A 227,465-nucleotide genomic window follows, 5' to 3' on the forward strand; every position below is an offset into this window, starting at 1 on the left:
AGTACAGAGTTTTATTCCTTTGCTTGACAATAGAACACTTCCGATGCTGGCTAAGACTATGATCGCAGCAATTAAACTTTATACATATAAAGGATACTGAAAATGAATACACTAAAGGCTAAAACCTGTTTTTTAATGATGGATAACAAGTCATTAAAGAAACCACTTGAGACTTCATTAAACAGATCCAAGAACGATAAAGAAAATATTTCGTCTCCCCAGGCCCAAATAAAAACAAGTTATGGACATACAACAGCTGATGTTGAGAACCAAATTCTAGATTGGCTGAAAGAGATTAAAAATGAGATATAAAAGTGACCGTCAATGCCTTGAATCTATTAAAACGTTATGGGACTGGTAACTTATTGATTCAGAATAAGTTGATACTTTAATTCCGAGAAAGTACAAAGCAATGTTATTTTCCATAAGAAAAGGGCCTCTAAAAGCTAATTTAGAGGCCCTTTAAATTACGTATTAATTAAATCGCTATTTGATAAAACTTAGGTTTAATTAACGCGAAATAAACGACGCTAGTGTTTGACAATGAAACCGTAACCTCCACCTATGGTTTTAATGGGTTCAATTCTGTAATTAAGATTAGTAGCAGCTTTTAGAACCGTAACTTCGATGGTGCATTGATCATTTTTGGCGATGAGTATGACAATAGAACCGTAACTTTGACTCTAGATGCGCTTAAATAATGAATTGAGCATACGGCATACTATCTTTTTTTTACTCTCTTACTCCACTCTAAAACTCCGCTCAACTCAGTTAATCCCTCGTCATCTTTCACTTGTGCTCCGAATCTATCATATTCTTTTTCGGGTAAATCTTCGTGGTCGAACCACAGTAAAGAAATAGTTGTATCAGAGGGAGCATAGTGTCTGGAAAGCTCCCACATATCGAGCCCATCCTCCCAATTTTCAAACCAAATATCTTGAGCAACTTCTCCTACTTCTGTGGAGTTCAAGTTATTTGCTCGGATGCTGTGTGCAATTGACCCTTTAGGAATAACAGAGCCTGATGATATCCATGCTCGGGCTTGTCGTAAGCTGGCTGATCTAGCAGCATAACGAACAGCACCTCTTTCCATGGTTACAAAAGCACAAGGCAACGGACTTAATGTGGCGAATCTTGATGCAGTTGCTGGAAAAGAGGTATTAAACAATTTAGCCATATGTTGAATGAGCTCTAAAGATGGTTCTTTACCAGGGAGATTGGCCAGCCATTGCTTGTAGGGCATTAAGAGCTCTGCTGCAAAGGTATCACAGCATATTTCGTTAGGATGTCTCTTGGCTATGGAATACGATGGAATTTCTTCATGGCTTGATTTTAAATTTAAAACTACATGTGCGATTTCATGACAAACAGTAAATCTTTGGCGTTCTTCGCTTTCTAAAGAGTTAACTACAATGATGTGTTTTCCATTGGGCTTAGTCAAGGTGTAACCTGATGCGCCCTCTTCCATAGCTTCAAATTTAACTTTGGCATTTATTGCGGATATGTAAGGGTCTAAATCTTCTCGAATATTTGAAACATCTACCTTGGAAACAAACTCACGAGCAATCGAAATTACATCCGCTTCATCCATTAATCGTCCTCTTCCCCAAAAAGAATAGTTACTTTATTTATTAATGTCTCAGGATCTGGCCTTGTGGTTCCTCTGTGCCTAATTCCGGCTGCACCTACAAAAATATCGAATGAAACTGCGGGATTGTTTAAAACATATTCAACTAACTCTGGATCTGTATCTGGGTTATTAGCAAGCCATTTTATGATGAAAGCATCTCGAGTGGATGGTTTGAGGTATTTCAGTAATTTCTCTATTACGTCTTCAGAGGGGTTCGTCTTTTCTCCAGTTTCTAACCTATAAATATAAGCATGATCAATTCCGGACAAAGTACCAAATTCTCTTACAGAGAAGGTCCTGGTTTCCCTAAACCTCTTTAATGCTAAACCCAAGCCAGTTGTAGGCATGTCTTCCTTTCAAATTAGAGCCTTTTGATACAAAAACTCAACAATAAAAAATGCTCAAAAAATACTTGAAAAGTAGAAACTCTTCTGATAGTGTGTTGTCTAGCTGGACAACACACTAAGTTAATACATGATTTTTACCTATATATTCATGTTTTTTTTGTTGTTCAACTGAACAACGTTATTGTGCAGCATTCATTAGCGCATGACAACATAAAGCGTGAATTTGTTCAATTGAAAGGAGTACGAAATGGCAGGAAAAAATCAGCATGTAGTGCCTCACTCAAACGGTTGGGCGGTAAAAGGCGCCGGCAATCAACGTGCTACCTCGACGCATGGCACTCAGCAAGAAGCAATTAATGCTGCACGAGAGATTGCGAAAAACCAACACTCGGAATTAGTAATACATAGACCTGATGGCCGCATCCGCGACAAAGATAGTTTTGGCAACGACGACTTTCCACCTAGAGGGTAAATAATGGACAGCATTCCCACCTACCACGTGTTAGCGCTCTCTGGCGGTGGTTACAGAGGGCTCTATACGGCGACGATTCTAACCGAGCTTGAAAAAGCGTTTGGACAGCCTATTGCCAAACATTTTGATTTGATATGCGGCACTTCGGTAGGGGGAATTTTGGCACTGGGATTGGCAAACGAAATTCCAGCGTCAAACCTCAAACTTATGTTTGAAGATGAAGGAAAAACCATTTTTCAAAGCAGAAATTTGATCCGTAAAGTTTTCGGCTACTGGGGTTGTGCTAAACACGATAATAGTGGATTAAAAACTGTATTAAAAAAATATTTTAATGACACAACTCTTGGTGAGTTAAAGCATAGAGTGTTTGTACCATCCGTTAACTACACCACTGGTCGAGGACAGTTTTTTAAGACTCCCCATCATAAATCATTCGAGATGGATCATCGGATGTCTTTAGTAGACGTTGCTTTGGCGACAGCAGCTGCACCAGTTTACTTTCCACTATTTAAACATTCTCGTGGTGTATTCGCAGATGGTGGGCTAGTTGGAAATTCACCTGGTTTTTTTGGATTACATGAAATTAGGCAATTTCTGGCTCCAGATCAAAAAGTACGAGTGCGAGTTCTCTCGATTGGCACTATGACAATTGGGGCAACTGTTGGTGGTGACGTTTCGCTTGACCGTGGATTTGGGAAATGGCGAGGTGACCTTTTTGATTTGGTGATATCGGCTCAAGAATCGTCAGTCGACTATATGTTGAGACATGAATTGAAAGACGACTATTTCAGGATAGATGACCAAGCCACACCAGATCAAAGTGAGGATGTTAAGGATTTAGATCGTGTATCAAATGCTGCAACGAATACATTAAAGACAAGAGGGATGCATGCTGCGCAAAAGGCTCTGGGAGATGCGAAGTTTGCACCCTTCAGAGCGCACTTAGCTTCACCTGCGATTTTCTTTCATGGCCCACGAAAAAATTTTAAGGAGTGATTATGCTGAATTTGAGCCCATTATTTTTCACAACACTGGAACATGAGTCCTGTTTAGTCACTAACCTTGATTTAAAGGCTACTCAAGTTGATCTAATTTCGAGAGTCAGGACAGACGTTAGAAATTGTTTAAGAAATGGTATTCCTAGAGTGCTCAGAAAAATGGGATATACGGATGATATCCCGACCCCGCGTTTTTTTACTCAAGGCTCTTGGGCTTATAAAACATTAAACTCGCCAGCTAAACATCCACAGCAGGCAGATGTTGATGATGGATGCTATCTTCCCCTTAGCTTCGTGTCTCAAACCAAAAAGCCTAGTAAAGCGGCTTCAGTGTTTTTTCGTGCCGCAGAGGAGGCGTTAACTGACTTAGTCAATGAAAGAAACTGGAAGCTCATCACGGACAAACCAACCTGTATTCGAATTGAGTTTTCAAATTTTGCGCACATAGACATTCCCCTATATGCAATCCCTGACAGCGAATTTCAAACGCTGGCCAAATTGGCAATGGAGAGATTTGGTTATGCCTCATTTGCTGAAGCACTAGCTACTGTCGATCAGGACATTTGGACCGCGCTACCTAAAGACCAGGTTTTACTGGCCCATCGCGAATGCGATTGGAAAGCTTCTGACCCAAGGCCTGTTAAAGATTGGTTTCTAAATGAAGTAGATGTCAGAGGGGAACAATTACGCAGAATCGTAAGATATTTGAAAGCACTACGTGACTGGAAATGGGGCAGTGGTGGACCATCATCGATTTTATTGATGGCAGCAGCAGCCCCACTTTTTGTTAAACATGACCGCCGGGATGATATTGCACTTCTTGAGGTTCTAGCAAAATTACCTCAGAGATTGAGAGCTGGAGTTAATAATCCTGTCGATGTTTCAGAGTCGTTAACAGACCGCCTAGGCCCTGAAGGCGTTGAAGAAGCGGCACTAGCATTTGGGGAGTTTGAAAAAGCTCTCCGAGGCAGTGTACATTCCAGCAGTCCTTCACAAGCATGTAGCTGGATGTGCAAAGTTTTTGGTACTCGATTTCCTAATGAGCCAGATCGGATCGTCGTTGTAACTGTTGTTAGTACTATATTAGCCACCCCTGCAACTCCTGGTCCAAGTGAACTTGTTGGTAGAATGAAGTCGGGATGAGCAAGGTAGTTAATATTTCTGATTTGATTGATGCTTTCATTCTTAAGGGGTTCCAATATGAAGGCAAATCAGATGATGGGTGGCACAGGCTGAATGGCTGCCTGTGCCCTCCTAGTGATACTGACACATATAGTTGCAATATTGAGATAGATCCAAATTTCATAGATTTACCTCGAATTCAATTAACAACAATCCCGCAACAACTTCCTCAAATCAATCCTCACATTGGTGACGATGGTAATCTTTGTTATTTGGCAAAGGGAGCTGTTGTTCTAGATATATTTGATCCAATTGGACAAGCTTTAGCTTGTTTAGCGCGTGCTGAAAATGTTTTAGGGCAGATTCTCAATCAGGAAGTTGTTGATGATTTAATTGAAGAATTCAACGCGTATTGGAGTGGCACTTTTTGTTTCCTAGATTTGGAGAATGACTGGTTAGGTTTTCAGAATTGTATTTATGCGGAAAACAAAACATCCGAATTCTTAATCGTCACAGACAACCCTGAGAGATCCTACAAAAAGTTATCCAGCTTGGATATCAAGAAAAATGAAAGTTACGTCTTAACGTATAAGTTAAAAACTAACGCATTGCCAAGACCATTAAGTAAAAATTGGCCACCCAAAAATGTTAGTGAAGTTCTTGCCTGGCAAAGTTTGCTTGATTCTCGTTCTAGAAAAAAAATACTTCAGCGAATTAATGAAGCAATCAAGTTATCAGCAAATTGTGTCTTGATTATTATTGAGTCGCCTACTATAACTTACGGCTTTGGTGTCTTTTTCAAGAAAGATAAAGGTAAAACGAAAGGACATTACTCCTCACTAAAAGGTCGGATTTTTGATATGAATATTCAGCCAATTACAATTATGCGAATCGATGATAAATATCTTTCTCAACGCAATATTCCAAAATTGAGAACTCTTTCAGGTAAGAGGATTGCGATGATTGGTTGTGGAACAATTGGAGGGTATTTAGCCGAAATGCTTGTAAAAGCTGGTGCAGGCACTTCTGATGGAAAGCTAATTTTAATTGATGGTGACATTATTCTTCCAGAAAATATTGGTCGACATCGATTGGGCTTCCCTCATTTACTTACTAATAAAGCGACTGCGTTAACTGAAGAGCTCAAAAGACTCAGTCCAGGTTCAGACATTCAAGCTCTTCCTATAGATGCTAAACAAGCCTCTTTGGAAAATATTGATCTATTAATAGATGCTACTGGTGAGGAGGCTTTGGGTCACTGGCTGTCTAATAAATATTCGAATTTGACTACCATGTTATCAGTATGGGTAGAAGGTCCTGGCACGGCAGTTAGAGCATTATTGAAATCAAATAATGCTGGAGCCTGTTACAGGTGTCTTTGGCATAGCAATAAGAAGGGGAAGCTGCGTTCAGTGACAACTCAATTGCCTATGGACATGGCCGGTAACGGTTGCGAAGGATTGTATGTTCCATTTCCTGCGCATGTATCAGTTAATGCGGCCTCTTTAGCTACTGAAATGACATTAGATTGGGTAAATGGAATTTCCACACCATCACTTAGAACAAGATTAACAGATACATCATTTGAATTGGCAACACCAGATTGCAACCCCCTAGTTGATTCAGACTGCCCAATATGCAACTAATGAAGTCTTGGGCATCCGAAGACAAGAAAATACTTTTGTACTTTGAAGATAGCGTAATTATTGCATTTACAGATCATATTCAATTTTCTGATACTCAATCCGAAGCGGGAGGGATTCTGTTAGGATCACTCCATGCATCTAATTTATTAATTAGTACCGCTACAAAGCCGAGCAATAGAGATAAACGGTCTAGATTTCTTTTTGACCGTTTTCCTGATGTACATCGATTAGTGGCTCTAAGTTTATGGATCAAAAGCAAGGGGACTCTGCGTTACTTAGGTGAATGGCATACCCACCCTGAAGATTATCCAACGCCATCAAATCTTGATAAAGTTGAATGGAAAAGAATTAGCGCTTCTCGTAAAGATAAAAGGCCATTACTCGCTGTTATCGTAGGTAGAAAGGCATTGCATGTAGAATTAATTCATGCAGATGGAGCTAATATTATTATGTATCCAATCGAATAATGCGTCAGCCACTGCAATACAGTAGTAGTTCATTATCAGAACATAAGTTGGATCAACTTACCTAGAATAGCAAGTTGGCTTAAAAAGCTGCGTTTAATTGTTTGTTGGGTACAACGATGCCTAGCCGGAAATATCAAAATGTGTTCCCATCGCTACTCAAGATACAAGAAATGGTTCAATAACTAAAAAACGGACTTCCAAGTCCGATGTGTTATTTCTGCTTAAGGGAAGGGATTGAGATGCAATTCTTTGTTCATTTCATAAAAAAAGACAAACCAAAGCCGAAGCAATATCCGCATGCGGTGTTAACCCAAGATAATTGGGATGATTTCGGTTATAAAACTACATTTCATGTTGTCTTGCATCTTTCAGATACCCATGTAGAAGATCTTGGTAGCATAAAAATTATTGAATCGGATAGAACCTCTGGCTAAGCCTGTTTCAAAAGATAAATCCAAGGTTATCTGGCATGGCCATTTCGAGGCTACAGGAGCCTCAGACGAAGATGCGAAAAGAGTGGTAACGGGTATGTACAAAGCTGGATTAGAAAATCTTAAAAAGATTTCAGAAACTAAATAGGAAACTCAGGGGCTTAAAGCCCCTTTATCGTTCTTCATACTCATTCGTATATGACTTAACAACCTGACCATCTATTGAAAGGCCAAGATCAAACTTGCTGATATCGGGGAGATTTTGGAATGGGCCAGATGGATCAACAGACCTGTAGCTCAAACATAGATATATCGTTGGGGTAATCATCAGATCGTAGCGTTGAGCATAGGTGAAGGTCGTCGAAACATCACTCTCAGCAAAACCGAATGTCTGCACTGCATTCCTAGCAATCGACCAATCGTGGTTTTGGCATGATTGAACAATCGAATTTTTAATTATTTCAAATATTTGGTCTGCATTTTCTTCCGGTTTCAGCATTTTTATTCCAGCCTTTCTTAATGTCAGTTAACTGACCTAATCTGCTTTATCAAAGTTGCTTCAACTCGCATGAATTTTTTGTTTGGGGCATCCACCTAAAGTGCTATTTGGATTTCATTCTGCAAAAAATGCATAAATCATTTGTATAAATTTAATTGATCCTGCAAAAAATGCAGAGCTACTAATCAAAACTACAGAATTTCTTAGTAATTAGGCCGATCTCGGCTTGGCATTTAATTTGCTAATACACAGGAAATATTAGCGCAGCAATTAATTGCCACACACCAAAAACAAAACTAAGAAATGACGCATGTCTTATTAAAATTTAAAGTAGTAACAGTAATGTTGGTTTTAGCAACATTGATAGCAATTCCTGTCATCGGCTCCTTTATGTGTATATCCGATGATGTTGTCACGCATACACATGGCTCTGAGACTCACGAAATTGTAAATACTGCCATGGGTGAATTAGGTGAGCACTGTTGTGATGATCACACTCACCATGATATTAACCTGATTGGTTCTAGCTCCTCCTTGAGTACGCTTTCTACAGCAGTGCCAGGATATAAACGCCCAGACAATGAAAATCTAATCCCTCATCCTTTAATCGAGTTCGATAAACCGCCGAGTTTTTAATGTATTTCGCCCCTTTGGGGCTGATCTATATTTAATTAACTGAGGTGGACAATGATTATTTTTATAAATCGGCTGGCTAATGATGTGTCTGAAAAGGCTGCTGCAGCTAATTCTTTAAGCCAATTCTGCAGTGAACCAGCAGTAACGATGGCACCAAATTTGAGTATCTATTCCCGGATAAACCAACGAACGGTTCAAAGGGAGGACTTCAAATGAATGCCAGTCTAGATAATTCCCGTTTCCGTGCGCAGATAGAGTCAGGAATCCCTGACATCCATCCCAGCAGACTTTTATTATCAATAGTCGTTCCGGTATTCAATGAGCGTTCAGTCATTCAACTCTTTATCGCTCGCTTATACACCGTACTGCTCCAAATTGATTACAAGTTTGAGATTGTATTTGTAGACGATGGAAGCACGGATGGCACAACAGAGTTTCTTCAAAAACTTGCCTTTCGACATGGCTATATCCGCTTGGTAAAGTTAAGTCGGAATTTTGGTAAAGAGGCTGCCATGACGGCTGGTCTGGATCGAGCTCATGGTGATGCAGTAATTCTTATTGATGCTGACCTGCAAGATCCTCCAGAATTGATTCCAGACATGATTGCTGCCTGGCAACGTGGAGCTGATACCGTAGTTATGCGCCGCAGCTCCAGGGCCGGGGAGAGCTTTCTAAAACGTGCGTCTGCCCACTGTTTTTACAGATTACTCAACTTCTTAAGCGAATTATCAATCCCGGAAGATACTGGTGACTTTAGGTTGCTAAGCCGCAGAGCAGTAGACACCCTTTCAACGTTACCTGAGCGCAGTAGATACATGAAAGGCTTATTTGCATGGATTGGACTACCTGTCGAAATCATTAACTATAACCGTGCTCCCCGTGCCGCTGGAGAGACGAAATGGAGCTTCCTAGGGCTATGTCGATTGGCGATGGAGGGGATCGTTTCATTTTCAACCATTCCTCTTCGTGCAGTGACCTGGCTAGGAGGCATCGCCGCATTAGGGAGTGTTGCCTTTGGTATATGGGTTGTCTGTAAAACATTCTTGTTTGGCGAGCCGGTGTCTGGTTATCCATCCATTATTGTCACAGTGACCTTTATAGGCGGTGTTCAGTTAATTTCTATAGGGCTTCTTGGTGAATATATGGCCAGGATCTACGTTGAGTCCAAGCAACGACCAATCTATGTGATCCAGGATGAGTACAGCGTCAATCCGGTAACCCAAAGAGATGCCTCTGCATTCAACGCAGGAGGCCATCATGCTTAAAGACTCTACAACGCTTATTAAAATTGTTGTGGTATTGGTTTTGTTGAGAATTTTCAGTATGGTTTATTTTCCATACGCGGATACAACGGAACCGAGATATGCAGAAATAGCCAGGATTATGGCTATTACAGGAGACTGGATCACTCCATGGTTCGAGTCTGATAAACCGTTCTGGGGAAAACCTCCCTTGTCATTCTGGTTCCAGGCAATATCTATTAATGCCTTCGGTGTGGAAGAATGGACCGCACGCTTTCCTTCTTTAATAGTTACGCTAATCACGGTTTGGGTAATTTTTAAATGTGCCATAGAGTACGCCGGAAATCGTGCTGCCTATTGGGCGGTGGCCATCTATGCAACTTGCGCATTGCCATATGCCTCTGCAGGAGCAGTGCTCACTGATCCTTATCTGGCTTTAGGCACTGTTCTTTGCATGGCTGGTTTGCTATTCCCCTCTGTCAGTTGGAGGATTGCAGGCTTCATTGGATTGGCTATAGGTTTGCTATCTAAGGGACCATTGGCTCTAGTGTTGGTGCTTGGACCAATCTTAATGAGTTTGCTTGTTTTTCGTACCAAGTTTTGGCCTCCAATCCAGAAGCCTCTCCTGCTTATGGGCTCATTATTGGTCATGGCACTAGTTCTACCATGGTACATATTGGCTGAGATTAAGACTCCTGGTTTCTTGGATTACTTCATCGTTGGTGAGCACTTTAGAAGATATGTAGACCCCGGCTGGGCTGGAGACATTTATGGATCTGCGCATGTCAAACCTTACGGTAGCATCTGGCCATTGTGGATAGAAGCCACTTTCCCTTGGGGGGTCGTCGCTATCATTGCAGCCGTAAATGTATTCATAAAGGGACGTGCCAAACTTTATCTGGAAAATATCACTAAAGACCCAGTGACTTTCTATTACGTTAGCTGGGCAATATTCTCGATGGTGTTTTTCACATTTGCTGGGAATATTCTTTGGACTTATATCCTGCCAGCGATTCCGCCATTTGCGATTCTCTTTGGGAAGAAATTGTCTGAATGGAGTGATACCTCGAACAACACAATCACCTCGATCATGGGGATCTGGTTTTCAATATTCGCCGTACCACTTGGTATCTTCATTGCAACGGTTAATATCTCTGAAAACCCTTATTTGGTTAAAACTGAAAAAATGCTGATTGAGTATCCCAAAGCGATAGGTTTAGGATATCAGGACCTCTGGTATATCAACGAAAGACCATTTTCTGCACGGTATTACTCAAATGGGAGCGTTAAACTAATCAATGTGGATGATTTTGATCAGATGCTAAAACTTCATCCATATGATGAGTTATTCCTGGCAGTACCATTTGGGATTATGTTTGACTTCCAAGAAAAACATCTCGATGAAAAAGGGATCAAGTGGGAGTATGTAACTAAAGGGCATAGTAAAAGATTTGAGTTGCTTCACATTCATAAGACTCAAGTGCCGGGCAAGCTACATCATCCGTTATAAAAAAAGCCCCTGCAATGCAGGGGCTTTAACTAGTGGTTTCATGGCCTATTCGCGGCTTCATAACTCATTAGTCTTAAGCCATTCATCACTACGATCAAACTAGCGCCCATGTCTGCAAATACAGCCATCCACATGGATGCATCCGCGAATAGTGCCAGTATTAAAAAAATAAACTTGATACCAAGTGCAATAGCAATGTTTTGCCACAGAATCGTATGGGTTTGTTGAGACAGGCGAATGGTTTCTGGCAGCCGACGTAGGTCATCATTCATCACAAGAACATCAGCTGCTTCCATGGCTGTGTGTGTTCCAGCTGCACCCATTGCAAAACCAATGTCTGCTCTTGCTAATGCTGGAGCATCATTAATACCATCACCGGTCATAGCTGTGGTGCCATATTTTTGCTGAAGCGCTTCGATTTCCTTAAGTTTATCTTCGGGCAACAAATTTCCTTTAATCTCAGTAACACCAGCCTGCATGCCTACTGTTTTTGCTGTTGCCTCATTGTCTCCGGTCAACATTACCGGGGCCACGCCTAATTTCTTTAGTTCCTCTATCGCTATGGTAGAGAATGGTTTGATAGTGTCTGCGACAGCGAAAATTGCCAGTACCTTTTCATCATTAGCAAGTAAAGAAACTGTCCGACCAGCATTCAAATATGAACCAAGTCGAATTTCTAGGTCATCCGTGCTTAAATTGAGTTCTTTAATCCACCTATGATTGGCTAGATAGTAAGTTTTACCTTTAATAGCTCCTTGAACACCTCTGCCGGCGACTGCTTTGAAATCAGAGACATCTTTCAATTTACCAGATGATTTTTCAGAGATTGCTTTGGAAACAGGGTGGTCAGACCTATATGCCAAACTAACAGCAATACCCTCGATTTCGGTCTTATTTTCTTCGCCATCTAACATCACGGATGCAACCAACTTAGGCTTGCCTTCAGTGATTGTTCCAGTTTTATCTAATGCCACAGCTTTGATCTTGCGAGCTTCTTCAAGGTATACGCCACCCTTGATCAGAATGCCACGCTTCGCTGCTGCAGCTAAACCACTGACTACCGTAACGGGTGTGGATATGACTAAAGCACATGGGCAGGCTATCACTAACAGTACCAGAGCCTTGTAAATGGATTGCAACCAAGTCCAACCCATCAGCCAGGGCATTAGAAGCGCTACTGCTAGTGCCAACACGAAAACGGCTGGCGTATAAACTGCCGCAAACCTATCTACAAATCGTTGAGTAGGTGCTCTTGAGCCTTGAGCTTGTTCTACAGCCTCGATAATCCTGGAAATGGTGCTGTTAGTTGATAGTGCTGTGACTCTCATTTCCAGTTCTGCTGCCTGGTTAATGGTCCCAGCATAAACTTCATCTGCCGGGGATTTATCGATTGGCAAGCTTTCGCCCGTTACAGGTGACTGATCAACTGCGCTTTGACCAGCTATAACAATCCCGTCAAGAGGAATTCGCTCGCCGGGCTTGACCCGTACTTTCGCATCTATCTGGATATCTTCTACAAGTTCACGCTTCCAGGAACCATCAGGCTGCTGAACCTCAGCATTCTCTGGGGTAAGTGCCATCAGGCTTTTAATTGCATTGCGGGCGCGATCAACGGCCTTAGCCTCAATAGCTTCTGCGATTGCATAGAGTGCCATAACCATGGCAGCTTCTGGCCACTGACCGATGAGGAACGCACCAGTTACTGCTACAGTCATTAGCGCATTGATATTCAATCGTCCTTGCGTCAGCGCTTTGAAACCTTTCACGTAAACTTCCAAACCAGCCAGTACAATTGCAATGCCTGCTAAGGCCATACTTAAGTTATTAATTTCCTGAAAGTCTGGAAACGCGAAATCGAGTGCCTCTGCCAAGACCGCAAGAACTAATGCACCTAGCAATTTCCCCCATGTCGCCCAAAATCCTTTTTCAGGCTCAATTAGGTTTGGAGAGTCTGCCTCGGGATCAATTAATTCAGGAGTGAAACCTGCTTTTCGAATGGCCTCTACAGCTTGGATCACGCTGTTCGAATCCGCATCTATTCCTAGCTCTCGTTTTCCAAGGTTAAATCTCAGACTGCGTATTGTTTCAATCTTACCCAATGCACGCCTGATTTCTGCCTCTTCCGCAGCGCAATCCATTTCTTCAATTCGTAATGTAGCTAAATCTCTAATATTCGAGATGGTAGCCTGAGCTTCATGCACCACATCTTCACTGGATACAGAAGTCACTTCTTCAGGTGTTTTACTACAACAGTTTAAGCAGTCCTTACCATCATTTTGGGTATCTTTTGAATCATTCACGACATTGCTCCTAATGAATACTTAACTAAATGGTCAGGCAGTAGCCCCACCTGACCCAGTTTGGTAATTAACTAGCTTTGCGAGACATCCCTTTTTCGTTTGCTTCCCTTCTGGTTTCCATCCAGTCATAGGCAACGGGTAAGAAAACTAGTGTCAACACGGTAGCAGTGAGTAAGCCACCAATCACCACCACTGCAAGTGGTCGGAGGATTTCAGAGCCGACACCTGTTGCAAGCAGGAATGGGATGAGGCCGAAAATTTCAACCATTGCCGTCATCATAACCGGCCTCAAACGAAGGGTTGTGCCTTCTAATACCGCTTCATCAATTGTTTTGCCTTCTTCTCGCAGGCTATTGATGAATTCGACAAGGACAATACCGTTCAACATTGCTACGCCGAACACGGCAATAAATCCAATTGCAGCAGGAACTGAGAGATACTGCCCTGCTATAGCCAGTGAAAAGATGCCCCCAATCGCAGCAAACGGTACGTTGGCGATGATCAGCCCTGCGTATCTGAATGAATGGAAGGCTGTATACAGAAGGACGAAAATTAACCCGATGGTAAGAGGCACGATGATCGCCAGTTTGGTCATAGCACGTTGCTGGTTTTCAAATGCACCACCCCATTCAATCCAATAACCACTAGGCAACTTCACTTTCTGATCAATGGCTGCTTGGGCCTCTTTAACGAAGCCATCAATATCGCGACCTTGGACATCCATTTGAATAACCGCATAACGCTGCAATTGCTCACGTCTAACAAATGAATAACCTTCTTCGATATTGACACTTGCAACCTGAGAGAGCGGAATCAAAGCACCTTGAGCGGTTGAGATTGGAATATCGTTGATGGTTCTAATGTCACTTCGATATTCAGGCTGGAGCCAGACTTGGATGGCAAAGCGTTTAACGCCATCAATCAGAGTCGATACTGGTTTACCGCCAATGCCAGACTGAACCACTTGAAGCACATCATCTGCATTGATGCCATAACGAGCAATCGCCTCTCTATCGACATTAATAATCAGTTGAGGCTTACCTACGTTTGCTTCCAGCGCAAGATCCGCTACGCCATTAACTTTAGCAACAACTCCTTTTACCTGATTGGCAATACGGTCAATGGTTGCAAGGTCTTCGCCGTAGACTTTTGCGGATAAAGTAGCCCTGACCCCAGAAATCAACTCCTCTACCCGGGACTGAATTGGCTGAGAAGCAGAGATGACCGCTTCAGGCACATCCTCTTCAGCCTGTTCTTGAAGTTTCGCTGCCAGGTCACCATAAGTGATTTTCTTGGGCCAGGTATCTGCTGGATTTAGATGAACTAATACCTCCATGGAATTAACATCTGCGGTTTCGCCTTTTTCAGGTCGACCAATCATGGCAATGCTGCTCTTAACTTCAGGTGTTTTCTTCAGGCTTTTAGCTACGCGATCAGAAACTGAAATGGATTGCTCCAAAGAAGTAGATGGAATCCCGGTAACTCTAAAAAGAATGTCTTGTTCCTGAAGGTTAGGCATAAATTCTTTACCCAAGAATGGGAACATCGCCAATGCTGCAACAAAGGCAATACCTGTCGCGCCAACGACAATTTTCTTATTCGCAAGACACCATTTTAGAAGGGAAACATAGCGAGGTTTCAAAAGGCGAATCAGCCAAGGATCTCTTTCTTCTTTTGGTTTCAGAGCCAAAGAACAAAGTACAGGGATGAGTGTCAACGTCAGGATCATCGAACCAATCATGGCGAATGTCATGTTGATTGCTAGTGGCTTAAATAACTTTCCTTCCAAGCCTGTCAAAGAAAAGATAGGTAGAAATACCACTGTAATGATGAGAACGCCAAACGTAATTGGGTTGATAACTTCACGGGAAGCATCCAGCACAATCTTCGTTCTATCCACATTTTGACCAGCATAGTGGGCTAATCGACGGAAACAGTTTTCTACAAGCACCAATGGACCATCGATTGTCATACCAAGCCCAATGATTAAACCACCTAAGGACATCAGGTTTGCCGATATCCCGTATTTCTCCATGAATATGAATGCAATCAAACGCCCCATTGGAATCGCAACAACTACCACCAGAGCAGAGCGCACCTCACCCAACAGCATGAAGAGCACAACGATTACTAGCAATGCACCTTCAACCATTGCACGATCGGCCATTTTAATCGCTTTGTCGATAATGGCTGTGCGGTCATAAACCGTTTCAAGAGTGACGCCCTTTGGTAACGTAGCCTTCACCAGCTCTAGTTTCTTTTTAGCGGCATCTACCACTTGCTGAGCATTTTCACCAATTCTGGCAAGCACCATGCCCATCACTACTTCTTTACCATCCTGAGTGACTGCACCGAATCTCGGACCTGCACCTTCAATGACTTTGGCGATGTTTTCTACATAGACCGGAGTGCCTTGTTTTTCAGAAACAACTATACGTTCAATGTCTCGACTGTTCTTAACCAGACCCAAGCCGCGAACCAGGAATTGTTCTTGGCCAATATTGATGTACTGGCCTCCAACTTGATGGTTATTCGAGGTTAGTCTTTCAATCACTCCAGAGAATGTCAGGCCGTACTTAAACAACTTCTGAGGGTCAATTTGAACCTGAAATTGTTTCTCGTTACCACCCCAGGATGTAATGTCATCAACCCCTGAGACTGTACGCATTACCATTCTTACGCTCCAGTCATGCAAGGTTCGTAGGTCAGTGGTAGATTGTTTATCGGAATTGAGCGTGTACCAGAGAACCTGGCCTAAACCAGAGGTGTTCGGACCAAGGGTTGGCTCTCCATAACCCGCTGGCATTCTTGACCGAGCATCCGCCAGTTTTTCACCCACCAAAAAGCGTGCTTGTTGAATGTCCGTAGTGTCATTGAAATACACGCTGACATATGACAATCCAAACAGTGAAACTGACCTGATTTCCTCAATACCTTTGAGACCGGCTAAAGAGCTTTCAACGGGAAACGTAATCAGTTTTTCAACATCCTCTGAAGCTAGCCCAGGGGATTCCGTATACACGTTTACCTGAACAGGGGTTACATCTGGGAAAGCATCCAAAGGCACTTCCTGCCATGCTTTGACTCCAAAAAATGCAGCAACTATAAACGCCAGAATGACCAGAAGTTTATATTTTAGCGCAGCATCTAATATCCAATTTAGCATGCTGTTCTCCTAGTGCTCATCGCTGATTTGAGATTTGAGCTGTCTGGCTTTTAGCGCATATACACCAGTCTGAACAACGAGTTCACCTTCTTTGAGGCCAGATTTAATCTCAACTACCTCGTTATATCTGGAGCCTAATTCAACTGCCCTTGGAGTGAAGCCGCCTTTCTCATTGATATACACATTTGGAATGCCTTGTACCATTACCACTGCGGAGTTTGGAACAACAAATACATCCTTGGTCCCGGCATGGCTGAACAGTACTTTTGCAAACATATCAATGCGTAGCTTGAGGTTAGGATTGGGAAGCTCGATCCGGGCTTTTACTGTGCGAGTAGTCTTATCAACCACGCTTGATAAATAACTGACCTTACCCTGGAAAACCTCATCTGGATAAGCTGTGACTGTGACACTGGCTGATTTACCAACAGCTAGGGATTGCAAGTCTCGTTCTGGAACATCTGCATCAATCCAAACTGAAGACATGTCTGCAATAGTGAAAATCGTGTTTGCAGGACTAGCTAACTCACCGATCACTACATTTTTCTCAATCACAATGCCGTCGAATGGCGCTTTGAGTAAATAGGTTGAACCATTTTGTTCTGTCAAACCGCCATACATTCGCAATCTCTCTGAGTCTGCATACAGGGCTGATTTAGCTCTCTCTAGTGCAGATTGTGACTCGATCAATTGTTTCTGAGGAACAACCTTGTCTTCATACAGTTTTGAAATTCGATCAAAGTTGGCCTGAGCCAGCGCCAAGTCTGTTTTAGAGCTTCTGTATTGGGCTCTCGCTTCACCCATTTGAATACTATCGATCTCAGCTAATATCTGACCTGTTTTAACTCGGTCTCCAAGATTGGCAATCACCTTGGAAAGCTTGCCTTCAATTCTAGGAGTTACATGGGCAAGTTTATTTTGGTTAGCCTGAATGTTAGCTGTAAACGTTAACTGGTCTTGAACGGCACTCTTGGATGCAGGAGTAACTGTTAATTGGCTTTGCTGGACTTCAGTATTACTTAATTTAATCACATCTTCATTAGCTTCACTCTCCTCAGGAACTGAAGAGATGGCCTTGGTTTCTGAATCTGGAACATCTTTTGAGCTGCATCCACTTAGGAGCATGAAAAAGATAATTGCGGAGAAAACCAGTGCAAATAGATATAATTTTCTGAGGAAAGTTAACATTTTTGTTTCCTATTCTTGTGTAGCTGAAGCTAATGGGGACAGCCAGCCTGAAACATATTCCAACTCAATCTGTACAAGGCGAAGATCTTTTTGTGTTTCAATGATGTCGCGTTGAGCATCCACCACTTGTCGTTGCACAATCAGTAATTGCGGCAATCCAATTTCACCGTTTTCGAATGCCTTTTTGGAAAGCGTCAGGTTTTCCTCTAGCTTGGGATAAACTTCACTGTTCAAGCGTCTGACTCGATCCTTGATGTTCTCTCTACGCAACCAGGCGGCTTCAATGACTGCTTTGGCATTACGTGTCTCAGAAGTCAGGTTGATTTCTGATTGAGTGAGCTCTGCTGTTGCTCGACCTATGCCAGTCGCATTGCGACGGAAAATCGGCAGCGGCATAGATACGCCGATGGATGAAATATTGTCACTGCCAGCGAGACTGGCCTCCGTCGTATTGATTAGAGACACAGTTAGGTCTGGGTAACGCATACTTTTTTGCAGCTCTAAACGCGATCTGGCAGAGGCTTCTTTACTTGTGAGAGATTGAATTCCTGGGCGGGTATCAAGCTTGTTGAATAATTCTTGTAGAGTGTATTGCGTTTGGGCTGGAGTTAACTCCCCAGCCACTTCTGGAAATTCATTTGCCTTAAGCTGCATGGTGGCTGCCAGTTGAGTTCTTGCACGCAACAATTGTTCATTGAGGGAGATCAATTGGTTACGCGCACGCTCCGCATCTACGATGGCCAAATTCCCATCAAGCAAACTATCCTCACCGGCGCTTACTCTCTTGCGAGACAACTGCGTATTTTGCTCGATGAGTTTTAGAATGCGCTGTTCAACTTCAATACGCTTTTGGACAGCAAGTACATTGATGAACTGCTCTTCTAATTGCGCATGCAGAGCGCGATATTCTTCAGCAATATCTTGGGAAATTGCAGTTTTACTTTCTTCTGCAGCTTGTCTACGAAACCGTTGCTGCCCGGCAATTTCGAAGGTCTGGGAGATACCGATACCATATTCACCTCTGTAAGGGTCAGATGCGCCGGTTTGAGCAATACGGCGGGTTCTACCTTCCAAGTTCAGTGTCGGGTTGTAATAGAGCGGGCCAGAAGCATCTTGGAACTCGCCAGCAGGAATACTCTGATTGGCGATTAAGCGCTTTAAGTCCGGGTTGTTCTGGGCAGCAATAGTCCAGGCTGCCTCCAGCGTTAATGGCTCAGCATTGGTAACTGAACTGATTAAGAAAGCTATTAATACAAACAGCCATCTTATAGACGATGAATCATACACGGTAAGACCTCTCTCGTTGGATCAATAACCAAGATGCTGAAATCACTCAGCATCTTAAAAATTTAATCAAACAAGCGCAGGAGGTCTGTAGAGACTTTTAAGGACTGGATTGGTGAACTGATCTTTAGATTCAATGTTGTAGGTAGATGAATCTAAATCAGGAAGAATGTGACTAATTCCACTCGTCTCAATGGCTGTGATGTGAGCAGAGATATGGCAAGCATGATCACAAAATTGTTCTGAGATTGGTACATTTATGATATCAGAATTGCTATTCACTTGGGATTTGTTAATCAGGTGAACATCCTGCATGACTGCTTGAGACGAAACAACATCATCAAACAAAACTTCAGGCGAGAAAGCCCACGCCGATGAGCTCAGAACTGAGACCAGCGCAAGAAATGCCATGAATTTTCGGATTAGTTGAAACATGCTTTTTTAATTTAGCAATAACTCATTGATTAGTCAATAATTTCCATGTATCGAAACGTACAGAATCCATCTTCGGAATCATTCTTAAAAAAACCAAGTTTTGACTCTCAGCTTCTGCAAACTTTGCATAATAAAAAATTACGATCCTGCAAAACTTGCAGGAATTTACGTGCCTGACTGAATATTTCCATTAATAATCAATGTGATAAGAATTGGCATACGGTTTGCTGATTTCTGATGATTGCCATCAGAAAAATGAGCCCATGTTTTTAGAAAACTTAAAATCAAAGATTTCGAAATACTTGCCTGTTCCAAAGACTCAAAATGCCTGGATCATGATGGCATCCTTGTTCATTATGGTGACTGGCAACATTTCGCTTTGCCAAAACCTGTTGAAGACGTATCCACTCAGCCTTAATAATCTTCCGTTCCTGGCATCATTATTCGTTTTCTTTTTCGTCACGCTAACAATCGTCATTCAAATACTTTGCATTGGTAAATCTGCAAAGTGGGTTTTAGCTGTTCTGCTGATTGTTTCTTCTCTGAACGCATATTTCATGGATAGCTTTGGTGTAGTGATCGACCACACCATGATGGATAACGTTGCTCAAACCGATCAGAGAGAGTTGCAAGGTTTAATCACATTTGAATTGGTGGCCAGATTGATCTTTTTGGGTCTGATCCCGGCATTTCTTGTGATTAAAAACTTTCCAAAGCAGATGGAGTTTTCTCAGGAATTCAAGAGTCGCATTAAAGCTATTTCCAGCCTGGCTCTAACTGCGATCATAGTGGTTGCACCATTCACTGCTGGGTATGCGTCATTTATCAGAGAGCACAAAATCGTAAGGTTTTATGCGAATCCAACATTCTCGATTTATTCTGCTTATAAATATGTAAATCAAGAAGCCAAAGTTTTTGAAGCACGGAATGTCCCTTTAAAAACGATTGCCACTGACGCCTACAGAAACACTCCAAACAACAACAAACGTAAGCTTGTCATCGTTGTTGTAGGTGAAACAGCACGGTATGACAGGTTTGCGTTAAACGGGTACCGACGCGCCACCACTCCTAATCTGGAAGCTGCAAACGTTGTCAGCTTTAGTAATGTCAGTGCTTGCGGTACCTCCACCATGGTATCCGTACCATGCATGTTCTCTTCCCTAGGGCAACGTGGTTATAACAAAGAGACGGCTTTGAAGCAGGAGAATGTGATTGATGTGCTGGCCAGAAACGGCATTGATGTTTTATGGCGCGACAATAACTCAGACTCGAAAGGTGTTGCACTTCGAGTTAAATATCAAAATTTTCAATCAACAAACCTCAATCCAATATGTGATCCAGAGTGCCGTGACGTAGGTATGTTAGATGGCTTGGATAAGCACATCCAATCAAAAAATGGCAAAGACATTCTGATCGTATTGCATCAGATGGGTAATCACGGTCCTGAATATTTCCGACGTTACCCAAAGGCATTTGAGAAGTTTAGCCCCGTGTGTAAGTCGAAAGAACTTAAAGATTGTACTAAGCAAGAGATCGACAATGCTTATGACAATGCGATTCTCTATACAGATTACTTCCTATCCGAAGTGATTAAGTTTCTTAAGCCATACGAAGAAAACTACGATGTGGGAATGATGTATATCGCCGATCACGGTGAGTCACTAGGCGAGTATGGAATGTATCTTCATGCAGCCCCGGTGGTGATTGCGCCTAAAGAGCAAACCAAAATACCTCTCATTGTATGGACTGGCAATTCGTCTGCTTTTCCAGAAAGCCACTTAAGGCAGCATAAAAATCTTGCATTAAGCCACGATGATGTTTTCTGTTCGCTGATGGTCGCTTATGACTTCAACAGCAACATGTGTAAGCCATATATGGAGGCTGCAAGACATTTACATAATTCACTGGATCATGATGCTGTTACAGCTGTAGTTGATAAGGGTATTTCAAGCTAATTTTTAGGATGTAATTTCGGGAGAAAAACTATGTTGAAAAAATTGGATGCCGAACTGAATGTTCTTCAAAATGCGCTGCGTATTCGCAGTCAGCGACAAGAGTTACTAGCTTCTAACATTGCGAATGCAGATACACCGCAATACAAGGCGAAAGATATTGATTTCAAGTCAGCCATGCAATCAGCTATGCAACAGGCAGAAACTAACGGAACTGCATCAGCAGATCCAAGAGCAGGTATTCTTAAACAAACTAGCAGCGAGCACCTGAGTGGAGATCCAGATCAAGTGAAAGGTCATTCTGGAGATGTTCTATTTCGCTCTTTAGTACAAGGCTCTGTAGATGGTAATACTGTAGACATGGATTTGGAGAGAAACGAGTTTGTAGATAACAGTGTTCGCTACGAAGCTGGCGTCACGTTAATGACAGATAAGCTTAAAGAAATGATGACCGCAATAAAAGGAGAAGGTTAACCGACCGTCGATTTAGTTGCCTCGCCGGCACGTGCCAGCTCCCTGACTGGCTGAACAGGCGGTGGAGGAAGGGAGTTATCAGTTTTATACCTCGGGAAAGGAATCCTGATAACTCCCAAATGCCACAGCGATATGGAAGTTATTCCAAACTAAAAATATTCTGGATATTTTATATATCTGTCGGTTTAGTATTGGCTTTTATTTCAGCTAATTTTTTTCGAACGCTCTGTGAAATTTCCTGTTTGCTTTTCCGTAATAGTTCAATTTGCTGACTATTAAGCATGCCATTTGCAGGAGGATTATTTTTCAGCATCTGATTCAATAGTAACGTGGACGGAGTAATGCTGTTCTCGTCAGGCCTGATTTTATCTTTGCTCAATGTAACCTCACTTTACTCGATATCAGACTTTTTAAATTAGTGGTTAGCATCTTATTTTAAAACTCTACCATGAAGTCTATGATCATGGCTGTATTACCCATTTAGACAGGAGATAACCTTTCATGCAGGCTGCGTTGAGCATTCTCACATTTGCTTTTTATCCTGCTTTGGCCGTAATCTTTGGAGGGTTCATTGCGCTATGGCGGCCGTTGAAACCTGGGACTGTCAGTGCTATACAGCACTTTGCTGCTGGTTTGCTTTTTTGCGCTCTGGCAACAGAACTCCTCCCGGACCTAGTGCACCGAAAACTTCCCTGGATCACCCTAATTGGATTCACCTTAGGGGTGATGGTCATGCTGACGGTTAAGCACTTTGCCGAGAAGACGGGGCAAAACACAATCAGTACCGCGACTGTACCTACAAGCCTGGTCGCCGTTCTTGGCATTGATGTGGCTTTAGATGGTTTGTTAGTGGGACTAGGGTTTGCTGCCGGGCAAAAGGAAGGCTTGCTGCTAACCATTGCACTTACTCTTGAAGTCCTATTTCTTGGATTGTCAGGAGCTGTAGCATTAGCCCAAGCTGGAAGTAGTCGCAAACATATACTCATGGTAACAATTGGCTTCGCTTTGATTTTACTCATCGGAGCACTAGCCGGCAGCACCTTGCTGGTTTTTGCGAGTGACACTGTTGTGGATGCCATCTTGGCGTTTGGCCTTGCTGCGCTACTGTATCTGGTCACGGAAGAATTGCTTGTTGAAGCTCATGAAGTGCCGGAAACCAGTTTCCAGACAGCGATGTTTTTCTTTGGATTCATTTTGCTGCTAACCATTGAAATGTTGATGTAGCCCTGCTTAACCATTTACACGAATCGAGACGCTTGATGTATTCAGAATACGCTCACGACAACGTCAACAATCAAGGCAAGCGAAATTGCTGTCCACTCCAGTGGGTGGGCAGATAATGGATTGGAATACCGAACTATTGCTGACCTTCCGTATTTTGTTAGCTGCCGTACTTGGTGGTCTCATCGGATGGGAACGAGAAAGCCATAATCGAGATGCCGGCGTTCGAACTTACATGGCAGTTGCAGTAGGCTCCTGCGCCTTCAGCATCGTCTCCAACCACATACCTGGTGTAGATACCCGAATCGCTGCGCAAGTCGTTTCAGGCATGGGTTTCATCGGGGCGGGAGTAATCCTACAAGTGCGAGGGCGCGTTCAAGGGTTGACCACAGCTGCGACATTGTGGGCAACTGCTGCTGTTGGTATGGCAAGTGCCTTCGGTATGTATCTGCTCGCCTGCCTAACCGCCTGCCTGATTTTTGGTACGCTTATTCTGAATCATCTTCCAGGTTGGGCAAACTTCATCAAAAGACATCACCCGGGCTCTGAACGAACTGATGAGTAAAGCCAGAGGCAAATATACTCTGTAAATAATAGGTTTGAATGAGATAAATTTGAAACGGATGGATAAGAGTTTTAAACGACGCTACCATCTTTAATTGCCTGCAGAATCTTTTTTACTTCAAGGACTCCGGCGTCTGTTTTTGCATAACCTAGAGGAGTGTCATTTAACAATTGATGAAACGTATTGAACCAAATGTCAGCTTGAGCATGGGAATCGAAAGTTTCAATCGCTAAGTTGTAAATCTCATTAGCAATTGATGATGTAGACTCAAGCTGCATGTGCACTTTCTCAGATCAATTGATACCAGTCGGCCCATTAAGATAACTAAATTTAGTAATAGCTTGGTTTTAGCCAGGGATGGCGAGCTGTTATAAATTGAAAGATTTTTCTTCGACCCCAAAATCTATAATAGGCATCTCGGAACATAAAACCGAACACTGTCCCTGTTAAATATCCAAATGCTAGGACTCTCATATCCGCAAATACATTCCATACTAGCGCAACAGCGAATGGGAGAAGCATAGTCAGTAAAATCATTTGGAGCGTGGCATAGCGACGGTCCTTGTTTGTGGGCTCTACCATTCTCATGGCGCCATCAGAAACAAGCAACATTTTATACGTATTGATAACTCTCACTTGAGAATGCCTGACCACTTTTTCATTAAGCAAACTTTTTATAAAGTTACTAATCGATGGATCTGTATTGATTGGACCTGTTTTGAGGATAGTCCAAATTCTGACTGGGAATAAGGCTACGCATTTGACCAGATTAAATAGACTTGATGGTTTGGTTTTTTTATTTATGTCTTTACGCGCAAGATAGTCATCATATTCTGAGGATATAGAGGAAATCAGGTGCAATCCAAGCTCACCTTTACTTTGAGCATTTTTTGCAGCCTCCCGAATAAGCCTCTTAAACTCCGTCAGATTTTCATCCTGCACGCTCATTTTCACTGATCGCACCTTTCATTTCTACCTTGTCATCGGTCAAATCGGGCCGTGTGATTCCTAACGCTGCCTCAGCAACTGTTTTAAATGCTTCGAATAATTGTTCAGGAGTGTATTCGACATCCACTCTTTCAACGAAAGAGTGTTGAACCATCATGTAAGCATTTTTCAGAATTAACCAATCAACTTTGTTACTGATAGATCTCTGTCCAGATGCAAGAAAACAAACATCGACCCCGTTCTTTCTAAGATTTTCCAAGTACTCCATTGTTGGCCAATTTTTCCCTGTCTCATAAAAAGATTGAGACGTAATCGAAACGCCTCCCAGTTTTGCAAATTCACCTTGCAACAACCCCATACGCCTCCGCTCAAACTTCAAACGGTCCGGCAAGCTTAGGAGCGTTTCATTATCTGACATTGAATTACCTTCTAGAATATTAATAATAATTATTGCACATCACTTAAAACTATGGCAAATTTAGGAACATTATTAAACATGTTTAATTTATCCACATAATGATTTCTTTCGACCAAGCAAAATCACATTTTCAGGCTGAAGGCATTTCAATCGCTGAATGGTCTAGGAGTTGGGGATTCAAGACAGCTTTGGTTTACCGCGTGCTCCGCGGTGAAGCCAAATGTTTGCGCGGCGAGTCACACAATATTGCAATGGCGCTTGGGATCAAGGAGAAAAGTCTGAATAGTGCCCTTCAAATCAGAATGAAGGAAACCTCAATGGAAGCGAATACTTCTGAAGGAGATGCTAGCAGCTGACAGCCAGATAAAAAAAGAAAAAGCCGAAATAAATTTCGGCTCTTCAGTTTTGTAAGGTTCCTGCGCCAACAGGAATTTGCTCACATCGACGAGAGCATATTGCGCCTATCAAAACTAAGAGTCAAGGGGTTTTTTTTCCTTAATTATTGGTAATGAAAGGATAGATATGCAATATCCAGTCATACCTCCTGTTCATGGAGGTAGGTAATGGCCAGGCAACCTAGAGTTACATGGGATTTTCTAAACAGGAAAATTGATGCTGGTGAAGGTAGCGGCTTCGGAGAACACTATCAAGCGTGGATCAAGATTAAACGCTCGAATCCTTCTAAAGTATCTTCGCAAGTATTCAAAAAAATCCCCCCATTTCATCGTGCTTTTCATTTCCTAAGCAAAGCCGAATACAAACTCGCTTTAATCTTCTCTTGGGCTGGCTGTCACTTTCGAGAGCAATTACCCATCTGGCCTTGGCATCATCCTCATCCAGAAGCCGGTCGTGAACCTGAAATCGAACGATATCTCCGACCATCTGCAGGAACCATTGAGCTTTGCAAAGAGGCTGGAATAGATCACGGCTGTTTTGTCGGGACAAATATCCCCTATGTTTGGACTATGGACTTTTGTATGCACCTTCCCTGGGTGGAAGATAAAACGAAAGCAAACGTCATGGTCTCCGCAAAACCTTCCGTACAACTAGATCCCGAAAATGCATATGACCACTCCCGGGTTCTGGAAAAGCTTGAAATTGAGCGACGGTATTGCCAAGAAATTGGTAGTGCATACCTTGTAGGAGATTACGGAGCTTTCCCTACCATGCTAATGATTAATCTCGATGCCATTGTTTCCTGTGCAGTCATTCCTCAAAGTCATTATGCCCACCAAATTAAAAATTCCTTTCTTGATAAACATGGTCATCATCTACAAAAAGAACACTTAGGTTTTACCAATGACGTTCTTAAGAGTGACTTTAAATGTTCAGAAAATGTAGCTGCACTAATTCAAAATAACCTGATTTGGAATCAAGTCATTGATGTGGATTTATCAAAATCCATCCTGCACTCCAAAGCTCCCATACCCGGGGGAATATCTATGAGAGCCTCCTTGCGTAGTAACCTGGAGAAAGCTTTATGAATTTACTACCAAATATGGTGTTGTCTCCTGTCGACAATAGAAGTCTGCTAATCCAACATCCTGTCAGAGTTCTGACTTCACATCTGATATCAGATTCAGTAACGGTGATTGAAGTGGCTCCCAGAGAGTCGACTAAAAAACGAAAATTCTTCACTGCACCCTTCAAGCTTAAAATTGCTCATATAGAGGCAGAGCTTGAAACCAAAGTAATGCGATGCCAGGACAGTATTAAAGCAAGGCCAGACGTTATAGCCTCGGATGAAGCATTAAACAAAAAGTATAAAAAGTTTCCTTGTTATTCAGTGAAAATCAGGGACTTTCGGTTTTCAGTCATACAAGAACTGGCTCCCACATCTCATGACTATTTCTTGTTTTTAGACTCACAATCCCGCAATGAAATCATCGAGAAATATCTTATCAATAAAGACAAGGCAAACAGCCAGCTCCTCAAGAGAGCAACCCAGCAAATTATTTTTCAATTTTTAGCTGAGGGATCCAAGAGAGAGTCTGTCACTCCATATACATCGGGAAAGGGAGCAAGAGGCGTAGAGCGTGAGCAAAAAAAAAGTTAGGTAGAAAAAATGCGGTGACCCAAGCCGGAGAGTTAAACCTCGAAGGCTTTGTCATGACTGAAGATGACAAAGAATGCTGTGCTTTCGCTTTCAGAAATTATTTAATGCGTGGTGTTACGATTCAACGCGCACTCGATAAGATGTGGCGGGAGTTCTATTCAGATCTAGCGATGGGGGACGATGGAAAAACCAAACTCATTCTAAAGCCTCGCAATCAGAGACCAAGTAAGCGACAGTTCAAACGCTGGGGCGAAAAATATTCTAATCAGGAAGCCTGGCAAAAAAGATTTAACCCGCTACAGCTTGCCAGAATTGATCGTAGCATCCTTGGAAACCAAACCGATGAAATAATAAATGTCGGTCAATTAGCTGGTATTGATTCCACTACAACCGATACAGAGTTTGTATCCGTTACCCATCGTTTAAAACGTATCGGCCAAGCTTACCGTATGTTGTTGGTGGATGGTTTGTATGGATACATACCAGGCTTCTATATGGGTATCGAAGCACCTAGTTATGAAACAGTAAAGCTGGCTTTCTTACATGCTGCATCGGATAAAACCGAATGGATAGAATCTTTAGGCCTGTCCGACATCATGACCGCTGCCGATTGGCTTCCTATCCAATTCGGGCATCTGAATGCAGATAATACAGATGCAAGAAACTCTAAAACAATGGCAGAGTTGGAGGCATTAGGCACTGGTGTCACCTACCTCCCTGTTGCCCGTTCAGATTTAAACTCTTTAGTCGAAACCAAACATCTGAGTTTACACAGAGCTTCCGATCATAAATTGATTGGTACTACGCAAGGGAAACTGCACACCAGAGGAGATGAAAAAGCCGACCATCTCGCAAGGCTGACCATCATCGAAGGAATACGAGAAACAGCGCGAGCAATTCACTATCTCAACACAGTCCCTCTTGAAAATGAAGAGATTACTCTCGAGATTCGCAGAGAGTTGATTAATAAAGGGCTAACAGTCAATCGACTCAACCTGACCCGCTTGGCAATGAGTCAGGGCAAGCTAGATTCATCCCTTAATAATTTCGAAGAATTGATGTGTATTTTTGGTACTCGGATAGAAGGCACATTTACCGCCAAAGGAGTAAAACTGCATAGAGGGAATTCGATCAAAAGAGAATTTATCGAGCCAATATGTTTTGTTTCTAAATCACCAGAAATGCTTAAAATTTTTCACGAAGCTAAAGTACATAGGGATGCTTCCCCGCTTCACTTTGTAGCCACTTTTTACATTAACCCATATTTTCCGAGCAAGATTTACTATCTGGACCCTTATTCAGGCGCCATACACGAGCTTGATCGTGAAACCAAGGATGAAGAGCGCGATGAACTCACACTCTATGACTATTTGGCTGCAATGGAAAATGATTCCTTGTACAACTACCAGACAGAGGAGGAACGAGATCAACGGAGAGCTGAATTAGATATTGGTATTGAAAATACAAACCAAATTGCCGAAAAAGAATATCAAGCTGCGAAAGCTAAATCACCCCCGATACCAAAATCTAAAATAGCTAAGGATAAAAAATTAAATCGACAAATTGAGAGATCAATTGCTAAACATGGGGTTCCAGAGCTCCCCGCCGAAATTCATTCTCAAGCTCATGCCCAAATTGCACCAGTACTTCCTAAGCTACCCAAATCTGAAGGCCGAAATCTCATTAATGAACTACTTTTGGGGCTTACCCAATGATTCCCTTCAATTTCCCGAACCCCTTGCTTGAAGGGCTGCCAGATTACAAAGAGATCAGAGAACTACACGAAGCGCTGCGCTATGACCCTCTTGAAGGAGTTGATGTCGAATCACTTAGTATCATGGAACGATATTCGCTACTCAATGGGGAAAAAGTACTTTTATACCCCACAGGTAAATCACTAATGGCGGCGTTGACCTGGCATGGGATGTTCCGAATTGGGCTTCAGAATAGAAACCCAATGATCGCTGCAAATCGCAAGAGATACTTTGAATTAATCGACCCCAATACCCTTTTAAAAACCATTAAAGCTCCCAGCGCTGGGATATCCGTAAACCTATTGATGGGACCAACCGGAACAGGTAAGTCTACGATCGTTAACAGGTTTTGCGCGACATTACCCCAAGTAATTATTCATGACAGAAATGATGGAGCCCTTTGGCAACAACACTCCCAGCTTGTCTATCTACGAGCAGACCTGCCCCATGATGGTAGTCGGCGCGGACTTTTAGAAAATATCCTCTTATCAATGGATGAGGCATTAGGCACCTCATATGCAATCCGTCTTCCAAAACAGCATAAGGGAGTAACTAATTTATGCTTGGCAACAATTAGAACATTGATCTCTCACCACACAGGCATCATTTTTTTAGATGAAGCACAACTAAGAAACCTTGTCCAAAACAGTCAGGCAAGTGTCATGCAGACTTTCTTAATGGAGTTTGCAAACAGTGGCATCCCCTTAGTTTTTTCTGGAAATGAGCGAGCATTTGATTGGCTAACCAGCAGTCAAGACATCACCAGAATTACGATTACTGAAACTGCGCATTTTCATCCTATTGGTGTGCTTGATGAGGAGGATTGGGAGGTTGAATGGCAATTACTCTGTGATCGCGGGATTATGAAGTTTTATGTGCTCCCTCAGCCAATAGTCGATTTCTCTGGTTGCTCCCAAATGTTATACAAGTGTAGTGGCGGCATCGCTAGATTAGCTCTCACTCTTTGGTGCTTAGCACAAAAGAAATGCTTATCAAACAAACTAAGTGAAAACTGTAGCATTTGCCCCGAAGACATTTATAAAATTTACCTGGGCAAATCTTTTACACTCTCAAGACCTTTAGCTGATGGCTTCAGGTACAAAAGTGCGAGTACATTAGCCGAATTTCCTGATGTTGATGTCGACTTTTACCAATTACATTGGCAAGGCACTCCACCTGCCGACTATCAAATCAACGCTGCAGCCCACCTAAGCGCACCTAATGAGCAAGTAACACAATCAGCTCATACGGATCGAGGGATGAGTGAACAGGCAAAGCTTAAGGCGCACCAAACACGCCAAAAAAACAAACAAAAAAGACTAGAACAATCACGAGTCGGGTTGTCTGATGAGGATATGCGTAAAAGCGGTCATATCCAACATAACATCGATCAGCTCGCTAAACTCAGGTCTGAAGTGGAGGACAAATGATCGACTCACTCAACTTACCGGCCATAACAGACGAAATGACATTTTTTTCTTTCATGTCATTAACCAGTGTATTAAATGGCCAGACTGGATTCCAGATCAGTAAAACGCTGCTCGGGAACGGTTCCGCTGGAACGAGACTCGACTTTCCTTCCCATTTAACGAACTTCTGCAGCAATACAGCTTACGCATACGGGTACCCTATAGATATAGCATTAAGTCACACTGTATTACCGTTCTATATTGCATTCCGCCCGTCCAACTTTGCTCGGGAATGTGTACAAATCATGTCAGGGAATAGTGTCGAAACATTGAAATTCAAGCTAGGCCTACCGCCAGCCCATCTAAAAGACATCGCGTTTCTTAAGTACTGCCCAGTATGCTTTGAAGAGGATATTAGTTCGTTAGGCATTGGATATTGGCATAGAGCGCATCAACTTCCTTCATCACAGGTCTGCGCCAAACATTCTCTGGCACTTGAAGAAATATCACTACGTGAAAACGGCGCGGATAAGAATACCCTGATGCTTCCATCTCGACACACGCCAAGTGTTTCAATTTGTCATGGGAGCACAATCAACCAGCTTTTTGCAATTTCCGTAATTTCCAAAAATATCCTTCATCACAATCTTCCAAATGGCTTTAATCCGAAACAATTACAAAACGCCTATTTACATGGTTTGAATCAGCAAGGTTTCTTGACAAAGCGTGGGCAGATTAGAGCGAGTCATTTCATGCTGCGCCTGGAACAATATTTTGCACATTTAAAAGATATTCCAGTCTACGAAAGGTTATTACGATCAGAGAACATTCCATACTTTTTGAAATTAATCAGAAAACCACGCGGCTATTACAATCCGGTTGCGCATGTGCTTCTAATTCAATTCCTGTTCGGGACTTGGGAGCTATTCAACTCTGTATACCTATGGGAAAGCCAATTTCAATTGGATTTGGATACTGAGCCAGTGTTACAAGCCATAGAGATAGATGATCACCTGATAGAGATATCTCAGCGCCATGCTGCGGGCGAATCCCTCAGTAGTCTTGCCGATATTTTTGAATATGACTTGGGTACTTTGATGCGAAAGTTGGGAAAGTCTGGCCTAGTCACCATAAACCGCCGACCTAAAAAGCTCACCCAAGAAATATTGGAACAGATAGAGGGTTTGCTTGATGAGGGCCATCAACTCAAGCATATTCAGAACATCACAAGCCTATCAAAAGCGACCATAGACAGAGTGTTATGTAGTCATCCCGACATTAAAAGACAGTGGGAAACCAAGCGAGCCGAGCGGATGAGGGATGCCAAAAGAAATGAGTTGAACGCTTTGATTGAAGTTAACCCTGAATACAGCAAGAGCGATATAAAAATGGCCATCAGTACAGCGATTAAATGGCTTTCAAGCAACGATGCCCAATGGCTTAATCAGATTTATAAATCAATACCTGATAAAAAAGTGGAGCGCATAGATCATCAAAAACGACAGCGAATTGATTGGCAGAAAAGAGATGTTGAGTGCCTGTCAGCGTTACGCATGCTAGGCCATTTTGAGCTTGAGTGCTGGGAACGTTTAAAACCACCGATTTTCCTCAGACGTTTGCCGGCCCTATCATTCACTCCAAGACTTGAGAAATTACCTCAATCGAAGCAGTGGATCTTCGAGGAGCTAAAACGGATGCAAAATTTGAAAGTCTAGAATAGCTCGGAATTAATGAGGCCTATCCTTACTGTTTATCCTATTCAGCCTCTCTGTGCTTTTCTGCATCAACGCCTCTTTGATCTGATTGAGTATTTCGCCGAACTGGTTGCCAGCACTTCTAACCACTTGCTCGAAATGCTCACGATTAACTCCAGGCCGTGAAAGAATTTCAGCTAACGTAGCTCCTTTATAAAAGTCAGCCAAAGCCTTGATAGTTTCAAGGGATAGATTAGTTAATGGAGGTAAGCCGTATTTGATCAAATTTTGACGAACTTGGTCGTAGTCCCCTCCGATGTCATCAGCAATTGCTTTACCGGTTCCGAGATTCTTTATGTAAATCTGTCTTAAATCGTTTCCACGCCAAAATTCGGCATTTCTTTTGATCAGGGCACGACGTGGTTTCAACTCCATGTTCGAGGAATTATTTAGCGTCATTAATGCCTCATCCGCTGAGTCGAATAAAACAGCCGCAGCCAGTACATAATTAGTGACATTGTGATTTTGCAGACGGAACACCGCCGCTCCATCAATCGTTTTCAATGCCTTATTAGTCACTTTGGCTTTTAGTGTGGGAAAGTTACGCAATAGCCAATCTGAAGATATTTCTTCGACCAATACGTCACTAATACATCTGGCAGATTTAGCCGGCGAAGTATTGAATCCTGCTTTCTTTGCCTGCTGCTCCAGCACCAATGACACATGATCAGCTGACAGCGTTAATGAATTGCTGATTAAACCATCAAATATCTCAACGTACTTTTGTATGATTTCGTGCTGACTCTCAAGTGGCTCTTGAATAATCGATTGTTCGTGAAGCAAACCAAATTGACCTGGGCCAGGAATATCATCAAGAGATGAGAAGCCTAAACGACACTTGTGCTTCAAACACCAATCAATGCCAGTCACTTGATGGATTCTTCTGAGATAGGGGAACCCTTGCCCAATATACTCCCAGTCTTCCTCAATGCATTGATGGCAAAATTTGACAGGCTTCTGCATTTTACGCATTGAAATGCTTATTTGATGCGCTTCACTGTAGGTCTTGAAATAGATTGCATGTTTCGCAGGAAACAACGTATTTTGCTGTATCAACTCCTTGACTGGCCGATCAAGCAATTTAGCTATTTTGGGAATTGAATCCGGTGAATCGTGGGGAGGTAATGGAGCGATAAGTTTATTGAGCTGTGGAATATCTAAACAGCTATTTTGGACTGCGAGACGGCTAAAGTATCCATGCAGCCATTCTTCAGGCATCAATGCTGAGACTTCGAGCATTGATCTCTTTTCTTTTGACGGTGTAACCAAACCGCAATTATGGTTAGTGCTATTAGACCCAGCGTTCCAATAATCGCTAAGAAATAAGCAACATTGAGCATATAGAATCTCGGCAATATCTATCAATAAGACGCTTTAATACTACTTGATTTTGAGACAATAGGCGACCCTTGAATGTTCTGTATTTTACGATTCCGCAGTAAGCTAATCATTAATTTAAATAGTCTGCCATCGCAGTAAAGTGAGGTTACCTTGAGCAAAGATAAAATCAGGCCTAACTTTGAGAATTAGTGAAGGTGCACTTACCCCAGTCATTTATTCGACTTGCTAGTGAATAATCCAAACCCAGCTAATGCAATTAAACCTACCAAGGTTTGTGAGGTGATCGTTTCCAGCGTTGGATACACCCCTAACCACTCGATGCGCGGTATGGCTGAGATTACATTGACGCCTATCCATCCGGCTTCTTGTAGGGCAGACATGCCTTTGCCGATCAACACTACAGCCAGAATAACTACCAGGACGGAAGTGAATGAAAAGAAACGCCCCAGGTTCATTCGCGCACTCGTATACAGCATTCCCCAAGCAATCAAGGCCAGTAGCAATACCGCTGTTATAAAGCCACCTGCAAGAGCAGTATTATTGCCGTCAGCCATCAATGCAGAGTAAAACAATACAGTTTCAAATACTTCTCGATAGACAGCAATAAATGAGAGTGCAAATAATGCCCAGACAGACTTGCTTGAAATGGCCTTAGATAATTGACCTTTAAGATATTCCTGCCACTTACCAGCACTACTTTTCTGATGCATCCAAAGGCCGACACTCAGTAGGACTACTGATGCAAGTACCGAACCAATCCCTTCAGTCACTTCTCTGCTAGTGCCGCTAATCCCTATCAAATAGGTTGCAACAACCCAGGTTAAAAGCCCTGCCAACAAAGCACTGATCCAACCACGATGCACGTGCTGAAGCAGGTCTGGCCTTTCCGTCTTTTTCAAAAAGGTGATCATGCCAATCACAATTAAAAGTGCTTCTACACCTTCACGTAAAAGTATTGTGGCTGCGCCAATGAACGTTGCCGTTGGATCAGCCTTCGAGTCCTGCATAATAAGATCAACCCTGGTGAGCAACCTTTCCAAATTATCTGCCGCATTTTGTGCTTGATCGACAGTTCCTTTTGTCACCGCTGACCGGTAATCAAGCATGGCTGTTTCAACTGATACAAGAAGCTCTTTGTTTCTAGCACGGAGCATGGGCTCGATTGGCTCAAAACCATCCAAGTAGGCTGATAGCGCTAATTGAGTTGCCAGCGGTACATTGCCTGACTTCTTAGCTTCCAAGCTTTGTATAAGCTTAAGTCTGGACAAGGCCAGACCTTTCGCCTGATTTTTTTCAACTAGGTCAGGATGGGTTCTCAGATAGGCGACTACATTGCGTACAGTATCTGCGGGTAATGTCTCGGTTAATGAAGTTTCAGTAAGCGTGCTGAGTTTATCCAAGCCAGTGAAGCGTTGCTTGATGTTTCCATCATTGTTATCCCAAAGTATCTTCCCTTGGTTCTGCATGTCCTCATTATGTGAAAGCGTGCCAATAAAGAATGCCAAGGCCCAACGATCCTCTTCAGGCAGCCTAGCAAAGCTTGGCATCGAAGTACCATTCACACCTTGAGAGATGACCTGGTAAAGCGCCATCAAACTTCTTGATTTTGCACGGTCAGCATCAGTGAATGCGATAGGTTCAGGATCTAGTGTGGCAGCAAGTGGGCCATCTCCATTCCCTGTAGCACCATGACATGAAACACATTGCACCGCGTAAAGTGATTTCCCTCTGTTCAAGTCTGGAACAGATTTAGGGGCAATGGGAATTGGATACGCGGATAATAAGACTGCGTTTGCGTGATGAGCTAAACGCGTAATGTCTGAATCAGCGGCTTTATTGGTAACAGCAACCCGTAATTGGTTAATCGCTTCAGCAATTTGAGTCTTAGCTTTGTGAGCTGGCAATGAGGTTAATAACTTGTCTGCATTCTCAACAAAGTCCTGCATTTCAGCATATTCGGCTTCGCTGACGACAACGCCATCTTGAACGGCGCCACTGTAATCGACGGCAACATAGTCTAATAATTGCCATAGTTGTTTTGGGGCATCAGCCTCTTGGCCCTGAGCATGTACTGAGCCTGTAAAAATTACCCATGCAGCAAGGAAACGTAAAAACCAATGATAGATTGTCATTCAAGCACTCTTAATTATTTTTTTATCCCACTCTTGGAAAGATACGGATATAAACTAGTTCACTAATTAATTCGACCACAGTTTGAGTGACGATGACTGCAGGTATGACAGGAATTGCTCCAGGCACGGCTAAAGCGAGTGGTAACACTACAAGTGAGTTACGAGTTGCAGAGCTAAATGACACGGCTCTTTTGGCCGTGGTTTCCAGTTTGAATAGGCTCGATACCACCCACCCAATGACAGGAGCAATGATCGCAAACGCTACATAGATTGGTACGGCTTTAATTGTTGCATCTAGCGCTGATTCAAGCTGAGGAACCAATGCCGCAATCACTATAAATAGTACAACCGCAGTTGCAGGCACTGGGCATAAACCAAGCACCGTTGAAGCTTTCTCGCCAATGGCAGACTTTGCAGACCACAGCTGTACCACCCCGGCTAAAACCAATGGCACAGCAATTAACCAGATAAAGGCATGAATGAAAGGACCTATTTGCACAAGGCTGGCAGCGGATTCACCCATCATGAAATTTAGATAACCCGGCAACAAAAGCATCTGAAGTATGAGCAATGCAGGCGTCGAGGCCAGCAACAGTCGAGCGTCCGCTTTACCTAAATGTGAGAACGTCACCACATAATCAATGCATGGAGTCAGCAGCACAAATAAGACACCTAGTTTGATCATAGGCGAGTCTGGTAGAAATTGAGTTAGAAACATAACCAGCAGTGGAATCGCCACAAAGTTAGATACCAACAACGCACTTAGAAACTTTATGCGTGTAAATGCTCTACCCAAATCAGACAGTGGCACTTGAAGGAATGTGACAAAAAGCATGAATGCCAACGCAGGATTGATCAAGTCACTTAAGCCACCATCCACTTTAAACATCAGCGAAATGGCCGCTGCCAAAATCACCGCAATAAAGTAAATGGATATTTGATGGTTCTCTAGTTTTTCACGAATGGCCTGCATGATATTGATCCTCATAATTCAGGCGAATGGTAAATGAGATCATTTATTATTTCAATACTTGTTGAAGTATTGAAATAATAGTATTTTGCTGCTTATATTCGTAGGGCACCACATGAATCCATCACGTTTAATGAAAGAACAGCAAGCACTCGACAGTTTCGCAGCAATCGCACAAGAAACTCGGCTACGCATCATCCGCCTTTTAGTTGTTGCCGGGGCTGAAGGTCTGTCAGCAGGTGCAATCGCGGAGCAGCTAGGAGGTGTATCACCTTCTCGTATTTCGTTTCATCTTAACCATCTTGAGCAAGTCGGGCTGATTGTCAGCCGTCGTGAGGGACGTTCAATAATTTACAGCGTAATTTTTACTATACTTTCGGATCTGGTAGCCTTTCTGATGCATGATTGCTGCCAGGGCCACTGTAAGTACTGTGATCAAGCGATTGCATTATTTGAGATGTGTGAGGGCAGGCCAAGCGACTCCAAATAAACAAATGCGCTCTCTATTTTTTGACTAAAGTTCCCTTAACGATCTGATTTAAAATGCTTTGATACTTTATTACGAAAAAGTATCAATAAAAAAGCCTCTAAAACTCAATTTAGAGGCTTGTAAGTAACGGTTTTATTGTTCGCTTCTTTTTCAAAAGTTACGGTTTTATTGTCGGAGTTACGGTTTTATTGTCACCAAATAGACGCTGCGAATTAAGCAAAGTTCTTCGCTGCAAATTCCCAGTTCACCAGGTGGTTGAGGAAAGTTTCAACGAATTTAGGACGTGCATTGCGGTGATCGATGTAGTAAGCATGCTCCCATACGTCGATGGTCAGCAACGCTTTGTCGCCAGTGGTCAGAGGTGTGCCCGCTGCGCCCATGTTGACGATGTCAACAGAACCATCCGCTTTTTTCACCAGCCAGGTCCAGCCAGAGCCGAAGTTGCCAACTGCAGACGCTTGGAAGGCTTTCTTGAACTCTTCGTAAGAACCCCACTTGGCGTTGATGGCAGCAGCTAAATCGCCTGTTGGCTCACCGCCACCGTTGGGTGACAGGCAGTTCCAAAAGAAGGTGTGGTTCCACACTTGGGCGGAGTTGTTATAGATGCCGCCAGAAGATTTTTTGATGATCTCTTCCAATGGAGCGTTTTCAAACTCGGTGCCTTTGATCAGGTTGTTCAGGTTAGTCACATAAGCTTGGTGATGCTTGCTGTAGTGGTAGTCAAAAGTTTCTTCTGACATGTGTGGGGCCAATGCGTTTTTTGCAAATGGCAAAGCTGGTAAGGCGTGTTCCATGGAGGTTTCCTTTTTTGGTTTGTTGAAATAATTGCCTGCATTTTTAATCCGCAGGCGATGTGACGTTAGAGTCACGAGACTGGCAAAGGTTTACTAATTTAGTCGGGTTATTTTGCCATATTTTTCGGACTTGCAAAACCTCCCTCTAGCAAAATCATAGGGCAGAGAGATAACACAAAGAGGTTATTTTTTGCGTGCACGAGGATGCGCGGCGTCGTAAATCTTGCTCAGGTGCTGGAAGTCGAGATGGGTGTAGACTTGCGTCGTGCTGATATTGGCATGGCCAAGCATTTCCTGTACGGCGCGCAAGTCGCCACTGCTTTGTAGCACGTGACTGGCAAAGCTATGGCGCAACATATGTGGGTGCACGTGGGTAGGCAGGCCTTGTTTGATCACCCAATGGTTGATGCGGGTTTGTACCGTGCGCGCATGGATGCGGCGGCCTAGCTGGCTGACAAAGACGGCTGTTTCAGAGGGCCGTTTGACCAGCCATAGACTACGCACTGCAAGCCAGTCTTTCAAAGCAATCAGCGCTTTGCTGCCCAAAGGCACCATGCGTGTTTTATTTCCTTTCCCGATGACTGTCACCAGGCCCTCTTGCAAATCCAGGCGATCTAGGTTCAACCCTACCAGTTCGCTGAGGCGCAGCCCAGAGGAATAGAAAAGCTCGAGAATAGCGCGGTCACGCACAGCAATCGGCTCGTCACTGTCGATTTCAATCAGTTTGTTGGTTTGTTCGATGGACATCGCATGCGGCAAGGGTTTGGCCGCTTTGGGTGCGCGCAAGCCTATGACCGGGTTGGATGGAAAACCTTTGTGCAAAACCAGGTAACGGAAAAACCCACGCCAGCTTGACAACATGCGTGCGATGCTGCGCCCATGCATGCCTTGGCCGTGCAAACTGGCGATTTGGCGGCGGATGTCTTGTGGTGTGAGGGAGGCTAAGTCTTGTACAGAAGAATGCAACAAACGTTCGATATCGCGCTGGTAGTTGTTGCGGGTGTGCTCGCTGAGGCCGCGTTCGAAGTGCAGGAAGTCGAGGTAGTCTGCTAGTAGTTCATGCATCCAAACTACCTCTATCAGGGGAGGTTACGCTGACAATTGCCGCAAGAAGATACCCCTCGGCGGAAACCTCAGCGGGGGCTTTCATATAATGTATCTGGCCAGTGAAGCGCTGACCAGTTCACCGATCTGGTTGAGGAACAAGGTACCCATGCCGGCATAAAAACGGCTGCGCTGCTCGCTGGGGATGGCCATTAGCCCAAATGTGACCTCCTGGTAACGCATGGGGATCACTGCCAGCGAGGCCGGTGTGTCGGTAAACCAGCCAGCGATATCCATGGTAGGCAAGGTGCCGCAATACGGCTGGCTCAAGTCCTTGGCCCAGTTTTTGAGAGAGTCTTCGGCCGCTATAAACAGGTGATCCGCAGCATGACTCTCGTTCACCCACAATTTAAGTTGCGCATTCGGCAACTGAAAGTGTGCAGCGAGGAAGTCCACCAGATGCACGTGCAATGCTTCTACATCTTTGGCGTAAAGTAAGCCCAAAGTCAGCTCATGCACTTTGCGCGCCGTGGTTTCATTCTCTTCTGCGGTGAGGATCAGCTCGGTAAAGCGTGATTCGAGCACGCGGATTTTATCGCGTTGGGCGATTTGCTGGCGTTCGGCCAGTGAAATGGTGCCTTTGCCATGTGGACTGGGCAGGAACAGCTCTGCCAGTAAGTGGGCATGACGCTCAAAGAAGTCAGGGTGGGCTTTGAGGTAATGCTTGATGTCGTTTTCGTTGATGCTTTCTTCCATGATACTGCTGTGCTTTATCTTAAGTTCTTTGTTTTAAATTTCAATTTCGCCGTCAAATACAATCTCTGCCGGCCCTGTCATTAAGACTGGCGACTCTCCACCTGCCCATTGTATGGTCAGGATGCCGCCACGGGTATGTACTTTGACCGGGCTTTGCAAAGTCCCCAACTGGATGCCACTGACGGCGGCTGCGCAGGCGCCTGTGCCACAAGCCAGGGTTTCTCCGCTGCCACGCTCGTACACACGCAGGTTGATTTCATGCTCATTAAGTACCTGCATGAAGCCCGCATTCACGCGTTGCGGAAAGCGTGCATGGGATTCGATTTGCGGCCCCAGGCTGGCTACTTCCGCCGTGTGTACGTTATCCACCAGCATCACGGCATGCGGGTTGCCCATGGAAACTGCGCTCACTGTGACAGTTTCGCTAGCTAGCGGTAATTCATAAGTGGTCGCTTGTTGCTCCGCCTCAAAAGGGATCTGCGCGGGCGCAAAACGTGGCGCGCCCATGTTGACGGTGACCTGGCCATCGTCTTGCAACATCAGTGTAATAATGCCGCTGGCGGTTTCAACGCGGATATCGCGTTTACTGGTGAGACCTTTGTCGACCACAAAGCGTACGAAGCAACGCGCGCCATTACCGCATTGTTCAACTTCGCCGCCATCGGCGTTAAAAATGCGGTAACGGAAATCGACGCCTGGCGTGTCGGTGGATTCAACCATGAGTAACTGGTCGCAACCCACACCGAAATAGCGGTTGGCAATGTGCTGGATTTGCGAGTGGGAAAGATGCACAGGGTTCTTGGTTGCGTCAATCACTACAAAGTCATTGCCAGCGCCCTGCATTTTGGTAAATCGTAATTTCATAGCTCAAGATGATACTCCATCGCGCCGTTGAAGGCACTCATATGCGAAGATTTATTCCGTGGTGTGGGTAAACTCAGGTAGAATCTTCGTTCCCATTTTAGGTGCTGGCTTCAGCCTTTAGTCAGTGCCATTTATTAACTTTTTTACTTTTCAAGGCGTCAAACATGAGTGAATATCTTTTTACTTCGGAATCGGTTTCCGAAGGCCATCCCGATAAACTGGCTGATCAGGTGTCCGACAGCATTCTGGATGCGATCCTGGCACAGGACCCAACTGCACGTGTGGCTGCGGAAACCCTGGCAAATACTGGCTTGGTTGTATTGGCTGGTGAGATTACGACCACTGCCAATGTGGATTACATCAAGGTCGCTCGTGATGCGATCAAACGTATTGGCTATGACAATACAGAGTACGGGATTGATTACAAAGGCTGCGCGGTCTTGGTGGCTTACGACAAGCAGTCTCCTGACATTGCCCAAGGCGTGGATAACGCGAATGATGATCCTCTGGATCAGGGTGCAGGTGACCAGGGCCTGATGTTTGGCTATGCCGTCAATGAAACCCCGCAACTGATGCCATTACCGATCTGGCTGAGCCACCGTGTGATGGAGCGTCAGTCGCAATTACGTAAGGATGGCCGTTTGCCATGGTTGCGCCCGGATGCAAAATCCCAAGTGACGATTCAGTATGTGGATGGCAAACCACATAAAATTGATACGGTGCTGGTGTCTACACAACATGCGCCAGAAATGTCACTGGAAGCGATTCGTGAAGCCGTGATCGAAGAAATCATCAAGCCTACACTGCCTGCTGAGTTGATCAAAGGCGAGATCAAATACCTGGTAAACCCGACTGGCCGTTTTGTGATCGGTGGTCCGCAAGGCGATTGTGGCCTGACTGGCCGTAAAATTATCGTGGATACCTATGGCGGCGCAGCCCCACACGGTGGTGGTGCTTTCTCGGGCAAGGATCCTTCTAAAGTTGACCGCTCTGCCGCCTATGCTGGCCGTTATGTGGCAAAAAATATCGTCGCTGCCGGCCTGGCAGACAAATGCCTCGTGCAAGTCAGCTATGCAATTGGTGTGGCCCAGCCAACCTCCATCATGGTGGAAACCTATGGGACAGGTAAGGTCTCCGATGAGCGTCTGACACAGCTGGTCCGTGAGCATTTCGACCTGCGTCCAAAAGGCATCGTCAAGATGCTGGACCTGTTGCGCCCGATTTATACCAAAACTGCTGCCTACGGCCATTTTGGGCGTGATGAACCGGAGTTCAGCTGGGAAGCCACAGATAAAGCGGCTGCCTTGCGTGCGGCTGCCGGACTGTCATCAGGCATATGATCAGCCGTTAAAACATTCACGTAAAAGTAATTTTCAAGAGGGCTTTCTGCCCTCTTTTTTTTTAATTTTTTTCCGATAAGGAATTATAAGATGTAAGCATTCGAAGGGGCGGTCGGGGTCGTATGCTAAAAACAATCGCAGTCAAAGATGTACGGATGGGGATGTATATTCATGCGCTTAAGGGTCCATGGATGGATCATCCCTTTTGGACTAGTCAGTTTGTGCTGACCGATCCCGAAGATTTGAAGAAACTGCTCGCCAGCCCGATCAAAGAAGTGGTGATAGATACGGTCTGGGGCAAGGATGTGGCAGATAACGAAGCTAAAGATAACGAAATCAGCCCCATGACGGATAAAGAAATGGCCATGCTGGAGCTAGATGGCCCAGTTGAAGACCTTCCGCCATTAAAGAGTTCTACGGTGGAGACTCCTGTCTTCAATAGCGTGAAACTGAAAACAGCGACACTTGAGGCTGAGCGTGAACAGGCTGCAAAAATCATCGCCTCATCACGCCAAGCGGTTGCCTCCATGTTTAACGATTTGCGCATGGGAAAAGCGATTGAGACCGAAGTGGTCATGCCGATTGTGGAGGAAATTTCTGCCTCTGTGGCACGCAATGTACATGCCCTGATTAGTCTGGTGCGTCTCAAAACGGCAGATGACTATACCTATATGCACTCTGTCGCGGTCTGTGCGTTAATGGCAGCCCTCGCCAGGGAGCTCAAGCTCTCAGAAACCGAAGTCAAACAGGCGGGATTGGCTGGCTTGATGCATGACATGGGTAAAGCAGGCATTCCTTTGCCGATACTGAACAAGCCAGGCTCCTTAACGGATAATGAGTTTCATGTGATTCAAGAGCATCCCAAGCTAGGCTATGACATGCTGTTAAAAGCCAATATTTCTGATCCCGTGACGTTGGATGTGTGCTTGCATCATCATGAAAAAATAGACGGCTCGGGATATCCTGAAAAACTGACTTCTAACCAGATTAGCCTGTTTGCCAAAATGGGAGGCATATGTGATGTGTATGATGCGGTCACCTCGGCTCGGGCTTATAAACCTGCCTGGGAACCGGGAATGGCGCTGAAGCGCATGGCAAGCTGGAACGGGCATTTTGATCCGGTGGTGTTCAAGGCATTTGTTAAAAGCCTGGGGATTTACCCGATAGGCACCGTAGTGATCTTGAAGTCTGGCCGCTTGGCAGTCGTGGTCAAGCAAAATACACATAGCCTGCTCAAGCCGGTCGTGAAAGCATTTTTTTCGACCAAATCCAGAATTCATATTCCTGTGATTGAGCTGGACTTGTCAAAAAATATGGATGAAATTGTGGGAAATGAATCCGTAGACAACTGGGGGATAGGGAATATTGATCATTTATGGACCAACCAATAAATGGATCCATAGCAATAGACCCATTAGGATAAGTGACCATCTTTAAGGAGAGATACTCCTTAAAGATGGTTATTCTGTTGCTGTCTTTTTAGCGCGTTTGCTTGCAGCGGTTTTGGTCGCTGTGGTTTTGCCTGCAGCCGGTTTCTTGGCCGCTGACTTTTTGGCTGTGGTTTTTTTGCCAGCAGTTTTACCACCCTCTTTAGCGGCTTTCTCGGCCAGGAGCTCCAGCGCCTGCTCTACCGTCAGCTCCTCTGGTGTCACGCTCTTAGGCAGCGTTGCACGAATGCCATTATGTTGTACGTAGGGGCCAAAACGTCCTGAAAATACCTCAATCCGTCCTTCGCCTGATGGGTGTTCACCCAGGTCTGCCAGTGGGGCAGGGCCACCGGCAGCTGCCAGCAGTTTGACTGCACCTTCAAGGTCTATGCTGAAGACGCTCTCGGTTTTTGGGATCGATTTAAACTTGCCATCATGGTTCACATAAGGCCCGAAGCGGCCGATATTTGCGACAATTTTTTTACCTGTTTCAGGGTGTTGGCCCAGGTCACGCGGCAAACTCAGTAGCATGTTTGCCGTATCAATATTGATCTGGCTCAGCGGTATCTCTTTGGGAATGCTGACGCGCTTAGGCTTTTTCTTTTCGCCTTCAACCGGTTGGCCGACCTGTAGATATGGACCATAAGGGCCGTTCATCAGGTAGATTTCCTTCTGCGTCTCTGCATCCAGGCCAATGACGGTAGGCTCGCTCGCGTTATTGACTTCACCATCCAGATTGCGTTTGTAATCGCATTTAGGTGTCGCGTTATAGCCGGTACAGCCGATAAAGCTGCCATAACGGCTAAGCTGTTTCTGCAACTGGCGGCCGCATTTTGGGCAGAACTCGTCGATCAGTTCATTGCCAGGACGTTCAACATCGGCTTTGACTTGAATCTGCTGGTTAAAGCCTTGCCAGAATTTGTCCATGACTGGCACCCATTCCAGGTTGCCTTCCGCAATCTCATCCAGCTCGTTCTCGAGCTTAGCCGTAAAGTCATAGTCGACATATTGGGTAAAGTGCTCGGTCAGGAACTTATTGACGACACGGCCGACATCAGTTGGTGTAAAGCGCTTTTTATCGAGCAATACATATTCGCGGTCTTGCAGGGTAGAAATAATACTGGCATAGGTTGAAGGGCGACCGATGCCATATTCTTCCAGCGCCTTGACCAGGCTGGCTTCAGAATACCGCGGCGGTGGTTCGGTAAAGTGCTGTTCACCGAAAATCTTCTCTACCGTCAGTATCTCACCAGTTTCCAGATGCGGCAATTTCGCTTCTGCGTCTTCGTCATCCTTGTCGTCGTCCTTGCCTTCCATATAGACGGCAATAAAGCCCGGGAAAATCAGGGTCTGACCACTGGCGCGAAACAGATTAGCCTCGCTGCCTACCGACAGGTCGACACTGACGGCGTCATATTTGGCCTGTGTCATCTGGCAAGCCAAGGTACGCTTCCAGATCATTTCATACAATTTGAATTGTTCGTCGTTCAGGTACTGACGCACGCTGGCAGGTGTACGTGTAATGTCAGTGGGCCGGATCGCCTCGTGCGCCTCTTGCGCATTTTTGGCTTTAGTTTTGTACATGATGGGCGCTTTGGGCAGGTAGTCTGCATCAAAGTGCTTTTTCACGTAGTCACGGATTTGCATCACGGCTTCAGTGGCCAGGCTGAACGAGTCGGTACGCATATAGGTAATCAACCCCACCGTGCCGCTGCCAACGTCCATGCCTTCATACAGTTGCTGTGCCACCCGCATGGCGCGGCTGGTGGTAAAGCCGAGTTTGCGTACGGCCTCCTGTTGCAGGGTGGAGGTGGTGAATGGTGCGGCCGGGCTGCGGCTGCGTTGCTTTTTCTCAACACGCGTCACCGTCGTTTTACCGGCAGAGGCTAGTAACAGCTTACCGACGATATCTGCCTGCTGGTCATGGTTGGTGACCGTGAATTGCTCTACTTTCTGGCCATTGAGCTGTATCAGCTTGGCATCGAACCCATGCGCATGCTTGAGCGCGCTCATGTGGATGCTCCAGTATTCCTGGCTGGTAAAGGCTTCGATTTCGAGCTCTCGCTCGACAATCAGGCGTAAGGCCGGGCTTTGTACGCGGCCCGCAGACAGCCCGCGGCGGATTTTTTTCCACAGCAACGGCGAAAGATTAAAGCCCACCAGGTAATCCAGCGCGCGGCGCGCTTGCTGCGCATTGACCAGGTCCATCGAGATGTCGCGCGGATGGTCAATGGCATGTTTTACCGCCGTCTGCGTGATCTCGTTAAATTCGACGCGTTTGAGCAGCTTGTTTTTAATCAGTTTTTTCTCGGCCAGAATCTCGGCAATATGCCAGGAAATCGCTTCCCCTTCGCGGTCCGGGTCGGTTGCCAGGTAAATGCTGTCGGCATTCTTAACCGCTTTGGCAATGGCATCGACGTGTTTGCTATTGCGGTCGATGATGTCGTACTTCATCGCGAATTGCTGTGCCGGGTCAACCGCGCCGTTTTTGGGGATCAGGTCGCGCACGTGCCCGTAAGAAGCCAGGACCTCAAAATCACCGCCCAAATATTTTTTGAGGGTTTTGGCCTTGGAAGGAGATTCAACGATCAGCAGTTTTGACATTGCGCGGTCTGTATAAGAGTTGGCTAGATAATAGCAAGCGTTTTAACGACTAGACAATATATCGGTGCGGAAAGTCTGACATTAAAGTCTTTCTGCACCAAAACATTGTGTTATTCCTCAGTGGTGACCGCAACCGGGAAAGGCTTGCGCGCAAATTCAATGCGTTTGTCATCCTGGGTGGCAATGGTAAGCGCCATGTCGTTAGACGAAAATTTTTCATGGTCAAACATCGGGTCTTCGTCCTCCTCTTTGGCCTGGCTCAAATGCTTGAAGTCATACAAATCGAAGTCAGCCAGGTGCGAAGGCTCCACATTGCCAATCGCACGGAAAATATTATTGATTCTTCCCGGCTGTTCTCGTTCCCAATTGTTCAACATATCTTTGACTTTCTGGCGCTGCAGGTTTTCCTGGCTGCCGCACAAGTCGCATGGAATAATCGGGAACTGCATGCCGCGCGCATAAGACGCAATGTCTTTTTCGGCGCAGTAAGCCAACGGGCGGATCACCATGAATTCACCGCGGTTGGTCGCCAGTTTGGGCGGCATGGCTTTCATCTTGGCGCCATAAAACATATTCAGAAACAAGGTTTGCACAATATCATCACGGTGGTGGCCCAGTGCAATTTTGTTGGCGCCCAATTGTTGGGCCGTGGTATAGATAATGCCGCGGCGCAAGCGTGAACAAAGGCTGCAAGTGGTTTTACCTTCAGGAATTTTTTCTTTGACGATAGAATAAGTATCCGCTTCCACAATACGGTATTCCACCCCCAGTTTATCCAGGTAGGCGGGCAACACATCGGCCGGAAAGCCAGGCTGTTTCTGGTCCAGATTCATGGCGATCAGCTTGAAATTGATGGGCGCGCGTTCCTGCAAGGCCAGCAAAATCATCAGCATGGCGTGGCTATCCTTGCCGCCGCTCATGCACACAAGCACGGTGTCGCCCTCTTCAATCATGTTGTAATCGCCAATGGCCTTGCCCGTGGCGCTAATCAGTTGATTACGCAACTTGAGGAAGTTTTGGCTGACGTCGTCTGGATAATGTTTGATCTTCATAGGCGCGCATTATAGCGGAAAGCAAGCTAAAGTCACGCTAAGTCTTTGATTATTCGAGTTGATTTTATTCAGATAATTCTACGTCTGCGTCACAGACAGTGTCGGCAGCGATCCAGCGTTTAAATAAACGACTTGCGGCAAGGTTAAGCCAGCCAGGTAACCAGCGCAGAAAACGGGCCGGGTCACTGACCATGCCGCAAAAATAGCGTTGCTTGTGTTCGTGCCAGATCAGCGCCCGACACGGCGCTTGATGCGGCCAGAGCAAGGTGAGGCTTACCGGGCAAGGTTCAGCCGCGCAGCAGACCCCGCAACCATTGCACGCCTGGCCTAGAGCAGGCTTGGCTGGCGCATTGGCATGAATGGTGATGATTTGCTGACTTGGCATTGTCACGCGCCAGCCCTTAAATGCTCAAATGGCGGCCGCCATCTACGGCGAGGACATGGCCGGTAACAAATGGCGCATCGTAAATTAAAAACTTTACCGCTTTGGCGATATCACTGGGCTCGCCAGTACGTTTAAGCAAGGTCTGGTTAATCACTTGCTGGCGATATTGCTCATCAAACTCCTGATTGTTGTCGGGCCATAACACGGGCCCTGGCGCCACTGCATTGACGCGCACTTTGGGTGCCAGCTCCTGGGCCAGCGATTTGGTCAGGCTGACCAGGCCCGCTTTTGCGGCGCTATACACAATGTAGTGTTTCTTGGGGCGCTCAATATGCATGTCGGTAATATTGACGATACAACCACCACTGGCCTGCAACGCATCCGCTGCCGCCTGGCTTAAAAACAGGGGGGCTTTGAGATTGCTGCCCATCAGGTCTTCCCATTGTTCAAGCTGTATGCTGCCAAGCTCAGTAGGGTAGTAGCTGGAAGCGTTATTCACCAGGGCATCCAGTCTGCCGAAGGTTTGCAGCGTGGCAGCCACCAGCGCCGGAATGCAATCGGTTTCCAGCAAGTTGCATTGCGTGATGGCAGCGCTGTTGGGGCGGATCTGATTCAGTTCGGCTTGTAGCGCAATGGCTTCAGTTTCGCTGGTGTGGTAGTGCAGCATGATGCTGGCACCTTGGCGATGCAGTTCGCGTGTAATGGAGGCGCCCACCCGTTTGGCACCCCCTGTAATCAGCACAACTTTAGTCTGGGAATCAGCGTTCACATTAGTCTCTTTATTCTAGACAGCTCACATTATAATGGTTGAATGACTGCTCAACCGATTTCTACACGATTGCCCGCGCTGGATGCCGGGGCGCAACAGCATAGCGACAAGTTACTCGCCCACATTCAACAATCTATCAGGCAACAGGGCGGCTGGATTCCATTTGCTGAGTATATGCAAATGGCCCTTTATACGCCGCACCTTGGCTATTACAGTGGAGAAGCGAATAAGTTCGGTCGCGGCGGAGATTTTGTCACCGCGCCTGAGATTTCGCCGCTGTTTGCGCAAGCGCTTGCCAATCAGGTTGGTCAAGGGTTGCAAGAAACTGCCGGAAATGTGCTGGAGCTTGGGGCAGGGACAGGTAAGTTGGCAGCAGGGCTGTTGCTCCAACTTGAAGCGCTAGGGCAATTGCCACCACATTATTTTATTCTTGAGGTAAGCGCTAACTTGCGCCAAAGGCAACAGGATAGCCTGAAAAAACTGTTGCCTGAATCTTTATTCTCACGCCTGCAATGGCTGGATGAGTTGCCAGCTAACTTTGATGGCGTGGTGATTGGTAATGAGGTGCTGGATGCGATTCCGGTACATGTGCTGACCTGGCAGAAGGGCGTTTGGCAAGAACGGGGCGTTGCTTTTGAGTCCGGCCTAGTTTCGCAGCTACGGCCATTGCAACATGCCTCATTAGTTCAAGCTATCGATTCCGACCCTTTACCTGATGGCTACACCACGGAAGTTTGTCCGGCAGCACAAGGTCTCATCGCCAGTCTTGCAGCGATGTTAGGGCGTGGGTTGATTTTGATGCTGGACTATGGTTTTGCTGCGAGTGAGTACTACCATCCGCAACGTACACAAGGCACTTTGATGTGCCATTACCAGCATTATGCGCATGATGATCCACTTGTTTATCCCGGCTTGCAGGATATTACTGCGCATGTCGATTTCACTGCCATGGCCGAAACGGCGTTGGCACATGGGTTGACCTGTGCAGGTTATACCAACCAGGCGCAATTTTTAATCAACTGTGGCATTCTGCAATTGCTGCAACAGGTTTCGCCGGAAGAGAGTGCGCGTTATTTGCCGATGGTGGCGGCAGTACAAAAGTTGCTATCACCTGCGGAGATGGGGGAGTTGTTTAAGGTACTGGCGTTGAGTAAGGGGTTGAGTGAACCGCTGGTTGGGTTTATGAGTGGGGATAAAAGGCATCAGTTGTGATGGTTTTTTGAGTGTTGCGTAATAAAGTCATTCTTTGGGATGGGGTCGAAGGAAAACAGGCTCTTAAAGTATAATGCGCCCCATGACCGATATTGATCCTATCCCAGAATCTTCAGAAGCGCCTTATCAACGCCGTATTCGCAGTTTTGTGCTGCGCCAGGGGCGTTTGACCAAGGGGCAGGAGCGAGCTTTGCAAACGGCGTGGCCGACCTTTGGTATTGAATATGCCGATCAGCCGTTGGATTTAAATCAGGCGTTTGGCCGAGCCGACAGCAAGAAAATTCTTGAAATCGGGTTTGGCATGGGCGACGCCACTGCCAAAATTGCGCAGACGTTACCTGACTGTGATTTCCTCGCGGTTGAAGTGCATACGCCAGGGGTGGGTAGCCTGCTCAAGTTGATGCAAGAAGGGGATATTAACAATATCCGCATCATTCAGCACGACGCCGTCGAGGTGCTGCAACATATGCTGGGAGAGGCTGTGCTGGATGGCGTACATATTTTCTTCCCCGATCCTTGGCATAAAAAACGCCATCACAAGCGCCGCTTAATTCAGGCTGAGTTTGTTAAGCTGTTATGCTCCAAGTTGAAAGCGGGCGCTTACATTCATGTGGCGACTGACTGGCAGGAGTATGCTGAATGGGTGTTAGAGGTGTTGCAAGGTGAGCCGCAATTGCAAAATACGGCTGTAGATTACGCTGAAAAACCTGTCTATCGTCCACTGACAAAGTTTGAAAACCGTGGCCTGAAGTTAGGTCATGGTGTTTGGGATTTGGTGTTTAAACGGGTTTGATGGCGAACTTTGAAAAATAAAAAAGCAGACTTCGGTCTGCTTTTTTATTCGGTGGGAGCGGTTTCTTCTGGCATCCCGGCTTCGTTGCCGAAAAACCATTCACCCAGGACTTTTTCTGCTTCGTCCACACCTTGTTTCTTCAGGCTGGAGAAAAGTTGCACCGTGATCTTATCCCCCCAGCCGCTATGGAGTTCTTTGCGCACTTTGCCGAGTGTGATGGTTGATTCGCTACGAGAAAGCTTGTCACTTTTAGTCAGCAATACGTGTACGGGTTTGCCTGAGGGGCAAAACCAGTCCAGCATCTGCCTATCCAGAGGTGTCAGCGGGTGGCGGCTGTCCATGACTAGTACCAATCCTGCCAGGCTTTGCCGCTCACTCAGGTAGCGTGAAAGCACGGTTTGCCAATGCGCGCGCATTGCTTCCGGGACTTTTGCGTATCCATATCCGGGTAAGTCCACCAGATGTCTGTCATCCCCCAGCGTGAAAAAGTTAATCAATTGTGTACGGCCGGGCTGTTTGCTGACGAATGCCAGGCGGTTGTGATTGGCTAAAGTGTTCAATGCACTGGATTTGCCCGCATTTGAGCGTCCCGCAAATGCGACTTCAATCCCGCTGGCTGGCGGTAAGTCTCTGAGGTGGTGTGCCGATAAGTGAAAGCGGGCATTTTGGAAAACTGGCATGATGGAGTTGAGTTGCCTCAAGGTTTTATAGACTATTCAGCTGTGCATGCTATCACGAACAAGGTTTGTTTGATAAAATGACGCCGAATAAAAACGTTGGGGCATTGAGAATGATGTTGAATAGTTTTAAAGCAGGATTGTTTGTACTGTTTGCCATGGGTGTGCAACCAGTATTTGCTGAGGAGGCTGCCTCAGCGGAAGCCGCGCCAGCCGTCAATGGCCCGGAAAAAATTGTGCAAAATGTTTGTGCAGCCTGCCACGGTGCAGATGGTAACAGCGTCATTACCACCAATCCGAAACTTGCCGGGCAACATCCCGAGTACCTGGTCAAGCAGTTGGCCAATTTCAAGGAAGGTACGCGAGCCAACGCAGTGATGTCCGGGATTGCCGGTGCATTAAGCCAGGAGGATATGGAAGGCTTGGCCAAATATTTCTCCAGCCAGAGTATCAAACTGGCCAAGGCGAAAAGTAATGGCAAAGGGTCTCTGGGCGAGAAGATTTACCGCGGTGGCATAGCAGCTACCCAAGTGCCTGCTTGTGCAGCCTGTCATGGCGCCACTGGCGCCGGCTTGCCAAAACAGTTTCCACGCCTGGCTGGTCAGCATAGCGACTACACCGTGCAGCAGTTGAGAACTTTCCGCACTGGTGAGCGTGCTAATGCGCCAATGATGATGACCATTGCCGCAAAAATGAGTGATGCTGAAATGCAGGCAGTGGCAGATTATATCCAAGGCCTTCGTTAATTCAGTTGAAAGCAAAAAAGGTGGCTGAGGCCACCTTTTTTTACTGGTTGGTCATGCAACCTTTCGCCACGGATGTCGTCCACATGTGCGCACCTGGCGTTAGTGTCATGCCGGGCTAACAAAAACTGGTTTAACCTTATCCATCCATTTTGAAGAGAATGTTTTGAAAACACCCGTTTCTTTGTCGCAGCGTGTTTATGAGCTACTGAGTTCCATGCGCTTTGCAGTCAGCCTGTTAACGCTGTTGGGCATTGCATCAATTATTGGTACGGTGCTCAAGCAAAACGAGCCCTATACCAATTACATCGTCAAGTTTGGTCAGTTCTGGTTTGAGATGTTTGAAATGCTGGGGTTGCTGGATGTTTATCATGCGGCCTGGTTCCTGGTGATTCTGTTGTTCCTGGTGATTTCGACCACCTTGTGTGTGATCCGTAATGCACCGCTCATGATCAAGGAGTGGCAAGTCTATAAAGAAAATGCCACCGAAAAGTCATTGCGTTTGTTCAGCCATCAGGCCAGCCTGCCTGCGCAGCAATCTCCCGCCATTTTGCAAGAGAAGTTAGGCGCGTTTTTAACCTCAGAGCGCTACCGCTTCAAGACCCAGCAGCAGGGCAACGGCGATGTGCTGATTGCTGCCAAACTGGGCACTCATCAGCGCCTGGGGTATATCTTTACGCATGTTGCCATTGTTGTGATCTGTTTCGGTGGTTTGCTGGACGGCAATTTGCCATTCAAGGTACAAGAACTCCTGGGTTTGAAGAAAATCGAAACCCGCGACATTTCCTCGCGCAAGGTGCCTGAAGAAAGCCGCCTGAGCGTCAATAACCTGTCGTTTCGTGCCAATATGACTTTGCCGGAAGGTGAGCGGGATAACGTGGCCTTTGTGCGCGTGCGTGATGGCTATTTGGTGCAAGACCTGCCTTTCACCGTGGCGCTCAAGGATTTTCGTATTGAGCATTATGCAACCGGGATGCCAAAGTCGTTTGAGAGCGATATCGAAATTACCGACCCGGAATTGACTAAGCCGATTGCGGCGACGATACGCGTAAACCATCCATACATTTACAAAGGCATTGCCATCTACCAGTCTGACTTTCAGGATGGTGGTTCGCAACTCAAATTCAAACTATGGGATTTATCTGCTGCTAAGTCGGATGGATTTGATATTGACGGCGTGATCCTGCAAAAAGGCTCCCTGGGTGACGGTGCGCAGAAAATGACGGTGGAGTTTAACGAATTCCGTCAGTTCAATATTTTGAACCTGTCTCCCGATGGTAAAGGCAAGCCACATAACGTGGGCCCTAACACGACATTGAAATTGCGTAATGCCAGCGGCCAGGCACGTGAGTATGTGAATTATATGCAGCCACTGCAACTGGATGGCCGTGCTTATTTTGTCTCAGGCATGCGTGAGACTGTACAAGATGAATTCAAGTATCTACGCATTCCGGCAGATGATGAGATGGAAATCACGGGTTTTATGCACCTGCGCCAGATGTTGCGGAATGACCAGGAGATTGCCAACATTGCCAGCCAGGTAGCCAAGCAAATGCCAGGTGATAATGCATCATTGAAGGCGCAGTTTGAACAAAGCCTGCAACATTTGCTGCTGACGTTTAAGCAAGGTGGTTACAGTGAGTTGTCGCGCATTATTGAAAGCGCTGTGCCCAAAGATCAGCGTGAGCAAGCAGCACAAACCTACCTGAAATTACTCAACCGGGCAGCCTTGCAGGGCTACCAGATGAGCCGTGCCCAGCGTCAACTGCCCGCTGCTCCTGAGAATGAGGCAACAGTGGCCTTTGTGCAGGACAGTCTCAATGCCATGAATGATTTGTTTTTTTATGGCACACCGTATTATTTCCAGTTAAAGGATTACACTTTGAAGCAGGCTAGTGGCTTCCAGCTAACCCGGTCACCTGGGCAAAATTGGGTATATTTGGGTTCGGTCATGTTGGTGCTGGGGATTTTTGCCATGTTCTACATCAAGGAACGTCGCGTCTGGTTATTGATCAAACCTGCACAGCAGGAAGTTTTGCTGGCAATGTCGTCTAACCGTAAGAATATGGATTTGGATCAGGACTTTGCGCGTATGCAGCAGCAACTGGCTAGCGTGTTGCAAGCAACACCATCCGCCTGACGGAATGAAGAGGGGAATGCAATGAATACATCATTATCAGTAAAGCCAACATCGTTTTGGCAATCATTGAGCAAGTTTGACTGGATATATGCAGTGTTACTGCTGGCGGGAGGGATATTCTCTTACCAGCGTTATGCGAGCTTTATGGATGTCTACGAAGTCAGCTTTTTGTTTGGTGCGGTTGCTTTGTTTAGCTACATGGGTTGGCGCTGGACGGCGGTTGCGCGATTGGTGCTGGGTGTGGCAATACTCAGTTTACTGGCGGTATACAGCTATCAGGGTGATCTCGCCAATGGTGGCCAGCGCTTCCTGCTGAAGTTCCTGCTCGCCAGCCAGTCAGCCGTCATGTGGATGAATGTGCTGTTTGTATTGGCTATGCTGACCTATTGGCTGGCCCTTTTCCAGAAATCTGCGTTCACTGCCAAAGTGGCTTCAGCATTGACATGGACCGCGACCTTGTTCGGTTTTGTTGGTCTGATGGTGCGCTGGTATGAGTCTTACTTGATTGCCCCGGATGTAGGTCATATTCCTATCAGCAATCTGTATGAGGTCTTTATCCTGTTTTGCCTGATCACATCCCTGCTGTACCTGCATTATGAAAAATTGTTCAATACACGCCAGTTGGGCGGGTTTGTCCTGGTGGTGATCAATGCCGCAGTGGGTTTTATCCTGTGGTATACCTTCGACCGGCATGCCAACGAAATCCAGCCATTGGTGCCAGCCTTGCAAAGTTACTGGATGAAGATACATGTACCGGCCAATTTCATAGGCTATGGCTCATTTTCGCTGGCAGCCATGGTTGCCGGGGCTTATCTGCTGGCTAAGCGTGGGGTGCTGGCCAGCCGTCTGCCAGCGCTGCATGTGCTGGATGACCTAATGTACAAGGCAATTGCCATCGGCTTTGCCTTCTTTACCATCGCGACCATTCTGGGTGCGATGTGGGCGGCTGAGGCTTGGGGCGGTTACTGGTCTTGGGACCCCAAGGAAACCTGGGCCCTGATTGTGTGGCTTAACTACGCTGCCTGGTTGCATTTGCGTTTAATGAAGGGTTTGCGCGGCTCGGTGTTGGCCTGGTGGGCGCTGGTCGGCTTGCTGGTCACTACTTTTGCTTTCTTGGGGGTGAATATGTTCCTGAGTGGGTTACATTCTTACGGCACCTTGTAATTGACACAGAAAATATTTTCCTTGAACGGGCGGATGCATAGGTATCCGCCCGTTTTTTTCGTTTCGTCCTCTCTTATTTCCTTTGTAAATATTAATATTTATTAATTAGTGTTAATATTGTTTGCGCTGCTTCAGCGGCTTTCGCCTGACTTGGAAGCTGGGGGCGGAAGTTATATTTTTATTACTTGAATATAAGGGGAATTCGATATGAAAAAGGAGCTGGGATTTAGTTTAATTGAATTGGCCATTGTGCTGGTGATCGCAGGCTTGTTGTTGGCTGGCGTGATGCGTGGTCAAGAGTTGATTGCGAATGCAAAAGTGAAAAGTCTGGCAAGTGATTTTCGGAATATTCCTGCTTATTTTTATGGGTATCAGGACAGGTTCCGTGCGTTACCCGGCGATGATCATGCCGCGGACACTCATGTGGCAGGTGTAGTTGCCACTACCGTTGGGCAGCAGCAGAACGGTTTGATTGAAGGCACGTGGAATTCAAACACCAATACGGATGAGTCATTTTTGATATGGCAGCATTTGCGATTGGCTGGTTTGGCGACAGGGGCAGCTAATGTTGCCAGTGCACAATATTTGCCACGTAATAGCGAAGGTGGCCAGCTCGGACTCACCAGTGCCACTGCATTGACTGCTGTGACGGCCAATACATTTAATAGTGCCCACGCCATGTGTTCGGACGGGATACTAGGGCGCTATGCGCTACAACTGGATACCTTGCTGGATGATGGTGCAGGCAATAGTGGCGCGATGCGCATATTGGTCAATGGCACGCCGGGAGTGGGAGAGGCAGCGCCCGTTGCGGGGACGCCTTACTTAGTTTGCATGAGTTTTTAGTGTAGAATACAACATAAATTTGTAACAAAAGGCCTGGTTTCTCAGGCTTTTTGTTTTATAAAAGATACATACACTCATTTAACTCCATTCTGCTTTAGAATAAGAGCCGTTTTAAATCAACCATTCCCTATGGCAAACGCAATTGTAGAAATTCAGGACCTGTCTTTCGGGTATAAAGGTCGCTTGTTGCATAAAGGCATCAACATGACTTTCCCTAAAGGTAAGGTCGTGGCCATTATGGGAGGCAGCGGCAGTGGCAAAACCACGTTACTGCGCCTGATTGGCGGGCAACTTAAACCGACCAAGGGTCGTGTGAATGTATGCGGCGAAGTCGTCCATGAGCAAGACCGTGAAGGTATTTACCGCCTGCGCCGTAAAATGGGCATGCTATTCCAGCATGGGGCCTTGTTTACCGATTTGTCTGTGTACGAAAACGTGGCTTTCCCCATGCGAGAGCATACCAGTTTGCCTGAAAGCATGATCCGTGATCTGGTGCTGATGAAATTGAACGCAGTCGGTTTGCGCGGCGCACATGCCTTGATGCCAACTGAGTTGTCCGGTGGGATGGCCAGGCGCGTAGCCCTGGCGCGCGCGATTGCACTTGACCCCAGTATTATCATGTATGACGAGCCCTTTGCCGGGCTGGACCCCATTTCCATGGCCGTGATTTGCGATTTGATCCGTAGCTTGAATGATGTCTTGGGCGCTACCTCCATTATTGTGACGCATGACGTTGAAGAGACCTTCCAGTTTGCAGACTACGTCTACTTTGTAGCTGATGGTGTGGTTGCGGCAGAAGGGACGCCTGATGACTTGCGCCAATCAGAATTACCTTTCATACACCAGTTTGTACACGGTGAGAAAGACGGGCCTGTCCCGTTTCATTATGCTGCGCCTGAATACCACGCCAGTTTGTTGCGGGGTGCACGCTAATGGTTTTGCATAAGCTCAAGCGCCTGTTTTCCAGGCTGGGTGCCGGTTGTATCAATAAAATCTGGCGTCTTGGCGCGGGTGCCCGTTTATTTGGGCTCACGCTGATCTCGTCAGGTGAAAGCTTCCGCCGCTTCCGGTTAACTATACGTGAAGTGTATTTCACGGGCGTATTGTCACTGATCATCATCCTTGTATCAGCATTCTTTGTAGGCATGGTGCTGGCTTTGCAGGGCTACCATACGCTGCAAAAATATGGTTCCTCTGAAGCGATTGGCGTGCTGGTGGCGTTGGCACTGGTGCGTGAGCTGGGTCCTGTTGTCACTGCGCTGTTGTTTGCTGGCCGCGCGGGTACTGCAATTACCGCAGAAATTGGCCTAATGAAAGCCACTGAGCAATTGTCGGCCATGGAAATGATGGCTGTGAGCCCGATTGCGCGTGTGATTGCGCCGCGCTTCTGGGCCGGGGTGATCGCCATGCCAGTGCTGGCCACCTTGTTCTCCATGGTGGGGATACTCGGCGGCTACCTGGTGGCCGTGCCCTTGATCGGCGTAGATGCCGGAGCCTTCTGGTCGCAAATGCAGGCCAATGTCGATTGGGAATACGATATTTTGAATGGGGTGTTCAAAAGCCTGGTATTTGGCGTGGCCTGTACCATGATTGCCTTGTTTGAAGGGTATGATGCGCCACCGACGGCAGAAGGAGTGAGTCGTGCCACAACGCGCACAGTCGTCACTTCCTCGCTGGCTGTGCTGGGGCTGGATTTTATATTAACGTCGTTCATGATCGCGGTTTAGCATCAGGAATTTACGGGGAATTAATCATGGAAAGAACAACAATAGATTTATGGGTGGGCATTTTTGTCGCTTTGGGATTGGCCGCTTTACTAGGGCTGGCGATGAAAGTAGGTAACCTGACTACCAGCAATCTTGGTGACACCTATATGGTCACCGCGAACTTTGAGAATATTGGTGGTCTTAAACCTCGCGCACCGGTTAAAAGTGCAGGTGTCGTGGTTGGTCGTGTGGGAGATATTGGCTTTGATGCCAAAACTTATGAGGCCGTTGTGAGTCTGAACATCGACAAACGTTACAACTTTCCAAAAGATACCTTTGCCAATATTTATACTGCAGGCCTGTTGGGTGAGCAATATATTGGTCTGGAGGCTGGTGGAGATGAGAGTAACCTGAAAAATGGTGACAAGATTTCTCAAACGCAGGATGCCGTAGTGCTGGAAAAACTGATTAGCCAGTTCCTTTACAGCAAGGCGACTGAAGGTGACGATAAGTCGAGTAAAACAGCATCAACCGAATCCGGTGCTGATGCGTTAGATGCCAGTCCATTGGACAAGATTGGTAAATAACTAAACAAATTGATAAAGGGAAAGCGATGAAAAAATGGTGGATGGCAGTTGCCATGTGGCTGGTAAGCAGTGTGGCAATGGCAGGTATGACGCCAGATCAGTTGGTGAAAAAAACAGCTGATGATGTGATAGAAGTCATTAAAAATGACAAAGATATCCAGGCTGGCAACCAGCAAAAGATTTTCGCCCTCGCAGAAGAAAAAATCCTGCCCAACTTTGACTTTGAAAAAGTTTCCCGTTTAGTGTTGGGTAAAAACTGGACTAATGCAACGCCAGAGCAAAAAACCGCATTCCAGGCAGAGTTTAAGACATTGTTGTTGCGCACTTATGCAACAGCCTTGTCCAAATATAAAAACCAGGTAATTGAGTACAAACCCTTCCGTATGGAAGCAGGTGCTGAATCTGCCACAGTGAAAACCGCGATCCAGCAACCAGGCGGTGACCCGATTGGTGTTGATTACACTCTGGGGAAAAAAGGTGAAGACTGGAAAGTGTATGATATCGTCATTGAAGGCGTCAGCCTCGTGACCAACTACCGTAGCCAGTTTGCCCAGGAAATTCGCCAGAATGGTCTGGATAGCCTGACCAAGAAACTGGCCGACAAGAACAAAGCGGCCACTGGCAAGTAATCGTTCGTGGTATTCATGACACCGGAGAAGTTTGTGGCTCAGATTACGCAACAACAGAACACATTGCATTTCAGTGGCAATCTGCTGATTGGTAACATCACTGAAACCCTGAACCAGTTGCAGACGTTGCGTCTTGAGCCGCCATTATCCCTGGATTTTTCCAAGGTGGATGAAGTTGATACCGTAGCAGTCAGCCTGATCCTGGAAATTCAGCGGCAATTAAACCATCAGCATACCCAAGCCAGTCCAGTATCAGTGATTGGGGTGCCTGACAATCTTCGAAGTCTGATGCAGCTTTATGGTGTTGACGAATTTCTGTTGAATTAGTTGAAAATCAAGTCTAACAGCCCCAGCTCTGACGAGGTGGGGTTTCGTTTTTTTGGGATAGCGAAAGGGTATACGTGGCTGCAGCCATAGAGATCACAGGGATTACCAAACGTTTCGGAGCCTTCGAGGCGCTCAGGGGCATTGATTTGCACATTGAGCAAGGCGAATTCTTTGCCTTGCTCGGTCCCAACGGAGCGGGTAAGTCTACCTTGATTAATTTGTTGGCAGGATTGTTGCAGCCGACGAGCGGCAGTATTCGCATCATGGGGCATGATGTACAAACCGACTATCAGCAAGCGCGTCGTGCCCTGGGTGTTGTCCCGCAAGAGCTGGTATTTGACCCGTTTTTTAATGTGCGTGAAATGTTGCGCTTTCAGGCAGGCTATTTTGGCCATGGTCCGGAAAATGATGAATGGGTCGATGAGGTCATTGAAGGCCTGGGTCTGACTGATAAAGCCTATACCAATATGCGCAAACTCTCCGGCGGTATGAAACGCCGCGCCTTGATAGCACAAGCATTGGCGCACAAGCCGCCGGTGATTGTGCTGGATGAACCGACTGCTGGCGTGGATGTTGAATTGCGTCAAATGCTGTGGGCATTTATCCAGAAACTCAACCAGCAAGGGCATACGATTATACTGACCACGCATTATCTGGAAGAAGCGGAAACTCTGTGCGAACGGGTGGCCATGATGAAGCAGGGTAAGATTGTGGCGCTGGATACTACGCGTGCCTTACTCAAAAGTCATGCTGCCAAGCAATTGTCACTCAGGCTTGCGGGCGCACTGCCAAATCAATTGCAGTCCTTACTCAAGCAGCAGAATGGTGACGAGTTCGTGTTGGCATTGTCTGAATTGTCCCAAGTGGAAACCGTATTAAGCACGCTGCGTGAAGCAAATGTGGTGGTACAGGATATGCAATTGCAAGAGGTGGATTTGGAAGATGTGTTTTTGAACCTGGTTGGCAATCAGAAAGGGGCGCAAGCATGAAGTGGCTGAATCCTTTCTTCTGGCTGGACGATAAAATCAGCCCACAGCGGCGTGGCATGTATACCCTTTTTAAAAAGGAGCTATTGCGTTTCTGGCGTGTCGCCTTCCAGACGATTGCCTCCCCAATTTTAACGGCTTTGTTATACCTGCTCATTTTTTCGCATGTATTGGAGTCGCATGTCAAAGTCTATGACCAGGTTAGTTATACTGCTTTCCTGGTACCGGGCCTGATGATGATGTCTTTGCTGCAAAATGCATTTGCCAATAGTTCATCTAGCCTGATCCAGTCCAAAGTCATGGGTAATATTGTGTTCCTCTTGCTAACACCGCTGACGACCCTGGAATTCTTTGTCGCGTTTTTAGCAGCGTCCATGATACGTGGTCTGCTGGTTGGGCTAAGTATTTATCTGGTTGCCTTATTTTTCGTCGATGTACCTACTCAGCATCCGTGGTGGATTATCACATTTGCACTCTGTGGAAGTGCCTTGCTAGGCACTTTTGGCGTCATTGCCGGGATCTGGGCCGATAAATTTGACCAGATGGCCGTATTCCAGAACTTTGTCATCATGCCGCTGACATTTTTGTCTGGCGTGTTTTACTCGATCCATTCTTTGCCGCCGTTCTGGCAGGCCGTGTCGCAGTTGAATCCGTTTTTCTACATGATAGATGGATTTCGGTATGGCTTCTTTGGTCAGGGTGATGTTTCGCCATGGTTGAGCCTGGCCGTCGTGGCTGGCTTCTTGCTGGCATTGGCGTGGCTATGCCTAAAGATGTTAAAATCCGGTTATAAATTACGCAGTTAGCTGAACTGGCAGGAATGACTTTCCTGCCAGTTCAGTCTGCATTTTCTTGAATAGGTGGTTTTGTGTTAACAGCAGCGCAACTTGAGGCTTATATCCGCAATGGCCTGGAATGTGAATACCTGAAAGTGAACGGCGATGACGGCACCCATTTTGATGCGGTGATTGTCAGTCCGGCGTTTGAAGGTAAGCGCATGGTGCAACAGCATCAATTGGTGTATGCCGTATTAGGTGACCGTATGCGCGCCGAAATTCACGCACTGTCTATGCAAACCTATACCCCGACGCAATGGCAGCAGATGCAAGCCTGAGGCGTTTTTGACTGAATAGTGGAGTAAATGAAAATGGACGCACAAGCACAAATTAAAGACACCGTGACCAACAACAAGGTGGTGTTATACATGAAAGGTAGCCCGAAATTCCCACAATGTGGATTTTCCAGCGTGGCTGCGCAAATTCTTACGGCGTGTGGCGCTGAGTTCGTTGCCGTCGACGTATTGCAGGATATGGATATCCGTGAAGGTATCAAACAGTATGCAAACTGGCCGACGATTCCACAGCTGTATGTAGGCGGTGAGTTTATTGGTGGTGCCGACATTATGCGTAGCATGTATCAAAGTGGCGAATTGCAAGAACTGTTGGCGAAAGCATAATTTTGGACAAACTGATTATTGAGGGCGGCGTGCCTTTGCACGGCGAAGTCGTTGTATCTGGTGCCAAGAATGCTGCCTTGCCGATTTTATGTGCGGGTTTGCTGGCAGAAACACCATTCACCTTGACTGGCGTGCCTGAGTTGCGAGATGTGGCTTCCACACTCAAATTGCTGGACACCATGGGCGTCAAGGTCAGCAAAAATGGCGATCAGGTCACCCTGGATGCCAGTGATGTGGCTTCGTTTGAGGCGACCTATGATATGGTGAAAACCATGCGTGCCTCCATTCTGGTGCTTGGACCATTGCTTGCACGGTTTGGTACTGCGCGAGTCTCTTTGCCAGGCGGCTGTGCCATTGGTTCGCGTCCTGTAGATCTACATATTAAAGGCCTGCAAGCGATGGGTGCCGCCATGCATATCACGCACGGTTATATTCAGGCCAGTACCTTGCATCTGCCTAACCGCCGTCTGCAAGGTGCCAAATATTATATGGATCTTGTCACTGTGACTGGTACTGAAAACCTCATGATGGCCGCAGCCCTGGCGCAAGGCACGACTGTGCTTGAAAATGCTGCCAAGGAACCTGAAGTCGTTGATTTGGCCGAATGCCTCAACAAAATGGGGGCCAGAATCAAGGGTGCCGGTACCGATACCATCACTATTGAAGGCGTAGAGCGGTTGAATGGTGCGCAGCATCATATCGTCTGTGACCGGATTGAAGCCGGAACGTATATGGTGGCTGCCGCCATGACTGGTGGCGAAGTGACCTTGAAAAACGCACGAGCCGATTTGCTGGAAGCAGTGATTGAAAAGCTACGTGAGGCGGGTGCCAGTGTTAGTCATAACAACGATAGCATCACCGTTAAAAGTGATGGCAAGTTGAAAGCAGTCAATGTGCGCACTGCGCCACACCCAGCATTTCCTACCGATATGCAGGCGCAGTTCATGGCTATGAATACGGTTGCAGAAGGGGTGTCTACGGTCATTGAAACCATTTTCGAAAACCGCTTTATGCATGTGCAGGAACTGCAGCGCATGGGAGCGAATATTGACGTCCAGGGCAACACGGCACTGGTCAAAGGCGTTGCTGCGCTAGAAGGCGCCAGTGTGATGGCGACTGATTTGCGTGCTTCTGCCGGCCTGGTGCTAGCTGGTCTGGTTGCTGATGGTGAAACGGTGATAGACCGCATCTACCATCTGGACCGTGGCTATGAAAAACTCGAAGAAAAATTGAATCAACTGGGCGCCAAAGTGCGTAGATCGAATTAATCATGATTACTATTGCTCTCAGTAAAGGGCGCATTTTTGAGGAAACGACGCCGCTACTGGCTGCGGCAGGCATTCAGTCTTTGGAGGATCCTGAGTCGTCACGCAAACTAATTTTGCCGACGAATCGTGAAGATGTGCGCCTCGTGATCGTGCGAGCCACTGATGTACCGACCTATGTGCAATACGGGGCAGCGGATATTGGGATTGCTGGCAAGGATGTCTTGGATGAGCATGGTGGTGAGGGTTTGTACCAGCCGCTGGACCTGAATATTGCCCGTTGCAAAATGATGGTGGCTGTACGGGAAGACTTCGATTATGAAGCAAGCATACGCCAGGGTGCACGCCTTAAAGTCGTCACCAAGTATGTGAAAACGGCGCGCGAACATTTTGCCGCTAAAGGCATGCATGTGGACCTGATCAAGCTATATGGTTCGATGGAGCTGGGGCCGTTGGTTGGTTTGGCCGATGCGATTGTCGATCTGGTCAGTACCGGGGGAACTTTGCGCGCAAACAAACTCAAAGCAGTGGAAGAGATTGGTGCCATCAGTTCGCGCTTGGTGGTTAATCAGGCGTCTTATAAAGTGAACCGTCCGTTGCTACAACCAATTATTGACAGCTTTGCCGGTGCCATCCGTAAAGACTAGCCGCCATTCATAAAGATTAATTGACTGAGATCTATGAAGATTAAACGTTTAAATACGCAGGACGCAGGTTTTGAGGCTGAACTGAAAGCCTTGCTGGCTTTTGAAACAGCGCAGGACGACAACATTGACCAAGTGGTCGCCAATATCCTCAGGGATGTAAAGGCACGCGGCGATGCGGCTGTGCTCGAATATACCAACCGGTTTGATAAAACCAATGCGGCCAGTCTGGCCGCGCTGGAAATCCCTCACGCTGAATTGCATGCAGCATTGAATAGTCTGCCAGTGGCGCAACGCGAAGCTTTGCAAGCCGCAGCTGAGCGCGTTCGTAGCTACCACGAGAAACAAATTATGCAATCGTGGCAATATACTGAGCCGGATGGCACCTTGCTGGGGCAGCAAGTGACTGCACTGGACCGCGTTGGGTTGTATGTGCCGGGCGGCAAAGCAGCATATCCGTCCTCCGTGCTCATGAATGCGATCCCGGCTAAAGTGGCTGGCGTGCAGGAGTTGGTGATGGTGGTCCCTACGCCTAACGGTGAGAAAAATCCGTTGGTGTTGGCAGCGGCTGCAGTATGCGGCGTGGACCGCGTATTCTGTATCGGCGGCGCCCAAGCCGTGGGCGCCCTGGCTTATGGCACTGAAACCGTCCCACAGGTTGATAAAATCGTTGGCCCGGGCAATGCCTATGTGGCTGCAGCCAAGCGCCGAGTCTTCGGCGTAGTCGGTATCGATATGGTGGCTGGCCCGTCTGAGATTCTGGTCATCAGTGATGGTAAGAGTAACCCGGACTGGACGGCGATGGATTTGTTCAGTCAGGCCGAGCACGACGAATTGGCGCAAGCGATTTTGCTGTCACCGAGTGCAGCATTCCTCGATCAAGTACAGGCAAGTATTGAGCGCCAGGTGGACGAAATGCCGCGTCAGGAGATTATCCGTACCTCATTGCAAAATCGTGGCGCCTTGATTCAGGTAAAAGACCTGGCTGAAGCAGCCGAGATTTGTAACTACATTGCGCCTGAACACCTGGAGTTATCCATGGACGATGCGCTGACATTCAGCAAGCAGATCAAGCACGCCGGTGCCATCTTTATGGGTCGCGATACCTGTGAGGCGCTGGGTGATTACTGTGCCGGCCCTAACCACGTATTGCCGACTTCAAGGACTGCGCGGTTTAGTTCGCCGCTGGGTGTGTATGACTTCCAGAAGCGTTCCAGCCTGATTATGGTGTCATCCACAGGGGCGCAGACATTAGGCAAAATTGCAGCGACACTGGCGTATGGTGAAGGCTTGCAGGCCCATGCCCGCAGTGCTGAATATCGCCTGAAGTAAGAGGTAAATAATGAGCCAATACTGGAGTGACATAGTTCATCACTTGACGCCTTATGTGCCAGGCGAGCAGCCCAAGCTACAAAACCTGGTCAAGCTCAATACCAATGAAAACCCATACGGCCCTAGCCCCAAGGTCATTGCGGCATTACAGGCCGAAGCGGCTGATAGTCTGCGTCTGTACCCAGACCCTGATTCTGGTCGGCTAAAGGTGGCGATTGCAGACTATCATGGCTTGCAGCCCAGTCAGGTGTTTGTGGGGAATGGGTCGGATGAAGTGCTGGCGCATGTGTTCCAGTCCTTGCTCAAACATGATCAGCCACTGTTGTTCCCGGATATCACCTACAGTTTTTACCCAGTATATTGTGGGTTGTATGGCATTCAGTTCGAGACCGTTCCGCTGAATGCGCAGTTTCAAATTACGGTGCAAGACTACATGCGTCCTAACGGCGGTATTATTTTCCCGAATCCAAATGCACCGACGGGTATTCCGCTGCCATTGGCGGACATTGAGCGACTCTTGCAGGCAAATACACAATCTGTCGTCGTCATTGATGAAGCCTATGTCGACTTTGGAACCGAGTCAGCGGTCTCACTGGTCAATCAATATCACAATTTGCTGGTGACGCACACCTACTCAAAATCACGCTCCCTGGCTGGTTTACGCGTGGGTTACGCCGTGGGTGACGCAGGATTAATTGAAGCATTGATGCGGGTTAAAGACAGTTTTAACTCTTATCCTATTGACCGCTTTGCCGAAGCCGGGGCCATTGCTGCGATCAAGGACGAAGACTTTTTTCAGCAAACGCGCCAGCAAGTAATGGCGTCACGTGAACAGTTGGTTGTCGAAATGACAGCAATGGGGTTTGAGGTGCTGCCATCGGGCGCTAATTTTATCTTTGCGCGGCATCCCCAATACTCTGGTGAGCAACTGGCGGCGGGTTTACGCGAACAGGCCGTCATTGTCCGCCATTTTAAAAAACCGGCCCGCATTGCAGAGTTTTTGCGTATTACGATAGGCGATGATTCACAAAATCAGGCCTTAATGAAGGCATTACGCACGCTTCTACAGCCTTGATGTCGCTAAAATCGAAGTATTTGCCGTAAATTCACCACTAACATCGTGTAAATGATTGCATAATGACTTAAAAAAAGTCGTCGCAATATTGTCATTTTTTTCAAAATACGGTTATGATGCACGCTATTGTACATAATGTGCAGTGAGGGCTGCGTTTGCATAATTGCTGCGCATTAATTCATTGGATTTAAAATAGAGCAAACTCGGAGGAAGAAAAATGGCACAAACCCAGATGGCATTGGACTCATTGGATTTTGACGCAACGATTGCATTGGCAGCTAAAGTAGCGCCACACGTTGATATTCTGGAAATTGGTACACCTTGTATCAAACATAACGGTATCGAACTGTTGAAAGCATTGCGTTCTAAATTTCCTAACAACAAGATTTTGGTTGACCTGAAAACCATGGATGCGGGCTTCTACGAAGCTGAGCCATTCTACAAAGCAGGTGCTGATATTTGTACCGTGTTGGGTACTGCAGACATCGGTACGATCAAAGGTGTGATTGACGCTGCCAACAAATATGGCAAAGAAGCGCAAATCGACCTGATCAACGTTAAAGACAAAAAAGCCCGTACGCTGGAAGTCGTTAAACTGGGTGCACACATTATCGGTGTTCATACTGGTTTGGACCAACAGGCGGCTGGTCAAACCCCATTTGCTGACCTAGGCCTGGTATCTGGCCTGAAAACAGGCGCTAAAGTGTCTGTTGCTGGTGGCGTGAAAGCGGCAACAACCAAGCAAGTGGTAGACGCAGGTGCTGATATCGTGGTGGCTGGTGCTGCTATCTACGGCGCTGCTGATCCAGCGGCTGCTGCTAACGAAATCACCAAAATTGCTCACGGTTCTGGCGCTGCTGCAAAAGGTGGCAATAAGTTGCTGCCATGGATCATCGCTGCGGTTGCGGCAGTATTGGTATTCTCATTGCTGGGTAAAAAATCTGAAGAAGCTGCTCCTGCTGCCGAAGCACCAGCAGCTGAAGAAACCGCTCCTGCTGAAGCTGCTCCTGCCGCAGAAGCACCAGCAGCTGAAGAGACTGCTCCTGCTGAAGCTGCACCTAGTGAAGAAGCTGCGCCAGTAACTGAAGGTGCTAACTAATCAATCGCTATTCACGCGGATAGCTTTCTGATTTAAAAAGCAGCCCAACCGGGCTGCTTTTTTGTTTTTCATAACGGCTTTTTGCCTGTCGGGCAAGACTTGCTGTAAAATGACTCCAATCATTGCAAATTCTCTTTGAATACCTTCCTTTCTCATATGTCACGTCAAGCTGAAGTCACGCGTAATACGTTAGAAACACAAATCACTGTCTCGATTAACCTCGATGGCACTGGCCAATCCGAGTTGCACAGCGGTTTGGGTTTTCTGGATCATATGCTGGACCAAATTGCCCGTCACGGCATGATCGATTTGAAAGTGCATGCCAAGGGCGACTTGCATATTGATGGACACCACACGGTGGAAGATATCGGTATTACGCTAGGGCAGGCGTTTTTCAAGGCGTTAGGCGATAAAAAAGGCTTGACGCGCTATGGTCATAGCTATGTCCCGCTTGATGAAGCATTGAGCCGGGTGGCGCTGGATTTGTCCGGTCGTCCCGGCTTGGAGTTTGATTGCACCTTCACGCGTGCCATGATTGGTGAGTTTGATGTGGACCTGATTCATGAATTCTTTCAGGGTTTCGTCAATCATGCATTAGTCACGTTGCATATTGATAACCTCAAGGGGCATAATGCTCACCATCAGGCAGAAACCATCTTCAAAGCCTTCGGGCGTGCGCTGCGTATGGCGGCGACCCCAGATCCACGTATGGCAGGATTGATGCCATCTACCAAGGGTGCGTTATAACGCCTGATTGCTTATCATGAGTCGTTTGCAAGTTGCCATTGTTGATTATGGCATGGGTAATTTAAGATCGGTGGCCAATGCTTTCAAAGCTGTCGCCCCATCCATTTCTATTGCGGTTACCAGCGATGCCGAGCAGATTGCGCAAGCCGAGCGTGTCGTCTTCCCTGGCCAAGGAGCTATGCCGGATTGCATCCGCGAGCTCGATGCGCGACATCTACGTCAGTCAGTTCTAGATGCCACACAGCAAAAACCTTTCTTGGGGATTTGTATCGGCCTGCAGATGCTATTTGAGCACTCTGAAGAAGGTGATGTACCTGGCCTGGGCGTTTATCCTGGCGAAGTGAAACGTTTTCCGCACGAGCGGATGGTCGATGTGCATGGTGCCAAGCTGAAAGTGCCACACATGGGCTGGAGCCAAGTGCATCAAACCCGGGTCCATGCCATGTGGGCTGAGATTCCTGACCGGGCACGTTTTTACTATGTACACAGTTACTATGTAGCCCCTGATGATGCCAGCCTGACCGCAGCCACTACGGCTTACCCATTTGATTTTACGGGTGCGATTGCGCGGGATAACGTATTTGCCGTACAGTTTCACCCGGAAAAGAGTGCCAGTGCAGGCTTGCAACTTTTACGAAACTTTGTAAACTGGAAGCCCTAGGCGGGTTTTCGGTCGTTTTAGTCATTACTCGTATTTATCATTGAAAACAACATGTTAATTATTCCAGCAATTGATTTGAAAGATGGTCACTGTGTGCGTTTGAAGCAGGGCCTGATGGAAGAATCCACAGTATTTTCCGAAGATCCGGCCGCCATGGCCAGACATTGGGTAGATAAAGGCGGTAAACGTTTGCACTTGGTGGATTTGAACGGTGCTTTTGCCGGAAAGCCAGTCAATGAAGATGCGATCAAATCTATTGTCGCGGCCGTGGGTGGTGATATCCCTATTCAATTGGGTGGCGGTATCCGTGACTTGGATACGATAGAGCGTTATCTGGATGACGGCATCAGCTATGTCATTATCGGGACAGCTGCCGTGAAAAACCCAGGTTTCCTGCACGAGGCTTGCTATGCGTTTCCAGGCCAGATCATGGTCGGCCTGGATGCTAAAGATGGCAAGGTAGCGGTGGATGGTTGGTCAAAACTGACCGGGCACGATGTGATAGACCTGGCCAAGAAGTTTGAAGACTACGGTGTGGAGAGTATTGTCTATACCGACATTGGCCGTGATGGTATGTTGACCGGCGTGAATATTGAAGCCACGGTCGCCTTGGCGCAGGCCTTAACCATCCCGGTGATTGCCAGTGGCGGAGTCACCAATCTCGACGACGTGCGCAACCTGTGTGCTGTGCAGGATGAAGGCATTATGGGCACCATTACCGGCCGCGCCATCTACGAAGGGACTCTGGACTTTGCTGCGGCGCAACAGCTGGCTGACCAGCTGAGCGGTCAATAATGGGGTGTGCTAAACGCATTATTCCTTGCCTTGATGTGACCGATGGCCGCGTTGTTAAGGGCATTAATTTCCTTGAGTTGCGCGACGCTGGTGATCCTGTGGAAATTGCCCAGCGTTACAACGATCAGGGCGCAGATGAGCTCACCTTTCTCGATATCACTGCCAGTTCCGATAACCGCGACCTGATACTGCACATCATAGAACGCGTGGCCGAACAGATTTTTATCCCGCTGACAGTCGGTGGAGGTGTGCGTAAAGTTGAAGATGTGCGACGCTTGCTCAATGCTGGTGCCGACAAAGTCAGTATCAACACCACTGCAGTGTTAAATCCGCAAGTCGTCGAGGATGCCGCTGGCCGTTTCGGGTCACAATGTATTGTTGTAGCGATTGATGCTAAAAAGGTCGATAACCAACCATTTGAATGGGAAGTTTTCACGCATGGCGGTCGTCATCCCACTGGTTTGGATGCCGTCAAATGGGCGCAGAAAATGGTGAGCCTGGGGGCTGGTGAATTGCTGGTCACTAGCATGGACCGCGATGGGACCAAGATTGGCTTCAATAATCCGCTTAACAAAGCGATCAGCGATGCGGTAGACGTACCGCTAATCGCTTCCGGCGGGGTGGGCAACTTGCAGCACCTGGTAGATGGCGTGACGATCGGTGGCGCAGATGCGGTACTGGCTGCCAGTATCTTTCATTATGGCGAATTCACAGTCCAGCAGGCCAAAGATTATATGCGTGAACACGGATTGGAAATGCGATGAGCTGGCTGGACCAAGTGGCCTGGACTGAGGACGGACTTGTACCCGTCATCGCTCAGGAAAAAGAGACTGGCAAAATCCTGATGTTTGCCTGGATGAATCGCGAGGCTTTGCAGCTCACACGCGAGACTGGGCATGCCGTCTATTTTTCCCGCTCACGAAACAAGTTGTGGCACAAAGGCGAAGAGTCCGGGCACACACAGATTGTGCATGATATCCGCCTTGACTGTGATAACGATGTCGTCATGATCACGGTCGAACAGTTGGGTGGTATTGCGTGTCATACTGGTCGGCATAATTGCTTTTTCCAGCAATTACAAGGCGATGAGTGGGTGACGGTAGAACCTGTGCTCAAAGACCCGAAAGCGATTTATCATGAGTGATGTATTAAACAGGCTATCCGAGTTGCTCGAACAGCGTAAGGCCGCTGATCCATCTTCTTCCTATGTTGCGAAGTTGTATGCCAAAGGTATGGACAGTATCCTCAAAAAGATCGGTGAAGAAGCCACTGAAACTGTGATTGCTGCCAAGGGTGGTAAGGCCGACGAAATCATTTATGAAACAGCAGATTTATGGTTTCATACGCTGGTGATGTTGAGTCATGCCGGACTCAGTGCTCAAGATGTGCTTGACGAATTGGCGCGCCGCGAAGGCTTGTCTGGCATTGCAGAGAAAGCGAACAGAACAGAATGAGTGCAGACTGTATTTTTTGCAAAATCGTTGCGGGTTACATTCCGTCAAAAACGATATTTCAAGATGACGAGGTCATTGCGTTTCACGACATTCGTCCATTAGCCAAGGTGCATTTTTTGATTGTGCCCAAGGCGCATATTGAAACGCTGAAAGATTGCACGGCTGAACATCAGGCCTTGTTGGGGAAAATGATGTTGCTTGCTGCCCAGTTAGCCGCTGAGCAAGGCTTGACGGGTTACAAGACTGTCATGAATGTTGGTCGCGAAGGCGGCCAGGAAGTGTTTCATATTCATCTGCATGTGTTTGGTGGCGGACCTGCCGCCTGATGCCAGAAAGATAAAGGAGATTGCAATGGGTTCATTTAGTTTGTGGCATTGGCTGATTGTCTTACTGATTGTGGTGTTGGTATTTGGTACCAAAAAGCTACGTAATATCGGTGGAGATGTAGGCGGGGCGGTCAATGAGTTCAAGAAGGCAATGAATGAAGGTAAGGATGCATCCAAGCCTGAAGAGATTTCAGATAAAAGTAAGTGAACACTGACGCGCCGTGTTTGATATTTCATTTTCAGAACTGATGGTCATTGCCATCATCGCGCTCGTGGTGATTGGGCCGGAAAAGTTGCCAAAAGTCGCCCGCACTGCGGGCGCTTTTTTTGGTCGGCTGCAACGTTTTGTCTCGCAAGTGAAAGACGAAGTAAACCGGGAATCACGTTTTGCTGAATTGCAAACACTGCAGCAGGAAGTACAATCCAGTTTGCATCAAAGCTATACGGAAATTGAACAAAGTATTTTGCCCGCAAAACCGGCTGCAGATGAGGTTGTGGCAGACCCTGTGAAGGTTAAAAAGCCGCGTAAACCGCGCCAACGTAAAACGCCTTCAGTGGTTGAGCAGTCTTCTGAAGCAGAGTCCATTTCCACCAAACAATCAATCGCCAAGCCTGGTGATCCACAAGCTGAGCTGTTTGCAGCGGCACCTATGCCTGAGCAAAAGAAACCGCGCCGACCACGTAAAACAGTTAAAAGAGAAGATCTAGTCGATTCTGTCTCTGAACAAAAACCGCTTTCTTAAGCGTTTACGAAATCCCGCTCATCATGACGCCTACCGAAAGTTTTATTTCACACCTGATTGAATTGCGCAACCGCCTGCTACGTGCAATCGTCGGCTGGCTGGTCGTGTTTGTGGCCTTGTTCCCGTTTGCCGACAAACTTTATAGCCTGATAGCGGCGCCGTTATTGAGCAAGTTGCCCCAAGGTGCGCAAATGATTGCCACGGCAGTGACGACGCCTTTTTTTGTGCCCATGAAAGTGACTATGCTGACGGCCTTTCTCGTCGCCCTGCCGTGGATGATTTACCAATGCTGGGCCTTTATTGCACCAGGGTTGTATGAGCATGAAAAACGACTAATCCGTCCTTTGCTGGCGGCGGCGATGGTCTTGTTTTTTGTTGGTATGGCTTTTGCCTATTTTGTCGTGTTTCCTGTCGTATTCGGCTTCTTGGTTGGCAGTGCGCCGCAAGGCGTTGCTGTCATGACCGATATTGCCGAATACCTGAATTTTGTCATCGGCTTGTTTGTTGCCTTTGGCTTTGCGTTTGAAGTGCCTGTTGCCGTGGTGCTGATAGCATTGATGGGGTGGGTGACCTTGGACCAATTAAAGGAATCACGTTCTTACGTCATTGTTGGCGCTTTTGTCTTGGGGGCGATTTTCACGCCGCCCGATATTGTGTCGCAATGTATGCTGGCGGTACCGCTGTGGTTGCTTTACGAGCTTGGCCTCCTGGTGGTGCGCTGGTTGCCGCAACCGCCAGCGACTGATTCTCCGACAAGCTAATTATTGCGGTAGTTTGCTTGGGAGTGGGCGCTTGCCAACTACCAGTGCAATATTGACTTTTTTGCCCGCACGTATGATGGACAAGGTTGCTTTGTCGCCTGGTTTAAGCATGGCAATAATATTGAGCATAGATTGACTATCTGCTACTGGTTTGTCATCAATGCCCACCAAGATATCGCCTGGACGTAAACCTGCCTTGTCAGCCGGGCTATCCAACAGGACGCCGGCAATCAGGGACCCGTTCGCTGTTTTCAAGTTGAAGGACTCTGCCAGCTCTGGCGTAATATCTTGGGCCTCGATCCCTATCCAGCCACGTGTCACCGAACCATTAAATGTAATTTGCTCCATGACCTGTTTGGCAATGCTGACCGGGATGGCAAAGCCAATCCCCATACTGCCGCCATTGCGTGAATAAATGGCGCTGTTGATGCCGATCAGGTTGCCGTTGACGTCTATGAGGGCGCCACCGGAGTTGCCTGGGTTGATTGAGGCATCTGTTTGAATGAAGTTCTCAAAGGTATTGATGCCCAGATGATTGCGACCCAATGCACTGATGATACCCTGAGTCACGGTTTGGCCGACACCAAACGGGTTACCAATCGCCAGAACGACATCGCCTACTTTCATCTGGTCACTGTTGCTGAAGGTGATGGCTGGCAGTTTTTTGCGATTTATTTTAAGCACTGCTAAATCGGTATCCGGATCGGTACCTACCACCGTGGCAGAGGACTTGCTGCCATCGCTAAGCGCCACTTCGATCTGGTCAGCTGAGCTGATGACGTGATTGTTGGTCAGAATCAGGCCGTCGGCGCTGACAATCACGCCGCTTCCCAGGCTGTTTTCAGGTTGCTCGTCTTCCTCTTCCATCTCTTCACCGAAAAAATGGCGGAACAATGGGTCATTTTTTAAAGCATGATGCGGATCCTGGCTGATGCCTTCGGTGGTGAAAATGTTCACCACCGAAGGCATGGCTTTGCTCACCGCGGTGCGATAGCCGGTTTTGGCGATCACCGTGCTACTGTTGGCCGCCGTTTCCTTGATCACCAGTGTTTTGTTAGCGGGTTGCGTGAGAATGTTTGGATAAAATAATTTTAAGACAAACAAAACGCCCAAACAAACGGTGACGGCTTGTGAGAAGATAGTCCAAAGATATCGCATAATTGCAAAAGTAAAATGAGTCTTAACAAGTCACTAGTATATATGAGAGTCTGAGATGGAATTGAATCTTCTTGTTGCGGAATTGGCCAATTTTTTACAAGTTGGAAAATTTCAGGATTATTGCCCGAATGGATTGCAAGTCGAAGGTCGGCCGCAAGTGCGGCGCATTGTCAGTGGTGTGACGGCCAGCCAGGCTCTGATTGAAGCTGCAATTGAGGCGGATGCGGATGCCGTTCTTGTGCATCATGGCTATTTCTGGCGTGGTGAAGCGTCTGAGGTCACTGGGCTCAAGCGCAATCGTCTCAAGCGCTTGCTGACTTATGATCTGAGCTTGCTTGCCTACCATTTGCCGCTGGATGCACACGCTGAAGTTGGAAATAACGTACAACTCGGCAAAGTGCTTGAGTGGCCCATCGTGCGTTATCTGGATGATAAAAATATGCTGCCAGTAGCGGAGTTCTCACAAACGATGACGCTGAGTCAATTGGGTGATCACGTTAGTCGGAAACTTGGGCGTTCAGCACAAATACTCGGCAATCCTCAAAAGCCGGTACAAACAGTGGCTTGGTGTACAGGAGCGGCGCAGTCGTATATCCAACAGGCAGTCAATGCTGGCGTGGATCTCTTTGTCAGCGGTGAAGTCTCTGAGCAGACCTGGCACACCGTGTGTGAAACGGATACGGCTTATATCAGCGCAGGGCATCACGCGACTGAGCGTTATGGGGTGCAGGCGCTAGGACATTGGCTGGCGGAAAAATATGGGATTGAGCATATTTATGTGGAGTTGGATAACCCGGTTTAGTTGATAAATATCAATGACTTATTGAATTATATTTGGCTTGTTTATGCGAAAAATGTATAATCGCGCCTGAAGTTTTGATCACACTGTTACCTCAAAAGGGTAGATTAAGGAAGCCAATGTCAGAAAACAAAATTGACAACAACTGTTTGTCGTTTTGCCAGCCATCTGAGGTGGATTTGCAAAAACGCGACTTTTTGGTGAAGGCCACGGCTGCCACCGGTGCTGTGGGTGTTGCTGCTGTAGCGGTCCCGTTTGTAGGTAGCATGCTGCCTAGTGAGCGTGCCAAAGCGGCAGGTGCGCCAGTAGAAATTGATATCAGCAAGTTGAAGCCGGGCGAGAAAATGACTGCCGAATGGCGCGGTCAGCCGGTATGGATTGTGCGCCGCACGCCGGAAATGTTGGCCAAGCTTTCCAAGCATGATGATCAGCTTTCCGATCCTAAGCTAGAAGTGCCTCAGCAGCCTGAATATTGTAAGAATCCCGCACGGGCAATCAAACCAGAATTTGCGATCATGTTGGGGACCTGTACCCATCTTGGTTGCTCGCCGAATGACAATTTTGCCATAACGGCAGATTGGGACGGTGGTTTTGTCTGTCCATGTCATGGATCTAAGTTTGACTTGGCAGGTCGCGTCATGAAGGGGTCTCCTGCACCCACCAATCTCGTGGTGCCACCGCATCAATATCTTACTGAAACGACTATTTTGGTTGGCGACGACAAGAAAGCGGGAGCTTAAGCATGGCGGACACAAAAAAAATAGAAACGACTGGTCTGTTGGGCTGGATTGATTCCCGTTTCCCACTGACCAGTACGATAAAAGGACATCTTACCGAGTATTACGCACCTAAGAACTTCAATTTCTGGTACTTCTTTGGTTCGTTGGCGTTATTGGTGCTGGTGCTGCAGATTGTCACTGGCATCTTCCTGACCATGAACTACAAGCCGGATGCCGAATTGGCGTTTGCTTCGGTCGAATACATTATGCGTGATGTATTTGGTGGCAACATTATCCGTTATATGCACTCTACCGGTGCTTCCATGTTCTTCGTGGTGGTCTACCTGCATATGTTCCGTGGCCTGATTTACGGGTCATACCGTACACCGCGTGAATTGATCTGGCTGTTTGGCGTAGGCATTTTCCTGGTATTGATGGGTGAGGCCTTCTTCGGCTACCTGCTGCCATGGGGCCAAATGTCATACTGGGGTGCGCAGGTGATTGTGAACCTGTTCTCTACCGTACCATTTATCGGTCCTGATCTGTCTGAATGGTTGCGCGGTGACTACTTGGTGTCGGATGCAACATTGAACCGCTTCTTTGCTTTCCACGTGATTGCTTTGCCGTTGGTTTTGTTGGGTCTGGTGGCAGTGCACATTGTGGCCTTGCATGAGGTGGGTTCTAACAACCCTGATGGCGTTGAAATCAAGAAGCATAAGGACAAGGAAACAGGTATTCCATTAGATGGTATTCCGTTCCACCCTTACTACTCTGTCAAAGATATGGTGGGTGTGGTGGCCTTCCTCATGGTGTTCTTTGCGATTGTGTTCTTTATGCCGGAAATGGGCGGTTATTTCCTTGAGGCGAACAACTTTATCCCGGCAGATCCGCTGAAAACACCACCGCATATTGCGCCAGTCTGGTATTTCACGCCTTATTACTCCATCTTGCGTGCAGTACCGCCTATCGGTATTTCACAGTTCCCTGGTGTAGTAGCCATGGGCTTGTCAGTGGTGGCGTTTGCTTTCTTGCCATGGCTGGACAAGAGCCCAGTGAAATCTATCCGTTACCGTGGCAAGTTGTACAAGCGCTGGTTAACGGCGTTCGTGATCAGCTTTGTCATCCTGGGTTACCTGGGTACAGTGCCAGGCGATGTCTGGGGGCAATTCGGTCCATGGATGGGGCGCGCAGATCGTGCGACAGTGCTTGCCCGTATTTGTGCCGTTGTGTACTTCGCATTCTTTGCGTTGATGCCTTGGTACACCAAAAAAGACCAAACCAAGCCAGCGCCAGAAAGGGTGACATACAAATGATGAAAAAATGGTTTATTCAGGCATTTGCTAGCCTGGCATTGCTGGCCTCCGGCGTTGCTCTGGCGAACGAAGTGCATATTGACGTCAAGGCGCCAATCAAAATGACGGATAAGGCGTCATTGCAGCGCGGTGCCAAGATTTTTGTAAACTACTGCTTAAACTGCCATAGCGCAAACTACATGCGTTACAACCGTTTGCAGGATATCGGCCTGAGCGACAAGCAAATCAAGGAAAACTTGTTGTTTGCCGGTGAAAAAGTAGGCGAAACCATGCGTATCAGCATGAACCCTAAAGATGCCAAAAAGTGGTTTGGTGCTGCGCCACCTGACCTGAGCGTTGAAGTGCGTGCGCGTGGTGCCGATTGGGTATATGCCTACCTGCGTAGTTTTTACAAGGACGACACTCGTCCTACCGGCTGGAACAACCAGGTATTTGACAAAGTAGCGATGCCGCACGTGTTGTATGAGTTGCAGGGTATCCAGGTGTTGGACCATGAAACACATGCGCTGAAACTGGAGAAAGCTGGTAAGTTGAGTCCTGAAGAGTATGACCAGTTTGTTGGTGATCTCACCAACTTCCTGGCCTTTATGGCTGAGCCAGCCAAACAATCCCGTTTGTGGATTGGCGTGGTGGTGTTGCTATTCCTGTCTGTGCTGTTCGTCTTGGTTAAAAAAATTAAAGCGGAATACTGGAAAGATATTCGCTAATTGAAACCCAAGTCCGACACCAAGGCGTGAGGCCTTGGTGTCTTTTTTTATAGGGAAAATAAATTATGATGAGATTGTATTCGGGTACCGTAGATCCTTACAGTCACCGTTGCCGTATCGTACTGTTCGAAAAAGGGATGGACTTTGAAGTCATTGATGTTGACTTAACCAATAAGACCGAAGATTTGGCCATCTTGAACCCATATGGTGAAGTGCCGGTGCTGGTTGAGCGTGACCTCGTATTGTCGGAAGCCAATATCATCAATGAGTATATTGATGAGCGTTTCCCACATCCACAATTGATGCCTGCGGATCCTGTGATGCGTGCACGTGCGCGTCTGTTCCTTTACAACTTTGAAAAAGACCTGTTCAGCCACATCAAGGACATTGAGTCCAGCGATGAGGAAACGGCTGACAAAGCACGTAAAGTGGTGCGTGACAACCTGACGCAGCTGGTGCCGATTTTTGGTAAACAAAGTTACCTGATGGGTGATGAGTACTCCATGCTTGATGTGGCGATTACGCCATTGTTATGGCGCCTGGGACATTATGGGATTGAGTTGCCAAACCAGGCAGCGCCATTGCTCAAATACGCAGAGAGACTATTCTCCCGCCCGATGTATGCAGAAGCGATGACGCCTTCTGAAAAGGCGATGCGTAAATAACGCCTTGGCATACAAGCAGCGCGGATGATATTCGCGCTGTTTTTTTAAGGACATGTCCATGAGTTCATTGATTCCAACCACTGCTTACCTGATACGCGCCATTCATGAGTGGTGTATCGATAATGGATTAACCCCGCATTTGCTGGTCAAGGTCGATGCACATACGCGTGTCCCCATGGCTTATGTCAAGAATGGTGAAATTGTGCTCAACGTCAATTACACCGCGGTGAAAGACTTGCATATCGATAACGATGCAGTCGTATTTTCTGCACGCTTCAATGGGGTGGCACAGCATATTTATGTGCCCATCCATCGTATAGGCGGTGTTTTTGCCAGGGAGAATGGTCAGGGCATGTTCTTTGAGGTGGCCGATGGACAAGCGCCAGAACCTAATGATCGCGATGTTGTGCCGACAATTGAAACCCCAGAGCCGCCGCCTGCTAAAAAGTCGCACCTTAAAGTAGTGAAATAGGTGTGTGTTGTAAGAATGTCCTGCTGATGGTATGGCGGAGCGTCAAATTGGACAATATTTTCAACAAAAAAATAAAAAAATTCTTAAAAGCACTGGATCACTTCCCGAAAAAAGTGATATAGTTGCGCCTTCCTGAAATGCCGGGTTAGCTCAGTTGGTAGAGCAGCGCACTTGTAATGCGAAGGTCATCAGTTCGATTCCGATACCCGGCACCAAAATAATGCATGTTGACATTGACGTCGGCAGTATTAACCGCGATAATCGCGGTCGATTTTTTGGAGGGGTGGCCGAGTGGTTAAAGGCGACGGACTGTAAATCCGTTCTCTCTGAGTACGCTGGTTCGAATCCAGCCCCCTCCACCAAAAATGATTGCCTGTAGGTGTTGCTGTAAAGCGGGTCGGTGAGAACCTTCCTTGGGTGTTCTGCATAGTGCGGGTGTAGCTCAGTTGGTAGAGCACTTGCCTTCCAAGCAAGATGTCGCGAGTTCGAACCTCGTCGCCCGCTCCAACAATAACAAAAGGCATAACGCCCATGTGGCTCAGTGGTAGAGCACTCCCTTGGTAAGGGAGAGGTCGCGGGTCCGATTCCCGCCATGGGCACCAGATTCGCTCTATAAGCATATGGGGCTTGGTAAGTAGTCGCGTGCAAGGGTGCTGTCATCCGCGTCGCATAATTTGTGAAAACAATATTATTGGCTTTATTTAGTACTAATAAAGGAAAAACATCATGGCAAAAGGCAAATTTGAACGTACCAAGCCACACGTGAACGTTGGTACGATTGGTCACGTTGACCACGGTAAGACAACATTGACAGCGGCGATTACAACCGTGTTGACAAAGAAATTTGGCGGCGAAGCAAAAGCTTACGACCAAATTGACGCGGCACCAGAAGAAAAAGCTCGTGGTATTACCATTAATACAGCCCACGTTGAGTACGAGACTGCTACTCGTCACTACGCACACGTTGACTGCCCAGGCCACGCTGACTATGTTAAAAACATGATTACCGGTGCTGCCCAGATGGACGGCGCGATCCTGGTATGTTCAGCTGCTGACGGCCCTATGCCACAAACACGTGAGCACATCCTGTTGGCCCGCCAAGTTGGCGTACCATACATCGTTGTGTTCCTGAACAAAGCGGACATGGTTGATGACGCTGAGTTGTTGGAGTTGGTTGAGATGGAAGTGCGTGACTTGCTGAGCAAGTACGACTTCCCAGGTGACGACACCCCAATCATCAAAGGTTCTGCTAAATTGGCCCTGGAAGGTGACCAGTCAGAAATCGGCGAGCCAGCGATCTTCGCATTGGCTGATGCATTGGATAGCTACATCCCAACGCCAGAGCGTGCCATCGACGGTACCTTCCTGATGCCAGTAGAAGATGTATTCTCTATCTCTGGTCGTGGTACTGTTGTTACAGGCCGTGTTGAGCGTGGTATCGTTAAAGTCGGCGACGAAATCGAAATCGTTGGTCTGAAACCAACCTTGAAAACCACCTGTACTGGTGTTGAAATGTTCCGTAAACTGCTGGACCAAGGTCAAGCAGGTGACAACGTAGGCGTACTGTTGCGTGGTACTAAGCGTGAAGAAGTTGAGCGTGGTCAAGTGTTGGCTAAATCTGGTTCTATCAAACCACACACCAAGTTCACAGCTGAGATCTACGTGTTGGGTAAAGATGAAGGTGGTCGTCATACGCCATTCTTCAACGGCTACCGTCCACAGTTCTACTTCCGTACCACTGACGTGACTGGTGCAGTTGAGTTGCCAGCAGGTACCGAGATGGTGATGCCAGGTGATAACGTATCTATCACAGTAACTTTGATCGCGCCTATCGCGATGGAAGATGGTCTGCGTTTCGCGATTCGTGAAGGTGGTCGTACCGTTGGTGCTGGCGTTGTTGCCAAAATCATCGAGTAATTGTTGATGTAAATGAAAGCTGCGCTACAACCCGTGCAGCTTTCACTTTAAAGAGTACAGGCCAATAGCTCAATTGGTAGAGTATCGGTCTCCAAAACCGAGGGTTGGGGGTTCGAGACCCTCTTGGCCTGCCAAACACCCAGAATGGTCTGTGGTGTAAATCATAAAGTTAAGTATATGATCGATAAAATCAAACTGGCTTTATCCCTGTTGTTACTAGCTTTAGGGATCGCCGGTTTTTATCTTTTTGAAGATAAAGCAATGGTTGTCAGGATACTTGCCGTATTGGCAGGTATTGTCGCGTCTGTTGCAGTCGCGTGGACTGCGCCGCAAGGTAAGCAGGCGCTGGTTTTCTTTAATGAGTCTGTTGCTGAAGCCAAGCGTGTAGTATGGCCTACGCGTCAGGAAACCATGCAAACGACACTGGCTGTTGTCGTGCTGGTCGTGATCATGGCTGCTTTTTTGGCGTTGGTGGACATCAGTTTTGCCTACATGGTGCAATGGATTATGGGTAGAGGTGCTTAATGGCTATGCGTTGGTATGCAGTTCAGGCCTTCTCCGGCATGGAGAAATCCGTCAAGGCCGGTTTGGAGGAGCGCGTCGCAAGATCGAATATCCCAGATCAGTTCGGTGACATTCTGGTGCCGGTAGAAGAGGTGATTGAGTTGAAAAATGGTCAGAAGACCATTTCTGAGCGTCGCTTGTATCCAGGTTATGTCTTGGTGCAAATGGAAATGACTGACGAAAGCTGGCACTTGGTAAGAAGTACACCCCGTGTCACTTCATTTATCGGTGGGACAGCACAGCGTCCGACTCCGATCAAGGATAAAGAAGTGGAGATCATTCTGCGTCGTATGGATGACAGCAAGTCTAATCCAACGCAGAAAATGACCTTTGAAAAAGGTGAGAGCGTACGTGTGGTTGACGGCCCATTCAAAGACTTCTCTGGCAGTGTCGAAGAAGTGAATTACGATAAAAACAAACTGCGTGTTTCCGTGGTCATTTTTGGCCGGGCAACACCGGTGGAACTGGATTTTGCGCAGGTAGAAAAAGAAGTCTAGTTGCGCACTGGTCGGCTGCTTTTACTGGCAGTCGATATTTTTAACGGGGAGCCTGTTAAAGGCGCTATTACCCATTTTAGGAGTCAAATATGGCAAAGAAAGTCATTGGCTACATCAAGCTGCAGATCCCTGCAGGTAAAGCCAACCCAAGCCCACCAGTTGGTCCAGCACTCGGTCAGCGTGGTCTGAATATCATGGAATTCTGTAAAGCGTTTAACGCGGCAACACAAGGCGTTGAACCAGGTCTGCCTATCCCAGTGGTGATCACTGCGTTTGCAGACAAGAGCTTCACTTTCGTGATGAAAACCCCACCAGCAACCGTGCTGATCAAAAAAGCGGCCAAGCTGGAAAAAGGTTCTGCACGTCCACATACAGACAAGGTTGGCAAGATTACTCGTGCGCAAGCTGAAGAAATTGCTAAAACAAAACAGCCTGACCTGACGGCTGCTGACCTGGATGCCGCTGTACGCACCATTGCTGGTAGCGCACGCAGCATGGGTATCGAAGTGGAGGGTGTATAACATGGCGAAAAGAATTGATACGTTGCGCGCGAAAATCGATCGCAACAAGCTGTACCCGGTGGTTGACGCACTGAATCTTGTGAAAGAAGGCGCGACTGCCAAATTTAACGAGTCAGTAGATGCAGTGATTAACCTGGGTATCGATCCACGTAAATCTGACCAGCTCGTTCGCGGTGCTATCGTATTGCCTAACGGTACTGGTAAATCCGTACGCGTAGCCGTATTTGCACAAGGTGCGCAAGCTGAAGCGGCTAAAGCAGCTGGCGCTGACATCGTTGGTTTTGAAGACCTGGCTGAGCAAGTGAAAGGCGGTATGCTGGACTTCGACGTGGCGATCGCGACACCGGATGCAATGCGGATCGTGGGTGCTCTGGGTCAAGTGTTGGGTCCACGTGGTTTGATGCCAAACCCAAAAGTGGGTACCGTGACACCAGACGCAGCCACTGCGGTAAAAAATGCTAAAGCCGGTCAAGTACAATACCGTACTGACAAAGGTGGTATCGTACACTGCACGATTGGTCGTGCTTCATTCACTGTTGAGCAATTGCAAGGCAACCTGTCTGCATTGATCGAAGCTTTGAACAAAGCCAAACCAGCGAGCTCAAAAGGTGTATACCTGAAGAAATTGTCCGTCTCCAGCACCATGGGTCCTGGTGTACGTGTCGACCAAGCTTCAGTAGCAGCTTAAGCATTGAATCAAGTCCCGGTCCATTGCTGGATCGGGCAAGTACTTTGGGCTTGAGTGTTTATGCAATTTTGTAAGCACTCAAGAGCATCAAAGACCGTTGGTGGTTAACTTAATTGAGAATTGAATGCAGATGGGTGAGTGATCCTCTGTTTGCAGCAGTTTGAAACCAACGCAGATGGCGATCCCCAACACAGGATATATCCATGCCCTGCACAAGGACGCCGTGAGTGGCCCGGGATTTTTCTGGGCTTTCATTAACGGAAGGAGAACAGACCTTGAGTCTTAATCTTACAGAGAAAAAAGAAGTCGTTGCCGAGGTGGCTGCTCAAGTAGCTAACGCACAAGCAATCGTACTTGCAGAGTATCGTGGTATTGGCGTAGCCAATATGACGAAACTGCGTGCTGATGCACGTAATGCAGGTGTGTATCTGCGTGTGTTGAAAAACACCCTGGTTCGTCGTGCAGTAGAAGGTACGCCTTTTGCAGCATTGGCTGACGACATGGTTGGGCCACTGGTATACGGTATTTCTGCCGATCCAGTAGCAGCTGCCAAAGTATTGAATAATTTCGCCAAAGAAAACGAATTGTTCGTACTGAAAGCGGGTGCAATGCCTAATGAGCGTCTTGATGTTGCTGGCGTACAAGCGTTGGCATCTACATTGAGCCGTGATGAGTTGCTGTCCAAACTGGCTGGCATGCTCAACGAAATCCCAACCAAGTTTGCTCGTGCCGTTGCAGCAGTACGCGACGAAAAAGAAAAGCAAGCGGCTTAATTTTTAATCAAAATATTTTAGGAAATTTATATCATGGCAATTTCTAATGCTGACATCTTAGATGCAATCGGTGGCATGACCGTATTGGAACTGACTGCATTCATCAAAGAAATCGAAGAGAAGTTTGGTGTTTCTGCTGCTGCGGTTGCAGTTGCTGCTGGCGGCGCTGCTGCGGGCGGTGCTGCTCCAGCTGCTGCTGAGCAAACTGAGTTCAACGTGATCTTGAACGGCGCTGGCGACAACAAAGTTAGCGTGATTAAAGCAGTTCGTGAACTGACTGGCCTGGGCTTGAAAGAAGCTAAAGACCTGGTTGACGGTGCACCAAAAGCAGTTAAAGAAGGCGTAAGCAAGGCTGACGCTGAAGCAGCTGTGAAGAAATTGATCGAAGCGGGCGCAACTGCTGAGATGAAATAATTCACAATTGTGAATCTGGCTGGGCTGACGGGAGACCGTCGGCCTTCGCCATTTCTAGCGATACAGATTGTGAGTAGACAATTATTGCTAGCGTAGGTGTTGTAAAAGGTGTGTTGTGGCCGCATATAGTTAGACCAGTTGGCTAATTAAGTGGCTGTTTTTAAATGCGAAGTTAGATGTCAAAACATTGCAGTGGATGAAAAGTGTTTTGTCTTCTACCCTCAAAAAATTTCAGGAGACGCTATGAGCTATTCCTTTACCGAAAAGAAACGCATCCGCAAAAGCTTTGCCAAGCGTGACAGCGTTCAAGAGGTGCCTTACCTGCTGGCCATGCAGTTGGAATCCTACAAATCATTCCTGCAGGAAAATGTTCCAGTTGATCAGCGTAAAAATGAAGGTCTGGAATCTACTTTCCGTTCCATTTTCCCGATTGTCAGCCATTCCGAGAATGCACGTCTGGATTATGTGAGCTACCAATTAGGCGCAGAGCCGTTTGACGTCAAAGAATGTCAGCAACGCGGCCTGACTTACGCCGTACCATTGCGCGTCAAAGTACGTTTGACCATCATGGACCGTGAGGCGTCCAAACCAACCGTTAAAGAAGTGAAAGAGCAAGAAGTGTACATGGGTGAATTGCCACTCATGACCGAGAACGGGTCTTTCATCATCAACGGTACCGAGCGAGTGATTGTCTCCCAGTTGCACCGCAGCCCGGGCGTATTCTTTGAGCATGATCGCGGTAAAACCCATAGCTCCGGTAAATTGCTGTTCTCCGCACGCATCATTCCTTACCGTGGTTCGTGGTTGGACTTTGAGTTTGACCCGAAAGATTACCTGTACTTCCGTGTAGACCGTCGCCGCAAAATGCCAGTGACCATCTTGCTGAAGGCATTGGGCTATACACCAGAACAAATCCTGGAAACATTCCACGACACCGACACTTTCCACATTGGCCCTAAAGGCGTGGAATTTGAGTTGGTGGCTGACCGCTTGCGTGGCGAAGTGGCCAAATTTGATATTACTGACAAAGACGGTAACGTTCTGGTTGCCAAAGACAAGCGTATTACTGTCAAACATATTCGTGATATCGAAAAAGCGGGCGTGAAAACCATGTCCGTGCCGACCGATTTCATGATGGGTCGCGCCATTGCCAAAAATATTATTGACACAGAAACCGGTGAGTTGATTGCCAATGCTAATGATGAATTAACACCATCATTGCTGGAAAAACTGGTCGCGTCCAAGATCAATCAAATCGACACCATTTACACCAATGATCTGGATCACGGTAACTTCATTTCGCAAACGCTGCGTAGTGATGAAATTCCTGACCAGTACAGTGCGCGTGTGGCGATTTACCGCATGATGCGCCCAGGCGAACCACCCACCGAAGAAGCGGTTGAGGCGTTGTTTAAAGGCTTGTTCTTCACAGAAGACCGTTACGATTTGTCTGTGGTCGGCCGTATGAAGTTCAACCGTCGCGCTTACCCAAGCAAACTGGAAGAGCGCACTGCAACCTGGATGCGCCGTTTCTATGAAAAGGTCGGCCCACAAGGCGACACGGGCAGCAATGTACTGTCTAACGAAGATATCCTGGCCGTGATTGGCGTGTTGATCGAGTTGCGCAATGGCCGTGGCGAGATCGATGACATTGATCACTTGGGTAACCGCCGTATCCGTTCCGTGGGTGAATTGGCTGAAAACCAGTTCCGTGCCGGATTGGTGCGTGTTGAGCGTGCAGTGAAAGAACGTCTGTCTCAAGCTGAGTCAGAAAACCTGATGCCGCATGACTTAATTAATGCCAAACCAGTATCGAGCGCGATCCGTGAATTCTTCGGTTCCAGCCAGTTGTCACAGTTTATGGACCAGACCAACCCATTGTCCGAGATTACGCACAAACGCCGTATCTCAGCCCTGGGCCCAGGCGGCTTGACCCGTGAGCGTGCCGGTTTTGAAGTGCGTGACGTACATACGACCCACTATGGCCGTGTATGTCCAATCGAAACGCCAGAAGGTCCAAACATTGGTTTGATCAACTCACTGGCGCTTTATGCCCGTACTAACGAATACGGTTTCCTGGAAACCCCCTATCGTTTGGTTGAAGATAACAAGGTGTCAGGCAAGATTGATTACTTGTCGGCGATTGAAGAGAGCCAGTATGTAATCGCCCAGGCGAACACCGAAGTGGCTAAAGACGGCGGCTTCAAGGAAGACCTGATTTCTGCGCGTTTCCACAATGAATTCACCATGACACAACCTGAGCGCGTGCAGTATATGGACGTGGCGCCGGGCCAGATCGTGTCTGTAGCGGCTTCATTGATTCCGTTCCTGGAACACGATGACGCGAACCGTGCCTTGATGGGCGCCAACATGCAACGTCAAGCGGTGCCATGTCTGCGTGCTGAAAAAGCCGTGGTCGGTACTGGTATTGAGCGTACCGTGGCGGTTGACTCTGGTACTGTCGTAACAGCACGCCGTGGCGGTGTCGTGGATTACGTCGACTCTGGTCGTATTGTGATCCGTGTACACGATGCTGAAGCGCAAGCGGGCGAAGTGGGTGTGGATATCTACAACCTGACCAAGTACACACGTTCTAACCAGAACACCAACATCAATCAGCGTCCGCTGGTCAAAGTAGGCGATATCATTGCCCGCGGTGACGTGGTAGCAGATGGTGCGTCTACCGATATGGGCGAATTGGCCCTCGGCCAGAACATGCTGGTAGGCTTTATGCCGTGGAACGGTTACAACTACGAAGACTCGATCCTAATCTCCGAGCGCGTCGTGGCGGATGACCGTTACACGTCTATCCACATTGAAGAACTGTCAGTGGTGGCACGTGATACCAAGCTGGGACCTGAGGAGATTACCCGTGATATTTCAAACCTGTCCGAGCGCATGCTGGGCCGTTTGGATGACTCAGGTATTATCTACATTGGTGCTGAAGTCGAAGCCGGTGACGTATTGGTGGGTAAGGTGACGCCAAAAGGTGAAACCACTTTAACGCCAGAAGAAAAATTGCTACGTGCAATTTTTGGTGAAAAAGCGTCTGACGTAAAAGACACCTCACTGCGCGTACCTTCTGGCATGACCGGTACTGTCATCGACGTGCAAGTCTTCACGCGTGAAGGCATAGACCGCGATGCACGTGCGCAGCAGATTATTGATGACCAGTTGTCTCACTATAAGAAAGATCTGGGCGACCAGATGCGTATTGTGGAAGACGATACCTTTGGCCGTATCAGCCGCCTGCTGGTGGGTAAAGCCGCCACCGGTGGTCCTAACAAACTGAAAAAAGGCGATACGCTGACCCAGGAATACTTGGAAAGCGTCGGTCGTTATGACTGGTTTGATATCCGTCTGAGCGATGAAGAAGCTGCGCGTCAACTGGAGCAGTTGAAAGACAGCTTGAGTCAGGCGCGCGTTGAATTCGACAACAAGTTCGAAGAGAAAAAGCGTAAACTGACTCAAGGTGACGAATTGCCACCTGGCGTGCAGAAAATGGTTAAGGTTTACCTGGCAGTGAAGCGTCGTATCCAGCCTGGTGACAAAATGGCGGGTCGTCACGGTAACAAGGGTGTGATCTCCAAGATTTGTCCAGTGGAAGACATGCCCCACATGGCAGACGGTACCCCATTGGACATCGTGTTGAACCCGTTGGGTGTGCCTTCACGTATGAACATTGGCCAGATTCTGGAAACCCATTTGGGCTGGGCTGCTAAAGGTCTGGGTAAACGCTTGGGCGACATGTTGCAGGCTGAAACCAAAGTGGCAGAAATTCGTGCGTTCCTGGACAAGATCTACAACAGCAGCACCGGCAAGAAAGAAGATATTGATGGCCTGACTGACGCTGAAGTGATTGATTTAGCGACTAACCTGAAACACGGTGTGCCGTTCGCGACACCAGTGTTTGACGGTGCTGCCGAGTCTGACATTCGTGCAATGCTGGATCTGGCTTTCCCGGATGATGACGAGCACACCAAGAAATTGCAGTTCCATGCAGGTAAAACACAGGTCAAACTGTTTGACGGCCGTACCGGTGATGCCTTCGAGCGTCCAGTGACTGTCGGTTACATGCATGTATTGAAACTGCACCACTTGGTTGATGACAAGATGCACGCACGTTCTACTGGTCCTTACAGCCTGGTGACACAGCAGCCGTTGGGTGGTAAAGCCCAGTTCGGTGGTCAGCGCTTCGGTGAGATGGAAGTGTGGGCACTGGAAGCGTATGGCGCGTCATACACCTTGCAAGAGATGTTGACCGTGAAATCAGATGACGTGAATGGCCGTACCAAAGTGTACGAAAACATCGTCAAAGGTGAGCACAAAATTGATGCGGGTATGCCTGAATCATTCAACGTGTTAGTGAAAGAAATCCGTTCACTGGCCATTGATATTGATTTGGACCGTAACTAAGCCCTGCCATTAGGAGAGTCTCTATGAAAGCGTTATTAGATTTATTTAAACAGGTTACGCAAGAAGAAGAGTTCGACGCGATCAAGATCGCGCTGGCTTCACCTGAAAAAATCCGTTCATGGTCCTATGGCGAAGTGAAAAAGCCAGAAACCATCAACTACCGTACCTTCAAACCAGAGCGGGATGGTTTGTTCTGCTCCAAGATCTTTGGCCCGATCAAAGATTACGAGTGCTTGTGCGGTAAATACAAGCGTTTGAAGCACCGCGGTGTGATTTGTGAGAAGTGTGGCGTTGAAGTCACCTTGAGTAAAGTGCGTCGTGAGCGTATGGGCCACATTGAGCTGGCCTCACCAGTGGCGCACATCTGGTTCCTGAAATCCTTGCCTAGCCGCTTGGGTATGGTGCTGGATATTGCCCTTCGTGACATTGAGCGTGTGTTGTACTTTGAGGCATTCATCGTGATTGATCCAGGCATGACGCCGCTGACCCGTGGTCAGTTGCTGACTGAAGATGACTACCTGGCCAAGGTTGAAGAATACGGTGACGAATTCAATGCCGTGATGGGTGCTGAAGCTGTGCGCGAATTGTTGCGCACCATGGACATTGAGCGCGAAATTGAAACATTGCGTAGCGAACTGTCTGCGACCAGCTCAGAAGCCAAGATCAAGAAGATCGCCAAGCGTCTGAAAGTATTGGAAGCGTTCCAGAAATCCGGCATCAAGCCTGAGTGGATGATCCTGGAAATCTTGCCAGTGTTGCCACCTGAGTTGCGTCCATTGGTTCCATTGGACGGCGGCCGTTTTGCAACGTCTGACCTGAACGACCTGTATCGCCGCGTAATCAACCGTAACAACCGTCTGAAGCGTTTGCTGGAGTTAAAAGCGCCTGAGATCATCGTCCGTAACGAAAAACGTATGCTGCAGGAAGCTGTAGATTCACTGCTGGACAACGGCCGTCGCGGTAAAGTGATGACGGGTGCTAACAAGCGTCCGCTGAAATCACTGGCTGACATGATTAAAGGTAAAGGCGGTCGTTTCCGTCAAAACCTGTTGGGTAAACGTGTGGACTACTCCGGCCGTTCCGTGATTGTGGTTGGTCCGCAATTGAAACTGCACCAGTGTGGTCTGCCTAAGAAAATGGCGCTGGAACTGTTCAAGCCTTTCATTTTCCACAAGCTGGAAGTATTAGGTTTGGCAACGACCATCAAGGCAGCGAAGAAGAAAGTGGAAGAGGAAGGACCAGAAGTCTGGGATATCCTGGAAGACGTGATCCGTGAGCATCCGGTGTTGTTGAACCGTGCGCCTACGCTGCACCGTCTGGGTATCCAGGCCTTTGAACCAGTATTGATCGAAGGTAAAGCGATCCAGTTGCACCCATTGGTGTGTTCAGCCTTTAACGCCGACTTTGACGGTGACCAGATGGCGGTTCACGTGCCATTGAGCCTGGAAGCACAGATGGAAGCCCGCACCTTGATGCTGGCATCCAACAACGTCTTGTCTCCAGCCAATGGCGAACCAATCATTGTGCCGTCACAGGATATCGTGTTGGGTCTGTACTACATGACTCGCGAGAAAGTAGCCGCGCGTGGTGAAGGCATGATCTTCAGTGATATTAAGGAAGTGCAACGTGTGTACGACCAGGGCCTGATTGATCTGCACGCTAAAGTCACTGTGCGTATCCGTGAATTCGAGCTGGATGTCGCTGGCCAGAAGATCGAGAAAATCAACCGTTACACCACCACAGTTGGTCGTGCATTGCTGTCTGAAATCTTGCCACCAGGCTTGCCATTCAGCTACATCGATAAGGCACTGAAGAAAAAAGAAATCTCACGCCTGATCAATGCCAGCTTCCGTAAAGTAGGCATCCGTGAAACCGTGATTTTTGCTGACAAACTGATGTATACCGGTTACTCCTACGCGACTAAAGCAGGTATCTCTATTAGCATCAACGATATGTTGGTGCCGCCAGAGAAAGAGCAGTTGATTGCTGCTGCTGACGCGGAAGTGAAAGAGATTGAAGATCAATACGTTTCTGGTCTGGTAACTCAGGGTGAGCGTTACAACAAGGTGGTCGACATCTGGGGTCGTGCCGGTGACAAAGTGGCAGATGCCATGATGAAACAGCTGCGCGAAGAAGATGTGAAAGACGCTGAAGGTAACGTAGTCAAGAAAGACGGTAAAGTTGTACGTCAGGAATCATTCAACGCGATTTACATGATGGCCGATTCTGGTGCGCGGGGTTCCGCAGCGCAGGTGCGTCAGCTGGCCGGTATGCGTGGTCTGATGGCGAAACCTGATGGTTCTATTATTGAAACGCCTATTAAGGCCAACTTCCGTGATGGCCTGAACGTGTTGCAGTACTTTATTTCTACCCACGGTGCGCGTAAGGGTCTGGCCGATACGGCGCTGAAAACAGCGAACTCCGGTTACCTGACACGACGTCTGGTAGACGTCACGCAAGACTTGGTTGTGACCGAGACAGATTGCGGTACGACCGAAGGTTTGGTCACCAAGGCCTTGGTAAAAGGCGGTGAAGTGGTTGAGCCATTGCATGACCGTATCCTGGGCCGTACCTCTGCGCTGGATATCCTGCATCCTGAAACTCAGGAAGTGGTGTACGAAGCCGGGACATTGCTGGGCGAAGACGAAGTTGAAAAAATCGATGCCCTGGGCATTGATGAAGTCAAAGTACGTACTGCCCTGACTTGCGATACACGTTATGGTATTTGTGCCAAGTGTTACGGTCGTGACTTAGGTCGCGGCAAGCTGATCAGCATTGGTGAATCTGTCGGTGTGATTGCTGCGCAGTCCATCGGTGAACCGGGTACACAGTTGACCATGCGTACGTTCCATATCGGTGGTGCGGTATCGCGTGCAGCGTCTGTATCACAAGTAGAAAGCAAATCCAACGGTACCGCTGGCTTTACTTCTACCATGCGTTACGTGACCAATTCACGTGGTGAGCAGATCGTCATCTCCCGTAATGGTGAGGTGGTGATTTCTGACGACAATGGCCGTGAGCGTGAGCGTCATAAAGTACCTTACGGTGCGACACTGACCATCAATGATGGTAAAACCGTCAAAGCGGGTCAGGCGCTGGCAACATGGGATCCGCATACTCGTCCGATTATTACCGAGTACGCAGGTCGCGTGAAGTTCGAGAACGTTGAAGAAGGTGTCACGGTTGCTAAACAGGTGGACGAAGTCACTGGCTTGTCCTCCCTGGTGGTGATTGATCCTAAGCAGCGTGCTGGGTCATCCAAAGGCTTGCGTCCGCAGGTGAAGTTGCTGGATGCCAATGGCGTGGAAGTGAAAATTGCAGGGACTGAAACCCCAGTCAATGTGACCTTCCAGCTGGGTTGTATCATTACCGTGAAAGATGGTCAGGAAGTGGGTGTGGGTGAAGTGCTGGCACGTATCCCGCAAGAATCTTCCAAAACCCGTGATATTACCGGGGGTCTGCCACGTGTGGCCGAGCTGTTCGAAGCGCGTTCACCAAAAGATGCCGGTATGCTGGCAGAAGTGACAGGTACTGTGTCGTTTGGTAAGGATACTAAAGGTAAGCAACGTCTGGTCATTACTGATTTAGATGGTATTACCAGCGAGTTCCTGATTGCCAAGGACAAGCACGTGACTGCGCATGACGGTCAAGTGGTCACCAAGGGCGAGACGATTGTGGACGGCCCGGCTGATCCACAAGACATCCTGCGCTTGCAAGGTCGCGAAGCATTGGCACGCTACATCATCGACGAAGTGCAAGACGTTTACCGCTTGCAGGGCGTGAAGATTAACGACAAGCACATTGAAGTGATTGTGCGCCAGATGCTGCGTCGTGTGAAAGTACAAGATGCCGGTGATACCAGTTTCATCCCTGGTGAGCAGGTAGAGCGTGCAGATCTGTTGACAGAAAATGAACGCGTAATTGCTGAAAACAAACGTCCGGCAACTTTCGAGTACGTGTTGCTGGGTATTACCAAAGCATCGCTGTCTACCGATTCGTTCATCTCTGCGGCGTCTTTCCAGGAAACCACCCGCGTGTTGACCGAAGCGGCGATTTTGGGCAAACGCGACGATCTGCGTGGCCTGAAAGAAAACGTTATTGTGGGTCGCTTGATTCCAGCCGGTACCGGCCTGGCGTATCACGAGTCCCGCAAGCGTGCAGCAATTGCTTCATTGACACCGAATGCAGCAGAACCTTCAGAAGCCGTATTGGCCGCTGAAGCGATGTTTGCACCGGAAGAAGTGGTCGAAGAAGCCGCTGCTGACGATAGCGCTGCCGAGTAATATCAGGCTTTACCGGCCGTGAGGCCGGGCAAAATAACAAGGGGTGTTGAGCATGAATAGTGCTTGACACCCCTTGACTCGTTTATTAAAATGCTGGGTTTCTCAGAATAGCCTTATTGTCTCAATAAGGTGTTATTGTTGATGTGCCGCCAAACTTGAGTCTTCCTGCTCAAATGGTGGTTTTTTAAAGGTGAAGAGGTTAAGGCAATGCCAACCATTAATCAGTTAGTACGCAAACCACGCGTTAAAGTGGTAACCAAGAGCAAGGTTCCAGCCTTGGAAGCTTGCCCGCAAAAGCGTGGCGTGTGCACCCGTGTGTATACCACCACTCCTAAAAAACCAAACTCTGCGTTGCGTAAAGTGGCGAAAGTCCGCTTGACCAACGGTTACGAAGTGATTAGCTACATCGGTGGTGAAGGCCACAACCTGCAGGAGCACTCTGTTGTGCTGTTGCGTGGCGGTCGTGTAAAAGACTTGCCAGGTGTGCGTTACCACATGGTTCGCGGTAGCTTGGATACGGCTGGTGTGAAAGACCGTAAACAGTCCCGTTCCAAATACGGTGCGAAGCGCCCTAAAGAAGCTAAAGCTTAATTTATTAAGTCTATTTGGACGCGTTGTCCATTTTTTAAGAGCGGCTGAAATGCCTTGCGAGTGTAGTTGCTAGCAAAAATTTAATTGAAAAGAGAATAGTATGCCTAGACGTAGAGAAGTCCCCAAACGTAATATCTTGCCGGATCCAAAATTTGGTAGCCAGGAAGTATCCAAATTCGTAAACGTATTGATGACAGGTGGTAAAAAATCTGTTGCTGAACGTATCGTTTACGGTGCATTTGATCAAGTAGCCAGCAAGAGTGGCAAAGATCCGCTGGAATTATTCACCACAGCGTTGAACAATCTGCGCCCTATCGTTGAAGTGAAAAGCCGTCGCGTCGGTGGTGCAAACTATCAGGTGCCTGTAGAAGTGCGTCCTAGCCGTCGTAGTGCCTTGGCAATGCGCTGGTTGCGTGATGCAGCCCGTAAGCGTGGCGAGAAGTCCATGGGCTTGCGTCTGGCGGCTGAGTTGATCGAAGCGTCTGAAGGCCGTGGCTCAGCAATGAAAAAACGTGAAGAAGTTCACCGTATGGCAGAGGCTAACAAGGCCTTCTCACACTTCCGTTTTTAATTAAACGACCTCGTTCTTTAATAATTAGTTGAATTGATAGCAAAGGTAAAGCATCGTGGCACGTAAAACCCCTATTGAACGCTACCGTAATATTGGTATTTCTGCGCACATTGACGCAGGTAAAACAACCACGACAGAACGTATTCTGTTCTACACTGGTGTGAACCATAAGATTGGTGAAGTGCACGACGGTGCAGCCACCATGGACTGGATGGAGCAAGAGCAGGAACGTGGTATTACCATTACTTCTGCAGCGACCACCTGTTTCTGGAAAGGCATGGACCTGTCTTTGCCTGAGCATCGATTCAACATTATTGATACCCCAGGGCACGTTGACTTCACGATTGAAGTTGAGCGTTCCATGCGCGTACTCGACGGCGCCTGTATGGTGTACTGTGCCGTGGGTGGTGTGCAACCACAATCTGAAACTGTATGGCGTCAAGCCAACAAATACAAAGTGCCTCGCTTGGCCTTTGTGAACAAGATGGACCGTTCCGGTGCCGACTTCTTCAAGGTTGTAGATCAGATGAAAACACGTCTGCGCGCTAGCCCAGTGCCGGTGGTGATTCCTATCGGCCGTGAAGATACCTTTACAGGTGTGGTTGACCTGATCAAGATGAAAGCCATCATCTGGGATGAAGCTTCTCAAGGCATGAAATTCACTTACGGCGATATCCCTGCTGACCTAGTTGAAACAGCGAACAAATGGCGCGAGCAGATGGTTGAATCTGCTGCTGAAGCCAGCGAAGAGCTGATGAACAAATACCTGGAAAATGGTGATCTGGAAGAAAAAGACATCAAATTAGGTTTGCGTACACGTACCATTGCTGGTGAGATCCAGCCGATGCTGTGTGGCTCTGCATTTAAGAACAAAGGTGTGCAGCGTATGCTGGATGCTGTGGTTGACTTCCTGCCATCCCCAATCGATATTCCAGATGTGACTGGTGAAGATGACGATGGTAAACCTGCCAGCCGTAAAGCCGATGACAAAGAAGGTTTCTCTGCGTTGGCGTTTAAACTGATGACAGACCCGTTTGTTGGTCAGCTGACATTTATCCGCGTCTACTCAGGTGTATTGAATAAAGGTGATACCGTTCTGAACTCTGTGAAGGGTAAGAAGGAGCGTATCGGCCGTATCGTGCAGATGCACGCCAACAACCGAGAAGAGGTTGAAGAGGTGTTGGCTGGTGACATCGCCGCTTGTATCGGTTTGAAAGAAGTGACCACTGGTGAATCCCTGTGCTCTCCTGACAAGCCTATCATCCTGGAGCGCATGGTATTCCCTGAGCCAGTGATCCACGTGGCTGTTGAGCCAAAAACCAAGAGCGACCAGGAAAAAATGGGCTTGGCATTGGGCCGTTTGGCACAAGAAGACCCTTCTTTCCGTGTACGTTCCGACGAAGAGTCTGGTCAGACCATTATTTCCGGTATGGGTGAATTGCACCTGGAAATTCTGGTTGACCGTATGAAGCGTGAGTTTAACGTTGAAGCTAACGTGGGTGCACCGCAGGTGGCTTACCGTGAAGCGATCCGTAAATCGGTTGAGGTTGAAGGTAAATTCGTTAAACAGTCTGGCGGTAAAGGTCAGTACGGTCACGTATGGCTCAAAATGGAGCCTAACGAAGCGGGTAAAGGTTACGAATTCGTTGACGCGATTAAAGGCGGTACCGTGCCACGTGAATTTATTCCTGCTGTGGATAAAGGTCTGCGTGAAACGATTCCTGCCGGTATCCTGGCTGGTTTCCCGGTGGTTGACGTGAAGGTCACGCTGTTTGATGGTTCATACCATGACGTTGACTCCAACGAAAACGCGTTCAAGATGGCAGCTTCTATCGGCTTCAAGGAAGGTATGCGTAAAGCAGACCCAGTGTTGCTGGAGCCTATGATGGCAGTTGAAGTTGAGACGCCTGAAGAGTACATGGGTGATGTGATGGGTGACTTGTCTTCCCGTCGTGGCATCATCCAGGGCATGGATGACATGCCTGGCGGTGGTAAGGCGATTAAAGCCGAAGTGCCGCTGTCAGAAATGTTTGGTTACTCCACTGTGGTTCGTTCCTTGTCACAAGGCCGCGCAACTTACAGCATGGAATTCAAGCATTACGCTGATGCTCCGAAAAACGTTGCTGATGCAATCATCAACAAAAAATAATTGATTTATTAAAGTATTGAATTAAAGGAAAACAATCATGGCAAAAGGCAAATTTGAACGTACCAAGCCACACGTGAACGTTGGTACGATTGGTCACGTTGACCACGGTAAGACAACATTGACAGCGGCGATTACAACCGTGTTGACAAAGAAATTTGGCGGCGAAGCAAAAGCTTACGACCAAATTGACGCGGCACCAGAAGAAAAAGCTCGTGGTATTACCATTAATACAGCCCACGTTGAGTACGAGACTGCTACTCGTCACTACGCACACGTTGACTGCCCAGGCCACGCTGACTATGTTAAAAACATGATTACCGGTGCTGCCCAGATGGACGGCGCGATCCTGGTATGTTCAGCTGCTGACGGCCCTATGCCACAAACACGTGAGCACATCCTGTTGGCCCGCCAAGTTGGCGTACCATACATCGTTGTGTTCCTGAACAAAGCGGACATGGTTGATGACGCTGAGTTGTTGGAGTTGGTTGAGATGGAAGTGCGTGACTTGCTGAGCAAGTACGACTTCCCAGGTGACGACACCCCAATCATCAAAGGTTCTGCTAAATTGGCCCTGGAAGGTGACCAGTCAGAAATCGGCGAGCCAGCGATCTTCGCATTGGCTGATGCATTGGATAGCTACATCCCAACGCCAGAGCGTGCCATCGACGGTACCTTCCTGATGCCAGTAGAAGATGTATTCTCTATCTCTGGTCGTGGTACTGTTGTTACAGGCCGTGTTGAGCGTGGTATCGTTAAAGTCGGCGACGAAATCGAAATCGTTGGTCTGAAACCAACCTTGAAAACCACCTGTACTGGTGTTGAAATGTTCCGTAAACTGCTGGACCAAGGTCAAGCAGGTGACAACGTAGGCGTACTGTTGCGTGGTACTAAGCGTGAAGAAGTTGAGCGTGGTCAAGTGTTGGCTAAATCTGGTTCTATCAAACCACACACCAAGTTCACAGCTGAGATCTACGTGTTGGGTAAAGATGAAGGTGGTCGTCATACGCCATTCTTCAACGGCTACCGTCCACAGTTCTACTTCCGTACCACTGACGTGACTGGTGCAGTTGAGTTGCCAGCAGGTACCGAGATGGTGATGCCAGGTGATAACGTATCTATCACAGTAACTTTGATCGCGCCTATCGCGATGGAAGATGGTCTGCGTTTCGCGATTCGTGAAGGTGGTCGTACCGTTGGTGCTGGCGTTGTTGCCAAAATCATCGAGTAATTTATTTTCGGGCGGCATGGTGATCCTGCCGCTTTTGCTCTTTTTAAGGAAAAAACATGGCAGCTCAAAAAATTCGTATCCGTCTGAAAGCATTTGACTATCGTTTGATCGACCAATCTGCTTTGGAGATTGTGGATACTGCAAAACGTACAGGTGCAGTTGTTAAAGGTCCAGTACCATTGCCAACACGTATTGAACGTTTTGATATTTTGCGTTCCCCACACGTGAACAAAACATCACGTGACCAGTTTGAAATCCGTACCCATCAGCGTTTGATGGACATCGTGGATCCTACAGACAAGACTGTAGATGCTTTGATGAAGCTTGATCTGCCAGCCGGTGTGGATGTAGAAATCAAGTTGTAATTCAAGTTTTAATGGCAAATAACCTTTTCAAATGAAAAGGTTATTGTCAATTTAAGAATAGTCCGGTATAATCCGCGCTCTTCGGTGGACGGTCAATTGCAATCGTCCACTTTAACTATTATAAGGAACTGATCATGAGCTTAGGGCTTATTGGTCGCAAGGTGGGCATGACCCGCATTTTTACAGAAGAAGGCGCAAGCGTTCCTGTAACAGTGCTGGAAGTGATTCCTAACCGCGTGACACAAGTGAAGACAGTCGCAACGGATGGCTATACAGGCCTGCAGGTTGCTTACGGTGAGCGTCGTGCCAGCCGTATCAACAAAGCGTTGACTGGTCATTATGCCAAGGCTGGCGTTGCTGCCGGTGCTGGTATCAAAGAATTCAATGTGGCTGAAGATGTATTGGCTAACTTCCAGGTCGGTGGCAATGTCACGGTTGACATTTTCTCAGTCGGTCAGTTGGTTGATGTGACGGGGACTTCCATCGGTAAAGGTTTTGCCGGTGCGATCAAGCGTCATAACTTCTCCTCTAACCGTGCATCTCACGGTAACTCCCGTTCACATAACGTACCAGGTTCTATCGGTATGGCGCAGGATCCAGGTCGAGTATTCCCTGGTAAGCGCATGCCTGGTCATTTGGGTGATGCTAAAGTCACTACCCAAAACCTGGAAATCGTTCGTGTAGACGTAGAGCGTAACCTGTTGTTGATTAAAGGTTCCGTACCTGGCTCCAAAGGTGGCAATGTTGTTGTGCGTCCAGCCATCAAAGCGAAAGGGGCTAAATAATGGAATTGAAACTCATCGATCAAAACGGCAAAGTCGCTAAAAAAGGCGTGGATGCGTCTGATGTGACTTTCGGTCGTGAATTTAATGAGTCATTGGTGCATGAAGTGGTTGTTGCCTACATGGCAAACGCCCGTACTGCAACCCGTGCTCAGAAAACCCGTGCTACCGTTGCTCACACTACTCATAAGCCATTTGCGCAAAAGGGTACTGGTAACGCTCGTGCTGGTATGTCTTCAAGCCCGATCTGGCGTGGAGGCGGTCGCGCATTCCCAAATAGCCCTAACGAAAACTACAGCCACAAGGTAAACCGTAAGGCTTACCGCGCAGGCATGCAGACTATTTTGTCTGAGTTGGTGCGTCAGGATCGTTTGAAGGTGGTTGACAGCTTTACTGTTGATACACCAAAAACAAAACAATTTGTACAAAAGATCAATGCCCTGGGCATCGACGGTGGCGTGCTGCTGTTGACTGACGGTTTTGATGAGAATTTGTACTTGTCTTCCCGTAACCTGCCAAACGTATTGGTAGTTGAAGCGCAATATGCTGACCCAGTAAGTCTGGTGCGTTTCCCTAACGTTTTGGTCACAGCCAATGCTGTGAAAAAACTTGAGGAGATCTTGGCATGATTACCGCAGCTACAAAAACACAAGATCGTTTGTTGCAAGTGATTTTGGCTCCACAAATTACTGAAAAGGCAACATTCATTGCTGACAAGTATCAGCAAATTGCTTTTAAAGTGCGTACCGATGCAACCAAGCCAGAAATTAAAGCGGCTGTTGAATTGGTGTTTAAGGTTGAAGTGGCTTCTGTGTCTGTGATTAACGTCGCAGGTAAAGTAAAGCGCGCTGGCCGTCGCATGGGTAAGCGTAGCGACTGGAAAAAAGCTTATGTTAGCTTGAAACCAGGTCAAGAAATTAACTTTGCAGCTGGCGAATAAGGAGAGAAGACATGGCATTAGTTAAAGTCAAACCAACTTCCCCCGGTCGTCGCGGTGTATTGAAAGTTGTTACACCAGATTTGCACAAAGGCAAGCCTTACGCGCCGCTGTTGGAAAGTCAAAGCAAAAACGCAGGTCGTAATAACAACGGCCGTATCACAACCCGTCACCAGGGTGGTGGTCATAAGCAGCATTACCGTATTGTCGACTTCCGTCGTAACAAGGATGGTATCCCTGCAACAGTTGAACGTATTGAATACGATCCAAACCGTACAGCAAACATTGCGTTGCTGTGCTATGCGGATGGTGAGCGTCGTTACATCATTGCACCACGTGGTATTGCTGCTGGTGCACAGTTGATTAGCGGCTCTGAAGCACCTATCCGTGCTGGTAATGCATTGCCATTGCGCAACATTCCAGTGGGTAGCACGATTCACTGCATCGAGATTCAACCAGGTAAAGGTGCGCAGATCGCCCGTTCAGCCGGTACTTCAGTACAGCTGTTGGCGCGTGAAGGTTCTTATGCCCAGTTGCGTTTGCGTTCCGGTGAAGTGCGTCGAGTGCACGTAGACTGCAAGGCTACTTTGGGTGAAGTCGGTAACGAAGAGCATTCCTTGCGTTCTATCGGTAAAGCCGGTGCAATGCGTTGGCGCGGTGTTCGCCCAACCGTTCGCGGTGTGGTGATGAACCCGATCGACCACCCGCACGGTGGTGGTGAAGGCCGTACTGCTGCCGGTATGAGCCCTGTGTCTCCATGGGGTCAGAAAACTAAGGGTTATCGTACTCGTAAGAACAAGCGTACCGATAACATGCGCGTAAGTCGTCGTCCGAGAAATGTAAGGTAATCGCTATGGCACGTTCTATTAAAAAAGGTCCATTTGTGGATGCACATTTGGCGAAGAAAGTCGAAACCGCTGTAGCGGGTCGCGACCGTAAACCAATCAAAACTTGGTCACGTCGCTCGACTGTTTTGCCAAATTTCATTGGTTTAACCATCGCAGTGCACAACGGCAGACAGCATGTGCCTGTGTTGATTTCTGAAAACATGGTTGGTCACAAGCTCGGTGAATTTGCGTTGACTCGCACGTTCAAGGGTCACGCGGCTGATAAAAAAGCGAAGAAGTAAGGGGCTGATAATGCAAGTTACTGCAGTTTTAAAAGGCGTACACCTTTCTCCGCAAAAAGCGCGTTTGGTGGCTGACCTTGTGCGTGGCAAAAAAGTAGACCAAGCTTTGAATATCCTGGCATTTACACCTAAGCGTGGTGCCGAGATCATTAAAAAAGTGGTTCTGTCTGCGATTGCTAACGCCGAACATAACAATGGTGCTGATATCGACACATTGAAGGTGACTTCAATTTATGTTGATAAAGGCTTGGTGATGAAGCGTATCCGTGCACGTGCAAAAGGTCGCGCTGGTCGTATTACGAAACCAACCTGTCATATTCATGTGACAGTCGGTGACTCAAAGGAATAATATGGGACAGAAAATTCATCCAATTGGGTTCCGTTTGAGCGTTCAGAAAAACTGGGCCTCTCGTTGGTACTCTAATAGCCATAACTTCCCTGCGATGTTGCAAGGCGACATCAAAGTGCGTGAGTTCTTGAACAAAAAGCTGGCAAGTGCCGCTGTGAGCAAAATTGTGATTGAGCGTCCTGCCAAGAACGCAAAAATCACGATCCACAGTGCTCGTCCTGGTGTGGTGATTGGCAAAAAAGGTGAGGATATCGAATCCTTGCGCTCAAGCCTGCAAGGCTTGATGGGCGTGCCAGTGCACCTGAACATCGAAGAAGTACGCAAGCCAGAATTGGACGCGACTTTGATCGCACAATCTATTGCTCAGCAATTGGAAAAACGCGTGATGTTCCGTCGTGCCATGAAGCGTGCGATGCAAAACGCGATGCGTTTGGGCGCACAAGGCATCAAAATCATGAGTTCCGGTCGTTTGAACGGTATCGAAATTGCACGTACCGAGTGGTACCGTGAAGGCCGCGTGCCTCTCCATACACTGCGTGCAGATATCGACTACGGTGTGGCTGAAGCTTCAACCACCTACGGTATCATCGGAATTAAAGTTTGGGTATTCAAAGGCGAGATCTTCGGTGACAACGCTGCTGCAAATGCTGCGGTTGCTGATGCTGAGCCAGAGAAAAAAGTAAGAAAGCCGAGGGCTAAAGATGCTGCAACCAGCTAGACAGAAATACCGCAAGATGCAAAAGGGTCGCAATAAAGGCATTGCGACTACTGGTAACAAGGTGAGTTTTGGTGAATTTGGTTTGAAGGCGATCGGTCGCGGTCGCTTGACAGCACGCCAGATCGAAGCTGCGCGTCGTGTGATGACTCGTCACATTAAGCGTGGTGGCCGCGTTTGGATTCGTGTGTTCCCGGATCAACCTATTTCTAAAAAACCTGCTGAAGTACGTATGGGTAATGGTAAAGGTAGCGTGGACTACTACATCGCCCAGATTCAGCCAGGTAAAATGTTGTACGAGATGGATGGTGTGAGCGAAGAGTTGGCTCGCGAGGCTTTCAGATTGGCTGCCGCCAAGCTGCCAGTCGAAACTACATTCATGACCCGTCAAATTGGCAGTTAAGGAGTAGTAACGATGAAAGCTTCTGAATTGAGAGCAAAGTCAGCAGACGAGCTCAATAACGAGTTGGTTGAGTTGCGCCGTGCGCAGTTTTCTCTGCGTATGCAGTTGGCCACCCAACAATTGAACAAAGTAGATCAGCTGGGTAAAGTGCGCAAGGATATCGCTCGCGTGAACTCCGTGTTGGCTGAGAAAGCGAAACAGGCATGATGACTGAAAAAGCGAAAGTAGTACGCAGTTTGACTGGTCGCGTCGTAAGCAACAAGATGGATAAAACCGTGACTGTGCTTGTCGAGCGTAAAGTGAAACATCCTCTGATTGGTAAAGTGGTTGTGAAATCGAACAAGTTCCATGCGCATGATGAAAGCAATGCATGTAACGAAGGCGATTTGGTCACCATTACTGAATCTCGCCCATACTCCAAGACCAAAACTTGGGTAGTAAGCAAAATCGAAGCTAAGTAATTTAGGCTTCAAAATATAAAACCGGAAAAACGCTTGTCATAAGCGTTTTTTTGGTTGTATAATGTTGGACTTTTCGGTGCCCGCCTTAGTTGGCATGTAGCTGGCACCCCAATACTGACCGTGGTCTATTGGCCGAAATTGTGAAAGCAAGCGGCCGGTAGTGGTTATAACGGATTAAGTTGGAGATTATTTCTCATGATTCAAATGCAATCTCGGCTGGAAGTGGCCGACAACACTGGTGCGCGTTCCGTTCAGTGTATCAAGGTCTTGGGTGGTTCCAAGCGTCGTTACGCCAGCATTGGCGACATCATCAAGGTCAGTGTGAAAGATGCTGCGCCGCGTGGTCGCGTCAAAAAAGGTGAAATTTACAACGCTGTGGTTGTGCGCACTGCTAAAGGTGTTCGCCGTCCAGATGGTTCGTTAGTTAAATTTGATGCCAATGCTGCAGTGTTGTTGAACAACAAGCTGGAGCCGATTGGTACACGTATTTTTGGCCCTGTGACTCGTGAACTGCGTAGTGAGCGCTTCATGAAGATTGTTTCACTGGCGCCTGAAGTGTTGTAAGGCTTGGAGACAATCAAATGAGCAAAATTCGCAAAGGTGACCAGGTCATTCTGAATACAGGTAAAGATGCAGGTAAAACAGGCACTGTTTTAAGCGTCTTGCCAAGCGGCCATGTAGTGGTTGAAGGTTTGAATGTAGTGAAAAAGCACACTCGTCCTAACCCCATGCGTGGTATCACTGGTGGCATCATCAGCAAGGAAATGCCGGTAGACGGCTCCAATGTAGCAATCTTCAATGCTGCAACACAAAAAGCTGATCGTGTTGGTTTTAAGGTACTGGAAGATGGTCGCAAGATTCGTGTATTCAAATCTAGCGGCGAGTCTATCGACGCATAGGAATAAATATGGCACGTTTAAAACAGTATTATAACGATAGCGTGGTTGCCAAATTGACAGAACAATTTGGTTACACCTCACCAATGCAGGTGCCACGTATCGAGAAAATTACCCTGAACATGGGTGTGGGCGAGGCTGTGGCTGACAAAAAAGTCATGGAAAACGCTGTTTCAGATATGGAAAAAATTGCTGGTCAGAAACCAATCGTGACCAAGGCTAAAAAATCCGTGGCGGCGTTTAAAATCCGTGATGACTATCCTGTCGGCTGCAAGGTGACTCTGCGTCGTGAGCGTATGTATGAGTTCCTGGATCGTCTGATCACCGTGGCTATTCCACGTATCCGTGACTTCCGTGGTATCTCCGGTAAATCTTTTGATGGCCGTGGTAACTACAACATGGGTGTGAAAGAGCAGATCATTTTCCCAGAGATCGAGTACGATAAAATCGATGCACTGCGCGGGATGAATATCACGATTACGACAACTGCAAAAACAGACGAAGAAGCGAAAGCTCTTTTGGCTGCGTTTAGTTTCCCTTTCAGAGGTTAAGTCATGGCAAAAGTATGTATGACAGAGCGCGAGCAAAAGCGTCGCGAAACCGTTAAAAAATTCGCAGCTAAACGTGCTGAATTGGTGGCGATCACCAATGACCAGTCCGCGAGTCCAGAAGATCGTATGGCTGCGCGCTTGAAGTTGCAAAGTTTGCCACGTAACTCCAGTCCTGTACGCACACGTAACCGTTGCGCTTTGACTGGCCGTCCACGTGGTGTGTTTAGTAAATTTGGTATCGCACGTAACGAGTTGCGTAAGCTGATGATGGCTGGTCACGTACCAGGTGTCACCAAGGCCAGCTGGTAACGGAGGAATAGAACATGAGTATGAGTGATCCGATTGCCGATATGTTGACCCGTATTCGTAACGCGCAGCGTACGAATAAGACAACCGTTTCAATGCCAGCATCCAAGTTGAAGGGCGCGATTGCAAACGTGTTGAAAGATGAAGGTTATATCGACGATTTCAACGTTCAAAACAACGAAGGTAAACCAGTTTTGAACATTAGCCTGAAATACTATGCCGGTCGTCCAGTGATTGAGAAGATCGAGCGTGTATCCAAACCAGGTTTGCGTATTTATAAAGGTAGTCAAAACCTGCCTAAAGTGATGAACGGTTTAGGCGTGACCATCGTTTCCACTTCTAAAGGTGTGATGACTGATCGTAAAGCACAAGCTGCCGGTATCGGTGGCGAAGTTCTGTGCATCGTGGCCTAAGGAGAATCAATATGTCACGTGTTGCTAAAAATCCGATTGCGATTCCAGCGAAAGTGGAAGTTGTGATCTCTGCTTCTGAAGTCGCGGTCAGCGGTCCTTTGGGTAAATTGAGCCAAGCTTTGGCGGCTGATATTTCAGTGGTCCGTGAAGGCGAGCAATTGTTGGTGAAAGCCAATAGTGAAACACAACATGCACGCGCTATGTCCGGTACCACCCGTGCATTGCTTGCCAATATGGTGCAAGGTGTTTCTGCTGGCTTTACCCGTAAATTGTCACTGATTGGTGTGGGCTACAAAGCCAATGCTCAAGGTTCTACCCTGAATCTGGAGTTGGGCTACTCTCATCCAATCAACCACAAGATGCCAGAAGGCGTGACTGTACAGACACCTACTCCAACTGAAGTAGTGTTGACAGGCGCTAACAAGCAAGTGGTTGGTCAAGTGGCTGCTCAGATTCGTGCTTACCGTGCACCAGAGCCTTATAAAGGTAAAGGTGTTCGTTATGCTGACGAAGTGGTGGTCATCAAAGAGACCAAGAAAAAATAAGTAAGGCACTTGTAGCTTAAAACTAAGCTGAACAGTGATTCAACATTAAAGGTAAATTCAATGAAGAACGTAAATAACCGCTTGCGCCGTGCACGTAAAACCCGTGCCAAAATCGCCGAGTTGAAAGTGACACGTTTGAGTGTACATCGCACCAATACTAATATCTACGCACAGATCATCGCTGAAACTGGCGATCGCGTATTGGCGAGTGCATCCACCGTTGAGGCTGAAGTGCGTCAACAACTGAAAAATGGCGGCAACGTCGAAGCTGCAACTCTGATTGGTAAGCGTATTGCTGAAAAAGCGGCAAAAGCCGGTATTACCACTGTTGCCTTTGATCGTTCAGGCTACAAGTATCACGGTCGTATCAAGGCTTTGGCTGACGCTGCCCGTGAATCTGGTCTCAAATTCTAAGGGTGAGATAAAGAATGGCTAAAGATATTGAACAACAGCAGCAAACTGATGGTTTGCGCGAGAAGATGATTACCGTTAACCGTGTAAGTAAAACGGTTAAGGGTGGTCGTATCATGAGCTTCGCTGCACTGACCGTGGTTGGTGATGGTGATGGTGCCGTTGGCATGGGTAAAGGTAAAGCACGTGAAGTACCAGTGGCTGTACAAAAAGCCATGGATGAAGCCCGTCGTAGCATGGTTAAAGTAAACCTGAATAATGGTACTTTGCATCACGCTGTGACTGGTGTTCACGGTGCTGCTAAAGTCTTGATCCAGCCAGCTTCAGAAGGTACTGGTATCATCGCTGGTGGTGCAATGCGTGCGATTTTTGAAGTGATGGGCGTGACTAACGTGGTTGCAAAAAGTATTGGTTCTACCAATCCTTACAACCTGGTTCGCGCAACTTTGAACGGTCTGGCATCCATGAATACACCGGCTGAAATTGCCGCCAAGCGTGGTAAGACCGTAGAAGAAATCAGAGGTTAATCATGGCTAAAGCTAAAAAAGAAAGCGCGACTATCAAGGTAACGCTGGTAAGAAGTTTGATTGGTCGTATTGAAGCTCACAAAGCCTCTGTACGTGGCTTGGGCTTGCGTCGTATGCATCATACTGTTGAAGTTCAGGATACCCCTGAAAATCGTGGCATGATCAACGCTGTGAGTTATCTTTTGAAGGTTGAATAATCATGCAATTAAACACGATTAAGCCTGCTGCAGGCGCAAAAAAAGCATCTCGTCGTTTAGGTCGTGGTATTGGCTCAGGCTTGGGTAAAACTGGTGGCCGTGGTCACAAAGGTCAAAAATCCCGTGCTGGCGGTTTCCACAAAGTGGGTTTCGAAGGTGGTCAAATGCCTTTGCAACGTCGCTTGCCAAAACGTGGTTTTAACTCTTTGACTCAAGCTGACACAGCGCGTATCCGTACGAGCGAATTGGCGTTGGTAGAGGCTGAAGTGGTTGATATCCTGGTGTTGAAAGCAGCCAAACTGGTGCCTGCCACTGCTAAAGCAGTCAAAGTTTATTTGTCTGGTGAAGTATCCGCCAAAGTACAAGTACAAGGGTTGTTGTTGACCAAAGGTGCTAAAGCAGCCATCGAATCCGCTGGCGGTAAAGTGCTGGAAGTATAAACGTAGTCAAAAGAGAGTATCAGCTTGGCACAGGATAATATCTTAAGTTCCGTCGGCAAACTGGGCGAATTAAAAAGCCGTTTGTGGTTCTTGTTGGGTGCATTGGTGGTTTACCGCTTAGGTGCACATATTCCAGTGCCAGGCATTGATCCAACTGTGTTAAAACAGTTGTTCGATACGCAGAAAGATGGCATTTTGGGCATGTTTAACATGTTCTCCGGGGGGGCGTTATCTCGCTTTACCGTCTTTGCCTTGGGTATTATGCCCTATATTTCTGCCTCGATTATTATGCAGTTGCTGACTGTGGTTTCGCCGCAGTTGGAGCAGCTAAAAAAAGAAGGTGAAGCTGGTCGACGCCAGATTACTAAATATACTCGCTACGGCACAGTGCTGTTGGCAACATTCCAAGCACTAGGCATTGCCATTGCTTTGGAAGGCCAAGCAGGCTTGGTATTGGATTCTGGCTTTGCGTTCCGCATAACAGCAGTCACTACCTTAGTAGCGGGTACGATGTTCTTGATGTGGTTGGGTGAACAGATTACTGAACGTGGCATTGGTAACGGCATCTCGATCATTATTTTTGCGGGTATTGTGGCAGGACTGCCGCACGCAATTGGAAGTACGCTGGATTTGGCGAAAACAGGTGCATTCTCCATTCCGTTGGTGATGTTTCTGTTTGTGGCGGTGATTCTGGTGACCGCGTTGGTCGTGTTTGTTGAGCGTGGCCAGCGCAAAATTACTGTGAACTATGCTAAGCGTCAGGTGGGTAACCGTATTTACGGTGGCCAGTCTACACACTTGCCTTTGAAGTTGAATATGTCTGGTGTGATCCCACCAATTTTTGCTTCAAGCATTATTTTGTTCCCGGCCACATTGGCGGGCTGGTTTGGTAGCAGTGAGCACATGTACTGGTTGAAGGATGTCAGCGCGAAGCTTTCTCCCGGTCAGCCTCTGTACATTTTGTTATTTGCTGCAGCGATATTGTTTTTTGCTTTTTTCTACACGGCATTGGTATTCAATCCCAAGGAAACGGCAGATAACCTGAAGAAAAGTGGTGCGTTTGTCCCTGGCATCCGTCCTGGTGAGCAAACCGCTAAATATATTGACCGCATCATGGGTCGTTTGACTTTAATTGGTGCTTTGTACATAACACTGGTTTGTTTGTTACCAGAGTTTTTAGTGTTGAAATTTAACACCCCGTTCTATTTTGGTGGTACTTCATTGCTGATTATCGTTGTCGTCACGATGGATTTTATGACCCAGGTGCAATCACACCTGATGTCCCAGCAGTATGAAGGCCTGCTCAAAAAGGCAAACTTTAAGGGGACGGGTAAGTAAAAAATGGCTAAAGAGGATCGGATAGAGATGCAGGGGGAGATTCTTGAGAATTTACCCAATGCAACTTTTAAAGTGAAACTGGAAAATGGTCATACTGTACTAGGTTACATTTCAGGCAAGATGCGGATGCATTACATCCGTATTCTGCCAGGTGACAAGGTCACTGTTGAAATGACCCCTTATGATTTAACCCGTGCGCGAATTACATTCCGCGCAAAGTAAGTGAATTAAATAAAGGAAAGTAAGATGAGAGTTCGCGCATCAGTTAAAACATTATGCCGTAACTGTAAAGTCGTAAGACGTCGCGGTGTTGTTCGCATTATTTGTACTGACCCACGTCATAAACAACGTCAAGGTTAATGGTAAAACAATTGCTTGTGAGAGCTCTGATTGGCTGATATAATATGCGGCTTTTCTTTTCTACGCACAAGTTTGATCGTTAAAAAACGATTGATTATTGGAGTTTAAGTATGGCTCGTATTGCCGGGGTAAATATCCCAAACCACAAACATGCAGAAATTGCTCTGACCTCTATCTATGGTATTGGTCGCAATACTGCGCAGAAAATCTGTGCTGCCGCTGGTGTGCTGACAACAGTGAAAGTCAAAGATCTGAGCGATGCAGAAGTAGAAAAGCTGCGTGACGAAGTGGCCAAATACACTGTAGAAGGTGACTTGCGTCGTGAAGTGACCATGAACATCAAACGTTTGATGGACTTGGGTTGCTATCGCGGTATTCGCCATCGTCGTGGCTTGCCAGTGCGCGGTCAGCGTACCAAAACCAATGCGCGTACCCGCAAAGGTCCGGTAAAAGCCATCAAACAATCTAAATAATCTTTATTGAACAAAAGTAAATATTAAGGACAGTACAACATGGCAAAAGCTAATGTACGCGTTAGAAAAAAAGTTAAAAAGAATATTGCCGAGGGTATTGCTCACGTGCACGCTTCTTTTAACAACACGATTATCACGATTACCGATCGTCAGGGCAATGCGTTGTCATGGGCTACTTCCGGTGGTCAGGGTTTTAAAGGTTCACGTAAGAGTACCCCATTTGCTGCGCAGGTCGCTTCTGAAGTAGCTGGTAAAGCTGCTCAGGAATCTGGTGTGAAGAATCTGGAAGTGCGTATTAAAGGGCCAGGTCCAGGTCGTGAATCTGCCGTGCGTGCGTTGAATGCTGCTGGTTTCAAAATCACTAGCATTACTGATGTGACACCGGTGCCTCATAACGGTTGCCGCCCACCGAAAAAACGCAGAATTTAATTCATTTCGCAGTCACAGATTAGCGAATCGATTACTGGAGAACTATTTTGGCTAGAAATTTAGACCCTAAATGCCGTCAATGCCGTCGTGAAGGTGAAAAGCTGTTTCTAAAAGCAGAGAAATGCTTTACAGACAAATGCGCGATTGAGAAGCGCAACTTCGCACCAGGTCAGCATGGTCAACGCCGTAACTCACGCCTGTCAGACTACGGTGTGCAATTGCGTGAGAAGCAAAAAGTACGTCGTATTTACGGCGTATTGGAAGGTCAATTCCGTACATACTACGCTGAAGCTGACCGTCAAAAAGGTATTACAGGTGAGAGCCTGTTGCAGTTGCTGGAGTCCCGTCTGGACAATGTAGCATACCGCATGGGTCTGGCTGGCTCACGTTCTGAGGCACGTCAGGTTGTGCGTCACAACGCGATTTTGGTTAACGGCAAGCGCGTAAACATTCCTTCATACCAAGTGAAGGCTGGCGACGTGATTACTGTGGCTGATAAAGCAAAAACACAATTGCGTATTAAAGCTGCTGTTGAGGCGGCTGAACAACGTGGTTTCCCTGAGTGGTTGGAAGTCGACGTCAAAGCATTGTCTGGTAAGTTTAAGGCTAAACCTCAGCGTGATGAGTTGCCTGCTACCATCAATGAATCATTGATCGTTGAATTGTATTCTAAGTAATCGCTTAGTCTAGGCTAAGGTTTATTTTTTAATACCCAATTACTTCAAGGAATTGTATGCAAAATAACCCTACAGATTATTTGAAGCCACGTGTTGTGGACGTTGAAGTGATTACTCCACTGCGTGCACGTGTGACTTTAGAGCCAATGGAACGTGGCTTTGGCTATACCTTGGGTAATGCGTTGAGAAGAGTTTTGCTCTCTTCCATTCCGGGTTTTGCCATCACTGAAGTAAAGATTGATGGTGTTGTACATGAGTACTCCACTATCGAAGGTGTGCAAGAAGACGTTGTTGACATCTTGCTCAACTTGAAAGGTGTTGCTTTAAAGCTTCACAATAAAACTGAAACCATTTTGGTGTTGAACAAATCTGGTGAAGGTATTGTGACTGCTGGTGATTTTGAAGTTGGCCACGATGCTGAGATTGTTAACCCAAACCACATCATCGCTAACATCACTAAAGGCGGTAAGCTAAATCTGGAAGTGAAAGTTGAAATGGGCCGTGGCTACCAGCCAGTCCCAGCCCGTCAGAAAGCCAACGATGAAGATCGCGTGCTGGGTTTCATGATGGTCGATGCCTCTTTCAGCCCAATCAACAAAGTGAGCTATCATGTTGAGAGCGCACGTGTTGAGCAGCGTACTGACCTCGACAAACTGATTATGGATGTTGAGACTAACGGCATCATCGAGCCAGAGCAGGCTATTCGTGATGCAGCGCGTATCCTCATTGGTCAGCTGTCTGTGTTCGCAAATCTGGAAGGTGCTTCCGCTGATGTTGAGGTGAAAGCAGCTCCACAGGTAGATCCTATCCTGTTGCGTCCAGTTGATGATCTGGAACTGACAGTACGTTCTGCCAACTGCCTCAAAGCAGAAAACATTTTCTACATTGGTGATCTGATTCAGCGTACAGAAAACGAATTGCTGAAAGCGCCTAACCTGGGTAGAAAATCATTGAATGAAATTAAAGACGTGTTGGCCTCCAAAGGCTTGACACTGGGAATGAAGCTGGAAAACTGGCCACCTGTTGGCTTGGAAAAAGCTTAATTTCTAATAAGATAAATACTTAAGGAAATTACTATGCGTCACGGTAATAGCAATCGTAAATTGAACAGAACCAGCAGCCACCGTGCTGCCATGTTCCGCAACATGGTGACCTCTTTGCTGCGTCACGAAGTGATCAAAACAACTTTGCCAAAAGCAAAAGAGCTGCGCAAATATGCAGAGCCTCTGATCACTTTGGGTAAAACACCTACACTGGCAAACCGTCGTCTGGCATTCAGCCGTCTGCGTGACCGCGATATCGTTGGCAAACTGTTCGGTGAACTGGGCCCACGTTACAACGCACGCAATGGTGGTTACCTGCGTATTCTGAAATGTGGCTTCCGCCAAGGTGACAATGCGCCTATGGCATTTGTTGAGTTGGTTGACCGCCCAGAAATTGCTGAAGCACCAGCAGCAGAATAATCTCTGACGCATACATAAAAAAGCCAGCATTTGCTGGCTTTTTTATTACCTGTTATTTACTGTGTTAACCAGGCGCTGACCATGTCAGCATCAAATGGCCAATACAACTCTTTCTTGCTTGCCATGCTCTCTAATAAGACCGGAATGTGGATTTCATACAACGCCAGCAATTTTTCGTTATCCATGATGTCTAGATATTGGTAAGAAACGTCAAGCGTTTGCAGAATGTGCTCTGCTTGTTCGCATAAATGGCAGCCCTGGGTGCCTAATAATATCAACTGGTTTTGCATAAAACTCTAGGTAGTGTCATCAACGCTTTGTACAATAATACCTGCAAAAATAACGCTTGCTCAACATTGGATAATGCATGACAGAAGATCAAGAACATGATGAGAAAGTGTCCGAAGGCAAGGAAAGCCTGAGTGATACTTTGCAGCAGGTGATCCACTTGCTGGATAAGCACAAATTGGTTGAGCATGTGGTGCATAGGCAAGATATGCCTAATCATGACTTGGTTGAGAATCTGGTTCATAAACAGAATCTGAATATCCTGCAACACAAGCTGGATCAGCTGCATCCTGCTGACGTGGCTTACATCCTTGAGTCGCTGCCATTAGATGATCGTTTGATGGTGTGGGATCTGGTCAAAGCCGAGCGTGACGGTGAAATCCTGCTTGAAGTGTCAGATGCGGTCCGCCAGACACTGATCGCAGACATGGATAGTGAAGAGTTGCTGGCTGCTGCTGAGCAGCTGGATACTGATGAGCTGGCAGACCTGGCGCCAGACTTGCCAAAAGACGTGTTGCAGGACCTGCTATATAGTCTGGATACGCAACATCGTGAGCGTTTGCAATCGGCCTTGTCGTATCCGGAAGACACTGTGGGTGCCATCATGGATTTCGATATCGTCACCATCCGCGATGATATCACGCTGGAAGTGGTGTTGCGTTATCTGCGCAGGTTGCCAAAATTCCCAGACCATACGGATAAACTATTTGTCATTAATCGCGATGATATCCTGCAAGGCGTACTGCCACTTAAGCGCATCATCCTCAATGATCCTGAGACTAAAGTGGGCGATATCATGTCGACTGATGCGGTGGTATTCCATCCGGAAGACATGGCTGACCAGGCTGCGATGGCGTTTGAACGTTATGACCTGGTGACGGCACCTGTAGTAGACAATAACCGTAAATTAGTGGGACGTATTACGGTAGATACAGTGATGGATATTATTCGTGAGGAAGCCGAAGCCGATATGCTGTCCTGGGCTGGGTTGCGTGAGGAAGAAGACTTTTTCGCATCTATCTGGAAATCAGTACAAAACCGTTGGGCCTGGCTGGCGATTAACCTCGTCACCGCGCTGGTCGCTTCACGAGTGATTGGTCTGTTTGAAGGCAGCATTGAAAAAATCGTTGCGCTGGCGGCGCTGATGCCTATTGTTGCCGGCATTGGCGGCAATTCTGGCAACCAAACCACCACCATGATTGTACGTGGTCTGGCGCTTGGGCAGATTTCTGGTTACCACATGAAGTCACTGCTGCAAAAGGAAATGGGGGTGGCGTTGCTCAACGGGTTGCTATGGGGCAGTGTGTTAGGCCTGATTGCTTTCTGGTTATACCATAATGCAGCGTTGGGTCTGGTCATGATGGCGGCAATGACGCTGAATCTATTGCTGGCTGCTGTGATTGGCGTCACGATCCCATTGGTAATGAATAAGCTAGACCGTGATCCGGCCGTCGGCTCTAGCGTACTCATTACGGCCATCACCGACAGTGGCGGCTTTATGATTTTCCTCGGCCTAGCCACCATCTTCCTGTTGTAACGTTCAGTACATGGATAACGATATTAATATTCTCTGGAAAGAAATTGCGCACGACCTAAGTTCTGTGTCTGCGTTATGGCAATTATTTATTATAGGCGCTGTGCTTGCTGTCAGCGGTCTGTTGAATCTGCATCTGCGCAAGCAAATTGCCGCTGGAAGGGTAAACATCGTTTACAAAATGCTACTCGGGGGGATTGAGCGGTTGTTCTTTCCGCTGACGGCATTTTTGATGCTATTGATTACGCGGCTAGTGCTTGAACATTGGATGCACGTGGGGCTGATCAAGCTGTCAGTGCGAATGTTGCTGGCCATGGTCGTGATTCGCAGTTTGGTCTATGTGCTGCGTTATGTGTTTTCACCGGGTGCCTGGTTGCACTCGTTTGAGCGCATTATCGCCTGGAGCGTGTGGGTGATTGTTGCTTTGCATATCAGCGGCTTTCTTGACCCTGCATTGCAAATTCTCGAAGACGTGAAATTCAGTGTAGGCAAGCAGAAGCTTAATCTGCTGTTGCTGTTGCAAGGCAGCCTGACGATTGTCATCACCATGCTGGCGGCATTGTGGCTGAGCCGCATGATAGAACTCAGGCTCATGGCAGTCACTAACATTAATGGCAACTGGCGTGTCATTATGGTCAAGTTGGTGCGCATGGTGGCGATTGTGATTGCCTTGCTGATGTCGATGGCGGCGGTGGGGATTGATGTCACCATGTTGTCAGTGTTTGGCGGGGCACTTGGCGTAGGCTTGGGTTTTGGTTTGCAAAAGATCGCGAGTAACTACGTGAGCGGCTTTATCATCTTGATGGATAAGTCTCTGCACATGGGTGACCTGATTACCATTGGGGATCATCATGGTGTTGTGCAAGAGTTGCGCTCTCGCTACATGATCCTGCAGAAGCCCGATGCGACAGAAATCATCATTCCTAACGAGAAGATGATTACTGATGTGGTCATTAATCATACCTCTGCAGTGCATACAGCCAAGGTGCCTATTCCCATTCAGATATCCTATGAAAGCGACCTTGATCTGGCGATACAATTACTAAAAGAAATCGGTAGAACACACGAGCGCACCATTCAGGATGATGCAGCGGTAGATGTCACCATCAAATCATTTGGCCAAAATGGCATTGATTTAGTATTAGCGATATGGGTTCCCAACCCTGAGGAGGGGACAGCCAAATTGCAAAGCGACATTTATTATGAGATTTGGCGGCGCTTCAAAGCCAATAATATTCGGATTCCATACCCACAGCAGGACGTGCGTATTATCTCTTCTCCAAACGCAGTGAATGGCGAAGCATAAACAAATAAATTAAGGACAATAAAAAAGCCTGCATTTGCAGGCTTTTTTATTAAAACTTGAAACTGAAATTATTTCAACTTAGTTTCTTTGTACATGACATGCTTGCGAGCAACTGGATCAAACTTTTTGATTTCCATTTTCTCAGGCATAGTACGTTTGTTTTTAGTAGTGGTATAGAAGTGACCTGTACCAGCACTGGATTCCAATTTGATTTTTTCGCGCATGATATTGTCCTTTGCTCACTAGTGCTGCGAGTTAGATTTTTTCGCCAGCAGCGCGCAAATCAGCCAATACTGCATCGATACCATTTTTGTCGATGGTACGCAAAGCGGCGTTAGTAATGCGCAGGCTTACCCAGCGGTTTTCGCTCTCAACCCAAAACTTACGGTTTTGCAAGTTAGGCAAGAAACGACGTCTTGTTTTGTTTTGTGCGTGGGAAACGTTATTACCCACCATTGGTTTTTTACCGGTTACCTGACATACACGTGCCATGGTTATCTCCAAATACTTTTATCTTTTCAGAAAGAGCGAGATTATAGATTGAAATCGATGATCAAATCAAGCAATTATTGCAATTTTTCAAACAATTAGTGCTTGCCTGTGCTACCAAAGCCGCCTTCACCACGTTCGCTGCTGGCAAATTCGTCAACAATATGAAAATCAGCCTGCACAACAGGCACAATCACCATCTGTGCAATACGTTCCATCGGATTCAGGATGAACGGTTCTTTACTGCGGTTCCAACAAGAAACCAGTAATTGCCCTTGGTAATCCGAATCGATCAACCCTACCAGGTTGCCAAGCACGATGCCGTGTTTATGACCCAAACCAGAGCGCGGCAAAATCATGGCAGCATAATATGTATTGTCGATGTGGATAGCCATCCCGGTAGGTATCATGATGGTTTCGCCCGGCTGTATGGTCTGCGTATGCTCAATACAGGCACGTAAATCTAGCCCAGCCGAACCAGGCGTTGCATAGCTTGGCATCATGTGATGCAAACGAGGGTCAAGAATCTTGAGGTCTACTGTAATCGACATGCTGCATGCTCCGTAAAAAGATTGCGCTATTAAACACGAAATGTGGTCGAAAATCACTAATTGCGATAAGCACTCTGCAACAAAAAAGCCAGCAAATGCTGGCTTTGAAAAAGATGATGTATTTAGAATTTGTATTGCGCGCTCAAGCCGACGAGATAGTTGCGGTCTGCTGCTGTTTCATAAAACAATCTGTTGCCATCATTAATTCTTACTGAGCCGATGTACTCTTTATCGAACATATTTTCTACACGAACAAACTCTTTAAATCTCCAATTGGTCAGATTTTGCTCAAATCCTGCACGCAGATTGAAGATGGTATAAGAAGGTGCTGAGTCACTATTCACGTCATCCACAAACACTTTGCTGTTGTGGCGACCCTCAAAAGCAGTGAAAAATCCCAGTGGCTGATAGCTCCAGGCAATTTCTCCATAAATCTGGCTACGATAAGTGCCTGGGATTTTGTTGCCAGCCAATACTGTTCTTGATGTTGTGGTTGTAGGTCTGAATGTAAACGAATCTTTAAACTCAGCGTCCAGTAAAGTGTAAGCAAAATAAGTGCTGATATTATTTTCAAATCTGGAGTCAATTGAAAGCTCCAAACCTTTACGTTCCGTCTTCCCAGCATTTGTGAAGGATGAGCGACCGGCATTTGTGAGCGAAGTAACGATTTCATCATCGGTCATTACCTTAAAAAAGGTGATGTTCATTCTGGTGTTATCGTTCAAGAAAGCTTTGGCACCAATTTCATAATTATTACTTTCTGAGGCTTTTAAACCCAAATTCGGCTTACTCGCGACACCGGTGGCTACGTTATCAAACGCTGCCTCAACGAAAGTCGGAGTTTCAAAACCTTTGCCGAAGTTAACATAAAAATTCAGAGCTTCAGTGGCTTTCCAGACGGCGCCGATGACTGGGGTGGTTTTCTGATACTCGACGCTGCCGCTATTATCGCCATTGACAGTCAGCAAATCGTCTTTTACTTTTAATCTGACTTTCGTATGTCGTGCGCCTGCATGAACATCAACAGATTGGCTGATGCTAAGTTTTCCTTGAATATATTGATCAAAGTTGGTTGAAATGTTTTGTTCATTACGGTTTGCTACGTTTATAGCCAAACCGTTATTTAGTATGTTTGTATCTTTTCGATCATCAGTTGATTTGCCGTAGGTTAAACCAACCGCAAGAGTGTATGGCAAACTGAAGACTGCGCCTGAGTTGTCCCAGCGCAGATCTGTGCCATAAAATTCTCGATCTATTTCACTCAAGCGTCCGTTAGTGGTATTCAGAGTAGTCGCAGTCGCCGTTGTAGTAAGCACTTGCGCATTTCTACGTGACCCTACATATGGAATTAAACTGATTTTATTATTTTCGTTAAATGCATGCTCTAGATTAAAGCCTATCTGAGTATGATCACGTTTCACGCCAGTGTTTGCAAATGTTGCTGCGGCAATCGCTGAATCTCTGGTTGACCCTGAGAATGCTCTCGCCCGATCGAGTCCTAGCGGATCTTGGGCATCTTGTTCAAACCAATTTACCAATGAAGTGAGCTTGGTGTCTTCGCTAATATTAAATTTGAACTTGGCAGTAGCCATTTGTTTGTTGCCTTTGCCATGATCACGGAAACTATTGGTTTCAAAGTTTGAAATATTCAATAGATATTCAACATTTTCAGATTGCCCCGCAGCCTCTAATACTTGCCGTTTTGTATCATAGCTGCCAAACATGGCGGTAGCGCCAACTTCAGGTGATTGCGGTGCATTTTTTGTGATCATTTGGATGACGCCCCCGGAAGAGTTTCCGTAAAGTGATGAGAAGGGTCCGCGCATCACTTCAATGCTTTTAATAGCCGACAAATCAACCACCCCTGGCTGACCTTGTCCGTCTGGCATGGTGAGCGGAATGCCATCCACATACACTCTCACTCCTCGCACGCCAAAAGCAGAGCGTGAGCCGAAGCCACGAGTGGAAATTTGAGGATCCTGGGCTTGATTGTTTCTGTTTTGTGCGGTGATGCCTGGAACCCTAATCAGGCTCTCAGAAAGTTGCATTTGCAATTGCCCATTTTTGATGTCTTTTTCCTCAACGACGTCAATTGCCACTGGCAGGTCAAAGCTGTTTTGTGCCTGGCGGGTTGCCGTAACCACTATTGGGGATAAGGTGACCGTGTTGACCTCCTCAGCACACACCGAAATAGGGGTGTTGAAAGCTGTTGCGATGGCAATTGATAACGGAGTTAAATGAAGCACGCGCATTGTAATTCTCTAATTAAATTAAATGGCGCGATTGTAAGCTGACTGTAAGTGTGGCCGACTCAGTATTTTCATGAAAATACTGAGTAAATCTCAATTCAATTGATTTAGAGCAATTGTCAGATCAGTTGGTTTTTTAAGTGCGCGAGTATGTTGAATGCAATAGTGAATTTATCGTCGTTGCCAAGCGGATGTTCGCCTTGCGCGTCGATAATGGTAACTTCATTATCATCGCTGCCCATGGCGGTATTAGCATGGTTTGCGATCATCATGGGGATACGTTTTGCCAGACGTTTTTGATTTGCATAATCAAGTATATGCTCGGTTTCGGCCGCAAAGCCAATGCAGTAGGGAGGGTTTGGCAAAGAGGCTACATCTGCCAGGATGTCTTTGTTTTTTATAAGTTTAAGGGTAAGTGACTCTTCACTTTTTTTGATTTTTTGAACTGATGAAGATTCTGGGCGGTAGTCTGCAACTGCTGCAACACCAATGAAGATATCCTGGTCGGAGATATGTTGCATCACCGTATGATACATCTCACTAGCGCTGCCAGCATGATATGCGTGACTGACGGCAGGACGAGCAACCTGCGTGTGGCCGTAGACCAAGGTTACTTCTGCTCCCATACGCATAGCCGCTTGCGCTAACGCGTAGCCCATTTTGCCGCTGCTGATATTGGTGATGCCTCGCACAGGGTCGAGCATTTCCATGGTGGCGCCTGCGGTAATCAGTAACTTTTTACCTGCTAGCAGCTTAGGCGTGAAAAAATCCTGCAATCCTTCGATCAAGGCTTCAGGCTCCAGCATTCTGCCTTGACCAACTTCCCCGCAAGCCTGTTCACCACTGTCCGGTCCCAGTATGATGATACTGTCTTGTTGTAGTTGTGTAACGTTGCGTTGTGTCGCTGCGTTTTCCCACATTTGCCTGTTCATTGCGGGGGCGACCATAAGTGGGCACTCACGTGCCAAGCACAGAGTAGAGAGCAGATCGTTGGCAAAACCATGTGCCAATTTAGCAATAAAGTCGGCGCTGGCAGGAGCTACCAGGATTGCATCCGCTTTACGGCTTAGCTCGATATGTGGCATGCCGTTGGCGATGCGCTGATCCCAGCTATCAACAAAGACCGGGTTGCCTGAAAGCGCTTGCAAAGTGGTTGGCGTAATAAAGTGTGTCGCAGCCTCTGTCATCACCACTTGTACGCTATGCCCCAGTTTAACCAGCAGGCGTATGAGCTCTGCAGTTTTGTAGGCGGCAATGCCGCCAGTCACGCCGAGCAGTAGATGTAGAGGCCGATGAGTCATGCTGGCATTTTAACTGCAAAGCATGCGCATTGCCATTGATGGGGTGTGCAGCGTCTTCTTTAAACATGTTAACATGTGGTAAGCAATGGGATGAGGCGCATGTTAAAGTTAGTCAGAATTTTTTTCTGGGTAGTGGTCGTATTGACGGCGTTGATGCAGCTTTGGCAAGAGTATCAACTCCTGCAATGGCACAAGCCTTTAAATGTGGCGTTATATCCGGTCAATGCCGATGGAGCGGCCGTGGTGGATACTTATATCACTAGTCTGCGGGAACATGATTTTGAGGTGATTGCACAGTTTTTCTCGAGAGAAGCACACAAGTACCAGTTATCTTTAAGCCGCCCCATTAATTTGTATCTTGGGCCTGAAATTCATGAAGTGCCACCCGCCCCGCCTGCCATTAATGGTCATTGGCTGGATATCATCTTGTGGAGCCTCAAGTTCAGGTGGTTCAGCTGGGGGCATCAGCCGTCAGTCGGTGTGCCGATTGATATCAAGCTTTATCTGTTATATCACGATCCATCCAAACATACCCATCTGATGCATTCGACTGCACTGCACAAAGGCAGGATAGGCCGGGTGAACCTGTTTGCTGCCCATCGTCAGCATGCGGTTAATACCGTCATCATCGCACATGAGTTGCTACACACCTTGAGTGCCGGGGACAAGTATGACCTCAATACAAATCTCCCTTTGTTTCCCCAGGGTTATGCCGAGCCTTACCTGCAACCACTTTATCCGCAACAGCTGGCTGAAGTCATGGCCGGTAAAGTGCCGATCACCCCACGCAGGGCGCGTATGGCAAAAGGGCTGGAAGAAACCGTGATTGGCAGGCCGACGGCGCGTGAAATTGGATGGACCAAATAAACAGGTAACTTGGGAGAAATAATGGCAATTACAGACTGGCCGGAGCAGGAACGGCCGAGGGAGAAACTATTGCGTACTGGGGTGACAGCCCTCTCTGATGCAGAACTGTTGGCCATTTTTTTACGTGTTGGTGTCCCCGGTAAGACGGCGGTCGATCTGGCCAGGGATTTGTTACAAAAATTTAAAAGCCTGAATGGTATTTTTTCGGCCGGCTTGGGAGAAATGCAAAGTGTGTATGGCATGGGTGCCAGCAAATATTGCCAACTGCAAGCCGTCCTTGAAATGAGCAAGCGTGCATTGGGTGAGACCTTGCAGCAAGCAGACAGTTTTTGTTCGCCGGCACAGGTAAAGCACTATTTGCAACTGCAATTATCCGCACTGCAGCGAGAAGTATTTGGCATTATGTTTTTGGATGCACAGAATCGTTTGATTACCTATGAAACTCTATTCGAAGGTAGCTTGATGCAAACCAGTGTGTATCCGCGCGAGGTAGTCAAGCGAGCCCTGGCATTGAACGCTGCTGCCTTGATATTAAGTCACAATCATCCGGGCGGTAGTGCAAATCCTAGCCGGGCAGACGAGCAGCTAACACAGAGTTTGAGAGACGCATTAAGCCTGGTAGATATTAAGGTTCTAGACCACATTGTGGTGGCCGGACAATCTACATTTTCGTTCAGCGAGCGGGGATTGATCTAATGATTGCAGGCGGTGGGATGGTGGGTGCTAACGGGGTCGAACCGCTGACATTCGCCTTGTAAGGGCGACGCTCTACCAACTGAGCTAAGCACCCGTGCCTTGCAACGAAGCGCGCATTATACCGAAACTCTTTTTTCCTGCAAGCCTAAGTAAAAAAATTTATGGGGGAAATATGGAAGAAAAATATAAATATCAGTCGCCAGTCATGGCGCAGGGATTAAATAGTCAGTCGTTTGGTGATGTTGACTAGCTGCAATGAAATGTCAGCCACGCCGGTTTTACGTTTTTCTGCCATCTCCAATAAAAGAGAATACGCTTGTTCTTCGCTCAAGTCTCGCTGATGCATCAGGATATCCCTGGCTGAGTCGACCAATTTCTGGTCTGCCGGGCTGAGCAGGATGCGCGGAGTGGAGCTTGGTGGCGCTGGCGTGTCTGTAATCAAGGGTCTCATTGCAAATCTTAGAAAAAACTTCGATTACAGATTAGCAATCCCCATGCCAGATGGTCGGCGTTTGTTAACTGTATGATTATAAATAATAATTGTTATGGCATGAGAACTTGAAGCTGTTTGGTCTCAGGGTAAAGGCTGCACCATGACAGTGCTGTTGCACCACCTGACGGATCGTTGAGCGCGGGATGTTTTTGCGCACCATGGGTCTTTTTGTTACAGTGCAAATCATTAAAAAACAGGAAAGAATTCCATCACTATGAAAGCTTTTTGGAGTCGTGCAGGCTGGGCGGGTGTCGCCTTGTTGGGAACTGCAGCGTTGGCAAATGTGGCGTTGGCGAGGGGGGAGTCGCTCAACGCATTATGGCTAATCACGGCAGCCATCTGCGTCTACTTGATTGGCTACCGCTTTTATGCCGCCTGGATTGCGGCCAATGTGTTGGCAATAGATGCGACACGGGCGACGCCTGCTGAGCGCTTGAATAACGGTCGTGATTATGTGCCCACCAATCGCTGGGTGGTATTCGGGCATCATTTTGCAGCGATTGCCGGGCCAGGCCCGTTGGTGGGTCCCACCCTGGCGGCACAATTCGGTTATTTACCCGGCACCTTGTGGATATTGATAGGTGCTGTACTTGGCGGGGCCGTACAGGATATGGTCACCCTATTTTTGTCGACACGCCGCAATGGCCGCAGCCTGGGGCAGATGGCGCGTGATGAAATTGGCGCGATAGGGGGGACGGCAGCGCTGGTTGGCACATTCATGATTATGATTATCCTGATTGCGGTGCTGGGGCTGGTGGTGGTCAACGCCATGAAACATAGTCCCTGGGGAACTTCAACGGTCGCTGCAACTATCCCTATTGCCATGCTGGTAGGGGTGTATATGCGTTATCTGCGCCCAGGGCGCGTGCTTGAGGCCTCTTTGCTTGGCGTGGCGTTACTGCTGGCCTCTGTCGTGTTAGGGGGCTGGGTAGATCACCATCCGCAATTGGCCGCCCTGTTTGATCATGAAGGCTTGCCGCTGGCATTTAGTATTATTGGCTATGGGTTTGCGGCTGCGGTGTTGCCGGTGTGGTTGCTGCTTGCGCCGCGCGATTACTTGTCCACTTTTATGAAACTGGGCACAGTCATCATGTTGGCGCTTGCGATCTTGTGGTTGCATCCTGAAATTCATATGCCTGCCATCACGCCTTTTATTGATGGTACTGGCCCTATTTTTGGTGGCAAGCTGTTCCCGTTTGTATTCATTACGATTGCCTGTGGGGCGATTTCTGGTTTTCATGCACTGATAGCCAGCGGAACCACGCCGAAACTGATTACCAGTGAAAATGATATTCGTGTCATTGGCTATGGCGCCATGTTGCTGGAAAGCTTTGTCGCGATTATGGCCATGGTGGCCGCTACCGTGCTGGAGCCAGGCGTGTATTTCGCGATCAACAGCCCGGCAGGGGTGGTCGGCAAGGAAGCATTGGATGCAGTGAACACTATTAGCAGCTGGGGCTACCAGGTGACTGCGGAGCAGATGCAGCATCTCGCCAGTGCCATGGGGGAAAGTACCTTATTTGCCCGAACCGGTGGCGCCCCCAGTCTTGCAGTGGGAATGGCCAGTATTCTGGGGAATGTGTTTGGTGAGCATTTGCTGGCGTTGTGGTATCACTTTGCCATTATGTTTGAGGCCATTTTTATTCTTACCACGCTCGATGCCGGTACTCGTGTCGGTCGTTTCATGTTGCAAGACATGCTGGGTAATCTGCATCCCAAGCTGGGTGAAACCTCTTATACGCCGTCTGTGATCTTGACCAGTGCACTCGTCGTTGCAGGCTGGGGTTATTTTCTCTATATCGGTGTCATTGATCCGAATGGTGGCGTCAACATTTTGTGGCCGCTGTTCGGTATTGCCAACCAGATGCTGGCAGCAATCGCATTGTCGGTGGGCACCGGCATCCTGATCAAATCCGGCAAGGCATCTAAAGCCTGGATTACCGGCTTGCCTCTGGTTTGGCTGCTGACCATAACTACCACTGCCGTCTATGAAAAAGTCTTTAGCGATGATGTGCGGGTAGGTTTTTTTGCTGCGGCAAACGATTTATCGCAAAAACTGTCTGCTGGATTGCTACCCCCTGAAAAAGCTGCTGTGGCGCCACAATTAATTTTTAACCAGCAACTGGATGCCTGGCTGACTGTGTTTTTTGTCCTGATGTTATGGATAGTCGTGCTGGATATGCTGCGCATGAGCTGGCGCAGTTTGGCGGGGAAAACAGTGCTGCCCAGTAGTGAAACGCCTTATGTGGCAAGCCGGTTGAGCTAAGGAGAAGCAACATGCGCAAGTTAAACATATTTTGGCAGCGAGTCCGTCAGCTGTCTGGTGACGATGCTTATGAGCGCTACCTGGCGCATTACAATGAGCATCATGCCCAGCCTGGTGAAGCCGCACCTTTAACGCGCGCTGATTTTTTTAAACAATGGCAGGATCAAAAATGGACAGGCATCAAACGCTGTTGCTAACTGAAGGGGATATTTCGCGCATCATCGAAATGGCGTGGGAGGATCGCACCCCATTCGAGGCTATTGAGCATCAGTTTGGTCTCAGTCAGGCCGAGGTCATTGTGCTGATGCGTAGTCAATTAAAGTCTCGCGTATTTATCTCCTGGCGCAAGCGCACACGCGGACAACAGACTAAACATTCCGCTTTGCGTAGCCCTAAAGTCAACCGGCACTGTTCATCATTTCAGCACAAGCAGGTGCGGCCTTAGCATTTTTTATCGCCTGCGCTGAATGTAACAAGTCTGTTTCAGTCGCGCATGCGGCTGCGGATTCAGTTAAAATAAGATTTTAACGACAATCCTAGTGTTTCTCATGCCTAAATACCGTTCTCACACAACGACACAAGGTCGTAACATGGCTGGTGCACGCGCATTGTGGCGCGCCACCGGCATGAAAGATGAAGATTTCTCCAAGCCAATTATTGCCGTGGCTAACTCCTTCACCCAGTTTGTGCCTGGCCATGTGCATCTGAAAGACCTGGGTCAATTGGTCGCACGCGAGATTGAGAAGGCGGGTGGCGTTGCCAAGGAATTTAATACGATTGCTGTAGACGACGGTATTGCCATGGGGCATGGTGGCATGTTGTATAGCTTGCCTAGCCGTGACCTGATTGCAGATAGCGTGGAATATATGGTGAATGCGCATTGTGCCGATGCGCTGGTGTGTATTTCCAACTGTGACAAGATTACCCCAGGCATGCTGATGGCGGCTTTACGCCTCAATATCCCAGTGGTCTTTGTATCTGGTGGCCCAATGGAAGCTGGTAAAGTGAACTGGCAGGGGACAGTAAGAAAACTGGATCTGGTGGATGCCATGGTGGAAGCGGCTGACAGCCATGTGAGTGATGCAGAGGTGGCTGAGGTGGAGCGCTCTGCCTGTCCGACCTGCGGCTCTTGCTCAGGTATGTTTACTGCCAACTCCATGAACTGCCTGACAGAGGCACTGGGTTTGAGCTTGCCTGGTAATGGTTCGACGCTGGCGACGCATGCAGCGCGTAAACAACTGTTCTTGAAGGCTGGCCGCTTGATTGTTGAGTTAGCTAAACGTCACTATGAACAAGACGATTACAGTGTATTGCCGCGTAGTATTGCCACCATGAAAGCGTTTGAGAACGCCATGAGCCTGGACGTGGCCATGGGTGGTTCTACCAATACGGTATTGCATTTGCTGGCCGCTGCGCATGAGGCCGGGGTGGACTTCACCATGAAAGACATCGACCGTATCTCTCGCCAGGTTCCCTGCGTCTCTAAAGTGGCGCCTGCTACCAGCAAATATCATATGGAAGACGTACACCGCGCGGGCGGCGTGATGGGCATTCTGGCGGAACTGAACCGTGCCGGGGTGATTCATACTGAAGTGCCTACCGTGCACAGTGCCAGTATGGGCGAAGCCTTGGCCAAATGGGATATCGTCACTACGCAAGACGAAGAAGTGAAACAGTTTTATCGCGCAGCCCCAGGCGGCATTTCAACCACCATCGCATTTAGCCAGAGCATGTTGTGGCCTGATCTGGACGATGACCGTGAGCATGGCTGTATCCGTAGCAAGGAACATGCTTATTCACAAGATGGTGGCTTGGCGGTGTTGTATGGCAATATCGCGCTTGATGGCTGTATTGTGAAAACGGCTGGCGTGGATGACAGTATCCTTAAGTTTACTGGCCGTGCCCGTGTCTTTGAAAGTCAGGATTCTGCGGTCGAGGCCATTCTGGCCGATAAGATTGTGGCTGGGGATGTAGTGGTGATCCGTTACGAAGGTCCACGTGGTGGGCCTGGTATGCAAGAAATGCTGTATCCGACCTCTTACCTGAAGTCCAAGGGTCTGGGTAAAGCCTGTGCCTTGCTGACCGATGGCCGTTTTTCAGGGGGTACCTCAGGCTTGAGTATCGGCCATGCCTCGCCAGAGGCGGCCGAGGGTGGAGCGATTGGCTTGGTGCAAGAGGGCGATACCATTGAAATTGATATTCCTAACCGCACCATACACCTGGCTGTGAGTGACGAAGAAATGGCCCATCGTCGCGGTAATATGGAAGCCAAAGGTGCGAATGCCTGGAAACCAATGAATCGGGAACGCTTGGTTTCGCCTGCCTTGCGCGCGTATGCGGCCATGAGCACCAGTGCGGCTAAAGGGGCTGTGCGCGATGTATCCCAGATTGAAAGGAGACGATAATGAACAACGAATGCGGCATCCTCTCCAAGAGTATGGAAATGACGAAGCGCATGAAGTTACATGCACATGTGAACCAATGGCAGGATGAAAATGGCTTGCAGTATCTGGAAATTGACAATCCCCTAGCCACTGGCAAAATTGCGTTGCAAGGGGCTCATGTCATGCATTGGCAGCCAAAGTTTCTGGCGAACCCGGTGCTGTGGCTATCCAGCAATGCGCGATATGTCAAAGGCCGTTCTATTCGTGGTGGCGTACCTATTTGCTGGCCATGGTTTGGTGCGCACCCTACCGATAGTACGCTGTGTCCACATGGATTTGCCCGTGTCATTCCATGGCGGGTCATGGATATTGATGCGACCCCCACCGGTGCAACCCGTATCATTCTTGAGATGCAACAGACGCCTGAAGCGCAGCGTCAGTTATCCTATCCTTATGAGTTGACATTGACGATTACCATAGGCCGTCGTTTGCGTATTGACCTGGCGACGACCAATCATGCCGAACACCCCTTTGTCATTGGTGAAGCCTTTCACACTTACTTTAATGTGAGTGACATCTCCAACATCCGGATCACGGGCATGCAGGATCTGGTATATCTGGATAAACTCCTCAAGTATGAACGCAACGTGGAGCATAATGCCCTCACGTTTGATGGCGAAGAGTATGATCGTGTATACGTGCATCACAGCTCGGATTGTGCGATCCACGATAGTGGCTACAACCGTATTATCCATGTTGCCAAATCAGGTAGCGACACGACTGTGGTGTGGAATCCGGGGGCGGACAAAGCGGGTGCCATGGGTGATATGGGTGTGGGTGACGAGTGGCGTAAAACGATTTGTGTTGAGACCACGAATGCGCTCGACAATATGGTCGTGATTAATCCTGGCCGTAAACATATCCTGAGTGCAGAGTACTCTATCGAGACCTTGTAACACCAGTGTGACACATGTCAACCATTAAGTGGCACGCGCGTTTTTAGCATGTTGGCAAAACGCTAAACCAGTTGAAATTATATGAACGGCCGTTGATTTTAACGGTTTTTCTATTGTGGATTTTGCTTGGTCAGGTAATATGCCACATGCATGAGAATTGCATTATGGGGTTCTATTTATTTAGAAGATATTCAAGGAGATCGCATGAAAGTTTTATTTTCCGCAATCGCAGCAGCGACTTTGTTGATGGCTGGTACAGCACATGCTGCTGATGCCGCTGCTGCTAAAGCACTGGCACAAAAAAGTGGCTGCCTGGCATGCCACAGTATTGATGCCAAAGTATTGGGCCCTGCGTACAAAGACGTAGCAGCAAAATACAAAGGCGACAAAGGTGCCGAAGCCAAATTGATTGAAAAAGTTAAAAAAGGTGGTAGCGGTGTGTGGGGTAATATCCCAATGCCAGCAAACAGCCCACAAGTGAAAGATGAAGATATCAAAACTATCGTTGAGTGGATTTTGACACTCTAATCATCATTTAGAGCATGCAGTAAATAGAAAAGCCAGCCTTACCAGCTGGCTTTTTTTGAGTCACTTTTCGCGCTTTGGATGTGACGTCCATCCGTCTGTTATTGCACGAATCCAATTAAGTAAACAAACACCGCAATGATCGCAACAGGGGCAATCATATTGTTAGCAATTCGCCAGCATTGATAAGTGAATGGATCTAAGCCAAATTCGTGTTGCGTGTGGCTTTTTTTCATAAAGTAACCAGCAAATACAGCCATTAATAGTCCGCCAAGGGGGAGCATGAGCGTGGAAGTGAGTTTATCTAACATCTCAAAAATATTTAAATCGAAAAGCACCTTCACATTGGCCCATATATTAAATGACAACACTACACTCAATCCCGTAAGCCAGATGATGAGCCCTAGCGCTGTACTGACCATAGTACGTTTGAAAGTTGTATTTTCAACCACCCAGGCAATGGTGGGTTCTAATAGCGAAATGGCGCTGGTCCAGGCGGCGAATGCAACCAGCAGGAAAAATAATGTGGCAAAGACATTGCCTGCAGGCATGGCGCCAAATGCAATCGGCAGTGTTTGAAATAGCAGTCCTGGTCCGGCGTTGGGAGCAAGATGGTTGGCAAATACCAGTGCGTAAATAGCCAGGCCGACTAATAAGCCTAAAGAGGTGTCTACCAAGGCAATCCAAACGGTAGTGCGCGCAATTGAAACATCGCGATTTAAATAAGAGCCGTACACCATCACCGAGCCCATGCCCAGGCTCAAGGAGAAGAAAGCGTGACCTAATGCTGACAAAACGGCCATGGGGGTGATCTTTGAAAAGTCCGGTGTAAACATGAAATGCGCGGCGGCATGCATATCACCAACTGACATGCTGTAACCAAGCAAGATAAATAGGATCACAAACAATGCCGGCATCAGCACATTATTGGCTTTTTCGAGACCGGAATTCACGCCACGTGCCACCACGCCCATCACCATGACCATAAAGAGGGTGTGCCAAATGGTGAGTTGTATAGGGTTAGCCAGTAATGCGTTGAAGTTGGATTGTGACTGTGCCGCAGAAATATGGGTAAAGGTATTTTGCATGGCCGCCACGGTGTAACTTAATACCCAGCCAGCAATCACACTGTAAAAGCTCAATATCAACACGCCTGCCAGCATGCCCATTGCGCCCATCCAGCGCCATTGATTAGAAACGTTAGCTTCTTTTGCCAGTGTATGAATGGCATCGAGCGGATTTTGTTGCGCGCGGCGCCCCAGCATGATTTCAGTCATCATTAACGGAATGCCGACAAAGAAAATGCAAGCGATAAATACCAGGACAAAAGCACTGCCGCCGTTCACCCCTATCATGTAGGGAAGTTTCCATATATTGCCCAAACCAATGGCGGAGCCCGCCGTGGCCAGCATAAATGTCCAACGGTTTTTCCAAGCGCCACGATGCTGTGACATATCGTTTCCTAAGCGGTATTTTTACTGGAAAAGTAGCGAGTCGTTTCTTGTTTAATGATCTTTGATAGCAATAACAAACCAATCAGATTGGGGATAGCCATTAAGCCATTTGCCAAGTCTGAGAAGTTCCAGACAAATTCAAGACTAGTGATGGCGCCTATCATCACTGCGATGGTAAATGTGACGCGATAAGCTTTAATCCAATGCGAGCCTAATAAATACTCGATGGCCTTTTCTCCGTAATAGTGCCAGCCGATCAGTGTGGAATATGCAAATAAGGCGGTCGCAATTGCTACGATGACGCGTCCAGTATTGCCCAGCGACTCCGCCATACTGCTGCTAGTTAATTCTGCCGGGCTCACCCCCAGTGTCCAGCTGTTGGCAGTTAAAATCACCAATGCCGTCATCGTACACACCACCAAGGTGTCTATAAATGTTTGCGTCATGCTGACCAGTGCCTGTTTCACGGGGCTGTTGGTGCGCGCCGCCGCCGCCGCGATTGGCGCTGAACCCAGACCTGACTCGTTAGAAAATACGCCTCGCGCGATACCAAAACGCATGGCAGCGGCCACCGTGGCCCCGGCGAAGCCACCCGTTGCAGCACTGGGGTTAAATGCATGATAAAAAATAAGGCCGAATGCATGTGGGATTTGTTGGATATGCATGATCAATACCCACAGACTGGCGCCCACATAAGTGACTATCATTAACGGCACCAGAAAAGAAGTAAATCTGCCAATCGAGCGTATGCCACCCAAAATGACCAAGCCAGTTAACAGGCTCAACACAATGCCGCTGGTCATGAGCGGGACATTAAAAGTCGCTTCAAAAATTTTGGCTGCAGCATTCGCTTGCGTCATATTGCCAATGCCAAACGCAGCACAAGCAGTAAATACTGCGAACAGGGTACCCAGCCAAGTTAACCCTGCACCTTTGCTCAGATAATACATTGGCCCACCACGCATGCCGTGCGGACCTTTTTCCCGGTACTTCACAGCCAATACCGCTTCACTGTACTTGGTGGCCATGCCCACCAGCCCGGTTACCCACATCCAGAACACGGCACCAGGCCCGCCGAGACTAATGGCAGTGGCCACCCCGACGATATTGCCAATCCCAACCGTGGCTGCCAGGGCAGTCATTAACGCTGCAAAGTGGCTGATATCCCCTTCATGGTCTTGATCTTTGGTCCAGATGAGTTTGAAAGCATGCGGTAGGGCGCGAAATTGCAGCCCCTTAAGGAGAATGGTCAGATACAAGCCTGTCCCAACCAGCAAGGTCAGCATCAGTGGGCCCCATACCCAGGTTGAGAGTGTGGCGACGAGTTTTTCTAATGCTTGCATAGTGATCCCTTTGTCTTTCAGGGATTATAGCGATGTTATGAGGGGATGCGCCAGTTATGCAAGAAAGTGTTGTTTGAGTACAGCAATCATCGCGGCATGGTCCAGTACCCCGGCACTTTCACGGATGCTGTGCATGGCCCACATGGGGTTGCCAACATCCACAGAGGCAATGCCCAGTTGAGCTGCCATGATGGGGCCTATGGTGCTACCACAACCTAAATCGGTGCGGTGCGCATATTGCTGATAAGGGGCGCCCGCTTTGTCACATAGCTGGATAAAGCGCGCAGCAGTGACTGCATTGGTGCTGTAGCGTTGATTAGCGTTGGTTTTAATGACCGGACCATGGTTGATTTGTACATGATGGCACGGTTCGTAACTGCCGGCATGATTGGGGTGAAAGGCGTGTGCCATATCCGCGCTGATAAAAAAACTATTGGCAAAACTACGCAGTTTATCTTCTTGTGTGAGTCCGGTGCTATGACAAATACGTTCTATCACATCCAGCAAAAAGCTGCCGCCGGCACCGGTTGCGCTTTCGGAGCCAACCTCTTCGTGGTCAAAAAAGGCACAAATAGCCGTCGCTTGCAGTGTTTCACTGCTTAACAGGGCTTCCAGGCCAGCGTGGCAGGAGGCTAGGTTATCCAGTTGACTATTAGCAATAAACTCCTGTTCCAGTCCCCAGAAGCTGCCTCTCTGGATGTCATAAAACGCGAGATCCCAACTGACAATAGCTGAGGCAGGAATTGCCAGCTTGCCTGCCAGGGTTTCATTTAATAACTGCTGGGCTGTATCGCTATTGGCGGCATGCCCGAAAATCAGTGGCAGCCCGGTTTGCTTGTTGAGTACCAGGCCTTTTTCGTTTACTTCGCGGTTCATGTGAATCGCCAGGTTAGGCAGGCGGGCAATCGCTTGATCAATCCTGATCAGGCGGGTTTGCAGGCCCTGTTCGGTATTGATCGCAACGCGTCCGGCGAGGCTCAGGTCGCGGTCGGTAAATGTTGCCAGAATCGGTCCGCCATAGACTTCCACGCCTAATTGCGCCAGGCCTTCAGTGCTATAGGCTGCTTTCGGTTTTAAGCGCAGGCCAGGGGAATCAGTATGTGCCCCGAGAATACGGAAGCCACTTTCCGCCAAGGCTGCCTGCCCCAATGCAAAAGCGATAATCGAGCCGCCATCCCGCACGACAAAATATTTGCCGCCTTTTTTAAATTGCCAGGGTTCGTTTTCGCGCAGGTTTTTAAAACCATGAGCCTTGAGCTGGTTTGCCACATTTTCTACGGCATGCCAGGGGCTAGGGCTTTGATCAATAAAATCCAGCAGGGCTTGTGCGTGTTGTCTGGCTTCTACTGAAACTTGCATGGTTACACCCAGTCTTTCTCAATCAAAAAATCGCTATACAGCTTGGCTTCTGCACTGCTGGCTTCGGGTTTCCAATCATAGCGCCATTTCACTATCGGTGGCATAGACAGCAAAATAGACTCGGTACGGCCATTTGATTGCAGGCCGAAAATCGTGCCGCGGTCAAAAATCAGGTTAAACTCAACATAACGGCCACGGCGATACGCCTGGAAGTCGCGCTCACGCTCGCCATAAGCCTTATCCTTTCGGCGTTGCACAATCGGCAAGTAAGCGTTAATAAACGCATCGCCGACGGCACGTTGCAAGGCAAAGCTCTGGTCGAAACCTAATTCACTGAAGTCATCAAAAAACACACCGCCAATGCCACGAGGTTCCTTGCGGTGCTTGAGGAAAAAGTAGCTGTCGCATTCTTTTTTGAATTTGGTGTAATAGTCGGCACCAAAAGGCGCGAGTGCTTCCTTGTTGACGCGATGAAAGTGTATGCAGTCATCCTCAAAGCCATAATAAGGCGTGAGGTCCATGCCGCCGCCAAACCACCAAATATCCTGTTCACCAGCTTGTTGTGCCTTGGCGACAAAAAATCGCACATTCATATGTACGGTGGGTACGTAGGGATTATGCGGGTGAAATACCAGCGAAACACCCATCGCTTCCCACGGACGGCCAGCGGCCTCAGGATGGGCCACACTGGCTGCTGGCGGCAACTTGTTCCCCAGCACATGGGAGAATCCAACCCCGGCGCGCTCAAACACATTGCCACCTTCGAGCAGGCATGAATTGCCGCCACCGCCTTCTGGGCGTTGCCAGCTATCCTGCAGAAATGTTTTGCCATCGACGAGTTCGATCGCTTCAACGATACGGCTTTGCAATCCTTGCAGGTAATCAAAGACGGCTTGCGGTTGGATGTTCTCTGTCATAACCTGGCTCTTGAGTGCGCTTAGTTTTTAATGGCGCGGTAGCCAATGTCTTTACGATACTGAGCGCCATCAAACTGGATTTGTTCCAACACCTTGTAAGCTTGTTGTTGGGCGAATTTGACGGTTTCACCTAATGCCGTCACACATAACACGCGACCGCCACTGGTAACGATCTTGCCATCTTTTAGCGTGGTGCCAGCGTGGAATACGTGACCGTCTTGCAGGTCTCTTGGCAGGCCAGTGATTTCGTCGCCCAGTCTTGGTGTCTCAGGGTAGTTGGCGCTTGCCATTACCACGCCCAAGGCAAACCGCCAGTCCCATTCAGCTTTGGCCTGGTCCAGGGTGCCATTGACGGCGTGCTCGGCCAGTTCTACCAGGTCCGACTTCAAGCGCATCATGATAGGCTGAGTTTCCGGGTCACCCATGCGGCAGTTGAATTCCAGGGTTTTGACTTCGCCACTTGGACTAATCATCAACCCGGCATACAGGAAACCAGTATAAGGAATGCCGTCTTTTGCCATGCCTTCTACCGTTGGTACGATAATTTCACGCATGGCTTTGGCGTGGATGTCTGGGGTCACCACGGGCGCAGGTGAATAAGCACCCATGCCACCTGTGTTCGGGCCTTGGTCAGCATCCAGCAAGCGTTTGTGATCCTGGCTGGTGGCCAATGGCAGGATGTTTTTACCATCGACCATGACCATGAAGCTGGCTTCTTCGCCGGTTAAAAACTCTTCGATGACCACGCGTGCACCGGCATCACCAAGCTTGTTGTCTGACAACATGGCATCCACGGCCGCATGGGCTTCTTCGAGTGTCATGGCAACCACGACACCCTTGCCCGCGGCAAGGCCGTCGGCTTTGATCACGATAGGCGCGCCATTGGCATCAATATAGGCATGCGCTTGAGTGACGTCACTAAAAGTCTGGTATTTGGCGGTGGGGATGCCATGGCGGAACATAAAGGCTTTAGCAAAGTCTTTGGAGCTTTCCAGTTGAGCGGCTGCTTTGGTTGGCCCAAAAATTTTCAGGTCAGCCGCGCGGAAAGCGTCAACCACGCCTTGGGACAAAGGGGCTTCAGGGCCGACGATGGTCAGTGCAATTTGTTCATCTTCTGCAAACTTGACCAGGTCTTCCACTTTAGTCAGAGGAACGTTGATCATGTCCGGGTTAGTGGCGGTTCCTGCGTTACCTGGCGCGACATACACACGGCTCACCTGTTTGTTTTGAGCGACCTTCCATGCCAGCGCGTGCTCGCGGCCGCCGCTACCAATCACTAAAATTTTCATATTTTTCACGTGCCTAAAGTTATAGCCACAGAGGGCATAGAGTACAAACAGTAAAAATACAGCTGGCGGTCTTTTTTGCTAGCTGCAGCGCTCTGTGCCCTCTGTGATCTCTGTGGCAATTAGAATGATTAATGTCTAAAGTGACGGATACCCGTCACTACCATGGCTAATCCACGTTCGTCCGCAGCAGCAATGACTTCTTCATCGCGCATGCTACCACCCGGGTGGATGACGCAGCTTGCACCAGCGTCGGCCAATACGTCTACCCCATCACGGAACGGGAAAAACGCGTCAGAAGCGACCACAGACCCTTGCAGGCTCAGGCCTGCATTTTGTGCCTTGATCGCGGCAATCTTGGTGCTGTCCACGCGGCTCATTTGTCCTGCCCCTACGCCCAGGGTCATGCCGTTACCGCAGAAAACAATGGCGTTGGATTTGACGTATTTGGCCACATTCCAGGCAAATAGCAAGTCTTGCATTTGTGCCGGTGTCGGTTGCAATTTGGTAACGACCTTGAGGTCTGCCAACTGCATGTCGTGGTTGTCGGCGGATTGTAGCAAGATGCCTGAACCCACACGTTTGGAATCGACCGCGTTACGGCCTTGATCCCAAGCTGTATTGCCGCCTTGTGGTAAAGCAATTTTCAATACGCGCACATTCGCTTTGGCGGTAAAAACGGCCAGTGCTTCAGGCGTAAAGTCAGGGGCAATCAGCACTTCAACAAATTGCTTGGAAACGGCTTCGGCCGCGGCGCCATCCAGTGTCGTGTTAAACGCAATAATGCCGCCAAAAGCAGAGGTCGGATCGGTTTTGAAGGCTTTGCTATACGCTTCGAGTGGATTGATGCCCACAGCCACACCACATGGGTTGGCGTGTTTGACAATCACACAAGCTGGTCCGCTGAAAGATTTGACGGCCTCCCAGGCGGCATCAGCATCCGCAATGTTGTTGTAACTGAGTTCTTTGCCTTGCAGTTGCTGAGCAGTTGCCAGGCTACCGGGGGCAGGGTAGAGGTCGCGGTAAAACGCCGCTTGCTGGTGGCTATTTTCGCCGTAGCGCAAATCTTGTACTTTGACAAAATTGCTGTTCATCTGACCTGGGAACTGGCTCAGTACCGGTTTGCCTGCAGATTCAGTTTCTGCAAAATCAATCGCAGACAGGTAGTTACTGATGGCTGCATCGTATTGGGCAATGCGGTTAAACGCAGCGACTGACAGTTTGAAACGTGTTGCCTTGGAAACACTACCATTATTGGTTTTTAGCTCACTCACCACTTCGGCATATTGCGCCGCATCGGTCAGCACGGCCACATCATTCCAGTTTTTGGCGGCAGAACGCACCATGGCCGGGCCACCAATGTCGATATTTTCAATCGCGTCTTCCAATGTGCAATCAGCTTTTGCAACGGTGGCTTCAAACGGGTACAGGTTCACGGCCAGCAAATCAATGTTTTCGATCCCGTATTGCTGCATGGCGGCAACATGCTCAGGCAGATCGCGGCGGCCTAACAAACCACCATGTACTTTAGGATGCAGTGTTTTGACGCGGCCATCCAGCATTTCCGGGAACCCGGTAAAGTCGCTAACTTCCTTGACGGGAATGTTGTTGTCACGGAACAGTTTGGCAGTGCCGCCAGTAGACAGGATTTCAACACCTAATTGATGGAGGGATTGTGCCAGTTCGAGCACACCGGTTTTATCGGAAACACTGATAAGCGCGCGTTTAATCGTCATAATGAATGTGAGTGGAGTTGCAAAATAAAAATGAAAAGGTCTAAAAATGGAAAAGGCCTGATGATGAATGTCATCACCAGACCGGGATTAATCTATTCCAGGCCATAGATGGCCATTTTTTTTCTGAGGGTATTACGGTTGATTCCCAGCATCTCTGCCGCTTTGCTTTGGTTGCCGCCTACTTTGTTGAGCACATATTCCAGCATGGGTTTCTCCACGCAGCCTAGCACCATGTCGTAAATAGCGTGAGGTGGTTGACCGTCCAGATGCGTGAAATACTCATCTAGTGACTCGCGTACGGCGAGGCTCAGTTTGCCATCGCTTTGCATTATGCCGCCAACTCCTGGTTATTTTCGGTATCGGAGTCTTCGTTGTCAGCGTATACCAGGCGCTCGTTCCTGGCACGCAGCTCGGCAAAAAAGTCGTTGATGGCCTGCAACTGCAAGTCAATGGTTTGCAGAGTGTTCATGTTGTGGCGGAAGGCAGCAGAGCCCGACAAGCCCTTGGTATACCAGGAGATATGCTTGCGCGCGACGCGCATGCCGGTGAGGTCACCATAAAATGCGTACAAATCATGCAGATGCTCCAGCATGACCTGGTGAATTTCGTCCACTGTTGGCGGTAGCATGTGCTCGCCGGTGTTCAAAAAGTGCTCGGTTTCACGGAATATCCAGGGGCGGCCTTGTGCAGCGCGGCCTATCATCACGGCATCCGCTTTAGTGTAATCAAGCACAAACTTGGCTTTTTCCGGTGTGGTGATATCGCCGTTGGCGATCAATGGAATCTTGATGGCTTGTTTGACTGCCGCGATGGTGTCGTATTCTGCGTCACCATGGTAGAGGTCGTTACGGGTGCGGCCGTGAATTGTGAGTGCCTGCACGCCAATGTCTTCAGCCATCCTGGCGATCTGGATGGCGTTTTTATTTTGCCTGTCCCAGCCGGTGCGGATTTTCAGTGTGACCGGGACGTCGACCGCATTGACCACCGCCTTGAGAATTTGTGACACCAGTGGCTCATCGCGCAGCAAAGCAGAGCCTGCCATGACGTTACAGATTTTTTTGGCTGGGCAACCCATGTTGATGTCTATAATTTGGGCGCCATTCTCGACGTTGTGTCTGGCGGCTTCGGCCATCATGGACGGCTCAGCGCCTGCAATCTGGACTGAAATCGGACTGACTTCGCCTTCATGGTTGGCACGGCGTTTGGTTTTTTCACTGCCGTACAACAAGGAGTTGGAGGTAACCATCTCGGACACAGCCAAGCCTGCTCCCATTTTTTTGCATAGCATACGGAATGGTCTGTCCGTGACGCCTGCCATGGGAGCAACGACCAGGTTGTTTTTTAGTTGATGTGGTCCGATTTGCATGGTATGAATCAGTGGCTACTGATAAGTCAGTGAAAAGACTGACTATTTTAACTGCAAATCGCGGATCAGGGAATCCGTAAAATGAATTATTGCTTATTTTTTACGCAGTTTGATGTGGGCATCTATGAGTTGCATGGCGCGGTCGCGGAATAATGTTCCTTCTGTGTCTTTGACCCACATATGCAGCAGACCGGAGAAAAATAAATGTGTATCCAGTGCCAGTTCTGCCGCCGTCAGTTGTGTGCCTACCTGGCCAATTTCCTGTGCTTTCGCATAGGCCTGTTCCATTTTGTGCACGAGTCCGCTACAGTTACTTAAAATTGATTTCAATACATCGGCAAACTCATCGACATATTCGCATTTGGTCATCATGACTTCATAGGTGGCGCGTGTCGTCTGGTCGTTGTCCAGAATCTGGATGGTGCTTTCCAGATGTTTGCGGATGCGGCCCAGTGGATCTGGATTAGCTTCATCACTATTACCGAGCAGCGTATCGTCCATGCGGTCAATCAAAGGCAGGTAGACCTCTTCGCGCATGGCATGAAACAATTCGGCCTTGTTCTGAAAGTGCCAGTAAACAGCGCCGCGCGTGACGCTGGCATGTGAGGCAATCTGTTCCAGGCTGGTGCGGCTCACGCCTTTTAACAGGAACATTTCGCGTGCAGCATCAATAATGCGCTGGCGGGTAATTGCGGCATCTTCTTTGGTTTTACGTACCATAGTCTCTATCGCTCTTTAAGCATTCATTAAAGTTTCTTGTATGACGGGTATCTTACCAGTTACGCCGGGTGAAATATTTGGCAACTTTTTTGCAATACCCCATTTACATACATACATGTTTGTATATAATATACATCCAAGAGTGTATGTAATCAAGTCTATTTTAAAAATTTTTGAGGATAACATGTTGATTTCACAGACTATCCAGCCTCGTCGTACCTTGCTCGTGCTTGCTTTGGGTGTTGTACTGAGTGCCTGCGGCAAATCATCCAACGAACAAAATCCTGCAGCAGGTGGTATGCCTGCCATGCCGGTGACCGTGCAGGCAGTCACTGCGGAAACGGTTCCGATTCAAACTGAAGTAGTTGCACAAACTGAGGGGGCCAAGCAGATTGAAGTGCGCCCTCGTGTTGGCGGTATTGTATTAAAACGTCTATATCAGGAGGGTGAGCCGGTTAAAGCGGGGCAGGATATGTTCCTGATTGATCCCGTGCCGTATCAGCTTCAGGTTGAACAATCCAGAGCCTTCATCGCCCAGCAGAAAGCACGTATTGAGCAAACAGCACGTGAAGCGCAGCGCCTGAAAGGCTTGCTAGATAGCAAGTCCATCAGTCAGCGTGAATATGACAACGCGGTCTCTGATAACTCAGTCGCCGCTGCGATCCTGTTGCAATACCAGGCACAACTGCGTGAAGCAGAGCTGAACTTGTCTTATACGCATGTGAAAGCACCTGAAAGCGGTATCGGTGGTCGTTTTGTCTTGTCGGAAGGGGCGCTGGCCAGTGCCAATACCACTTTACTGAGTACTATTGTTCAAGTGTCCCCGATCTGGGTACGTTTCAGTCTCTCCGAGTCTGAGTTGCAGAATCTGGGCGGCCATTTGACGCCAGGAAAAGTGAAGGATGTGCGTCTGATTCTGGCAGACGGCAGTGAGTATCCCTTGTCAGGCAAAATCAATTTTTCTGCTAGTCAGATTGATCCGGCTTTGGGGACACAACAGTTGCGTGCAGAATTTCAGAATCCTGATAGGACATTGTTGCCAGGTCAATTTGTGCGTGTACGTGTGACCACCGGTAAGCGTGATGGCGTATTCCTGATTCCTCAAACGGCTGTATTGACCGGGCAACAAGGCAAGTTTGTGTTTGTGGCAGAAAAAGACAAAGAAGGTAAAACGGTTGCTGCGGTGCGTCCTATCGTTGCGGGTGGCTGGTTTAATGACCGCTGGAGTGTGCTGGATGGCCTGAAAGCAGGCGATCAGGTGATTACTGATAATCTGATCAAAGTGCGTCCTGGCGCACCAGTGGCCCCACATGCACCAGATGCAGCGCCTGCCGCCCCTGCGGCTGCAGGCCAGGAAAAAGCCAAAAGTTAACAAAAAATTTTCTGACGCTTACCTCCTTTTATTGACGGCCTGAGACACAGGTGTCCAGGCCGATTTCAGGAAAAACGATATGACCCGATTTTTTATCACACGCCCGATTTTTGCTAGCGTGCTGTCTATCATCATCGTGTTGGCAGGTCTGGCTGCGGCATTCAAGTTGCCGATTGCCCAGTATCCGCAAATTGCGCCACCAACCGTATTGATTACAGCCACCTATCCTGGTGCCAGTGCAGAAACCCTGTCCAAAACCGTAGCTGCGCCCATTGAAGAGCAATTGAGCGGCGTTGAAAACCTGCTGTACTTTAACTCCAGCTCTGACAGTAGCGGCACGTTGACCATTACCGCCACGTTTGATATCGGTACCGATGTTGACCAGGCAACGTTTAACGTCAGTAACCGTGTGAACATTGCCTTGCCACGCTTGCCTGAGGACGTGCGTAGGACGGGTGTCGTGGTGCAAAAACGCTCCAATGACATTTTACTGGTGGTGATGCTGACCTCTAAAAACAAAGATCACAATCGACTGTTTTTGAGTAACTACGCCACTTTGAATATGCTGGATGAGTTCAAACGCATTAAAGGAGTGGGTGATGTCACTATTTTTGGTGGGCAAGACTATTCCATGCGTGTTTGGTTGCGTCCCGACCGCATGGCGCAGCTTGGGGTTTCAACCAGCGATATTTCCGCCGCCATCAGCGCCCAAAACGCGCAATATGCCGCTGGTAAAATCGGCGCTGAGCCTGCCACTCCTAACCAGCAATTGGCTTTTACCGTCACAGCTAAAGGGCGACTGATTGATCCGGAGGAGTTTGGTAACATTATTATCCGTGCACAGGGTCCGAACGGGGTGTTATACCTCAGAGATGTGGCACGCGTTGAGTTGGGCGCGCAAAACTATAACGTGCAGTCTGCCCTGGACGGGCAAGCAGGGGTGGCGATGCCTATCTTCCTGCAAACAGGGGCCAATGCACTGGATACAGCGAATGCTATCAAAGATAAAGTTGAGGAGTTAAAAGCCAAGTTCCCGCAAGGCATGGAATACAACATTCCGTATGACACGAGTGATTTTGTGAAGGCCACCATCAAAGAAGTATTTCATACTTTTGGTGAGGCGCTTGTACTCGTTGTGATCGTTGTGTTCCTCTTCCTGCAAAGCTGGCGTGCCACCCTGATCCCGATGATTGCGGTGCCGATTTCGATTGTTGGTACATTTGCCGGTTTGTACCTGTTCGGCTTCTCAATCAACCTGCTCACGCTGTTTGCCATGATTCTCGCCATTGGTATTGTGGTGGATGATGCGATTGTGGTGCTTGAGAACACCGAACGCCTGATGAAGGAGGAAAACCTTAACCCGTTACATGCGGCGATTAAGTCGATTGCCCAGGTGCAAGCCGCCGTCGTGGCGATTGTGCTGGTGCTGTGTGCAGTGTTCGTCCCTGTGGCGTTCCAAGGCGGGATTGCCGGTGAGTTGTATCGCCAGTTTGCGGTGACCGTGGCGATTTCCGTGGTGATTTCGGGCGTGGTCGCGTTAACGCTGACGCCAGCCTTGTGTGCCATGATCCTCAAGAATGATCATCATGAAAATGCATTTTTCCGTAAATTTAACCAGGGGTTTGGCAAGCTGACACGCTTGTATACTGGTACGGTCAACCTGACTTTGCATCATAAGATCATTGGCGCCATTGTGTTCGGCGGCATGCTGATTGTGATGATTTTGCTGTTCCGTACGGTACCGGGCGGGTTTGTTCCACCAGAAGACCAGGGTTATGTGATTAGTATCGTGGTGATGCCAGATGGTGCGACCCTCAAGCGTACCTCACAAACCACGGAGAATATCCGTGCGGCGGTTGCCAAGGATCCTGCCACTGCGCATGAATTTGCCGTGAATGGCTTTGAATTGCTAACGGGTGCCAATAAAACCAATGCTGCAACCATGTTTGTGCGTATGACAGACTGGGATGCGCGGACCACCAATGCTGACCAGATGGTAGGTAAGCTGATTGGTATCGGTATGGGCCAGCCCGATGGTATGGGCTTTGCCGTGAACCCGCCAGCGATTCGTGGCCTGGGTTCTGCCGGTGGGTTTGAAGTGTATGTCCAAAGTAAGGGCGATACGGATCCGATCAAGCTGTCGCAAGTCATGAACAACTTTATGGACGCGATGCGTGCTGATCCCAAACTGACCGGCATCAACAGCTTCTTCCGCCCAACGGTGCCACAACTCTTTATTGAGGTCGATGAAGCCAAAGCCTTGTCACAGAACGTGAAAATTTCGGACATTTACGCCACGCTGCAAAGTACCATGGGTTCGCTGTACGTCAACGACTTTAACCGCAATGGACGTACCTACCGGGTACAGCTACAGGCCGAAGCTGAGTACCGCATGAAGCCTGAAGATCTGGGTAAGGTCTACGTGCGTAGCCAGCCAACGGCCGAGAGTCCGGATGGCAATATGGTGCCGATGTCAGCCCTGGCTAAAGTCAGCAATATTGTCGGTGCCGAGCAACTGGAGCGTTACAACGGTCTGCTGTCTGCCAAGATATTTGGTAGCGGTGCGCCGGGTGTGAGCTCTGGTGATGCGATCAAACTGGTAGAAAAAATCGCCAAGGAAAACTTGCCCGATGGCTACCAGGTTGCGTGGACAGGCCAGGCTTACCAGGAAAAACGCACAGGTTCTGCCGCACTGGTTGCGTTTGCCTTTGCAACCGTGATGGTGTTCCTGATTCTGGCCGCACAGTTTGAAACCTGGGCATTGCCACTGGCAGTGATTATGGCGATTCCATTTGCCATGACCGGGGCCCTGATTGCGGTGCTGACACGTGGCATGAATAACGACATCTACTTCCAGATTGGGTTGATTACCCTGATTGGCCTGGCGGCGAAAAACGCGATTCTGATCGTGGAGTTTGCCTCACAGAAAATGGAAGAGGGCATGCCGTTGGCTGAGGCGGCATTGGAAGCTGCGCGCTTGCGCTTCAGACCGATTGTGATGACGTCGATGGCGTTTGTGCTCGGGATTATCCCACTCGTGTTTGCGACAGGTGCCGGTGCAGCTGCGCGTCAATCCATGGGGACGGGCGTGTTCGGCGGCATGTTGCTGGCCACCTTTGTCGCTACCATCTTTATCCCATTGTTCTTTACCTGGCTGACCAATGAGAAAAAAGTGCGTCACCACGGGCATATTGTAGAAGAGGAATCGGTATGAAACCGACGATGAAATTGACATTAAAACCGTTACAACAGTCATTGCTGTTAGGGCTTGCTACCCTGTCACTGGCAGGTTGCCAGGTGCTGGGGCCATTCTATTCACGTCCTGAACCACAAGTACCGGCTCAATATACGGATGGTCAAATGAGCCAGATGACCCAGGAGCAACAACTGGCGCTGCAACAATGGTGGACATTGTTTAATGACAGTCAGCTCAACCAACTGGTTGAAACTGCACTGGCAAAAAACAACAATTTGCAGTCAGCGATTGCACGTATTGAAGAGGCCGATGCCTTTGCACGCGAAAGTGGCTCCAACTTGTTGCCCACTGTGACTGCGACAGGCTCAGGCATACGTAATCGGGTGACAGAATCAGGGATTTTCCCGGTGTTTGGCGATAACCCGCGTAAAACCTATAAAATCGGCTTGAACGGTAGCTATGAGCTCGATTTCTGGGGCAGGTTGCGCCGCGCAAATGAAGCTGCCCGAGCACAACTGCTTTCAAGTCGTTACGCAAAGGAATCGGTGACCTGGTCTCTTTCTAGTCTGGTGACCAACCATTACCTGATGATACGCAGCCTGGATGCCCAACTGCGCGTCAATGAGCAAAACCTCAAAACGGCACAGGATAGTTTTGACCTGGCGAAGCGCAGGGTTGAAGGCGGCATCGCCACTGTTCTTGATGCCCACCAGGCAGAACTGGTGGTGACCACGTTGCAAACACAGGCACTGGAACTGAAAAGACAGCGTGCCTTAAGTGAGCACCAACTTGGCTTACTCACCACTGATCTTGGCTTGAAAATTCCGGCAGGTGACCTGATGGCGATGCCAGCCCCGGTCACACCGCCAACCGGCCTGCCTTCAGCATTGATGGAAGCCCGGCCGGATGTGCGCCAGGCAGAGCAGGCCATGATTGCGGCGAATGCCAACATTGGGGTTGCGCGCGCAGCCTTTTACCCAAGCATTTCACTGACCGGTACCTACGGCGCTGAAAGTATTGCGCTCAACAATTTGCTGAAATCTCCGGCGCGCGTCTGGTCACTGGGCTTGGATATCAACCTGCCTATCTTCAACGGCGGACGCCTCAAAGCCCGTGAAGACCAGGCCACAGCACAACAGAAGCAAACGCTGGCAAGTTACCAAAATACCTTGCAGACGGCCTTTACTGAAGTGAGCGATGCCTTGTCGAATACCAGTCAGTATCGTGAGCAGGAGTTGCTGGCCCAGTCCAAGGAGAAAACGACCGCCAATATTCTGGCCGTCGCCCAGAACCGCTACCAGGCAGGCTATACCAGCTATCTGGAAGTGCTGGATGCACAACGCAATCACAACGAAGCCACGCAGGCGCTGGTACAAAGCCGTCAAAACACCTTGATTGCCACTGTGGATTTATTCAAGGCATTAGGAGGCGGCTGGAAACCCGAAACCGTGAAACAGGAAGAATATTACAAAAAGTAATTCTTCAGTGTTTGATCAACACAAACCGGGTTTGCCCATCAGGCATGCCCGGTTTTTTGTTTCCTGCTTTGCAAAACGGTCAAGGCCACTTAAGATGCTGCCATGCATTCACCCTCCTTATCCCGCATTGCCTTTGCCAGCTTTATTGGCACCGCGATTGAATTCTACGATTTTTATATTTACGCCATGGCCGCTGCCTTGGTGATCGGCCAAGTGTTCTTTCCGGGCAGTGATCCGGCAGCGCAGTCCTTAAATGCCTTGCTAACCTTTGGCCTGGCCTTTATTGCGCGGCCGGTGGGTGCATTGTTATTTGGTCATTTTGGCGATCGCATCGGCCGTAAATCTACGCTGGCCGCGTCATTGCTCGTGATGGGGACATCCACCTTTTTGATTGGTCTGTTACCCGGGTATGCGACTTGGGGTATTTGGGCGCCCATCTGCCTGTGTTTCTTGCGCTTTGGCCAGGGCATAGGCTTGGGCGGCGAATGGGCTGGCGCGGCATTGCTGGCCACCGAATATGCACCGCCAGGCAAGCGTGGCTGGTATGGCATGTTTCCGCAGTTGGGCCCTTCGATTGGTTTTTTACTGGCGACGCTGACTTTTCTGGGGCTTAGTCTAGGGTTGAGTGAACAACAATTTGAACAATGGGGCTGGCGCGTACCCTTCATTATCAGTGCAGCATTAGTCATGGTCGGTTTATATGTCAGGTTTAAACTGGCCGAAACGCCGGTATTTGCGCAGGCAAAATCCTCCGAGCATTTACATCGCTGGCCTTTGAAAGACCTGGTTTTTCAGCACGGGCGCGCCATTGTGCTAGGTGCACTGGCCATGGCGGTGTGTTATCACCTGTTTTATACAGCCACCGTGTTTTGCCTGAGTTATGGTACACAAACCTTGCATATTGCGCGGCCCGTTTTCCTGGCGTTGCTATGTATTGCCGTGATTGGGATGGCAATCGCTACCCCGTTTGCTGCCTGGTGGTCAGATCGGGTGGGTAGGCGTCCTGTCCTGATGTGTGGGCACTTGCTGGCGATTGTGTTGGGTTTTACCCTGACGCCCATGCTGGGTAGCGGTGACTGGCTATGGATTTTGCTTTTCCTGTTCGCCTCGTTATTTTTGATGGGGGTGACCTTTGCACCCATGGGGGCATTCTTACCTGAACAGTTCCCAGTCGCGGTGCGTTATAGCGGCGCGGGTTTAAGTTACCAGTTAGGCGGTATTTTAGGCGCTTCATTTGCACCTGCGATTGCGCAAAGCCTGGTGCAACACGGCGGTCTGCCATGGGTGGGTGGCTATATGTCATTGATGGCCGTGATCAGCCTGCTGGCAGTATGGCAAATGCCAAGCAATGCGCACAGCGTCTAGTCATATCCACGTCACTGCGCTGACAGCAGGTATAATGCAGTTTTTTTCACGGTGAGTCGGCATGTTTACCCATCCTGGATTTAACCCCATCGCATTGCAAATAGGTAGTTTTGGTATCCACTGGTATGGCTTGATGTATCTGGTCGGATTTTTTGGAGGCTTGTGGTTGGGGCAATATCAGGTCAAGCGGTTGCGCAAAATAGACCCTGCTTCTCCCTGGCAGGAACGAGATCCCGACGATATGCTGTTTTATATCGCACTGGGCGTGGTGTTGGGTGGTCGGTTAGGATATGTGCTGTTTTATCAACCCGCTTACTTTTTGCAACACCCTTTAGAAATTTTTGCCCTGTGGCAAGGCGGAATGTCGTTTCATGGTGGCTTTATAGGCGTGATGGTTGCCATGGCCCTGTTCGCGCGCAAACGTGGCGTAGCGTGGTTGCAGTTGATGGACTTTGTCGCCCCTTTGGTCCCGATTGGCCTGGGCGCGGGCCGGCTGGGTAATTTTATCAATGCCGAGTTGTGGGGGCGTCCAACCAACGCCGACTGGGGCATGGTATTTCCCGCGGTCGATCACGTGGCGCGCCATCCCTCGCAACTATACGAGTTTGCATTGGAAGGCATCGTGCTGTTTCTGGTGCTATGGACGTTTGCAGGCAAAAAGCGCCCTGTTGGTGCCATCTCCGCCATGTTCCTGCTGTGCTATGGCAGTTTCCGCTTCCTGGTCGAATTCACACGAGAGCCCGATAGCTTTTTAGGCTTGCTGTCACTGGGCCTGAGTATGGGCCAATGGTTGTGCGCGCCCATGATATTGTCCGGCATCTTGATGATGCGCTGGGCGTATCGCACGCATTAACGGTCAGGCTGGGTTGCTGACTCCAAAGCACTCAGCCATTCGATTGCATACTCGCGAGGTTGATTGGCTTCACCGCACATTTCGAGGCTGGGTTGCAAGCTGCCGCAAAATGCAGGCCGTTCTGGCTTGCCAAACAATTGGCATTTAAAATCCGCGGTTAAATTAACACAAGGCACCCCTGCTGGCTTGCCGTTGGGCATGCCAGGGATAGGGCTATGAATGCTGGGGGCGATACAGCATGCGCCGCAGCCTGCTTTGCAATCTATCGAGGAAGTGGGTTTCACGGCTGCTTTTTCCTATCGCTGATAATCCACGTGCTGTAACTCAAAGCCTGCCTGACTTTGTAAGCCATGCAGTGTCACAGGAATCTCAGGAGGGAGGCTGGCAAAAGTTCTCCCTGCAACGCAAAAATATACCGGAAACCCACGAGCAAGCATGGGACTGGATAATCGCGTGATACAGCCTTTTCGATTATCAAAATAACGTTTTTCATACACTCCCGCAGCGATATACTCTTGTTCAAAACGCACGGCATCACCGCTATTTTTCTGCCAACGGTCCTCTATGATTGCTGGCATGCCTGTGAGTTGGGTATACACATCACCGGCCCCGTAGATCAGTGAAAAATACCCTAAAAAATAGAGCAGTATCGGGCTGCACACTATTAAAAATAGCTGCTTGTAGCGTGAGAGGTAAGCTTTTCGCTGACGCCATATCAAGTAGTAAAAAGCACCCGTCACCATTGTGCTTATCAACAGGTTGCAGTAAAAGCCAGCGCTTTGCCAGGCCGCACTGGGAATAAAGTGATGTGCCAGTGCCCAAATTAAGAGCAGACATTGCACGGTGAGTAATGCCAAAAGAATCAAAACATGCCTGGGATGCGCTTGGGCTGGGACAGCGCTTGGTGCCGAGTTCGCATGAGTAATGCGCGTTGATTTTTTTCTTTTTTTCGTCATGGCGATGATAGGCTGGCATGCCAAGGGTAGCCCAGCGCTGTCACGCCCGCCTTTAAATCAGTCATCCCCAACATCACTTGCGCACTCGCGCCTTTTAACCCAACTTCGGTGGTTCTGCGCTGATTGGTTCTAGGTAAACTAAACAGCTTTAATTCCGGGTATTGCCTCAATATTTCGTGCATCAAATCAATCAAGTCACTTTCCCCAGCCTCGGTTACCACGATGGATTGTTCCAGGTAATCATTGGCGTGAAAAAGCTGGCTGTAATAGGTCTCCAACACCCATTCAATCATGGGGTGCGCCATTTCGGGAAAGCCAGGCACAAAGTAATGTTCTCGCAGACTAAACCCTGCCACGCGATTGACCGGGTTGGGGATCAGGTCACATCCTTGTGGAAAATCCGCCATCAACACCCGTTTAGGGTAAGCCGCTTCACCATATTGGGCTTCAATATTGGCAACGGCACCGGGATGTCGTTCAATCGGCACGCCCGCAGCTGCGGCAGCGCATTGCCGCGTATGGTCATCAGGCGTGGCGCCAATGCCGCCAAAACTGAACACCACATCCCCACGCGCCATACTGGCTTCAAGATGCGCGGTGATCTGTTCAGGAATATCCCCAATAAAATGGGCCCAGCTTAATTGCAGGCCGCGTGCCGAAAGCAATGAAATCACCTTGTTCAAGTGAGCATCCTGCCGTTTGCCAGACAGGATCTCATCACCAATAATATAAATGCCGAATGAGCGCATAGGTCAACAGAGTGAATAAGTTGCGAAATATTACCTCACCAGGTGTTCGTCCCCCAACAGGTTTTGAGGACAATAAAAAAGGCGATGACCTAAGTCATCGCCTTTTGTTCTGGATTGCAATCAGGCTGAGCGCAACAGGCGTGAAATAAAAATCAGGAAAACAGCGCCTATGGTCGCTACGATAATGCTACCTACCATGCCGCCGCTTGCACTTAGGCCGAGTGCGCCAAACAGCCAGCCGCCAACAACAGCACCTGCAATCCCCAGGATCAGGTCCCAGATGAGGCCATAGCCATCACCCTTCATAATCAAGCCTGCCAACCAACCCGCGATAATGCCAACTACAATTGTCCAAAGCATGTGTGTACTCCCTTGTTGTTGTGATGAGCGCCCATCCTAACCATAAGCTGCGTGGTAATCTGTCAGATGGCGTAGGAAAAACCTGTCAGAAAAGACTGGCAAGTCAGCCTTTTCGTTATTTTTTCAACCCGACCAATACCATGGCAACCCCTGCTACCAGCACAATAATGCTCAGCGCCTGGGGGATCTCGACATCTTTAGTGATGTCGGCACTGGCCTCGAGTGAGCCGATTTTGGCGACAGTCTCTTTGCTTTCATAACTAAAGCCTTTGAGTACCAGACCGGCGGTGCCGAGTGCAACCAATATGATGCCGATAACGAGTGTGGATTTCATTGTGGGTTTCTCCTGTTTGTTAATTGGTTTTTTTGAAATAACACCATACCATAGCAAGGATTAATGTGCGCTTTCCCAGTTACTTCCAGTGCCGACTTCAGCCAATAAAGGCACATCCAGTGTGGCGACCCCCTGCATCAAAGCAGGTAATTTCTCTTTAACCAAGGATAGCTCAGCCTCTGGGACTTCGAGCACCAGCTCATCATGTACCTGCATGATCAGTTTAGTTTGCAGCTTTTCTTCTCGCAACCACTTGTCTACAGCAATCATTGCCAGCTTGATCAAGTCAGCCGCGGTGCCTTGCATGGGCGCATTAATGGCGGCCCGTTCGGCGCCGTTTCTTCTTTGTACGTTAGCGCTGTTGATTTCAGGCACCCACAAGCGTCTGCCGAAATAGGTTTCGACATAGCCTTGCTGCTTGGCCAGTGCGCGCGTGTTTTCCATATAGGCTTTGACACCGGGGTAACGCGCAAAATAGCGTTCAATGTAATTGGCCGCCGCGCCACGCTCGATATTGAGGTTTTGCGCCAGGCCAAACGCGCTCATGCCGTAGATGAGGCCAAAGTTAATCACTTTGGCGTAGCGGCGCTGCTCGTTGTCTACGGCGGCTTTGTCCACGCCAAAAATTTCTGCGGCCGTGGCGCGATGGATGTCTTCGTTATTGGCAAAGGCCGTCAGCATCCCGGCATCTTGTGAGAGATGCGCCATGATGCGCAGCTCAATCTGCGAATAGTCTGCCGAGATGATCTGGCTACCGGGCGGGGCGATAAAAGCTTCGCGGATGCGTCGGCCTTCGGCGGTGCGTACCGGAATGTTTTGCAGGTTAGGGTCCGAGCTGGCCAGGCGGCCAGTGATGGCAACCGCCTGGTTGTAATTGGTGTGTACCCGCCCGGTTTGCGCATTAATCATTTTTGGCAGTTTGTCGGTGTAGGTGGATTTCAGCTTGGCTAAACTGCGGTGTTCCAGAATCACCTTGGGCAGCGGGTAATCCAGTGCCAGCTCTTGCAATACATCCTCGTCGGTACTCGGTGCGCCAGAGGGCGTTTTCTTCAACGGTTTGATGCCGAGTTTGCCAAACAGAATTTCTTGCAATTGCTTGGGGGAGCCGAGATTGAACGGTTGCCCGGCCAGTTCATAGGCCTGTTTTTCAATCTCCATCAGCCGCAGGCCAATTTCATTGCTCTGGCGGTTGAGCATATGGCTGTCGATCAACACGCCGTTGCGTTCCATGCGTTGCAATACCTGCATGCTGGGCATTTCCACCCGCTCATAAATAAAGCGCAGTTTGTCTGACACCGTCACTTGCGGATAAAGGGCGTGATGCAGTTGCAGGGTGATGTCGGCATCTTCCGCGGCATATTCTGCGGCGACCTCCACAGTCACCTGGCTGAACGACACTTGTTTTGCCCCTTTGCCCGCCACGGTTTCGTAGCTGATGGGCGCAATGCCAAGATGGCGCTCGCTCAGCTCATCCATGCCATGCCCTTTGTGACTCTCGAATACATAGGATTGCAACAGAGTGTCATGCGCGATGCCTTGCAAGTGAATGCCATGATTGGCCAGCACATGCATATCGTATTTCAGGTTCTGGCCGACTTTTTGAATGTTTGGGTTTTCCAGGATGGGCTTGAGTTTGCCTAGGGTCGCGGTCAGGTCCAGTTGCGCAGGCGCATCAAAGTAATCATGGGTGAGCGGGATATACGCCGCTTCACCAGGCGTCACGCTAAACGAGACGCCGACGATTTTGGCCTGCATGGGATCAAGTGAGGTCGTTTCGGTATCAAAGCAGAGCAGTTCGGCTGTTTGCAGTTTGGCTAGCCAACTGTTCAGGTCTGCGTCAGTCAGTATGGTCTGGTAGTGGCGGCGCGTATCAGCCGTATAGCTTGGCAGGGGGGCGGAGTTGTTTGCATCAGTAGTGATTGCTATTGATGGCGCAGCTGGATTTTCGACCACAGGTGCCGTGGCACCATCTGGCAATTTGTCCAGCTCGCGTTTCCAGCTGCGAAACTCAAAATGATCAAACAATGCCAGCAATTTGGCTTTATCCGGCACTTGCGGTACCAACTCATCGAAATGCTCGCAGAGGCCAATATCACAGCGTATGGTGATCAGCTCACGTGCTGTTGGCAGCCAAGGTAAGGCCTTGCGCAGGTTTTCACCCACCACGCCTTTAATATTGTCGGCATTGGCCACAATGTTGTCGAGAGAGCCATATTCGGTGAGCCATTTAACTGCCGTTTTCGGGCCGACTTTTTCGACGCCAGGGACGTTGTCCACACTATCGCCAACCAGGGTCAGGTAGTCGATGATCTTGCTGGGCGGAATGCCAAACTTGTTTTCAACGCCTGCGATGTCGAGTACGTCATCGGTTTTACGGAAGGCATCACGCATGGTGTTGACCACCGTAATATGATCATTCACCAGTTGCGTGATGTCTTTATCGCCAGTAGAGATGATGGTGCGGATGCCTTCTTTTTCGGCCTGTTTGGCCAGTGCGCCAATGACGTCATCAGCCTCTACGCCTTCTTCAATGATCAGTGGCCAGCCCATGGCGCGTATGGTTTCATATAGCGGTTCAATCTGCACGCGCAAATCATCCGGCATGCTGGCGCGGTTAGCCTTGTATTCAGGGTAGAGATCGTCGCGGAAGGTTTTACCTTTGGCGTCAAACACACAGGCGCTGTAGTCAGAGGGATAGTCCTTGTGCAGGCGGCGTAACATGTTTAACACGCCCTGAATCGCGCCCACAGGTTCATTGGCCGAATTACGTAAATCCGGCATGGCGTGAAAAGCGCGATAAAGGTAACTGGAGCCATCTACCAGGAGCAGGGTTTTCATTATGCGTTCTCTTGAATCAAATCAATGGCGTATTTTACGCATTTCAAAGCGACTTCATGTACACTAATTTGGTTTGTAATATGAAGGACTGATGTATGACCAGCCAAAAGCTACCAAGTATGGTGCAGCCGGAGTTACTTGATGGCGATGATGTGAACCATGAATCGTGGCGAGCGTTTGAGATCATGGCCGAGTTTGTCGGCGCAACTGAAAACCTCAAGGCCATTATGCCGGCCGTGTCTATTTTTGGTAGTGCGCGTACCAAGCCAGACCACCCTAATTACCTGCTCACTGAAGAAATTGCGCGTTTGCTGTCAGATTCCGGGTTCAGTGTCCTATCCGGCGGTGGCCCTGGCATTATGGAGGCGGCCAACAAAGGCGCGTTCCCCGGGCGTGGTGCCAGTGTTGGCCTGAATATCAAATTGCCTTTCGAGCAACACGGCAATCCTTACCAGGACATTGGCATCAGCTTTAAATACTTTTTCATGCGCAAGGTCATGTTTGTTAAATATGCCAGTGCTTTTGTTGTCATGCCGGGCGGTTTTGGCACGCTGGATGAGTTGATGGAAGCCATTACCCTGGTGCAGACTGGTAAGAGCCGCAAGATTCCGATCATATTGGTCAGTAAGCAGTATTGGGCCGGGCTGGTGGATTGGCTACAAAATACGCTGGTGGCAGAGGGGATGGCCTCACCGGCGGATATGGACCTGATACAAGTGATTGATGAGCCACAAAAAATTGTGGATGCCATTTTCAAACACTATGAGACCACCGGTTTTGAACTGACGCCAGCCGAACGCAAGATGTTACTTTATCTATAAGTGAAGGCCGACATCGCTTTATTTAAGATTATTGTGTCTGCAGTTACCGCCAGCAGGGCTGGTTTTTGCTAGAATAGCCTTCACTGACTAAGGAGTCCTTCATGCGTGATTTTTCCCGATTATTGCTGGCCGGTATCTGCGCGACTGCGATAGCGTTACCAGCGTGGGCAGCTGCCCCAAAAGATGCAGAACTGCTCGAAGAGGTGCCGTCTCCGCCCAAGGTGATTGAAGGACAACCGATAGACCAGCCGACCGTCAACAAACGCAAAGATGGCGAAAACGATATTGAGGAATACAGCCTCAACGGCGAAGTGTATATGGTGAAGGTGACACCACCAAGTGGCAAGCCGTACTACCTGCACCGCGAAGACCGTAATGGTGACTGGGTGAATGATGGCCCCACACGTCCCCTGTCCGTTCCTAAATGGATTCTGTTCCGATTCTAATCCTGAACGCCTGCCTTGATTGGCAGGCTAGCCTATCAATATGTCTGTTTTTACCACGCTGAATTTGGATGAGGTGCGCCAGTGGCTGGCGCCTTTTAATGTCGGTGAGTTGCACACCTTACGTGGCATTGCTGCCGGGATCACCAATACCAATTATTTCGTTGAAACCAGTCAGGCGCGCTTTGTGCTGACGGTGTTTGAAAAAAATGATTTTGACGAGTTGCCTTATTTTGTGCACTTGATGACGCATCTGTCGCGGCATGATATTCCGTGTCCCAAACCAATTGTGGACCAGAATAACACTGCCTTGCATCGCATTCACGGTAAGCCCGCCTTGATGGTGAGTTGCCTGCGAGGGAGCGATGTCAGCCAGCCCAATTTAAAGCAGATTGAGGCGGTGGCACGGACATTAGCGCGAATGCATGTGGCCGGGCTGGATTTTCATGAGCAGTCGCACAATCAACGTGGCCAAGGCTGGCGTGTCATGACTGCGCAACAGGTGATGCCTAAACTGGCCCCGGTCCAGCAGCATCTGCTACAGGAAGAACTGGAGTTCCAGCATGGACTGGATTTGTCACGATTGCCACATGGCGTGATTCACGGTGACCTGTTCCGTGACAATGTGCTTTTTGATGGCGATGTGCTCGGCGGGTTTATTGACTTTTATTATGCCTGTCATGATGTCCTCGCCTATGATGTGGCCATTGCGGCCAACGAATGGTGTGTAGATAGCACCGGCAACTTTGTGGATGAGAAACTGGCGGCATTCATGAATGCCTACCAGTCCGAGCGGCCATTTACCGAGGCTGAAAAAACCCATTGGCCTGCCTTGTTGCGCCGGGCTGCCTTGCGCTTCTGGCTCTCCCGCCTGTATGATTTTTATTATCCGGTGGCGGGTGAGCTGACACATGCAAAAGACCCGGCGCATTTCGAGCGGGTGCTGTTAAATCGTAAAGCGTTGACTTAATATCAAGCGTATCAAGGGAGAGACATGACTGAAACCGGAAGCCAGCGCGGCTTGCGCTGGGTTAAAGAAAGCCTGGCCTTATTCAGAACGCAGCCACATGTATGGATGCTGTGTTCACTCGCCTATATCGTGATTTTCATGGTGTTGCCATCGTTACCCATGCTGGGCTTCCTCGGCTTGGTCTCGGTTGTGATCTGGCCCGTGTGCATGGCGCTGGTGGTCATGCTTTACCGTCAGGTGGATTTGCAAGGCCGTATGGCTCCGCGCGAAGTGATTGAGCATCTGCAACAGCATTTCAAACCGCTGGTGCTGCTGGGTGCCAGTTGCCTCGTCTATGCCATATTGGCTACTTATTTGCTCAGTAGTGAGCTGGCTTCGCTTATTTCACATGCGCCGACCAAGGCAGGCATGACAGAGTCGCAAATGACACAATTTCTGGAAAATACGCTGTCATTTATCGTCAAGGTGATGTTGCTACTATTGCCACTGTTTATTGCCACCTGGTTTTCGCCCATGCTGATTGCATTAAATGGCTATCCTTTGATCAAGGCCATCAAATCGAGTATTGCCGGCATGCTGCAATATGCGCTGCCCATGGCGGTTTCCTGGCTGGTCATGACCGTAGGCATGCTGGTGGTGATGCTGGGCCTGGGGCTGGTAATCGGCATTCTCGGTGCCTTGATTCCGATGCTGGCACAGCTGCTGATGCCATTGTTGGTGTTTGCCGCCTTGCTGGTCATTAATGCCTTGATGTTTGCCTTTCAATACATCAGCTATAAGGATGTATTCAGGGCTGCGCCACAAGTTTAGCCATGACGCTTAATCGTTAGGCAAGGCGCTCATCCGCTGCCCGGCTGGCCGTTGGCGCCAGCCGCCAGCGTTCTATAAACAGGCTGTTGCCTACAATTTTCTTGGCCTGTTTCTTGGCATTGCTCATGGCGCCTGCCACTTCGTGATGGCTGGCAAATGCGTCCGGATGCACTTGTACCGCGCCGATGGACAAGCTGCCAAACGGGTAAAAATGCTCATTCCCCAAGCGATCTTCTATTCGTATACCGCCTTGCTGGATATCTTTCAGGTCATAAAAATCCGGCATCACCTTGACGATGGTGTCCAGGATGTCATTGCAAGTGGCCTCCCAGCCTTCGCTCTGGAACACCAGTACAAAGTCGTCGCCACCAATATGGCCGACAAAGTCATGTTCATTGTTCACCTGGCTGCTTAACAGGCGGCCGACAAACTGGATCACTTCATCTCCACGACGGTAGCCATAGGCATCATTAAACGGTTTAAAGTGGTCTAAATCACAATAGCAGGCGACAAAGGGGATGCGGCGCTCCAGCAGCTTATCAATATGGGCATTGATAGGCACATTGCCCGGGAGCAACGTGAGTGGATTGGCATAGCGCGCGGCGTGGATTTGCATGTTGGTGACTTCGCGTAGCAGAGCATGCCCACTCCCCATGCCTACATACCGCTCACCATCAGCAATGATAAATCCATTAAGCAAGTATTTAGGGTCTGCGGCCAGGATCAGTTCACTCATGGCCAGGATAGACATCTCTTTTTGAACGACCAGGCAGTTGGCGTCCATAAATGTGGTGCATGGCTTCTTGCCATGTAATTCTTTTTGGTAGCGTCGCGCAAACCGGTCTATGGTGTCGTAACGGCTGATCAAACCAATCGGTTTTGTCTGGTGATTAATCACGGGAATTGAATTGAGCGTATTTTCACGGTCAAACCAGTTATACACTTCCTCATTGGTCATTTCGGGAAAAGCGGCCGTTTGGTAACTGGCCAGACTAATGACCGTGGCCTGTTTTGCAGTATTCTGATGTTCCGCAAACAGGCGGATAATGTTTTTATTGAGCAGGTTGTTGACCTCCTCAGTCAGGACATACTGAAATTTCGGGAACGGTCGTCCAAACAGGTAGCCCTGCGCAAAGTCTATTTTCAGGTCCTTGATCACCGCCAATTCTTCTTTGGTCTCAATGCCTTCGGCAATGGTCAGCGTATTGGATTCAACCGCGATTTTCTGGATGCCGCGCACAAACTCTAGCTTGATCGGGTCGTTGTGTATATTGGCAATAAAATGCTTGTCGATTTTGACATATTCGGGTGAGAGTTCAGACCACAAACGCAAACCGGATGTCCCCTCGCCAAGGTCATCCAGCGCAATCTTGAAACCCAGTGATTTAAAGCGGGCGACCCCGTCACGGAGTACGGCATAGTCACGGATGGTAGAACTCTCGGTGATTTCAATCACGATATCACTGGCTTTGAGCCCGCTACGTGCGAGTTGCGTCAAGCCAAAGGCCAAATGACTGTCGATGAGTAGCAAAGCGTCTGGGCTGAAGTTGACAAATAGTGGATGCGACCGGTCGCTACGGCTATATTCATTAAAAATGACTTCACGAGCCGTGTATTCCATGTCGATATTCAAACCACACAGGCTCGCTGCATTAAACAGGGCAATCGGTGAGTGTAGTTTGGATTCAACAGGACCCCGTATCAATGCTTCATGGGCAAATACACGCGCCTGTTTAATATCGACAATCGGTTGAAACAGCGGTAACAGGTTCTTCTGCGCAAGGATGGTCTCGACTTCAAGCTGAGGAGGGGCATATATCATGCAAGCAGTATCGACTGATTTAACTGCTTCTTGATTAAAGCTATGCAAAGGGTTGATGAAATATTTGTGACAATGTCTCCAGAATCAAGGCATTCTTAGACTTGCGTTGTTAGTGACTTTGTAGACGGACAATGATTCAGTTAAATCGACCACTCTTTGCTTGAGCGCACTCAGTGTTTAGCAATTCATGCAGCCCATGAAATACGGTTAACAGGCCCTAAACTTTTTCCAGCTTGGCGTATTCCAGCATCAATGTTTTGAGACCTGCGCTGCCAAAATTCACTTTCACGGCCAGGTCGCTGGCATTCCCTTCATAGCTCACCACTACGCCTTCACCGAATTTGCTATGGCGCACGCTTTGGCCTATCTTGAATGGATAATTGGCCTGTGCGCTTGCAGGTTGTGCGGCAGGCATGGCATATTGACCGCCGGCTGCATAAGGTTTGGATACTGGTTTGCTATTCAGGCGTTTGGTCAGTTCAGCCGGAATCTCGTCCACGAATCTTGAGGGAATGCCATAACGGACTTGACCATGCAGCATGCGACTTTGGGCATAGGTGAGATAGAGCCGCTGGCGTGCACGAGTGACGGCAACATACATCAGGCGACGTTCTTCTTCCAGCCCGCCATTTTCGTAAGCGGCCTGGTCATGCGGGAACAGGCCTTCCTCGACACCGCTGATAAACACGCTCTGGAACTCCAGGCCTTTGGCGGCATGCACAGTCATCAATTGCAGTGCTTCATGACCAATATCAGCCTGGTGGTCGCCTGCCTCAAGGCTGGCATGGTTCAAAAACTGCGTCAGCAGGTCAGCATCTTCATCCATATTATGATGATTGCCCAAATCCTGCTTGCTAAAGGCGACGGCAGCCGTCACCAGTTCCTGCAAGTTTTCGATGCGGTCCTCACCCTCTTTGTCATTTTGGTAATGTGCGATGAGTCCGCTCAGGTTGATGACCATTTCTGCCATTTCACCCAAGGTGATGCCATAGCCCTGATCCACCATCTGCCGGATCAGCGCAACAAACCCCTCCACGCCTTTACTGCCAAGCTTGCCTTCCCCCACCTTGTTGGTAGCAGCCTGCCACAAACTGCACTCGTTCTGGCGTGCAGCCTCCTGCAATTGCTCCAGGCCGCGTGCACCAATCCCGCGTGGCGGAAAATTGATAATGCGTAACAAAGCGGTATCATCATTGGCGTTGGCAATCAGGCGCATATATGCCAGCGCATGTTTGATCTCGGCACGTTCAAAAAAGCGCAGGCCGCCATACACACGATAGGGGATGTTGGATGAAAACAGCGTGTGTTCAAGAATGCGTGATTGCGCGTTGCTACGGTAGAGCAGGGCCATCTCGCCTAATGGAACCCCTTCTTTTTGCAGCATGTTCACTTCATCGACAATGAATTGTGCTTCGTCAGTATCGTTATAAGCCTCATAAATGCGAATCGGTTCGCCTTTGCCAGCCGAAGTCCACAGGTTTTTGCCCAACCGGTTCTGGTTATTCGCAATGATGGCGTTGGCTGCATCGAGAATATTGCTGTGCGAGCGGTAGTTTTCTTCGAGTTTGACGATATTCTGCACATTAAAGTCGCGCTGGAAATCATTCATATTGCCGACGCGTGCGCCGCGGAAAGCGTAAATGCTCTGGTCGTCATCACCCACCGCAAAAATACTGTTATGTGCGCCACCGAGCAGTTTTAGCCAAAGGTATTGCAGGCGGTTGGTATCCTGGAACTCATCGACCAGGATGTATTGAAAACGTTGCTGATAGTGCGCGCGGATATGCGGTTCACGTTCCAGCAGTTCATAGCAGCGCAATAACAGTTCAGCAAAGTCGGCTACCCCTTCACGGTTACATTGCTGGTCGTAGGCGGCATAAATTTCACGCAATTTCTGACTGTGGCCATCGTAGGCATCTACCGCATCGGCTCGCAGGCCTTCTTCCTTGCAGCTGTTGATATAACCCATCACCTGTTTGGGCGGATATTTCTCATCATCCACATTCATCGCTTTCATGACGCGTTTGATGGCTGACAGCTGGTCGGCGGTATCTAAAATTTGAAATGTATTCGGTAAGCCCGCTTCACGGTAATGCGCGCGCAACATGCGGTTACACAGGCCGTGAAAGGTGCCTGCCCACATCCCACGCGTATTGATCGGCAACATGCTGGTCAAACGCGTCAGCATTTCCTTGGCGGCCTTGTTGGTAAAGGTTACCGCCATCAAGCCCATCGGCGAGGTTTGCCCGGTCTGGATCAGCCAGGCAATGCGGGTGGTCAGCACACGGGTTTTGCCACTACCGGCGCCTGCCAGAATCAATGCAGAGACATGCGGCAGGGTGACCGCTTGCAGTTGTTTGTCGTTGAGGCCCTGAAGGAGATTGGTTTCAGATTGCATGTCTTATTATCGCATGACGGGTATACCGGTTGAGTGAAAAATATCTGCACCCAACCTGAAGGTGGTTGTTAAGTTGTTGGAACTTTTTAAACAGTCTATTGCTCTTACCAGTACGATGATGATGAATCATCTTTCCGCTTCTTTCCTCCCTGAGCGGAAGCCTTTACGATGAGGCCTGTTGCCCCGATTTACCCCTTAATCGGGGCTTTTTTTGTCTATTGCTTTCATACGCCGCCAGGAAAGCCAGTTTGTCGCCAGGCTTCATACAGCAAAATCGCCGCCGAGTTTGACAGGTTCAGGCTGCGGCTATGCGGCAGCATGGGTAACCTGACCCTGTGTTCAGGCGCAAACTGTGAGCGAATGTCTTCTGGCAGGCCGCGTGATTCCGGCCCAAAGACAAATACATCTTCATCTTTGAATTGCAAGTCAGTGTGACGAGTGCTGCCTTTGGTGGTGAGCGCAAACATGCGTTTGCCCTGTAACGATTGCTGGCATTCGGCCCAGTCTTCGTAGACAGTCAGTTCAGCGTATTCGTGGTAATCCAGCCCTGCCCGTTTGAGATGTTTGTCCGAGAGTTCAAAGCCCAGCGGCTTGACCAGATGCAGTTTGGCGCCGGCATTGGCACATAAACGTATGATATTTCCTGTATTGGGCGGAATTTCTGGTTCGAAAAGCACGATATGAAACATTTTTTGCAGCTTGTTTACAAACGTAGGATTAAAATGTTGGTGATATGATAGACGAGAAAAGTCTATAAAGATAAATAATTACAACGCCATGGCTCGTCCCGAGAAAATTAGATTAGGTGAAATTCTGGTCAGGCAGAATTTCATGACCCAAGCAGAGCTTGAGCAGGCGCTGGAAGAGCAGCGCAAAACTGGCCGCCGCCTGGGTCGCGTCATTGCTGAAAAAGGCTACGCAAATGAGCGGCAAATTGCCGAGGCCGTTGCACATCAGTTGAATATCCCATTTTTGGACTTGGGGCAGTACGAACTGGATGTGAAGCAGGTTCAAAAGCTCCCTGAAGTTCAGTCGCGCCGTTTCCGCGCCATTTTGCTCGAAGAGCGTCCAAACAGTTTCCTCATCGCGATGGTGGACCCATCGGATGTCTATGCGTATGACGAACTCGTCAGGTTGCTTAAGCGCGATATTGATATTGTAGTAGTGCAAGAAAGTCTGCTCATGCAGACCATAGACCGTTCTTATCGCCAGACCGAACAAATTTCCTCACTTGCACTGGAGTTGCAAGAGGATCTGGCTGCTAGCAATGTGGATCTCGCCAGCCTGATGGGTGTTGACCTTGGCATTGACGATGCACCAGTGGTTAAGCTGTTGCAAACCATTTTTGAAGATGCCGTGCAGGTACGAGCTTCCGATGTGCATATTGAGCCACAAGACAACAAGCTACTGATACGTTTCCGTATCGATGGCGTGATGCACTTTCAAACCCAGGCGGATATCAAGATTGCTACTGCGCTGGTGATGCGTCTTAAAATCATGGCGGGTTTGGATATTTCTGAGAAGCGCTTGCCGCAAGATGGCCGCTTTGGTTTTACCGTTAAAGGGCGGGCGGTAGATATGCGTATTTCCACCATGCCTACGCAATACGGTGAAACTGTGGTCATGCGGTTGCTGATCCAGACCACCGGACATTTTCAGCTCGACAAGCTAGGTATGCCAGCAGATTTACTGGTACGTTTTCGCAAGATGATCAACCGCCCGAGCGGGATGGTGCTGGTTACTGGTCCGACCGGGAGTGGTAAAACGACTACTTTGTACTCTGCACTGAGTGAACTGAATACCCCAGAAACCAAAGTGATCACTGTGGAGGATCCTGTCGAATATCGTTTGCCAGGCATTATCCAAACCCAGGTCAATGAGAAAATTGAACTGGACTTCCCCAAGTTATTACGCGCCATTTTGCGTCAGGACCCTGACATCGTGCTGGTGGGCGAAATGCGTGATGAAGAAACCGCGCAGACCGGTTTGCGTGCCTCCATGACAGGCCACCTCGTGCTTTCTACTTTGCACACCAATGACGCGTCTACTGCGCCTGTGCGTTTGATTGATATGGGCGTACCTAGGTTTATGGTGGCCATGTCTTTGCTTGGTGTCATGGCGCAACGTCTGGTAAGGCTGATATGCCCGCACTGTGCTGCAGAACATACGCCTACCGAGAATGAAACGATTTGGCTCAGTCAGGTGCTGCCTGATGCAACGCTACCGACTAACTTCCGCCATGGCAAAGGTTGCCAGCATTGCAATCGTACCGGCTATCTTGGCCGCGTCGGTCTTTATGAATTCCTTGAAATGACAGATGAACTGGCGATGGCTGCCAATATGCCGGATACCAATGTTTTCATCAAAAAAGCGCGTGAACGCCTCAAAGGCAAGACGCTGCGCGACCAATCTCTGCAATTGGCCATTGATGGCAAAACCACGCTGGAAGAAATCATGCGTGTGGATAATCAATTTGAAGAATAGCCTTTATGCCATTATTTGAATACAAGGGGCGGACCGAAGATGGCATGATGGTGACCGGCGTACAGGAGGCCGCGGATGTTGACGCATTGGGTGCTGCTTTAATTGGCACCAGGATTACCCCGGTTGAGATTAAGCCTAAAAAAGCAGGTGCGGTTGCCATTAACCTGTTTGAAGAAAAAGTCACTAGCCTTGATGTCATGATCTTTAGTAAGCAGATGTATACCCTGCTTAAAGCCGGTATTCCTATCATGCGTGCATTGGCTGGCATACAAAGCTCGGTAGGTAATCAAAAATTAGCGCAAGTGGTGGGGCAGTTGCGCGTGAGTCTGGACTCCGGCCGGGAATTGTCAGTGGCGATGACTGAGCATCCTAAGGTCTTTGACAGTTTTTATATCAGCATGATCCGGGTGGGCGAAACGACAGGTAACCTGGATAACATTTTTCTGCGTCTGTCCGAACATATCGAGTTTGACCGCTTTATGCGTGGGCAAATCAAGTCGGCTTTGCAATATCCTATGTTCGTCTTGACCGCCATGGCCATCGCCATTGTGGTGATTAATGTCATGGTGATCCCTCAGTTTGAAAAAGTGTTTGCCAGCATGCATGCGGATTTGCCATTTATCACCAAAATGCTGATCGCTTTTTCAAACTTTATGCGCAATTACTGGTTTGTGCTAATTGGCATGATTGCTGGGGCGGGCTGGTCGTTTAAAACTTATGTTAAAACGGCAAGTGGTCGGTCAAACTGGGATCGCATCAAGATGCGCATCCCGATTGCCGGAAAAATTATTTTTAAAGGCACCATGGCGAGGTTCGCACGCAGTTTTGCTTTATCCACTCGGAGTGGCTTGCCGATTCTGTCAGCTTTGCGCCTAGTGTCTCAAACGGTTGAAAATGAGTATATCTCCGCCAAAATATTAAGCATGTCTGCAGGCATAGAGCGCGGTGAAACCATCTTGCGAACGGCCACACAAACAGGCGTATTTAATTCGCTAGTTTTGCAAATGATCGCAGTAGGCGAAGAATCTGGTTCGCTGGATACATTAATGCAAGAAATTGCCGATATGTATCAAGCGGATGTTGAGTACGACGTTAAAACCTTGGGGGCGCAGATTGAACCTATTTTAATCATGTTCCTTGGGGCACTGGTGTTAGTGCTCGCGTTAGGGGTGTTTTTACCCATTTGGGATATGAGTTCGGTCATGTTGAAAGGGAGTTAATGATTTCTTTGGAACTGTCAGAGATGGACCAAAATTGTCTGGCACAGTCTTTGCTAGAGGTGATTTAACGCAGTTATAACTTGCCACTGTGATGATAACGGCAGGGAATTTTGATTAGGAGTTTAAGTAATGAAAAAACAAGCGGGCTTTACATTGGTTGAGTTGGTCGTAGTAATCGCAGTATTGGGTATTTTGGCAGCGACAGCGTTGCCTAGGTTTGTAAATGTTCAGTCGAACGCGAGGGTGGCTGCAGGTAATGGACTCGCTGCGTCATTACGTTCCGCCGCTAATCTTGCACGCGCCTCATGGGTTGCGGCTGGAAGTAACGCAGGTGCATTGCAAGTGACCATGGATGGTCAAGTTGTAACCGTTAACGGTACAGGCTATCCAACAGCTGATGCGGCGGGCATTGTTGCTGCCTTGCAAAACTTAGATGCACAATTTACACCTTCACATCTGAATGGTGTTTCTACTTTTCAAGTGGGTACTTTTGCTCAATGTACTGTTACTTACACTGAGGCCACAGGAGTGGTTAGTACTGCAAACTTGACTCCCGCAAGGTGTGGCTAATTAATAATGAAGGACACTCTAGGGTTTACCCTTGTTGAGTTGGTCGTCGTTATCGCTTTGACCAGTATTATGGTTGCAGTAGCGACTCCCAGATTCGCAAATGGTGATATCTTTGAAACCCGCGGTGACGCGGGTTTACTTTCATCTACGCTGCGCTATGCGCAGAAAACGGCGATTGCCCAACGTCGAAATGTGTATGTGATTCATAATAATGCATCGCCTGATACAGTGAGCTTGTGTTTCGATACTGCATGCAATCAGACGGTGATTAATCCCGAAACGACGGCTGCATATATCTTTACGAGCAGCAAGAATGTAGATGTCAACTCTGACAATCCCAGTCTTGGGTTTGATTCACTTGGTCGAGCCATCCCGAACTCAACGGTGAGTTATCAAGCGATCAACAGAAAGAATAACGCGCAATCGGTGACCGTGACTGTCGAGGCGGACACCGGATACATACACTGACGAGTCGGCCAGTGACAGGCTGGATAATAATAATGCATCACAACAAACATTACTCTCACAGACAACCAGGCAAACCTGGCATGTGCTCGCAAGCGGGTTTTTCATTGGTGGAGATGGTCGTGTTCATGGTGATTGTAACCACCGCCATCGCCGGTGTCATCGGTGCGCTGTCTTTTATGGGGCGCCATTCTGCAGATCCGCTGGCGCGTAAACAGGCAATTGCGATTGCTGAATCTCTCATGCAGGAAATTCAACAAATGCCTTTTACGTTTTGTGACCCTGATGATCCCAATGCGTCTACTGCCACGGGGTATGGTGATTGCGCCAATCCACAAAACGCGACCTTAAATGGCCCTACACCCTCTACAGAGAGCCGTTACAGTGCCACTGATCCATTTGATAATGTGGCCGATTATGGTGGATTTGCCATGCCTGGTGGCGGATGTGCCGGGATTTGCCGTATTGGCAACGTCACTGCTCTGCCGGGCTTAAATCCTTATGCCGCTTCAGTTGCAATTAGTCAGGTCGGCGCGAGTGGTGCATTTTCAGCGCTGCCCGCAGATGCGGTATTGCAGATTGTGATTACGGTCACAGGCCCTGCAGATACTACAATCCGGCTGACTGGATACAGGGTTCGTTATGCGCCGAGAATTTAACCAACCTAAAACCATCTCAGGCTTCACTTTGGTCGAGTTAGTCATCGTTATTGTTGTGATGGCAATTCTCGGTGGCATTTCCGTCACCTTTATCAAAAACTCCATTCTGGCGTATGTGAATTCTGAGGCTTATTATGAGCTCGCCGATCGCGCCGATATCTCATTGCGCAGGATGTCACGCGATATCCGCAATGCGTTGCCAAATAGCGTCTGGGTATCTGCTGATAATTCCTATGTAGAGTTTGTGCCGATCAAAGCCGGAGGTCGTTATCAGCAGGATACGCTAGATTTTGTCAGTGCGAATGCTACTTTTACCGTGCTTGGTGACCCTGTGCCTTCAGTGGTTGCTGGTGACCAGCTGGTGATTTATAACCTTGGTATTGAAGGGGCAGATGTTTATGCAGGTGATACGATTCGCTCTTTAACGAGCACTGGCAACAATCTCAACACGCTGTCATTTAGTGGATCAGCCTTTCCATTACCCTCCCCAGGGAGCCGCTTTTATGTGGTGAACGGGGCCGTTTTTTACGTGTGCGATTTAGCCAACCGCCGTCTATTGATGTATTCAAACTACGCGATTCCCTCTGCACACCCCTCAAACTTTGCCGGACTCACCCCAAGTATCGTTGCGCAAGATGTCACTGGCTGCAGTTTTACTTACACCGAAGGTGTGATGCAGCATAGCGGAGTGGTGACGGCTCAGTTGGAGCTCAGTAAAAATGGCGGTGTGGTGCGCCTAGTTAACCTGATTAATGTGGTGAATTCGCCATGAAAAATACGCTTCATCGCATGAAAGGATTTATGTTGCCTGTGGCAATATTTTTGATGGTGATTTTGGCTGCGTTGGTGGGATACTCCATGCGGCTGTCATTGTTGGCCAATCAAGGTACGATACAGGACGTGCAAGGTGCGCAAGCTTATCTGGCGGCTAAGGCTGGTGTTGAGTGGGCGGCTTATCAGGTGATTGCCCCGGGGTCGAGCTCGATGCAAACCTGCCCAACACCGCCAGATCCATTTACGATTAACGGCTTTACGATTGCACTGACATGTCATCAAACAACTCCGATGCCGCAAGACCGGGCGGGGACACAAAATATCGGGATGTATACGATTACTGCGACCGCCTCAAAAGGAGTCGCTGGCGCACTGGATTATGTTGAGCGCAAAGTCACTGTGAGCTTAAGTCGGTGCTTAATGGGCGCAGAAGAGTGTAGTTAAAGGAAAATGAGCAATTTGAAAAGGATGAGAGCAACCATTATATGGCTACTATGTCTGTGTAGCATTTTGATCTGCGCAAGTGTGCAGGCAGCGACCGTGACTTTGAATGCCAACGGGGGCTCCAACTCGACCAATGGTTTGAAAATCTTTATCAACGATAACTCACAGATTCAAGTGCAAAGGCTCAACAGCACTGGTCAGTTATATCAGCCAGACCGAACACCTGCCAATAGCAGGTTAGATAATGGGATTTATATTCGGGGAAATAACCAGATTTATGGCCCGGATCACTTTGCCTACAACGCACCTGCCAACTATACCGCGCAAGCAATGACAGCGGTATCGCCTGCCAATGCATCAGCAGGAAACGCCCAGACAACCCGTTCGCAGTTCACTGTTCCCGGAAACAATGTCGGCGGCGGGCCACAAGTAACAATAGATTGGAGTTACACCTATCCGTATGACTTTGTGACTGCAAAGGTGACGATTAATATTCCTTTGTTGTATCCCGTTAGCACCAGTAATCCAGTGCGTTATTACCATGTGGTGGATACCTATTTAGGTGGCTCTGACTGTGGCTGTGGGGTTCGATATGTGGATAATAATGGCAAACAGGTGGCCGGGACATACCCATATGCAGGAAACTGCTCATCTGGAAGTGGGTCAACCAATATTGCCTGCCCCTCTAGTACAGCGCTGCCTGCCAATCTGGATGTGGTTGAAAGTTTCAGGGAGCGAGATGGAAATTTTAGCCGTTATTGTGTAGGTAATTATCAAACATTTTGGTCCAATAATAATTCCACGGCTTGCGCGATAGCTAAAACAGGCCAGTTAGCAAATACAGTCAATACCACCTTAACAGACACTGGCGCGGCAATTGAATATGACTTTACATCGCCTGGCATCCATACGTTCAGCTATGACTTTGTGGTTGGTTCCACGGTAGTCCCAGACTACGATCATCTGGAAATCCGTCACCCAGGCAGTTCTTCTTTATGTCCGGTTGATGTGCAGGTGATGGCTTGTTTGGTTTCTACAATGCCTTGTCCGGATGATCAACTCATCAACTCAGGTAGCCTTACAGGGACGCTGACCATTTCTCCCAGCTCTCCCACCGTCACGGTGACCCCGGATGCCCAGTTTGATGTCGGGAATGCCGGCACCATTGACATCCTCACCTTACAGGGCAGCTCTGCAGCCACTTATACCTTGGGAGCAAGCGGACTCAGTAAGGGGCCGATGAATGGCATCAAGTGCTGGAACACAGCGAATAACTCGCAAAGTTGCACTTTTACGATGACGAGCACGGCTTGCGTGAGTACATTTGAGTGCATGGAAAGTGGTTTAACCTACAATAATCTTAAAAACAATACATCTGCGCGTAACCCGCTTTATACCAAAGTACTTGGGCAGTCTTTTGATGTGGACGTGGTCGCCCTATTGTCCAGTGGTGCACAATCAAGTGGTTATAACTCGAGTTTAAAAGTTGATCTGGTTACCGATAGTAGTAACACGTGTAGCAATAATATTATCGTGACCAAAGATGTCAGTTTCACTGCCTCGGATGGTGGACGTAAAAAAGTGACTTTTAGCGCAACAGATGTGACGCGTGCTTATCCTAATTTGCGTTGCCAGGTTAGAGACACCAGCCAGAACAAATCGGGTTGCTCGTCTGATAATTTTGCAATCCGTCCTCAGTCTTTATCCATTACCAATAGCAATACTGTGCAATCCGCTTCACCAACAGCTACCGCGACACCCACCTTCCGGGCTGGAGCTAATACCTCGCCCAATGCGGACAAGTTCAGCCTGACCGCTGCAAGTGGGGAGCAGGGCTACAACGGTACCCCGAAAATTGCTAATGCCTTATTGCAGGCTCATCCTGGAGCCCCCGCGGTTGGTATTGTGACTGGTGTATTTGCTGCAGGTAATGCAGGAGCCAGTACAGGGGACAACTTTGCTTACTCTGAAGTCGGGCATTTTAAAATTCTACCGCAAGGGCTTTACGATGATACGTTCACTGCTGTAGATGTATCCAAAGGTGACTGTAATAATAATTTCGATAATGCGGGGGACGGATCGCCCAAAAAATATGGCTGCTTGTTTGGCAATACGACAGACACCAACTACTTTGGCCGCTTTAAACCTTCTAGCTTGAGGGTAGATGCTTCAGCCGTCACGCTGGCCTGTGGCAATTTTGTGTACTATGGACAAGATACAACGCCTACCAGTGCCGCGCCGGGGATAATCACTCCCTTTACAATTACAGCCCTCAACTCGTCGAGTGCAACGACACAAAACTATACCGGTGATTATGCTCGCATGGCCTTAAACGATTACACCGTGTATCACTTTAGCGCGTCTCCAGCGAATGGCACGACGCTTAGTCAAAGTGCTGCCAGTCCGGCAATCACTAAAATCGCAGATAATACGACGCCGGTTTGGAGTAATGGCACTACCAATGTTCGTGTCAGACATAAATTGTCTCGACCTTCGACTGCCGTCAATCAACAAAACGTGGTGATTTCAGCCGAGTTGCGAGACAGTGATAATGTCAGCTCGGCGATAACTGCATTGAACGGTGGCGGATCACCATTTCGTTATGGCCGTTTAGCCGTCATCCCCGCCCATGGCTCTGAGTTATTAGCCTTGCCAGTACCGATCGAGGTGCAATATTACAAAGATGGCTTTTATGTGCGTAGCCAGGGTGATGCATGTACGACAATTGATAGCAGAAGTATCGTCATGAAAAACTACAAGGGTAACCTGACTGCGTGTGAGACCTTTTTGAATGGTACATATACTGCTAATAATGGTCTGGTGAATGCGCTTCTTGCTGCCCCGAAGGTTGGCTCAGATGGGAGGCCTAATGTTGGTAGTGTTGATCTTGAAGTGAATCTTGGAGATACTGTTTCAGGGGAGATCACCTGTCAAAGTAATGCCAGCCCGGTCAGCGCTATCAACGGAGGTAGGGACTGGTTCGGTACAACAGATCCAGTAGGACGAGCTTCCTTTGGCATCTACAAAGCGCCTATTATCTACATGCGTGAAAACTTCCAATAACTGCCAAACCACCTAAATCAGGTGGTTTTGTTGTTTTATTCTCCCATTTAATCGCAAGTTTCAGGCACTAAAGTTGCTCCCATAAATAAGGCATGGGTGCATGTTTAAGACGAGCTGGTCTTAGATACCATACTATCCCTTAAGTCATGTGACGCATACGAAGAGGATGTTAAGTAGGATTTTTTGTGTATACTTATTTACGCTATGCTTTAAGTTTATAATTTTGTACATTGATTTTAAATAAAAAATTACTGTGAAAGACAGTCGATTCTCTATGGAATGGTTTAAACGACAAAAGAGCAAGCAGCAAGTGGGGGTCAGCTTTACCGAGATGCATATCAGTACAGTTGCCCTTACGCCGCCCACAGAAGGGAGCAAACCGGTCGTTTCATTTGCCGCTGTTGAGCAAATGCCGTTACATGCTACTTCCACATTACGTCACTTTGTGACCAAAAATGCCTTGAAGTCGATGTCGTGTAATCTGGTTCTTAATGTGGATCAGTACAATATTGTACAAATTGATAAACCGAACCTGCCTGATAACGAGGTAAAGTCGGCCTTGCGATGGAAACTCAAAGGTCTGCTTGATTATTCTGTAGACCAAGCGGTTGTAGATGGTGTCGACCTGCCCTCAGATCCCTCAGTGGCAAATCGCCAACCTTTGATGTTGGCGATTTGTGCTAAAAAGGCCACGGTGAATGAAGCCGGGAATCATTTGGTCGATGCCGGATTCAACCTGCGCTCGATTGACGTGCATGCATTAGCACAGCGGAATGTCGCTCACTTGCTGGAGCATGAGGAGCGTGCCCTGGTCATGCTGAGTATTTTGCCTCGCGGCTGTTTGATTACGTTTACAGCCAAAGGCGAACTTTATCATACGCGTCTGATTGAGCTTGACCGCGACTTTTTGAATGACCGTGACGAGATTTACCGGACTAATTTCGACAAGCTGGTGCTGGAGCTTCAGCGCTCGCTTGATAGCTTTGACCGTCAGTTTCCTTTCCTGAGTTTAAACCGCATGGTGGTGGCACCTGTGGCTCATCGCGATTATCTGGTGAGTGGCTTGAGTTCCAGTCTGTATGTCCCAGTCAATGTGTTTAACCTGGAAGATATTGTTGAGCTACCTGCCAATCAGGACTTTTCCAGTATGGAGAAACAGGCCATGCTCATGCCTGCTCTAGGCGCAGCTTTGCGTCAGGAGGTGGCCGTATGAGTCAGCAAATTAACCTGTATGAAGGTGGTGGCGTTAAAGCCAAAGAGTGGTTTAGCCTGCCTATGGTGGCTGCCGTTTATGTACTAACTGCGGTGGTGATGTATTACTTTTATACCGGACTCGCTGCTGAAAACGAGCAATTACAAGTGCAGCGTCACCAAGCCGTTGCACAGTTCGAAACCATGCAGAAAAAAGTGGAGGAGTTTTCGAGAAAGGCGAAGCCTATCGATAACACCAAGCTTGAGGCTGAGTTAAAAACGTTAAAAGCGCAACTAGAGATGCAGACCCAAATTCTGCTCATTTTTCAGCAGTCCATTTCAGAACAATCGGCACACCTGATTGACTACATGCGTGCCTTTACCGGGCAACAGCAACCTGGCGTTTGGTTAACCGGTTTCAAGGTCGAGCCTGCTATTCAGCACTTGACACTCGCCGGGCAAGCGTTGCAGTCAGAAGATATTCCAGCTTACCTGGATTTGCTCTCTCACCAGTCTGTATTTGCCGGGACTGAGTTCTCCGGTATCCAGTTCAAACAACTCGAGTTGCACCAGCCGCAGTCGCGATCAGGCGGAAATGCTGGAGCCCCTGCCGCGAGTCCGGCGCCTGCGCCAGTGGCAGAGAGTGCTACTGTCTCGCCTACAGGTAAAGATGGTGGCGCTCCGTCCGCGCCTCCGGCCTCAACCGCGCCTGTTAATCCACAAGCTGAGAATAGTCTTTCGACTCCAGCGACAGAAGTTTTGCCTGGACTCAAAGTGTATGCCTTTGAGGTCAAAGGCCGTGATACACAAATCATAAACAAGGTGGTAAGTGGCATGAGTTGGGATGAATTTGTCCGCCAGACGGTGCCATCACAGCCTGGTAAGCAGAGCGGGGGGCAGTAACGCATGCGATCTGAAAAACTTCAGGCAATCAGTCAAAAATGGCAAGCGCTTTCCATGCGTGAACGCTGGATGCTGTTTGGCACCGGCTTATTTGCCGTGGTGGGCTTGATGGATACCTTTTTGCTGGAGCCACAGCGGGTGCAACTAGCCAGTATCCAGCAAGAAATTCTTAAGATACAAAACGATACCACTACCCTGACCGAGCAGCTGACCAACATAGCAGCCCAAGCAGCACCGCAGCCAGCGACTCAGGCCTTTCAGCATGAGATTGATGACACCAGGCAAAAAATGGCCAGCCAGGCAGATGAGTTGCTCAAGGTGTCAGCTTTTATGGTCCCACCTCAAGCCATGGTGGAGATGCTGAAAAAACTGTTGCAAAAGCATACCGATGTGCAAGTGATTGAGATGCAATCCTTGCCTGTGGTGGATTTTATTGAAACGCGCAGAAAGTTATTGCAGGCGCAATCCGCGCCAGGCACTGAAGCGTCATCAACCTCGGAGGAAGCGTGGAAAAACATGCCGCATGTCTACCAACATGCCGTAAAAGTCCATTTAAAGGGGCAATATTTTGCGTTGATGGCCTACAGCAAGTCCCTGAAGGCGATTGGTCGTACGCTGGCTTGGGAAAATGCCGAACTTAAAGGTGGTTACCCTGAAAGCGAATTGATTTTTCAAGTGTATACCCTTAGCGGGGAAAATGCATGGTTGGGGATATAGCATGCGCATATTCATGACATGGATGATATTGGCTATCCTGGCACAAAGCCATGCGGCCGAGCAAATGATAGACCCTACGCAGCCACCCGCAGCCGTACTGCCATACTTGCCTGACGTGCAAGCGGAGTCTGCACAGGCTTGGCAAGTGACAGCTATCCAGGATAACGGCAAGAGTGGTTTTGCGGTGGTGAATGGGCAACTGGTGCAGCTGGGTGAAGCTTACCAGGGTTTTAGGTTGATTTCTGTGAAACATCAGCAAGCGACGCTTATCAATAAAAATGGTGAAAAAAAAGTTCTGGGTGTGGGATTGGCCAGTTTTGTGGTGCCAGCGCAACCGCCTGCACAGGTGAAAAAAACCAAACAGGCAAAAACAATTAAAAAATAAAGTGAAACGCCTGTAACTGGCTAAAAAGGCCGCCAGGTGAATATCAATAGAGAGACTGCTATGAAAACTTTAGTGAATACTTTGGGTGTAATGATGATAGGGGCCGGGTTGGCGGGATGTACGAGTAACCCATTTGCACCAACGAACCCCTCTATTAATCCTAAAATACAAAATGAATTGGCGACGGCCGCGGCCAAGGCGCAAGCGCAAGTGACACCACCTCCCAAAGAGGTCACAGATGAATTGTTTGAGCCACTTAAGATCGAGCCGCCTAAAGCATTGGCGAAACGCGTAGAGCCAAGATTTGACCTGGTGGTGAATAAAGCGCCGGCCTCACAAGTGTTGATGGGGATTGTTTCAGGCAGCCCATACAGTATTGCATTGAGTCCAGAGCTAAAAGGCGAGATCACTATTAATTTGCGCGATGTGACCTTGTTTGAAGCACTGAATGCCTTGCGTGACCTATATGGATATGAATACAAAATGAATGGGAAGCAAATTTTTGTGGAGCCACAAACGTTGCAAACCCGTGTCTTCCAGGTCAACTATATTACCGGCACCCGTAAAGGTACTTCAGCCACCCGCGTGACCTCTGGTACTGCTAGCGGATCTGGCGCTGGTGGCGCGGTTGGGGTAGCTGGTCAGGCAGCGGCGATTACCGGAGCGGCAACTGGTGTGGGTGCCGGTGCGGCTGGCAACGGAGTCCCCGGGGCGGCTGGTGCGTCCAATCTGCAGGTCTATGCTTCTGACGTGAGTATGCGCACCAATAATGATTTTTGGGATGATATTGGCATTTCACTCAGCAGCCTGATTGGTGAAGAAAATGGACGTAAAGTGGTGATCAATGCCCAGTCTGGTCTGATCATGGTGAAAGCGATGCCTAAGGAGATTCGTCAGGTTGAGAAGTTTTTGAGTCTGATGCAGGTAACCGTGGATCGCCAGGTGATTCTGGAAGCCAAGATCATCAAGGTGCAACTGAATAGAAACTCGCAACAAGGCATTAATTGGGCAGCAGCCAGAAACATCCGTGGCCGTGATTACACCTTTGGTAATGTGAACGGCAATACCACGCTGGGAGAAACTGGCACACTGACCAATGGTACATTGAGCAGTACGGAGCCGGGCGCGCTTATAAACAGTGACCCGGTGTCTATAGGTGGCTCGATGTTTGCATTGGCAGTTCAAGGCAGAAACTTCTCTGCCTTGCTTACCTTTCTAGAAACACAAGGTAATGTAGAGGTGCTTTCCAGTCCTCGTATTGCCACCATCAATAACCAGAAAGCGGTGCTTAAAGTAGGGAATGATGCATTTTACGTGACCAATGTGCGCACCAATGTGACAACCACTACTGGCGGCGCCGTGGTGACGCCAGATATCCAGTTGCAACCTTATTTTTCGGGCATCTCACTTGACGTGACGCCACAAATTGACAAGGACGACAACATCATTCTGCACGTACATCCATTTATCAGTGATGTGACCCAGGTCAACCGCACCGTAACCTTGTCCAGCGCGAACGGTGGCACATATACGATTCCGACAGCCTCTTCCAACATCAATGAGACAGACAGCATTGTGCGTACCAAAGATGGTAGCGTGATTGCAATTGGTGGTCTGATGTCAGAGTCAGTCGATAATACACGTACCAAGGTGCCTGGATTGGGAGATGTGAAGTTCTTGGGTAACCTGTTCCGTCAAAAAGATTTGGCAACCACCAAAACGGAGCTGGTGATTTTGCTGAAGTCTACCGTAGTCCGCAGTGGCGAAAGCTGGGCGCAAGATATGCTTGAAAGCCAGGACCGGGTGGATAAACTGAAAAGTGACGTAGCTTTTTAGGATAAGGTATGTACCTGCAACATTTTGGCCTGAAGGAATATCCGTTTACCATCACGCCGGATACCAGTTTTTATTATGCAACGCGTAGCTTGCAAGAGGCGCTGAATACACTGTTGATCGCAATACAGTCTGGCGAGGGGTTCGTCAAAATTACTGGCGAAGTAGGCACTGGCAAAACCCTGTTGTGCCGCCGCCTGCTCAAAGCGCTGGCACCCCATTGCAGGGTGGCATTTATCCCTAATCCTTACCTTGATCCGCATGCCTTGCTCATGACGCTGGCCACCGAGTTTGGCGTGGCATTCAAGCCAGACTTTACTCATCATGACATGATAGACGCCCTGAACCGCAAGCTACTGACCTTTGCGGAAGAGGGACAGCATGTGGTGGTGTGCCTGGATGAAGTGCAAGCCATGCCGTTGGAAACCCTGGAAGCACTGCGTTTGTTAAGTAACCTGGAAACCGAGAAGCGCAAGCTGATCCAGGTGGTAATTTTTGGTCAGCCTGAACTTGAAGAGCGCATCAATCATCCTTCCATACGCCAGTTACGGCAACGTATTGGTTTTGAATATCACCTCAAGGGCCTGCAATGGTCGGAGCTAGGGTTTTACCTGAATCACCGCATGCACGTGGCCGGCTATCAGGGAGGCATGATTTTTAACCCTGCCAGCCTGCGTCTGCTATACCGCTATGCCAATGGTATACCACGTCTGCTGAATATTCTGGCTCACAAATCCCTGCTGTCTGCGTTTGGGCGTGGCCAGCAATCTGTCTCAGCCGAAGATGTCAAGGCCGCCATTCTGGATACACAAGCGAGTGTCAAGGCACAACATCCTTGGTTGGGACACGGTTTTAAATGGTGGCTGACACTACATACTGCCATGGCTGGTTTGGGCCACTGAGTGAAGGATTGGGGAGAAACGCGTGAGTTTAATTAACCAGGTTTTGCAAAACGTCGAGGCGCGCGGGAGCACAGTACTCGATGGCAGGCCTGAGGCGACGGGCTGGGATGCACAGGTCAAACCAGTGTTGTTGCATCAGGGCACTTCTGCCCATGCCTGGATCAAGTGGCTGCTGTTAGGCTGTTTATTATTGGCATTGATCGCCGGTTTGCAGATGAATGGCTTATGGCTGCTGAGTTACTTTCATCCTGCCCATGTGACTGGGCTCGCGAGCAAGACCATGATTCCTAAAGTCACTTCTCCCTCTGCGTCAGTTAAGCAGCCGCTTGAAGCGATGCCTGTTCAGGCTGCGTCACCCTGGGAACCTCCCCAATTAACCAGGTCTTTATTTAGCGCGTGGCAGGCTGCAGGCTCCCCTGCGTCGGCCAGTCCACTGCCTGTGGGCAATCTGCCAATTGCAAAGCCTGCCCCTGCACCCGTGAAGACGGCGGCTACTCAAATTGAGGGCGAATTCACCATAAACCCGGCTGAAACGGTTGCAGCCAGCCCTGTGGTGTCAGTCATTGAGCCGCCATTAGAAGTTGCGAATGCTGCGAAGCTTGCCAAGAATAACGAAGGTGATTCAGGCCACAAAGGCGTGGTTAACAAGCAGCTCCGTCCCGATCAGGAAGTGAATTTGCTGATTCAGCGCGCAGTAGACCATGAACAAAAAGGCCGTCTCAGCGAAGCCTTGGCGACCCTGCGCCAGGCACTCACTACTTATCCGCAGTCGGAAGATGCAAGACAGTTGCTGGCGGCTTACTTGTTCGAGTCCAGGCAGGAAGTTGAAGCTGTGTCGGTCTTGCAAGCCGGTATTAAACAGTATCCCGGGCAAATCGGGTTGGCCAAGTCGCTGGCCAAGTGGCAGTTGTCACATGGACAGCCGGACGCGGTTTTGCAAACCCTCAAACCTGTTGCGAATGCGCTGATCCAGGATGCAGAGTCGCAGTGGATGCTGGCCATGGCGTATCAGCAAACTGCACAACATGCAGCTGCCTTGCCACATTTTGAACGCGCTATCACCTTACAGCCAGGCCGCGCACAATCGATGGTGGCCTATGCGATTTCACTTCAGGCTGCAGGCCAGCAGACCCAGGCCTTGCAGCAGTTCCAGCTAGCCTATCAATTGTCACTCAGCGACAGGCTGTCAGAGTTTGTCAGCCAGCGCATCCGTCAGCTTGGTGGCACGGTGACAGCCCACAGCGAATAGTCCTTGCATGCGAGCCAGGCATGCACTGCTCGTGTTGATCTCAAAAAATTAACTTTTCAGCGTGCGCGCCAGCACCAGTGCCGTTACCCGAATTGCCCCTGCACGTTTTAACACCTTGGCGACAGCATGCATGCTGGCACCTGTGGTCATCACATCATCCACCACCATGACATGCTTGCCATGCCATTGCGCATTCGTGGCAAACGCACTACGCAGGCTACGTGTCCTGGTTTTCATGTCCATGCCAGCCTGGGCTGGCGTATCCACGATTCTTGTACAACCCTCCATCTCTAATGGGACCTGCCATTGGTGATGAGCCTGCTTTGCCAGTTCCAATGCGTGATTGAATCCGCGCTCCTTGACCCGGTTTGGGTGCATGGGCATGGCAATCATGACGTCTGGTTGTGCCAAGGCTGGCAGTGTCGGCAACCGGGCAAACAGCCTATTTGCCAATAAATGCCCCAAAGAAAGTTGCTGATGGTATTTGAACTGATGCAGTAAGCGGTCTAGTGGATACGCGTAACGGAAGGCCGTCAAGGTATGATCAAAAGCAGGCGAATGTTGCAAACAGATACCACATAATGCCCCTGAGGCATTAGGAAGCGCGCATTGTGGGCAACGAGGCGAGTCATACCAGGGTAACATTTCCACGCAATGGGAACACAGGATGGAATCTCTCCTGTGGTCTGCCGGCGCATGACAAAGTGCACATGGCAACGTGGATTCCAGCCAGGACTGCAATTTGCGCATTGGGGTGGTTTGACTAATTTTTAATCTATTGTAAAAATTTTTCACGTAAGTTTTTAAACAACATATAATTCGCCCGGAATATTCATCTATTTTTCTTGCGTGGTCATTATGGAACAACAAACTTCTGCTGCCGGCTGTGGCAGCGAAATGCAAACTTCAGTCATTAATCTGGATGGCCTGAAACCATCGGTGAGCTGTCATCCCACGGTTGAGCGCTGGCGTGTAGAAGACATCATGGCACTGTTTGAATTGCCATTCAATGACTTATTACACAGGGCGCAAACAGTGCATCGTGAACACTTTGACCCTAATGCCGTGCAAGTCAGCACCTTGCTATCGATTAAAACAGGTGGCTGCTCCGAAGATTGCGGGTACTGCCCACAAGCGGCGCGTTATCACACTGATGTCGAGAATGAGCCACTGATGCAGCTGGACGAAGTGCTGGCAGCGGCCAAAGCAGCTAAGGAAAGCGGCGCCAGCCGGTTCTGTATGGGGGCTGCCTGGCGTGGCCCCAAACAGCGCGATCTCGAACCCGTACTCAAGATGATTTCTGAAGTCAAAGCCATGGGTTTGCAAACCTGTGCCACCTTGGGCATGCTCAAAGATGGCCAGGCAGAACAACTGAAAGAGGCCGGGCTGGATTATTACAACCATAATCTGGACACCGCACCAGAGTTTTATGGAGATGTCATCACGACGCGTACCTACCAGGACCGTCTGGATACCCTTGATCGCGTGCGTAGCGTGGATATCAATGTCTGCTGCGGTGGCATTATCGGTATGGGCGAAAGCCGTGCACAGCGCGCAGGCCTGATTGCGCAATTAGCCAACATGGAACAGCCACCAGAGAGCGTGCCAATTAACCTGCTGACACAAGTAGAGGGCACACCCTTGCATGGAACAGAGGCTTTAGATCCACTGGAGTTTGTGCGTACCATCGCTATTGCGCGTATTACCATGCCGACCAGCTTTGTCCGGTTGTCTGCTGGTCGCCAGAGTATGGGCGAGGCCGTTCAAACCTTGTGCTTCCACGCCGGTGCCAACAGTATTTTCTACGGTGAGAAATTGTTGACTACAGGGAACCCTGAGGTTGAAGCGGATAACGCCTTGTTTGGCAAACTGGGCTTGAAGAAGATTTAATGAGCGATTTGTTGGAGTCTTTACGGGCCGACCTTGAAAAGCGGCAAACTCTGGGCTTGATGCGCCAGCGGCGGCTTCTTGACTCGCCGCAAGCAGAACATATCACCGCTAATGGGCAGCCATTTCTGTCTTTTTGCAGCAATGATTACCTTGGGCTTGCGAATGACCCCGCACTAGTGGCTGCCTTGCAACAAGCCGCAGCCGAGGCGGGTGTTGGTAGTGGTGCTTCTAACCTGATTACCGGCCATCACCGTTATCACGACCAACTCGAACAAGCCTTGGCAGCCTTTGTTGGCAAGCCTGCTGCCTTGTTGTTTTCTACCGGCTATATGGCCAATATCGGTGTGATCAGTGCCTTGATGGGACGTGATGATGCCGTGTTTTCAGACAAGCTGAACCATGCCTGTCTCAATGACGGGGCTTTCCTGTCGCGTGCCACGCATCATCGCTTTCCGCACAACGACGTCGCGGCACTGGAAAAGCTGCTGCAAGCGAGTACGACACGGCACAAACTGGTTGCTGCAGATGCGGTTTTCAGTATGGATGGTGATCTTGCCCCGCTGGCAGAATATCTGGAACTCTGTGAGCGCTACGATGCCTATTTATATGTGGATGATGCGCATGGGTTTGGTGTACTTGGACCGCAGGGCCGCGGCTCCCTCAAACATCTGGGCCTGCAATCACCCCGATTGATCATGATGGGGACGCTGGGCAAGGCCGCCGGGGTTGCTGGTGCTTTTGTTGCCGGTGAGCAAGTGGTGATTGACTACCTGATACAGCATGCCAACAGTTATATTTATACGACGCCAGCACCTCCTCCTTTGTCTGCGGCACTCTTGGCCTCTGTAAAGGAAATTGAATACGGTGATGCACGCAGGAAGCAATTGTTCGACATGATTGCATTGCTGAAAAGTGAGCTGTCACTCACACGCTGGCATTTGTTGCCATCTGAAACCGCTGTCCAGCCGCTGATTGTGGGAGACAATCATGAAGCCTTGGCCCTCAGCCAGTATCTGCAGGTGCGAGGCATCCTGGTCCCGGCCATCCGTCCGCCGACTGTGCCGGTCAATACCTCACGATTACGTATTTCATTATCTGCAGCCCATCGCGCTGAGGATGTGCGTGCCTTGATCAGTGCGTTACATGCGGCTGAGAGCGACATTCCTGCCGGAGTACAGGCATGAGTTGCTTTATCGAAATCATGGGCCAAGGCAAACCCTTGGTCTTGCTACATGGCTGGGGCATGAACAGTGCCGTCTGGGAGCGCATCACCAAACGTCTGTCTGCCAATTATCGTCTGTTCCTGGTCGATTTGCCTGGCATGGGTCAAAGCCGCCCGGTCTATCCATATCATTTGCATAGCCTGGCTGAAACGGTGGCGGAAGAAATCCCCGGGGTATCCAGCATCCTGGGCTGGTCTCTCGGTGGCTTGGTCGCGCAGCAAATTGCGCTCAATCAGCCAGACCGCGTAGAAAAATTGATTCTGGTTGGGACCAACCCCTGCTTTGTCAGCAAGGCGGATTGGACGCATGGGATAGAGGCTCGTCATTTCGAGCAGTTCAATGAGCGTTTTGCCAAAGATTTTAATGCTACCTTGCTGAATTTCCTGACCTTGCAGTGCATGCACGCTAAGGATGCGCGTAGCACGGTACGCCAATTACGCATCGCCTTTGGCGCCAAACCGACGCCTACGCAGGATAGCCTCAATCAGGCACTGGATATCCTGCTACAGACGGACTTGCGCGAAGAGGTTGGTCGTTTGTTCCAGCCGACACTGATCATTCATGGTGACCGCGATACGCTGGCGCCGGTGTCGGCCGCGCATTGGCTGGCCATGCATTTGATGCGAGCACGTTTGCGAGTAATTGCCGGTGCCTCACATGCACCCTTCCTGTCGCATGCCGATGCCTTCTGCGAGTCTGTTGAAGCCTTTATGGCAGATGAGTCAGCGCTTCGGTCGACGGAGAGTTAAATGCAGGATGTTTACCAGATCGACAAGTCGCGCATGCGGCAATCGTTTCATCGTGCCGCCAAACAGTATGATGCAGCGGCCATTTTGCAACGCCAGGTGCGTGAAGAGATGCTCAGCCGCCTCGATGTCGTCAAGCTTGAACCTGGTGTGATCCTGGATGCTGGTTGCGGGACTGGTCATGGTTTAAGCGCCTTGCTTAAGCGGTTCAAGAAAGCGCAGGGGATTGCGCTTGATATCGCCGAAGGCATGTTGTCTCGTAGCAAAGCACTGTTTCCCTGGTACCGTTTCTGGCAAGCTTCTCCTCGCTTTGTCTGTGCTGATATCGAGGCTATGCCCATCGCCACTGCCAGTGTGGATATGGTGTGGTCTAACCTGGCGGTGCAATGGTGTAATGACATGGATACCGTATTGCAGGAATTCAGGCGCGTGCTCAAGCCCAATGGTTTGCTGATGTTTGCCACGTTGGGGCCAGATACGCTAAAGGAGTTGCGTGCGGCGTCTGGCAATGATCATACGCATGTCAGCCGCTTTATTGATATGCACGATATTGGCGATGCCCTGACGCGTGCCGGTTTCAGTGCGCCTGTGCTGGATGTCATGCATTACACGCTCACATACGACAAGGTTGAGTCTCTGATGCGTGATCTCAAAGCCATCGGTGCGCACAATGCCACAGCCGGACGCGTTAAAGGGCTAAGTGGAAAAGGATTCTTGCAAAAGTTACGCCACGGCTATGAAGTCTTCAGGCGCGACGGCAAGTTGCCAGCGACTTATGAAGTAGTGTTTGTGCATGCCTGGACCGGCAGCCAGCCCTATACCGCCCCAGGTATCAGCCCGGTACAGTTTATGCCACGCAAAGATAAACAAAGGTAAGTCATGCATGCGTTGCCACGTCATTTTTTTGTGACCGGGACTGATACTGGTGTGGGCAAAACCACAGTTACTGTTCGCCTGATGCAACAACTGGTGGCACAAGGCCTCACTGTCATTGGCATGAAGCCGGTTGCTTCCGGCTGTGAATGGTTAGAGGGTCGCTGGCAAAATGAAGATGTTTGCCAGCTCACCGCCGCTTCCAATGTGAAGGCGCCGCCAGAGTTGATCAACCCCTATTGTTTTGAGCCAGCGATTGCACCGCATATCGCTGCGGCACAAGCAGGCGTCGCCATTGACCTGAACATCATTCAGGAGGCTTATACGCAACTAACCACCCTGGCCGATGTGGTCATTGTCGAAGGGGCTGGCGGCTTGCTGGTACCGCTGAACAGCAGCCAAACCATGGCTGACCTGATCCAGGCGCTGGATATTCCTGCGCTGATGGTCGTCGGCATGCGTTTGGGCTGTATCAATCATGCCTTACTGACGGCGCAAGTATTGAAGCAGCGCGGCATCGATTTTTGCGGCTGGGTGGCGAACAGTATTGATCCGCAGATGTCTATGCCACAAGAAAACTTGCTGACTTTAATAGAGAGCCTGCAGCAACCTCCCGTGTTGCAAGTCCCTTTTCAGGAATCCTCGCCTTAAATGGAATCTTCGCTCCTTACCCGCACAGCGTTGCGTGCCTCGGTGCCACCTGTCACCAAAAGCCTGATCGCATTGAATGTGCTGGTGTTTGTGGTGATGTTGTTCGGCGGCGCCGGTTTCTGGCATTCGCCGAATACGGTTCAACTGACCTGGGGTGCCAATTTTGCCCCGGCCACGGCAGATGGGCAATGGTGGCGGCTGGTATCTGCCATGTTCTTGCATTTTGGTGCCTTGCATCTGGGCATGAATATGCTGGCCTTATGGGATGGCGGCAAACTGGTCGAGCGCATGTTTGGCGCAGCGCGTTTTATTGTGATTTACCTGATCAGTGGCGTAGGCGGCAATCTCTTGTCCTTGGTCGTACAGGGCAATGATGCGGTGTCTGGCGGCGCATCCGGTGCTATTTTTGGCATTTATGGTGCGCTATTGGTGTATGTCTGGTTCGCCAGACGACAGATGCAGGCACAAGAGTTCCGTTGGTTGTTCTGGGGCGCGCTGCTGTTTTCTGCACTCACGATCGTCATGGGCTATATCATTCCCGGCATTGATAACTCAGCCCATATTGGTGGATTTGTCACGGGCATTGTGATGGCAACACTTCTCTTGCCATCTGGCATCTTGCCGAGCAGGCAATTAAGCATCACGCAATGGTCAGCCGGTGTAGCCTGGCTCGTCGCGTTGTTTGTATTACTCACTCACTTACCAACCCCCAAATATCGCTGGCAGGAAGAGGTGGCGATACAAAAACAAGTGCAAAAACTCAACCAGGTGGATCATAAAGCCCAGCAAAAATGGCGGCAGATTATGCTGGAGGGGCGTGAGGGCAGCCTGAGTTTTGATGATATGGCGTCAAAAATTGATACTGAGGTCGCCACACCTTACGAAGAGAGTTTTGAAAAGTTATCAAACTTAGCGGATGACCCCAAGCTACCTTCTGCGGCTTTGCTTGAGCAAGCCAAGGCCTATGCGTTAAAACGCAGCGAAGCTAGCAAAGCCGCGGCTGACCAATTGCGTAATATGCCGTTCACGCCGGGCCGTCCGGCACAGTGACCTACTGTTGCACTGCCGAGAAAGAACATCCCTTCAACCATAAGGCAAAGTCTACAAATCGGTCGCATCGCGCTGTTGCTTGTACTTATTCTGCTGTTTAGGGCTATGAAATTTGGCATGCAGGCGATCCGCACGGTTGAATGCCTGTCGCCAGAAATCTTCACTTTGTGGCAAATAATGGGCCTTGAATATCTGCCAGTCTTCCCGGGTAAAGCCGAAGTCCATGCAAGAGAAAATCAGTCCGGCGATATCCTTGCGCACGTCTGTGCCATGGGGTGAAACGCCTTGCAGTACCCGGTGCAGATCGAGTAAATAAAACGCCGTCTCTGCAGTTAAGGGTGACGATTTCTGCAGCGCGATATGGCACAGGTAAAAGTCACGGTGACACAGGCCCGCAGCATGGAATGTCTTCGCCAGTTTCGCGACTGCAATTAACATGGCCTGGCGGGTTTCCGCAGAGGCCGGTGTTTGCCAGCTTTTGCAAATATCCTCCAGCGAATGAATGTCCCCCAGGTCTTCCGTCAGCAGGAATGACCGCTGATTGGCTGCATATTCACCTTGTACACCGTAAGCCGCGATGGGGGTGGTGGCGATTCCAATTTTTTCCAGCGCCTGGATAGCCCGCACTTCCGTCATCGCACCGATGATAGGACGTTTGAAACTCAGCCAGTTTTTGGTGATCTCGCGCCAGCCAGTGGCTTCGTGTTGCTTGATAAAATAGGATTGCCCGGCGATGGCGATACGCATGGTTTTGCGGTTGGCCGCAGCGCGTACGGTATATCCCTGCAGCGACATAAAGTCTTCAAAATAATACCTCTGCAATGCCTGTGCGTGGGCCGGCGACAGCCAAAGGCTGCTGTCGTGTAAGGGCTTTTCTGGCCGATGTGGAAGTGGTTGCAATCTGTTTCCTGAAGCTAACTGGATCAGTGTCCGAGCTTCTGCCTTTCCCGGGTTTTCGCGCATGAGTTGCGCAGCATAACTGAGTCCCGCCTGGCTGAATCGTTCCCTTTCCGTTGCTAAAGCTGTCGCGAGTTCCCGATTAAGCGTCTCCTGACTGAACGGGCCCGGAATGAGGATGCCGGCTCCGGCTTTGGCGATATGCGGCGCATAACCGCATACTTCTGTCGTGATGACGGGTAAACCGCTGGCCATGGCTTCGAGTAATACATGACCGGCCAGCTCGCGCCTGGCCGGGTGCACCAGCCAATCGCAGGCTTGCATCATTTGTGGGATATCATCGCGGCCGCCCAGTACCTGCACCTGATTGCTTAAACCTTTTGCCTCAATATGTTTTTGCAGCCAGCGTGGATTGTCCTGGCCGATAATCAGCATGCGTACCTTGTTTTTGACACTTTCAGGTAAAGCGGCAATGGCAGTCACTGCACGGTCTGCCCCTTTGGTTTTGAAACCTGAGCCTACCAGCAATAAAGCAATCTGCTCAGGCAAAATGCCAAATGTTTCAGCCAACCATTGCTTTCTTTGTGCGCGCTCAAATGCATGGAAGCGCTGTGGATCCAAGATTGGTGGAATCAGATGGAAGCGATCATCGGGTGTCTGGTACCAATGCTGAAAAGTTTGCTGTTCCTGTGGGGTGAGCGTGAGGATGTGGGTGTTGCTCGCAGGGGAAAAAATTGCTTCTTCCGCTTGCTGGAACCAGCGATAACGGCTGGTGAGCCTGTACCACCAGGGGCGTTCCTCATGTGCTTTGGCGATAAAGCAGGAATCGGCAGCGAAATACACATCGATGGGCTGCATGCGGTTAAAACCCACTACCAGATCAAATGGTTCTACCTGCACGGCCTGCTGCATGGCGCTGATCAGGCTGGCATGCCTGGTATGGTTACGCCAGCCGCTGCTGGTACATAACTTTACTTTGATATCCTCAGGTTGCAGGCCTTGCCACTCCCCGGTGAAAATCGTGACCTCATGCCCAAGCGCGACACAGTCTTTTGCGATACGCAGCATATCGCGCTGCACCCCGCCATAGGGAAAGTATTTGAAAATGAGAAACGCAAACTTCATGCGATGGCATTGTATGCGAAAATAGCGGCCATGAAACGCATCCTGATTGTCAAAACAACCTCCATGGGTGATGTGATCCACGCTTTGCCCGTGGTTGAAGATATCCTACAGCACTTTCCAGACGCACAGATTGACTGGCTGGTAGAGGAAAGTTTTGCCGATATTCCACGCTTGCATCCACGTGTGCAGCAGATATTTAAGGTTGCGGTGCGCCGCTGGCGCAAGCAATGGTGGCATTGCCAGACCTGGCGTGAAATTTCCGCTGTCAAACAGGCAGTGGCTGCGCAGCCTTATGATTTGGTGCTTGATGTACAGGGCCTGGTCAAAAGCGCCGTGATGTCCACCTGGGCGCAAGGCCCTCGCTATGGCTACGACAAACATTCCATCCGTGAACCCCTGGCTAGCCGGTTTTACCAGCATGCATTTGACATTCCTTACCGTCAGCATGCGGTGATCCGTATGCGCACATTAGCAGCGATGGCATTGGGATATGACGTGCCAAAAGACAAGCCCAATTATGGTCTGGCGGCAGGTATTCAGCGCACCAAAACACCTGCTTTTCTGGCCTTGCATGCCACCAGCCGAGACAGCAAGTTATGGCCAGAAGATCACTGGATTGCTTTAGGTCAGCATTATGCAGCGCAAGGGTTGCAGATGTGGTTGCCGTGGGCGAGTGCCAGTGAGCAAGCACGGGCAAAACGAATAGCCGCCCAAGTACCGCAAGCAATAGTGCTGCCTAAACTCAGCCTGCAACAGTTGGCCGGTCAAATGCCACAGGCGAAATTTGCAGTGGGCGTGGATACCGGTCTTTCACACCTGGCTGCTGCGCTGGACATTCCAGTTGTTGCTCTTTACACCGACACCGAACCAGCGTTTACCGGTGTAGCGGGTGGACGTGAGGCGCCTGCCATCAACCTCGGCGGTAAGGAGCAAGTGCCCGCCGTCAATGCCGTGATTGATCATCTGACCGCCATGACCTTGCCAGTCGTGCACATTTAAAATCACAAAATTCACATTTAACCCTTGAAATCAGTAGGGGCATCCCCAACATTGGGAAGATATTGAGAGGAAAGTGTTGGTCACCTCTCAGCCAGAACAGTGTTGAACAAGAAGGGGAGTCCCATGCAAGAACCAAATACACCTGCCGAGGTGAACGCAACTGAGTCTGCAGTGAATGACGCTGCACCAGAAATCCATGTAGAAGACAATCAGGCAACGCGTATTGCCGAGCTGGAAGCAGCACTGGAAGAAGCCAAGGCACAAGTCTTATATGTCAAAGCCGAAGGTGAAAATATTCGCCGTCGCGCGCTGGATGATATTGATAAAGCCCGTAAATTTGCGCTGGAAAAATTCAGCGGTGAGTTGCTGGCAGTGAAAGACAGCCTGGATGCCGCATTGGCGGTAGAAAGTACTGAGGTTGATAGCTATAAAAATGGCGTGGAATTGACAGCCAAACAATTACTCAGCGTATTTGAAAAATTCAATATTGCTGAAATCAATCCCATAGGCGAAAAGTTTGACCCTAACAAACATCAGGCGATCAGCATGGTGCCAGCTGAAGGTGAGCCGAATACCGTGTTAAGTGTATTGCAAAAAGGCTACAGCTTGAATGAGCGCGTATTGCGTCCAGCCTTAGTGACTGTGATTCAGGCCAAGTAAAGCAACCACATTTTCAATAGGGGCTTGAAATCTTTTCAGGCATCCCAATTATTACATCATTGATGTTGTGATTAACGAATTTTAAGGAAAACATAAAGATGGCAAAGATTATCGGTATTGATTTGGGAACGACAAACTCATGCGTCGCCGTGATGGAAGGTGGCAAGCCACGTGTGATTGAGAACGCTGAAGGCGCGCGTACCACGCCTTCTATTATTGCTTATCAGGAAGATGGCGAAATTCTGGTCGGTGCCCCAGCCAAACGTCAGGCAGTGACCAACCCTAAAAACACCCTTTTTGCAGTGAAGCGTTTGATTGGCCGTCGCTTTGACGAAAAAGAAGTGCAAAAAGACATCGACCTCATGCCTTACACCATTGCCAAAGCAGACAATGGTGACGCATGGGTAGAAGTGCGTGGCAAAAAACAGGCGCCACCACAAATTTCTGCTGAAGTGCTGCGCAAAATGAAGAAAACCGCCGAAGACTACCTGGGCGAAGAAGTGACCGAGGCCGTGATTACCGTGCCCGCTTACTTTAACGACAGCCAGCGTCAGGCCACCAAAGACGCTGGCCGTATCGCTGGTCTGGAAGTAAAACGTATCATCAACGAGCCAACAGCGGCGGCGCTGGCATTTGGTTTGGACAAACAGGAAGGCGACCGCAAGATTGCGGTATATGACCTGGGTGGCGGTACTTTCGATATTTCGATTATCGAAATTACTGAAATTGACGGCGAACACCAGTTCGAAGTGTTGTCCACCAACGGTGACACCTTCTTAGGTGGTGAAGACTTCGATAACCGCATCATCGACTTCTTGGCTGACGAGTTCAAGAAAGAAAACGGCTTGGACTTGCGTAACGACTTGCTGGCAAAACAGCGTTTGAAAGAGGCGGCTGAGAAAGCCAAGATCGAATTGTCTGGTGCGCAGCAGACTGAAGTGAACCTGCCATACATCACGGCAGATGCGACTGGTCCTAAGCACTTGGTGGTGAAAATCACTCGTGCCAAGTTGGAGTCACTGGTGGAAGACCTGATTGAGCGTACCATCAGCCCATGTAAAACGGCATTGAAAGATGCGGGTGTGTCTCCTTCAGATATCTCTGACGTGATTTTGGTCGGTGGCCAGAGCCGCATGCCAAAAGTGCAAGAAAAAGTGAAAGAGATTTTTGGTAAGGAACCACGTAAAGATGTGAACCCGGATGAAGCCGTGGCCGTAGGTGCTGCAATCCAGGGCGGCGTGTTGAAAGGTGACGTCAAAGACGTATTGCTGCTGGACGTGACACCGTTGTCCCTGGGTATCGAAACCCTGGGTAGCGTGATGACCAAGCTGATCAAGAAAAACACCACGATTCCTACCAAGGCATCCCAAGTGTTCTCGACAGCCGAAGACAACCAGAATGCGGTGACCATTCATGTGCTGCAAGGTGAACGCGAAATGGCTTCCGGCAACAAGAGCCTGGGTCAGTTTAACCTGAGCGATATTCCACCTGCACCACGTGGCATGCCGCAAATTGAAGTGACGTTTGATATCGATGCCAACGGTATTTTGCATGTGTCTGCCAAAGACAAGGCTACTGGCAAAGAAAACAAGATCACCATCAAAGCCAACTCCGGCTTGTCTGAAGAAGAAATTCAGCGCATGGAAGAAGATGCGGCTAAATATGCTGACGAAGACAAAAAACTGCGTGAACTGGTCGACGCCCGTAACCAGGCGGACAGCGTGTTGCATAGCGTGAAAAAATCGTTGGCTGAGCATGGCGACAAGATTGAGGCCGATGAAAAAGCCAAGATTGAAGACGCGATTAAAGACCTGGAAGCGGTAGCCAAAGATGGCGACGATAAGGAAGTGATTGAAGCCAAGACTAACGCGCTGATGGAAGCTTCACAAAAACTGGGTGAAAAGGTCTATGCCGAGCAACAGGCACAGGCCAATACCGAAAGTGCACAAGCTGAAACTGAAAAAACAGTGGAAGGCGATGTGGTGGATGCCGAGTTTGAAGAAGTGAAGAAAAACTAAGCTTGAAAACGGCGGGTAGACATGCCTGCCCTTTTTTCAATCATGCCGGCAAACACACTACGCTGACTGCGAGTGTGTTTGTCTTTATGGCGCAAGCGCATTAAACGGAAAAACTATGGCAGCTGCAAAAAAAGATTATTACGAAGTGTTAGGTGTCAACCGCGACGCCAGTGAAGAGGAAATTAAAAAATCCTTTAAGAAACTGGCCATGAAGTTTCACCCTGACCGAAACCCGGATAACCCCAAAGCCGAAGAGAGTTTTAAAGAGGCTAAAGAAGCCTATGAAGTCCTGAGCGATGAGCAGAAACGCGCCGCTTATGACCAGTACGGACATGCTGGCGTAGACCCCAGTATGAGCGGTGGTGGCGGGTTTGGCGGGTTCAATTCCGGCAATTTCAGTGACGCATTTGGCGATATTTTTGGTGATATTTTCGGTGGTGCGCGCAACCAACGCTCGAATGTATATCGCGGCGCGGATTTACGCTACAACCTGGAAATTTCCCTGGAAGATGCGGCAAAAGGGACCGAAACCAAAATCCGTATTCCGGTACAGACCACTTGTGAAACCTGTCACGGTTCAGGTGCGCGTCCAGGCACATCCCCTGTGACGTGTACGACCTGTAACGGTCACGGCCAGGTGCGCATGCAACAGGGTTTTTTCTCTGTGCAGCAAACCTGTCCCAAATGTCATGGCACCGGCAAAATGGTGAAGGAGCCTTGCCCAACTTGCCATGGTGCTGGTCGCGTCAAACAGAATAAAACGCTGAATGTGAAGATTCCAGCAGGCGTTGACGAGGGAGATCGTATCCGCCTCAGCGGTGAGGGTGAAGCTGGCGTCAATGGCGGTCCAACGGGTGATTTGTATGTGGTGGTGCATCTCAAGGAACACCCGATTTTCCAACGCGAAGGTGCAAATCTGCATTGCGAAATGCCTATCAGTTTTAGTACCGCGGCATTAGGCGGCGAAATTGAAGTGCCGACGCTGGATGGTGCAGCCAAGATGAAGATCCCGGCTGAAACGCAAACAGGCAGTGTATTCCGTTTGCGTGGCAAGGGTATCAAGCCTTTGCGCTCCAGTGAACATGGTGATTTGATGGTGCATGTGGTCGTTGAGACGCCAGTGCGTCTGACAGAAAAGCAGAAAGAACTGTTACGTGAGTTTGAGAGTAGTACGCAGGCAGATGCGGGAAAACATAGCCCCAAGAATAAAAGCTGGGTAGATAAAGCCCGCGACTTTTTTAGCTAATTTGCATTCCATTGCGGCCGATAGTGAGGCAGAGTTAAATCTGCTAAACTATTGGCCGTTTCCTTTTTATCGTTTTACTTAAAACGATCTCTGCAAGCTGTTGTTTTTATTAAAGTTACAATTTGATAACAATTGAATTTTGACTTTTACAATTCAGTTACAGCTTGGTCAAATTACTGCAATAACTCCTCCCTATACTGAATCCATCTTTAAACGAAACACAAAATGTTTTGTTTGATGGCTAGGTTTAGTTGATTTTCAACACTAGCATTGATTTCCTCCTGATCCAAACCCCCTTTTAACCCGCATTAGCGGGTTTCTTTTTTTCTACCGTCCTCTTTTCCAGATATCTACGATCGCTGGGGTGGTCTCTGCCGACAACATCGTTTATGATGCATGCAACGCTTGTGGTATTTCATGTAAAAACAGCGACTGTGTTCATTTGATCATGTTGAAGATTGCCATTTTTAATCAGAAAGCAGGTGTCGGAGCAACGACAACTGCACTTAATCTGGCTGCGGCTTGCCAGCGTAAGCGGCGTCAGCTGTTGTTGCTGGATATGGATCCACAAGCCAGACTGACTGAGGTGTACAAACATACCGGGCTGGATGTGCAGCAACATTTACTCAAGTTTTATCAGGATGAAACACCGCTTGCCAATCTGATTCAACCATTGCGCAATGGCTTGCAGATTATTTCGGCAAGCCCCGAGCTAATGAAAGTAGACTCACAATTTGGACGCGGACCGAAGACACTGAATCGTCTGAGCACGGGTTTGGCGGAACTTGCGCAAGCGCAGCCAGCACTGGATGTCGTCATGGATTGTTGTCCTTTTGTGGGCGTGATCTCCCTGAGTGCGGTGTTTGCCAGTGATCTTGTGCTGATACCTGTCGCCACCGATTATTTGTCTATCCATTCTGCAGTTAAAATGGATAAGGCCCTCAATGCCCTGCAACCCGTGTTAAAGCGGAAAATACAGCGCCGTTATTTGCTGACGCGAGCGGATAAACGCAAGCCCATGACTGTCGAGGTGGAGCAGGAAATGCGCCGTTTGTTTGGCAGTGAGGTGCTGATCAGCAAAATTCACGAGCATACTGCCTTGGCGGACAGTACGCGTATGGGGCAACACGTGTTCGAATACGATGTTGAAAGCGATGCTGCACAGGATTACATGGCGCTATATTTTGAGTTGCAGGATGTGGTAAAACAACTGCCACGTGCCGAACCAATAGCTGCCTAATCGCTAAGCTTCACGTCGGCTACTTAACCATTGCCGTCGCCAGAACACCAGTAACATCGCCAGGGCAATCAACAGCATTATTAATATCGCCCACCAAAAACCTTGAGGCTCTTTTAACCACGGCATCTGTTCAAAGTTCATCCCAAAAATACCCGCAATCAGTGTCGCAGGCATAAACAGCATGGCGACAACAGTGAGTGCGCGTACTTCCAGATTCACGCGCTGGCTGAGGCTGGTCATGTAAATATCCATCAGGCCACTCAAGGTGTCCCGGATGGCTTCCAGCGATTCCGTGAAATGCACGGTGTGGTCATACAAGTCGCGAAGGTAGGGCAAGGTTTGCGGGCTGAAAAAGCCGTGTTCATTGCGGATCAGGCTATTGAGCACTTCACGCAAAGGCCACACAGCACGGCGTAACTGTATGGTCACATGTTTCAGGCGGTGTATGTTCTGCAGGTCTTCGGGGCTGGGGCGATCCAGCAGGTGATTTTCGAGCTGTTCGGCATCGTCGTTGATCGCTTCCAGTACCTGGAAGTAGCGTTCCATCAGACTGTCCAGTAAGGCGTAGCATAAATAGTCGGAGCCGCTTTGACGCAATAAGGCCTGGCCCTGGCGTAGTCGCTCGCGCACAGGTTCGAAGCTACCAGAAGGTCTTTCCTGGAAAGTAAGCAACCACTCACGTCCCAAAGCCATACTGATTTGTTCTGAGCTGACGCTCATGCTGCCTGCCTCATAGTAAAACAACCGGGTTTCCAGAAACAGATAATCGAGGTAGGTGTCCAGTTTTGGGCGTTGCTCGGTATTTAAAATATCATCCAGCACCAGTGGATGCAGCTTGAAGCGTCGGGCGACCGCTTGCAGGACCGGAATGTCGAGTACGCCATGGACATTGATCCAGGCTACGTGGCCGGCAGGTGGTTGCCAATGCTCAATATCCTGCATAGTGAGTTGTTGTGACAGGATATCTTGTGCGTTATAGCAAATTTTATGGATACAGGCGTTTGGTAACGGTGTACCCTCAGGTGTTTCTGCCAGTGTCGGGCTGTTGGTGCCCAGAAGCTTATGTTTGCGGTGTCTGCGTTTAGCCATCGTTATTCCAAATCAAATTGCCAGTACCTATTGCTGGCCCAGCATAAGCGTTCATGGCCTGGAAATCAACCTGCGGCGGGTGTGGCGGCAGTCTATGCTAAAATAAAGAAAATTATTCAGTAGGAAAATCGCATGTCTGGCAATACCATCGGCACCTTGTTCACCTTGACTTCATTTGGGGAATCACATGGCCCTGGCATTGGCGGTATTGTGGATGGGTGCCCACCGGGGCTGGAGCTCAGTGCGGCTGATTTGCAAATAGACCTGGATCGCCGCAAGCCGGGCACCTCACGCCATGTCACCCAACGCGCAGAAGCCGACGAAGTGGAAATCTTGTCTGGGGTGTTTGAGGGTAAAACTACCGGTACACCGATAGGCCTGTTGATCCGCAATACCGATCAGCGCTCCCAGGATTACAGCAAAATCATGGATACTTTCCGTCCTGGACATGCTGACTATACCTATAGCCAGAAATACGGTATCCGTGATTATCGTGGTGGTGGCCGTTCCAGTGCACGTGAAACCGCAGTACGCGTGGCCGCAGGTGCCATCGCCAAGAAGTGGCTCAAGGAAAAATACGGCATCCAGATTCGTGGTTACCTCAGCCAGATTGGTGAGATCAAGATCCCATTCGTGAGCTGGGAGGCAGTGTCACAAGAGGGTAATGCTTTCTTCTCACCCAATGTCGAAATCCTGCCGCAACTGGAAGCCTATATGGACCAGATCCGTAGTGAGCGTGACTCCGTGGGTGCGCAAATTACCGTCGTCGCAGAAAAAGTCCCTGTCGGCCTCGGAGAACCGGTGTTTGACCGGCTAGATGCTGATATTGCCCATGCCATGATGGGCATCAATGCTGTCAAAGGCGTTGAAATCGGTGCCGGGTTTGATTCAGTCGCACAGCGTGGCAGTGTCCATAGTGATGAACTCACACCAGGCGGCTTTGCTACCAACCACGCCGGTGGTGTGCTTGGTGGCATCTCCACTGGTCAGGACATTGTGGTCAATGTCGCGTTTAAGCCTACGTCAAGTATCCCGCAACAGCGCCACTCCATCAATCAGGCCGGTGATGCGGTCATGATGCAAACCACAGGCCGCCATGATCCATGCGTAGGCATACGTGCGACACCGATCGTAGAAGCAATGCTGGCACTGGTGTTGATGGATCATGCCCTGCGCCACCGTGGTCAGAATGCAGACGTGCATACCAGCGTTCCAAAATTGTAAGATTACCTCCGCTCGAGCCAGGTGCCTGAGCAATATCTATCGAAACGCGAGTATGCCATGAGTCACGCCTTACACTTTAACCTCTCGCGTTTCTATTTTATTTACTATTTCTTTGTCGGTGCGTTTGTCCCCTACTGGGGGCTGTACCTGACGGCAGAATCTTTTTCCCCGGCCGATATTGGCATCCTGATGTCCCTGTTCCAGTTGAGCCGCATTATTGCGCCTAACCTTTGGGGCTGGTTGGCCGATCATACCCGGCAGCGTGTGCGCTGGATACGTATGACCGCCTTTTTGGGGCTATTGGGGTTCATCGCCATTTTCTGGGCACATGACTTCACTACCATGTTTATTGTGATGGTGGCCCTGAGTTTGTTTACCAGCTCAACTTTGCCTTTGTCTGAATCATTGGTGCTGGCGCATCTGGCGACCACCAATGGGCATTACAGCAAAATTCGTTTATGGGGTTCATGGGGCTTTATTGTAGCTTCGGTGCTATTGGGATATTTGACCGACTGGTTTGGCATTGGCAGCCTGCTCTGGTTTATCCTGCTGGTGCAATGTACTTTGTTTGGCCTGACTTGGAAGCTGCCTGAAGCGCATGTTCCTCCACATGCGCATGACGATTTTTCCATCTGGCAGATCCTCAAACAACCCGCCGTGATGTCACTTCTTATCGGTTGTGCCATGATGGTGACGGCGCATGGCCTCATGTATAACTTTTACTCGATTTATCTGGCAGAGCATGGGTATAGCAAAGGCATGATAGGTTGGCTGTGGTCGCTGGGCGTGATTTGTGAGATTGGCATTTTCATGAAAATGCCATGGATCATGGCACGCTTTAAATTGAAAACCATTTTATTGGCCAGCCTGATGATAGGGGTTGTCCGTTTTGCCATGATGGGTCTGGTGCCAGACCAGCTAGTACTGCTATTGCTGGCGCAGACCATGCATGCGTTCACCTTTGGCAGCTTCCATGCCGCTTCGGTAGAGGTGGTCACACAATACTTTAATGGCCGGCATCAAGCCAAGGGGCAGGCTATTTATAACAGTGTTGCGTATGGTGTGGGTGGCGCCTTAGGCGGGCTACTAGGCGGCTTCGCCTTGCAGTATCTGGGTGGACAAGTGACGTTTACTCTAGCCGCTTTATTTCCGCTGCTGGGTGCCATCATTGTCGCTTTAGGGTTACATTTATCGCAGCCTTACGCCCGCAAAGGCATGTTTAGCCATTAACGATTTGTAGAAATAAAAACAGCCCTTGAAAGGGCTGTTTTGCGATGCGTGCCTTGATTAGTTAATGCGCTTGTCTCTCTCAATTAATGCATAAGCGCTATGGTTGTGAATGCTCTCAAAGTTTTCTGACTCAACCACATATTTGACGATGCGCTTTTCAGCGTTCAACTGCGCAGCGACGTCGCGCACCATGTCTTCCACAAATTTTGGATTGTCATAGGCGCGTTCGGTCACATACTTCTCATCCGGGCGTTTGAGCAGTCCATACAGCTGGCAAGAAGCCTGTTCCTCAATCAGCGTAATCAGGTCTTCCAGCCACATAAACTCATTGAGCAGGGCAGTCACAGTGACATGGGAGCGCTGGTTGTGTGCGCCGTAGTCCGAAATCTTTTTGCTGCATGGGCATAGGCTGGTCACTGGCACCATCACTTGCACCGTGATCTCGAACTGGCCATTCTTGATTTCACCGATAAACTTCACTTCGTAGTCCAACAGGCTTTTCACGCCAGACACTGGCGCTGCCTTGTTAATGAAGTATGGGAAGCGCATTTCGATATAACCCGACTCAGCTTCCAGGCGCTCCACCATCTGTCGCAAGATGGTTTCAAAAGAGTCAATCGAGATGGCATGCTCGTTCATGTTGAGGATTTCAACAAAACGCGACATGTGCGTGCCTTTGAAGTTGTGCGGCAAATGCACATACATATCAAATACCGCGACGGTATGTTGCTCACCGCCGGTTTTGTCTTTCACAATGACTGGATGACGAATAGACTTGATGCCTACTTTATTAATGTCCAGTTGGCGTACATCAGGTGTATTTTGTACGTCTTCAATCATCGCAGGAATAACGGGTTGGTTCATCAGGTGTTCCATAGCGGGAGTGCCCGCCTGTTGATTAATGGTTGAGTTTACTACTCGGAAATTAATTTCTCAATAGCTGTGCAAATGCCAGCTTTATCTAGACCACATTCAGCCAGCATAGTTTCATGGCTGCCATGTTCGATAAATTGGTCTGGTAGGCCCAGGCAAATTATGGATGTTTTTACCTGATATGCTTGCAGGCATTCCATCACGGCTGCCCCGGCACCACCCATGATGGCATTCTCTTCAATAGTGACGATATGGTCATGCGTGCGCGCTATTTCAAGCACCATGGATTCGTCCAGAGGTTTGATAAAGCGCATGTTGACGACGGTCGCATCAAAAGATTCCGCCGCTTGTAGGGCAGGTTGCAACATGCTGCCAAATGCCAGGATGGCCACTTTATGTCCCTGGCGAACCAGTTGCGCCTTGCCAATCTGCAGTGTTTCCAGGGTCGGATAAACTGTTGCGCCAATGCCGCTACCTCGCGGGTACCGTACCGCTGCAGTGCCTGGATATTGATAGCCCGTGGTCAGCATCTGGCGGCATTCATTTTCATCACTAGGCGCCATGATCACAATGTTGGGGATGCAACGCATAAAGCTCAGGTCAAAACTACCGGCATGGGTAGGACCATCTGCACCAACCAGCCCGGCCCGGTCTACCGCCAACAACACGTCCAGGTTCTGCAGGGCAATATCATGAATCAGCTGGTCATAAGCGCGTTGCAAAAAGGTGGAGTAAATGGCCACGACAGGCTTGAGACCATCGCAGGCCATGCCCGCGGCAAAGGTCAATGCGTGTTGTTCGGCAATGCCGACGTCAAAATAGCGTTGTGGATAGGCCTCTGCAAAACGGTTGAGGCCGGAGCCATCACACATGGCAGGCGTGATGCCTACCAGTTTCTCATCTGCCGCGGCCATATCCACCAGCCAGTCACCAAAAATTTGCGTGTAGGTTGGGCGCTCACTGGTGCTCAGGCTATGGCCATTTTGCGGGTCAAACTTGCTAACACCGTGGTATTTGTTCGGGTTATCTTCTGCCGGGCTGTACCCTTTGCCTTTCTGCGTGACCACATGCAGGAATTGCGGGCCCTGCAGCTGGCGGATATTGCTCAAGGTATCTAACAGTGTATCAATGTCATGGCCGTCAATCGGGCCGATGTAATTAAACCCGAATTCTTCGAACAGCGTGCCTGGTGTGACCATGCCCTTGGCATGTTCTTCGGCGCGGCGGGCAAACTCTTTCACTGGTGGAATGATATCCAGCACTTTCTTACCACTGCGGCGTACGCTGTCATACAGCTTGCCAGACATCAGGCGCGCCAGGTAATTATTGAGCGCGCCCACATTATTCGAGATGCTCATATCGTTGTCATTGAGGATGACCAAAATGTTGGTATCCATGTCCCCCGCATTATTCAACGCCTCGAATGCCATGCCCGCTGTCATCGCCCCATCACCAATGATGGCCACACTGCGGCGGTTGGAGCCTTGTGCTTTGGCTGCGACCGCCATGCCTAACGCTGCAGAAATCGACGTGCTGGAGTGGCCTGTGCCAAAAGTGTCAAATTCACTTTCTTCACGTTTGGGGAATCCGGCAATGCCGCCTGCTTTACGCAGATTGGCCATGGCTTCACGGCGGCCAGTCAGGATTTTATGCGGATAGGTTTGATGGCCGACATCCCACACCAAACGGTCATCCGGCGTGTTGTAAATGTAGTGCAGGGCAATGGTGAGCTCCACTACCCCCAGGTTGGAGGACAAATGCCCGCCTGTTTGCGAAACACTTTGAATCAGGAAAGCGCGTAACTCTGCTGCCAGCACTTTGAGCTGTGAGCGTTCTAATGTGCGTAAATCTGTGGGCGATTGTATGCGGGACAGCAGCGAAGTCATGGTTAGAATGGGCGCTCACAAATAAATTTGGCGATGCCTCTGAGAGGGGCTGCCTTATTGTCAAAGTCGGCAAGCAGTTGCAAGGTTTCTGTATACAAAGAGTTCACCAGGGCTTTGGCTTCTTCTAAACCGAGCAGGCTGACGTAAGTCGATTTTTCCTGCAATGCATCTTTACCTGCGGTTTTGCCCAGCGTTTGCGTATCAGCAGTGGCATCCAGAATGTCATCGACTACCTGGAACGCCAAGCCCATATGCTGGCTGTAATGCTCCAGAGCATGTATCAATGCTGGAGGCGTTTGAGGTGCTGCGTAAGCACCAAGTAGTGTAGCGGCCCGTATCAGTGCCCCGGTTTTATACTGATGCATCGTTTCAAGTTCGTGACGTGAGAGCCGCTTGCCAGTACTTTGCAAGTCAATGCTTTGTCCACCGCACATACCTCTCGAGCCGGTTGCCTGTGCCAGCAGTTGCACTTGTTTGAGTGCTTGTGGTGCCTGTGTTTCAGCAATGCATTCAAAAGCCAGGCTTTGCAGTGCGTCCCCGACCAATAGTGCTGTGGCATCGTCATACTGCTTGTGACAACTTGGCTTGCCACGTCTTAAATCGTCATCATCCATACAGGGCATATCATCATGCACCAGTGAAAAAGCGTGAATCAACTCCACTGCAGCTGCGCTTGCGTCAGACGCCATCCTTGAGGTTCCTGCTAACTCTGCCCCGGCATAAGTCAGTAATGCCCGGACACGCTTTCCACCGCCAAGGACCGCGTAACGCATCGCTTGATGCAAACGTTCCGGCAATGCCTCCTCGTTTGGTAGTATTCGTGCGAGCACCTGCTCCACATGCTGTTGATGTGCCGCTGCCCAATGATCAAAAACAAAAGACGAGTTAGTCATGAATAAAAGGCAAAAGAGGGCGTGCGTTAATTCGGTTCGAAAGGAGTGAGTTGTTGTTGCTGATTCAATATCATTACCGTCTGTTCGGCTTGCTGTAGAGACTCCTGGCAAGCTCGCAGCAACTGCATGCCTTCCGTATAGGCGTTTAACGCCGCTTCCAGCGGCAACTCGCCTGACTCCATGCTTTTTACAATGGTCTCCAGTGCAGCGAGTTTTTCGGCAAAGGTTTGTTGATCATTCACCGTAGATGGTGAGGTGTTGGAAGCACTCATGAAAATTAGCCTGTGAAAACGCCAGCTATTTTAACAAAACTCCCCAGTCTTGCGGGATTATTCTCAAGCGTGACTAGGCCTGGGCGGGTAAGATGCGTAGCAGAAAGTCGCGTATATCGTTGATCTCTTCTTCACACACGCTGTGAGGCATTTCATATTCGTGCCATTCAACCTCATAACCAGCGGCTTCCAGCGTTTGTTTGGATGATTGTGCAGTCGCCAGCGTGATTACGGTGTCATGCCGTCCATGTGCCATCCAGATTGGTAAGTGTTTATTGGCGGGGTGTTGCTTCTCTTTAAGCTGATTTTTTAATGGCAAATAAGTGGATAGTGCTAATACACCAGCTAATGGTTGGTCGAAACGAGTTGCGGTGTGCAAAGCCATGGCACCACCTTGTGAGAAACCTGCTATTAAAATACGTTGTGAAGGAATACCGCGCGCAATTTCAGCTTCAATCATATTGTTAATCGTCGCTTGCATCTGATTGATACCAGCTTCGTCTTGTGGGCTGTCAGGCTGTAACCCAAAAATGTCATACCACGCGCGCATCTCGTAACCATTATTGAGCGTGACTGGGAGGTAGGGCGCGTGTGGCAGGATAAATTTGATATGTGGAAGATTAAGCATCTGTACCACGGGTTCAAAGTCATGACCGTCGGCGCCTAGGCCGTGTAGCCAGATAGCAGTTGCAGTATTGATAGTTGGTAACTCAGACATTACGCTTATACATCTCCTGGTGAGGATAGTTATTCTACTAAATTGATTGGTCTTCTTTAAAGCAAAAACCCGCCTAGGCGGGTTTTTCACATTCAAATCACAAGGGTGATTGATTATGCGTGTGTGCAGGTTGCGCCAGTGGTCAGGTCGCAAGTAACTGTGCCGTTACCACGTGCATTAGGCGTGGCAGTGAATGTGGTTAATGTTGTTACTGCCGTACCACCATTAATAGATGCACAAGCCCTTGCAGTTGGAGCGGGAGGCGTTCTGTTGAGTTGAATGTCAGCAAATGCTCTTTTTGCGTAACCGCTCGCTTCAGCCAAACAAGCGTTGTTTGCAGCTTCGCGTGTGTAATCCTGATAAGCCGGAATCGCTACAGAAGCCAAAATACCAATAATCGCAACCACAATCATCAATTCAATCAGGGTAAAGCCTTGTTGTACGTGTTTTTTCATCATCATTTCCTTTTGAGTCAAAGTTTAAAGTCTAAAGTCTTCTGTTTCAGTCACTGCTTTTCCAACAGTGTTCGCTAAACCTTAAAGCAACAGGTGTGCCAGCTAGGTTTTTATGCCTATAACTCATTGAAAAGTATGAGTTAAGTTATTTTTACCACTCAACTCTTCGATTTGAATAGGCGTTGGGTGGGTTAGGTTAATCAGATTGTAGATGACGTAAAGTGACAACCTTCGCCAATCTTTGGCAATGTGGAGTGATGTTTTTTGTCAGGTAGCGATTGGCATAATGCAAAAAAGGGACTGTGTGGTACACAATCCCTTCATTGAGTGTCAATTTTCGGTTTTTGACCAAAAACTGCATTTGCAAAAACAGTGTTGTTTACAACGTAAGACTTACCAGAATTTCCACCAGGGTTTACTGTTGCCTTGCGATTTTTTTCCAGAACCCTGGTTAATTACTTTCCCGATTCGGCGACCTTTTTCAGGCTTTCCAGGCCTGGATCAAAGAATTCGTTGATAGCTTTAGTGGCTGCATCATCGTTTTGCTCTGGTTTTGGAATATTGGAAGAGTCGGCGCGGGTGTAGCTGCCTTTGACAGTCACCACAGATTCATTGCCGCTACCGGTCACGGTGATGGTTGGGTAAAAGTTAGCCAGTTGCAGTGTGCTTTTTTCCAGGATGTACTCATATTTCAAGCGCATGCCTGCATCATCAGCAGAACGCAGTTTTTCGTACATCACACCGCCGTTTTTCAACTTAACGGTACGGTAGGTTGCGTCGTCACCGTTTTCATCTTTTTTCTGTTCAATGGTGGTGGACTCAACGCCTGCATGCCAGGCTTGCACATTGCCGAAGTCTTTTAACAATGCCCAGACTTTTGCCGGGGCAGCCTTGATGGTCACGGTTTTTTCAAAACGTAATGCAGCCGCGCCGTGCGCGCCAGCAGTCAGTGGAATTAATGGCAATAAGGAAACGGCAATAATGCCGAGAATTTTTTTCATTACATTTCTCCTGATATTTACAGACTTTTAAAACTGAAATTAAGCGGTACTTATATTAAAGTTAGGTATATAAAAGTAGGCGGTCTTGAGTTTTAAAAACAACCCGTGACTTTACCTAAAAAAAAGCTTCTTTGCGACTAATTCATGGGCGATCCTGTGAAAAAAACGATTTTTATTTAGCTTCCAATATAAATTGCCCAAAAGACCGGCAGAGTTTTGGGCTGGCGATGGTGTTCGTGACGGTGTTGGTATGGGCGTCAATCAATGAAACCGTATCGGAGCCCCAGTTGGCGACTACCACTTGCTGGGTGGCTTTGTCGTATTCGATGCCCTCAGGGAACTCGCCGACGACAATCGTTTTCACGGTTTTGCCATTATTCAGGTCAATCACCGACACACTCTCTGCATGGTTATTGCTGACATATGCCCAGTGACCATCCGGGCTAATGGCCACGCCATAAGGGTGATGCCCGGTTTTGATTGTGCTCGACTGGTAAGTGTCCACATTGAGTAGCGTGAGTGTGTTGCTAACGACATTAACGACAAACAATGTCCGTCCGTCCGGGCTCAGGGTAAGCGCAAATGGATGCAGACCTACTGGGATTTGAGCCAGGGTTTTTAAGGTTTTGGTGTCTACCACAGTCACGTCATTGCTGTCTCTGTTGGCAATAAACAGTTTCTTGTCATCCGCGCTGACCAGCATGCCTGAAGGTGTTTTGCCAGCCTTGAATGCTTTTTGTTTTTCTGGATGCGCCGTCTCTATCGCGATGACTTGCTCACCTCCCCAGTCGGCGACATACAGGGTGTTTTCGTCACGACTTAAGGCAATACCAACCGCTTGCACATGTACAGGAATCTCTAGGATTTTTTGCTGTGTGACGCTGTTAATCACTGAAATCGTTTGGCTATTGGCGTTACTGATATACACACGTTGCTGTTTCGCTGCGATAGCCACGCCTACGGGTGCCTTACCCACACCTATGGTATGTGTAATTTGTTTTTTTTGAGTATCCAGGACCGAGACGGAGTCGCTACCTTGATTGGTGATATAGGCTAAATTACCAGCCATGGTATTCAAACTAAGACCTGTCAGCAGGAGGGCGCATATGAAAAGTTGCAAAAATATATATTTGCAGTCAGGTCTTCTAGTGCTTGAAGGTGAGGTAGTTAAACCGTGCATGAATTCAAAACGCCTTTGATGCTCGCAGGTTGACAAGTGGGTCGCAAAAATACTTTTATCTAGATATTTAAATATTTAAGATTTTATCTTCATTTTAAGGCGTATTTCTAAAAGGGTGGATATGACGGTTGTCCTTTCATTAAAAGGCAAAATGTGAAAAAATTGCAGCAAATATTGAAGGCAGTTTTTTATGTTAGATCGTGATGGATACCGTCCAAACGTCGGGATTGTGTTATGCAATGCGCACAACCAGGTGTTTTGGGGCAAGCGTATCAGGGAACATGCATGGCAGTTTCCACAAGGCGGCATCAAATATGGTGAAACGCCTGAGCAGGCTATGTATCGGGAGCTGATGGAAGAGGTGGGCCTCAAGCCGGAGCACGTCAAGATTTTGGGGCGTACACGTGACTGGTTACGCTACGATGTCCCCACCAGTTGGGTCAAGCGCGAATGGCGTGGCAGTTATAAGGGCCAGAAGCAAATCTGGTTTTTATTGCGCCTGACGGGCAGGGATTCTGACGTTTCTTTGCGTGCCACTGAGCATCCAGAGTTTGATGCCTGGCGCTGGAGTGACTACTGGGTGCCACTGGAAGACGTGATTGAGTTCAAGCGTGAGGTTTATCAAATGGCCCTGAACGAGTTGGCTACATTTTTGCATCACTCGTCCCGGCGAAGTGGAGGCAAGCCGCGCAAGCCAGCAGCGGTTTCCAAAAAACAGCCTCCTATCGTCACGCCAGAATAATCCTTTAGTTTTGGTTTTGCTGCATCCATATCGCGGATGAGCGGTCCTGTGGCAGGATCCAGGTCGGCCGCAAGCCATGGCAGGTGTAGCCGTTAGGATACTTCAGTAAATAATCCTGATGCTCTGGCTCGGCCAACCAGAAATCACTTGCCGCTGTCACTTCAGTCACCACTTCTCCCGGCCAAATATCAGAAGCATTCATGTCCGCAATCAGCTGTTGTGCGGTTTCTTTTTGAACGGGGCTGACATAGTAAATCGCAGAACGATATGACGGCCCCAGGTCATTGCCCTGGCGATTCAAGGTAGTGGGGTCGTGGATCTGGAAAAAGAACACTAGCAATTGTCTGAGGCTGATAAGTGCCGGATCATAAATAACTTCTATCGCCTCCGCATGATTGCCATGATTGCGGTAAGTGGCATTGGGTACTTCGCCGCCGGTATACCCGACTCTGGTGTTGATAATGCCTGGCAAGCGGCGAAACAGGTCTTGCATGCCCCAAAAACAGCCGCCCGCGAGAATGATGGTGTCTTGCATAAAGCTCTCTTTCGATATGTTTGGTGTTTTACGTATCTGTGCTGTGATGTGTTAATCACTTTTCAGCTTTGTCGTGTATCAAATCAAACACTTACAATCTGTCCAGTATAGGTGGTTTAGGTTAAAATGCTGAGTTTTAGTTCTAAGCAATGTTGGGGAGCATATGTCAGTCAAGGTAGGCATTAACGGGTTTGGAAGAATTGGCCGTATGGCGTTACGTGCGGCGATTAAGCAAGCAGAGTTCAGTAATATCGAAGTGGTCGCTATTAATAGCTCATATGATGTTGAATACATGATGTATTTGCTCAAGTATGACTCTGTGCATGGCCGTTTTAATGCCAAGGTTGAAGCTGACAATGGTGCGCTGGTGGTGAATGGCAAGCGTATTCATTTAACGGCTGAGCGTGACCCTAACAATATCGACTGGCGCAAAGGTGGAGCTGAGGTAGTGATTGAGTCTACCGGTGCTTTCTTGACCCAGGAAACTTGTCAGTCACACGTGAATGGCGGCGCAGTTAAAGTGGTACAGTCTGCACCAGGCAAGGACGATACGCCGATGTTCGTCTATGGTGTCAATCACACCGAATATGCGGGTCAAGCCATTATTTCCGCTGCTTCCTGTACTACGAATGGCTTGGCACCTTTGGTAAAAGTGCTGCATGACACTTTTGGTATCAAGCGCGGTCTGATGACGACGATTCATGCGGCCACGGCGTCACAATTAACCGTAGACGGCACCTCTAAAAAAGACTGGCGCGGGGGGCGCAGTGTGTTTGAAAACATTATTCCTTCCAGTACTGGCGCGGCCAAGGCCGTCGGTAAAGTGATTCCTTCCCTCAACAAAAAACTGACCGGGATGGCGATGCGTGTGCCATCAGCCGATGTGTCAGTGGTTGACCTGACTGTGGAGCTTAATAGCGAAGCGACTTATGAGGCCATTTGTGCGGCTATGCAGCAAGCGGCCGACGGCGCGCTGAAAGGTGTGCTGGAGTACACCAATGACAAAGTCGTTTCCAGTGACTTCCGTAGCAGCCCTGCGGCCAGCGTGTTTGATGCAGATGCCGGTATCATGCTCGACCCGACTTTTGTTAAAGTGGTTGGCTGGTACGACAACGAGTACGGTTATACCTGCAACCTGTTGCGCCTGGTTCAACACATTGCTTAAACATGCACGGGGCTTTATGCCCCGTTTGCTTTTGTCACGATTTTCACCTTCAGTTTATATTCAAGCGGTAGTGACCGCTCAAGGGAGACCTGCATGAAATTCATCAAAATGACTGACCTCGACTTGCGTGGTAAACGTGTGTTCATCCGCGCCGACCTCAATGTGCCGGTAAAAGATGGCGTGGTGACCAGTGATGCCAGAATTGTAGCCAGCATGCCCACTATTGAATATGCCTTGAAAGCAGGCGCTAAAGTCATGGTGACTTCGCATCTTGGCCGTCCAGAAGAAGGCGTTTACAGTGAAGAAAACTCATTGAAGCCAGTGGCGGATGTGATGAGCAAGCTGCTGGGGCAGCCAGTACGCCTGGTGAAAAACTGGCTGGCACCTAATGCGCCAGAGGATAGCCTCACTACCGCTGATGGCCAGCTTATTTTGCTGGAGAACTGCCGGTTTAATGTAGGCGAAAAGAAAAATAATGATGACCTGGCCAAAAAATACGCCGCCTTGTGCGATGTGTTTGTCATGGATGCCTTTGGCACTGCCCACCGCGCGGAAGCCTCTACGCATGGGATTGCCAAGTTTGCGCCTGTGGCCTGTGCTGGCATTTTGCTGACTGAAGAGCTCGACGCATTAAGCAAAGCCTTGTTGGCGCCTGCCCGACCATTGGTCGCGATTGTTGGTGGCTCCAAGGTGTCGACCAAACTGACCGTGCTTGAAAGTTTATCTGACAAAGTGGACCAGTTGGTGGTAGGTGGCGGTATCGCTAATACCTTCCTCAAGGCTTCTGGTCAGGAAGTCGGTAAGTCTTTGTGCGAGGATGACCTGGTGGATACCGCGAAGTGCCTGATGGATAAAATGGCGGCGCGCGGTGCCTGTGTGCCTATTGCTAAAGATGTGGTGGTTGGCAAGCAGTTTGATGCCAATGAACCTGCTGTCAAAAAATCAGCGACAGAAGTTGCCGCAGACGAAATGATTTTTGATATTGGGGCGCAGTCGGCGGCTGAACTGGTGGATATCATTATGAAAGCTGGCACTGTCGTATGGAATGGTCCGGTGGGTGTGTTTGAGTTTGACCAGTTTGGTGAAGGTACTAAAACCATTGCCAAAGCCATCGCTGAAACCAAGGCCTTTACGCTGGCAGGTGGGGGTGACACGATTGCTGCTATCCAGAAGTACGACATTTATGACAAGGTGTCTTACATCTCGACGGCTGGCGGGGCTTTCCTGGAGTTTCTCGAAGGTAAGACTCTGCCGGCTGTGGCTATTCTGGAAGAGCGCGCCCGCTAATTACAAGATTTGCCTGGGTTGTAAATCATAAGCTGGCTGATGGCGTGGATGTTATACCGACAGCGGGACAGTCAGCCTGTGATGTTTATCGTACACTTCTACACGGTTCCTGCCTTGCTTCTTGGCGACATATAAAGCCTTATCGGCCTGTTCAATCAGCAGGTTGCCATCTTCACTAAAATTCAGTGACTGGTTTCGGGCATGCTGTTCCTTCTGCCAATGTGAGTGATTTAGGCCAAGAGAGGCCACGCCTATACTCACTGTCATTAACCGGTGTCCGGCAAATCGGATATCTAGCGCCATGACTTTTTGCCGGATACGCTCAGCAATTTTGGCAGCCTCCTGCTGGGTGGTTTGCCCCAATACCAAGACAAACTCCTCGCCACCGTAACGCGCCGCCAGGTCGCCTGGACGGTTAGTATATTTCCTAAGGATATTCGCCAGTTGACGCAAACAATCGTCACCCGCTGCGTGGCCCATGCTGTCGTTCAACTGTTTAAAATGGTCTGCATCCACCATCATCACGCTCAGGCTGGATTGGTGCCGGATGGCACGTGACCATTCGTCATGCATGAATTGCTCCAGTCTTCGACGGTTTGCCAGTCCGGTCAGGGGATCAGTCAGTGTCAGCGCTGAGATGCGATCTTCGGTTTGCTTGTGATGGGTGATATTGGTGAGCGACAGTAGAAACAATTTGCTATCTGCCAGTGCCGTTTGCAATGGTTGCAGATTGAGCGTCAGCCAGGTAGGTTGCTGCGTGGGGGTGTGACACAAATAGTCAGTGGTATAGTGATTCTGGGTGCAGTCAAGTACACGCGCAATGCCATCCAGTAATTCCGGCTGGTTGGTATCCTCATTGGCGCGGCAGATATCCAGGTAACTGATGCCAAACCAGTCAGTTTCTATGTCTAGCCCGTAAAACAGCCCAAATGACCTCCATGCCTGATTCACATAAACAATACTGCTCGATTCATCGATCACTGCAATTTGCAGTGGCAATGTGTCCAGAATACTACTCAGTAATTGTTCTGCGATGTTCACAAAATATCCGGCAGGTAGTTGAAACTCACAATTGTTAAGAGCTTGCGATTCCCATTCTAGTGAAGCAGAGGCTGCCTGTCTAATCTGAATGCTATAAATTAGCACTAAAATTGCTTATCTACTGACTATTCATGGCGAAGGAGTCAAAAATGGGCATTAGAGTGGGCATTAACGGGTTTGGCCGTATTGGCCGGATGGTGCTGCGCGCCGCATTAAATCAGGCAGAGTTCAAGGATATGGAGGTTGTTGCCATTAACGGCATCGAAGAACCTGAACATATGCTGTATATGCTCAAATATGACTCTGTGCACGGAAGGCTGGCACAGGATGCTCATTTAGAGGGCGGTTTCCTGGTGATTGATGGTAAAAAAATCCGTCTCACTGCACATGCCAAACCGGCAGACATTGACTGGCGGTCTGAGCAGGTCGATGTCGTGGTGGAATGTACGGGTGTTTTCCTGACCCAGGAAAGCTGTGCTGCCCATATTGCAGGTGGTGCACGTATCGTCGTCCAGTCCGCGCCTGGCAAAGACGATACGCCAATGTTTGTCTATGGTGTCAATCATTACCACTACCGCGGAGAAGATATTGTCTCGGCAGCGTCTTGTACGACTAATGGCTTGGCGCCCATTGTTAAGGTGTTACATGATAATTTTGGGGTCAAGCGCGGCTTGATGACGACCATACACGCAGCAACTGCCACCCAGAAAACGGTTGATGGTACTTCGAACAAAGACTGGCGTGGCGGTCGCGGTGTTTTCGATAACATTATTCCTTCCAGTACTGGTGCCGCCAAGGCAGTTGGTAAAGTGATCCCGTCACTTAACAAAAAGCTCACCGGGATGTCCATGCGTATTCCTTCCGCAGATGTGTCTGTAGTCGATTTAACGGTAGAGTTGCAACAGAGTACGACTTATGAAGAAATTTGCGCTGTCATGCAATATGCAGCCGAGCGCGACCTGAAAGGCGTGCTGGGTTATACCGACGAAGCCGTCGTTTCCAGTGATTTCAGGGGCTATCCGGCTGCCAGTGTGTTTGATGCCAGTGCAGGCATCATGCTGGACCCCACCTTTGTCAAGCTGATAGGCTGGTATGACAACGAGTATGGCTATACCTGCAATCTGTTGCGCTTAACGCGTTATGTCGGTTATGCCAAACTGTCGATGACGGATTTGCCGCAAACCGAGCAGCAAGAGGCCGTTGCCGCTTGAGCTATTCTTGAAATATCAATAGACAATTTATTCGCCTGCAAGGGCGTGGCGCATTTATAATATTGTTTTTATTTGTGTGATAGACATGATGCGTGCGCCTTTGCTCGAAACCTCCATCAAAAGCCTGAAAAAATTGCACCAGGGTAAGGTGCGCGATATTTACGATATCGATGACCACACCATGTTGCTGGTGAGCACTGACCGGCTAAGTGCCTTTGATGTGATTTTGCCAACGGGTATCCCGCACAAGGGTGCTATGCTGACGCAAATGGCGAACTTCTGGTTTGAGCAATTGCGAGATGTGGTGCCAAACCACTTGACCGGCATTGCACCAGAGACTGTGGTTGCACCTGATGAAGTTGAACAGGTAAAAGGGCGTGCTGTGGTGGTGAAAAAACTCAAGGCTTTGCCACTGGAAGCCATTGTGCGTGGTTACTTGGTAGGAAGTGGCTGGAAAGAATACAAAGCCAAAGGCACGGTTTGCGATATTCCTTTGCCGGCTGGACTGCAACTGGCTCAGCAATTGCCCCAGCCTCTGTTCACCCCTTCGAGCAAGGCTGCCGTCGGTGAGCACGACGAAAATATCAGTGTCGCTCAAGTTGAGGCGCTCATTGGTAAAGACCTGACAGCGCAAGTCGAAAAAGCCGCCATTGCCCTGTATGCGCGTGCCGCCGAGTATGCGCGTACCAAGGGTATTATTATTGCCGATACCAAATTTGAATTTGGCGTTGACGAACACGGTATCTTGCATGTGATGGACGAGGTGTTGACCCCGGATTCTTCACGCTTCTGGCCAGCAGACCAATATCAGGTAGGCAGTAACCCGCCTAGCTATGACAAGCAATATGTGCGTGACTGGCTGGAAAGTTGCGGTTGGAACAAGACGCCGCCCGGCCCGGAATTGCCAGCGGATGTTGCTCAACGTACTTCTGATAAATACATGGAAGCGTTTGCCAAGTTGACCGGTCGTACCTTGCTGGCGGAGTAATTGCACTGAGATGGGATTGCGTGCGCAACTGGCAACATTAGCTGGCCGGTTTAAAACAGAGGTGTTGTTTTACCGTGCATTGCATGCCCATCCGCAAACGCCGTGGCTCGCCAAAGCTTTGCTCTGGTTGGCATTAGGATACTTAGTGCTGCCATTTGACTTGATCCCGGACTTTATTCCGGTGATTGGCCAGTTGGATGAGTTGGTGATTATTCCGTTATTGCTTTATCTGGCACTCAAACTAACTCCTGTCAGCGTCAGGCAGGCATGTCGCGAGTTGGTGCCAGCTGAGCAAGATCAAAAATAGTGCCATTTGCCTCCAAGGCGTCATATTATTCGCCTATAATGGCGGTTTTTTGTTGAAATGGGTTTAACAAGATGTCTTTGAATTTGGTGCCAAGCGGCAAAGATTTACCGCACGACTTTAACGTCATTATCGAAATTCCGGCCAATGGCGACCCGGTTAAGTATGAAGTGGACAAAGAAAGTGGTGCGCTGTTTGTGGATCGTTTCATGGGTACTTCTATGCAGTATCCTTGCAACTACGGCTATATTCCACATACCTTGGGTGACGACGGAGACCCGGTGGATGTGCTGGTGATTACGCCTGTGCCATTGCTGCCTGGTGTTGTGGTTCGCTGCCGCGCATTAGGCATGCTGAAAATGACAGACGAAGCCGGTGGCGATGCAAAAGTGCTAGCCGTGCCTATCGAAAAAGTATGTGGTCTCTATGCCTACCAGAAAACCTTGAGCGATGTGTCTCCTTGGCGCCTCGATATGATTGCCCACTTCTTTGAGCACTACAAAGACCTGGATAAAGGTAAATGGGTGAAAATCGAAGGCTGGGTGGGAATTGAAGATGCGCACAAGGAAATTACCGATGGTGTTGCCCGTTATAACGAGGCAGAAGTAAAGCCAGCGTTTTAATCTGGCGCGTGCATCATAAAAAAAGTCGGCCTAGGCCGACTTTTTTATTGTTCTCTGTGATATGCGTGATTTAGTGTAACAACGGTACGATCAGCAATGCCACGATATTGATAATCTTGATTAAAGGATTCACTGCCGGACCTGCCGTATCCTTGTATGGGTCGCCTACCGTATCGCCAGTGACTGCAGCCTTGTGTGCGTCTGAACCTTTACCGCCGTGATGGCCATCCTCAATATATTTCTTGGCGTTATCCCATGCACCACCGCCAGTACACATGGAAATCGCTACAAACAGGCCGGTGACAATGGTGCCCATGAGTAAGCCGCCAAGCGCGACCGGACCCAGGAACAATCCCACAAGAATAGGCGCGGCAACGGGTAACAGCGAAGGTAGCATCATTTCCTTGATGGCCGCACTGGTCAGCATATCTACCGCTTTACCATATTCAGGTTTGGCAGTGCCCTCCATAATGCCTTTGATTTCGCGGAACTGGCGGCGGACTTCTTCCACCACGCTGCCAGCGGCGCGGCCCACTGCTTCCATCGCCATGGCGGCAAACAGAAAGGGGATCAGGCCACCGATAAACAGGCCGATAATCACCTTGGGGTCACTTAAGTCAAAGCTGGCGGTAATGCCCGCACCTTCCAGCTTGTGTGTGTAATCCGCAAATAGCACCAGTGAGGCCAAGCCAGCAGACCCAATCGCATAACCTTTGGTGACCGCTTTGGTCGTATTGCCGACGGCATCCAGCGGGTCAGTCACGTCACGCACGCTGCTAGGCAGCTCCGACATTTCGGCAATGCCACCAGCGTTGTCGGTAATCGGGCCGTAAGCATCCAGCGCCACCACAATACCCGCCATGCTCAGCATCGCCATCGCAGCAATCGCTACCCCATACAAACCTGCCAGGTGGAAAGAGACAAAAATGGCGATACAGACTGAAATGACCGGCAGGGCGGTCGACTTCATCGAGACGCCAATGCCCGCAATAATATTAGTGGCGTGGCCTGTGGTAGAAGCTTGTGCGACATGTTTGACTGGTGCGTAATCGGTACCGGTATAGTATTCGGTAATCCACACCAGGGCTGCGGTCAGTACCAGTCCAACGGCGCAGGCGCCAAACAGGGCCTGGCTAGAGACAGTCACTTCACCGTGGGTGTAACCTTGTGGAAAGACATACTGTGTCACAAAGTAAAAAGCAATCAGCGACAATATGCCAGCCACTGCTAATCCTTTGTAGAGCGCGGGCATGACATTTTTCATGCCAGGTGAGGCTTTAACGAAGAAGCAACCAATAATTGAAGCAACGATGGACACGGCGCCTAACAAAAGAGGATAAATGACCCCATTTGCACCGGCTTCAGCGGCCATCAGTCCGCCAAGGACCATAGTAGCGATCAGTGTGACGGCATAGGTTTCAAACAAGTCCGCCGCCATCCCTGCACAGTCGCCTACGTTGTCACCAACATTATCAGCAATGACCGCGGGGTTGCGTGGGTCATCTTCCGGAATACCTGCCTCCACTTTGCCGACCAGGTCTGCGCCCACATCAGCACCCTTTGTGAAAATGCCGCCACCTAAACGTGCAAATATGGAAATCAACGAAGAGCCGAATGCCAGGCCGATCAATGGGTTTAAATCAGTCGCTTGTTCTGCGCCCAGATAGAAGTAAAATCCGGCAACGCCTAACAATCCCAAGCCAACTACCAGCATGCCGGTGATCGCACCACCTTTAAAAGCGACGTCCAGCGCAGGACCTATGCCGTTGGTAGCCGCTTGTGCGGTACGCACATTGGCCTTGACGGAAACGTTCATGCCAATAAAACCACAGGCCCCTGACAGCACGGCACCCAGTACAAAACCAATTGCGGTTTGTGGCGTTAAGAAGATGCCAATTAAAATAGCCAGGACGATGCCGACCACGGCGATGGTTTTATATTGCCTTGAAAGATAGGCGGCTGCGCCTTGCTGAATAGCGCCTGCAATTTCTTGCATGCGTGCGTTGCCTGCCGGTAAACCTGAAATCCATTTGCTCATTACTACACCATAGAGTACCGCCAAAACTGCTGCACCTATGGCTAACATTAGTGCGACTGACATGACTTCTCCTGTTCCTGATGAAACTGCGTTGAACGTAATGACACCTTATTGGCCGGTCACAAAGTTGTAAACAAAATGTAACGGGTTGGGCCATTATTGCACTATTAAAGTGCGTCTACAAGCGCGTTTTTGGGGCGATTTTTGAAGGGTAGGGTGTCGCAGTCAATCGTGACGTTGATGATTGATAAAGTGACGTAAAGCAGCTTCCAGCGCTGGGTTATTCGCTTCATTTGCATAGGTTTCCAGTGTGCTTAAAGCACGATTTGAGGGCGCTTTAATGCGTTTATGCTTGCTTTGCGGGCGAGATTTTACTTGCACTTTGACCTTAATTGCGTTAAGGTTTAAGCCTTTGATTTTCCGGGAGTTTTGGCAAAAATCCCGGATTTTTCGCAAGAGTTGGGCTTCCATCAGCCTGATTCTGCTGGCCACTGCGCCCGATTGCACAGCAATCGTCAGGGCGCCATCATGTAAAGCCAGTACATGCGAAAACCTGGAGAATTCCGGGGCAACCGCAGACCAGCAATCTTGTAGTTGCTGGCGATCATCCGCCTCCTGTAACAAAGGTTTGAGGTCGTGATGGTGTTTGAAAATCTGGTTGATTTTGAACATGGCGGATTGTCCACAGAATGCTTGAATATTGTACACCACGCAGGTCGTCCGATTGGGTCTACCATCTAAACGCCGGTGAATAACGAGAGTTCGTAGCATGATTAATATCATTATTGTTTCAGAAAAAATGGCCAAACCCAAAACGCTGGGTGTGTTTGAAAGTTTGGGCATAGTGCTGGCACTGATTCTTGTCCCTGTGGTACTCACCTTGCTATTTATTACCCCGCAGCAAGTGATTAAATCCCAGGGCGTGAAAGCCATGTTGCCCCCACATTTGCGTGGTGCCATGTTGTCTACCCAAAGCCACCTCGATGCCTATGCCAAGCAGATTGGTGAGTTGCAGGCACGTATATTACGGCTGGACGCCCAGAACCAGCGTCTATCCAAACTGGCAGGTGTCAAGTCAAGTGCCGAGCCTATCAACCAAAGAACACCTGTCAATGACCTGATGGGTCAAGGTGGGCCCTTGGTGAAAGATTCGCCTTTAAGTGAAGATGACCTGAAGACAATTATTGAGCAGATGTCGGCCGATCTCGATGTTCGTGATGAGTTCCAGGGCAAACTTGAAGCCAAGCTGTTGCAGAGTAGCGTATTGCGTGAAATGTTGCCAAATAGCAGTCCTGTAGGGGTGGCTTACAGTTCTTCCAGTTATGGTTGGCGCATTGACCCGTTGAGCGGGCACCGCGCATTTCATGAAGGTTTGGATTTTCCGGCGTCAGTCGGTACTGCGGTTTATGCAGCAGCCGATGGGATTGTGACCACGGCGGTACAAACACCTGACTATGGCAATTTGTTAAAAATTGACCATGGCTCAGGTCTGGAAACCCGGTATGCACACAATTCTAAATTGCTGGTCAAGGCAGGAGAGCGCGTGACCAAAGGGCAGAAAATCGCCCTCATTGGTAGTACTGGCCGCTCCACCGGTCCGCATTTGCATTATGAAATCCGGCTCAATGGCAACCCACTTGATCCGCGCGAATATCTCAGGAACCACTCCTGAGTAAAGTAGTGATTGATGCAATAGTTGAGACAACCTCCCTCTATATCTTATACAATCTCGGTTTATTTCTATTAACGCCGCGCATGCGGAAATCGGTGTGACTCATGTTAGCCTCGTTGTTTAAAAAGTTATTTGGCAGTCGGAATGATCGACTGGTCAAGCAATATCAGCAAATCGTCAAACAAATCAATGCCCTGGAACCTGATACACAGGCGCTCACAGATGAGCAATTGCGTGCAAAAACAGAAGAGTTTAAGCAACGGTATGCCAATGGTGAAACATTAGAGAAGCTGTTGCCTGAAGCATTTGCCGTAGTACGCGAGGGCGGTAAACGTGTCTTGGGCATGCGACATTTTGACGTGCAGCTGATTGGCGGCATGGTGCTCAATGCAGGCAAGATTGCCGAAATGCGTACCGGTGAAGGTAAGACGCTGGTAGCGACATTGCCAACATACCTGAATGCTTTGACTGGCAAAGGTGTGCATGTAGTGACAGTGAATGATTACCTGGCCAAGCGCGACGCCGAATGGATGGGCAAGCTGTATAACTTCTTGGGCCTGACAGTGGGGATTAATCTGTCACAAATGCCCCATGATGCCAAGCAACAGGCTTACGCAGCTGACATTACCTATGGTACCAATAATGAGTTCGGCTTTGACTATTTGCGCGACAACATGGTGTTCAGCAAAGAGGAGCGCGTGCAGCGCCCTTTGCATTATGCGCTGGTGGATGAAGTGGACTCCATCCTGATCGACGAAGCTCGTACGCCGCTGATTATTTCCGGTCAGGCTGAACACAGTGTGGATTTGTATGGCGCAATCAATGAAGTAGCCAAGCAATTGGTGCGTCAACAGGTGGAAGAGGGTGAAGGCGATTTCTGGGTCGATGAAAAGGCGCAGAGTGTGACCATGAGTGAGGCCGGTCACGAGCATGCTGAGCAGCTATTGGAGCAAACCGGCTTGTTAACAGCGGGTTCCAGTTTGTATGAGCCCGCCAATATCACCCTGGTGCATCACCTGTATGCTTCCCTGCGTGCACAAAACCTGTATCACCGTGACCAGCATTATGTGGTGCGTAATGGCGAAATCGTGATTGTCGATGAGTTTTCTGGCCGTATGATGCCGGGACGCCGCTGGTCTGATGGCCTGCATCAGGCGGTAGAAGCCAAGGAAGGTGTGACCATCCAGAAGGAAAACCAGACACTGGCTTCGATTACCTTCCAGAATTACTTCCGCATGTACCACAAACTTAGTGGCATGACTGGTACAGCAGATACCGAGGCCTACGAGTTCAACCAGATTTATGGTCTGGAAACGGTGGTGATTCCAACGCACCGGCCAGTACAGCGTATTGACGCCATGGATAAGGTGTATCGCACTGGCATGGAAAAGTACAAGGCGGTCATTGAAGACATCAAGGAGTGCCAGGCTAAAGGCCAGCCGGTACTGGTCGGTACCACTTCGATTGAAAACTCCGAACTGATTTCCAAGTTTTTGACGCAAGCCAAGCTGGAGCACCAGGTGCTCAATGCCAAACAACATGAACGTGAAGCGACCATTGTCGCCGAAGCCGGACGTCCTGGTGTGATTACCATTGCAACCAACATGGCTGGTCGGGGTACCGATATTGTGCTCGGTGGTAATTCAGAAAATGAAATTCATGCCATCCAGCAGGATGATAAATTATCCGAGGCTGAAAAAACAGCCAAGGTGGCGCAATTGAAAGCAGAATGGCAGCAACGCCACGATGCGGTATTGGCAGCAGGCGGCTTGCATATTATCGGGACTGAACGTCACGAGTCCCGCCGTGTCGATAACCAGTTGCGTGGCCGTGCCGGCCGCCAGGGTGATCCAGGCTCCAGCCGCTTTTATCTCTCCCTGGAAGATCCGCTCTTGCGCATTTTCTCCGGTGAACGTGTGGCAGCGATCATGACCCGCCTCAACATGCCTGAGGGCGAAGCGATTGAGCACGCCATGGTGACGCGAGCGATTGAAAACGCACAACGCAAGGTAGAAGGCCGTAACTTTGATATCCGTAAGCAATTGCTGGAATACGATGATGTTTCCAATGACCAACGCAAGGTCATTTACGAGCAGCGCAATGAGCTGCTGGAATCAGTTGATGTCGGCCAAACGATTCGAGCCATGCGTGAGGATGTGATTAATAGCCTGTTTAATACGTATGTGCCACCTGGCAGTGTTGAAGAGCAATGGGAGATTCCTGCACTTGAGCAAGCTTTGCAGGCCGAGCTGTCTATCAGCCTGCCCGTGGCTGAATGGCTGGAAAATAACCCAGACCTGCATGAAGAAACATTGCGTGAGCGTATCCTCAATGCGGCTAATGAGAGCTATGCAGAAAAAGAGGCGATGGCTGGCAATGACAATATGCGTAACTTCGAGCGCGCAGTCATGCTGCAAAGTCTGGATAATCACTGGCGCGAGCATTTGGCAGCGCTGGATCATTTACGCCAGGGCATACATCTGCGTTCTTATGCGCAGAAAAATCCCAAACAGGAGTACAAGCGTGAGGCGTTTGAGTTATTTGAGTCCCTGCTCAATACTGTCAAGAGCGAAGTAACGAAAATCACAATGCAGGTACAAGTGCGCTCACGTGAAGAGCTTGAAGAGGAAGAGCGTCGTGCAGAAGAGGCCATGCGCGCGGCAGAAGTCGGTAATTTGCAATACCAGCACACCGATTACAACACTGACAGCGCGGCATCATCACCGAACTTGCCGGAAGGTGTGCGCGTGGGACGTAATGACCCCTGCCCATGCGGCTCTGGTAAACGTTACAAGAACTGTCATGGGGCTTTGAGCTAAACTAGCCACGTCTAAGGAAAAAGTATGTCTGACCAAGAAATTCCATCTCCCTGTGTAGGCGTTTGCAGCATTGATGAAAGCAATGGCTTTTGCCAAGGCTGTTTCAGAACCCTGGATGAAATCCGCCAGTGGTGGGATCTGGATAACGCTGGTAAAGCAGAAGTGATCAAGCTCGCAAATGCACGTGAGTCAGCAGTGTTCGGCGAATAGCGGCGCTATACCGAATAAAAAGGCCGGCAACTGCCGGCTTTTTTATTTCTCGTCCCCCGGTTACATCTCTGCCAACGGATGATTGGCGAGTGTATTGGATGATTGCGTATCCAATTTACTAATCACCATTTTGAGAGACGCGTTTAAACTTTGCAGCGCTTCTGTATCGAGGGTGGCCAATACCTGCGGCAGAATGCCATCCAGTGGCTGTGGCGCATTGGCTAATACGGCCTGGCCGGCAGGCGTCACTATCAAACCGACTTTGCGCTGGTCTTCCGCCAGACGCTGTTTTTTCACCAGCTGTTTTTTCACCAGCTTCTCTACCAGCAAGCTGCAAGTGGATTGGTGGATGGCAAGGTTGTCAGCCAGGCGCGAAACACCGAGGTCTGGATGTGTGTAAATTTCATGTAACAACCAAAGCTGAGAACCTGAGATGCCGCAAGAAGCTTCAATTTCCCTAAAATGTTGTCTGACCGTACCGAAAATAATCCTGAATTGTTTTAAAGCATCTTTGGCGAGTGAGTTTTGCATAATTAATTAAATGTAAATATTATAGTTATTTTATCATTTTCCTTTGTGAAGTAATAATTAGCGAGGGTGGTTGAATGTAAAAACCAGAAACGAAATATGGTTTTAGACAAAAATGTTGTTTTTACAAGAGTTGCAGCCTCCCAAGAGATCACTCTATTCGCCCGTGAACCTGTTTAACGTGAATCTGTTTAAAAGGATTGCTGATTAGAAGTTGTCACGCTTCCATCTGTCCTGAGGGCCTGCTGTTGATAAAGCGCATAGAGCGTTTGCATGCCAAACCTCATGACGGATTCCGTAGCTAAATGGGGCAAGTTTTTGGCCAGGTCTTGCAAATGGCCCTCTGATGTCTTGGTCTGTGTTTGCAATTGCTGTAGTAACTGGAAGGTGACCGCATTGAGTTGTATAAACCGAATCCGGAAATCCGGGGCGCGGTAGACCAGCAAATAGGTCACTTCAGGAGTAATTGCGCGCCGCTTTCTAGAGAGTTGATGAACAGCAAAATCATACTTTAACAAACGATATACGGCTGGCAATCGCACTTCATAGTGTAACAGTGCGCTGGCTTCTGCGATAAGCGCCGCCGGCAATGCAACAGCCTCTGTCTCAATTTGCCTGCTCAGCACCAGCTCTATCCACTCATAATGGGCAAGTTGCGCGGTATAGTCTGGTAACTCCGGTGAGTTTAATGACTGTAAAAAATCAACAAAACTGCCTGGAATATCCTGAAACAGGGGGCTTTTGAATTGCTGGGAAAAAAAACACTGCCTCACCAGTTTGCCAAAATGACGTTTACCCAGGATGCCCAGCAATACCGGAAAACAGGTGCTGACACTGGCAACAAAGTTATTGAAGACGATTTCACGATAGACACGTATACGTTTGCTGTCTACGCCAGCAGGTTTGGCGTGAATGGACGGTTGCCGTAAGTGTGCTGTAAACGCAGCCTGGTAGGTTTGAAATGTAGCGGGCATCATGCAATCTTATCCAGCAATGACTGATGCGTAGTCTCTGCGTGATGCTGTAGAGACACAATATGATCCACTTCCTGCATCAGGTCCGCTAAGGGTGGGAAATTGCTGTCGCGTTCCAGCAGCGTAGGAAAGCCTCCCAACCTGTCATAAGCATATTTGAGTAATTGCCACACAGGGTCAGCAATAGCTTCGCCATGAGTATCTACCAGCAGGCCGGGCGATACCTGCAAATGCCCGGCCATGTGGCCGTAAACCACTCGATCAACCGGTATCTTGTCCAAGAAAGCATAGGGATCGAAACCAAAGTTGACGCTATTCACGTACACATTATTGATATCCAGGTGCAAGTCACAATCAGCTTCCGTCAGCACGGCATTGATGAAATCTATTTCGTCCATCTCGGAGATGGGCGCGTCCACATAAAAAGAAGTGTTTTCCACAGCAATGCGCCGTTGCAAAGTGTCTTGAGTCTGCCGGATGCGTTGAGCCACATATCTAATGGCTTCTTCAGTAAATGGAATGGGCAGCAAGTCGTAAATGTAGCCATTAGATAAATCACTGCAATAGCTGAGATGTTCGGTGTAGAGGGGGATTTCGAAGTCATCCAGAAATCGACGGACCTGCTGCAAAAAAGGGATGTTAAGAGGGTCAGGCCCGCCCAGTGACAGGCATAAGCCATGGCATACGATAGGATAATGTTGCTTTAACCAGTCCAGCTCGGCGGCATATTTGCCGCCCGCCGCTATCCAGTTCTCCGGCGCAATTTCGAGGAATTGCAATTGCGACAGCCAAGGTTTCCCTTGATGCTGCATCAATTGGGGCAGTAGCTCGCGCTTTAGCCCCAGTCCTGCCCCGCGAATATCAGACCGTTGTGCCAAGGTATCCGTCTTGTTTATTTGCTGGCGTGGCAGGCGCCTTCTTTCATTTTTTCTGCCGAACAGCTGCCTTCTTTCATCTTGTCGGCAGAGCAGGCACCTTCCTTGGTTTTCTCGTGGTGGCAAGAGCCTTCTTTAGTTTTGCCGCTTTTGTTGCCATGCTTCATATGAGAGCCGCATTTACCACTGCTGCATTTGCCTTCTTTGGCTTTGCTGTCGGCAGCATCTGCCACCTGGTAACCTTGCGCGAGTGTTTTTAATTCAAACGGATTTTCTGCATGGACAGAAGCGGCAGCCATAGACAAAGCAACAGCACCGGTAATTGCAGCCATTTTATGAGTAGACATGTTAGTTCCTTTTTTAACAGGGTGAAATAAAAATCATCAGTAAAATTTGTCCAGTTGTTGTGCAATACGCTCCCTTGCCGCCATAGGTAATACAATATCGCTACGCTCGCTGGCTTGTTGCTGCCAACGTGGCATGCAGCCACGAATCCATTTGAGTTGTTGCTTAAAGCGTCGGCAATACACACAAATCAGCAAATGTATTCTGACGGCCCAACGCTCACGCCAGGTGAGCGGGCGGTCGAGTGATTGCGATACCAGCAGGCTGGTTTGTTTGCAATTCAGCATTTCTTCTTCCGTTTCACCATAGACAATTTACCAGTGCAACTCCAGGCACTTACGTAAACCCATACGGGCGCGGTATAACATGACCCATGCATTGGTCGCGGTGACGCCGAGTTCCTTACATATTTCATCATTATCCATCTCGTCGACATCGCGCATGGTGAAAATGGCCGCCAGTTTCTGTGGTAAACGTTCCATGCATTGCTGTAACACTTTCAGAAACTGGGTTTGCTGCAGCGCATCATGTGGTACATCCCAGGCTTGCGGTTTTTCTGCCCAATGCCCGGTGTCATCAAAAAAATCATCCATATTGGCGTCTTCTTCACTGAGCAATTCGGACACTGGTGTTTCCCGTATCTGTTTGCGCATGCAATCAATGATTTTGTGTTTGAGAATACCGGTTAACCAAGTGCGTGGGCTGGATTGTTCGGCAAAGTTTGGATTTTTGATTGCAGCGAGCAGTGTTTCCTGCACTACGTCTTCGGCCTGATGCACGTCACGCAAGCGCGCCAGTGCAAAACGGTAAAGATAATCACCATGTTCTTTCAGCCAGTCATGCGGGTTAGATTTCATGCTGGCTATTGAAGCACAGTTTGCCCCACGACGGAATATTCAGGCCGTCGATATTTGATCCTCTTGACTTGTTGCATCCCTATTTTACAAAATGATGCGGTTGCGCAAAGAGGTGATGCTTTCAGAACTTCCTGTCAGCCATGCATGGGCGGTTAATCTTCCGCAGGCATAAAGTTTGCCAATAAATCCACATCCTGCGAGATAATCAAATACATTCATACCATCTCCAGACTGCATATGATTAATACCAACCAGATTGCGCGTATTGCCCTGATTACTCTCCTGATCATCGGCTGCGTATTTGTTTTGCATCCTTTTATGGCTGCGGTGTTATTTGCAGCGGTACTCTGCGTGTTTACCTGGCCGTTATATCATCGTATCTGGTTGCAATTAGGCAGGCGTGATGCCTTGGCCGCTGTGATAATGACTTTGTTCCTGCTGCTCGCGTTGATTCTGCCGATGGCCTATCTTGCTGTGCATCTGACCGATTCAGCCACACTCTTACTGAATGAGGCGCGGCTTTTCCTACAGAGCCTGCCGTCACGCGCGCCCCCTTGGGTGGCGCGCATCCCTGTGATAGGGACGCAGCTTGCTGACGCATGGCAAAGTGCATTGTTAAGCAATGAAGCCTTGATGCGGATGACGCATCAATATGCCGTGCCTTTGCGCAGTTATTTGTTGCGAGCAGTACAGTTGGTGATGAGCGGTTTTATGCAATTGTTACTCGTTGTGTTCATTGCTTTCTTTTTTTACCGCGATGGTGCTCGCATGGCCAACGCTGTCAAGGCGATGGTCAGGCGGCTGGGAGGTGCCTTGGGTGAGGAAATGCTGCAATTGTCTTGCATGACAGTCAAAGGTGTGATGCTGGGTATATTTGGGACGGCATTAGCACAATCCACTGTGGCTCTCTTTGGTTTTTGGCTTGCGGGGGCACCGATGCCTTTGCTGTTGGCTATGGCGACCTTTTTTCTGTCAGTCGTGCCTGTGGGCCCGCCTTTGGTTTGGGGCGGGGCTGCGCTATGGCTGTTTAGCCATGGCGAATCAGGCTGGGCGATATTTTTAGGGTTTTATGGCTTGCTGGTGATTAGTAGTGTGGATAATGTCATCAAGCCTATTCTTATTAGCCATTCTTCACATTTGCCCATGCTGTTGGTTGTACTAGGGGTACTGGGTGGCGCGCTCGCGTTTGGTTTTATTGGAATTTTTCTGGGACCAACTTTATTAGCGGTGGGTTTGACGCTTGTTTCACATTGGGTAGCCTTGCAAAACAAGCATGCAGATGACGTAGAGATTGCGTCAAGCTAACAGGCTTTGCGTTTGATAAGCCAATCGTGGCAAGACATGGCCTTATTTGTGTGGCTTGATGTTGGCGCGCTGTTCTATCAAGCTTAAATAATGTGCCGCATCCAGTCCTGTCTGATTACGCTGTGCCAGCCAGATAGTTTCAGCCAGGCATTCCAGCAGGGCATGCTGCGCTCCATGCTCTTCCTGGAAGTGTGTACACAGCTTGCCATAAGCCTGTGTAATGCCTGTCGGCTGGTTGATGCTGATTTGCTCTTGGATGGAGAGATGCAAGCTCATATGTAAAAATGGGTTGGTTTCGCCCATTTCCGGGTAATAAGCTTGCTGCAAGTAATGTTCCGGCTGATCAAGGATACTGTGATATTCAGGATGCATATGCATGATGCCGACAGCCATTTTCTCGAGCTCGGTCAGTGTTTTCTGTTGCTTGAACTTCGCCCAGGCATCAAAGAAAAACTGGCGTACTTCATCACGGCTAGGATTGAACAAGGCCATACTCAAACTCCTGCCGGTGGCGGAACCGGATGTATTTGTTTGTCGTGAAATTCGCACAAGTCGGCAATGCAGCATTCCCCGCATTTTGGGTTGCGGGCCACGCAGGTGTAACGGCCATGCAAAATCAGTAAGTGGTGGGCATCTTTCAAAAACTGCTTGGGAGTGGTGCTTAAAAAACGTTTTTCCACCTCCAGCACATTTTTCCCTGGCGCCAGTTTGGTGCGGTTGCCCACGCGGAACAAATGCGTATCAACGGCAATGGTCGGCTGGCCAAACGCGGTATTGAGGATGACATTAGCTGTTTTGCGTCCAACGCCAGCTAACGCTTCCAGCGCCTCACGGTTATCTGGCACTTCGCCGCCATGCAGAGTAATCAATTGCTGGCAGCATTTGAGAACATTGTTGGCTTTGGCATGGTAAAGACCTATGGTCTTGATGTAACTTTCAAGACCTGCCAGCCCCAAATCCAGGATAGCCTGCGGTGTGTTGGCCACCTTGAACAATTGACGGGTGGCGATATTGACACCTTTGTCTGTCGCCTGAGCAGACAGGATGACGGCAATCAGTAATTCGAACGTGGAGCTATGCTCCAGCTCAGTGGTCGGGTTGGGGATGGCTTTGGCCAGCCGCTCAAATATCGCCAGTCTTTTTTGTGCATTCATAAAACGGTTTCAATCATAGGTCACAGGGTCAACCTGTCTTTTGCGCTTTGACGCGCGCCATGGCTGCGGCAATGGCATTTTTCTTGAGCACCTCGGTTGAGGGTGTCTCGGTCGTAACAATCGTCTGGTTGCGTTTGCTGTAGGTTTGGGCGGTCTTCTGTTTTTCAAGGGCAAGGCGAGAAAGGCGTTGCTGGTGGCGTTGTCTTGCTAGCGCGGCTTCAGCTTCATTCATGGCGGTAGGTCGGCCGGGAATCGTTTGCATCTCTATGCAGTCCACCGGGCAGGGCGGTAAACATAGCTCACAGCCAGTGCATTCCTGAGAAATCACTGTATGCATCAGTTTGGATGCGCCCAAAATGGCATCAACGGGACAGGCCTGAATGCACAGGGTGCAGCCTATGCATGTTTCCTCATCAATCAAGGCCACTGCTTTGGGTTTGGTCATGCCGTGGGCCGGATTTAATGCCTGGAAAGGACGTTGCAGTAATTTGGCAAGCGCATGAATGCCAGCTTCTCCTCCAGGCGGGCATTGGTTGATATTGGCCTCTCCGCGGACGATCGCTTCAGCATAAGGTTTGCATCCCTCGTAACCGCATTGGCGGCATTGAGTTTGCGGTAATGCCGCATCTATCTTTGCAATGAGGTCGACAAATCGTTCTGGCAGCTCAGGCGCAGTCTCTTCGACTTCAATCATGTGATCGCGGTGAGTCGTCTGCATTGGATCCTGGCTAAATAGCCGTTTAAGATAGGTTGCTAAGAGTTTTATTATAACCGAAACCTTGCTTTTTCTTTGGCCGGGAGCGAGGTGGAAAAAGCCTGCCGCAGCAGGACGCCAGTGATTTTACCGCCGTCTTGCGCTTGTATCCGTCCCGATACAGCAAGTAGGAGCGTTCTTTGGCGTTAGACCGGATAATCAGTTAAAATATTCGCTTTATTCTTAAAGATGGCGCTAGGTATGTTAACGGGCAGTTTGGTCGCAATCGTGACCCCCATGTTTGAAGATGGACGTTTGGATCTGGACGCCCTCAAAAAGCTGGTCGACTTTCATGTAGAGGCAGGGACGGATGGCATTGTCATCGTTGGCACGACCGGCGAGTCGCCCACGGTGGATGTGGATGAGCACTGCTTGCTGATCAAAACTACCGTTGAGCATGTTGCCAAACGCGTGCCAGTCATTGCCGGTACTGGCGCAAACTCCACTGCTGAAGCCATTGAACTGACTGCCAAAGCCAAGGCAGTCGGCGCAGATGCGTGTCTGCTGGTGGCACCGTATTACAACAAGCCCTCCCAAGAGGGCTTGTATCAGCACTTTAAAGCCGTGGCTGAGGCGGTCGATATCCCGCAAATTCTCTATAATGTGCCAGGCCGCACCGGTTGCGACTTGTCGAATGACACCGTATTGCGCCTGGCGCAGATTCGCAACATTGTCGGGATTAAGGATGCGACAGGCGGGATTGAGCGCGGGACCGATTTGCTGTTGCGTGCACCAGCGGAGTTCGCCATATACAGCGGGGATGATGCCACTGCGCTGGCCCTGATGTTATTGGGGGGGAAAGGCGTGATTTCGGTTACGGCCAATGTCGCGCCCAAATTAATGCACGAAATGTGCGAGCATGCTTTGAATGGCAACCTGGCCGCAGCCAAAGCGGCCAATGCCAAACTGTTTGCATTGCACCAGAAGTTGTTTGTAGAAGCGAACCCGATTCCAGTGAAATGGGTATTACAACAAATGGGAATGATTGCCACCGGCATCCGTTTGCCGCTGGTCAATTTATCCAGCCAATATCATGAAGTATTGCGCAATGCCATGAAGCAGGCAGAAATTGCCGCTTGATCGGCTAAAACTAATTTAGGGTGAAACAAGTGAAATACATGAGTCATGTTTGGTTACAACGTGTGGTGCTGGCCAGTCTGGTCACAGCGCTTTCAGCGTGCGATTCCATCCCGTTTATTGATAATAGTTCTGACTACAAGGGCGCAGGTCGCTCCAGGCCACTTGAAGTGCCGCCAGACCTGACCGCGATGCGTACCAGCAGTACTTACAATGTGCCTGGCAGCACCAGTTACTCAGCCTATAGCCAGAACCAGGAAGTGCAAGAGCAGAATGGTCCACAACCTGTGCTGGCAGACATGAAAAACGTGCGCATGGTGAAAGCAGGCCAGCAGCGCTGGCTGGTGGTGAATGCGCCTCCGGAAAAAATCTGGCCGATTGTACGTGATTTCTGGCTGGATCAAGGCTTTGCTGTCAGGGTAGAGAATCCTGAGCTTGGCGTGATTGAAACCGAGTGGTTGCAGTCTGATGCCATCAAGCCCAAGGAAGATAACCGTGGCTATGGTGAAAAGTTTGATGCCTGGCTGGATAAACTTTCTGGTTTTGCCGATAGGCGTAAATTCCGCACGCGTCTGGAACGTGGGGAGAAAGACGGCACCACCGAAATCTATATGACGCACCGTACTGTCGCCGGTGCACCGGATGATGGCAAAAATTATGTGCAGACCCAATTGGGTGTCATTGATACTGGTTATCGCCCCAACGCGGCTGAGAACAAGAACAATGCCGGACAGGAGTTTGATGCTGACCTGGACGCAGAATTACTCCGCCGCATGATGGTGAAATTAGGTCTGGATGAGCAGAAAGCAGACCAGGTGATGGCGCAATCTGCTTCAGACAAGCGTGCAGATGTGGTCAAGGAGTCTGACCAGAGCGTCACCTTGAAGTTGAACGAGCCGTTTGACCGTGCCTGGCGCCGTGTTGGCCTGGCCTTGGATCGTATTGGTTTTGTGACCGAAGACAAAAACCGTTCCGAGGGCATTTTCTACGTACGCTATGCAGACACGGATGCAGAAGACCCGATCAAGCAGAAGAAAGGATTACTGGAACGCCTGAAGTTCTGGGGTAGCGATGATGATGAGAAAAGTACTACCCCGGCGGATGTGAAGCCCGGCGACAAGACCAAGTTCTGGAAAGGAACATCTGACGGGGATAAATCCAGCAAACAGTATCATATCCAGGTACTGGAAAATGCAGATGACACCACTGATGTTTATGTGTTGACCCCTGAAAATAAACGCAACACCTCCACCACGGCCAACCGCATTATTTCACTGCTCTATGATCAGTTGAAGTAAACGGAGCAAGCTGTGCGATTCGCATCACTAGGCAGTGGCAGTGCAGGTAATGCCACTGTGGTAGAAGCCGGGGAAACCCGGCTTTTGCTTGATTGTGGCTTTAGCGTCAAAGAAACGGTGCAACGCCTTGCGCGGTTGCAGTTACAGCCTGAGCAGTTGACGGGTATCCTTGTGACGCATGAACATGATGACCACGCACGTGGTGTGTTCAAACTGGCCGCACGCTATCAAATCCCGGTCTGGCTCACGCACGGGACGTACAGCATGTGCCAGCGTTATTTGCCATCACAGGCCATCAATATTCATATCATAGATGCACATACCACGTTTGCACTGCATGAGATTGAGGTTCAGCCTTATCCGGTGCCGCACGATGCGCGGGAGCCTGCCCAATTCGTGTTCGGGGACGGCAATCATAAGCTGGGCGTGTTGACGGATGTAGGGAGTGTTACGCCACATATTGTGATGATATTACAAGGGTGTGATGGGTTGCTGCTGGAATGTAATCATGACCTGGAGATGCTGCGTACTGGACCCTATGCACATTCACTCAAGAAGCGGGTAGGCGGCTGGTTAGGGCATCTGGATAACCAGACGAGTGCGCAGTTATTAAGCCAGCTGGACAATAGCAAGCTCAAACATCTGGTGGCAGCGCACCTGAGCGAGAAAAATAATACGCCTGCTTTGGCAAAGCAGGCGTTGAGTGAGGTGTTGCAGTGCGCGAGTGAGTGGGTGCAAATTGCCAGTCAGCAAGAAGGGCTGGGCTGGCGTTCTTTACAACCCACCTAGTTGTTTAATCCAGCACCGTAATTTCTTCTGATAAGCGGATGATGCGCTCTACCGGTGTCACCCAGACAATGCCATCACCGACATTGCCAGTATGCGCCACTTCAGTAATGGTTTGTAATATGCCCTCTACCAATTCATCCGGCACCACCATGTACAGGTAGACTTTAGGACTGTAGTCCGTCAACTCCTCCCGTACGCCGATACTGGGTTTTTGCAAGTGTGGGCCACAACCTTCCATTTTGTTGACTGACATGCCGGGAAAACCCTTGATATTCCGCAGGGCCGAGCGAATTTTAGGCAGTCTCGCAGGTTGTATGACGGCTTTAATTTCTTTCATATAAAGTGTCCTTAGCGCTTTGAATATCGGCAATCATGGATTATGCCTCTATTCTGCTTTCTTCAAACTTACGGTACAAGGTCGGCACCACGATTAATGTCAGCAAGGTAGACGTAATCAAGCCACCAATCACGACAATTGCCAATGGGCGCTGCACTTCGGAACCTGGCCCTGTGGCAAACAGGAACGGCACCAGACCCAACATCGCCACTGTCGCCGTCATCATCACTGGTCGGAAACGTTGGGCACAGCCTTTGCGGATAGCCTCTAGCTGATCCAGGCCTTCTTCGCGTAGCGTGCGGATATACGATACCAGCACGACGGCATTGAGTACGGCGATCCCCCACAAGGCAATGAAACCCACGGAGGCAGGCACTGACAAATATTCACCTGTCACGAATAAGGCAATCACGCCGCCGATAGAGGCAAAAGGCAGCACCAGAATAATCATGGTGGCAAAGCGTATCGACTGGAACAGCAAGAACAGCAAGAAGAAAATCGCTGCAATCGTCACTGGAATAATAATCATCAGGTGGCCCATGGCACGTTCCATGTTCTGGAACTGGCCGCCATATTCCAGGTAGTAACCATCAGGCAACTGCAGGCGCTGATCAAGCACTTGTTGCAGTTCAGCAACGAAGCCGCCCAGGTCGCGATCTTTCACGTTCACACCAATCACAATCCTGCGCTTGGCCAGTTCGCGGCTGATCTGTGCCGGCCCGTCCTTGACCTCAATATCTGCCACATCATCCAATGCCACGCGGGAACCATTCGGTGAAGTCAGCATGATATTGCGGATAGCTTCTTCATTGTTACGGAAAGACTCCGGATAACGAACTGCCGCCGAGAATCGGCGCTGACCTTCGAAAATCTCGGTAGCAATCTTGCCGCCAATCGCTGTTTCAACGATATCGTGCACATCGGCAGTGTTAATGCCATGACGGGCAATGGCCTGGCGGTCAATGGTAATATTCAGGTATTGCTGCCCTGATACCTTTTCCACCTTGATTTCGGTGGCGCCTTTTACCGTACCAGCAATCCTGGCAATTTCGTCTGCTTTTTGTTTCAGTGTATCCAGGTCTTCACCAAAGATCTTGACTGCCACATCGGCACGAACCCCAGTCAGCAACTCATCCACGCGGTCAGAAATCGGCTGCGCCATGATGATTTGTACACCGGGGATGTATTTCTCCAGCACTGCACGCATCTTCTCGGCAATGTCATCCTGCGTCCAACCTTCCGGCCATTCTTCACGGGGTTTCAGGCTGATGATAGGCGTGGATTCGTTTTGTGCCTGCGCGTCCGCCGGGCTTTCGCCGCGACCAAGACCAGAGATGGCAGATTTCACGCCTGGCACTTGCTCCATGATTAGCTTCATCGCCTTGTTTTCCATTTTCATGGACTCTTCCAGCGAAATATTGGGCACACGGTTAATCCCCGGTACGATAGAACCTTCTTTCATTTCCGGGATAAAGGAAGTACCCAGGAACGGGAACAGGGCAATCGTGCCAATAAAAAACAGTGCCGAGAAAGTAATCGTTTTCTTCTCGTTTTTGAGCACCCAGTTCAAGGCCGACAGGTAGGGTTTCTTTATAGTCTGTATCAACTTGGTATCTTCACCGCTACCCCCTTTTAATACATAAGAGCACAGCGCAGGGGTCATGGTCAGCGACAAGACCAGCGAGACAAACAAGGCGATGGCAATGGTGTATGCCAAAGGCGCAAACATTTTGCCTTCCATGCCTTCCAATGTCATCAATGGCAAGAACACCAGGATAATGATGCCTACGCCAAATAACACTGGGGTTGCCACTTCACTGGCGGCCTCTAGCACAACGCGGATTTTGCTCTCGTCCTTGCGGTGACCCAAATGGTGAAAAGCATTTTCAACCACCACCACAGAACCGTCCACCATCAAGCCAATGGCAATCGCCAGCCCGCCCAAGGACATCAGGTTGGCTGAAATACCGTAATGGTTCATCACCATAAAGGTAATCAGTGGCGTCAGCACCAGGGTGCCCACCACAATCAGGCTGGAACGCACATCGCCGAGGAAAAGGAACAGAATCACAATCACCAAAATAATGCCTTCAATCAGCACCTTGGTCACGGTGTGCAGCGCTGCATCGACCAGTTCACTACGATCGTAATAAGGCACAATTTGCAGGCCATGTGGCAACATGCCTTTACTGTTGATTTCTTCTACCCGTGTCTTGATACGGCTGACAACTTCCTTGGCGTTACCGCCGCGCATCATGATCACAATCCCGCCAACCGATTCGGTGTCGCCGTTTTTCAGGACGACGCCGACACGCACCTCGTGGCCGATGGTGACTTCTGCTACATCACGGATGTAGACCGGGATGCCATTTTCTTCTTTGAGCACCATATTGCGGATATCGTCCAGGTTTTGCACCAGGCCCACACCCCGGATCAAGTATTGCTCTGCATAATGCGGAAGAATACCGCCGCCGCTATTGGCGTTGTTGCGCGCCAAGGCTTCATACACATCTTTTAGCTTGATGGAGAAATGCGTCATCCGATCCGGATTGACCAGTACCTGGTACTGTTTGACATAGCCGCCTTGAGAGTTGATCTCGGCCACGCCAGGAATGCCGCGCAGCAAGGGGCGCACAACCCAATCCTGGATAGCGCGTCTTTCTGTCAGATCTTCCCGCGTTAGCTCTTTCTTGCCATCACCAGGTTTGTCCAGCGTG

238 protein-coding genes, 6 tRNA genes and 1 pseudogene (1 of these 245 cut by a window edge) are annotated in these 227,465 nt (G+C 48.8%); 167 read left to right on the forward strand and 78 right to left on the reverse strand.

Features of this window, described 5'->3' with window-relative positions; all coding sequences use genetic code 11:
- Positions 1–102: 102 nt before the first annotated feature.
- A complete protein-coding gene (locus tag ACJ67_RS02100; RefSeq protein ID WP_029148275.1) occupies positions 103–312 on the forward strand; it encodes a hypothetical protein in 210 nt (69 codons plus the stop codon).
- A gap of 409 nt (positions 313–721) precedes the next feature.
- On the opposite strand, the gene ACJ67_RS02105 is transcribed toward ACJ67_RS02100, so the two are convergent.
- Entirely contained in the window at positions 722–1,591 is an 870-nt protein-coding gene (locus ACJ67_RS02105) for an ImmA/IrrE family metallo-endopeptidase (RefSeq protein WP_049637689.1), read from the reverse strand.
- On the reverse strand, positions 1,591–1,977 hold the full coding sequence (locus ACJ67_RS02110) for a helix-turn-helix transcriptional regulator (RefSeq protein WP_049637690.1): 387 nt from the start codon (positions 1,975–1,977) through the stop codon (positions 1,591–1,593). The genes ACJ67_RS02105 and ACJ67_RS02110 overlap by 1 nt, the downstream gene beginning before the upstream one ends.
- Positions 1,978–2,224: 247 nt before the next feature.
- On the opposite strand from ACJ67_RS02110, the gene ACJ67_RS02115 reads away from it, so the two are divergent.
- The 6 genes from ACJ67_RS02115 to ACJ67_RS02140 all read left to right on the forward strand — a co-directional run bounded on the left by ACJ67_RS02115 (position 2,225) and on the right by ACJ67_RS02140 (position 7,116).
- Positions 2,225–2,449 carry a DUF2188 domain-containing protein gene (locus ACJ67_RS02115; RefSeq protein ID WP_049637691.1) on the forward strand — a complete coding sequence of 75 codons (225 nt, stop codon included), beginning with the start codon at positions 2,225–2,227 and terminating at the stop codon, positions 2,447–2,449.
- A gap of 3 nt (positions 2,450–2,452) precedes the next feature.
- Complete coding sequence (locus ACJ67_RS02120; RefSeq protein WP_049637692.1) at positions 2,453–3,445, forward strand: CBASS cGAMP-activated phospholipase; 993 nt, start codon at positions 2,453–2,455, stop codon at positions 3,443–3,445.
- Between the two features lie 2 nt (positions 3,446–3,447).
- Positions 3,448–4,590 (forward strand): cyclic GMP-AMP synthase DncV-like nucleotidyltransferase, encoded by a 1,143-nt coding sequence (locus ACJ67_RS02125; protein WP_049637693.1) that lies wholly within the window; start codon positions 3,448–3,450, stop codon positions 4,588–4,590.
- Positions 4,587–6,215, forward strand: coding sequence for a ThiF family adenylyltransferase (locus tag ACJ67_RS02130; protein ID WP_049637694.1), 1,629 nt, complete (start codon positions 4,587–4,589; stop codon positions 6,213–6,215). The genes ACJ67_RS02125 and ACJ67_RS02130 overlap by 4 nt, the downstream gene beginning before the upstream one ends.
- Positions 6,215–6,682 (forward strand): Mov34/MPN/PAD-1 family protein, encoded by a 468-nt coding sequence (locus tag ACJ67_RS02135; RefSeq protein ID WP_231587226.1) that lies wholly within the window; start codon positions 6,215–6,217, stop codon positions 6,680–6,682. The genes ACJ67_RS02130 and ACJ67_RS02135 overlap by 1 nt, the downstream gene beginning before the upstream one ends.
- A gap of 239 nt (positions 6,683–6,921) precedes the next feature.
- Positions 6,922–7,116: a hypothetical protein gene (locus ACJ67_RS02140; protein WP_049637696.1), complete on the forward strand. Its 195-nt coding sequence runs from the start codon at positions 6,922–6,924 to the stop codon at positions 7,114–7,116.
- Positions 7,117–7,285: 169 nt separating this feature from the next.
- Here the strand turns inward: ACJ67_RS02140 and ACJ67_RS02145 are convergent, their stop codons facing one another.
- On the reverse strand, positions 7,286–7,612 hold the full coding sequence (locus ACJ67_RS02145) for a hypothetical protein (RefSeq protein WP_049637697.1): 327 nt from the start codon (positions 7,610–7,612) through the stop codon (positions 7,286–7,288).
- 303 nt (positions 7,613–7,915) lie between these two features.
- On the opposite strand from ACJ67_RS02145, the gene ACJ67_RS14785 reads away from it, so the two are divergent.
- The 3 genes from ACJ67_RS14785 to ACJ67_RS02155 all read left to right on the forward strand — a co-directional run bounded on the left by ACJ67_RS14785 (position 7,916) and on the right by ACJ67_RS02155 (position 10,999).
- A complete protein-coding gene (locus tag ACJ67_RS14785; protein ID WP_156171629.1) occupies positions 7,916–8,248 on the forward strand; it encodes a hypothetical protein in 333 nt (110 codons plus the stop codon).
- A gap of 212 nt (positions 8,249–8,460) precedes the next feature.
- A complete protein-coding gene (locus ACJ67_RS02150) occupies positions 8,461–9,513 on the forward strand; it encodes a glycosyltransferase family 2 protein (RefSeq protein WP_049637698.1) in 1,053 nt (350 codons plus the stop codon).
- Positions 9,506–10,999: a glycosyltransferase family 39 protein gene (locus ACJ67_RS02155; RefSeq protein ID WP_053092876.1), complete on the forward strand. Its 1,494-nt coding sequence runs from the start codon at positions 9,506–9,508 to the stop codon at positions 10,997–10,999. The genes ACJ67_RS02150 and ACJ67_RS02155 overlap by 8 nt, the downstream gene beginning before the upstream one ends.
- A gap of 38 nt (positions 11,000–11,037) precedes the next feature.
- Here the strand turns inward: ACJ67_RS02155 and ACJ67_RS02160 are convergent, their stop codons facing one another.
- The 5 genes from ACJ67_RS02160 to ACJ67_RS02180 form a co-directional block, all read right to left on the reverse strand.
- A complete protein-coding gene (locus tag ACJ67_RS02160) occupies positions 11,038–13,299 on the reverse strand; it encodes a cation-translocating P-type ATPase (RefSeq protein WP_231587227.1) in 2,262 nt (753 codons plus the stop codon).
- Between the two features lie 67 nt (positions 13,300–13,366).
- Entirely contained in the window at positions 13,367–16,465 is a 3,099-nt protein-coding gene (locus ACJ67_RS02165) for an efflux RND transporter permease subunit (protein WP_049637700.1), read from the reverse strand.
- 9 nt (positions 16,466–16,474) lie between these two features.
- On the reverse strand, positions 16,475–17,653 hold the full coding sequence (locus ACJ67_RS02170; RefSeq protein ID WP_049637701.1) for an efflux RND transporter periplasmic adaptor subunit: 1,179 nt from the start codon (positions 17,651–17,653) through the stop codon (positions 16,475–16,477).
- Between the two features lie 9 nt (positions 17,654–17,662).
- Positions 17,663–18,940 carry a TolC family protein gene (locus ACJ67_RS02175; RefSeq protein WP_231587228.1) on the reverse strand — a complete coding sequence of 426 codons (1,278 nt, stop codon included), beginning with the start codon at positions 18,938–18,940 and terminating at the stop codon, positions 17,663–17,665.
- Positions 18,941–19,006: 66 nt separating this feature from the next.
- Positions 19,007–19,348 (reverse strand): hypothetical protein, encoded by a 342-nt coding sequence (locus ACJ67_RS02180; protein ID WP_231587229.1) that lies wholly within the window; start codon positions 19,346–19,348, stop codon positions 19,007–19,009.
- Between the two features lie 287 nt (positions 19,349–19,635).
- On the opposite strand from ACJ67_RS02180, the gene ACJ67_RS02185 reads away from it, so the two are divergent.
- The 4 genes from ACJ67_RS02185 (at position 19,636) to ACJ67_RS02200 (ending at position 23,584) form a co-directional block, all read left to right on the forward strand.
- Positions 19,636–21,327 (forward strand): phosphoethanolamine transferase, encoded by a 1,692-nt coding sequence (locus ACJ67_RS02185; RefSeq protein ID WP_049639726.1) that lies wholly within the window; start codon positions 19,636–19,638, stop codon positions 21,325–21,327.
- Positions 21,328–21,357: 30 nt separating this feature from the next.
- Positions 21,358–21,798 (forward strand): flagellar basal body rod protein FlgB, encoded by a 441-nt coding sequence (flgB, locus tag ACJ67_RS02190; protein WP_049637703.1) that lies wholly within the window; start codon positions 21,358–21,360, stop codon positions 21,796–21,798.
- 501 nt (positions 21,799–22,299) lie between these two features.
- A complete protein-coding gene (locus ACJ67_RS02195; protein WP_049637704.1) occupies positions 22,300–23,022 on the forward strand; it encodes a ZIP family metal transporter in 723 nt (240 codons plus the stop codon).
- A 115-nt stretch (positions 23,023–23,137) separates the two neighbouring features.
- Positions 23,138–23,584, forward strand: a complete 447-nt coding sequence (locus tag ACJ67_RS02200) for an MgtC/SapB family protein (protein WP_197080649.1) — start codon at positions 23,138–23,140, stop codon at positions 23,582–23,584.
- A 71-nt stretch (positions 23,585–23,655) separates the two neighbouring features.
- Here the strand turns inward: ACJ67_RS02200 and ACJ67_RS02205 are convergent, their stop codons facing one another.
- From ACJ67_RS02205 to ACJ67_RS02215, 3 genes are read right to left on the reverse strand one after another with little or no spacing between them, the layout of a single operon-like run.
- On the reverse strand, positions 23,656–23,862 hold the full coding sequence (locus ACJ67_RS02205) for an antitoxin Xre/MbcA/ParS toxin-binding domain-containing protein (RefSeq protein ID WP_049637705.1): 207 nt from the start codon (positions 23,860–23,862) through the stop codon (positions 23,656–23,658).
- Between the two features lie 52 nt (positions 23,863–23,914).
- A complete protein-coding gene (locus ACJ67_RS02210) occupies positions 23,915–24,538 on the reverse strand; it encodes a hypothetical protein (protein ID WP_156171630.1) in 624 nt (207 codons plus the stop codon).
- Positions 24,516–24,950 (reverse strand): helix-turn-helix transcriptional regulator, encoded by a 435-nt coding sequence (locus tag ACJ67_RS02215; protein ID WP_049637707.1) that lies wholly within the window; start codon positions 24,948–24,950, stop codon positions 24,516–24,518. Before ACJ67_RS02215 ends, ACJ67_RS02210 begins: the two co-directional genes overlap by 23 nt.
- 98 nt (positions 24,951–25,048) lie before the next feature.
- Between ACJ67_RS02215 and ACJ67_RS02220 the strand changes: the two genes are divergently transcribed.
- The 6 genes from ACJ67_RS02220 (at position 25,049) to ACJ67_RS02245 (ending at position 31,884) form a co-directional block, all read left to right on the forward strand.
- On the forward strand, positions 25,049–25,306 hold the full coding sequence (locus ACJ67_RS02220) for a DNA-binding protein (protein ID WP_049637708.1): 258 nt from the start codon (positions 25,049–25,051) through the stop codon (positions 25,304–25,306).
- A gap of 207 nt (positions 25,307–25,513) precedes the next feature.
- Positions 25,514–26,434, forward strand: coding sequence for a TnsA endonuclease N-terminal domain-containing protein (locus ACJ67_RS02225; RefSeq protein WP_049637709.1), 921 nt, complete (start codon positions 25,514–25,516; stop codon positions 26,432–26,434).
- Complete coding sequence (locus tag ACJ67_RS02230) at positions 26,431–27,006, forward strand: hypothetical protein (protein ID WP_049637710.1); 576 nt, start codon at positions 26,431–26,433, stop codon at positions 27,004–27,006. The genes ACJ67_RS02225 and ACJ67_RS02230 overlap by 4 nt, the downstream gene beginning before the upstream one ends.
- Before the next feature lie 53 nt (positions 27,007–27,059).
- Positions 27,060–28,721 carry a hypothetical protein gene (locus ACJ67_RS02235; RefSeq protein ID WP_156171631.1) on the forward strand — a complete coding sequence of 554 codons (1,662 nt, stop codon included), beginning with the start codon at positions 27,060–27,062 and terminating at the stop codon, positions 28,719–28,721.
- Entirely contained in the window at positions 28,718–30,190 is a 1,473-nt protein-coding gene (locus ACJ67_RS02240; RefSeq protein WP_049637712.1) for an ATP-binding protein, read from the forward strand. Before ACJ67_RS02235 ends, ACJ67_RS02240 begins: the two co-directional genes overlap by 4 nt.
- Entirely contained in the window at positions 30,187–31,884 is a 1,698-nt protein-coding gene (locus ACJ67_RS02245) for a TnsD family Tn7-like transposition protein (RefSeq protein WP_049637713.1), read from the forward strand. Before ACJ67_RS02240 ends, ACJ67_RS02245 begins: the two co-directional genes overlap by 4 nt.
- Before the next feature lie 12 nt (positions 31,885–31,896).
- Here ACJ67_RS02245 and ACJ67_RS02250 read toward each other — a convergent pair whose 3' ends face one another.
- The 3 genes from ACJ67_RS02250 to ACJ67_RS02260 form a co-directional block, all read right to left on the reverse strand.
- Positions 31,897–33,162, reverse strand: a complete 1,266-nt coding sequence (locus ACJ67_RS02250) for a TniQ family protein (protein ID WP_049637714.1) — start codon at positions 33,160–33,162, stop codon at positions 31,897–31,899.
- A gap of 311 nt (positions 33,163–33,473) precedes the next feature.
- Positions 33,474–35,396 carry a cytochrome c/FTR1 family iron permease gene (locus tag ACJ67_RS02255; RefSeq protein WP_049637715.1) on the reverse strand — a complete coding sequence of 641 codons (1,923 nt, stop codon included), beginning with the start codon at positions 35,394–35,396 and terminating at the stop codon, positions 33,474–33,476.
- A 22-nt stretch (positions 35,397–35,418) separates the two neighbouring features.
- Complete coding sequence (locus tag ACJ67_RS02260) at positions 35,419–36,369, reverse strand: arsenic resistance protein (RefSeq protein WP_049639728.1); 951 nt, start codon at positions 36,367–36,369, stop codon at positions 35,419–35,421.
- 112 nt (positions 36,370–36,481) lie between these two features.
- Here ACJ67_RS02260 and ACJ67_RS02265 point away from each other — a divergent pair, with 112 nt between their 5' ends.
- The gene (locus ACJ67_RS02265) at positions 36,482–36,856 is read left to right on the forward strand and encodes a helix-turn-helix transcriptional regulator (RefSeq protein ID WP_231587231.1); all 375 of its coding nucleotides are present in this window, start codon (positions 36,482–36,484) and stop codon (positions 36,854–36,856) included.
- Between the two features lie 212 nt (positions 36,857–37,068).
- Here ACJ67_RS02265 and ACJ67_RS02270 read toward each other — a convergent pair whose 3' ends face one another.
- The 4 genes from ACJ67_RS02270 to dapF form a co-directional block, all read right to left on the reverse strand.
- Complete coding sequence (locus ACJ67_RS02270; RefSeq protein WP_049637717.1) at positions 37,069–37,650, reverse strand: superoxide dismutase; 582 nt, start codon at positions 37,648–37,650, stop codon at positions 37,069–37,071.
- A gap of 183 nt (positions 37,651–37,833) precedes the next feature.
- Positions 37,834–38,715, reverse strand: a complete 882-nt coding sequence (xerC, locus tag ACJ67_RS02275) for a tyrosine recombinase XerC (protein ID WP_049637718.1) — start codon at positions 38,713–38,715, stop codon at positions 37,834–37,836.
- An 81-nt stretch (positions 38,716–38,796) separates the two neighbouring features.
- Positions 38,797–39,450: a DUF484 family protein gene (locus ACJ67_RS02280; RefSeq protein WP_049637719.1), complete on the reverse strand. Its 654-nt coding sequence runs from the start codon at positions 39,448–39,450 to the stop codon at positions 38,797–38,799.
- 33 nt (positions 39,451–39,483) lie between these two features.
- Positions 39,484–40,314 (reverse strand): diaminopimelate epimerase, encoded by an 831-nt coding sequence (gene dapF, locus ACJ67_RS02285; RefSeq protein ID WP_049637720.1) that lies wholly within the window; start codon positions 40,312–40,314, stop codon positions 39,484–39,486.
- Positions 40,315–40,478: 164 nt separating this feature from the next.
- Between dapF and metK the strand changes: the two genes are divergently transcribed.
- Both metK and ACJ67_RS02295 read left to right on the forward strand, forming a co-directional pair.
- Entirely contained in the window at positions 40,479–41,654 is a 1,176-nt protein-coding gene (metK, locus tag ACJ67_RS02290; protein WP_049637721.1) for a methionine adenosyltransferase, read from the forward strand.
- Positions 41,655–41,776: 122 nt separating this feature from the next.
- Complete coding sequence (locus ACJ67_RS02295; RefSeq protein WP_049637722.1) at positions 41,777–43,045, forward strand: HD-GYP domain-containing protein; 1,269 nt, start codon at positions 41,777–41,779, stop codon at positions 43,043–43,045.
- Between the two features lie 69 nt (positions 43,046–43,114).
- Here the strand turns inward: ACJ67_RS02295 and topA are convergent, their stop codons facing one another.
- The 4 genes from topA to ACJ67_RS02315 form a co-directional block, all read right to left on the reverse strand.
- Positions 43,115–45,685: a type I DNA topoisomerase gene (gene topA / locus ACJ67_RS02300; RefSeq protein WP_049637723.1), complete on the reverse strand. Its 2,571-nt coding sequence runs from the start codon at positions 45,683–45,685 to the stop codon at positions 43,115–43,117.
- Between the two features lie 110 nt (positions 45,686–45,795).
- Positions 45,796–46,737 carry a tRNA 2-thiocytidine(32) synthetase TtcA gene (gene ttcA, locus ACJ67_RS02305; RefSeq protein WP_049637724.1) on the reverse strand — a complete coding sequence of 314 codons (942 nt, stop codon included), beginning with the start codon at positions 46,735–46,737 and terminating at the stop codon, positions 45,796–45,798.
- Between the two features lie 64 nt (positions 46,738–46,801).
- Positions 46,802–47,122 carry a hypothetical protein gene (locus tag ACJ67_RS02310; protein ID WP_049637725.1) on the reverse strand — a complete coding sequence of 107 codons (321 nt, stop codon included), beginning with the start codon at positions 47,120–47,122 and terminating at the stop codon, positions 46,802–46,804.
- Positions 47,123–47,138: 16 nt separating this feature from the next.
- Positions 47,139–47,891 (reverse strand): pteridine reductase, encoded by a 753-nt coding sequence (locus ACJ67_RS02315; RefSeq protein WP_049637726.1) that lies wholly within the window; start codon positions 47,889–47,891, stop codon positions 47,139–47,141.
- Positions 47,892–47,933: 42 nt separating this feature from the next.
- On the opposite strand from ACJ67_RS02315, the gene ACJ67_RS02320 reads away from it, so the two are divergent.
- Together ACJ67_RS02320 and trmB are read left to right on the forward strand one after the other, a co-directional pair.
- Positions 47,934–49,103 (forward strand): class I SAM-dependent methyltransferase, encoded by a 1,170-nt coding sequence (locus ACJ67_RS02320; protein WP_049637727.1) that lies wholly within the window; start codon positions 47,934–47,936, stop codon positions 49,101–49,103.
- An 82-nt stretch (positions 49,104–49,185) separates the two neighbouring features.
- Positions 49,186–49,896 carry a tRNA (guanosine(46)-N7)-methyltransferase TrmB gene (trmB, locus tag ACJ67_RS02325; protein ID WP_082164095.1) on the forward strand — a complete coding sequence of 237 codons (711 nt, stop codon included), beginning with the start codon at positions 49,186–49,188 and terminating at the stop codon, positions 49,894–49,896.
- Between the two features lie 44 nt (positions 49,897–49,940).
- Here trmB and yihA read toward each other — a convergent pair whose 3' ends face one another.
- Positions 49,941–50,576 carry a ribosome biogenesis GTP-binding protein YihA/YsxC gene (gene yihA / locus ACJ67_RS02330; protein ID WP_049637729.1) on the reverse strand — a complete coding sequence of 212 codons (636 nt, stop codon included), beginning with the start codon at positions 50,574–50,576 and terminating at the stop codon, positions 49,941–49,943.
- 110 nt (positions 50,577–50,686) lie between these two features.
- On the opposite strand from yihA, the gene ACJ67_RS02335 reads away from it, so the two are divergent.
- From ACJ67_RS02335 to tatC, 28 genes are all read left to right on the forward strand, one after another.
- On the forward strand, positions 50,687–51,319 hold the full coding sequence (locus ACJ67_RS02335) for a cytochrome c (RefSeq protein ID WP_049637730.1): 633 nt from the start codon (positions 50,687–50,689) through the stop codon (positions 51,317–51,319).
- 214 nt (positions 51,320–51,533) lie between these two features.
- On the forward strand, positions 51,534–53,456 hold the full coding sequence (locus tag ACJ67_RS02340) for a cytochrome c biogenesis protein ResB (protein WP_049637731.1): 1,923 nt from the start codon (positions 51,534–51,536) through the stop codon (positions 53,454–53,456).
- A gap of 21 nt (positions 53,457–53,477) precedes the next feature.
- Positions 53,478–54,620, forward strand: a complete 1,143-nt coding sequence (gene ccsB, locus ACJ67_RS02345) for a c-type cytochrome biogenesis protein CcsB (RefSeq protein WP_049637732.1) — start codon at positions 53,478–53,480, stop codon at positions 54,618–54,620.
- Positions 54,621–54,827: 207 nt separating this feature from the next.
- The gene (locus ACJ67_RS02350; RefSeq protein WP_049637733.1) at positions 54,828–55,466 is read left to right on the forward strand and encodes a type II secretion system protein; all 639 of its coding nucleotides are present in this window, start codon (positions 54,828–54,830) and stop codon (positions 55,464–55,466) included.
- Positions 55,467–55,595: 129 nt separating this feature from the next.
- On the forward strand, positions 55,596–56,399 hold the full coding sequence (locus ACJ67_RS02355; RefSeq protein WP_049637734.1) for an ABC transporter ATP-binding protein: 804 nt from the start codon (positions 55,596–55,598) through the stop codon (positions 56,397–56,399).
- Positions 56,399–57,193, forward strand: coding sequence for a lipid asymmetry maintenance ABC transporter permease subunit MlaE (gene mlaE, locus ACJ67_RS02360; RefSeq protein WP_049637735.1), 795 nt, complete (start codon positions 56,399–56,401; stop codon positions 57,191–57,193). The genes ACJ67_RS02355 and mlaE overlap by 1 nt, the downstream gene beginning before the upstream one ends.
- Positions 57,194–57,219: 26 nt before the next feature.
- Positions 57,220–57,759, forward strand: a complete 540-nt coding sequence (gene mlaD, locus ACJ67_RS02365; protein WP_049637736.1) for an outer membrane lipid asymmetry maintenance protein MlaD — start codon at positions 57,220–57,222, stop codon at positions 57,757–57,759.
- Positions 57,760–57,785: 26 nt separating this feature from the next.
- Positions 57,786–58,388: a phospholipid-binding protein MlaC gene (locus tag ACJ67_RS02370; RefSeq protein WP_156171632.1), complete on the forward strand. Its 603-nt coding sequence runs from the start codon at positions 57,786–57,788 to the stop codon at positions 58,386–58,388.
- Between the two features lie 33 nt (positions 58,389–58,421).
- Entirely contained in the window at positions 58,422–58,715 is a 294-nt protein-coding gene (locus ACJ67_RS02375; protein WP_231587232.1) for a lipid asymmetry maintenance protein MlaB, read from the forward strand.
- 74 nt (positions 58,716–58,789) lie between these two features.
- Positions 58,790–59,704, forward strand: a complete 915-nt coding sequence (locus tag ACJ67_RS02380) for an ABC transporter ATP-binding protein (protein WP_049637738.1) — start codon at positions 58,790–58,792, stop codon at positions 59,702–59,704.
- A complete protein-coding gene (locus ACJ67_RS02385; RefSeq protein ID WP_049637739.1) occupies positions 59,701–60,507 on the forward strand; it encodes an ABC transporter permease in 807 nt (268 codons plus the stop codon). The genes ACJ67_RS02380 and ACJ67_RS02385 overlap by 4 nt, the downstream gene beginning before the upstream one ends.
- A gap of 62 nt (positions 60,508–60,569) precedes the next feature.
- A complete protein-coding gene (locus ACJ67_RS02390; protein WP_049637740.1) occupies positions 60,570–60,815 on the forward strand; it encodes a BolA family protein in 246 nt (81 codons plus the stop codon).
- A 33-nt stretch (positions 60,816–60,848) separates the two neighbouring features.
- On the forward strand, positions 60,849–61,157 hold the full coding sequence (gene grxD / locus ACJ67_RS02395) for a Grx4 family monothiol glutaredoxin (RefSeq protein ID WP_018986671.1): 309 nt from the start codon (positions 60,849–60,851) through the stop codon (positions 61,155–61,157).
- Positions 61,158–61,159: 2 nt separating this feature from the next.
- The gene (gene murA, locus ACJ67_RS02400) at positions 61,160–62,425 is read left to right on the forward strand and encodes a UDP-N-acetylglucosamine 1-carboxyvinyltransferase (RefSeq protein WP_049637741.1); all 1,266 of its coding nucleotides are present in this window, start codon (positions 61,160–61,162) and stop codon (positions 62,423–62,425) included.
- A gap of 2 nt (positions 62,426–62,427) precedes the next feature.
- A complete protein-coding gene (gene hisG / locus ACJ67_RS02405; RefSeq protein WP_018986669.1) occupies positions 62,428–63,069 on the forward strand; it encodes an ATP phosphoribosyltransferase in 642 nt (213 codons plus the stop codon).
- Between the two features lie 33 nt (positions 63,070–63,102).
- Positions 63,103–64,398: a histidinol dehydrogenase gene (gene hisD, locus ACJ67_RS02410; RefSeq protein ID WP_049637742.1), complete on the forward strand. Its 1,296-nt coding sequence runs from the start codon at positions 63,103–63,105 to the stop codon at positions 64,396–64,398.
- Positions 64,399–64,408: 10 nt separating this feature from the next.
- Positions 64,409–65,473 (forward strand): histidinol-phosphate transaminase, encoded by a 1,065-nt coding sequence (gene hisC, locus ACJ67_RS02415; protein WP_049637743.1) that lies wholly within the window; start codon positions 64,409–64,411, stop codon positions 65,471–65,473.
- 217 nt (positions 65,474–65,690) lie between these two features.
- Entirely contained in the window at positions 65,691–66,572 is an 882-nt protein-coding gene (hxlA, locus tag ACJ67_RS02420; RefSeq protein WP_049637744.1) for a 3-hexulose-6-phosphate synthase, read from the forward strand.
- A gap of 156 nt (positions 66,573–66,728) precedes the next feature.
- A complete protein-coding gene (gene hisB, locus ACJ67_RS02425; RefSeq protein WP_018986664.1) occupies positions 66,729–67,319 on the forward strand; it encodes an imidazoleglycerol-phosphate dehydratase HisB in 591 nt (196 codons plus the stop codon).
- 16 nt (positions 67,320–67,335) lie between these two features.
- The gene (gene hisH / locus ACJ67_RS02430) at positions 67,336–67,980 is read left to right on the forward strand and encodes an imidazole glycerol phosphate synthase subunit HisH (RefSeq protein ID WP_049637745.1); all 645 of its coding nucleotides are present in this window, start codon (positions 67,336–67,338) and stop codon (positions 67,978–67,980) included.
- A 51-nt stretch (positions 67,981–68,031) separates the two neighbouring features.
- Positions 68,032–68,775: a 1-(5-phosphoribosyl)-5-[(5-phosphoribosylamino)methylideneamino]imidazole-4-carboxamide isomerase gene (gene hisA, locus ACJ67_RS02435; protein WP_049637746.1), complete on the forward strand. Its 744-nt coding sequence runs from the start codon at positions 68,032–68,034 to the stop codon at positions 68,773–68,775.
- The gene (gene hisF / locus ACJ67_RS02440; protein ID WP_049637747.1) at positions 68,775–69,539 is read left to right on the forward strand and encodes an imidazole glycerol phosphate synthase subunit HisF; all 765 of its coding nucleotides are present in this window, start codon (positions 68,775–68,777) and stop codon (positions 69,537–69,539) included. The genes hisA and hisF overlap by 1 nt, the downstream gene beginning before the upstream one ends.
- The gene (hisI, locus tag ACJ67_RS02445) at positions 69,536–69,919 is read left to right on the forward strand and encodes a phosphoribosyl-AMP cyclohydrolase (RefSeq protein ID WP_049637748.1); all 384 of its coding nucleotides are present in this window, start codon (positions 69,536–69,538) and stop codon (positions 69,917–69,919) included. The genes hisF and hisI overlap by 4 nt, the downstream gene beginning before the upstream one ends.
- A complete protein-coding gene (locus ACJ67_RS02450; protein ID WP_018986659.1) occupies positions 69,912–70,229 on the forward strand; it encodes a phosphoribosyl-ATP diphosphatase in 318 nt (105 codons plus the stop codon). Before hisI ends, ACJ67_RS02450 begins: the two co-directional genes overlap by 8 nt.
- Positions 70,226–70,555, forward strand: coding sequence for a histidine triad nucleotide-binding protein (locus tag ACJ67_RS02455; protein ID WP_049637749.1), 330 nt, complete (start codon positions 70,226–70,228; stop codon positions 70,553–70,555). The genes ACJ67_RS02450 and ACJ67_RS02455 overlap by 4 nt, the downstream gene beginning before the upstream one ends.
- 25 nt (positions 70,556–70,580) lie before the next feature.
- Entirely contained in the window at positions 70,581–70,763 is a 183-nt protein-coding gene (gene tatA / locus ACJ67_RS02460) for a Sec-independent protein translocase subunit TatA (RefSeq protein ID WP_018986657.1), read from the forward strand.
- Positions 70,764–70,776: 13 nt separating this feature from the next.
- Complete coding sequence (gene tatB, locus ACJ67_RS02465; RefSeq protein ID WP_049637750.1) at positions 70,777–71,298, forward strand: Sec-independent protein translocase protein TatB; 522 nt, start codon at positions 70,777–70,779, stop codon at positions 71,296–71,298.
- 23 nt (positions 71,299–71,321) lie between these two features.
- A complete protein-coding gene (tatC, locus tag ACJ67_RS02470; protein ID WP_049637751.1) occupies positions 71,322–72,059 on the forward strand; it encodes a twin-arginine translocase subunit TatC in 738 nt (245 codons plus the stop codon).
- Here tatC and ACJ67_RS02475 read toward each other — a convergent pair whose 3' ends face one another.
- Positions 72,060–73,217 (reverse strand): S1C family serine protease, encoded by a 1,158-nt coding sequence (locus ACJ67_RS02475; protein WP_049637752.1) that lies wholly within the window; start codon positions 73,215–73,217, stop codon positions 72,060–72,062.
- A 55-nt stretch (positions 73,218–73,272) separates the two neighbouring features.
- On the opposite strand from ACJ67_RS02475, the gene ACJ67_RS02480 reads away from it, so the two are divergent.
- The 53 genes from ACJ67_RS02480 (at position 73,273) to rplQ (ending at position 110,671) form a co-directional block, all read left to right on the forward strand.
- The gene (locus ACJ67_RS02480) at positions 73,273–74,019 is read left to right on the forward strand and encodes a Nif3-like dinuclear metal center hexameric protein (protein ID WP_049637753.1); all 747 of its coding nucleotides are present in this window, start codon (positions 73,273–73,275) and stop codon (positions 74,017–74,019) included.
- 116 nt (positions 74,020–74,135) lie between these two features.
- Positions 74,136–74,756, forward strand: a complete 621-nt coding sequence (petA, locus tag ACJ67_RS02485) for a ubiquinol-cytochrome c reductase iron-sulfur subunit (protein WP_018986652.1) — start codon at positions 74,136–74,138, stop codon at positions 74,754–74,756.
- A gap of 2 nt (positions 74,757–74,758) precedes the next feature.
- On the forward strand, positions 74,759–76,048 hold the full coding sequence (locus tag ACJ67_RS02490) for a cytochrome bc complex cytochrome b subunit (RefSeq protein ID WP_049637754.1): 1,290 nt from the start codon (positions 74,759–74,761) through the stop codon (positions 76,046–76,048).
- A complete protein-coding gene (locus ACJ67_RS02495; protein ID WP_197080650.1) occupies positions 76,045–76,755 on the forward strand; it encodes a cytochrome c1 in 711 nt (236 codons plus the stop codon). The genes ACJ67_RS02490 and ACJ67_RS02495 overlap by 4 nt, the downstream gene beginning before the upstream one ends.
- A gap of 65 nt (positions 76,756–76,820) precedes the next feature.
- The gene (locus tag ACJ67_RS02500) at positions 76,821–77,420 is read left to right on the forward strand and encodes a glutathione S-transferase N-terminal domain-containing protein (RefSeq protein ID WP_018986649.1); all 600 of its coding nucleotides are present in this window, start codon (positions 76,821–76,823) and stop codon (positions 77,418–77,420) included.
- Positions 77,421–77,478: 58 nt separating this feature from the next.
- On the forward strand, positions 77,479–77,892 hold the full coding sequence (locus ACJ67_RS02505; RefSeq protein WP_049637756.1) for a ClpXP protease specificity-enhancing factor: 414 nt from the start codon (positions 77,479–77,481) through the stop codon (positions 77,890–77,892).
- 139 nt (positions 77,893–78,031) lie between these two features.
- Positions 78,032–78,107 (forward strand) — tRNA-Thr (locus tag ACJ67_RS02510).
- A gap of 62 nt (positions 78,108–78,169) precedes the next feature.
- A tRNA-Tyr gene (locus tag ACJ67_RS02515) sits at positions 78,170–78,254 on the forward strand.
- A gap of 69 nt (positions 78,255–78,323) precedes the next feature.
- A tRNA-Gly gene (locus ACJ67_RS02520) sits at positions 78,324–78,399 on the forward strand.
- A 20-nt stretch (positions 78,400–78,419) separates the two neighbouring features.
- Positions 78,420–78,494, forward strand: a tRNA-Thr gene (locus tag ACJ67_RS02525).
- A gap of 124 nt (positions 78,495–78,618) precedes the next feature.
- Positions 78,619–79,809, forward strand: coding sequence for an elongation factor Tu (gene tuf, locus ACJ67_RS02530; RefSeq protein WP_026295380.1), 1,191 nt, complete (start codon positions 78,619–78,621; stop codon positions 79,807–79,809).
- A 58-nt stretch (positions 79,810–79,867) separates the two neighbouring features.
- A tRNA-Trp gene (locus ACJ67_RS02535) sits at positions 79,868–79,943 on the forward strand.
- 43 nt (positions 79,944–79,986) lie between these two features.
- Complete coding sequence (secE, locus tag ACJ67_RS02540) at positions 79,987–80,334, forward strand: preprotein translocase subunit SecE (protein WP_018987684.1); 348 nt, start codon at positions 79,987–79,989, stop codon at positions 80,332–80,334.
- Complete coding sequence (gene nusG, locus ACJ67_RS02545; RefSeq protein ID WP_018987685.1) at positions 80,334–80,870, forward strand: transcription termination/antitermination protein NusG; 537 nt, start codon at positions 80,334–80,336, stop codon at positions 80,868–80,870. The genes secE and nusG overlap by 1 nt, the downstream gene beginning before the upstream one ends.
- Before the next feature lie 89 nt (positions 80,871–80,959).
- The gene (gene rplK, locus ACJ67_RS02550) at positions 80,960–81,391 is read left to right on the forward strand and encodes a 50S ribosomal protein L11 (protein WP_018987686.1); all 432 of its coding nucleotides are present in this window, start codon (positions 80,960–80,962) and stop codon (positions 81,389–81,391) included.
- A 1-nt stretch (position 81,392) separates the two neighbouring features.
- Positions 81,393–82,079 carry a 50S ribosomal protein L1 gene (rplA, locus tag ACJ67_RS02555; RefSeq protein ID WP_049637757.1) on the forward strand — a complete coding sequence of 229 codons (687 nt, stop codon included), beginning with the start codon at positions 81,393–81,395 and terminating at the stop codon, positions 82,077–82,079.
- A 275-nt stretch (positions 82,080–82,354) separates the two neighbouring features.
- Positions 82,355–82,852 carry a 50S ribosomal protein L10 gene (gene rplJ / locus ACJ67_RS02560; RefSeq protein ID WP_049637758.1) on the forward strand — a complete coding sequence of 166 codons (498 nt, stop codon included), beginning with the start codon at positions 82,355–82,357 and terminating at the stop codon, positions 82,850–82,852.
- A 33-nt stretch (positions 82,853–82,885) separates the two neighbouring features.
- Positions 82,886–83,266, forward strand: a complete 381-nt coding sequence (gene rplL, locus ACJ67_RS02565; protein WP_049637759.1) for a 50S ribosomal protein L7/L12 — start codon at positions 82,886–82,888, stop codon at positions 83,264–83,266.
- Between the two features lie 243 nt (positions 83,267–83,509).
- A complete protein-coding gene (rpoB, locus tag ACJ67_RS02570; RefSeq protein ID WP_049637760.1) occupies positions 83,510–87,682 on the forward strand; it encodes a DNA-directed RNA polymerase subunit beta in 4,173 nt (1,390 codons plus the stop codon).
- Positions 87,683–87,705: 23 nt separating this feature from the next.
- A complete protein-coding gene (rpoC, locus tag ACJ67_RS02575; protein ID WP_049637761.1) occupies positions 87,706–91,965 on the forward strand; it encodes a DNA-directed RNA polymerase subunit beta' in 4,260 nt (1,419 codons plus the stop codon).
- A 207-nt stretch (positions 91,966–92,172) separates the two neighbouring features.
- On the forward strand, positions 92,173–92,556 hold the full coding sequence (gene rpsL, locus ACJ67_RS02580) for a 30S ribosomal protein S12 (RefSeq protein ID WP_018987692.1): 384 nt from the start codon (positions 92,173–92,175) through the stop codon (positions 92,554–92,556).
- Positions 92,557–92,656: 100 nt separating this feature from the next.
- Complete coding sequence (gene rpsG / locus ACJ67_RS02585) at positions 92,657–93,127, forward strand: 30S ribosomal protein S7 (RefSeq protein ID WP_018987693.1); 471 nt, start codon at positions 92,657–92,659, stop codon at positions 93,125–93,127.
- A gap of 55 nt (positions 93,128–93,182) precedes the next feature.
- Complete coding sequence (fusA, locus tag ACJ67_RS02590) at positions 93,183–95,276, forward strand: elongation factor G (protein ID WP_049637762.1); 2,094 nt, start codon at positions 93,183–93,185, stop codon at positions 95,274–95,276.
- Between the two features lie 37 nt (positions 95,277–95,313).
- Positions 95,314–96,504 (forward strand): elongation factor Tu, encoded by a 1,191-nt coding sequence (gene tuf, locus ACJ67_RS02595; RefSeq protein ID WP_026295380.1) that lies wholly within the window; start codon positions 95,314–95,316, stop codon positions 96,502–96,504.
- 56 nt (positions 96,505–96,560) lie between these two features.
- A complete protein-coding gene (gene rpsJ / locus ACJ67_RS02600; RefSeq protein ID WP_018986280.1) occupies positions 96,561–96,869 on the forward strand; it encodes a 30S ribosomal protein S10 in 309 nt (102 codons plus the stop codon).
- A 134-nt stretch (positions 96,870–97,003) separates the two neighbouring features.
- Positions 97,004–97,654, forward strand: coding sequence for a 50S ribosomal protein L3 (rplC, locus tag ACJ67_RS02605; protein WP_049637763.1), 651 nt, complete (start codon positions 97,004–97,006; stop codon positions 97,652–97,654).
- A complete protein-coding gene (gene rplD, locus ACJ67_RS02610) occupies positions 97,654–98,280 on the forward strand; it encodes a 50S ribosomal protein L4 (protein ID WP_049637764.1) in 627 nt (208 codons plus the stop codon). Before rplC ends, rplD begins: the two co-directional genes overlap by 1 nt.
- The gene (gene rplW, locus ACJ67_RS02615) at positions 98,277–98,591 is read left to right on the forward strand and encodes a 50S ribosomal protein L23 (protein ID WP_049637765.1); all 315 of its coding nucleotides are present in this window, start codon (positions 98,277–98,279) and stop codon (positions 98,589–98,591) included. Before rplD ends, rplW begins: the two co-directional genes overlap by 4 nt.
- Before the next feature lie 11 nt (positions 98,592–98,602).
- Positions 98,603–99,436: a 50S ribosomal protein L2 gene (gene rplB, locus ACJ67_RS02620; RefSeq protein ID WP_018986276.1), complete on the forward strand. Its 834-nt coding sequence runs from the start codon at positions 98,603–98,605 to the stop codon at positions 99,434–99,436.
- A 5-nt stretch (positions 99,437–99,441) separates the two neighbouring features.
- Positions 99,442–99,717, forward strand: a complete 276-nt coding sequence (gene rpsS, locus ACJ67_RS02625; protein WP_018986275.1) for a 30S ribosomal protein S19 — start codon at positions 99,442–99,444, stop codon at positions 99,715–99,717.
- Positions 99,718–99,727: 10 nt separating this feature from the next.
- The gene (gene rplV, locus ACJ67_RS02630) at positions 99,728–100,066 is read left to right on the forward strand and encodes a 50S ribosomal protein L22 (protein ID WP_018986274.1); all 339 of its coding nucleotides are present in this window, start codon (positions 99,728–99,730) and stop codon (positions 100,064–100,066) included.
- Position 100,067: 1 nt separating this feature from the next.
- Positions 100,068–100,784, forward strand: coding sequence for a 30S ribosomal protein S3 (rpsC, locus tag ACJ67_RS02635; RefSeq protein WP_049637766.1), 717 nt, complete (start codon positions 100,068–100,070; stop codon positions 100,782–100,784).
- Positions 100,768–101,184 (forward strand): 50S ribosomal protein L16, encoded by a 417-nt coding sequence (rplP, locus tag ACJ67_RS02640; protein WP_018986272.1) that lies wholly within the window; start codon positions 100,768–100,770, stop codon positions 101,182–101,184. Before rpsC ends, rplP begins: the two co-directional genes overlap by 17 nt.
- A 12-nt stretch (positions 101,185–101,196) precedes the next feature.
- The gene (gene rpmC, locus ACJ67_RS02645; RefSeq protein WP_018986271.1) at positions 101,197–101,391 is read left to right on the forward strand and encodes a 50S ribosomal protein L29; all 195 of its coding nucleotides are present in this window, start codon (positions 101,197–101,199) and stop codon (positions 101,389–101,391) included.
- The gene (rpsQ, locus tag ACJ67_RS02650) at positions 101,388–101,645 is read left to right on the forward strand and encodes a 30S ribosomal protein S17 (RefSeq protein WP_018986270.1); all 258 of its coding nucleotides are present in this window, start codon (positions 101,388–101,390) and stop codon (positions 101,643–101,645) included. The genes rpmC and rpsQ overlap by 4 nt, the downstream gene beginning before the upstream one ends.
- 195 nt (positions 101,646–101,840) lie before the next feature.
- Entirely contained in the window at positions 101,841–102,209 is a 369-nt protein-coding gene (gene rplN / locus ACJ67_RS02655) for a 50S ribosomal protein L14 (protein ID WP_018986269.1), read from the forward strand.
- Between the two features lie 17 nt (positions 102,210–102,226).
- Complete coding sequence (gene rplX, locus ACJ67_RS02660) at positions 102,227–102,544, forward strand: 50S ribosomal protein L24 (protein WP_018986268.1); 318 nt, start codon at positions 102,227–102,229, stop codon at positions 102,542–102,544.
- A gap of 8 nt (positions 102,545–102,552) precedes the next feature.
- Positions 102,553–103,092 carry a 50S ribosomal protein L5 gene (rplE, locus tag ACJ67_RS02665; protein WP_049637767.1) on the forward strand — a complete coding sequence of 180 codons (540 nt, stop codon included), beginning with the start codon at positions 102,553–102,555 and terminating at the stop codon, positions 103,090–103,092.
- Positions 103,093–103,095: 3 nt separating this feature from the next.
- Complete coding sequence (rpsN, locus tag ACJ67_RS02670) at positions 103,096–103,401, forward strand: 30S ribosomal protein S14 (protein WP_026295378.1); 306 nt, start codon at positions 103,096–103,098, stop codon at positions 103,399–103,401.
- Positions 103,402–103,415: 14 nt separating this feature from the next.
- Complete coding sequence (gene rpsH / locus ACJ67_RS02675) at positions 103,416–103,811, forward strand: 30S ribosomal protein S8 (protein WP_026295377.1); 396 nt, start codon at positions 103,416–103,418, stop codon at positions 103,809–103,811.
- An 11-nt stretch (positions 103,812–103,822) separates the two neighbouring features.
- Entirely contained in the window at positions 103,823–104,356 is a 534-nt protein-coding gene (rplF, locus tag ACJ67_RS02680) for a 50S ribosomal protein L6 (protein WP_018986264.1), read from the forward strand.
- A 60-nt stretch (positions 104,357–104,416) separates the two neighbouring features.
- A complete protein-coding gene (gene rplR / locus ACJ67_RS02685; protein ID WP_018986263.1) occupies positions 104,417–104,770 on the forward strand; it encodes a 50S ribosomal protein L18 in 354 nt (117 codons plus the stop codon).
- Positions 104,771–104,784: 14 nt separating this feature from the next.
- The gene (gene rpsE / locus ACJ67_RS02690) at positions 104,785–105,294 is read left to right on the forward strand and encodes a 30S ribosomal protein S5 (protein WP_018986262.1); all 510 of its coding nucleotides are present in this window, start codon (positions 104,785–104,787) and stop codon (positions 105,292–105,294) included.
- Positions 105,295–105,296: 2 nt separating this feature from the next.
- Positions 105,297–105,491, forward strand: coding sequence for a 50S ribosomal protein L30 (gene rpmD, locus ACJ67_RS02695; RefSeq protein ID WP_049637768.1), 195 nt, complete (start codon positions 105,297–105,299; stop codon positions 105,489–105,491).
- 2 nt (positions 105,492–105,493) lie between these two features.
- A complete protein-coding gene (gene rplO, locus ACJ67_RS02700; RefSeq protein WP_018986260.1) occupies positions 105,494–105,931 on the forward strand; it encodes a 50S ribosomal protein L15 in 438 nt (145 codons plus the stop codon).
- Positions 105,932–105,955: 24 nt separating this feature from the next.
- Positions 105,956–107,269 (forward strand): preprotein translocase subunit SecY, encoded by a 1,314-nt coding sequence (secY, locus tag ACJ67_RS02705; protein WP_049637769.1) that lies wholly within the window; start codon positions 105,956–105,958, stop codon positions 107,267–107,269.
- Between the two features lie 3 nt (positions 107,270–107,272).
- Positions 107,273–107,491: a translation initiation factor IF-1 gene (infA, locus tag ACJ67_RS02710; protein ID WP_018986258.1), complete on the forward strand. Its 219-nt coding sequence runs from the start codon at positions 107,273–107,275 to the stop codon at positions 107,489–107,491.
- Between the two features lie 24 nt (positions 107,492–107,515).
- On the forward strand, positions 107,516–107,629 hold the full coding sequence (rpmJ, locus tag ACJ67_RS14570; RefSeq protein WP_081620790.1) for a 50S ribosomal protein L36: 114 nt from the start codon (positions 107,516–107,518) through the stop codon (positions 107,627–107,629).
- 110 nt (positions 107,630–107,739) lie between these two features.
- Complete coding sequence (gene rpsM / locus ACJ67_RS02715) at positions 107,740–108,102, forward strand: 30S ribosomal protein S13 (protein ID WP_049637770.1); 363 nt, start codon at positions 107,740–107,742, stop codon at positions 108,100–108,102.
- A 39-nt stretch (positions 108,103–108,141) separates the two neighbouring features.
- Positions 108,142–108,531: a 30S ribosomal protein S11 gene (gene rpsK, locus ACJ67_RS02720; protein ID WP_018986256.1), complete on the forward strand. Its 390-nt coding sequence runs from the start codon at positions 108,142–108,144 to the stop codon at positions 108,529–108,531.
- 47 nt (positions 108,532–108,578) lie between these two features.
- On the forward strand, positions 108,579–109,208 hold the full coding sequence (rpsD, locus tag ACJ67_RS02725; RefSeq protein WP_018986255.1) for a 30S ribosomal protein S4: 630 nt from the start codon (positions 108,579–108,581) through the stop codon (positions 109,206–109,208).
- Between the two features lie 56 nt (positions 109,209–109,264).
- The gene (gene rpoA, locus ACJ67_RS02730; RefSeq protein ID WP_018986254.1) at positions 109,265–110,251 is read left to right on the forward strand and encodes a DNA-directed RNA polymerase subunit alpha; all 987 of its coding nucleotides are present in this window, start codon (positions 109,265–109,267) and stop codon (positions 110,249–110,251) included.
- A 33-nt stretch (positions 110,252–110,284) separates the two neighbouring features.
- Positions 110,285–110,671 (forward strand): 50S ribosomal protein L17, encoded by a 387-nt coding sequence (gene rplQ, locus ACJ67_RS02735; protein WP_049637771.1) that lies wholly within the window; start codon positions 110,285–110,287, stop codon positions 110,669–110,671.
- 56 nt (positions 110,672–110,727) lie between these two features.
- Here rplQ and ACJ67_RS02740 read toward each other — a convergent pair whose 3' ends face one another.
- Positions 110,728–110,961, reverse strand: a complete 234-nt coding sequence (locus ACJ67_RS02740; RefSeq protein ID WP_049637772.1) for a glutaredoxin family protein — start codon at positions 110,959–110,961, stop codon at positions 110,728–110,730.
- A 77-nt stretch (positions 110,962–111,038) separates the two neighbouring features.
- Here ACJ67_RS02740 and mgtE point away from each other — a divergent pair, with 77 nt between their 5' ends.
- On the forward strand, positions 111,039–112,496 hold the full coding sequence (gene mgtE, locus ACJ67_RS02745) for a magnesium transporter (protein WP_049637773.1): 1,458 nt from the start codon (positions 111,039–111,041) through the stop codon (positions 112,494–112,496).
- A gap of 10 nt (positions 112,497–112,506) precedes the next feature.
- Positions 112,507–113,799, forward strand: coding sequence for a mechanosensitive ion channel family protein (locus ACJ67_RS02750; protein WP_049637774.1), 1,293 nt, complete (start codon positions 112,507–112,509; stop codon positions 113,797–113,799).
- 68 nt (positions 113,800–113,867) lie between these two features.
- Here the strand turns inward: ACJ67_RS02750 and rpmG are convergent, their stop codons facing one another.
- The 5 genes from rpmG to coaBC all read right to left on the reverse strand — a co-directional run bounded on the left by rpmG (position 113,868) and on the right by coaBC (position 118,389).
- Positions 113,868–114,023: a 50S ribosomal protein L33 gene (gene rpmG / locus ACJ67_RS02755; RefSeq protein ID WP_013441158.1), complete on the reverse strand. Its 156-nt coding sequence runs from the start codon at positions 114,021–114,023 to the stop codon at positions 113,868–113,870.
- A gap of 31 nt (positions 114,024–114,054) precedes the next feature.
- Positions 114,055–114,291, reverse strand: coding sequence for a 50S ribosomal protein L28 (gene rpmB, locus ACJ67_RS02760; RefSeq protein WP_018986249.1), 237 nt, complete (start codon positions 114,289–114,291; stop codon positions 114,055–114,057).
- Between the two features lie 95 nt (positions 114,292–114,386).
- Complete coding sequence (dut, locus tag ACJ67_RS02765; RefSeq protein WP_049637775.1) at positions 114,387–114,839, reverse strand: dUTP diphosphatase; 453 nt, start codon at positions 114,837–114,839, stop codon at positions 114,387–114,389.
- 122 nt (positions 114,840–114,961) lie between these two features.
- Positions 114,962–117,091 carry a TonB-dependent receptor gene (locus ACJ67_RS02770; RefSeq protein ID WP_049637776.1) on the reverse strand — a complete coding sequence of 710 codons (2,130 nt, stop codon included), beginning with the start codon at positions 117,089–117,091 and terminating at the stop codon, positions 114,962–114,964.
- A gap of 116 nt (positions 117,092–117,207) precedes the next feature.
- A complete protein-coding gene (gene coaBC / locus ACJ67_RS02775; RefSeq protein ID WP_049637777.1) occupies positions 117,208–118,389 on the reverse strand; it encodes a bifunctional phosphopantothenoylcysteine decarboxylase/phosphopantothenate--cysteine ligase CoaBC in 1,182 nt (393 codons plus the stop codon).
- 99 nt (positions 118,390–118,488) lie between these two features.
- Between coaBC and ACJ67_RS02780 the strand changes: the two genes are divergently transcribed.
- Together ACJ67_RS02780 and radC are read left to right on the forward strand one after the other, a co-directional pair.
- On the forward strand, positions 118,489–119,256 hold the full coding sequence (locus ACJ67_RS02780) for a hypothetical protein (RefSeq protein ID WP_049637778.1): 768 nt from the start codon (positions 118,489–118,491) through the stop codon (positions 119,254–119,256).
- Between the two features lie 21 nt (positions 119,257–119,277).
- A complete protein-coding gene (gene radC / locus ACJ67_RS02785) occupies positions 119,278–119,952 on the forward strand; it encodes a DNA repair protein RadC (RefSeq protein ID WP_049637779.1) in 675 nt (224 codons plus the stop codon).
- A gap of 18 nt (positions 119,953–119,970) precedes the next feature.
- Here radC and ACJ67_RS02790 read toward each other — a convergent pair.
- Both ACJ67_RS02790 and ACJ67_RS02795 read right to left on the reverse strand, forming a co-directional pair.
- Positions 119,971–120,046: transfer RNA gene (locus ACJ67_RS02790), tRNA-Val, on the reverse strand.
- 123 nt (positions 120,047–120,169) lie between these two features.
- Positions 120,170–120,403 carry an ANTAR domain-containing protein gene (locus ACJ67_RS02795; protein WP_049637780.1) on the reverse strand — a complete coding sequence of 78 codons (234 nt, stop codon included), beginning with the start codon at positions 120,401–120,403 and terminating at the stop codon, positions 120,170–120,172.
- 256 nt (positions 120,404–120,659) lie between these two features.
- Here ACJ67_RS02795 and ACJ67_RS02800 point away from each other — a divergent pair, with 256 nt between their 5' ends.
- The 6 genes from ACJ67_RS02800 to ACJ67_RS02825 all read left to right on the forward strand — a co-directional run bounded on the left by ACJ67_RS02800 (position 120,660) and on the right by ACJ67_RS02825 (position 126,579).
- The gene (locus ACJ67_RS02800; protein ID WP_049637781.1) at positions 120,660–122,711 is read left to right on the forward strand and encodes a carbon starvation CstA family protein; all 2,052 of its coding nucleotides are present in this window, start codon (positions 120,660–120,662) and stop codon (positions 122,709–122,711) included.
- Positions 122,712–122,722: 11 nt separating this feature from the next.
- Positions 122,723–122,908 (forward strand): YbdD/YjiX family protein, encoded by a 186-nt coding sequence (locus ACJ67_RS02805; RefSeq protein WP_049637782.1) that lies wholly within the window; start codon positions 122,723–122,725, stop codon positions 122,906–122,908.
- On the forward strand, positions 122,881–123,156 hold the full coding sequence (locus ACJ67_RS02810) for a TIGR03643 family protein (protein ID WP_049637783.1): 276 nt from the start codon (positions 122,881–122,883) through the stop codon (positions 123,154–123,156). Before ACJ67_RS02805 ends, ACJ67_RS02810 begins: the two co-directional genes overlap by 28 nt.
- 103 nt (positions 123,157–123,259) lie before the next feature.
- Complete coding sequence (ilvD, locus tag ACJ67_RS02815; protein ID WP_049637784.1) at positions 123,260–125,116, forward strand: dihydroxy-acid dehydratase; 1,857 nt, start codon at positions 123,260–123,262, stop codon at positions 125,114–125,116.
- The gene (locus tag ACJ67_RS02820; protein WP_049637785.1) at positions 125,116–126,051 is read left to right on the forward strand and encodes a D-hexose-6-phosphate mutarotase; all 936 of its coding nucleotides are present in this window, start codon (positions 125,116–125,118) and stop codon (positions 126,049–126,051) included. The genes ilvD and ACJ67_RS02820 overlap by 1 nt, the downstream gene beginning before the upstream one ends.
- A 204-nt stretch (positions 126,052–126,255) precedes the next feature.
- Entirely contained in the window at positions 126,256–126,579 is a 324-nt protein-coding gene (locus tag ACJ67_RS02825; protein WP_018986236.1) for a c-type cytochrome, read from the forward strand.
- A gap of 98 nt (positions 126,580–126,677) precedes the next feature.
- Here the strand turns inward: ACJ67_RS02825 and ACJ67_RS02830 are convergent, their stop codons facing one another.
- The 9 genes from ACJ67_RS02830 to ACJ67_RS02870 form a co-directional block, all read right to left on the reverse strand.
- On the reverse strand, positions 126,678–128,030 hold the full coding sequence (locus tag ACJ67_RS02830; protein ID WP_049637786.1) for a sodium-dependent transporter: 1,353 nt from the start codon (positions 128,028–128,030) through the stop codon (positions 126,678–126,680).
- Positions 128,031–128,038: 8 nt separating this feature from the next.
- Positions 128,039–129,373 carry a sodium:alanine symporter family protein gene (locus tag ACJ67_RS02835; RefSeq protein ID WP_049637787.1) on the reverse strand — a complete coding sequence of 445 codons (1,335 nt, stop codon included), beginning with the start codon at positions 129,371–129,373 and terminating at the stop codon, positions 128,039–128,041.
- A gap of 54 nt (positions 129,374–129,427) precedes the next feature.
- The gene (locus ACJ67_RS02840) at positions 129,428–130,732 is read right to left on the reverse strand and encodes a M18 family aminopeptidase (protein ID WP_049637788.1); all 1,305 of its coding nucleotides are present in this window, start codon (positions 130,730–130,732) and stop codon (positions 129,428–129,430) included.
- A gap of 2 nt (positions 130,733–130,734) precedes the next feature.
- A complete protein-coding gene (gene hemF, locus ACJ67_RS02845; protein ID WP_018986232.1) occupies positions 130,735–131,649 on the reverse strand; it encodes an oxygen-dependent coproporphyrinogen oxidase in 915 nt (304 codons plus the stop codon).
- A gap of 20 nt (positions 131,650–131,669) precedes the next feature.
- Entirely contained in the window at positions 131,670–132,938 is a 1,269-nt protein-coding gene (gene purD / locus ACJ67_RS02850) for a phosphoribosylamine--glycine ligase (RefSeq protein WP_049637789.1), read from the reverse strand.
- 128 nt (positions 132,939–133,066) lie between these two features.
- Positions 133,067–134,671, reverse strand: a complete 1,605-nt coding sequence (gene purH, locus ACJ67_RS02855) for a bifunctional phosphoribosylaminoimidazolecarboxamide formyltransferase/IMP cyclohydrolase (RefSeq protein ID WP_049637790.1) — start codon at positions 134,669–134,671, stop codon at positions 133,067–133,069.
- A gap of 92 nt (positions 134,672–134,763) precedes the next feature.
- Complete coding sequence (locus tag ACJ67_RS02860; RefSeq protein WP_049637791.1) at positions 134,764–135,000, reverse strand: helix-turn-helix domain-containing protein; 237 nt, start codon at positions 134,998–135,000, stop codon at positions 134,764–134,766.
- Positions 135,000–136,037 carry a tRNA dihydrouridine synthase DusB gene (dusB, locus tag ACJ67_RS02865; protein WP_049637792.1) on the reverse strand — a complete coding sequence of 346 codons (1,038 nt, stop codon included), beginning with the start codon at positions 136,035–136,037 and terminating at the stop codon, positions 135,000–135,002. The genes ACJ67_RS02860 and dusB overlap by 1 nt, the downstream gene beginning before the upstream one ends.
- A gap of 93 nt (positions 136,038–136,130) precedes the next feature.
- Positions 136,131–136,757, reverse strand: coding sequence for a TetR family transcriptional regulator (locus tag ACJ67_RS02870; protein ID WP_049637793.1), 627 nt, complete (start codon positions 136,755–136,757; stop codon positions 136,131–136,133).
- 184 nt (positions 136,758–136,941) lie between these two features.
- Here ACJ67_RS02870 and ACJ67_RS02875 point away from each other — a divergent pair, with 184 nt between their 5' ends.
- The 5 genes from ACJ67_RS02875 (at position 136,942) to lgt (ending at position 145,021) form a co-directional block, all read left to right on the forward strand.
- On the forward strand, positions 136,942–138,129 hold the full coding sequence (locus ACJ67_RS02875) for an efflux RND transporter periplasmic adaptor subunit (protein WP_049639730.1): 1,188 nt from the start codon (positions 136,942–136,944) through the stop codon (positions 138,127–138,129).
- Between the two features lie 79 nt (positions 138,130–138,208).
- A complete protein-coding gene (locus ACJ67_RS02880) occupies positions 138,209–141,343 on the forward strand; it encodes an efflux RND transporter permease subunit (RefSeq protein WP_049637794.1) in 3,135 nt (1,044 codons plus the stop codon).
- An 8-nt stretch (positions 141,344–141,351) separates the two neighbouring features.
- Positions 141,352–142,803, forward strand: a complete 1,452-nt coding sequence (locus ACJ67_RS02885) for an efflux transporter outer membrane subunit (protein WP_049639731.1) — start codon at positions 141,352–141,354, stop codon at positions 142,801–142,803.
- Between the two features lie 102 nt (positions 142,804–142,905).
- Complete coding sequence (locus ACJ67_RS02890) at positions 142,906–144,168, forward strand: MFS transporter (protein ID WP_049637795.1); 1,263 nt, start codon at positions 142,906–142,908, stop codon at positions 144,166–144,168.
- 61 nt (positions 144,169–144,229) lie between these two features.
- A complete protein-coding gene (gene lgt / locus ACJ67_RS02895; protein WP_049637796.1) occupies positions 144,230–145,021 on the forward strand; it encodes a prolipoprotein diacylglyceryl transferase in 792 nt (263 codons plus the stop codon).
- Here the strand turns inward: lgt and ACJ67_RS02900 are convergent.
- The 6 genes from ACJ67_RS02900 to polA all read right to left on the reverse strand — a co-directional run bounded on the left by ACJ67_RS02900 (position 145,018) and on the right by polA (position 150,258).
- The gene (locus ACJ67_RS02900) at positions 145,018–145,287 is read right to left on the reverse strand and encodes a YkgJ family cysteine cluster protein (protein ID WP_082164097.1); all 270 of its coding nucleotides are present in this window, start codon (positions 145,285–145,287) and stop codon (positions 145,018–145,020) included. The genes lgt and ACJ67_RS02900 overlap by 4 nt on opposite strands.
- Before the next feature lie 30 nt (positions 145,288–145,317).
- Complete coding sequence (locus ACJ67_RS02905; protein ID WP_156171634.1) at positions 145,318–145,863, reverse strand: hypothetical protein; 546 nt, start codon at positions 145,861–145,863, stop codon at positions 145,318–145,320.
- A gap of 110 nt (positions 145,864–145,973) precedes the next feature.
- Entirely contained in the window at positions 145,974–146,726 is a 753-nt protein-coding gene (locus ACJ67_RS02910) for a molybdopterin-binding protein (protein ID WP_049637799.1), read from the reverse strand.
- Positions 146,727–146,846: 120 nt separating this feature from the next.
- Complete coding sequence (locus tag ACJ67_RS02915) at positions 146,847–147,086, reverse strand: GlsB/YeaQ/YmgE family stress response membrane protein (RefSeq protein WP_018986218.1); 240 nt, start codon at positions 147,084–147,086, stop codon at positions 146,847–146,849.
- 115 nt (positions 147,087–147,201) lie between these two features.
- Positions 147,202–147,420, reverse strand: a complete 219-nt coding sequence (locus ACJ67_RS02920; RefSeq protein ID WP_049637800.1) for a hypothetical protein — start codon at positions 147,418–147,420, stop codon at positions 147,202–147,204.
- Positions 147,421–147,480: 60 nt separating this feature from the next.
- Positions 147,481–150,258 (reverse strand): DNA polymerase I, encoded by a 2,778-nt coding sequence (polA, locus tag ACJ67_RS02925; protein ID WP_049637801.1) that lies wholly within the window; start codon positions 150,256–150,258, stop codon positions 147,481–147,483.
- Between the two features lie 95 nt (positions 150,259–150,353).
- On the opposite strand from polA, the gene ACJ67_RS02930 reads away from it, so the two are divergent.
- The 4 genes from ACJ67_RS02930 (at position 150,354) to ACJ67_RS02945 (ending at position 153,302) form a co-directional block, all read left to right on the forward strand.
- Positions 150,354–151,079 (forward strand): TIGR00730 family Rossman fold protein, encoded by a 726-nt coding sequence (locus ACJ67_RS02930; RefSeq protein ID WP_049637802.1) that lies wholly within the window; start codon positions 150,354–150,356, stop codon positions 151,077–151,079.
- A gap of 101 nt (positions 151,080–151,180) precedes the next feature.
- Positions 151,181–151,525 carry a DUF2782 domain-containing protein gene (locus ACJ67_RS02935; RefSeq protein ID WP_049637803.1) on the forward strand — a complete coding sequence of 115 codons (345 nt, stop codon included), beginning with the start codon at positions 151,181–151,183 and terminating at the stop codon, positions 151,523–151,525.
- A gap of 40 nt (positions 151,526–151,565) precedes the next feature.
- Positions 151,566–152,492, forward strand: a complete 927-nt coding sequence (locus ACJ67_RS02940) for a homoserine kinase (protein WP_049637804.1) — start codon at positions 151,566–151,568, stop codon at positions 152,490–152,492.
- 24 nt (positions 152,493–152,516) lie between these two features.
- Positions 152,517–153,302 (forward strand): BPSS1780 family membrane protein, encoded by a 786-nt coding sequence (locus ACJ67_RS02945; protein ID WP_049637805.1) that lies wholly within the window; start codon positions 152,517–152,519, stop codon positions 153,300–153,302.
- Positions 153,303–153,318: 16 nt separating this feature from the next.
- On the opposite strand, the gene ACJ67_RS02950 is transcribed toward ACJ67_RS02945, so the two are convergent.
- The 3 genes from ACJ67_RS02950 to trmL all read right to left on the reverse strand — a co-directional run bounded on the left by ACJ67_RS02950 (position 153,319) and on the right by trmL (position 158,211).
- Positions 153,319–155,124 (reverse strand): GGDEF domain-containing protein, encoded by a 1,806-nt coding sequence (locus ACJ67_RS02950; protein WP_049637806.1) that lies wholly within the window; start codon positions 155,122–155,124, stop codon positions 153,319–153,321.
- 217 nt (positions 155,125–155,341) lie between these two features.
- Positions 155,342–157,522 carry a DNA helicase II gene (gene uvrD / locus ACJ67_RS02955; protein ID WP_049637807.1) on the reverse strand — a complete coding sequence of 727 codons (2,181 nt, stop codon included), beginning with the start codon at positions 157,520–157,522 and terminating at the stop codon, positions 155,342–155,344.
- A gap of 224 nt (positions 157,523–157,746) precedes the next feature.
- Positions 157,747–158,211, reverse strand: coding sequence for a tRNA (uridine(34)/cytosine(34)/5-carboxymethylaminomethyluridine(34)-2'-O)-methyltransferase TrmL (gene trmL / locus ACJ67_RS02960; RefSeq protein WP_049637808.1), 465 nt, complete (start codon positions 158,209–158,211; stop codon positions 157,747–157,749).
- Between the two features lie 142 nt (positions 158,212–158,353).
- On the opposite strand from trmL, the gene ACJ67_RS02965 reads away from it, so the two are divergent.
- From ACJ67_RS02965 to ACJ67_RS03035, 15 genes are all read left to right on the forward strand, one after another.
- Complete coding sequence (locus ACJ67_RS02965) at positions 158,354–160,006, forward strand: GspE/PulE family protein (RefSeq protein WP_049637809.1); 1,653 nt, start codon at positions 158,354–158,356, stop codon at positions 160,004–160,006.
- Between the two features lie 5 nt (positions 160,007–160,011).
- A complete protein-coding gene (locus ACJ67_RS02970; RefSeq protein ID WP_049637810.1) occupies positions 160,012–161,226 on the forward strand; it encodes a type II secretion system F family protein in 1,215 nt (404 codons plus the stop codon).
- A gap of 129 nt (positions 161,227–161,355) precedes the next feature.
- Positions 161,356–161,796, forward strand: coding sequence for a type II secretion system protein (locus tag ACJ67_RS15160; protein ID WP_049637811.1), 441 nt, complete (start codon positions 161,356–161,358; stop codon positions 161,794–161,796).
- Between the two features lie 6 nt (positions 161,797–161,802).
- On the forward strand, positions 161,803–162,264 hold the full coding sequence (locus ACJ67_RS02980) for a GspH/FimT family pseudopilin (protein WP_049637812.1): 462 nt from the start codon (positions 161,803–161,805) through the stop codon (positions 162,262–162,264).
- Between the two features lie 32 nt (positions 162,265–162,296).
- Entirely contained in the window at positions 162,297–162,920 is a 624-nt protein-coding gene (locus ACJ67_RS02985; RefSeq protein ID WP_197080652.1) for a type II secretion system protein, read from the forward strand.
- Positions 162,904–163,692 carry a prepilin-type N-terminal cleavage/methylation domain-containing protein gene (locus tag ACJ67_RS02990; RefSeq protein ID WP_197080653.1) on the forward strand — a complete coding sequence of 263 codons (789 nt, stop codon included), beginning with the start codon at positions 162,904–162,906 and terminating at the stop codon, positions 163,690–163,692. The genes ACJ67_RS02985 and ACJ67_RS02990 overlap by 17 nt, the downstream gene beginning before the upstream one ends.
- The gene (locus ACJ67_RS02995; RefSeq protein WP_049637814.1) at positions 163,689–164,138 is read left to right on the forward strand and encodes a hypothetical protein; all 450 of its coding nucleotides are present in this window, start codon (positions 163,689–163,691) and stop codon (positions 164,136–164,138) included. Before ACJ67_RS02990 ends, ACJ67_RS02995 begins: the two co-directional genes overlap by 4 nt.
- 96 nt (positions 164,139–164,234) lie before the next feature.
- Complete coding sequence (locus tag ACJ67_RS14960) at positions 164,235–167,201, forward strand: DUF6701 domain-containing protein (RefSeq protein WP_231587233.1); 2,967 nt, start codon at positions 164,235–164,237, stop codon at positions 167,199–167,201.
- Positions 167,202–167,475: 274 nt separating this feature from the next.
- Positions 167,476–168,414, forward strand: a complete 939-nt coding sequence (locus tag ACJ67_RS03005) for a hypothetical protein (protein WP_049637815.1) — start codon at positions 167,476–167,478, stop codon at positions 168,412–168,414.
- Positions 168,411–169,295, forward strand: coding sequence for a PilN domain-containing protein (locus ACJ67_RS03010; RefSeq protein ID WP_049637816.1), 885 nt, complete (start codon positions 168,411–168,413; stop codon positions 169,293–169,295). Before ACJ67_RS03005 ends, ACJ67_RS03010 begins: the two co-directional genes overlap by 4 nt.
- A gap of 3 nt (positions 169,296–169,298) precedes the next feature.
- A complete protein-coding gene (gene gspM, locus ACJ67_RS03015; RefSeq protein WP_049637817.1) occupies positions 169,299–170,012 on the forward strand; it encodes a type II secretion system protein GspM in 714 nt (237 codons plus the stop codon).
- 1 nt (position 170,013) lies between these two features.
- A complete protein-coding gene (locus ACJ67_RS03020; protein ID WP_231587234.1) occupies positions 170,014–170,397 on the forward strand; it encodes a hypothetical protein in 384 nt (127 codons plus the stop codon).
- A gap of 60 nt (positions 170,398–170,457) precedes the next feature.
- A complete protein-coding gene (gene mshL, locus ACJ67_RS03025) occupies positions 170,458–172,233 on the forward strand; it encodes a pilus (MSHA type) biogenesis protein MshL (RefSeq protein WP_049637818.1) in 1,776 nt (591 codons plus the stop codon).
- A gap of 8 nt (positions 172,234–172,241) precedes the next feature.
- Entirely contained in the window at positions 172,242–173,132 is an 891-nt protein-coding gene (locus tag ACJ67_RS03030; protein ID WP_049637819.1) for an ExeA family protein, read from the forward strand.
- Positions 173,133–173,154: 22 nt separating this feature from the next.
- The gene (locus ACJ67_RS03035) at positions 173,155–174,381 is read left to right on the forward strand and encodes a M48 family metallopeptidase (RefSeq protein ID WP_049637820.1); all 1,227 of its coding nucleotides are present in this window, start codon (positions 173,155–173,157) and stop codon (positions 174,379–174,381) included.
- Between the two features lie 48 nt (positions 174,382–174,429).
- Here the strand turns inward: ACJ67_RS03035 and ACJ67_RS03040 are convergent, their stop codons facing one another.
- Both ACJ67_RS03040 and ACJ67_RS15095 read right to left on the reverse strand, forming a co-directional pair.
- Entirely contained in the window at positions 174,430–174,948 is a 519-nt protein-coding gene (locus tag ACJ67_RS03040; RefSeq protein WP_255350795.1) for a ComF family protein, read from the reverse strand.
- 9 nt (positions 174,949–174,957) lie between these two features.
- Positions 174,958–175,131: pseudogene (locus ACJ67_RS15095) on the reverse strand (double zinc ribbon domain-containing protein); the annotation flags it as partial.
- A 108-nt stretch (positions 175,132–175,239) separates the two neighbouring features.
- Between ACJ67_RS15095 and bioB the strand changes: the two are divergent.
- Genes bioB through ACJ67_RS03070 form a run of 6 tightly spaced genes read left to right on the forward strand, consistent with a single transcriptional unit; the run spans position 175,240 to position 180,814 of the window.
- Positions 175,240–176,271 carry a biotin synthase BioB gene (gene bioB, locus ACJ67_RS03045; protein WP_369799100.1) on the forward strand — a complete coding sequence of 344 codons (1,032 nt, stop codon included), beginning with the start codon at positions 175,240–175,242 and terminating at the stop codon, positions 176,269–176,271.
- The gene (gene bioF / locus ACJ67_RS03050; RefSeq protein ID WP_049637822.1) at positions 176,271–177,455 is read left to right on the forward strand and encodes an 8-amino-7-oxononanoate synthase; all 1,185 of its coding nucleotides are present in this window, start codon (positions 176,271–176,273) and stop codon (positions 177,453–177,455) included. Before bioB ends, bioF begins: the two co-directional genes overlap by 1 nt.
- Positions 177,452–178,243, forward strand: coding sequence for a pimeloyl-ACP methyl ester esterase BioH (gene bioH, locus ACJ67_RS03055; RefSeq protein WP_049637823.1), 792 nt, complete (start codon positions 177,452–177,454; stop codon positions 178,241–178,243). The genes bioF and bioH overlap by 4 nt, the downstream gene beginning before the upstream one ends.
- The gene (bioC, locus tag ACJ67_RS03060) at positions 178,244–179,116 is read left to right on the forward strand and encodes a malonyl-ACP O-methyltransferase BioC (RefSeq protein ID WP_049637824.1); all 873 of its coding nucleotides are present in this window, start codon (positions 178,244–178,246) and stop codon (positions 179,114–179,116) included.
- A gap of 3 nt (positions 179,117–179,119) precedes the next feature.
- A complete protein-coding gene (bioD, locus tag ACJ67_RS03065) occupies positions 179,120–179,764 on the forward strand; it encodes a dethiobiotin synthase (protein ID WP_049637825.1) in 645 nt (214 codons plus the stop codon).
- Positions 179,765–180,814 (forward strand): rhomboid family intramembrane serine protease, encoded by a 1,050-nt coding sequence (locus tag ACJ67_RS03070; RefSeq protein WP_049637826.1) that lies wholly within the window; start codon positions 179,765–179,767, stop codon positions 180,812–180,814.
- A 51-nt stretch (positions 180,815–180,865) separates the two neighbouring features.
- Here ACJ67_RS03070 and rfaP read toward each other — a convergent pair whose 3' ends face one another.
- On the reverse strand, positions 180,866–182,836 hold the full coding sequence (gene rfaP, locus ACJ67_RS03075) for a lipopolysaccharide core heptose(I) kinase RfaP (protein ID WP_049637827.1): 1,971 nt from the start codon (positions 182,834–182,836) through the stop codon (positions 180,866–180,868).
- Between the two features lie 3 nt (positions 182,837–182,839).
- Between rfaP and waaC the strand changes: the two genes are divergently transcribed.
- The 5 genes from waaC (at position 182,840) to ACJ67_RS03100 (ending at position 188,999) form a co-directional block, all read left to right on the forward strand.
- Positions 182,840–183,835 (forward strand): lipopolysaccharide heptosyltransferase I, encoded by a 996-nt coding sequence (gene waaC, locus ACJ67_RS03080; RefSeq protein WP_049637828.1) that lies wholly within the window; start codon positions 182,840–182,842, stop codon positions 183,833–183,835.
- Between the two features lie 123 nt (positions 183,836–183,958).
- The gene (gene grpE / locus ACJ67_RS03085) at positions 183,959–184,495 is read left to right on the forward strand and encodes a nucleotide exchange factor GrpE (protein WP_049637829.1); all 537 of its coding nucleotides are present in this window, start codon (positions 183,959–183,961) and stop codon (positions 184,493–184,495) included.
- A 98-nt stretch (positions 184,496–184,593) separates the two neighbouring features.
- On the forward strand, positions 184,594–186,513 hold the full coding sequence (gene dnaK / locus ACJ67_RS03090; protein WP_018986183.1) for a molecular chaperone DnaK: 1,920 nt from the start codon (positions 184,594–184,596) through the stop codon (positions 186,511–186,513).
- Between the two features lie 115 nt (positions 186,514–186,628).
- Positions 186,629–187,759 (forward strand): molecular chaperone DnaJ, encoded by a 1,131-nt coding sequence (gene dnaJ, locus ACJ67_RS03095; RefSeq protein ID WP_049637830.1) that lies wholly within the window; start codon positions 186,629–186,631, stop codon positions 187,757–187,759.
- 448 nt (positions 187,760–188,207) lie between these two features.
- A complete protein-coding gene (locus tag ACJ67_RS03100) occupies positions 188,208–188,999 on the forward strand; it encodes a ParA family protein (protein ID WP_049637831.1) in 792 nt (263 codons plus the stop codon).
- A 3-nt stretch (positions 189,000–189,002) separates the two neighbouring features.
- Here the strand turns inward: ACJ67_RS03100 and corA are convergent, their stop codons facing one another.
- Positions 189,003–190,088 carry a magnesium/cobalt transporter CorA gene (corA, locus tag ACJ67_RS03105; protein WP_049637832.1) on the reverse strand — a complete coding sequence of 362 codons (1,086 nt, stop codon included), beginning with the start codon at positions 190,086–190,088 and terminating at the stop codon, positions 189,003–189,005.
- Between the two features lie 132 nt (positions 190,089–190,220).
- On the opposite strand from corA, the gene aroC reads away from it, so the two are divergent.
- Entirely contained in the window at positions 190,221–191,312 is a 1,092-nt protein-coding gene (aroC, locus tag ACJ67_RS03110; protein ID WP_049637833.1) for a chorismate synthase, read from the forward strand.
- A gap of 57 nt (positions 191,313–191,369) precedes the next feature.
- Positions 191,370–192,542, forward strand: a complete 1,173-nt coding sequence (locus tag ACJ67_RS03115) for an MFS transporter (RefSeq protein WP_049637834.1) — start codon at positions 191,370–191,372, stop codon at positions 192,540–192,542.
- A 57-nt stretch (positions 192,543–192,599) separates the two neighbouring features.
- Here ACJ67_RS03115 and folE2 read toward each other — a convergent pair whose 3' ends face one another.
- The 8 genes from folE2 to ACJ67_RS03155 all read right to left on the reverse strand — a co-directional run bounded on the left by folE2 (position 192,600) and on the right by ACJ67_RS03155 (position 199,709).
- Complete coding sequence (gene folE2, locus ACJ67_RS03120; protein ID WP_049639736.1) at positions 192,600–193,406, reverse strand: GTP cyclohydrolase FolE2; 807 nt, start codon at positions 193,404–193,406, stop codon at positions 192,600–192,602.
- Between the two features lie 50 nt (positions 193,407–193,456).
- On the reverse strand, positions 193,457–195,301 hold the full coding sequence (gene dxs, locus ACJ67_RS03125; RefSeq protein ID WP_049637835.1) for a 1-deoxy-D-xylulose-5-phosphate synthase: 1,845 nt from the start codon (positions 195,299–195,301) through the stop codon (positions 193,457–193,459).
- A gap of 2 nt (positions 195,302–195,303) precedes the next feature.
- Positions 195,304–196,194, reverse strand: coding sequence for a polyprenyl synthetase family protein (locus ACJ67_RS03130; RefSeq protein ID WP_049637836.1), 891 nt, complete (start codon positions 196,192–196,194; stop codon positions 195,304–195,306).
- A gap of 26 nt (positions 196,195–196,220) precedes the next feature.
- Positions 196,221–196,466 (reverse strand): exodeoxyribonuclease VII small subunit, encoded by a 246-nt coding sequence (xseB, locus tag ACJ67_RS03135; protein ID WP_049637837.1) that lies wholly within the window; start codon positions 196,464–196,466, stop codon positions 196,221–196,223.
- 73 nt (positions 196,467–196,539) lie between these two features.
- Complete coding sequence (locus tag ACJ67_RS03140; protein WP_049637838.1) at positions 196,540–197,184, reverse strand: alpha/beta hydrolase; 645 nt, start codon at positions 197,182–197,184, stop codon at positions 196,540–196,542.
- 113 nt (positions 197,185–197,297) lie between these two features.
- Positions 197,298–197,639, reverse strand: a complete 342-nt coding sequence (locus ACJ67_RS15165) for a prepilin-type N-terminal cleavage/methylation domain-containing protein (protein ID WP_049637839.1) — start codon at positions 197,637–197,639, stop codon at positions 197,298–197,300.
- A gap of 455 nt (positions 197,640–198,094) precedes the next feature.
- On the reverse strand, positions 198,095–198,640 hold the full coding sequence (locus ACJ67_RS03150; protein ID WP_018986169.1) for an SRPBCC family protein: 546 nt from the start codon (positions 198,638–198,640) through the stop codon (positions 198,095–198,097).
- 172 nt (positions 198,641–198,812) lie between these two features.
- Complete coding sequence (locus ACJ67_RS03155) at positions 198,813–199,709, reverse strand: YncE family protein (RefSeq protein WP_156171635.1); 897 nt, start codon at positions 199,707–199,709, stop codon at positions 198,813–198,815.
- Between the two features lie 301 nt (positions 199,710–200,010).
- Between ACJ67_RS03155 and ACJ67_RS03160 the strand changes: the two genes are divergently transcribed.
- On the forward strand, positions 200,011–200,562 hold the full coding sequence (locus tag ACJ67_RS03160) for an RNA pyrophosphohydrolase (RefSeq protein ID WP_049637840.1): 552 nt from the start codon (positions 200,011–200,013) through the stop codon (positions 200,560–200,562).
- A gap of 4 nt (positions 200,563–200,566) precedes the next feature.
- On the opposite strand, the gene msrA is transcribed toward ACJ67_RS03160, so the two are convergent.
- On the reverse strand, positions 200,567–201,097 hold the full coding sequence (msrA, locus tag ACJ67_RS03165; protein WP_049637841.1) for a peptide-methionine (S)-S-oxide reductase MsrA: 531 nt from the start codon (positions 201,095–201,097) through the stop codon (positions 200,567–200,569).
- Positions 201,098–201,260: 163 nt separating this feature from the next.
- On the opposite strand from msrA, the gene gap (ACJ67_RS03170) reads away from it, so the two are divergent.
- Both gap (ACJ67_RS03170) and ACJ67_RS03175 read left to right on the forward strand, forming a co-directional pair.
- On the forward strand, positions 201,261–202,262 hold the full coding sequence (gene gap / locus ACJ67_RS03170) for a type I glyceraldehyde-3-phosphate dehydrogenase (RefSeq protein WP_049637842.1): 1,002 nt from the start codon (positions 201,261–201,263) through the stop codon (positions 202,260–202,262).
- A 93-nt stretch (positions 202,263–202,355) separates the two neighbouring features.
- The gene (locus ACJ67_RS03175; RefSeq protein ID WP_049637843.1) at positions 202,356–203,549 is read left to right on the forward strand and encodes a phosphoglycerate kinase; all 1,194 of its coding nucleotides are present in this window, start codon (positions 202,356–202,358) and stop codon (positions 203,547–203,549) included.
- Between the two features lie 51 nt (positions 203,550–203,600).
- On the opposite strand, the gene ACJ67_RS03180 is transcribed toward ACJ67_RS03175, so the two are convergent.
- Positions 203,601–204,590, reverse strand: coding sequence for a GGDEF domain-containing protein (locus ACJ67_RS03180; protein ID WP_049639738.1), 990 nt, complete (start codon positions 204,588–204,590; stop codon positions 203,601–203,603).
- A gap of 149 nt (positions 204,591–204,739) precedes the next feature.
- Here ACJ67_RS03180 and gap (ACJ67_RS03185) point away from each other — a divergent pair, with 149 nt between their 5' ends.
- The 4 genes from gap (ACJ67_RS03185) to ppa all read left to right on the forward strand — a co-directional run bounded on the left by gap (ACJ67_RS03185) (position 204,740) and on the right by ppa (position 207,716).
- The gene (gene gap, locus ACJ67_RS03185) at positions 204,740–205,801 is read left to right on the forward strand and encodes a type I glyceraldehyde-3-phosphate dehydrogenase (RefSeq protein ID WP_049637844.1); all 1,062 of its coding nucleotides are present in this window, start codon (positions 204,740–204,742) and stop codon (positions 205,799–205,801) included.
- An 88-nt stretch (positions 205,802–205,889) separates the two neighbouring features.
- A complete protein-coding gene (locus ACJ67_RS03190) occupies positions 205,890–206,789 on the forward strand; it encodes a phosphoribosylaminoimidazolesuccinocarboxamide synthase (RefSeq protein ID WP_049639739.1) in 900 nt (299 codons plus the stop codon).
- 10 nt (positions 206,790–206,799) lie between these two features.
- The gene (locus ACJ67_RS03195) at positions 206,800–207,096 is read left to right on the forward strand and encodes a YkvA family protein (protein ID WP_049637845.1); all 297 of its coding nucleotides are present in this window, start codon (positions 206,800–206,802) and stop codon (positions 207,094–207,096) included.
- Between the two features lie 71 nt (positions 207,097–207,167).
- Positions 207,168–207,716, forward strand: a complete 549-nt coding sequence (ppa, locus tag ACJ67_RS03200; protein WP_018986159.1) for an inorganic diphosphatase — start codon at positions 207,168–207,170, stop codon at positions 207,714–207,716.
- A gap of 70 nt (positions 207,717–207,786) precedes the next feature.
- On the opposite strand, the gene ACJ67_RS03205 is transcribed toward ppa, so the two are convergent.
- Positions 207,787–209,817, reverse strand: a complete 2,031-nt coding sequence (locus ACJ67_RS03205) for a sodium-translocating pyrophosphatase (RefSeq protein WP_049637846.1) — start codon at positions 209,815–209,817, stop codon at positions 207,787–207,789.
- 162 nt (positions 209,818–209,979) lie between these two features.
- Positions 209,980–210,525 (reverse strand): DUF721 domain-containing protein, encoded by a 546-nt coding sequence (locus tag ACJ67_RS03210; RefSeq protein WP_231587235.1) that lies wholly within the window; start codon positions 210,523–210,525, stop codon positions 209,980–209,982.
- Here ACJ67_RS03210 and ACJ67_RS03215 point away from each other — a divergent pair.
- The 3 genes from ACJ67_RS03215 (at position 210,524) to ACJ67_RS03225 (ending at position 214,455) form a co-directional block, all read left to right on the forward strand.
- Positions 210,524–211,426 (forward strand): M23 family metallopeptidase, encoded by a 903-nt coding sequence (locus tag ACJ67_RS03215; protein WP_049637847.1) that lies wholly within the window; start codon positions 210,524–210,526, stop codon positions 211,424–211,426. The genes ACJ67_RS03210 and ACJ67_RS03215 overlap by 2 nt on opposite strands.
- Before the next feature lie 104 nt (positions 211,427–211,530).
- On the forward strand, positions 211,531–214,245 hold the full coding sequence (gene secA / locus ACJ67_RS03220; RefSeq protein ID WP_049637848.1) for a preprotein translocase subunit SecA: 2,715 nt from the start codon (positions 211,531–211,533) through the stop codon (positions 214,243–214,245).
- A gap of 24 nt (positions 214,246–214,269) precedes the next feature.
- Positions 214,270–214,455 carry a DUF1289 domain-containing protein gene (locus tag ACJ67_RS03225; RefSeq protein ID WP_049637849.1) on the forward strand — a complete coding sequence of 62 codons (186 nt, stop codon included), beginning with the start codon at positions 214,270–214,272 and terminating at the stop codon, positions 214,453–214,455.
- Positions 214,456–214,515: 60 nt separating this feature from the next.
- Here the strand turns inward: ACJ67_RS03225 and ACJ67_RS03230 are convergent, their stop codons facing one another.
- The 7 genes from ACJ67_RS03230 to ACJ67_RS15100 form a co-directional block, all read right to left on the reverse strand.
- Positions 214,516–214,986 carry a MarR family winged helix-turn-helix transcriptional regulator gene (locus ACJ67_RS03230; RefSeq protein ID WP_049637850.1) on the reverse strand — a complete coding sequence of 157 codons (471 nt, stop codon included), beginning with the start codon at positions 214,984–214,986 and terminating at the stop codon, positions 214,516–214,518.
- Between the two features lie 188 nt (positions 214,987–215,174).
- Complete coding sequence (locus tag ACJ67_RS03235) at positions 215,175–215,960, reverse strand: DUF2063 domain-containing protein (RefSeq protein ID WP_197080654.1); 786 nt, start codon at positions 215,958–215,960, stop codon at positions 215,175–215,177.
- Complete coding sequence (locus ACJ67_RS03240; protein WP_049637851.1) at positions 215,957–216,835, reverse strand: DUF692 domain-containing protein; 879 nt, start codon at positions 216,833–216,835, stop codon at positions 215,957–215,959. The genes ACJ67_RS03235 and ACJ67_RS03240 overlap by 4 nt, the downstream gene beginning before the upstream one ends.
- Before the next feature lie 14 nt (positions 216,836–216,849).
- Positions 216,850–217,179 carry a hypothetical protein gene (locus tag ACJ67_RS03245; protein WP_049637852.1) on the reverse strand — a complete coding sequence of 110 codons (330 nt, stop codon included), beginning with the start codon at positions 217,177–217,179 and terminating at the stop codon, positions 216,850–216,852.
- Between the two features lie 36 nt (positions 217,180–217,215).
- On the reverse strand, positions 217,216–217,464 hold the full coding sequence (locus tag ACJ67_RS03250; RefSeq protein WP_049637853.1) for a zf-HC2 domain-containing protein: 249 nt from the start codon (positions 217,462–217,464) through the stop codon (positions 217,216–217,218).
- Positions 217,465–217,491: 27 nt separating this feature from the next.
- On the reverse strand, positions 217,492–218,034 hold the full coding sequence (locus ACJ67_RS03255) for a sigma-70 family RNA polymerase sigma factor (protein ID WP_049637854.1): 543 nt from the start codon (positions 218,032–218,034) through the stop codon (positions 217,492–217,494).
- Between the two features lie 84 nt (positions 218,035–218,118).
- Positions 218,119–218,253 carry a hypothetical protein gene (locus tag ACJ67_RS15100; protein WP_255350787.1) on the reverse strand — a complete coding sequence of 45 codons (135 nt, stop codon included), beginning with the start codon at positions 218,251–218,253 and terminating at the stop codon, positions 218,119–218,121.
- An 18-nt stretch (positions 218,254–218,271) separates the two neighbouring features.
- Between ACJ67_RS15100 and ACJ67_RS03260 the strand changes: the two genes are divergently transcribed.
- Positions 218,272–219,339: an AI-2E family transporter gene (locus ACJ67_RS03260; RefSeq protein WP_049637855.1), complete on the forward strand. Its 1,068-nt coding sequence runs from the start codon at positions 218,272–218,274 to the stop codon at positions 219,337–219,339.
- A gap of 42 nt (positions 219,340–219,381) precedes the next feature.
- Here the strand turns inward: ACJ67_RS03260 and ACJ67_RS03265 are convergent, their stop codons facing one another.
- From ACJ67_RS03265 to ACJ67_RS03275, 3 genes are read right to left on the reverse strand one after another with little or no spacing between them, the layout of a single operon-like run.
- A complete protein-coding gene (locus ACJ67_RS03265) occupies positions 219,382–219,831 on the reverse strand; it encodes a DUF1841 family protein (protein ID WP_049637856.1) in 450 nt (149 codons plus the stop codon).
- Between the two features lie 2 nt (positions 219,832–219,833).
- The gene (gene nth, locus ACJ67_RS03270; protein ID WP_049637857.1) at positions 219,834–220,493 is read right to left on the reverse strand and encodes an endonuclease III; all 660 of its coding nucleotides are present in this window, start codon (positions 220,491–220,493) and stop codon (positions 219,834–219,836) included.
- A gap of 28 nt (positions 220,494–220,521) precedes the next feature.
- Positions 220,522–221,187, reverse strand: a complete 666-nt coding sequence (locus ACJ67_RS03275) for an RnfABCDGE type electron transport complex subunit B (RefSeq protein ID WP_049637858.1) — start codon at positions 221,185–221,187, stop codon at positions 220,522–220,524.
- Positions 221,188–221,448: 261 nt separating this feature from the next.
- Between ACJ67_RS03275 and dapA the strand changes: the two genes are divergently transcribed.
- From dapA to ACJ67_RS03290, 3 genes are read left to right on the forward strand one after another with little or no spacing between them, the layout of a single operon-like run.
- On the forward strand, positions 221,449–222,327 hold the full coding sequence (gene dapA, locus ACJ67_RS03280) for a 4-hydroxy-tetrahydrodipicolinate synthase (protein ID WP_049637859.1): 879 nt from the start codon (positions 221,449–221,451) through the stop codon (positions 222,325–222,327).
- Positions 222,328–222,365: 38 nt separating this feature from the next.
- Positions 222,366–223,622 carry an outer membrane protein assembly factor BamC gene (gene bamC / locus ACJ67_RS03285; RefSeq protein WP_049637860.1) on the forward strand — a complete coding sequence of 419 codons (1,257 nt, stop codon included), beginning with the start codon at positions 222,366–222,368 and terminating at the stop codon, positions 223,620–223,622.
- Between the two features lie 12 nt (positions 223,623–223,634).
- Positions 223,635–224,411 (forward strand): MBL fold metallo-hydrolase, encoded by a 777-nt coding sequence (locus ACJ67_RS03290; RefSeq protein ID WP_049637861.1) that lies wholly within the window; start codon positions 223,635–223,637, stop codon positions 224,409–224,411.
- Positions 224,412–224,415: 4 nt separating this feature from the next.
- On the opposite strand, the gene ACJ67_RS03295 is transcribed toward ACJ67_RS03290, so the two are convergent.
- Entirely contained in the window at positions 224,416–224,748 is a 333-nt protein-coding gene (locus ACJ67_RS03295; protein ID WP_018986140.1) for a P-II family nitrogen regulator, read from the reverse strand.
- Positions 224,749–224,788: 40 nt separating this feature from the next.
- On the reverse strand, positions 224,789–227,465 hold the 3' portion of the coding sequence (locus ACJ67_RS03300; protein WP_049637862.1) for an efflux RND transporter permease subunit. The gene runs 425 nt beyond the window's last position; only the last 2,677 of its 3,102 coding nucleotides appear in the window; its start codon lies off the right edge, out of view; it ends in the stop codon at positions 224,789–224,791.

Source organism: Methylophilus sp. TWE2, from assembly GCF_001183865.1.
In the GTDB taxonomy this organism is placed as follows: domain Bacteria; phylum Pseudomonadota; class Gammaproteobacteria; order Burkholderiales; family Methylophilaceae; genus Methylophilus.

Excerpts from the sequence above, each read along its gene's own strand:
- ACJ67_RS02750 (WP_049637774.1), top strand. The coding sequence starts at position 112,507 with ATGGATAACGATATTAATATTCTCTGGAAAGAAATTGCGCACGACCTA.
- tatA (WP_018986657.1), top strand. The coding sequence starts at position 70,581 with ATGGGTTCATTTAGTTTGTGGCATTGGCTGATTGTCTTACTGATTGTG.
- rpsJ (WP_018986280.1), top strand. The coding sequence starts at position 96,561 with ATGGCAGCTCAAAAAATTCGTATCCGTCTGAAAGCATTTGACTATCGT.
- ACJ67_RS15160 (WP_049637811.1), top strand. The coding sequence starts at position 161,356 with ATGAAAAAACAAGCGGGCTTTACATTGGTTGAGTTGGTCGTAGTAATC.
- gap (WP_049637844.1), top strand. The coding sequence starts at position 204,740 with ATGGGCATTAGAGTGGGCATTAACGGGTTTGGCCGTATTGGCCGGATG.
- rplX (WP_018986268.1), top strand. The coding sequence starts at position 102,227 with ATGAGCAAAATTCGCAAAGGTGACCAGGTCATTCTGAATACAGGTAAA.
- ACJ67_RS02215 (WP_049637707.1), bottom strand. The coding sequence starts at position 24,950 with ATGTCAGATAATGAAACGCTCCTAAGCTTGCCGGACCGTTTGAAGTTT.
- ACJ67_RS02505 (WP_049637756.1), top strand. The coding sequence starts at position 77,479 with ATGAGTTCATTGATTCCAACCACTGCTTACCTGATACGCGCCATTCAT.
- rplB (WP_018986276.1), top strand. The coding sequence starts at position 98,603 with ATGGCATTAGTTAAAGTCAAACCAACTTCCCCCGGTCGTCGCGGTGTA.
- ACJ67_RS03230 (WP_049637850.1), bottom strand. The coding sequence starts at position 214,986 with ATGCAAAACTCACTCGCCAAAGATGCTTTAAAACAATTCAGGATTATT.
- purH (WP_049637790.1), bottom strand. The coding sequence starts at position 134,671 with ATGACGATTAAACGCGCGCTTATCAGTGTTTCCGATAAAACCGGTGTG.
- ACJ67_RS02880 (WP_049637794.1), top strand. The coding sequence starts at position 138,209 with ATGACCCGATTTTTTATCACACGCCCGATTTTTGCTAGCGTGCTGTCT.
- ACJ67_RS02480 (WP_049637753.1), top strand. The coding sequence starts at position 73,273 with ATGGAATTGAATCTTCTTGTTGCGGAATTGGCCAATTTTTTACAAGTT.
- ACJ67_RS02335 (WP_049637730.1), top strand. The coding sequence starts at position 50,687 with ATGATGTTGAATAGTTTTAAAGCAGGATTGTTTGTACTGTTTGCCATG.
- ACJ67_RS03210 (WP_231587235.1), bottom strand. The coding sequence starts at position 210,525 with ATGCTACGAACTCTCGTTATTCACCGGCGTTTAGATGGTAGACCCAAT.
- bioH (WP_049637823.1), top strand. The coding sequence starts at position 177,452 with ATGAGTTGCTTTATCGAAATCATGGGCCAAGGCAAACCCTTGGTCTTG.
- rpsC (WP_049637766.1), top strand. The coding sequence starts at position 100,068 with ATGGGACAGAAAATTCATCCAATTGGGTTCCGTTTGAGCGTTCAGAAA.
- ACJ67_RS02110 (WP_049637690.1), bottom strand. The coding sequence starts at position 1,977 with ATGCCTACAACTGGCTTGGGTTTAGCATTAAAGAGGTTTAGGGAAACC.
- rplW (WP_049637765.1), top strand. The coding sequence starts at position 98,277 with ATGATTACCGCAGCTACAAAAACACAAGATCGTTTGTTGCAAGTGATT.
- ACJ67_RS02950 (WP_049637806.1), bottom strand. The coding sequence starts at position 155,124 with ATGATATATGCCCCTCCTCAGCTTGAAGTCGAGACCATCCTTGCGCAG.
- ACJ67_RS02890 (WP_049637795.1), top strand. The coding sequence starts at position 142,906 with ATGCATTCACCCTCCTTATCCCGCATTGCCTTTGCCAGCTTTATTGGC.
- ACJ67_RS02280 (WP_049637719.1), bottom strand. The coding sequence starts at position 39,450 with ATGGAAGAAAGCATCAACGAAAACGACATCAAGCATTACCTCAAAGCC.
- ACJ67_RS02165 (WP_049637700.1), bottom strand. The coding sequence starts at position 16,465 with ATGCTAAATTGGATATTAGATGCTGCGCTAAAATATAAACTTCTGGTC.
- ACJ67_RS02350 (WP_049637733.1), top strand. The coding sequence starts at position 54,828 with ATGAAAAAGGAGCTGGGATTTAGTTTAATTGAATTGGCCATTGTGCTG.
- ACJ67_RS02155 (WP_053092876.1), top strand. The coding sequence starts at position 9,506 with ATGCTTAAAGACTCTACAACGCTTATTAAAATTGTTGTGGTATTGGTT.
- dxs (WP_049637835.1), bottom strand. The coding sequence starts at position 195,301 with ATGACTTCGCTGCTGTCCCGCATACAATCGCCCACAGATTTACGCACA.
- rfaP (WP_049637827.1), bottom strand. The coding sequence starts at position 182,836 with ATGAAGTTTGCGTTTCTCATTTTCAAATACTTTCCCTATGGCGGGGTG.
- gap (WP_049637842.1), top strand. The coding sequence starts at position 201,261 with ATGTCAGTCAAGGTAGGCATTAACGGGTTTGGAAGAATTGGCCGTATG.
- secE (WP_018987684.1), top strand. The coding sequence starts at position 79,987 with ATGATCGATAAAATCAAACTGGCTTTATCCCTGTTGTTACTAGCTTTA.
- ACJ67_RS03020 (WP_231587234.1), top strand. The coding sequence starts at position 170,014 with ATGCGCATATTCATGACATGGATGATATTGGCTATCCTGGCACAAAGC.
- ACJ67_RS02945 (WP_049637805.1), top strand. The coding sequence starts at position 152,517 with ATGACTGAAACCGGAAGCCAGCGCGGCTTGCGCTGGGTTAAAGAAAGC.
- ACJ67_RS02990 (WP_197080653.1), top strand. The coding sequence starts at position 162,904 with ATGCGCCGAGAATTTAACCAACCTAAAACCATCTCAGGCTTCACTTTG.
- rplN (WP_018986269.1), top strand. The coding sequence starts at position 101,841 with ATGATTCAAATGCAATCTCGGCTGGAAGTGGCCGACAACACTGGTGCG.
- nusG (WP_018987685.1), top strand. The coding sequence starts at position 80,334 with ATGGCTATGCGTTGGTATGCAGTTCAGGCCTTCTCCGGCATGGAGAAA.
- ttcA (WP_049637724.1), bottom strand. The coding sequence starts at position 46,737 with ATGAAGATCAAACATTATCCAGACGACGTCAGCCAAAACTTCCTCAAG.
- ACJ67_RS03175 (WP_049637843.1), top strand. The coding sequence starts at position 202,356 with ATGAAATTCATCAAAATGACTGACCTCGACTTGCGTGGTAAACGTGTG.
- coaBC (WP_049637777.1), bottom strand. The coding sequence starts at position 118,389 with ATGACTCATCGGCCTCTACATCTACTGCTCGGCGTGACTGGCGGCATT.
- ACJ67_RS02875 (WP_049639730.1), top strand. The coding sequence starts at position 136,942 with ATGTTGATTTCACAGACTATCCAGCCTCGTCGTACCTTGCTCGTGCTT.
- ACJ67_RS02260 (WP_049639728.1), bottom strand. The coding sequence starts at position 36,369 with ATGCAGGCCATTCGTGAAAAACTAGAGAACCATCAAATATCCATTTAC.
- rpmJ (WP_081620790.1), top strand. The coding sequence starts at position 107,516 with ATGAGAGTTCGCGCATCAGTTAAAACATTATGCCGTAACTGTAAAGTC.
- mlaD (WP_049637736.1), top strand. The coding sequence starts at position 57,220 with ATGGAAAGAACAACAATAGATTTATGGGTGGGCATTTTTGTCGCTTTG.
- ACJ67_RS03150 (WP_018986169.1), bottom strand. The coding sequence starts at position 198,640 with ATGAAAAAAATTCTCGGCATTATTGCCGTTTCCTTATTGCCATTAATT.
- ACJ67_RS02170 (WP_049637701.1), bottom strand. The coding sequence starts at position 17,653 with ATGTTAACTTTCCTCAGAAAATTATATCTATTTGCACTGGTTTTCTCC.
- rplV (WP_018986274.1), top strand. The coding sequence starts at position 99,728 with ATGCAAGTTACTGCAGTTTTAAAAGGCGTACACCTTTCTCCGCAAAAA.
- rplK (WP_018987686.1), top strand. The coding sequence starts at position 80,960 with ATGGCAAAGAAAGTCATTGGCTACATCAAGCTGCAGATCCCTGCAGGT.
- dusB (WP_049637792.1), bottom strand. The coding sequence starts at position 136,037 with ATGCAAATCGGACCACATCAACTAAAAAACAACCTGGTCGTTGCTCCC.
- ACJ67_RS02795 (WP_049637780.1), bottom strand. The coding sequence starts at position 120,403 with ATGAGACCCTTGATTACAGACACGCCAGCGCCACCAAGCTCCACTCCG.
- rpsS (WP_018986275.1), top strand. The coding sequence starts at position 99,442 with ATGGCACGTTCTATTAAAAAAGGTCCATTTGTGGATGCACATTTGGCG.
- ACJ67_RS02820 (WP_049637785.1), top strand. The coding sequence starts at position 125,116 with ATGAACAACGAATGCGGCATCCTCTCCAAGAGTATGGAAATGACGAAG.
- waaC (WP_049637828.1), top strand. The coding sequence starts at position 182,840 with ATGGCATTGTATGCGAAAATAGCGGCCATGAAACGCATCCTGATTGTC.
- bioB (WP_369799100.1), top strand. The coding sequence starts at position 175,240 with ATGGAACAACAAACTTCTGCTGCCGGCTGTGGCAGCGAAATGCAAACT.
- mshL (WP_049637818.1), top strand. The coding sequence starts at position 170,458 with ATGAAAACTTTAGTGAATACTTTGGGTGTAATGATGATAGGGGCCGGG.
- ACJ67_RS02205 (WP_049637705.1), bottom strand. The coding sequence starts at position 23,862 with ATGCAGCTTGAGTCTACATCATCAATTGCTAATGAGATTTACAACTTA.
- ACJ67_RS02860 (WP_049637791.1), bottom strand. The coding sequence starts at position 135,000 with ATGCAAAGCGATGGCAAACTGAGCCTCGCCGTACGCGAGTCACTAGAT.
- ACJ67_RS02140 (WP_049637696.1), top strand. The coding sequence starts at position 6,922 with ATGCAATTCTTTGTTCATTTCATAAAAAAAGACAAACCAAAGCCGAAG.
- rplC (WP_049637763.1), top strand. The coding sequence starts at position 97,004 with ATGAGCTTAGGGCTTATTGGTCGCAAGGTGGGCATGACCCGCATTTTT.
- ACJ67_RS02835 (WP_049637787.1), bottom strand. The coding sequence starts at position 129,373 with ATGCAAGCATTAGAAAAACTCGTCGCCACACTCTCAACCTGGGTATGG.
- ACJ67_RS03260 (WP_049637855.1), top strand. The coding sequence starts at position 218,272 with ATGATTAATACCAACCAGATTGCGCGTATTGCCCTGATTACTCTCCTG.
- rpsH (WP_026295377.1), top strand. The coding sequence starts at position 103,416 with ATGAGTATGAGTGATCCGATTGCCGATATGTTGACCCGTATTCGTAAC.
- ACJ67_RS03250 (WP_049637853.1), bottom strand. The coding sequence starts at position 217,464 with ATGCTGAATTGCAAACAAACCAGCCTGCTGGTATCGCAATCACTCGAC.
- ACJ67_RS02500 (WP_018986649.1), top strand. The coding sequence starts at position 76,821 with ATGATGAGATTGTATTCGGGTACCGTAGATCCTTACAGTCACCGTTGC.
- ACJ67_RS15165 (WP_049637839.1), bottom strand. The coding sequence starts at position 197,639 with ATGAAAAAACACGTACAACAAGGCTTTACCCTGATTGAATTGATGATT.
- rpmD (WP_049637768.1), top strand. The coding sequence starts at position 105,297 with ATGGCTAAAGCTAAAAAAGAAAGCGCGACTATCAAGGTAACGCTGGTA.
- ACJ67_RS03195 (WP_049637845.1), top strand. The coding sequence starts at position 206,800 with ATGGGATTGCGTGCGCAACTGGCAACATTAGCTGGCCGGTTTAAAACA.
- ACJ67_RS02965 (WP_049637809.1), top strand. The coding sequence starts at position 158,354 with ATGACCCAAGCAGAGCTTGAGCAGGCGCTGGAAGAGCAGCGCAAAACT.
- aroC (WP_049637833.1), top strand. The coding sequence starts at position 190,221 with ATGTCTGGCAATACCATCGGCACCTTGTTCACCTTGACTTCATTTGGG.
- ACJ67_RS02830 (WP_049637786.1), bottom strand. The coding sequence starts at position 128,030 with ATGTCACAGCATCGTGGCGCTTGGAAAAACCGTTGGACATTTATGCTG.
- ACJ67_RS03030 (WP_049637819.1), top strand. The coding sequence starts at position 172,242 with ATGTACCTGCAACATTTTGGCCTGAAGGAATATCCGTTTACCATCACG.
- ACJ67_RS02810 (WP_049637783.1), top strand. The coding sequence starts at position 122,881 with ATGGACAGGCATCAAACGCTGTTGCTAACTGAAGGGGATATTTCGCGC.
- petA (WP_018986652.1), top strand. The coding sequence starts at position 74,136 with ATGTCAGAAAACAAAATTGACAACAACTGTTTGTCGTTTTGCCAGCCA.
- secA (WP_049637848.1), top strand. The coding sequence starts at position 211,531 with ATGTTAGCCTCGTTGTTTAAAAAGTTATTTGGCAGTCGGAATGATCGA.
- lgt (WP_049637796.1), top strand. The coding sequence starts at position 144,230 with ATGTTTACCCATCCTGGATTTAACCCCATCGCATTGCAAATAGGTAGT.
- ACJ67_RS03275 (WP_049637858.1), bottom strand. The coding sequence starts at position 221,187 with ATGATTGAAGTCGAAGAGACTGCGCCTGAGCTGCCAGAACGATTTGTC.
- flgB (WP_049637703.1), top strand. The coding sequence starts at position 21,358 with ATGTTGAAAAAATTGGATGCCGAACTGAATGTTCTTCAAAATGCGCTG.
- ACJ67_RS02800 (WP_049637781.1), top strand. The coding sequence starts at position 120,660 with ATGAAAGCTTTTTGGAGTCGTGCAGGCTGGGCGGGTGTCGCCTTGTTG.
- uvrD (WP_049637807.1), bottom strand. The coding sequence starts at position 157,522 with ATGCAATCTGAAACCAATCTCCTTCAGGGCCTCAACGACAAACAACTG.
- ACJ67_RS02225 (WP_049637709.1), top strand. The coding sequence starts at position 25,514 with ATGGCCAGGCAACCTAGAGTTACATGGGATTTTCTAAACAGGAAAATT.
- ACJ67_RS02255 (WP_049637715.1), bottom strand. The coding sequence starts at position 35,396 with ATGACAATCTATCATTGGTTTTTACGTTTCCTTGCTGCATGGGTAATT.
- ACJ67_RS02495 (WP_197080650.1), top strand. The coding sequence starts at position 76,045 with ATGATGAAAAAATGGTTTATTCAGGCATTTGCTAGCCTGGCATTGCTG.
- ACJ67_RS02940 (WP_049637804.1), top strand. The coding sequence starts at position 151,566 with ATGTCTGTTTTTACCACGCTGAATTTGGATGAGGTGCGCCAGTGGCTG.
- rpoB (WP_049637760.1), top strand. The coding sequence starts at position 83,510 with ATGAGCTATTCCTTTACCGAAAAGAAACGCATCCGCAAAAGCTTTGCC.
- purD (WP_049637789.1), bottom strand. The coding sequence starts at position 132,938 with ATGAAAATTTTAGTGATTGGTAGCGGCGGCCGCGAGCACGCGCTGGCA.
- ACJ67_RS03115 (WP_049637834.1), top strand. The coding sequence starts at position 191,370 with ATGAGTCACGCCTTACACTTTAACCTCTCGCGTTTCTATTTTATTTAC.
- ACJ67_RS02935 (WP_049637803.1), top strand. The coding sequence starts at position 151,181 with ATGCGTGATTTTTCCCGATTATTGCTGGCCGGTATCTGCGCGACTGCG.
- rpoA (WP_018986254.1), top strand. The coding sequence starts at position 109,265 with ATGCAAAATAACCCTACAGATTATTTGAAGCCACGTGTTGTGGACGTT.
- ACJ67_RS02920 (WP_049637800.1), bottom strand. The coding sequence starts at position 147,420 with ATGAAATCCACACTCGTTATCGGCATCATATTGGTTGCACTCGGCACC.
- hisB (WP_018986664.1), top strand. The coding sequence starts at position 66,729 with ATGTCACGTCAAGCTGAAGTCACGCGTAATACGTTAGAAACACAAATC.
- ccsB (WP_049637732.1), top strand. The coding sequence starts at position 53,478 with ATGAATACATCATTATCAGTAAAGCCAACATCGTTTTGGCAATCATTG.
- ACJ67_RS02805 (WP_049637782.1), top strand. The coding sequence starts at position 122,723 with ATGCGCAAGTTAAACATATTTTGGCAGCGAGTCCGTCAGCTGTCTGGT.
- ACJ67_RS03130 (WP_049637836.1), bottom strand. The coding sequence starts at position 196,194 with ATGACTAACTCGTCTTTTGTTTTTGATCATTGGGCAGCGGCACATCAA.
- ACJ67_RS02185 (WP_049639726.1), top strand. The coding sequence starts at position 19,636 with ATGTTTTTAGAAAACTTAAAATCAAAGATTTCGAAATACTTGCCTGTT.
- ACJ67_RS02490 (WP_049637754.1), top strand. The coding sequence starts at position 74,759 with ATGGCGGACACAAAAAAAATAGAAACGACTGGTCTGTTGGGCTGGATT.
- dnaJ (WP_049637830.1), top strand. The coding sequence starts at position 186,629 with ATGGCAGCTGCAAAAAAAGATTATTACGAAGTGTTAGGTGTCAACCGC.
- ACJ67_RS02455 (WP_049637749.1), top strand. The coding sequence starts at position 70,226 with ATGAGTGCAGACTGTATTTTTTGCAAAATCGTTGCGGGTTACATTCCG.
- ACJ67_RS03215 (WP_049637847.1), top strand. The coding sequence starts at position 210,524 with ATGATTAATATCATTATTGTTTCAGAAAAAATGGCCAAACCCAAAACG.
- rpsN (WP_026295378.1), top strand. The coding sequence starts at position 103,096 with ATGGCAAAAGTATGTATGACAGAGCGCGAGCAAAAGCGTCGCGAAACC.
- ACJ67_RS02195 (WP_049637704.1), top strand. The coding sequence starts at position 22,300 with ATGCAGGCTGCGTTGAGCATTCTCACATTTGCTTTTTATCCTGCTTTG.
- ACJ67_RS03235 (WP_197080654.1), bottom strand. The coding sequence starts at position 215,960 with ATGATGCCCGCTACATTTCAAACCTACCAGGCTGCGTTTACAGCACAC.
- nth (WP_049637857.1), bottom strand. The coding sequence starts at position 220,493 with ATGAATGCACAAAAAAGACTGGCGATATTTGAGCGGCTGGCCAAAGCC.
- hxlA (WP_049637744.1), top strand. The coding sequence starts at position 65,691 with ATGGCACAAACCCAGATGGCATTGGACTCATTGGATTTTGACGCAACG.
- ACJ67_RS02240 (WP_049637712.1), top strand. The coding sequence starts at position 28,718 with ATGATTCCCTTCAATTTCCCGAACCCCTTGCTTGAAGGGCTGCCAGAT.
- dapF (WP_049637720.1), bottom strand. The coding sequence starts at position 40,314 with ATGAAATTACGATTTACCAAAATGCAGGGCGCTGGCAATGACTTTGTA.
- ACJ67_RS02740 (WP_049637772.1), bottom strand. The coding sequence starts at position 110,961 with ATGCAAAACCAGTTGATATTATTAGGCACCCAGGGCTGCCATTTATGC.
- metK (WP_049637721.1), top strand. The coding sequence starts at position 40,479 with ATGAGTGAATATCTTTTTACTTCGGAATCGGTTTCCGAAGGCCATCCC.
- tuf (WP_026295380.1), top strand. The coding sequence starts at position 95,314 with ATGGCAAAAGGCAAATTTGAACGTACCAAGCCACACGTGAACGTTGGT.
- rpoC (WP_049637761.1), top strand. The coding sequence starts at position 87,706 with ATGAAAGCGTTATTAGATTTATTTAAACAGGTTACGCAAGAAGAAGAG.
- rplQ (WP_049637771.1), top strand. The coding sequence starts at position 110,285 with ATGCGTCACGGTAATAGCAATCGTAAATTGAACAGAACCAGCAGCCAC.
- hisI (WP_049637748.1), top strand. The coding sequence starts at position 69,536 with ATGAGCTGGCTGGACCAAGTGGCCTGGACTGAGGACGGACTTGTACCC.
- mlaE (WP_049637735.1), top strand. The coding sequence starts at position 56,399 with ATGGTTTTGCATAAGCTCAAGCGCCTGTTTTCCAGGCTGGGTGCCGGT.
- mgtE (WP_049637773.1), top strand. The coding sequence starts at position 111,039 with ATGACAGAAGATCAAGAACATGATGAGAAAGTGTCCGAAGGCAAGGAA.
- ACJ67_RS02135 (WP_231587226.1), top strand. The coding sequence starts at position 6,215 with ATGAAGTCTTGGGCATCCGAAGACAAGAAAATACTTTTGTACTTTGAA.
- ACJ67_RS02180 (WP_231587229.1), bottom strand. The coding sequence starts at position 19,348 with ATGGCATTTCTTGCGCTGGTCTCAGTTCTGAGCTCATCGGCGTGGGCT.
- ACJ67_RS02450 (WP_018986659.1), top strand. The coding sequence starts at position 69,912 with ATGAGTGATGTATTAAACAGGCTATCCGAGTTGCTCGAACAGCGTAAG.
- ACJ67_RS03140 (WP_049637838.1), bottom strand. The coding sequence starts at position 197,184 with ATGTCTGAGTTACCAACTATCAATACTGCAACTGCTATCTGGCTACAC.
- hisG (WP_018986669.1), top strand. The coding sequence starts at position 62,428 with ATGATTACTATTGCTCTCAGTAAAGGGCGCATTTTTGAGGAAACGACG.
- ACJ67_RS02385 (WP_049637739.1), top strand. The coding sequence starts at position 59,701 with ATGAAGTGGCTGAATCCTTTCTTCTGGCTGGACGATAAAATCAGCCCA.
- ACJ67_RS02265 (WP_231587231.1), top strand. The coding sequence starts at position 36,482 with ATGAATCCATCACGTTTAATGAAAGAACAGCAAGCACTCGACAGTTTC.
- ACJ67_RS02270 (WP_049637717.1), bottom strand. The coding sequence starts at position 37,650 with ATGGAACACGCCTTACCAGCTTTGCCATTTGCAAAAAACGCATTGGCC.
- ACJ67_RS02125 (WP_049637693.1), top strand. The coding sequence starts at position 3,448 with ATGCTGAATTTGAGCCCATTATTTTTCACAACACTGGAACATGAGTCC.
- rpsE (WP_018986262.1), top strand. The coding sequence starts at position 104,785 with ATGGCTAAAGATATTGAACAACAGCAGCAAACTGATGGTTTGCGCGAG.
- infA (WP_018986258.1), top strand. The coding sequence starts at position 107,273 with ATGGCTAAAGAGGATCGGATAGAGATGCAGGGGGAGATTCTTGAGAAT.
- folE2 (WP_049639736.1), bottom strand. The coding sequence starts at position 193,406 with ATGAACCAACCCGTTATTCCTGCGATGATTGAAGACGTACAAAATACA.
- hemF (WP_018986232.1), bottom strand. The coding sequence starts at position 131,649 with ATGACAGAGAACATCCAACCGCAAGCCGTCTTTGATTACCTGCAAGGA.
- ACJ67_RS03070 (WP_049637826.1), top strand. The coding sequence starts at position 179,765 with ATGGAATCTTCGCTCCTTACCCGCACAGCGTTGCGTGCCTCGGTGCCA.
- rplE (WP_049637767.1), top strand. The coding sequence starts at position 102,553 with ATGGCACGTTTAAAACAGTATTATAACGATAGCGTGGTTGCCAAATTG.
- radC (WP_049637779.1), top strand. The coding sequence starts at position 119,278 with ATGGCAATTACAGACTGGCCGGAGCAGGAACGGCCGAGGGAGAAACTA.
- bamC (WP_049637860.1), top strand. The coding sequence starts at position 222,366 with ATGAGTCATGTTTGGTTACAACGTGTGGTGCTGGCCAGTCTGGTCACA.
- ACJ67_RS02235 (WP_156171631.1), top strand. The coding sequence starts at position 27,060 with ATGACTGAAGATGACAAAGAATGCTGTGCTTTCGCTTTCAGAAATTAT.
- grxD (WP_018986671.1), top strand. The coding sequence starts at position 60,849 with ATGGACGCACAAGCACAAATTAAAGACACCGTGACCAACAACAAGGTG.
- ppa (WP_018986159.1), top strand. The coding sequence starts at position 207,168 with ATGTCTTTGAATTTGGTGCCAAGCGGCAAAGATTTACCGCACGACTTT.
- hisF (WP_049637747.1), top strand. The coding sequence starts at position 68,775 with ATGGGGTGTGCTAAACGCATTATTCCTTGCCTTGATGTGACCGATGGC.
- ACJ67_RS02120 (WP_049637692.1), top strand. The coding sequence starts at position 2,453 with ATGGACAGCATTCCCACCTACCACGTGTTAGCGCTCTCTGGCGGTGGT.
- ACJ67_RS02145 (WP_049637697.1), bottom strand. The coding sequence starts at position 7,612 with ATGCTGAAACCGGAAGAAAATGCAGACCAAATATTTGAAATAATTAAA.
- hisC (WP_049637743.1), top strand. The coding sequence starts at position 64,409 with ATGAGCCAATACTGGAGTGACATAGTTCATCACTTGACGCCTTATGTG.
- topA (WP_049637723.1), bottom strand. The coding sequence starts at position 45,685 with ATGTCAAAACTGCTGATCGTTGAATCTCCTTCCAAGGCCAAAACCCTC.
- rpsM (WP_049637770.1), top strand. The coding sequence starts at position 107,740 with ATGGCTCGTATTGCCGGGGTAAATATCCCAAACCACAAACATGCAGAA.
- rplD (WP_049637764.1), top strand. The coding sequence starts at position 97,654 with ATGGAATTGAAACTCATCGATCAAAACGGCAAAGTCGCTAAAAAAGGC.
- ACJ67_RS03245 (WP_049637852.1), bottom strand. The coding sequence starts at position 217,179 with ATGTCTACTCATAAAATGGCTGCAATTACCGGTGCTGTTGCTTTGTCT.
- ACJ67_RS02885 (WP_049639731.1), top strand. The coding sequence starts at position 141,352 with ATGAAATTGACATTAAAACCGTTACAACAGTCATTGCTGTTAGGGCTT.
- ilvD (WP_049637784.1), top strand. The coding sequence starts at position 123,260 with ATGCCTAAATACCGTTCTCACACAACGACACAAGGTCGTAACATGGCT.
- ACJ67_RS03010 (WP_049637816.1), top strand. The coding sequence starts at position 168,411 with ATGAGTCAGCAAATTAACCTGTATGAAGGTGGTGGCGTTAAAGCCAAA.
- hisD (WP_049637742.1), top strand. The coding sequence starts at position 63,103 with ATGAAGATTAAACGTTTAAATACGCAGGACGCAGGTTTTGAGGCTGAA.
- ACJ67_RS02370 (WP_156171632.1), top strand. The coding sequence starts at position 57,786 with ATGAAAAAATGGTGGATGGCAGTTGCCATGTGGCTGGTAAGCAGTGTG.
- trmB (WP_082164095.1), top strand. The coding sequence starts at position 49,186 with ATGACCGATATTGATCCTATCCCAGAATCTTCAGAAGCGCCTTATCAA.
- ACJ67_RS02130 (WP_049637694.1), top strand. The coding sequence starts at position 4,587 with ATGAGCAAGGTAGTTAATATTTCTGATTTGATTGATGCTTTCATTCTT.
- rpsK (WP_018986256.1), top strand. The coding sequence starts at position 108,142 with ATGGCAAAAGCTAATGTACGCGTTAGAAAAAAAGTTAAAAAGAATATT.
- yihA (WP_049637729.1), bottom strand. The coding sequence starts at position 50,576 with ATGCCAGTTTTCCAAAATGCCCGCTTTCACTTATCGGCACACCACCTC.
- rplL (WP_049637759.1), top strand. The coding sequence starts at position 82,886 with ATGGCAATTTCTAATGCTGACATCTTAGATGCAATCGGTGGCATGACC.
- rpmG (WP_013441158.1), bottom strand. The coding sequence starts at position 114,023 with ATGCGCGAAAAAATCAAATTGGAATCCAGTGCTGGTACAGGTCACTTC.
- rpsQ (WP_018986270.1), top strand. The coding sequence starts at position 101,388 with ATGATGACTGAAAAAGCGAAAGTAGTACGCAGTTTGACTGGTCGCGTC.
- trmL (WP_049637808.1), bottom strand. The coding sequence starts at position 158,211 with ATGTTTCATATCGTGCTTTTCGAACCAGAAATTCCGCCCAATACAGGA.
- bioC (WP_049637824.1), top strand. The coding sequence starts at position 178,244 with ATGCAGGATGTTTACCAGATCGACAAGTCGCGCATGCGGCAATCGTTT.
- ACJ67_RS03255 (WP_049637854.1), bottom strand. The coding sequence starts at position 218,034 with ATGAAATCTAACCCGCATGACTGGCTGAAAGAACATGGTGATTATCTT.
- rplO (WP_018986260.1), top strand. The coding sequence starts at position 105,494 with ATGCAATTAAACACGATTAAGCCTGCTGCAGGCGCAAAAAAAGCATCT.
- ACJ67_RS15100 (WP_255350787.1), bottom strand. The coding sequence starts at position 218,253 with ATGAATGTATTTGATTATCTCGCAGGATGTGGATTTATTGGCAAACTT.
- ACJ67_RS02295 (WP_049637722.1), top strand. The coding sequence starts at position 41,777 with ATGCTAAAAACAATCGCAGTCAAAGATGTACGGATGGGGATGTATATT.
- rpmB (WP_018986249.1), bottom strand. The coding sequence starts at position 114,291 with ATGGCACGTGTATGTCAGGTAACCGGTAAAAAACCAATGGTGGGTAAT.
- ACJ67_RS03295 (WP_018986140.1), bottom strand. The coding sequence starts at position 224,748 with ATGAAAGAAATTAAAGCCGTCATACAACCTGCGAGACTGCCTAAAATT.
- xseB (WP_049637837.1), bottom strand. The coding sequence starts at position 196,466 with ATGAGTGCTTCCAACACCTCACCATCTACGGTGAATGATCAACAAACC.
- ACJ67_RS02995 (WP_049637814.1), top strand. The coding sequence starts at position 163,689 with ATGAAAAATACGCTTCATCGCATGAAAGGATTTATGTTGCCTGTGGCA.
- rpmC (WP_018986271.1), top strand. The coding sequence starts at position 101,197 with ATGAAAGCTTCTGAATTGAGAGCAAAGTCAGCAGACGAGCTCAATAAC.
- ACJ67_RS02840 (WP_049637788.1), bottom strand. The coding sequence starts at position 130,732 with ATGCAAGTTTCAGTAGAAGCCAGACAACACGCACAAGCCCTGCTGGAT.
- ACJ67_RS02780 (WP_049637778.1), top strand. The coding sequence starts at position 118,489 with ATGTTAAAGTTAGTCAGAATTTTTTTCTGGGTAGTGGTCGTATTGACG.
- ACJ67_RS02355 (WP_049637734.1), top strand. The coding sequence starts at position 55,596 with ATGGCAAACGCAATTGTAGAAATTCAGGACCTGTCTTTCGGGTATAAA.
- gspM (WP_049637817.1), top strand. The coding sequence starts at position 169,299 with ATGCGATCTGAAAAACTTCAGGCAATCAGTCAAAAATGGCAAGCGCTT.
- ACJ67_RS03005 (WP_049637815.1), top strand. The coding sequence starts at position 167,476 with ATGGAATGGTTTAAACGACAAAAGAGCAAGCAGCAAGTGGGGGTCAGC.
- corA (WP_049637832.1), bottom strand. The coding sequence starts at position 190,088 with ATGGCTAAACGCAGACACCGCAAACATAAGCTTCTGGGCACCAACAGC.
- tatC (WP_049637751.1), top strand. The coding sequence starts at position 71,322 with ATGACGCCTACCGAAAGTTTTATTTCACACCTGATTGAATTGCGCAAC.
- ACJ67_RS02475 (WP_049637752.1), bottom strand. The coding sequence starts at position 73,217 with ATGCGATATCTTTGGACTATCTTCTCACAAGCCGTCACCGTTTGTTTG.
- ACJ67_RS02245 (WP_049637713.1), top strand. The coding sequence starts at position 30,187 with ATGATCGACTCACTCAACTTACCGGCCATAACAGACGAAATGACATTT.
- ACJ67_RS14785 (WP_156171629.1), top strand. The coding sequence starts at position 7,916 with ATGACGCATGTCTTATTAAAATTTAAAGTAGTAACAGTAATGTTGGTT.
- ACJ67_RS02250 (WP_049637714.1), bottom strand. The coding sequence starts at position 33,162 with ATGCTCGAAGTCTCAGCATTGATGCCTGAAGAATGGCTGCATGGATAC.
- rplF (WP_018986264.1), top strand. The coding sequence starts at position 103,823 with ATGTCACGTGTTGCTAAAAATCCGATTGCGATTCCAGCGAAAGTGGAA.
- dnaK (WP_018986183.1), top strand. The coding sequence starts at position 184,594 with ATGGCAAAGATTATCGGTATTGATTTGGGAACGACAAACTCATGCGTC.
- ACJ67_RS02340 (WP_049637731.1), top strand. The coding sequence starts at position 51,534 with ATGCGCTTTGCAGTCAGCCTGTTAACGCTGTTGGGCATTGCATCAATT.
- grpE (WP_049637829.1), top strand. The coding sequence starts at position 183,959 with ATGCAAGAACCAAATACACCTGCCGAGGTGAACGCAACTGAGTCTGCA.
- ACJ67_RS02200 (WP_197080649.1), top strand. The coding sequence starts at position 23,138 with ATGGATTGGAATACCGAACTATTGCTGACCTTCCGTATTTTGTTAGCT.
- ACJ67_RS02825 (WP_018986236.1), top strand. The coding sequence starts at position 126,256 with ATGAAAGTTTTATTTTCCGCAATCGCAGCAGCGACTTTGTTGATGGCT.
- ACJ67_RS02320 (WP_049637727.1), top strand. The coding sequence starts at position 47,934 with ATGACTGCTCAACCGATTTCTACACGATTGCCCGCGCTGGATGCCGGG.
- ACJ67_RS02770 (WP_049637776.1), bottom strand. The coding sequence starts at position 117,091 with ATGCGCGTGCTTCATTTAACTCCGTTATCAATTGCCATCGCAACAGCT.
- ACJ67_RS02150 (WP_049637698.1), top strand. The coding sequence starts at position 8,461 with ATGAATGCCAGTCTAGATAATTCCCGTTTCCGTGCGCAGATAGAGTCA.
- ACJ67_RS03155 (WP_156171635.1), bottom strand. The coding sequence starts at position 199,709 with ATGGCTGGTAATTTAGCCTATATCACCAATCAAGGTAGCGACTCCGTC.
- ACJ67_RS02310 (WP_049637725.1), bottom strand. The coding sequence starts at position 47,122 with ATGCCAAGTCAGCAAATCATCACCATTCATGCCAATGCGCCAGCCAAG.
- hisH (WP_049637745.1), top strand. The coding sequence starts at position 67,336 with ATGAGTCGTTTGCAAGTTGCCATTGTTGATTATGGCATGGGTAATTTA.
- ACJ67_RS02100 (WP_029148275.1), top strand. The coding sequence starts at position 103 with ATGAATACACTAAAGGCTAAAACCTGTTTTTTAATGATGGATAACAAG.
- hisA (WP_049637746.1), top strand. The coding sequence starts at position 68,032 with ATGTTAATTATTCCAGCAATTGATTTGAAAGATGGTCACTGTGTGCGT.
- bioD (WP_049637825.1), top strand. The coding sequence starts at position 179,120 with ATGCATGCGTTGCCACGTCATTTTTTTGTGACCGGGACTGATACTGGT.
- rplP (WP_018986272.1), top strand. The coding sequence starts at position 100,768 with ATGCTGCAACCAGCTAGACAGAAATACCGCAAGATGCAAAAGGGTCGC.
- ACJ67_RS03225 (WP_049637849.1), top strand. The coding sequence starts at position 214,270 with ATGTCTGACCAAGAAATTCCATCTCCCTGTGTAGGCGTTTGCAGCATT.
- ACJ67_RS02970 (WP_049637810.1), top strand. The coding sequence starts at position 160,012 with ATGCCATTATTTGAATACAAGGGGCGGACCGAAGATGGCATGATGGTG.
- ACJ67_RS02870 (WP_049637793.1), bottom strand. The coding sequence starts at position 136,757 with ATGGTACGTAAAACCAAAGAAGATGCCGCAATTACCCGCCAGCGCATT.
- dapA (WP_049637859.1), top strand. The coding sequence starts at position 221,449 with ATGTTAACGGGCAGTTTGGTCGCAATCGTGACCCCCATGTTTGAAGAT.
- rpsL (WP_018987692.1), top strand. The coding sequence starts at position 92,173 with ATGCCAACCATTAATCAGTTAGTACGCAAACCACGCGTTAAAGTGGTA.
- polA (WP_049637801.1), bottom strand. The coding sequence starts at position 150,258 with ATGAAAACCCTGCTCCTGGTAGATGGCTCCAGTTACCTTTATCGCGCT.
- ACJ67_RS02230 (WP_049637710.1), top strand. The coding sequence starts at position 26,431 with ATGAATTTACTACCAAATATGGTGTTGTCTCCTGTCGACAATAGAAGT.
- rpsG (WP_018987693.1), top strand. The coding sequence starts at position 92,657 with ATGCCTAGACGTAGAGAAGTCCCCAAACGTAATATCTTGCCGGATCCA.
- ACJ67_RS02980 (WP_049637812.1), top strand. The coding sequence starts at position 161,803 with ATGAAGGACACTCTAGGGTTTACCCTTGTTGAGTTGGTCGTCGTTATC.
- ACJ67_RS03265 (WP_049637856.1), bottom strand. The coding sequence starts at position 219,831 with ATGGCCTTGTTCAATCCTAGCCGTGATGAAGTACGCCAGTTTTTCTTT.
- rplA (WP_049637757.1), top strand. The coding sequence starts at position 81,393 with ATGGCGAAAAGAATTGATACGTTGCGCGCGAAAATCGATCGCAACAAG.
- dut (WP_049637775.1), bottom strand. The coding sequence starts at position 114,839 with ATGTCGATTACAGTAGACCTCAAGATTCTTGACCCTCGTTTGCATCAC.
- xerC (WP_049637718.1), bottom strand. The coding sequence starts at position 38,715 with ATGCATGAACTACTAGCAGACTACCTCGACTTCCTGCACTTCGAACGC.
- ACJ67_RS02985 (WP_197080652.1), top strand. The coding sequence starts at position 162,297 with ATGCATCACAACAAACATTACTCTCACAGACAACCAGGCAAACCTGGC.
- ACJ67_RS03205 (WP_049637846.1), bottom strand. The coding sequence starts at position 209,817 with ATGTCAGTCGCACTAATGTTAGCCATAGGTGCAGCAGTTTTGGCGGTA.
- ACJ67_RS02220 (WP_049637708.1), top strand. The coding sequence starts at position 25,049 with ATGATTTCTTTCGACCAAGCAAAATCACATTTTCAGGCTGAAGGCATT.
- ACJ67_RS02915 (WP_018986218.1), bottom strand. The coding sequence starts at position 147,086 with ATGCTTTGGACAATTGTAGTTGGCATTATCGCGGGTTGGTTGGCAGGC.
- bioF (WP_049637822.1), top strand. The coding sequence starts at position 176,271 with ATGAGCGATTTGTTGGAGTCTTTACGGGCCGACCTTGAAAAGCGGCAA.
- ACJ67_RS03160 (WP_049637840.1), top strand. The coding sequence starts at position 200,011 with ATGTTAGATCGTGATGGATACCGTCCAAACGTCGGGATTGTGTTATGC.
- ACJ67_RS03100 (WP_049637831.1), top strand. The coding sequence starts at position 188,208 with ATGTTGAAGATTGCCATTTTTAATCAGAAAGCAGGTGTCGGAGCAACG.
- ACJ67_RS02105 (WP_049637689.1), bottom strand. The coding sequence starts at position 1,591 with ATGGATGAAGCGGATGTAATTTCGATTGCTCGTGAGTTTGTTTCCAAG.
- ACJ67_RS02930 (WP_049637802.1), top strand. The coding sequence starts at position 150,354 with ATGACCAGCCAAAAGCTACCAAGTATGGTGCAGCCGGAGTTACTTGAT.
- ACJ67_RS03190 (WP_049639739.1), top strand. The coding sequence starts at position 205,890 with ATGCGTGCGCCTTTGCTCGAAACCTCCATCAAAAGCCTGAAAAAATTG.
- msrA (WP_049637841.1), bottom strand. The coding sequence starts at position 201,097 with ATGCAAGACACCATCATTCTCGCGGGCGGCTGTTTTTGGGGCATGCAA.
- tuf (WP_026295380.1), top strand. The coding sequence starts at position 78,619 with ATGGCAAAAGGCAAATTTGAACGTACCAAGCCACACGTGAACGTTGGT.
- rplR (WP_018986263.1), top strand. The coding sequence starts at position 104,417 with ATGAAGAACGTAAATAACCGCTTGCGCCGTGCACGTAAAACCCGTGCC.
- ACJ67_RS02910 (WP_049637799.1), bottom strand. The coding sequence starts at position 146,726 with ATGCGCTCATTCGGCATTTATATTATTGGTGATGAGATCCTGTCTGGC.
- ACJ67_RS02115 (WP_049637691.1), top strand. The coding sequence starts at position 2,225 with ATGGCAGGAAAAAATCAGCATGTAGTGCCTCACTCAAACGGTTGGGCG.